Consider the following 230,686-nt stretch of genomic DNA (forward strand, 5'->3'; position numbering starts at 1 on the left):
ATACAAAGGTTGCATGGCTTGTGGCAGACAATGTTGGTTTTATCCGGTTTTGAGCGAACAAAATTAATTAATTTTGAAAAACGCTTGAAATACTCGCTAGACTTTAGTATAATAAGTCTTGTCTTGTGGAAAATAGTCCAGTGCCGATGGCGAAGAGGTCACACCCGTTCCCATACCGAACACGGAAGTTAAGCTCTTCAGCGCCGATGGTAGTCGGGGGCTTCCCCCTGTGAGAGTAGGACGTCGCTGGGCTGTCATTCCAAATGACTACTGAGTATTAGTAAAGTTATTATTCCGCAGTAGCTCAGTGGTAGAGCAATCGGCTGTTAACCGATCGGTCGTAGGTTCGAATCCTACCTGCGGAGCCAATTGGAGAGCTGTCCGAGTGGCCGAAGGAGCACGATTGGAAATCGTGTATACGCTAACCGCGTATCAAGGGTTCAAATCCCTTGCTCTCCGCCAGTTTTTATACCTTTATTGAATATGGCCCCTTGGTCAAGCGGTTAAGACACCGCCCTTTCACGGCGGTAACACGGGTTCGAATCCCGTAGGGGTCACCATTTTAATTCTCAATAAACCTTTATAGCTAATTGCGAATCCTGTTTAAAGCGGGAGAAGCAAGCAGGTCGAGGAAGCAATTGAGATAAAGAAGGAGCGTACCTTAGTACGTGACTGATTGAGCGAAAGCGGCTGACGAAGAGATGCGCAGCTTAACACGCTTTAAACCGGAGGATTAGCTCAGCTGGGAGAGCACCTGCCTTACAAGCAGGGGGTCGGCGGTTCGAACCCGTCATCCTCCACCATAATATTATCGCGGGTGGAGCAAATCGCATTACGAAGAATGCGATTAACACCGACAGCGAAGCGTAAGGTGTCCCTTATGCGAATTGCGTGAAAGTCATAATGCTTTTGAATACTATCGTCGCGGGGTGGAGCAGTGGTAGCTCGTCGGGCTCATAACCCGAAGGTCGCAGGTTCAAATCCTGCCCCCGCAACCAAATGGTCCCGTGGTGTAGCGGTTAACATGCCTGCCTGTCACGCAGGAGATCGCCGGTTCGATCCCGGTCGGGACCGCCATTTGTTTTTTATACATAGGTTTGAACAGAATATTCAATACCGATTCAAATCTAATAAATATTATGTGGCTCAGTAGCTCAGTCGGTAGAGCAAAGGACTGAAAATCCTTGTGTCGGCGGTTCGATTCCGTCCTGAGCCACCATTTAATCACCGTGCCGGTGTAGCTCAATTGGTAGAGCAACTGACTTGTAATCAGTAGGTTGAGGGTTCAAGTCCTTTCGCCGGCACCATACCCTAGGTGGGGTAGCGAAGTGGCTAAACGCGGCGGACTGTAAATCCGCTCCCTCCGGGTTCGGCGGTTCGAATCCGTCCCCCACCACCATTTTACAGGGGCATAGTTTAACGGTAGAATAGAGGTCTCCAAAACCTTTGGTGTGGGTTCGATTCCTACTGCCCCTGCCATTTATTCTAGCTATTTCTAGCCAACCTTATGGCGGTTGTGGCGAAGTGGTTAACGCATCGGATTGTGGTTCCGACATTCGAGGGTTCGATTCCCTTCAGCCGCCCCATCCATGTTGTGAACACGTTATATTATAGTGGCGATTGTGGCGAAGTGGTTAACGCATCGGATTGTGGTTCCGACATTCGAGGGTTCGATTCCCTTCAGTCGCCCCATTAATTTTGGGGTATAGCCAAGCGGTAAGGCAACGGACTTTGACTCCGTCATTCGTTGGTTCGAATCCAGCTACCCCAGTAGTTGCGGAAGTAGTTCAGTGGTAGAATACGACCTTGCCAAGGTCGGGGTCGCGGGTTCGAATCCCGTCTTCCGCTCCACTTTTTCTACGGCGGCATAGCCAAGCGGTAAGGCACGGGTCTGCAACACCCTTACCACCGGTTCGATTCCGGTTGCCGCCTCCAGATTTTATGCTTCGTAACTTTATATTATGCCCGAGTGGTGGAATGGCAGACACGTCGCACTCAAAATGCGATGCCGCGAGGCGTGCCGGTTCAAGTCCGGCCTCGGGTATCCACGAAAAACGATACAACTTTGGTTGTATCGTTTTTTATTTATTTGCTGGAGGAAACAGGTTTGAGAAATGCTCCTGCTCGCCAATGCTCTTCAAACTGTTTTAGAGTGCGGTCCAGTCATCAGTCCATTCCCTTCTCTGCCCACTGCTTTACTCCCCCGCTTGAACCCATCTGAAGCGCTTCTCCGTATGAATATTACCCATTTCCTTACAAGGATAAAAAAGTCCCCACTGAATAAAAACTCTTGTAAGATTTATCTATCTGGAACGTCTAATGAATAAAGGGAGGGAACACGATGTGACTCGGCATTCAATTGAGGACTGGTTTCATCAATATGAGAGAGAGGTTACCAGTTTTTTGATTTATTTTACCGGACGGATGGATGTGGAAGATCTAGTCCAGGATACTTTCATGATTGCCCTGAAAAAGTTGTCTACCTTTAAAGGGGATGCTCATCCGAAGACATGGCTGATTTCCATTGCGCGCAATCAGGTGCTGGATACGTATCGCAGGCGGCAGCGTTGGTCACGGCTTGCTCATTTGCTGGGTGCTGAGCAAAGGGGGATGGACGAGGTGGAAGGGCAGCTGATCCGCAGCCAGGCTACAGAGGAGCTTTATCGGGCTATTCGTCGCCTTTCCCCGAAGCCTCGGGAATTGGTCATTCTCCGAGGGATCTTGGAGCTGTCTTCGAAAGAGGCTGCCACCATTTTGAACAGCACGGATAATGCAGTGAATGTTATGTATCATCGGGCACTAAAGAAGCTTAAACAAGTATTGGAAGAGGAGGAAACTGCCAATGGACGAGATAAAGGAATTACGTAATCAGCTTACAAGCCTTCCGCAACATTCATTACCAGAAGAAAAAAAGAAAGCCATCCTACGACACCTGGCTGGATCTGAGGAAGAACAGAACCGAAAAAAGCGGATTGCTCCACTGCTGTCTTCCATTGGAATTGCAGTAATCCTTTTGATGTTATTTCTATCACAAAGCGGAAATCCGCTTCATTGGAATGTGGGACAGCAACGTCAATTGGCAGACTACGGAAACGTGTTCTCCGCTCCTCCATATGAGCTGATCGGAGTGGAAGGCAAGGTAGGCATTCTCGGCCCGGCCCATTTTGTGGCAGAGGACCAGCGCCGGGTCGCCAAATTGATGCTCTTTTTCTGGGGCACACCGGCTTTGGCGGATGAACCGTTCAAAGTAGAAGCTACCAATGCACAGGGAGAGCGTATTACTTTATCCGAAGGATTCCTGAGCAAACCATTATACGAAGAGGATGCCCATGCGTTGACGACATTCGCACCTTTCCCGAAAGAGGGAGATTGGCAAGTGTCCTTCTATGTAGGCACAGAGCTGTTTGAGGAGTTCACCGTCGATGTCCTGCCACCTTTTCCTCAAACGGAGACCTATACATTGACGGATTCCCCGATGGAAATGAAACCGGGCGTGGAAACAGAAGTGTTCATTGAAAAGCATAACGATGGAAAAGGGGAGATTTCCGTTGAAGTGAGAACTTCGAAAGGTGAGCTTGTTTCCACTCAAATATTTCAGCGGGATGGGGAGGCCGTTCATGCACCTACAGCGAAAAAACTGCTATTCTATCATGGCACTTTGAGCTTCCCGGAAAAAGGGGAATGGTTCCTAGTGATCGACGGTGAGAAAACAGGTACTTTTCAAAATTGAAAACGCTCCTTCCGCCGAAGCGGAGGAGCGTTTTCCATAGGGGGGACCGATACTAAATTGCTTGTCAGGTAATGGTTGCGTTGCCTGTAGTCGGATATCGGGAATGGGTCACAATATAAATGGGTACAGGTCATTGGTTGATCTCCATTAAATTGGACTGTAGATCCCGTGCCCTATGCCTTGGAAAGGACTCTCACCTTACCAAGGTTTAGAAATAGGCCGCGTCGTCGAAATCCAGTTCAATCGCATAGTTTTTCGCGTTGATGCGATTGGATAATTGGTGCGCGTCTTTTTCGGCCTGTAATGCTTTTAGTCTGTACTCTTCCGGATCAAACAAGGCGATGCGGTAGAAAGTTGTATTTTCCCCGTAGCCGAATTGGATTTCTTCTTTATCAGCCGAGGCCAGCTCTTTAAAAAAGCTGGCCTTTGCCCGAAGCTGGGTCGCTAGTTCAATCGCTTCGACAATCGCTAGTTGCTGTCCTTGGAATTCAATCGAATGGTCGATATTCGCACGGTACATGAGACGATCGAGCACGCGGCTATCTAAACGGACTTGCTCCAATTCAGCTTCGACCAATGGTAAAGTACGGGGCCCTGTGACGGGTGTTTTCCCTTTTTCTACCGTTGTAAAAGCGACCCGCCGCATTTCCATTTCCAATTCATGAATCTTCTTTTTGAGAATGCTCTTCAATTTTACGGCTTCCGCCAATGTAATCTTTCCCATTTGCTTCTCCTCCAGCAGCCTATGGCTCAATGGTAATGACGTGCTCATCTGCATGTAAAACGAATGATTGTGAGTCTCCTCCGCTAATACTGGTGAACATATTGGCGCAGGCGGTGGTCAGTTCGAGCGCCTCCTCTGCATCCATGGAAGGCCGGATGAAGAATATTTGTAGGGCAGAGGTCGTCTCTTGCGTAACTGCCGTTCGAATTGAATCTACAAAAGGGCTTCCAAACGGGCTGTAATCATCTTGCAGCAATAAAATGCCGGACAGGGAGTTGAAGCGTCCATTCAATCCTTCATAGCCATCCTCTTCGGAACCGACAGATACGCGGATATTGCCGATAGTCTTCTCAAAGTCATAGATGCCTACGGGAATTTCATATTGCAAGGAGAAGAAGTTATTCAAATCGACCGCACTGTGGAACGGTTGGATATAATTTTGTTTTTTCACGCGGCGCATCAGGGCTTCGACAGAAGGGCGATACCGGTTTGGATCTGCCCCTAATGATTTCCAGACACTGCGCCATTCTTTGATTCCGACGTAGTCGGCAAGTGGCTTGTCTTCCATTTCAAAGAAAAGTTGTTCTTGGAAAAGTTGCAGTCTTCCTTTTAGCATTTGAGGCGATTCTTCCACTGTAATTTTGGTATAATAATTAATGCCCATTTTCAAATCGGGCATGTCGGTCAGTAGTTTCTGATCCATTTCAATTATCAATGACATCACCCTTGTCTTGGTTTTATAGTAATCTTAGCATAAAGGAGGCGACAGAGGGTGAATGCTGTTCAGCTGCAAGAAGCGATCCGGACGTATGCGGCTTCCATCGGCATCGACAAAATTGGTTTTACGACAGCAGCCCCATTCCGGGAAATGAAAAACCGATTAAGGCGGCAACAGGAATTAGGCTACCAGTCCGGTTTCGAGGAAAAAGACTTGGATAAGCGGACAGAACCGGCGTTGCTTCTGAATGAGGCGGAGAGCATCATTTCCATTGCAATCGCCTATCCATCCAAAATGCAGGATGCCCCGAAAGGAAAAAAAGGGGATCGGCGCGGGCTCTTTTGCCGTGCATCCTGGGGAATGGACTATCATACAGTGCTTCGGGAGAAATTGCAGCTTCTGGAGCAATATATAAAGGAATACGCGCCAACTGCCCAGTTGCGTTCGATGGTCGATACGGGAGAACTCGTGGACCGTGCAGTAGCGGAGCGCGCGGGGATCGGTTGGTCGGGTAAAAACTGTTCCATTATTACACCGGAGTTCGGTTCCTATGTGTACTTAGGTGAAATGATCACAAACATACCATTCGAGCCGGATGTACCGATGGAAGACGAATGCGGCGATTGTAAGCTGTGCCTGGATGCGTGCCCGACCGGTGCCTTGATCCAAGGTGGCCAACTGAATGCACAGCGCTGTATCGCGTTTCTGACGCAAACAAAAACAGCGATTCATGAAGAATTTCGTGTGGAAATCGGGAACCGCCTGTATGGATGTGATACATGCCAAACGGTCTGCCCGAAGAATAGAAGGAAATATAATTTGCATCAGCCTGCTTTCCAACCGGATCCGGAACTGGCCAAGCCATTGCTGGAACCATTGCTGCAATTATCGAACCGGCAGTTCAAAGACCGTTTTGGCCATGTCTCGGGTTCGTGGCGAGGGAAAAATCCGATCCAACGGAATGCCATCATTGCATTGGCGCATTTTAAAGAGGAAGCGGCCGTTCCTGCGCTGATCACCTTATTGAAAGAGGATCCCCGTCCTGTCATTCGGGGCACCGCGGCGTGGGCGCTCGGAGAAATCAGAACGGAAACCGGCAATTCCGCGATGGAAGAAGCATTGCTGCTGGAACAAGACGATGCCGTCCGGGAAGAACTTGAGAAGGCAATCGAGAAACAGCTTAACTAGAGGAAGTGTAGAGATGACGATCCATGTTGCTTTATTTGAACCGCTCATTCCAGCCAATACGGGGAATATCGCGCGAACTTGCGCGGGGACGGGGACGAAACTCCATTTGATTAAACCGCTCGGATTTTCGACGGATGATAAAATGTTGAAACGGGCAGGGCTCGATTATTGGGAGTTTGTCGATATCCGTTATCATGATGGAATTGAGGAGTTATTCGCTTCCTTCCCCAATGCGGAGTTTTACTTTATTACGAAATTCGGGACGAAGCCGTACAGCTCTTTCGATTTTTCGGATGAATCGAAGGATCTCTTCTTTGTTTTTGGAAAAGAGACGACCGGACTGCCGGATGAGCTTATCGAAAGCCGTCCGGAGCAATGTTTGCGCATTCCGATGAACGACAATATCCGTTCTTTGAATTTGTCGAATACCGCCTCCATCCTGATCTATGAAGCGCTTCGGCAACAAAATTTTCCGGGATTAGTATAAAAAAACGGGACTGCCTAATGGCTTGTCCCGTTTTCAGCAATCATCCTTTTTTAACTTTGCCCGGTTTGTCTTCGTATCCACCGGTGAAAATAGCGGATAGGAATGCGAAGCAAACAGCTATTATAAGAATTAGAGTCATGGAAAATACCTCCCGTTATGTCAGTTGTTCTTTGTTTATTATACCCCAGTTTTTGATGAATTGGTATAGCGGGCCGGTAAATTTGTGACAAAGAGGGGAAAAGTGAAACTTTTGATCCCGTGGAGCGTATAAGAACTAATGGATTGAGGAGGGACAGCATTATGAATTATTCAACCGGCATGAAATGGATCACAGGCATAGCGGAGGCGTTTTTAGCCATCCCAATCATCGGTGGCGCCTTTGTCATCGGGACAGGCTATAATGCCCTCTTCCTCATGTTCATCCTGCATGCGATCACACTCATACTGTCAATCCGAGAGGGACAAGGGAAAGCCGCTTCGATTCTCGGGCTTTTCACAAGCGTTGCCAGCGTCATCCCTGTCATTGGATGGCTTTTGCATTTGATAACAGCGGGCGCGCTATTTGTTTCGGCTTTCATGTCGAGCCGCTATCGGATTTGATTGGAATAAAAGGAACTGCCCTTCCGACAAGGTGATCGGAAGGGCAGTTTTTTAATGCGGCAAAAAGAGCAATTGGTATGTGAAGAGAGCGGCAAAAATATAGAGCAGAATGGGAACCTGTTTGCCTTTCCCTTTCACCACTTTCAATAAAGGATAAGTGATGAACCCGAGAGCGATCCCCGTAGCGATGCTGGAAGTCAACGGCATCGTCAGGATGACAAGGAACGCCGGAAACGATTCGTCAAATTGATCCCAGTCAATTTGCTTCACTACGCCTATCATCAAACTGCCGACGATAATAAGCGCGGGAGCGGTGATAGCCGAGACCCCGGAGAGCGCTGAGACGACCGGGCTGAAAAAGGCGGCTCCGATAAAGAGGATGGCCACAGTCAGCGTCGTAAGCCCGGTACGCCCTCCGACAGCGACACCCGAAGAGGACTCGACGTAAGCGGATGTCGGGCTTGTTCCGAACATGGAACCTATTGTAGCGGCTACAGAATCAGCCAATAGCGCATGACGCGCCCGCGGCAGTGATTTCCCTTTCATAAGGCCGGCTTGTTTGGCGACGCCGATCATCGTGCCCGTCGTATCGAATAAGGTGACTATTAAAAACGCGAAGACGACGCCGTACAGACCATGCGAAACGACATCTCCGACCGCTTGGAGCGGATTCCAGACGAGGATGCCCTCCGGCAAGTGTGGAAGCTTCCAAGGCGCACCTTCGAAATGAAGTTGATTCGTAAAGAAAGCTACAATGCCCGTAATGACCATCCCAATGAAAATGGCGCCATAGACATTTAAAGTCATCAGGACGATTGTGACAAGTAGTCCAAATAGGGTCAATAACACAGGAGGGGACGTCAGGTCGCCAAGTCTCACTAAATTGGACTCGTGGGGAGCGACGAGTCCGGACAATCGCAACCCTAAAAATGCGATGAACAATCCGATTCCTGCAGTGATGCCATGCTTCAGATTTTCCGGAATGGACTCAATCAATTTTTCCCGGAATGAAGTCATGGATAGGATGATGAACAGCAATCCCGCGATGAACACCGCTGAAAACGCAGTCAGATAATCGAGCTGGCCGTCCGATGCAATAACTACAGATGTAAAATAAGCGTTTAAGCCCATCCCGGGGGCGATGGCGATCGGATAATTGGCGAATAAGGCCATCCATAAAGTCCCGATTACGGTAGCAATGATGGTCGCCAGAAATACTTGGTCGAACGGCACACCGGCATCCGCCAAGATAATCGGGTTGACGATGACGATATAGACCATCGTCAAAAAAGTCGTCATTCCTGCTAGAATTTCTGTTTTGGCATTTGTACCCGCTTTATTTAAATGAAACAAAGGGTTGCCCTCCTTTAAACACGAACTATATTGATTACATTTAACATAATATTCGTTTTTGGGGAGAAATGCAATCATTACTTTTATAGAATTTCACGCGGGGTACATATATGACTTTAGGATAGGGTATTTTTTCATATGAACTCTGGTAAACTCAGGTAATTATGGTATGATGAAAAAAAGCCAACAGGGGGAATGGACTTGTTTAGAAGTAGAAAGAATACCGTCCAAGACGAAGGATTAAAAGAGGAACTGGCACGTCTGAAAATGGCTTATGCCGAAAAAGAAACGGAAGAACTAGGACGCATCACTGATATAAAAAACGAATTGGCCGCTGCTGTCGACCAACATGAGAAAGTGAATGCCCAGCACAATGTATTGGAGCAGGCCGTTGGACAAATAGAAAAAAGATTTACGAATGTCGGGGATTTAAGTGAGCAATCCTCCGAGAAGTCACGGGAATTGAATGAATGCGGAAATTCCCTCCGTGAGAAATCCTATGTAATGGTCGCAGAGGCTACGGAAGGGACGAAAGAAGTGCATGCGACTGCGGATGTCATCAAAGAATTGGGGAACCAGATCCAGGCATCCGAGACGAATATGGAGAACCTCAGCGAGCGCTCGGTCGAAATTCAATCGATTGTCGGAGTGATTGAAGACATAGCTGCCCAGACGAACTTGTTGGCGTTGAACGCTTCCATTGAGGCAGCCCGCGCCGGAGAATATGGGAAAGGATTTGCGGTCGTTGCCCAAGAAGTAAGAAAGCTGGCGGAAAGTACATCCGATAGCACTGCGAACATCCAAACCTTGACGACCTCTTTACGCAACGAAATCGAACAAGCTTTGGAAGCGACCCGGAAAAGTGCGGAACTGGTGGAAAAGGGAGTTGCCGTCAGCTTGGAGACCGCTTCAAAGATTGAGACGATCCTTAGCACGATTGAAGAAAGCCAAGGGGATATTGGATCCATCCAAGAAATGATTGAACAACAGAAGCAGCTCTCCGAAAAAGTGAAACAAGAATTAGTCGGGGCCAATGAACTCTTTACGCAAGCGCACGATCTGATCGTGCAGCATATCGAAGATGCCAAAGAAGTGGACGAACGGCTGGAAAGCGGCATTCGCCAGCTGACGAACTGAATAGAAAAGAAAAAGCATGGAACTCCGAATGAGTGGAGTCCATGCTTTTTTGTCAAATCCATGCCAGCGTCGATCTTTCACGCCTGCGCTTTTGCCTTCTCACGTTTCGCTTACTTCCACCGTCGTTTGCTTACCTGTAATCGGATGTACAAAAGAAAGTTTAGTTGCAGTTAATCGATAATTCCCATCGGGCGTTTCACTGCCGCCGTATAACGTGTCGCCTTTGACAGGATGCCCGATATGGGCCATATGGACACGGATTTGATGGGTTCGACCTGTCACGAGTTCCGCTTCGACAAAAGTGGAATCGTCCGTGCGCTGTTTCACACGGAAATGAGTTAGGGCGGACTGGCCGGACGGGGACACCCGTCGCTTGGACGGGTGGTGGCGGTCGCGGCCGATCGGGTAATTGATCGCTCCTCTTGGCCTCTTCACGTAGCCATCGACTTCAGCCGAATACACTCGGGTAATTTCACCTTGTTCCAACAGCCGGTCAAATAATGCCTTTGCGATCGGATGCTTGGCGACGAGGATGGCCCCGGCAGTCCCTTTATCGAGCCGATGGATATGTTCCGCATAATCGCCACCCCGGTTCCGTACGTATGCCATCACTTGATTCATGAACGTGCCGTTTCCTCGGGATTCCGCCGGGTGGGTCGCCATGCCAGCGGGTTTCATAGCAGCAAGAATATGCTCATCCTCATAGAGGACGTCCAAATGCTTCGCATCATCCGACTCATAGGAGGAAGGTGCATGGGGGAACTCAATCGTCAGCCGTGTCCCTGCCGGAAGCGGCGAACGCCAATCGATCGGCTCCCCGTCCATATCCTTCACGCCTTTCGCCATCCGCAACTCATGGACCGTCTTTTTCCCGGCCCGCCACCGTTCCCGCAATAAATGCTCCACCGTCAGACCATTTTCGCTTGTCGTGTAATGAAAAACGGACATACCATTCGCTCCTTACTTACCTTCGAATTCTTCGAAGAACATCCGGATATTCTCATCGGGCTGCGCGCCGCTCATCCGACCGACTTCTTTCCCATCACGAAAATGGACAAGCGTCGGCCAGCTCTCAACGCCATACCTTTCTTTGGCAGCTTCCGAAAACTCCATCATATTGTATTGGTAGACATGAACGCCCATTTCATCCGCAATCGGCATCATTCTCGGCGTCATTTCCATGCAGAATGGGCAATCCGGGCTGAAGAAATAAGCAGTGACCGGTTCGCCGGAATCGACTTTTTCGAAAAGATCCTCCGGCAGGATGATGTTCTTGTAGTTTTCATTGCCGATCAAGTCGATCGTCGCTTTATTCAAATCCTCCGTGCCATATGGATTGTCCTTCAACTTCGCTTGATCTGATTGATTGGAAAGAAAGACGATCAGACCAAAGATGACGACGATAATGCCGCCGATGATGAGTAGTTTTTTCAATTCAATTAGACTCCTTCTGCCATTTCATAAGGAAAAGGCTTGTAATAAAAATAAGTAAAAATGCGATAAGTGCCAGAAAAGGAATGGTGATAAAACCGAAGTAATTGATATACTGGCCTGTACAAGACACGTTACCACACGATGGAGCGCTATCCTGTAAGAAGGTCAACTTCTGGATACCGTAATGATACAGGGAAATACACCCGCCAATGAACGAAAAAACAGCAGTCGTCAACGCAATCCGGGCATTTTTCTGATAGAGTGCGATACCGGTTATCAATACGATCGGATACATGAGAATCCGCTGGTACCAGCACAGCTTACAAGGTTCATACCCACGCACCTCAGAGAAATATAACGACCCGAACATCGCAATCAAAGCGGTAATACAAATGAAAATAAGGCCATTTTCCAGCCGTTTCTGCATAGGCTCCACTCCAGTCAAAAGGTTACACTTAGATTATAGGGGGTGCGTGAAGACAAGTAAAATATTATAAACCGTCCCCTCCGTGCTATATAATGAAGAGAGAACAGATAAAAGAGGTGATCCAAGTGAGCGAGGAATTCGATTTATCATCATTTGAAATCAGTATGGTCATCCGCCAGATGGAAGCGGAAGATATTGAGAAGATATTGGCGATGCAGGAGGAATGCTTCCCGGGGATGGATCCGTGGGAAGAGGGCCATTTGAAAAGCCATTTGGCAATGTTTCCGGAGGGGCAGTTCGTCGCGGAACTCGACGGCGAAATCATCGGTTCATGCTCCAGCTTGATCATCAACTTCGACGAATATGATGACCGTCACACATGGGACGACGTGACGGACGAAGGCTATATTACGAATCACAATCCGGACGGCTACAATATGTACGGCATCGAAGTGATGGTCCACCCGGCCTACCGTCGGATGAAGGTGGGGCAGCGGCTGTATGAGGCAAGGAAAGAGCTTGCACGTCAGTTGAATCTCAAGTCGATCATTATCGGTGGCCGGATACCGAATTATCACAAATACGCGGATGAGATGTCCCCGCGTGAATATGTCGATGCGGTCTCCCGCCATAAAATCTATGACCCAGTATTGACGTTCCAACTGATGAATGATTTTACGCTCATGCGGGTGAATCCGAATTATTTACCGGACGACAAAGCATCCAAAAAGTATGCAACATTGATGGAATGGAATAACGTTGACTACAAGCCATTGACGAAGCGGCATTTCAAGACAAGCTATCCGGTGCGGATTTGTGTTGTTCAATATTTGATGAGGAAGATTTCTTCTTTTGAGGAAATGGCGCACCAATGCGAATATTTCGTGGATGTGGCATCCGATGCTAACTCGGATTTTGTCGTCTTCCCGGAAATTTTCACAACCCAGCTCATGTCCTTCCTTGATGAACCGTCACCGAGTCAGGCAGTGCGTAGGATGACCGAATTTACGCCGCAGTATATCGAGCTCTTCACCAGCCTCGCGGTCCGTTACAATGTGAACATTATTGGCGGATCCCACTTTGTGGAGGAAGAGGATGAGGAAATCTACAATATCGCGTATTTATTCCGAAGAGACGGTTCGATTGAAAAGCAATACAAAATCCACATTACGCCGAATGAGCGGAAATGGTGGGGCATTAGTGCAGGGGACTCGGTCCGGGTGTTTGATACCGACTGCGGCAAAATCGCCATCCAGATCTGTTACGATATTGAATTCCCCGAATTGGCACGCATCGCGACCGATATGGGGGCGAATATCATTTTTACACCGTTCTGTACGGAAGACCGCCAAGGGTATTTGCGCGTCCGGTATTGCGCCCAAGCACGCGCGGTGGAGAATCAAATCTACACCGTCATCTCGGGAACGGTCGGAAACTTGCCGCAAACGGAGAACATGGATATCCAGTATGCCCAATCGGCCATCTTTGCCCCATCCGATTTCGAGTTCGCCCGAGACGGCATCGTCGGCGAGACGAACGCCAACTTGGAGATGGTGCTGATCGGCGACGTCGACCTCGAAATCCTGCGCCGCCAACGCCAGGATGGAACAGTGAAACAACTGAAAGACCGGCGTCATGATGTGTATCATATTGAGTATAAGAAACAGTAACTGTCAAGAAGCAGCTTGTTAAAAAGTGAAGCGACGAGCGGCTGAACTGTCATGGCAATTGGGGGAACTGTCAGGGGTCGGCCGGACTGTCATGGCAAAAAGTCCAACTGTCATGGCAATCCGGGGAACTATCATGGCTCGTGCGAAAACTGTCATGGGTCGGCCGGACTGTCATGGCAAATCGTTCAACTGTCATGGCAATCCCGGGAACTATCATGGCTCGTGCGGAAACTGTCATGGGTCGGCCAGACTGTCATGGCAAAACGTCCAACTGTCATGGCAATCGGGAGAACTGTCATGGCCCGTGCGGAAACTGTCATGGGTCGGCCGGACTGTCATGGCAAAAGTCCAACTGTCATGGCGACACGTGACTGAAGCCATGTCTGCGGCGAAATCCAACTTTATATCCCCAATAAAAAAGCAGCCTCCTCACGGAGACTGCTTTTCTGTTGGGGAATGCAATTCGATCCCTTCCGGCTCAATATGGACCATGACGACGCTGAATGGCTTTTCTTTCAGGATTGTCCGCTCGATGTCCTCCGTGATCCGGTGGCTTTCGATGACGTTCAACATCGGATCCACGGTGACCGTTAAATCGACAAACATCAAGTTACCGTGCATTCGACCCTTGAATTCCTTCAGTTCGATGACCCCGCGAACGGCGCGGATAACTCCGGATATGTTTTCGACTTCCTGTTCATCGAATCCATCCGTCAGCGCATAGACATTCGTAATGAAAATCTGAATAGCCGTATAGATGATCAAAATTCCGATGATGAACGCGGTGATCGCGTCGATGATCGGAAAACCGATGACGGCGCCGCCGATTCCGATCGCCGTCCCCGCACTGACGAGGGCATCCGAACGATTATCGTAAGCGGCGGCCCGAATTGCTTCGCTGCCAATCCGTTCCGATAACTTCAAGTTGAAACGATAGACCAAAAACATGACTGCTGCACTGATGATAGCAATAACAGCAGTGAGCAACGAAGGCGGGGTAACGATTGGATGAACCATGGATTTTCCAGCATTGATCAGCACCTCAATCCCGATGAACGCCATGATGAACGCCGCAATCAAGGAGGCCACCGTTTCTGCTCGGAGATGGCCGTAATGATGGTTCTCATCCGGCGGCTTCTGCGAAATCCGTAAGCCGATCAAAATAGCGATAGAGGCGATAATATCCGTCGTATTGTTCAAGCCATCCGCTTTCAAGGCTTCCGAGGAACCGATATAGCCCGCCACCAGTTTGACCGCACTCAACACCAAGTATGTCCAAATACTAAGCCAAGCTCCTCTTTCGCCTTCCCGCAAGTTCGAATAAAGATCCATCTAAATAGGTACCGCCTTTCGATTGAAAGAGCGACTCCCAGTTATGGAGAGTCGCCCTCTTTTCAAGATTCCACCGATAGATCTGGAAGTTCTCCGGTTTCCTCCTCGATATATTTCATCACTTCCAAGTAAAGGATATGGTGACCTTCCACGTCTTTGACCGTAAACTCATATCCTTGCTCCACGATCTTTTCCCCTTGAATCGCTTCAAAACGCTGTGTCATGAACCATCCGCCGATCGTGTCGATATCCTCTTCGTCAATGTCGATGCCGAGGACGTCATTGACATTTTCAATCAGCATTTTGGCATCCAAGATGTAATGGCCATCGCCGATGAATTGGACTTCGGGCACTTCATCTGTATCGAATTCGTCTTGGATTTCGCCGACGATCTCTTCTAGAATATCCTCTATGGTGACAAGCCCGGACGTTCCGCCGTATTCATCCATCAGGACGGCCATATGGATACGTTCGCGTTGGATTTTGAGAAGCAGGTCGCCAATCGGGATCGTTTCGATAACCCGGATGATCGGCTGCATATACTCGATGACCGGTTGGTTGCCGGTTGCCGGATCTTTAATATACGCCGTCAACAGATTTTTCATATTGACGAGCCCGATGACATGGTCCTTGTCACCATCTGTGACCGGATAGCGCGTATATTGCTCAACGCCTATGACATCAAAGACGTCTTTTAACGTCAAGTCTTTCTCGATGGTCATCATTTCAGTACGCGGCACCATGATCTCCTTGGCGATTCGATCGTCAAATTCAAAAATTTTATTTACATATTTATATTCCGCTTGGTTGATTTCGCCGCCTTTTAAACTGTCGGATAAAATCATCCGAAGCTCTTCTTCCGTATGGGCCACTTCCGATTCGGAAATTGATTTGAAACCGAATAGCCTGATGATGGCGCGAGCGGAACCATTCATCCCTTTGATGATGGGATACATAAGGCGGTAAAACAAAATAAGCGGTTTTGAGAAGGAAAGCGTAATTTCCTCCGCTTTTTGGATGGCAATCGTTTTGGGCGCCAATTCTCCTACGACAACATGCAGAAACGTCACAAAGATATAGGCAATCGCGAAAGAAAGTATAGTTGTTACATTTGGAGTTAAATCGAGATAAGTGAAAACGGGAGCCAAGATCAGTTTGACAGTCGGTTCACCGAGCATCCCCAGACCAAGGGCTGTGATGGTGATCCCTAATTGACAAGCGGATAAGTATTCATCCAAATTACCGATCACTTTCTTCGCATTGACTGCTTTGCGATTTCCTTCTCCGATCAGCTGGTCGATCCGTGTTGTTCGTACTTTTACGATTGCAAATTCACTCGCAACAAAAAATGCGGTGAGGGCGATCAAGGCAGCAAATGCTGCCAATCGTATGGCAATGTCCAAATAAGCTTACTTTGTCCCGCACCCGAATGAGGGGTTGAACAAAGTGTACACCTCCTGTATTGGTAAAGTAGTGAGTTAAGATAATGATAATTTATTTACAAGAAAAAAACAAATGGTTTCGCTTTCAATCACGTATTGAATATCCATTTTATGTGAAGGGAGCGACAGGGGCGGAGTGTTTGCTGAGGGGATGAGAGCCATGGAATTTGGCACTGGCGGTTTGGCAGTGCAGCTTTGCAGTTGGTGTGATTGCCCTTACAGTTTGGGGAATTGCCATGAGAGTTTGCGGAGTTAGGAGAGTTATTGGCGTCCTTACAGTTGGAGTGATTGTCCTTGTAGTTTGCTGAATTGCCAAGAGAGTTGACACGGGCCGTGACAGTTTGGCCGCGCCCTAACAGCTCCCCTTAATTACCAATAAAAAAAGCGTACCCTGTCCCCAAGGTACGCCTTTCAAACTATTCCCCGCGTTTGTACTGGGTCTCTTTCCAAGCGTTTTGTTCATTTGGTACGCGACTCTTGTCTTCGAAGACATTTTCGGTCTTCTGTTCCTGCATCTTCATCTGATTTTTTTCCTGATGCATTTTTTCCGGTGATTTTTCCTTATCCATACAATGCCTCCTCTTTGTTTCGTGAAAGCATAGTATTTCCCGAATCGCACGGCTTCACTCATACACATGAAAAGTCATCAGTTCATGGACCATTTTCGTGACATTTTCTTCTTCAGGCGGTGTATCGCCGGTCCACCGAATTGTCCCGTCTGGTTGGTAATCTGCGGTGTACCGTTTATTTTTGAAATAAAACGCAATCGTCCAGCCGGGCAATTGGGCATTTTCATACATCGGCCGAAAGCTGAAGTGTTGTAGCATGGTTGGGATCCCCCTTTTCATAAGACGCAGCCTGGACGCATAAATTGAAGATAAACGATGCGAGAGGGTGCTGAATTGTTTGTCGATAAATTGAAGCAGGCCATTGAAGACGAATATCGATCGTATCATTTTTACCGTTCCATGCATGGCAAGACGGATGATCCGCTTTGGCAGGATTTCATCAAACATGCGTATGAAGATGAAAAAAGCCATTACGAAATGTTCCAACAACTCTATTATATGATGACTGGGACCTTTGTTCAAAATCCTAAGAAAATGTTGCCTTGCTATGATTTAAAAGACTGCGCAAAACGGGCGCTCGTCGATGAGTTGGAGGCGGTCGAGACTTATAAGGAGATGCTTCTTACCATCCCTTTTCAGCAGGCGTATAATCCAGTGTTCATCGCCATGCACGATGAAATGGAACATGCCATCCGATTTTCCACCATCTACAATGCCCTCTGAAGGCAGGGGGAAATGCCGGAAAAGTGTCGCACTATGCAAAATAGAAGGGGGAGGAAGTCTTTGATTCCTTCTCTTTTTTTCAATTTCCTGTAATATGGAATGTAAGAGGAAAGGGGGGCATAACATGTCAAAACGAGGGGCCGGAATTGGATTCATAGCGATATCTGCGTTTTTACTATCCACGAAATTCATAAGTGCAGCCATTTTTGGCTCCGGAATTTCGAGTTGGGATAAGGATTTATTTCGTAATATGCTCTCATACATAGGAAACACTCTCGATATTTTCAGCATAGGCTCTTTCATTGTAGGGATCGGCTATATTGTCTGGGGAGAATATGAGGAATCGAAATTAAAAAAAGAATGACAAAAAGAGTTGGCCTCCAATAGGGACAACTCTTTTTTGGTTCTTATATTTAAGTTGAATTTAATATTTTACCTATTAACTTAGTTGATTGGAGTGCAGAGCGGCGACTCCAGCGAAGGCCGTCACGAAGAACGGCCTTTGTGCCAAAAAGCGTAGCGTTTGGCAACAAATCGAACCCTTCGCTGTTCGATTGGCTGAAGCCGTGCCCGCGGAAAGCGTCCGCTCGGAACGGAAATCAACGGTTAGAAGAAGTTATTTATTTCAACTTATATAGATCACAATTTGAACTGCGATACCATTCAATACAGCTCCACCGCCAATCGGGCGAGGTAATAGGAACTGCTGGCGACCTCTTCCATGGCGCTGGAGTTTGTGTCTACTAACAATCTCACAGTAGATACAGAGAGAGAAGAACAAAAAATTCATAATACTGTTGATTTTCAAATGTATTATAGTATATAGTGTAATAGATGAATCTGTTATAAAACAGAATGAGTGGTAGTAAATATGTTAAGGGGTGGATACTATGCAAAATTATGTAGAAAAAGGCAAGCTTCGAGTTTCCAAGGAACTGTATGATTTTGTGAATGAAGAAGTGCTTCCGGGCATTGAACAGGATGGAGAGAAGTTTTGGTCGGATTTCGGGCAACTCATCCATGAATTTGCTCCAGAGAACAAGCAATTGTTGGAAGAACGTGTACGCCTTCAACAAGCGATCAGCGCTTGGCATAGAGAAAACAAAGGATCTACGGATCTACCGAAATATAAAGCGTTTCTAGAGGAAATCGGCTATTTGGAACCGAAGCCGGCTGATTTCAAAGTGTCCACGTCGAAAGTAGATGATGAAATTGCAATCCAAGCAGGTGCTCAATTGGTCGTGCCTGTCGATAATGCACGCTATGCGTTGAATGCGGCAAATGCCCGCTGGGGAAGCCTGTATGATGCACTGTATGGAACAGATGTCATCAGCGATGAGGAAGGGGCGGAAGCGGGTGTAGAGTATAACCCGGTCCGCGGCGCGAAGGTCATCCAGTTTGCGAAACGCTTCCTAGACGAGTCCGTTCCTTTGGCGGGAGGATCGCATGCGGAGGTCACTCAGTATGCAATCGCTGATGGAAAACTTTCAGCAACCCTGTCGGATGGGAAAGCTGTCGGTCTGCAGGACCCGGAAAAGTTCATCGGGTATCAAGGGGCCCCTGAAGCGCCTTCCGCCGTACTTCTCGGAAATAACGGATTGCATTTGGAAATCCAGATTGACCGGAATCATTCCATCGGAAAAGATGATGCGGCCGGTGTGAAAGATGTCTTGTTGGAAGCGGCCCTTTCGACGCTTATGGACTGTGAAGATTCGATTGCAGCTGTCGATGCGGAAGATAAAGTCGGCGTTTACCGCAATTGGCTCGGCCTTATGAAAGGCGATTTGGAGGCAAGCTTTGCCCGTGGAAATAAAACAATCACCCGGAGGATGAATCCGGATCGTACGTACACATCCGCGAACGGGGAAGAACTGTCATTGCCTGGCCGTTCTCTTATGTTCGTTCGGAATGTCGGCCATTTGATGACGAACAACGCTATTCTGGACCAAGATGGTAATGAAGTGCCGGAAGGGATTCTCGATGGTGTCCTTACGACATTGATTGCGAAGCATAATTTGAAAGACGATGTGCAGTTCAAAAACTCCCGCCATGGTTCTATTTACATCGTTAAACCGAAGATGCATGGACCGAAAGAGGCCGCATTTGCGAACCGGTTATTCAATCGGATTGAAGATATTCTCGGACTCGAACGCCATACATTGAAAATCGGTTTGATGGATGAAGAGCGCCGGACATCGCTCAATTTGAAGGCATGTATCAATGAAGTGAAAGAACGGATTGCCTTCATCAATACCGGGTTCCTTGATCGGACGGGTGATGAAATCCATACGTCGATGGAAGCGGGCGTCATGATCCGTAAAAACGACATGAAAGCGACGAACTGGCTGGCAGCGTATGAATCTTCGAATGTCGCGGTCGGTATCGATGCGGGTCTCCCGGGCCATGCACAGATCGGTAAAGGGATGTGGGCGATGCCGGATATGATGGCAGCGATGCTCGAACAGAAGATTGCTCATCCGAAAGCCGGAGCAAACACTGCTTGGGTTCCATCTCCGACAGCAGCGACGTTGCACGCCCTTCATTATCATCAGATTGACGTGAAGGCGGTTCAGCAGGGGATCGACAGCACAATCGATTATCGCGACGCCATCTTGGAAATTCCGGTCGCTCCGGACACGAACTGGTCACCGGAAGAGATTCAGCAAGAGTTGGATAATAATGCACAAGGCATCCTCGGGTATGTAGTCCGCTGGATTGATCAAGGTGTCGGCTGTTCGAAAGTTCCGGACATCAATGACATCGGTTTGATGGAGGACCGGGCGACGCTGCGGATTTCCAGCCAGCATATCGCGAACTGGCTGCATCACGGCATCGTGTCGGAAGAGCAAGTGATGGAGACGATGAAACGGATGGCGGTTGTCGTGGATAAACAGAATGCGGATGACGCAATCTATCAACCGATGGCTCCGGATTACGATGACTCCGTAGCATTCGCTGCGGCATGCGATCTGGTGTTCAAAGGGATCGAACAGCCGAACGGTTACACGGAGCCGATTTTGCATCAGCGCCGTTTGGAAGCGAAAGCGAAACGGAAAGCCGCTGTGACGGCAGGACAATAATTTGGAAACTCCCGTTCAATCTGTGCGGGAGTTTTTTGCGCCGGAAAATGTTTATCGATAGGAAGGGAAAGGAAGACTAAGGAACGAGGAATAAAAAGGAGGAAACTTACATGGATGCAAAAGAGACGGCACGCAAAATCCTGGATGAAAGTCATATCGGGACAATGGCGACCGTGCAACAGAACAAGCCACATAGCCGCTATATGACATTTTTTAACGATGGATTCACTTTATACACGGTCACATCGAAGAAGACGGAAAAAGTGGATGAGCTGGAACAGAACCCGCATACTCATATTTTGATTGGCTATGAAGGGGACGGATTTGGCGATGCTTTTCTGGAAATTCAGGGCACGGTGGAAATTTCACAAGGGGAAAATATGATTGACAAAGTGTGGAACGAGTATATGGAGGTGTGGTTTGAAGGGCCGAACGATCCGAACCTTGTTATTTTGAAAATCACTCCGGAGGCGATCCGGGTGATGAATAAAAAAGGTGAACCGCCGCAGGACGTACAGATTTGATTTGCAAAGAGACGAGAAATCCCGAGTCATTCAGGATTTCTCGTTTTTTGATTCCTCCAATAATGTAATCATTAGATTTTCAAAGTAATCCGCGGCAATTTTCATCCGTGCCCCATACCAGAACATCTCCCCTTCGACACAGATCACTTTCGTTTCGGGGCAGATCTTTTGGAATTCTGCCAGATGCTTTTCCCGGAACGGAAATGGTTCGGAAGCCAAAAAGATGAAATCCAAGTTCGCCTGTTGGAAATCTGCTTCCGTCACGGCGGGATATCTGCCTTCCATTTCGGTGAAAGGGACGGAGAAGCCGAGCTGTTTTAGGACGGATTCGATATATGTGTCTTTGCCAACCGTCATATAAGGATTTTTCCAAATGACATAGGCGACCCGTTGCCCGGTTCTTTTAGGCAATGTTTGAAAGGAGGTGCGGATTTCTTCAATGAGCTGGGCAGCTTCGGCATCCCGACCCGTCAATCCCCCGAGGGACTGGATCAGCCGGTAGGCATCTGGGATGGACTGGACTTCCGCTACGTAAACCGGAAAGTCTTTCTCCAAAGCGGCCACCATCTCGGCCGTGTTCTCCTCTTTTTCCATGACGATCAAATCAGGTTTCAGGGCACGGATTTTATCTAGGTCCATTTCTTTCGTCCCGCCAACGATCGGCACTTGTTTCACCCGATCTTCCGGGAATATGCAATACCTCGTCCTGCCGACGATGCGGTCGCCTGCTCGAAGGGCGAATAACGTCTCGGTGATCGCAGGGCATAAAGAGATGATCCGTTGCGGCAAATCGTTCAATGTCACTTTTCGATTAAGATGATCGATAAATTCCCTCTCCAATTTTGTTCCTCCTTTACAACTCTTAGTCCATCGATCGTATCACTCCCCCTTGTTTTTGGAAACTGTTTCCACACTGTACTGTTCGGGGATGATTAGCGTAGCGGCATTATTTGTCGCGGCAAAGGCGGTGGGACAGGTTGTATGCAGTTTCCTCGGACCGATGAATGAGGCCCGACCGTCGCCAACCCCTAATCTTTTTCTGTTACGGCCGATTCTGCTATAATTGGAACGATATGAATGGAAAAAGGTGACGCGATTGAATTTTATATGGACAATTCTATTCATGGCTTTGATCGGTGCGCTGATCGGTGGTTTTACCAACCACTTAGCCATTAAAATGTTATTCCGGCCGCATGAGGCGAAGTATATTGGCCAATGGCGCCTGCCGTTTACCCCCGGGCTTATTCCGAAGCGCCGGGATGAATTGGCGAGGCAGCTTGGAAAAACGGTGACGAATTATTTATTGACCCCGGATACGTTTCGGAAGAAATTATTGACTCCGGATATGGAACGGAAAGCGGAGCAGTTCCTCCAACGGAAAGTGGAGGAACACGTCCTTCATTCCGACCGGACGATCCATAATTGGCTCGAGTTGGCGGGTGCGGAAAATCTGGTCGGGAAGACGGAACAGAAGCTGCTCGCTGTTGTCGATGAGCAGTTGCTGGCGGTACGGACCAAATTGACTACGGGTTCCCTGGAAGACGTGATGCCCTCCGAATGGCAGAAGCAAGTGCAGCAAAAGATCGCTCCCGCAACTACGTATATTTTGAATCGGGCCAGCCGATTCATTGATTCGCCGGAAGGCAAGCTAGTCTTCCAGCAATTAATCGACGATTTTCTGGCGACTAAAGGAACGATCGGCAGCATGGTGAACATGTTCTTTGGTGATTCGGACAAGCTTGTCGGAAAAGTTCAGCGGGAGGCGTTGAAATTCGTCGAGGCGCAGGGGACGTATGATTTGCTATATAACCTGATCGATACCGAATGGACCCGTTTGCAACAGCGCCCTATCGAGGAATTGATCGGCGGATTTGATTGGGATGGATTGTTTGCCTCCATCCAAGCATATGTTAAGAAGGAACTGGATTTGGAAGCACGGTTGGATAAAACCATCCATGATTATTGGGCGGATGGCGCAGCTTGGACAGCTGAGCACGTCACTCCGAAACTTGCCGATTTCGCTTTCCGGCAGGCGGAGGCCCAATTGGAAATTTCGCTTCGCAAATTGAAGCTTGATGAAATCGTCAAGGAACAAGTTGATACATTTCCAGTCGCGGTATTGGAAGATTTGGTCCTCGGCATTTCACGTCGGGAATTTAAAATGATCACCGTTCTTGGTGCATTGCTCGGTGGCGTGATCGGTATCGTCCAAGGATTGATCGTCTTTTTTACGAATCTAACATAAGAGGGGAAATGAGAACATGGCAGTGAATATTTATGATGATTTGAACAAATTGGAAGCGACGTTTCGTCAAACAGCGGAGTTTCAAGCGGTTCAGGAAGCGATCGAAGAAGTAAAGGCAGATGGGACGGCATTGGAACTGTTTAAAAGTTTCCGGAAAATCCAGATGACCCTCCAGGAGAAACAGATGCAAGGAGAAGAAATCGCCCCGGAAGAATTGGAATACGCGCAAAAAACAGCTCAACTGGCGCAACAGAATCCAAAGATCATGGCGATGCTCGAAGCGGAAATGAAGTTGAGCGGGCTTATTGAAGAAGTGAATCGTGTTCTGATGAAGCCCGTGCAAAACTTATATGAATCCATCAGCTAAAAAAACCGGCCACCTGGCCGGTTTTTTTGTTGACGGGAATCGCACGAAACCAACCCGTTCGGTGCTTCATGGGTCTACATTGAAATGGGATTTCTCTTTCACTTGGAATTTTTTTATTTTCTGATACAGAGTGGATCGGCTGATGCCTAGGATTTCAGCCGCCTTTGTTCGGTTTCCATCGGCTTTGGTGAGCGCTTGTATCAATAGGGACTTTTCCGTATTGTCCATTAGCTCCTTTGGATTGAAACCCTTATCGCTTGAAGGAGATATCGGCTCGACTACCGGTTTTCCTTTGGGGATGTCAGGCTGGGCGGTTTCGAGTGTCAGATTTTCAACGTCAATCCAATTGCCGGTGGAAAAGTGGAAGGCACGCTCCAGGACATTTTCCAATTCCCTCACGTTGCCGGGCCATTCATATTGACTTAATCGGAGTAAGGCTTTTGGGGTGACCCCTTCCATCGGTTTAAATGCCTTCAATTTGAACTTCTCCAACAGGAATTCGCATAGCAGCGGAATATCTTCCAAACGTTCCCGAAGAGGGGGGATCCGCAGTTGGATAACATGGATCCTATAATAGAGATCCTCCCTGAAAGTGCCCGCTTGCACCATTTCCAACAAATTTTTATTTGTCGCGGCCAGGATACGGACATCGGCTTTCCTCGTTTTCGTATCCCCGATCCGTTCAAATTCCTTCTCTTGCAATACGCGTAAAAGTTTGACTTGCAATGGCAAGGGCATGTCCCCGATTTCGTCGAGGAACAGTGTTCCCCCATCCGCCAATTCAAATTTTCCGGGCTTTCCCCCTTTTTTGGCACCTGTAAATGCCCCATCCACATAACCGAAAAACTCAGATTCAAGGAGTTCCTCCGGGATTGCACCGCAATTCACTTTTATAAAGGCCCCGGGACGGCCGGAAGATTGGTGGATTCCGTCAGCGAGTAATTCTTTCCCCGTGCCACTTTCCCCGGTGATCAATATATTGGAAAAGGTTTGCGAAGCGATATACGCCTCTTTTTTTAACAGGTCGATTTTCTTGCTCTTTGAGATGAGCAGGCCGAAGGGGTCATTATCCATAGAGGCTTTCAGCAGTTCTCCGCGGTAAAAGGAGATTTCCCCCTCAAGGCGGTCCACATGATGCAATAAATCTTTCCACACATCCAACTGTTTGAAGATCAACTTGAAGATGGCGCCAATCTTTTTCCCGTCTTGAATGATGGGCATTTGAGATAAAATGGCCTTTTTGTTTTGAATTTCGACCAGTTCCCCCTCTACGCTTTCATTTTGCAAAATACTTTTTTCGGAAGAGATTTCAGGGATGATCCGATCGATCGGCTGTTCAATAATTTCTTTCATGGAAGAGAAACCGAAGAAGGAAAGGATACTATGGTTGGCTCTTGTGATTTTCCCGTCCATATCCGTCATCAATACGCCGTCATAGGCCAGTTCCAGTGCGCTATCAAGCATCTTTTCAATTCTTTTCGTCGATTCCAATTCCATTGCGACATTTTCGTAATCGGTTACATCCTTCAGGACGACCATGGCTCCGGTGATGGATGTCCACTCCCTGATCGGGATGAACGATGCGATCGTCGTGGCGTTTGGAAAATACAATCGTTTTATATAACTTTTCTCCGTTTGGATGGCTTCCCGGAAACCAGCGGACAGATCGGAGGAAAACTGGGCAATCGACCGGTCCATCACCTCTTCTTCAACCAGTTGGAGCAGTGTCAGTGCGCTGGTATTCAGCGATGTCACCCGCATGTCCAAATTCACGGAGAGGACAGCCTCCTGTAAATGGTCCACCAGTGTTTTCAACCGGTTGGCCACAATATGCGTACTTGTAATCAATCCCTTGATCAATTCGGATTTTGCCATGACTCCTGTTACATTTCCCCTGTCATCGAGAACGACGGCATGCCCGATACCTTTCTCGACCAAAACATCCTTCGCGTCGTAAGCGCTGTCTTTTTCGTTGACTGTGACGACGCTTTGAATCATGGCCGACCCAATTGTCGTATCGAGGGACTCACTTTTCAGAAGTAGGCGATATAAGGCATATTTTGTGACGATACCAAGCAATTGTCCGTGTTCAATGACGCAAGCAAGATCTTGTTGCTCCTGTAAAAAACAATTCATTACTTCTCTTGCAGTGCTTTCTCTAGTTACTTCAATAAAATTGGAAGAGTAGAGTTGCTGAACTAGCAATGGTATGCGCTCCTTTGTAACTATCAAGTTTTTAAAAGAAATAGTCACATCTCTATTGTAAGGAAGCTATAGCGAAGAATCAATACAAGTGTGTTAATTTTCAGACAGTTGTTAAGCGATGTGCACAAGTGAATGGAAATCGTCATGTGAATTTTGGGACGTTTGCCATGCGTTCAGGCTTTTGAAGGGTTGGCACAGAAATTGCAATGAAATATAGTGAAAAGCAAAATTTGTCCAATAGGGGTGAGAGAATTGCGGAATGATTATCAACGCTATTATTCGGAAAAAGAACGTATCTTAAAAGGCGGCTTGGAAAAATATCATGCGCGAAATAAGGAACAGGGAAAATTATTCGTACGGGAACGTTTGGAAAAACTATTCGATCCCAACTCGATTGTGGAGGATGGGGTTTTTGTAAACAGTGAAGATCCGTCTCTTCCAGCGGATGGTTGTATCACGGGAATAGGAGAGATCAACGGTCGTCCCGTTTGTTTTTTAGCAGCGGATTCCACAGTGAAGGCCGGATCTTGGGGTCCGAAATCAGTTGAAAAAAATATTCGTATCCAAGAGAAGGCTGCCGATTTGAAGATTCCAATCCTTTATCTGATTGACTCCGCTGGCGCACGGATAACCGAACAGTTAAATGTGTTCCCTGGAAAACGTCACGGCGGAAGAATTTTCTACAATCAGATCCAATTATCGGGAGTCGTCCCGCAAATCACTGTGTTATTCGGCCCATCGCCCGCAGGTGCCGCTTATGTTCCGGCGTTTTCTGATCTGGTCGTCATGATCGAACAAAATTCAAGCGCCTATTTAGGTTCTCCGAGAATGGTGGAAATGGCGATCGGGGAAAAGACGACGATGGACGAAATGGGTGGAGCAAAAATGCATTGCTCCGTAAGCGGATTGGGAGACGTGCTTGTGGAAAGCGAAGAGGAGGCAATCGATTTTTGTAAGCGTTATTTGGAATATATGCCCCAAAATTGGCAGGAGAAAGCCCCGAAGAAAGAAGGAGCCAATCCGGTGAATGGACGAAGCATCGCGGAGATCATCCCGCTGAATCCGAATACACCTTTCAATATGTATGAACTGATCGACCAAGTGATCGACGAGGGGAGTTGGCTGGAGTATAAAAAACTGTTCGCCCCTGAATTGATTACCGGATTTGCTCGGTTGAATGGGGAAGTGACAGGGATTATCGCCAACCAATCCAAAGTGAAGGGAGGCACATTATTCGTCGACTCCCCCGACAAAGCAGCCCGTTTCATCATGATCTGTAATGCGTATAACATCCCATTGCTTTACCTATCCGATGTACCGGGTTATATGATCGGATCGAAAGTGGAACAGAACGGAATCATCCGGCATGGTGCGAAGATGATTTCAGCATTGTCCGAAGCGAGCGTGCCCATCATCTCGATTGTCGTGCGCAAATGTTTTGGTGCAGGGCTTTATGCGATGGCGGGCCCGGCTTTTGGATCGGATTCTGTACTGGCCCTGCCTAGCGCGCAAATTGCAGTGATGGGTCCCGAAGCTGCGGTCAATGCGGTTTATTTCAATAAGATCATGGAACTTCCGGAAGAGGAACGGCCTGCATTCATAAGTGAGAAAAGGAAGGAGTACACCGATGACATCGATATTTTCAAACTTGCTTCGGAGCTGATTATTGACGATTTGGTCGGGTTTGATGAACTGCGTCCGGAACTGATCCGCCGATTCAAATTATATCGGACGAAACGCGTGACGAAGTATGAAAAACGGAATGCCATCCATCCAGTGTAATTATTACGGAAAGCGAGGTGATAAACGTGAACTTTGAAACCATATTGTATGAAGTGAGCGAACATATAGCCAAAATCACGCTGAATCTTCCAGAGATGCGTAATCCCCTCACCGCCCGACTAACAGATGAGTTAGCGGAGGCCATCCGCACAGCGGACCGGGACGAAGATGTCCATGCGATTATCGTGACGGGGGCGGGGAAGGCATTTTCTGCGGGTGGTAACCTGAATGAGTTCAAAGAGAATTTTACAAAACCGGTTCCTCAACTTCATCGCGAAGGTCGTGAAAGCACGGAACTGTTCAAGTTAGGCGCGGAGGTCCAAACGCCGATCATAGCTTCCGTAAACGGTCCCGCGCTTGGAGGGGGGACGGGTCTTGTGGCAATGTCGCATATCGCGATTGCTTCGGATCGGGCAAAGTTAGGGTTGACCGAGTTGTCGCTTGGCCTTGTCCCTTTTGTCATCTTGCCATGGGTGAGGCGCGCGGTGGGCAACCGGCGTGTCATGGAAATGATGCTGACAGCTGAAATGATGGACGCTGAAAGGGCGAAAGAATACGGCCTGGTTCACCGGGTTGTCCCACATGACCAGTTGGAAGAGGAGACATGGGCACTTGCGAAAAACATCGCCTCGCATAGTCCACTGGCAGTCCGCTTAGGGATGGATGCCTATTTTACAACCGAACAGATGGATTTTATGAAGTCATTCGATTATTTGTCGACTTTGCGGCTTGTGTCCTTTCAAAGCGAGGATTTAAAAGAAGGCGCTTCCGCATTTCTCGAAAAAAGGAGACCTGAATGGTCAGGAAAATAAGGAGGAGCAATCGATGGAAATCCGATCTCAGATGAGTGGAAGTGTGTGGAAAGTTGAAGTCCGGGAAGGGGAAACCGTATCGGCGGGAGACGTCGTTGTCATTTTGGAATCCATGAAAATGGAAGTGCCGATCGAAGCCGCAGATACAGGGACCGTTAAGGAGATAAAGGTGGCGGAAGGAGATTTCGTCCAAGAAGGAGATCCTGTCATCATCCTTGAAAAATAATATATAAGTTGAATTTAATATTTTACCTATTAGTTGATTGGAGTGCAGAGCGGCGACTCCAGCGAAGGCCGTCATAAAGGGGGATGCCTTAATTTCTACAAAGTACGCAGAAATTAAGGCCAATCGAACCCTTCGCTGTTCGATTGGCTGAAGCCGTGCCCGCGGAAAGCGTCCGCTCGAAACGGAAATCAACGGTTAGAAGAAGTTATTTATTTCAACCTATATAGAAAGGAAGATGAGTAACTATGAAAAAAATACGGATAGGGGCCGCGCAAGGTTTTTACGGGGACACCATCGAACCTGCCATCGCTACGGCCAAATATGGAGATGTTGATTACATGAGTTTTGATTGTCTCGCCGAATTGACAATGGCCATTCTATTAAAAGATAAGCAAAAAAATGAAAATCTCGGATACACGCGCGACATTACTACTTCGATGAAAGCTTTGCTGCCTTATGTGAAGCAAAAAGGGATTAAATTATTGACGAATGCAGGAGGAATCAATCCGATCGGGGCACAGCAAGAGGTCATCCGGATTGCCAAAGAGTTGGGATTGGATGATTTAAAAGTGGCGGTCGTGACTGGGGATGATTTGATTGGGCAAATCGATGACCTCACGGCACAAGGTATTTCCCTCGACCATATGGAAACGGGTGAACCGATCGGGAAGGTGAAAGAGAAATTGATGTTTGCAAACGCCTATCTTGGATCGATGCCAATTGTGGAAGCGCTTAAACAGGGGGCGGATGTCGTCGTCACAGGGAGGACGACGGATACGGCACAGTTTCTTGCCCCGCTGATCTATGAGTTCGGCTGGTCTGAAGAGGACTGGGACCGCCTTGCCAGTGGCGTGTTTATGGGTCATCTGTTGGAATGTTCCGCCCAATCGACGGGAGGCAATTTCAGTGGCTCCTGGGAGCAAGTCCAACGGATGGAGGAAATAGGGTATCCGATTGCGGAAGTCGATGAAACAGGTGATTTCATCTTGACGAAAGTGGAGGAACGTGGCGGTTTGGTGAGCGTGGATACAGTGAAAGAGCAGATGCTGTATGAAATCCATGATCCGTCTGCGTATGTGACACCGGATGTCATTGTAGATGTCACCCAAGTGAAGCTTGAAAATTGTGGGGACAATCGAGTGAAAGTGAGCGGCGTCAAAGGAAAACCGAGGCCTGACGAGTTAAAGATCGTGATGGGTTATGAAGATGGCTACATGGGCCAAGCAATCGTCGGATTTTCATGGCCGGACGCCTTGAAAAAAGCAAGGAAGTCCGATGAAATCATACGCAAGCAAATCGAAAGGGCCGGTTTGGAATATGAAGAGATCCAGACGAGTTACCTGGGATATGATTCCTTGCACGGTCCCCTTGCAAAAGAACCGGATAAAGAGTTGAACGAGGTGTATTTGCGAATGGCCGTCAGGGCAAAAACGAGGCAAGATGCAGCACGATTGGCCCGTCTGTTTCCTCCCCTGTTTCTGAATGGCCCTCCATCTGCCGGCGCTTTCCATGGGAATATCCCCCCTAGGCAGCTGCTTGGCATGTGGTCTGCCCTCATCCCGAGGGAAGTGGTGGAAAACCAAGTGGAAATCATAGTGGAAGAGGTGGGGACATATGTATGAAGTCCTTTTAAGCGATGTCGCCCAGGCACGATCCGGCGATAAAGGAAATACGGTGAATGTCGGATTATTCGCCTCCGATGAAAACTGGTATGAGCTATTTTCCGAACAGGTGACAGCCGAAAAAGTGAAGAAGCATTTTCAAGGGCTGGTGAAAGGGGAGGTCATCCGCCATGATGTCCCCGCCATCCACGCTTTCAATTTCATTTTGAAAGATGCATTGAATGGAGGAGGATCGACATCCATCCGTGTCGATAATCTAGGGAAGTGCTTCGGCACCAATTTACTCCGGATGAAAATCGAAGTTCCGAAAGAGCTGCTTAGCCATATTGAATAGAATGTTGAGAAATGGAGGTGTGCATATGACCTATGCACCTTATTTTACGGAAGAGCATGAGCTGTTACGTAAAACGATCCGTAAATTTGTAGAAAAAGAGGTAGCTCCCTTTGTGGAAGAGTGGGAAGAGGCGGGTGTGTTTCCGCGGGAGATGGTAAAAAGGATGGGCGAATTGGGGTTCCTTGGACTGCGTTATCCCGAAGAGGTAGGTGGCCAAGGCGGCGATTATTTCACAGGCATCGTATTTGCGGAGGAACTTGCCAAATGTGGATGCGGAGGCTTTCCGATGGGGATTGCCGTTCAAACGGATATGGCGACTCCGCCAATCGCGGAATTCGGCACAACCGATCAAAAAGAACGGTTTCTGAAGCCTGCCATCAAAGGGGATAAAATTGCTGCCATCGGAATCACTGAGCCGAATCATGGGTCGGACGTCGCGTCAATCGAGACACGGGCACGCAGGGAAGGCAATGAATGGGTCATCAATGGATCGAAAACGTTCATCACGAATGGAACACGTGCGGACTTCGTCACGCTTGTCACACGGACATCGGACGCACCGGGCTATAAAGGGATCAGCCTATTTTTAGTGGAACTGGATAGTCCGGGCGTGACCATCAGCAGGAAGCTGGACAAAGTCGGGATGCGCTCCTCGGATACTGCAGAGTTGATCTTCGACAATGTCAGGGTGCCCCATGCCAACCTGCTCGGGGAGGAAGGAATGGGTTTCTCCTATATTATGTGGGAACTTCAAGGGGAGCGGATGATTTCGGCGGCCGGTTCGATCGGAATGGCGGAATACGCTTATGATCTGGCCTATGACTATGCAAAAACGAGAAAGCAATTTAACCAGACAATTGCTAATTTCCAAGTGATTGCCCATTTGCTTGCTGAGATGAAAACAGAAATCGAAGTGTGCAAAGAGTTGACCTATGCGACTGCGTATCGTTTTTCGAATGGGGAAGTGCCGAGTAAGGAGATTTCCATTACGAAACTTGCGGCAGCCCAGATGGCGCATTGGGTGGCAGACCGCGCATTGCAGATTTTTGGCGGGAACGGCTATATGACAGAATACCCGATCCAGCGCATTTGGCGTGATACAAGGCTCCACCGTATCGGAGCGGGAGCGGATGAGGTAATGAAAGAAATCATTTCAAAACAAATGGACCTGGAGCGGATAAAGGAGGCAGTCAGATGAGCCATTGGATTTTCACAGAGGAGCATGAGCAGTTCCGCCAGTCGGTCAGAAAGTTCGTGGAAAAGGAAATGATCCCGCATATCGAAAAGTGGGAGAAGGATGGGGGCGTCCCCCGCAAACTGTTTGAAAGAATGGGAGACTTGGGCTATTTAGGAATCAAGTTTCCGGAAAAATACGGCGGGGCGGAATCCGATCTCATGATGGAAGCTGTTTTCACGGAAGAGCTTACAAAATGCGGGTCGGGGGGAGCGGCCGCCGCCATTGGTGCACATACTGGCATCGCGATGACGACGATTTGGCGTTTTGGAAATGAACAGCAAAAAGTAAAATACTTGAAGCCCGGCATTGAAGGGAAAAAGATTGCGGCACTTGGAATTACCGAACCTGATGCGGGCAGTGATGTCTCATCGATTACAACCCGGGCTGTCGACAAAGGTGAGTATTACTTGCTGAATGGATCGAAGGCATTCATCACGAATGGAGTGTACGCGGATTATGTGATTGTCGCGGCGAAGACGGATGACAGTCCGGGACATCGAAACACGAGTCTTTTCATTGTGGAAAGTGATTGGGAAGGTTTTTCGGTTGGAAAGAAACTCGACAAGTTGGGTTGGCGTGCCTCGGATACGGGAGAACTATATTTTGAGAACGTGAGAGTGCCAAAAGAGAACCTTATTGGAAAGCTGAACGAAGGATTCAAATATATTATGATCAATTTCCAATGGGAGCGGTTGACATTGGCCCTCAACAGTATTGCACTAGCCGAAAAGGCTTTGGAAGATACGGTCCGGTACGGCAAGGAGCGCATCCAATTTGGGGGGCCGCTCACCCAATTCCAGGTGCTCCGCCATAAGATGGTGGACATGGCCGTCGACATCGAAAAGGCGAGACATATTACATATCGGGCAATTTATCGATATGACAAAGGAGATGATGTGTCAACAGAAGCGACGATGGCGAAAGCGTATGCGACCGAGATGGTCAACCGGGTATGTGATCAGGCTCTTCAAATCCACGGTGGAAATGGCTATATGATGGAGTTTCCAGTCCAGCGATATTGGCGGGATGCCCGTCTTCTATCAATTGGAGGCGGAACCACACAAATCATGAATGAAATTTTAACGAAGAAACTTCAAATCACTTCAACTTAATGAAACGGGGGAATTGATGATGATCGAAGAAATTTCAGTTGTTAACCGTGTCGCAATCGGCGATATCATTCGGAGGTCCGCGAGTCGTTTTGAAGAGAAGACGGCCATTGTGGAGGATGACAAAAGACTGTCGTATCGGGAGCTAGAGCAAGCTTGCAACCGCTTTGCAAACTATTTGATCAGTCAAGGATATAAAAAAGGGGATGCCGTAGCGACTGTATGCGGAAACTCCATCGAACACGCCATCGCCATGTTCGGTATCCAGAAGGCCGGGTTGATTTGGGTTCCGGTGAATCCGGGCGTATCCAGTGCTGAAAAAAAATACATTTTAGACAAAGTGGAAGCGAAGCTGGTTGTGCTGGATCAGGCATTTTTGCAGATGGATCGCTCCCCATACGGGACACTTCCTGTCTTAGTTACGAATCATGCACAGGGGTCTGAAAAATCCTTTGCAGACGCCCTTATCGGACAATCCGATGAGGAGTCGGAAGTCGACATCCAGGATCGGGATGTGGCACAAATCATGTTCACCAGTGGGACGACCGGTAATCCGAAAGGGGTTCGCATTAGCCACCTAGCCGTTTACTTTTCAGGTTTCAGCAATATTATCGAACTCGGATTGAAGGAAAGCGATGTCCCGTTGGCAGTCATGCCTATGTTCCATTGTGCCCAACATGCATTTCTCGCTTCATTTTTTGCAGTCGGATCCAAGGTCGTCGTAATGAAGAAATTTGAACCGGATCATTTCATGGGGTGGATTGAAAAGGAGAAGGGGACATTTATGTTCGCATTGCCGATGATGTACCGAGCAATCATCCATCACCCGAATCGGCGCAACTATGATTTGAAATCACTGAAAACTTGCTTATATGCGATGGCACCGATGGACCAGAACACCTTAAGGAAAGGGATCGAAGAATTGGAGGCGGACTTCCTGCTAGGTACCGGGCAAACGGAAATGTATCCGGGTACGATGTTTTTCAAGCCGGAAGAGCAGCTGAAAAGATTCGGTTCTTATTGGGGAACGACCGCAATTCTGAACGATACGGCGGTGATGGATGGAGAAGGGAACATTTTGGCGAAGGGGCAAATTGGTGAAATCGTGCATCGCGGTCCGAATGTCATGACCGGCTATTTGGATAATGAAGAGGCGACAAAGGAAACACGGCTATTCGGCTGGCACCATACCGGGGATCTTGGCTACTGGGATGAAGACGGCCAGCTGGTGTTTGTAGATCGTAAAAAGGATATGATCAAAACCGGCGGGGAAAACGTCGCCTCCATTAAAATTGAACAGACGCTATTGAACATGGACGAAGTGGAAAACGCAGTGGTGATCGGTTTGCCGCATGAGAAATGGATTGAAGCCGTGACAGCTTTTGTCCGTTGTAAAGAGGGAAAATCCTTATCCGAAGAGGACATTATCGCTTATTGTAAACAGCATCTGGGGGGGTTCCAAGTTCCGAAGAAAGTCGTATTTGTTGAGGAGTTCCCAATGACAACGACGGGGAAAATCCAGAAACAGCAGCTACGGAAGGCATATACAGACTTGTATACGGAATCGAATGTTGTCCAGTAAAAAATGAAAAAGGGGCGTCCGATTATGATAAAGGGAATCGGTTCATGGCTTTTGCAGCATAGTGATCGAAATGCGGATAAGGTTGCGCTCGTCTACAAAGACAGACGATTCACGTACTCGGAATTGAATGACCGTGTCAATCGATTGGCAAACGCATTCGTCCAGCTAGGCGTGGAAAAAGGGGATCGGGTGAACGCACTTCTTTTGAATCGGAATGAATTAATGGAAGCGATGTTTGCCTGCGCGAAAATCGGTGCAATCCTCGTCCCGATAAACTTCCGCTTAAGCGTGGATGAAGTCGAATATATTGTCAACGATTCAGGCGGCATCTTGTTTCTGTACGATGAAAGGCTCAAAGCGATAGCGGAAGGACTGAGGAAAAGAGTCCCGGCTGTCCGTTCTTATATCCGGGTAGGCGATGAGCAGGCGGGAACGGATGTCCATTACGAACAACTTCTTGGGCAGGCGTCCAATGAAGAGCCGGAATATGAAATCGGGCTGGATGACGCCCATATGATGATGTATACATCCGGGACGACGGGAAGACCAAAAGGTGCCCTCCTGACACATGGAAACACCCAATGGAATGCGATTAATGTCATCCATGAATTCCCGATTGATCAAGAAACGATCACGCTGACAGTGGCTCCCCTATTCCATATCGGGGGAATGAATATTTTCACGACACCGACATTGTACAGGGGCGGAACTGTCGTGCTGGAAGACAGGTTCAATCCCCAGGGAACGCTCGACATCATCGAAAAGGAAAAAATTACAGCCCTATTCCTTGTGCCGGCGATGTGGCTTGCCATTATGCAATTCCCTCGGATAGATGAGTATGACATCAGATCATTGACCCTAAATATATCCGGTGGAGCGCCGTGTCCTATCACGGTCATCGAGTTTTTCCAGAAACGGAATGTTCCATTTTTCGAAGGATTTGGTTTAACCGAAACAGCGCCGGTTGTAGCAGTACTGGATAGCAAAAATAGTTTGCGGAAAAACGGTTCCGTCGGAAAACCTCCAATTCATACCGAAATAAAAATTGTCGATCCTAACGAAAAGGAGGTGCCGATCGGGGAAGTCGGGGAGCTAATCGTCAAAGGACCGAATATCTTCGTGAAATATTGGAACAAACCCGAAGAGACGGAGAGAGCGATCAAGAATGGATGGTTTTTCACCGGGGATCTGGCGAAACAAGATGAGGAAGGATTCCTCTATATCGTCGACCGCATGAAAGATATGATCATCACGGGAGGCGAGAACGTTTATCCGATAGAGGTCGAACAAGTGTTATTCCGGCATCCCAACATTAAGGAAGTCGCAGTCTTAGGATATCCAGATGAAAAATGGGGAGAGTCCGTGAAAGCGGTGATCGCCTTGAAGGACGCTGCCGAGCCTATCAGTCTGATATGTATCCGAGAGTTTTGTGAAGGGAAGCTTGCCTCCTTTAAAATTCCGAAGCAAATTGAATTGGTAGATGAACTGCCAAGAAACGCAACCGGAAAGGTATTGAAGACTGTCTTGCGTTCTAAGGAGACGGAAAATTCCATCATTTGAGGGGTTGATGATTATGTTTGATAAAAAATTTGATCGCTTTGAAATCGGAGAAACATGGCGCTCCAGAGGGCGCACGATCACGGAAGCGGATATCGTCATGTTTTCCGCTTTCAGTGGCGATTGGTACCCACTTCACACAGATAAGGAATACGCGGAAAATAATACGCCGTTCAAGCAACGGATTGCTCACGGGATGCTTGTATTGTCGGCCGCAACCGGTCTCCAAGTGATGGAGCCGGAAATCATCGTCGCTTTTTACGGAATCGAGAATCTCCGGTTCATTCATCCAACGTTTATTAATGATACCATTCACGTCGAGTTGGAAGTGACGGATTTACAGGACAAAAGGAATGGGACGGGGGTTGTGACCGCGACTCAAAAGATTGTAAAACAAACAGGGGAAACTGTGACGACGGGCGTCTTGAAAGTTTTGATTAATAAAGAGGGGGTGGCGTTGCAAGAAAGGGGGTCGGCATAAGAATGACAGATCCGGTCCTATATGAAAAAGTTTCAAATAAAGCTTACATTACTCTGAATCGGCCTGAAGCGATGAACGCGATGACTCCGGAAGGCTTTCGTCAACTCGCGGAAGCCTTCAAAGAAGCCGGGAAAGACGAAGACGTCCGAGTGGTTATTTTAACCGGCACTGGAGAGAAGGCGTTTTGTGCCGGCGCCGATTTAAAGGAGACGATTCCCGCCATCGCAGAAGGGCAATTGGACCCGAATGTCTTGGATGATGTTGTTTTGAAATATAACCCACTATGGAAGCCGATTATTGCGGCAGTCAATGGTCATTGTTTGGCGGGGGGCATGGAAATCCTGCAAGCGACGGATATCCGGATTGCAGCGGAGCATGCGACTTTCGGTTTGCCCGAACCGAAATGGTCGATCATGGCGGCGGCCGGTTCCTTGGTGAGACTCGTCCGGCAAATCCCTTATTGCAGGGCGATGGAAATTTTGCTGACAGGGGAGTCTATTACAGCAAAGGAAGCGCTTGATATCGGATTGATCAATAAAATCGTTCCGGCGAGCCGGCTATTGGAAGAAGCGGATGATTATGCGGAGAAAATATGCCGAAATGGTCCGATTGCCGTACAAGCGACAAAAGAAGCGGTTGTACGTTTGCAAAGTTTGCCGATGGAGCTGGCGTTCCACGAAGAATGGAAATATGCAAATAAAGCATTTATAAGCACGGATGCACGAGAAGGATTGAAAGCGTTTGCGGAAAAACGGGCACCTCAATTTGTTGGTCGGTAAACGAAGGAGAAAAAGCAAGGGGGTCAACAGATGGGAACAATAAACGATATATTGCAAAAAGCGGTACACACTTGTCCTGATAACATATTTCTCTGTGAAGATTCAAAGAGCCTTACCTATCAGCAATTGGATGAAGTAACAGATCGTTTGGCTTCGGCGTTTTTAGAAGAAGGCTTACAAAGAGGAGATCATCTTGGAATCCTTGCCTTAAATCAAATGGAGTGGCTCATTACGTATTTTGCCGCAACAAAGATTGGCGTTGGGACCGTTGCGCTCAGTGCTCGTTATAGAGATTCCGAATTGGAGTATATGCTCAATCATTCTGAAGTGAAGGCAATTGTATCAATCGACAAAGTTCCGGGCTTTGACTTTTCGGAATTCTTCAGTGGATTTCAATCAAAAATCCCATCCGTTGGAAAGTATATTTTCATTGGGGAGGGGTTTGAAGGCAGTTTATCTTTTTCGGATCTAATCAAACGGAGTGTGGATGAGACAACGCTAAATAAACATAAAGCGGAAGTTAGCCCGGAAGATCTGGCCATTATGATTTATACATCGGGAACAACAGGGAAACCGAAGGGCACGATGATCACCCATCGAAGCATATTAGCTTCAGCAGATGCACAGGTCAAGCATTTTCAAATTGGAGAAAAAGATACAACCATTCAAAGTCTCCCTCTCAATCACGTTGGTGGTATTACATGCCAGGTAACTGTGACCTTAATTAGTAAAGGAAAAGCTGTATTAATTCCAGAGTTCCGTCCTGAAAAGGTATTAACAGCTATTCAGCAGCACAAGGCTACACTTTTTGGCGGAGTTCCCACGATGTATCTAATGCTATTTTCCCATAAATACTTTGCAGCATATGATTTGAGTTCAATACGAATTAGTTTTATAGGCGGTTCGAATGTTGAACCTGCGTTATGCCATGAAATAACGAAGTCGATGCCGAACACGAAGTTGGTAAGCTTATACGGACTAAGCGAAAGCTCGGGAGCTTGTATCTTATCAAAGCCAAGCGATTCGATTGAAAAAGTTCAAACAACCATTGGTGTACCTATTGGGGACTTCATTGGCAAGGTCGTTGATGGAAATCGACAAGAAGTCGAACCAGGTAAAATGGGCGAGCTCGCCTTGAAAGGGGATTGTCTGGCTAAGGGGTATTATCGGGATGAAAAAAATACAAGAGAGACCTTTTCAGAAGACGGATGGCTGTACACAGGTGATCTTGTAACTATGGATGAAGAAGGATATATCAGTTTCAAAGGTAGGAAAAAAGAGATTTACATTCAAGGTGGGTTCAATATCCTGCCCGCAGAAATTGAGAATGTATTAACCATGCATCCCGATGTTCAAATAGCGGCAGGCATCGGTGTTCCGGATCCATTCTATGGAGAGGTCGGCCGTTATTATATCGTTCTTGCTGCAGGGAAGGAACTGGCGGAGGCGGAGTTGATAGCGTATTGCCAAGAGCGTCTCGCTGATTATAAAGTACCGAAGCAGTTTGTATTTGTCGATGATTTACCGATGACACCTGCCGGAAAAATACAAAAGTCCAAACTGAAAGAACTGTACGCACAACCGCATTAAATGAATAGATATGTTGCAACGGTAGCTGCTAATTGGGAAGGAACGGGTGTCCCGAAGGTTCCCGAGATGAAACAGCCTTTAGTGAGCTTAATGGGGCGGTTACTGTTGTAAACATCAAGTATTGTTGAAAGGCATTGCAACAACCATTTTTTACGGCACAGCACTTACAGCAGAAATCACTTGCAATCTAAAAGCGAGGAGAGGTTAGCTATGTCATATTCCGATAAGCTCATCTATTCATTGTTATTTTTTGTGAGTCTGTCACTTATTGGAATGCTTACAGCTTCGTGGAGACTTATCCTTTATTCTTATTTATTTGTAATCGGGCTTGCTATTTTGACTGGCATCTTGAAAAGTGTAAAAGAAAATCCCCGTAAAATCTGGATTCCTATAACTGTTTCTATCGCTTATTTCATGCTATATGGTTGGCTGGATATTATGACCATCGACTCCCCGACTGGTGGAAGTTCGTTTATATTCGGGCTTACGCCCAGCCTGGCATTGTATGTGCTTTGTATTTGGCCGTTGGCTAATCTGATTTGCTTATTATATGCATGGACTTTTACCAATGAAAAATCGATTACAGATTAATATTTTAGTAGGATAAATCTTTCACATTAAGGGGTGGAAACAGTGAGTGGTATCATTATTTCGATTGTGATCGTATACTTATTGATCTGTATTTTGATTGGTATATGGGCTACTGGAAAGACGAAAACGACAAGTGATTTTTTAATTGCGGGTAAAAATCTGGGCATGTTTGTGATGGCCGTCGCCGCTTTTTCCTCGATTCAAAGCGGCTTTGGGATGCTGGGAGGAACAGGACTTACCTTTTCAGGTGGGATGGGGTTCGTTGCGGGTGTTGGCATTGCCGCTCCTTTAGGATTTGCATTGACTTGGTTTTTAGTTGGGAAACGAATGTGGAAAGTGGGCGAACTTGGAGAAGTTTACACATTAGGTGATGTCGTCGAAAAAAGATACAACAGTAAAGCGGTACGGGGTTGGCTGGGAGTAGCAATTACCCTAGGCGTTATCGGTTATCTGGGAACGCAAGTGCAAGCGATGGGAATCATCATGCATACGGTATTTGGCGTCTCTCCCAAAGTCGGAGCCATCATCGGGCTTGCCATCCTGGGATTCTACTGTGTAGGCGGGGGCATTATTGCGGGAGTATATACGGATTTATTTCAAGGAGTCATTATGGTCGGTGTTTCCGTTATCATCTTCTTTATGGCGCTTCATATTGGAGGCGGGGTTCAAACGATCACTGAAACACTACACAATGCTGATCCGCTGTTGGCATCACCATTTGGAACATATTCCATTCTCTCAATTGCATGCTGGGTTTTCCTATTCAGTTTGGGAGCTGCGGGACAACCGCATTTTATTACCAAATTTTTGATGATCAAAAACCAGAAAGAATTGAAGTGGGGAGCATTCACAGCCGGATTTGCTTATACACTCAGCACTTTATTAGTCATAGGGATTGGGTTAACCGCGAGGTCGTTGTATGTGAAAGGCAATTTTCCGGAACTCGCTTCTCCCGATGAAGCACTCACTGTTTTTATTACCGAATTCACTTCGCCTGTCATTGGTGGATTGGTTATCGCTGGATTGCTTGCGGCCATCATGTCCACTGGTTCCAGTTTTGTAACGTTAGGGGCATCTGGTTTGACGAGGGATATCCCACGAGCTTTTGGCATTAAGATTAAAAATGAGCTGTTCTGGAATCGAATGGCTGTTTTAGGTTTGTTAGTTATTTCCACTTTATTTTCATTTTATATGGATACATTGGTCGCGTTACTGGGGGTATTTGGTTGGGGGACGTTTGCATCGGCAGTATTTCCGGCTGTTGTCCTCGGGCTTGTCTGGGAAAAGGCCACTAAATATGGCGCAATTTCAAGTATCATAATTGGGCTGGTATTGAATTTTGCATTGGAGCTTAGTGGGAAATATGGCCTTGTCATACTCCCGCCAGGCGTCATTGTGGGTGCCGTCGCGTTCGCATTTTCGATTATAACTTTTATTGCCGTGTCATTGATCACTCAAAAATCGACCGTTGAGTTGGACGAAAAAATGCTCGATGCCATGGAGGGCTAATCGGAAAGGAGTGTTATGGAATGAATGTCGGTTACTTAGTGAGCAGAGTCGAAAAACATATCCAAACAATTGATCCAGAGAAGATTGCTTTAAAAATGGAATCCGAGGCATTTTGGACATATGGAGAATTGAATCAAATGACGAATCGTTACGCGCATTCCCTTCGCCGAATGGGAATTGAAAAAGGAGACAGGGTCGGTATTCTTTTGTTTAACTGCCTCGACTATTTTGCTCTCTATTTTGCTTGTGCAAAGCTGGGGGCGATCGCGGTCAGAATAAACTTCAGATTATCAAGTGAAGAATTCGAGTACATCCTGAATGATTCCGGGACTAAAATCCTCTGTTTTCATTCGAGTCTCACTGAAAAAATCGAACCGATCAAAAAGTCCATACAAGTGAAAAGATTCGTTTGTTTGGAGGAGGAAGGATACCCAGTTCCCGAATGGGCAAGTCGTTGGAGCAAGCTTGAACAAGGGGATGCAACGGAAATAATGGGCGTGGATATTCGTCAATCAGACCCCGTCATGTTGATGTATACATCAGGAACTACAGGGAGGCCGAAAGGAGCACTTTGGTCGCATGAGAATACCTTGTGGTTTGCCAATATGCAAATACTCAAATGGGGAATAGATAGGGAAACCGTCGGAATGACCACAGGTCCGCTTTATCATGTAGGCGCAATGGAAGACTTGGTTCTCTCCGTTCTCACAATGGGCGGAACAGTCGTCATCACGAACAGCGGAGGATTTGACATCAATAGAGCATTAGCAGTAATTAAAAAAGAACAGGTGACCGATGTTCTATTTTTTCCATTTATGATTTATGACATGCTGAACATTCCTCGGCATGCCATGCTTCAATTACCGACATTAAAAAGGATTTTCTCGGGAGGAGATCCCGTCATCCCTTGGGCCATCGAACGGCTTCATGAAATATTTCCGCAAATTGGATTCGTTCAAGTGTATGGTCTGACAGAAGGGACGCCGGTTGCCGCGTCCTTGGATCCGGAAGATGCGCAATCCAAGGGACATTCGGTCGGGAAGGCGATGCCCTTCACGGAATTGAAAGTTGTCGATGAGAAGGGGACTCCATTGAAAAGTGGAGAAACGGGCGAAGTATGTATCAAGAGTCCCGCTGTATCCATGGGATATTGGGGGAAGTCGGAAGAGACAGCCAGTACATTCATCAACGGCTGGTGCCATACGGGGGATTTAGGGAGCTTGGATGAGGATGGCTATTTAACAATCTCAGGCCGAAAAAAAGATATGATTCGAAGCGGCGGCGAGAATATTTATGCAGTGGAAGTCGAAGATGCGCTCATTCGTCATCCGGCTATTCGTGATGTGGCCGTAATCGGAATTCCCGATCCCAAATATATTGAAGCCGTATGTGCGGTCATTGTATTGAAGTCAGGCGAGAATGCGACGGAACAGGAAATTTTAGAATATGTTACAGATAAGATTGCACGTTATAAGAAGCCGCGGGAAATCGTTTTTGTAGAGGACCTTCCTAGAACGCCATCAGGAAAAATTCAAAAGTACAAACTAAGAGAACAATTTAGTATGACGCATTTGTGATCATCATACCGATGTTGATAGTAAATCGATGGACAGAGGGGATTACGAAATGGTTAACTTGCGACGTGTGGCAGGGTTTCAATTTTAAGTTTTCTCCACAACAGCGACAACAATCCCTAATTATGTTAATGCGAATCCATCGGCACAAACCGGTCCCGCACCGGTTTTTTTCTATTGCTTTTCCTGATACAATGGACGTTCATCGGAATCATGAAAGAAAGTTGGTACAATACCTTGCAGAAAATCATTTTAACCGAGACGTTTCCACATGATTGGATCCGGATGTTCACGCATTTGGCCAATCTGTTTTTTGAACAGTCTTCCATTATAAAGGAAGAAGATGATGATGCAATTCAAGTCGGATTCACTTTGGATTTGCAAAATGGGATATATGAAGGGAAAGCGGCTCTTTCTTGGAAAGGCGGGCAGTATGGCTCCGCTTTCTCGGAGAAGGCGGAGGAGGGGAATGAAAAGACGAAAACGCGGCAACTGAAACGGATTTATTCCCATCTCTTTCTGGAAGTTTTGGAACAGGCGACTGGCATGCAGCAAGCTTGGGGCATCCTGACCGGGATTCGACCGACAAAGCTTTATCATAAATACCGCAGGCAAGGCATGTCGTCCGAAGAAGCCCAGCAGATGTTACAGGATCGGCATCGTATTTCTCAGGAAAAGAGTGAACTTCTTGCCATCATTGCCGATGTCCAATTAAGAGCCATTCCCGATTTATATGAGTTAAAAAACGGTGTGAGCATTTATATTGGCATTCCTTTCTGTCCGACAAAATGCGCCTATTGCACGTTTCCCGCCTATGCGATTCGCCGGAAAAATGGCAGGGTTGATAGTTTCCTCGATGCTTTGCACGAAGAGATCCGAGAGATGGGGAAATGGCTGACAGCACACGATATGGAAATCACGACCATCTATTTCGGAGGCGGGACACCGACGAGCATCGAAGCCGATGAAATGGATGCCCTGTATGAGACGATGTACGATTCATTCCCGAATATGGATAAAGTCCGGGAGATCACCGTCGAAGCGGGGCGTCCGGATACGATCACGCCTGAAAAGATTGAGGTACTCAAAAAGTGGGGCATCGACCGGATCAGCGTCAATCCACAATCCTATACGGATGAGACATTGAAGGCGATTGGACGTCACCATACCGTTCAGGAGACGATTGATAAGTTTTGGCTATCGCGCAACATGGGGATGAGGAACATCAACATGGATCTAATCATTGGCTTGCCGAATGAAGGGGTCGAGGAATTCCGCCATTCGCTGGACGAGACGGAGAAGATGCAGCCCGAATCGTTGACGATCCATACGCTGTCATTCAAGCGGGCTTCGGAAATGACACGCAACAAGGAGAAATATAAAGTGGCGGGCCGGGAGACGGTGGAAGAAATGATGCGCATGGGCGAGCAATGGACCGCCGAAAATGGTTATGTCCCGTATTATTTGTACCGCCAGAAAAACATCTTAGGCAACTTGGAAAATGTCGGTTATTCAAAGCCGAGCGAAGAGAGCCTGTATAATATCATTATCATGGAAGAAGTCCAGACGATCATCGGCATCGGCTGCGGAGCTTCCAGCAAGTTCATCGATCGGGAGACCGGGAAGATCACCCAGTTCTATAATCCGAAAGATCCGGCGGCATACAGTCTGGCATTCGAGGATGCCATTGAGAAAAAGTTGGCCTTCTTGGATGCAGTTTTTCCTGAAGGAGTGAAATAGGGTCTGTAAAGTAGCAAATTGAAACAGGCATCGGAAAGGAGGATCAACTTTCTGATGCCTGTTTTTTTGCAGTATTTTCTGGCTTTTAGGAGTGCTCCTTTTATTTGAATGAAGGATTTTACTACTCGGTATCGAAAGAGTTATAGAACAGAATATTGAATGATTATTCATTCATTAAAGGGGTGGTTTACGTGTATCAAAAAATCGGGTTGGAGAAGAACGGAAGGCTGGCTTATTTGACATTGAATCGGCCGGATCATATGAACGCGTTGGATCAGGTGATGATGAAGGAATTGGCTGAGGCATTGGAGTCGTTGAAGAACGATATGACTATCCAAGTGGTCGTAATCTCCGGAGCCGGACGGGCGTTCTCGGCGGGCGGGGATATTCAGGTGATGCTGAATTCCGAAGGTATTGACATGGGGGATGTCATGAATGATTTATCCCGTTTGGCAAAAGCCCTCTATACATTACCTCAAATTACGATTGCCGCGGTTAGTGGAGCAGCGGCCGGGTTAGGGTTCAGCTTAGTTTTGGGTTGTGATCGGATCATAGCGGAGGAATCCTGTAAACTGGCGATGAATTTCATCGGGATCGGATTGGTGCCGGACGGAGCGGGGCATTTCTTCTTGAAGGAACGGCTCGGTGTCACCAAAGCGAAGCATCTGATCTGGTCAGGGGAATTGCTGGATGCCCAAACTGCCTTGGAAAAAGGGCTGGTCGATGAAGTTGTGTCAGCAGGTCAAGCGAGAAAGGCGGCCGATAAAACTGCACATCAATTCCTAGCGATGCCAATCCGGGCTATGATCGCTTCAAAGAATATTCTACATTCGCAAAAGGTCGATGAGCTCCAACGCGTCTTGGAGATGGAAAGTGAGAAGCAGATGGAAATGAGGCAGACGGAGGAGCATCAGGAGGGGATTCGTGCATTCCTTGAAAAGCGGCAACCAAATTTTTCAAAAGGCAAATGATTGGAAATTTGACGAAATCCCCCGTATTCTATCGGAAAGACTAATTTTATAAAGGAACTTCATCCCATTCCATAGGTTTTAAGAACTGTGGGGATGGGTAATAAAGTTGAGGGGCTAATTTGTAAAAGGGGGATTTTCGATGGGAACTGCTTGTGTTGATTCAAATTTCAAGTCATTTCTTCAGGAACATAAACAGGAATTCGAGAATGTGTTGCAGGATGAAGCGAGCAATGTCCGGGATCGTATCAAACATATACTGGAAGTTGGGAATATCGATCTGATCAATAATGCCCATCTGCTTGTCTTGTATGTGATTGATGGACAAGATGAGGAGCTTCAATTGTTTGCCAAGCAAGAGGGGATTGCTTGGGCTACCCATTCGATTCCGTTGGCCTTTAAGCTGGAGTGGGTGCAGGCGATTCGAAGGACACTCTGGTGCTTTATCGAACGGTATTCGGAGTCTAACGAGATGTGTAATTTTTTTGTGTCTGAAAAACAAATCAATAATGGCATCGATCAGTTTTTGAATTCGTTTTTCATCAATTATTCGATGTATAAAGAGGAACTGCTCTTAGCGCAGCGGAAGCTTGTGGAGACATTGTCCGTTCCAATCATTCCGATTACACCGAGCATCTGCATTCTTCCTTTGATCGGGACGGTCGACTCATTCCGGACCGTAATCCTGGAAGAGAAAGTGTTGACGGAAATCAGCCGGCTCCATATCCAAACATTGATCATCGATTTATCGGGGATTGTGGATATGGAAGATGATGTGGTCGACCGTTTGATGCGGATCATTTCGGGAATTTCTCTCATGGGATGCCGCCCGGTCCTCACCGGCTTACGAGGCGATCTTGTCCGGAGGATCGTCGGTCTTGGTGTCACATTCAACGGGCAAACACAAACATTGGGCACCTTACAGCAAGCGCTCGACCAATACTTGAATAGTTAATATGATTCAGCAAGAGTCATTCGAAATGAAAAGAACTCACTCCGTCTCGGACGAAGTGGGTTCTTTTGTTTTGTATTTATCGACCATGTCCCGCCAGGCAAAATAGCCTTCTTCCACAGCGCGTATTAATAATTCGGCAGTGGCCAAATTGGTCGCAAGTGGAATGCCGTATACATCGCATAGACGCAGCAGCGCACTCACATCCGGCTCATGCGGCTGAGCCGTCAGCGGATCGCGGAAAAAGAGGATTAGATCCAGTTCTCCCGTTGCCACCAGGGCACCGATTTGCTGATCGCCGCCGAGTGGGCCGGAACGAAGCCGGTGGATAGGGAGGCCCGTCTCATCGACGATTCGCTTTCCTGTCGTACCGGTTGCATACAATGTATGTTGTGAAAAAATATGTTGATAAGCAATGACGAAATTGACCATCTCATCTTTCTTTTGATCATGGGCGATTAACGCGATCTCCACTTGTCATCCCTCCGGAATAATAATTGCCTACCAAGAGCTGTCTGAAATCCGGCTGTCGTTCGTTTCAGGAATGGAATAATAATAATTTGCCGGCAGGGGATGCTAAGCGATGTGTTGCCTCTTCCAGATTTTTCTCCTCCAGCAGGGCATGTCCCTTTTCTTTTGCTTCGTCATCGGTCGCCGCTGTAAAAGATTCCTCCGCAATCAGTTTCCCCGTTTGCTCGTAAGCTGTCAGTTTATAAGTTCTCACAAAACTCACCCCTTTTAGTATGTGCTTTCATTATACTATTAAAACCGGAAAGTGAATAGCGATTCATGAAAGGTAAGCGAAAATTCATTCATTTGGACGCGCGGAGTATGACAGTTCGGGGACTTGCCCTGATAGTTTGTTTCGGGCTGTGACAGTTTCCGGTTGGGCCCTTACAGTAGGGGCAATTGCCATGACAGTCTGGAGTTTTGTCCTGAGAGTTTTCCGGGGCCATGACAGTTTCCGTCCGAGCCCTTACAGTTCGACCGATTGCCATGACAGTCTGGAGTTTTGCCATGACGGTTTTCTCGGGCTCTGACAGTTTCCGGCTGGGCCCTTACAGTTCGGCCGATTGCCGTGACAGTTGGAATTTTGCCCTGAAAGTTTTCCGGGGCCATGACAGTTTCCGGTTGGGCCCTTACAGTAAGGGCAATTGCCATGACAGTCTGGAGTTTTGCCCTGAGAGTTTTCCGGGGCCATGACAGTTTCCGTCCGAGCCCTAACAGTTCGACCGATTGCCGTGACAGTCTGGAGTTTTGCCATGACAGTTTTCTCGGGCCCTTACAGTTTCCGACCAGGCCCTAACAGTTCGACCGATTGCCGTGACAGTCTGGAGTTTTGCCCTGACAGTTTTCTCGGGCCATGACAGTTTCCGTCCGAGCCCTTACAGTTCGACCGATTGCCATGACAGTCTGGAGTTTTGCCCTGAAAGTTTTCCGGGGCCATGACAGTTTCCGTCCGAGCCCTTACAGTTCGACCGATTGCCGTGACAATCAAGAGTTTTGCCATGACAGTTTCCCATCCATGCTATTCCCCCCAACATTATATCCTAAATTCCTTTATTCCCTTAAAAAAATTTCCATCTCCTTAAACTAAAATAGTAAAGGAGACTTGACATTCCCTTCAAAAGTAAAGTATCCTTTACGTAAAGCGACCTTTACTTTTGGAGGGGGATGATCAAACTGGATAATTTAATCAAAGAGAAGCGGGTGGAGAGAGGGTGGACGCAAGACGAACTTGCCGAAAAAGTGGATGTGTCGAGACAGACGGTCATTTCCTTGGAGAAAGGAAGATACAATCCTTCGTTGCTGCTCGCGTTCAAGATTGCGAAATTATTTGAGTGTTCCATAGAAGATATATTCATTCCCGAGGAGGAGTAAGTATGCATGAAAGTTTTGATTTGGGGTCATTTCTGGTAGGTTTGCCGCTGGGGATATTGATAGCCTCCATCATCCTTTTTATTAGTTGGCGAAAAGGGAAGAAGGAAAGACGTTTCGATGAGAGGTATACGCGGATCCATGAGCAAGCGCGCTCCTTTTCATGGCGGGTGACAACGGTGACCATCCTCTTTGGTTGGGGAATTATTATTCTCGTAGAAGGCCCACGGTTGGCATTTTTCCTGATGACCGGGATATGGGTTGCCCATATGTTGTCCTATGCGATTGGAGCTGCAATTGCCAGTAGTAAAAATTGATTGACTGAAACTTCAACCTCATGAACACGTATAGACTACTAGACAGTTATGAAAAGGGGCGACACAATGGCTTTACAACTCCAAAATGTGACGAAGCGATTCGGGGATTTCACTGCGGTACGTGACTTGTCCTTGACAGTGGAACAGGGCACCATGTATGGATTCCTTGGGGCGAACGGTGCTGGGAAGACGACGACATTCCGGATGATCCTCGGTTTATTGAACCCGAATGAAGGCCGGATTACATGGAATAATGGCCGGATCAGCTATGCAACAAGCGCGGAAATCGGTTATTTGCCAGAGGAGCGCGGCTTGTATCCGAAGATGAAAGTGGAAGATCAGTTGTTGTTTTTGGCGCAATTGCGCGGCATGTCCAAAGCTGCTGCCAAAACGGAGATGCACAAATGGCTGGAGCGGATGGAAATCAGCCATTACACGAAAAAAAGAGTGGAAGAGTTATCGAAAGGGAACCAACAGAAAATCCAGGTAATCGCTTCGCTCATCCATCAACCGAAATTATTGATACTCGACGAACCGTTTTCAGGTCTTGACCCCGTGAATGTGGAAATGTTGAAAAATGCCATCCTCGACTTCCGCAATCAAGGCGCGACCATCTTGTTTTCGAGCCACCGGATGGACCATGTCGAGGAGCTTTGCGAACAATTGAGCATCATCCATCGTGGCAATCAAATCGTCAGCGGCACGCTGCGTGATGTGAAACGTTCCTTCGGTAAACAAAATGTGCGCATCAAATCGGATCATGATTTATCTGCATTGGATGCCGTCCCGGGCGTCACGTCAGTCCATAAATCGATTGAAGGGGCAGTCTACCAGGTGGAAACGGAGGCGGTCGCGGAGAAGCTGTTGTCAACTGCACTCCAGTCCGGTCCGGTCCGTCATTTTGCCATCGAGGAACCGTCGCTGCAGGATATTTTCATTGAAAAGGTGGGGAAAGAGCATGCGTGAATTCTGGATCATCTTCAAGCAGGCATTTGTGACGAAGGCGAAGACGAAATCGTTCATCATCACGACAGCCGTCATGATCGCCGCCATCTTCCTAGTCGCGAACTTGTCCAAAATCATCGATACCGTACAAGACGTGACCGGGGATGAATCGCAAGAAGCCCTTCAAGTGATCGATACGAGCGGCATGCTTGTTGACCCATTGAATGAGCAACTGAGCGAGAACATGTCCGGACTCGCAGTGGAGCAATCCGCTGCGACAGAAGAGGAACTCCTTGCACAAGTGAAAGATGGAGAAATCGAATCGTTTTTGACGCTTGACGTGGATGGCTCCCACACTATCCAAGCGAAATATACGACGATGAGTGCGCTTGACTTCAGTTTGCCGCGGACGATCCAAGATGCCTTGCAGTCCATCCAGACCGAAATGAAGGCGGAAGAGCTGTCGCTGACAGGCGAACAAGTGCAATTACTGTTTGCCCCGATCGAGTTTGAGCAGCAGAATATCTCCCCTTCCGCCAAATCGGAGGAAGAGATTGACCAAGCGCGCGTCCTCGTCTACGTCCTGATGTTCGTCATCTACTTCGCTGTCATCCTGTATTCCAGCATGATTGCGACCGAGGTGGCAACGGAGAAGTCATCGCGTGTCATGGAGATTCTCATTTCCAGTGTCTCCCCTGTCAAGCATATGTTTGCCAAAGTGCTCGGCATCGGATCACTCGGGCTGCTGCAAATCGTTTTCTACGGAGTTGCCGGTTTCATTGCGATGAAAACATCCTCAACGGGCGAACCGGGAGGGATATCCGAATTCTTCAGCCTATCGTCGATCCATACGGGCACCCTTGTCTATGCTATCGTCTTCTTCCTGCTGGGTTATTTCCTGTATGCTACGCTGGCCGCCCTCCTCGGGTCTTTGGTCAGTCGGACGGAAGATGTCCAGCAAGTCATCACGCCGATGACGATGCTCATTGTCGTCGCGTTTGTCATTGCGGCGACCGGCTTGGGGAATCCGGAAATGGGCTATTTGAAATATGCCTCCTTCTTCCCGTTCTTCGCGCCGCTCGTCATGTTTTTGCGGGTCGGCATGCTGGAGCTGCCATTATGGGAGCCCCTCCTGTCGATTGCCATCATGCTCATCACGATTTTCTTCTTAGGTTGGTTCGGGGCTCGCGTCTATCGGGGCGGCGTCCTCATGTACGGCCCATCCCGTTCCTTGAAGGATATCAAAAAAGCGATTCAACTGGGGAAAGAATAAGTAGCTGGGCTGTCCGCTGATGGGCAGCCCTTTCAATTTATGGCTACCACACTTCCGATAATATGGTAGAATTAAGAACAGATATTCGTTGTCGGAGGAGGGGTTGGATTGTCGGAAATTCGTTTTATCCACACGGCGGATCTGCACTTGGATAGTCCGTTTAAAGGGCTTTCCGGTTTGCCTGCAGAGCATTTGCGGACGGTGCGGGCTTCCACTTTTTCCGCGTTCACAAATTTGATCCGTCATGCGGTCGAGTCGAAGCCTGATTTTCTCCTCATTGTCGGGGATGTGTACGACGGGGAAGATCGGAGTTTGCGTGCCCAGCTGAAATTCCAGGAAGGCATGTCGGAACTGGAGACGGCAGGCATTCCGGTCTTCATTTGCCACGGCAATCATGACCATCTGGGCGGGAGATGGACACGGTTCGAGTTGCCGCCGAATGTGCATGTACTCGGCGGGGATGTGCAATCGGTGCCTCTGCGGATCGACGGCCAAGATATCGTCATCCATGGATTCAGCTATCCGGAGCGGCATGTTCGGGAGCCGGTCATCGAGCATTACCCGGTTGCGGGTGGAGATTTGGAAACGATCCATATCGGAATGCTGCATGGCAGTTTGGCCGGGGATGAGACGCATGCAGTGTATGCCCCTTTCACGAAAGAGGCCTTGTTATCGAAAGGATATGATTACTGGGCGTTGGGCCATATCCATTTGAGGCAGCGATTGCATGATGCCCCTCCGATCGTCTATCCGGGCAATTTGCAAGGTCGGCATCGCAAAGAGTCAGGAATGAAAGGCTTTTATGAAGTGACGTTGTCGAAGGCGGGCGCTTCTTCACTTGAATTCATCCCGGCCTCCGCCCTCGTCTTCGATCGTTTGCAGGTGTCCTGTGCCGGCCTCCGCCACGCGAACGAATGGTTTTCCGCATGCCGGGAAGCGATTGAAGGGTATCAAGCGGAATTCGGAGCTTGTTTGCTGGAGCTGGAAATGGTCGATCTCGATGCCGGGAGCATGGATTTATTTCAGGAATCGCCTGAAGAAGTATGGCTGGAGACTTTGCGTGAATGGCTGGAAGAGAGCGAGATATTCATATGGGTACAGCAGTTGACGTTCGATTGGAAACCGGAGCGAACCGCCGCGAACTGGAATTTGGTCCAAGCGGTGCAAGAGCGGATGGACCAATGGCCGGAAGCGGAATGGAAGCGGTTATTGAAGGACGTATATCAGCACCGCGGCAGTAAGTATTTGGATGTCCTGGCGGCTGACAGCATTCAGGACATCCGGGCGGGCGCAGCATCGCTGTTGGTCAAAGAAATGACGGAAGCGGATTGAGGTGGAGAGATGCGAATCGAGAAACTGGTCATTTACGGATTCGGGAAACATGAAAATGTCACCATCGAACTAGGTTCCGGCATGAACGTCCTCTATGGGTTGAATGAAGCCGGAAAAACGACGATCCAGCAATTCATCCTTCATATCCTGTTCGGGTTCCCGCAGAAAAATAGTGCGTTGCTGCGGTACGAGCCGAAATCCGGCGGGAAATATGGAGGACAAGTGCAACTGTGGGATGAACGATATGGAATATGTACAATCGAGCGCATCCGTGGAAAGTCCGCCGGCGAGGTGACAGTCAATTTCGGTGATGGAACAGTCGGCGGGGAGGAAAAATTGAAAGAATTGCTTCGCCAATATGACCGTCCTTCATTCGAAGCGATCTTTTCGTTCTCCCTGTTGCAGCTCCAAGGGTTCGAGAAGATGGATGAGGATGAATTGAGCCGGACGCTCCTAGCCTCCGGAACGACCGGGGTGGACGTACTCCTGCAAGTGGAAAAGAAGCTGGAAAAAGAAATGGGCGATCTATTCAAGAAGTCCGGCAAGCTTCCTCAAATGAATGTCAAAATCGAAGAACTTCGGAACTTGGAAAGTGAATTGAAAGCGGAGCGAGAGCGGATTGCAAAGTACGCCCCATCCGTGGATCGACTCCGAGAGATTGACGGGCTGCTGGAGGAGAAGAGGCGGCAAGATATACTCCTGCGGGAAGAGGAGGAACGGTTAGCGCTAGCCCGGCAGATTCAACCGTTGCTGGAGAAAAAGAGGTCCTTGGAATCGCAGTTGGCCGAAAGGAAAGATCTCCGTTTCCCAGTGGATGGTGTGAGACGGTATGAGATGACAGCCGGGAAGTTGGCTGAATCCAAAGCGGCCGCCCGACGGCTGGAAGAGGAGTTGGCCCATGTCAAATCGCAGATGGCCCAAAAAGCGGATGCGGATAAACTCAGTCAACTGGAACGGCTGCTGGCTCGGGAGTCGGAATGGCATGGTTGGCACGCATCGCTTGGATCCCTGCTTGAGGAAAACCGTCAATTGGCGGGAATGAGAAGACGGTTGCTCGACCGCCTCGGCATCGATCCGGATAGGGAAGAGACCTTGTTACAAGCGGATGTGTCCCTGCAAAGGGAAGAAGAACTGGCGGATCGGCTCCGGCAACTGGAAGACAATGAAAAGCGGATCAATGCTGTCCAGTATAGCCTGGAGGAATTAGACAGGGAATGGCGTAGTTTGCAAAGTGAGCTGCATACGCATGAACGATCGGCACCTTCCGAAAAAGATAGAGAATTGGCGGAGCAATGGCCGACAATCCGGCAGCGCCTGGCAGAAGCAAGGGCATATCTCTCCTTGGGAGGAAGTCAAAGCAATTCGAATGAAAAACTGGTGCTCTACGCTTTTCTAGCGGTTGCGGCATTATGTATAGTTTACGGTTTCATTCAGACACAATGGCTGATCATTGCAGTCGGCATCCTCGTGGGCGGCATGGGGATTTTCCTCCATATGAATAATCGCTCTTCTTCAGACATTGAAAAGACGAGGGAAATGGAGAGCTATGTAGCCGCATATGATGGTCAGGAGCGCCATTTCGAAGAATTGGCGGAGAACATCCGCTTATTCCGCGTACAAGAGGAATCGTTGAAAGGCGGACTTGAAAAGGCGGGAGAGCGGCGTCAAGCCATCGAAGCCGAGATGGCTGACTTGCAAACGCGGAAAAGTCGGCTTTCAACAGATTTGGCCCGCTTTCTCCGTGACTATGGGATAAGCGGGATGCCGAGCATGACCATCATTCCGGAACTGTTCCGCATGAGCCGGGAGTTCCAGGAAGTCTCCCGGGACATCGAAATCAATGCAGATCAACTGGCAACCTTGAACGAGAAGATTTCGGAGCGAATCGAGGCAGCAGAACGCCTTCTGCAAAAACAGGTTCAGCCGGATCATTTATATGAACTGCTCAGAAGTGACTTTATGCGTTTGAAAAGGGAAGCGGACCGCTGGAAGTCGTGGGCGGAAACTTTGGACGAACAACAGGCGAAGATCCAAGAATGCGGGAATTTGATCAAGACGTATGAAAATCAAATTAGCTCTTTATTTTCAGAGGCCGGGGCCGCGACGGAAGAACAATTTTACGAAGCGCATAATGCCTATCAGGAGACCGACCTTCTCAAAAGGCAACTGGAGGATGTCCACGCTCAGATTAGCGTACAAGGTGAGATCGATGTCCCGCCATTTCGAACCGATACAGAGTGGGAAGAACAGGGCAGGATGATCAGGGAAAGACGGAAAGCTATTGCCGAAGAAGTGGAGCATCTCGTCGATGAAAAAGCAAAACTTGTGCATCGTACCGATCAGCTTCTGAATGATGAAACCTTGGGACAAAAACAGCAACTGCTCGAAATCAAACGTGCGGAGTTGGTCGTTCTGGCGAAAAAATGGTCCGAACGGAAAGCGGTGACCGAAGCGATTCGGCGGACGATGGACGAATTGAAGGAGCAGAAACTGCCAGCAGTGTTACGGATAGCAGCCGACCTTTTCCATCGATTGACGAACGGAAATTACAAATCGCTATATGTGACAGAAACTGGCCATTTTCAAGCGGTCGCAACGGATGGCAGCTATTTTCCGATAGCGGAATTGAGCCAAGCAACCAAGGAGCAGGCCTACATTGCGCTGCGATTTGCATTGGCGGACTCGATGCAGGATATCGCTCCGTTTCCGCTCATCCTAGATGATCCATTTGTCCACTTTGACGTCGAGCGGCAATCAAGTATGATAGCAGTAATGGAAGAAATGCAAGAGACGCATCAATTCATTTACTTCACCTGCCATGCAGATAGGATGGATAAATGGAAAGATGCGACCATTTTAAACGTTTCCGAATTAGGAAGCGGTAAGGGGGCAGTCGTCTTTTGAAAAAAATCATGGACTATAAAGTGGGCGAACCGGTGGATATTTATTTGCTCATTAAACAAGCGACCCGTGGAATTACACAACAGGGGAGCCCTTTCATGACACTGATTTTACAAGATAAAAGCGGAGATATCGAAGCGAAGCTATGGGATACGACCGATCAGCACGCAGCTACGTATACGGCCGCATCGATCGTGAAAGTCGGTGGGGAGATTCACGAATACCGAGGGAAAAACCAATTGCGCATCAAGAGCATCCGGCCTACGAAAGAGGATGAGGGCGTATCGATCTCGGATCTCGTGCCTTCCGCGTCGAAAACGAAAGAAGTGTTGTACGAGGAATTGATGCAATACTTTTTTGAAATGAAAAACCCGCATATCCAGCGGATTACCCGTCATTTATTGAAAAAACATCAAAGCCAGTTCATGACTTATCCGGCAGCGACTAAAAATCATCATGATTATGTCTCCGGACTTCTCGATCATGTCGTCTCGATGTTAAAACTGGGCAAGGCGATCGCCGATTTATATCCTTCCATCAATAAGGATCTCTTATATGCCGGCATCATTCTCCATGATATTGGGAAAGTGGTGGAGCTTTCCGGACCGGTCGGCACCCAGTACACCATTGAAGGGAATCTGCTGGGCCATATAACAATCATGGTCAATGAAATTTCGATTGCGGCGAATGAACTCGATATTTCCGGTGAGGAAGTGATGCTCCTGCAACATATGGTGCTGAGCCATCACGGAAAAGAGGAGTGGGGAAGTCCGAAGCGTCCGATGCTTAAGGAAGCGGAGATTCTTCATTATATCGATAATATCGATGCGAAAATGAACATGCTGGATCGCGCTTTGGGCAAAGCGGAGCCGGGCGAGTTCACCGAGCGGATTTTCCCGCTCGACAATCGATCATTTTACAAGCCGACATTTGAATGACAAGGAATTGCGAAGCCGTCCCGAATCACTGGGACGGCTTTTTCCTATGTAAAAGACAGACCCCGGTCCGGAGTCTGTCCAATTGGTATAACTTATTTTTTCTCTTCTTTCGTCTCTTCTGCTGGTGCTTCGTCTGTCGCGTCGCTGTTATCTTGGGTGAACATATCTAGAGCTGATTTCAAGTCTTTGTCTTCCACTTTGACGTCTGCGTCTTTCAGCAATTTGGAGATTTTATCGAAGGCTGCATTCTCATCCGCTTTCTCCAGCTTCATTTCTTTGCGGAGGTCTTCTTTCTCTTCTTTGGAATACTCTTTGGCATCCTCTACTTTTCTCTTCTCCGTCACTTGGATGATATGATAGCCGAAGTCAGATTTGACAGGTTCGCTAAGCTTGTTCACTTCTAGCGCATAGGCCCCATCCAGGAACGCACGATCCATCGGGCTTGCGTAACTGATCCAACCTAAGTCACCGCCTGTTTCTTTCGCTGCTTCTTCAATGGAGGATTCCTTTGCAGTGGCAGCAAAATCCGCGCCTTCATCCAATTTCTTTTTCACTTCCTGTGCAGTCTTTTCGTCCTCGACTACGATATGTTTTACTTTCAATTCCGTATTGTTCATTTCAATCCGTTGATTCAGTTCTTCATCGGTCACTTCGACATCCTCTGTCAATGCCGCTTCTTGAAGAGAGTTCAGTTTGATGATTTTCCTGACGCTTTCTTCACTTTGGCCTTGCTGAGCTAAATAAGCTTCAAAGTTTTCGCCAAGTTGATCTTTCATTTTATTAATTTCTTCGTCGACCACTTTGTCGGATACATCATATTTAGCATCAAGCACTTTTTCGAGAACGAGCAGTTGAAGGGTTTCCTTGCCCACACTGTCCTTCATTTCTTGATAGAGCTCTTCCTTTGTCACATTGCCCGCTTTGGACTTGGCGATGACTTCATCGTCGCTTGCTTTATTTCCGCTGCATGCCGATAGGGCAAGGACGGAAGCCGCCATTGTAAGTGCGATTGCCTTTTTTCTCATATCATTTTCTCTCCTAACTTTTATCTAATGAACTAAAGAAGCGAACACAACGAACCGTTACTTTCCGTTCCGGGCGGACGCTTTACACTTCAAGCAACTAGTGTTGCCGTGTCCAAATCTTTTGTTCATCCTATATAAATTCAGCAAAAATCTCTACTACCACAAGTGACGAGGTAGTCTTCAGTATTTACCAATTCAGCGAGTTGTCAAACGCTAGCTAAATTCAGACAATGCCTCAGACCTATAGGATACTAGTGCCGACAATGCCACAGGAATGGCGTTTGTGTGAGCCGGCGATGTCACGGATTTGAGGAAGTAGAGTCCAAGTACGCCGCAACTTGGAAGTGCCTTAATTTCTACAAAGATCGCAGAAATACGGCAAATCGAACACTACGCTGTTCAATTTGCCATTACGCCGTGGCGTAATTGTTAGGGAACAGTAGACACTATACCATAAAAACGCATTGAAAACAAAAAGGTTCCATCGGATGCAACTGCCTACGACAGCAGGAGCGGCCAGCATAGGATACATAGAGAGAGGGGGTGCTCCTATGAGCGGATATAACCAAGGGTCTTCTGGCTTCGCGTTAATTGTCGTGTTGTTCATCCTTCTCATTATTGTCGGCGCAGCCTACTTGTATTGATGCAAGATGCTAACTCGCCAATAACCGGGCAAGGTATCGAGTTATGGCCATCCCACTTATGCAGATAAGTGGAAGACGGGCCGATGATCCAGTCGGGATGAAAAAAGTCCATTCCCCAACAACGGGAATGGACTTTTCCAATTATTATGCCTTAAAAAACACTTCGACATAAAAAGATAAAATCAATATCGTCACTAAAATATTGACGGTTTTAAAAATCTTCGGTTGTTTCTCTTCGGGGATTTCCCGGGATTCACAAAGGGCATATGTCATTTTATTTATTTGGAACAGATAAAATAATGAAAACATCACCGTTGCTATTAAGATCAAGCCCCAAACCTCCTCTTCCATCTCCAAAACAATCATAGCGAAGTTCTGTCTGTGCCGCACACGAAGGAGCAGTCACAGAAGTCAAATCTATGTATGTCGAATTGATTCGTTTTCCGGTGCTTACATACTGGGGATTTCTGTCTCGCTCGTGTTCACTCCAAGTGTGTCGCATGCACAATCTGTTCATTCATCATATAGAAAAAGAAGTTATTTTTCAACAGGTGTGCCCGCTTCTACTGGTACGGATTCCTTTTCTTCCTGTTCCACTTCGAACGTATCCTCGATATTCCGGAAACCGCGTTCGAAAATTTCCATAAAATCTTCCCCATAAATGTTCTTGATGACGGACATAACTTCAAGGAATTCAGGAAATTTCCCGTATAGATTCTTGATCGGCATAGAGCCTTCAAGAACGCCATGGTTGGAAGTGTAATAATTCTTGTTCATTTCCAATAGCAGCTCTTTTCCTTCTTCCGTCACTGCGATATAAGTGTTCCGTCGGTCGTCATCTTTTTTATAGAACTGTAAATACCCCCGTTGCTCCAGTTTCTTGGAAAAGTTGAACGCGGTTGAAACATGCATGACTCCAAATTTAGCCACATCGGAAATCGTAGCCCCATCCAGGTGGAAGGCAATCCATAATATATGGTGTTCATTAATATTCAAGTCATAAGGTTTGATCCATGCCTGCCAATCCTTTTCCACCGCTTTCCAAAGTGCTTTGGACATTTGGGCGACCCGCTGGCTAAATATCATGGCTTCCATTTGCGGAAATGAACTCTGTGTCATTTGGACACCTACTTTCTCTTTTCTTAACTTGATTTTATTATAGCAGGAAAGCAAGAAAGAGAGAAGTTGGAATTGAGAAATAACTTTTGTCAGGATAGTAAAATTTATTTTTGACGTTGTATCGTCATAAATCGAGGGAACAAAACAAGGAGACCCTTTGGAAGCGGGTCCCCTAATATTATTTCTGTTGAGCGGCGATGGAGCGCTCGAGGTCTTCGATGGCTGCTTGGATGTCCGCGATTTCTTGTTCCATCCTCATTCTGTGAGGCGCGGCGGCTTGCTGCCAATCCGACACGACTTCTTTCATTTCCTCGATTGTTTCCGGGATGACTTCCTTCGCTTCTTTTTTCAAGTAAGTGATCGAGTCTTTCAGATTATCAAGCTTATCTTTAAGATCTGAAAACTTCTCTTTCATATCCGTCGAAGCGTTTCTGACGGAAGATCGCAGTTCGCTTCCCGATTGTGGTGTTGAGAATAAGACAGTAATGGCGGCCCCCACCGCACCGGTTGCCAATCCGATTAAAAATGTAGATGTTTTCATCGTTCCCGCGTCCCTTCTTTTCTAATAGTGAACGTCTTGTTTACCTCTTCTACTTTAATTAAAACATTTCCCTCTCTTCTGGGCAATTAAAAAAAGCTTTCCACCGGAAGGGGAAAGCTTTTGGATTCATAATTAATTGGTCACTGCCGTTTTCATGGATGTACGTTTCAGCAAAGTCGTTACAATCGGGTAGATGATAAAGAATGCTACACCGTTCATGGCAACCGCTGGAAGCACGACTGTCAGGAATAGGGCACTGAATGGAAGATCGACGCCTAAGATGAAGATGGCGATCGAAAGGAAAATCGTTCCGGATAAAATGGTACCAATACCGGCAAGAACAGTAGAGCCGATCAGATTATTTCTAATTGATTTGAATGCGACGATGATTGCGTAGATAACGAATGCCGTCACCAATTTATCGATTACGTTCGGTACGAACCCACCAGGGAAGCTTGAAAAGATTCCGGAAATGACGCCTGTCGTCCCACCAAGCAAAAATACATTACGTGCTTGCGGGAACAATAGGATTCCGATGAACATCATTGTCAACATGAAATCCGGTTTCATCCCACCGTTATATCCTGGGATTACTAAGTAAAGAGCGGCACCGACAGCAACTAGCAAAGCCATAAAAACTAAATTTTTTGTATTCACTTCTCATCTCTCCTCAACTCGACTCATATTTGGGCCTTCCTGCCGTATCCTCTTGATCGACAGCGAAAACTTATAATTATAGTACATCAATTTCAGACAATACGCAACTACTATATTTTTCATGAATAAAACGGCAAACGCATATTGTGTAGCAAACGACAAATGATGGACAAGGCATTTTCACATGTCTTTTGTTAAAATATATATTATGAAGGGATGATGAAAATGGCAATTCTTGAATTGAGCGATGTGACGGGCGGTTATACGAGAAAGCCCGTCTTGCATGACTTGAGTTTTGAAATCGAAAAAGGAGAACTCGTCGGCCTGATCGGATTGAATGGAGCGGGGAAAAGTACGACGATCAAACATATCATCGGATTGATGGACCCGCATAGCGGGGAAATCAAGGTCAATGGCGTGACGTTCCATGAAGATCCGGAAATGTACCGCAAATCATTCACCTATATTCCGGAGACTCCCATCTTATATGATGAATTGACATTACAGGAACATCTGGAGCTGACGGCCACGGCATATGGATTAGATGAGGAGTTATTCAAGGCAAGGTCGGAAAAATTATTGAAAGAGTTCCGGATGGAGAAACGGCTGAAGTGGTTTCCAGCCCATTTCTCAAAAGGGATGCGCCAGAAAGTGATGATCATGTGCGCGTTCCTCGTGGAGCCTTCCCTCTATATTATTGATGAGCCGTTTGTCGGCCTGGACCCGCTCGGAATCCGCTCCCTGCTTGAACAAATAACCGATATGAAAGAGGGAGGGGCGTCGGTCCTCATGTCTACTCACGTCCTTTCGACAGCGGAGCGCTATTGCGACCGGATTATTTTGCTGCATGAAGGACGAGTGCGTGCGGCCGGTACGATGGATGACTTGCGGAAGGCGTTTGGACAACCTGGGGCCACTTTGGATGATTTGTATATTGCGATGACAGAGGACAATCACGATGAACGGCTTGCGTGAAATTTGGTCCAGCCGGTTCATCCATTATGTCACGGAACTTCAGAAATACTTGAAGTATGTGTTTACGGGCCATTTGGCGATTGTCCTGATGTTTACAATTGGTGCAGGAGGCTATGCATATAGTGAATGGTTGAAGGAGGTCCCGGCCGATTTTCCGGCGGTTCTTATTACTTCCATTGTCATTGCGGCCGTATTGGCCTATTCGCCGGCAGTGACTCTATTGAAACCGGCCGATATGGTATTCTTCCTGCCGTTCGAGGAGAAGATGGGGCATTATATTGGACGGGCCTTGCGCTGGACAACCTTCTCCCAATTGGCGCTGCCATTGATCTTATACATCGTCGCCTTGCCGTTGCTATCGGCGACTGAAACGGGTTCAAAGGTTATCTTACTATGGCTTGCCGTTTTCATCGTTGTGATTAAATGGATTTTCGTCGAAACAGAATATTTTTTCCGTCACACATTTTCCGGTGGAGGCATATGGAAGGACCGGCTGATTCGTTTCGTTTTGGCAGCCCTTTACATTTATTGTTGGCTTGGGCCGTCCCCTGTTGTTGCAGTCGGGTTTTTAGCGTTGATCAGTTTGTATGGAGCGTATTGGCGGAAAAGGAAGAGTGCAAAACCGTTCCCTTATGAGCATTTCATTGAGTTGGAACAAAATCGGATGATGCGATTTTATCGATTCGCCAATTATTTTACGGATGTGCCTCATTTGCAAGGCTCTGTCAGCAGAAGGGGATGGCTTGGTTTCCTGATGGGAAGGCCGCAGTTCCATAACCCGGCGCCCCAATTCTATTTATTGGTCCGGACTTTCATTCGGACGGATGATATTTTCTGGTTGTGGGTGAGGCTGACCGCGCTATCGATCGTAGGAGTCGTCTTAATACCGTTCCCGATCGTTTCGTTCATCTATGTCGGTGCGCTTGCCTTTGCTTCCGCCGTGCAATTAATTCACGCTTTACGGGCAGGCGACGATTTCCGCATGGATCGGCTGTTTCCCGAAAAGGAGGACTCCCGTCCATCGGCAATCCGGAAATTGGTTAGGCTAGTCCAATGGATCCAGATTATATTGGTTGGATTAGCGGCGTTTATAACTTATGGATTGTCAATGACTCCATTATTCATCATAGCCGTCATGCTCATTATTTCCGAGGCTACGATACGATTGACGCAAGAAAAGAAAGAGTGAAATTGGTTAGGAAAGACCTATTTGTAATGAAATTCATTTCAATCTAGTGTAAGTGATTCAAAAGAAGGAATATTCAAAAAACCCTTGCAACTTCCTGTGCGTATTAGATATAATAAATAAAAGGCATCAGAGGTGAGCGAGATGGAAAACAACTATTCGTATGCTGAATTCTTGAAAGCCGTTGGTAAAAACAGTTCATCGCTCCAAGCGGAAAAATTGTTGAATGAAATCTACATGGATCTGTTTCTCAAACATATTCACCGGGAGCAAACGAAAAAAAGGCTCGTACAGTTAATTGATGATGCGCTTGACCGTCGGGATGAAAAGGCATTTCTGTTGTACACAGAAAGCCTTGCTAAATTGGAAAACCAAGAACAAGAATAAACTTGAAACGAAACGCCGCATATGCAACATGCGGCGTTTTAGTATGTAAAAAAAAGGTTCGACCCATAGAAGGCTATTTTAAAGTTACTCTATGATACATGATACATGGTGTACAGCCTATTTTCCTAGCTACCATGTTGCGTCTGATCCACCTAAAAAAAGTCAGCCCATTAGTCAGGCTGACTTTAACTTATTTACTCACCGTTTTCATTCACAATTAGTGGTAGTTTCTCTAGAAAAATGATATCGTCCCGATCGGCTGCGTCGCCTTCTGCTAAAATGGCGGCTTGGGCTACGATGTTTGCGCCTGCGCTTTCTACAAGTTCTGCGAGCGCGCGAAGGGATTCACCAGTGCTGATGACGTCATCAATCAAGGCGACGCGTTTCCCTTTGATGAAATCTGCATCAAGTCGATCGAGGCAGAGGAATTGTTCTTGTTTTGTAGTAATGGAATTTACTTTGGTAATCAAAGGACTCTCCATATAGGATTTCACTGATTTCCTTGCGACGATATAGCGTGGCATTTCCAGAAGTTTTGACAACTCATGGACAAATGGAATTCCTTTTGCTTCAGCTGTGATGAGAATGTCAACGGCTGGCAATTTTTCTACTAGTAATGGTGCAGCGACAGTAACCATTTCTGTATCCCCAAGAAGAACAAAACTTGCAATGCTTACTGACTCGGAAATGGGAATGATGGGAAGCTCTCTTGTTAATCCGCCAACCTCAAGTGTGTATGTTTTCATAGTGATCCTCCATTAGAAACCGAAAAGATTTATTAAAAATTGTATGATGATACCGGATAGCATGCCAAGGAAAGGATCTGTAATAGCAGTGACGATCATGGTGATGCCGCCGACAATACCAGTACCCGCACCTTCACCCGTCAATGCTGTGATAGCATTACTTGGAAGCGTAACGATCGCACCGAGGACGAATAAAAAGCCTGCAATGGAAGCGCTCGGTACATATTTCCCGATCTTAGGAAGTAGACCTGTAACCAAGATAATGGCCATTAAAACCATCATCAAGACCCCGGACCAGACAGCATGAGGTGCACTTGCTGTTGCTGAAATGACAATTTCTACGGGAGCTCCTCCGAATAGGGAAGACACCATGTCCGCTAAACTACTGATAATCGTTATGATATCCACATTGACACTTGAATTCGCGATCTCGCCGTTTATTTTACCGAAAGCGATATTAGCTCCGATGTTTAAACAGACCATTGCCAACGCCCCACGAATGACCATAGGATTTACAATTAATTTTTGTAAGTGAAATCCTTCTTTAATGGCGGGCCGTTCGGTTGAATCCTTGCTTTCTTTTTTCAGAAAAGCATAGACGATGCTGGAAAGGATAACCGATGCTGTAATGGTATAAACTAAATCCTTCGTTGCAAAATAGACGATCAGTGCGCTAAACATAGAAGTAATACCAACGATGCGATCGCTTTTCGCCATATCCCATGCCACTTTAGATAGCATAATTCCCACACCGGCCATCATACCTGTTGTAATAATAGGGCCGATCCAATCAATCAATGACTCCAAAACACCAAAGAGACCGATCACCAAAAGGACGCAGGCTCCGAAGAAAATCATAGAGAGACGTTCTCTCATATTTTTCCCCATTGTTCCAGCCAATGTAATGGTTTCAGCCTGATATGAAATAACCGCAACATTACTCGTTGCCGCATTTCCAAAAGCCCCTACCATAAAAGCAAGTGCTGTTGGAATGGAGGCGAACCCAAACGTTAGTGCAAGCAATCCTTGAGGTAGTGCATTTAATACCCCACTGAGTGCTGCTAGTATATCTTTCCAAATGTCCATCTAGTTCTCCCTTCACTACGCCACCGTACCCGGAAACAACAAAATAGACTATTTGTGATGCACAACTCAAATAAGATGGAGACATTCCAAATAAATTGAAATGTCCCCACGAATAGAAGAAATGTACCAGCCGTAGTAGAACAATTAAGGTTGCTCCGTAGAAACTCCCGAACCAGATTATCAGGATTATACAGGGGTAATAAAATGTAATTTTCGTTATAAAAATAGCATACTCTAAGCGCGTGTACAAGTGTAAAAAAATGTTAATGAATGTTTGCCAAGTAGTAAATGTACAGAAGCAAAAGGTTTGAAAAACACACGTTCGTTTTTATTAGGTGAATAAAAGGGAATGTGATAAAATGGAGGCAATTCATGTTGGGAGTGTTTGATTATGAAGAATTATCAATTCGACTTACAAGCTCCTTATTCACCGTCAGGCGATCAACCTTCGGCCATCTCCAGTTTAGTGGAAGGGCTGGCGAAAGGGAAAAAACACCAGACTTTGCTGGGAGCGACTGGAACAGGCAAGACGTTCACCATTTCGAACGTCGTGAAAGAAATTAATCGACCAACCTTGGTCATTGCACATAATAAAACATTGGCAGGTCAGCTATATAGTGAGTTTAAGGAGTTCTTTCCGAATAATGCGGTAGAGTACTTTGTCAGTTTCTATGATTATTATCAGCCGGAAGCGTATGTCCCTCAAACAGATACGTACATTGAAAAAGACTCCAGTATCAACGACGAGATCGATAAATTGCGCCACTCGGCCACATCGTCTTTGTTCGAACGGAATGATGTCCTGATTGTCGCATCCGTATCATGCATCTACGGCCTCGGTTCGCCGGAGGAATACCGGAACCATCTCATTTCGTTGCGTCCGGGCATGGAAATCGAACGGAATGTGTTGCTTCGGAGATTGGTGGACAACCTGTATGAGCGCAATGATGTCAACTTCACTCGAGGAACGTTTCGGGTGCGCGGAGACGTCGTGGAAGTACTCCCAGCCTCACAGGACGAACATTGCTTGCGTATCGAATTTTTCGGGGATGAAATCGAACGGATTCGCGAAGTCGATGCGTTGACGGGAGAAATTTTGGGAGAACGGGAACATGTCGCCATCTTCCCGGCTTCCCACTTCGTCACCGGCGAAGCGAAAATGGTGAAGGCAATCGAGAATATTGAAATTGAATTGGAAGAGCAATTGAAGATTTTACGGGAACAGGACAAGCTACTCGAAGCGCAACGCTTGGAGCAACGCACGCGTTACGACCTTGAAATGATGCGTGAAATGGGCTTCTGTTCCGGGATTGAGAACTACTCCAGGCATTTGACGCTGCGTCCGCCTGGTGCAACACCTTACACCCTCCTAGACTATTTTCCAGATGACTTTTTAATTGTGGCGGATGAAAGCCATGTCACTTTGCCGCAAATCCGCGGTATGTACAACGGGGACCAAGCGCGTAAAAAAGTGCTGGTCGACCACGGTTTCCGACTGCCCTCCGCATTGGATAACCGGCCGCTCATGTTCGAAGAATTCGAACGGTATATCCACCGGGCCATCTATGTGTCCGCCACTCCAGGACCATATGAAATCGAACATACGCCGGAAATGGTGGAGCAGATTATCCGTCCGACCGGCCTGTTGGATCCGATTATCGAAGTCCGTCCGATTGAAGGCCAGATTGATGACCTACTGGACGAAATCCAACAGCGGGTGGAAAGGAACGAACGAGTGCTCATCACTACGTTGACCAAGAAAATGTCCGAGGACCTGACAGACTATTTGAAAGATGTTGGCGTCAAGGTCAATTACCTTCATTCTGAAATCAAAACGCTTGAACGGATTGAAATCATCCGGGAGTTGCGGCTCGGTACGTACGATGTCCTCATCGGCATCAACTTGCTGCGGGAAGGGCTGGATATCCCGGAAGTGTCATTGGTCGCCATCCTCGATGCGGATAAAGAAGGGTTCCTCCGTTCCGAACGGTCGCTGATTCAGACGATCGGCCGCGCAGCGCGGAATTCGAACGGACATGTCATCATGTACGCGGATCGGATGACCGACTCGATGACAAAAGCAATCGAAGAAACGAAGCGGCGCCGTGAAATCCAAATGGCGTACAACGAAAAACATGGCATCATACCGAAGACAATCCAAAAAGAAGTACGTGATGTCATCCGGGCTACACAAGTGGCGGACGAAGCCGTGTCCTATATCGATAAAGTGACAGAAGGAAAGAAATTGACGAAAGAAGAGAAGACTGCACTTCTTGCGACGTTGGAGTCTGAGATGAAGGAAGCGGCTAAAGCGCTTGACTTTGAACGCGCTGCCGAATTACGCGATACCATTTTGGAATTGAAAGCGGAAAGGTAGATAGCAATGAAAAATACTGAAATTGTCATACAAGGAGCACGGGCGCATAATCTCAAAAATATTGACGTCCGCATCCCGAGGGACCGGCTCGTCGTCATGACGGGGCTATCCGGTTCAGGAAAGTCCTCTCTTGCATTCGATACGATCTATGCAGAAGGACAGCGCCGATACGTAGAATCGTTGTCGGCCTACGCACGTCAATTTCTTGGCCAGATGGACAAGCCGGACGTCGATGCGATTGAAGGGTTGTCCCCCGCGATTTCCATCGATCAGAAGACAACGAGCCGTAATCCGCGTTCCACCGTCGGAACTGTAACGGAAATCTATGATTATTTGCGTCTTTTATTCGCACGGATTGGAAAGCCGATTTGTCCGATTCATGGGACTGAAATATCATCTCAAACGGTGGAGCAAATGGTGGATCGGCTGATGGAACTGCCGGAGCGTACCAGGATCCAAGTGCTGGCGCCCGTCGTCTCGGGCCGTAAAGGGACGCATGCCAAACTGATTGAAGATATTAAGAAGCAAGGGTATGTCCGTATCCGGGTCAATGGGGAAACGATGGATCTGGATGACAATATCGAACTCAATAAAAATAAGAAACATTCGATTGAAGTGGTCATTGACCGGATTGTCATCAAAGCCGATATTGAAGCCCGCCTGAGCGATTCGCTTGAGTCTGCACTCCGTCTGGCAGAAGGGACCGTGCTGGTCGATGTGATTGATGGAGAGGAAATCCTGTTCAGCGAACATCACGCTTGTCCGCTATGCGGGTTTTCGATCGGTGAGTTGGAACCGAGGATGTTTTCATTTAACAGTCCGTTCGGTGCTTGTCCGGAATGCGATGGGTTGGGATCGAAACTGGAGGTCGACGCCGAGTTGGTCATCCCGGATTCGTCCCGTTCGTTGAAAGACCATGCCATCGCTCCGTGGGAACCGACGAGTTCGCAATACTACCCCGAATTGTTGAAAACGGTGGCGGAACATTTTGGGATTCCAATGGACGCGCCTGTCAGTGAGTTGCCGGAAGAGGACCTCAATAAAATACTTTACGGTTCGAAGGATGAAAAAATCCGTTTTCGCTACACGAATGAGTTCGGAGGAACCCGGGACAACAACATTTACTTTGAAGGGGTGCTGGCCAATGTCGCGCGCCGCTTCAAGGAGACATCTTCCGACTTTATCCGGGAACAGATGGAGAAGTACATGGCGCAGCGACCATGTCCGACATGCCATGGCTACCGCCTCAAAGAAGAGACGTTGGCAGTGAAGGTGAACAACGTCCATATCGGACATGTGACGGAATTGTCGATCATGGAGGCGGACCAGTTTTTCAAGGAACTCCAACTCTCCAAGAAAGATGCGCAAATTGCGAAGTTGATCTTGCGTGAGATTGATGAAAGGCTCGGGTTCCTGATCAATGTCGGCCTTGATTATTTAACTTTATCAAGGGCTGCCGGCACATTGTCGGGCGGAGAAGCGCAGCGGATCCGTCTAGCCACACAAATCGGCTCCCGATTGACGGGCGTCCTTTACATCCTGGATGAACCGTCCATCGGGCTCCATCAACGGGATAACGATAGACTGATCGGCACCTTGCAAAGCATGCGTGATATCGGCAATACGTTAATTGTCGTGGAGCATGACGAAGATACGATGATGGCAGCCGATTATTTGATCGATATCGGACCGGGAGCAGGCGTTTCCGGTGGACAAATTGTTTCTGCCGGAACACCGGAAGAGGTCATGGCAGACCCCGCTTCCTTGACGGGCCAGTATTTGAGTGGCAAAATGTTCATCCCGTTGCCATTGGAGCGGAGAGAAAATGATGGCCGGAAAGTCGTCGTCAAAGGTGCATCCGAGAACAACTTGAAAGATGTCGATGCCGAGTTCCCGCTAGGGCAATTCATTGCGGTGACCGGGGTTTCCGGATCTGGAAAAAGTACATTGGTCAATGAAGTGCTGCATAAAGTGCTCGCACAAAAATTGAACCGTTCTAAACAGAAACCGGGCCAATACGAGTCGGTCACGGGCATTGAGGAGTTGGAGAAAGTCATCGACATCGACCAGTCGCCGATCGGCAGGACGCCGCGATCAAACCCGGCAACATATACGGGGGTCTTTGATGATATCCGTGATGTCTACGCAGCAACCAACGAAGCGAAAGTGCGCGGCTACAAGAAAGGGAGATTCAGCTTCAACGTGAAAGGCGGCCGCTGTGAAGCTTGCCGAGGGGATGGCATCATCAAGATTGAAATGCACTTCTTGCCGGACGTCTATGTCCCATGTGAAGTATGCCACGGAAAACGATATAATCGCGAAACGTTAGAAGTCACATATAAAGGGAAGAATATTGCGGATGTCTTGGCGATGACTGTGGAGGATGCGCTTCAATTTTTTGAGAACATCCCGAAAATCAGCCGCAAACTCCAAACGATTGTCGATGTCGGCCTTGGCTACGTACAACTGGGCCAGCCGGCAACCACTTTGTCGGGAGGAGAGGCGCAGCGGGTGAAATTGGCATCCGAGCTGCATAAGCGCTCCAATGGGAAGTCATTCTATATTCTGGACGAGCCGACAACGGGGCTTCATGTCCATGACATTGCGAAGCTTCTGACTGTCTTGCAACGGCTGGTCGATACGGGGAATACGGTCCTCGTCATCGAGCATAATCTCGATGTCATTAAAACGGTCGATCATATTATCGACCTAGGTCCGGAAGGCGGAGATAAGGGCGGCCAAATTATCGCGACAGGCACACCCGAGATGGTGACGGAAGTGGAACAATCCTATACAGGCCGCTATTTAAGACCGATTCTCGAACGGGATCGGGAGCGAATGAATGACATTATGGAAGAAGCAGAAAAAGCCGCGGAATGAAACCTTTAGTCTATCGATTCGTATATATGGATAATGGAGATAAATAATTTCCAAGCGACACACACTGACTAGGAGGCGTAATCATGCAAAATGAACGGAAACGTATTTTGGCTATGCTGGAAAACGGAACGATCACGACGGACGAGGCACTGACACTTCTAGAAAAATTGGGACCATCTCAACATCAGACGAAGCCGGCTGAGGATCAAGAGGACGGGCAGGCTGCACGTACCGAGGAGCCGTCACATTCCGAAGAACGGAAAAGCGGGGGAAATCGGAGAGGACAACATACAGCAGATGATTTCCTGGAAGATTTAAAAAGAGACTTTACGAATGTCAGCGACCGATTCATGCAGTTTATGCAAACAGCTGTGCAAAAAGTCAAATCCTTTGATTTTGATGTGCCGTTCGGAAATGCAGTTACGTTTACCCATGCCATGAATATGCCGGCGACGGGTATCAAGGAAATCGTCTTCGACATCGACAATGGAAAAGTGACGGTGACCCGCAGCGAGACGGATGAGGTGCAAGCGGTGTTTCATGTGAGGACATACAATAGCGATTCCGAGGAAGCGGCAAAACGGGATTTCCTCGAAAAACTGATTTTCCTCAATGATCATGGCAAGCTGCGGATCATGAGTGACATGAAAATGACACAAGTCAATGTCGGATTGCAAGTCCCGGCGGCTGAATATGAGGCTGTGACCGCAAAATTGCTGAACGGTTCCTTCAGTTTGCAAGATCTTAATGCCGAAAAACTACGAATCAAAACAGGAAACGGAAAAGTGGAAGTTTCCGGCCTGGAATTCCAGGAAGCTGAGTTGGAGACTGCCAACGGCTCGATCCATCTGAGCGGCGTATCGGGACGAAAACTCGAAGCCGAGACTTTGAATGGCCGCGTCTACATCGATGGGGCGCTGAAAGATGTGGAAGCCCAATCGCTCAACGGTCATGTCGTCGTAACGACAACGGATAGCGAAGCCGAAAGAATCGATGTCAAGTCGATGAGCGGTTCCATCGAAATCTACATCCCGTCGAATGTAGCTTTAAGTGGAGAGGTTACTTCCAATATGGGACGTCTGGATTTGCAACTAGATGACATCGACCGAATTGCCGAACAGGAACAGCTATTCCACAGATCCATCCGTTTCAGGAAAGAAAGCATCGACACTTCCAACCCGCTCCATATTACGGGCGAAGCGAAGACTGGATCTGTCCTTGTGTGCTATAACGCCAATCATAAATAAGACGGTTGTTTCAGAATTAAACGAAGAGTGGAGGGGGAATCCTTGGATTCCTCCCTCCGCTTTTTTTGTTTATTGGGGATTTGGGAGTTATCAGCGGTTGAGTGAAGTTATCAGCGGTTGAGTGAAGTTATCAGCGGTTGAGTGAAGCTATTGGGAGTTGTGTGAAGTTATCAGCGGTTGTGTGAAGTTATCAGCGGTTGTGTGAAGTTATCAGCGGTTGTGTGAAGTTATCAGCGGTTGTGTGAAGTTATCAGCGGTTGCGCGGAGTTATCAGCAGTTGAGTGAAGTTATCAGCGGTAGTGCGGAGTTATCGGCAGTTGAGCGAAGTTATCAGCGGTTGAGTGAAGCTATTGGGAGTTGTGTGAAGTTATCAGCGGTTGATTGAAGTTATCAGCGGTTGTGTGAAGTTATCAGCGGTTGCGCGGAGTTATCAGCAGTTGAGTGATGTTATCAGCGGTAGTGCGGAGTTATCGGCAGTTGAGCGAAGTTATCAGCGGTTGGGTGAAATTATCAGCGGTTGCGCGGAGTTATCAGCGGTTGAGTGAAGTTATCAGCGGTAGTGCGGAGTTATCAGCGGTAGTGCGGAGTTATCGGCAGTTGGTTGGAGTTATCAGCGGTTGCGCGGAGTTATCAGCGATTGTGCGGAGTTATCAGCAGTAGCGTGAAGTAATCGGCAGTCCAGTGAAGTTATCAGCAATCCAGAAAGGTTTTCAGCCTGTCCGAATGCATCACCAGATGAGCAAAAAAATTCGCCTATTCCGTGATTTAAGGACAGTTTCCTCCAGTGTTATGCCACTCCGTTCCATTCTCCCACTCCATTTCTCCCGGACGAATCTTTTCATTCGAATTCCATACGTGGTAAAATGGTTCGTAGATGTTTGAGAAATTAGGGAAAAGGGGAGGAGTGGGATCCCATGTCATCTATAACAGTAAAGGATGTCGTCGACCGTTTCGGCTTGACTGTGAGCGCTGCGGAGGAGAACATCTACAAGCGGGTCACAACTAGTGATATTTCTCGGCCCGGCCTGGAGATGGCCGGTTTTTTCGATTTTTATAATGCAGAGCGGATTCAGGTTTTAGGGAAGACGGAGTTGTACTTTTTTGCCGGTTTGTCGGATGAGGAGCGGATGGATCGGATGAATCGCCTTTGTTCCCCTGAAACGCCGGCATTCGTCGTGGCACATGGCGTCGAGGTGCCGGAAGAATTAAGGGTCTCTGCAGGACGTGTGGGGATTCCTGTTTTGCAGACGGACACCCCAACGACGAAATTTGCGGGCATGTTGACGAATTATTTGGAAGGCCGGTTGGCTCCGATGATTGCGTTGCACGGCGTGCTCGTCGATGTATATGGCGTCGGCATTTTGATTACCGGGAAAAGCGGGGTCGGAAAAAGCGAGACTGCCTTGGAATTGGTGAAACGGGGTCATCGTTTAGTTGCGGACGATTTGGTGGAAATCCGGGAAGTGTCTAAAAACGTATTGATCGGCAATGCCCCTAAATTACTGGAACATATGCTGGAAATCCGGGGCGTCGGCATCATCGATATGATGACCTTATTCGGCGCAGGTTCCGTTCGAATCGACAAGCGGATCTTGATCGTCATCGATCTGGAGATTTGGAATCCGGAAAAAACCTATGATCGATTGGGAATCGAAGATGAGAAAATGAAGATCATGGATTCCGAGGTGATTAAAATGACGGTACCAGTCCGACCGGGACGAAATTTATCGGTCATTATCGAGGTGGCTGCCATGAATCACCGGATGAAGCGGCTTGGGGTCAATGCGGCAGAGCAGTTTTCGGAACGGTTGGATGCGGCCATCGGGCACCAATCGGATTTGGAAGAGGGGAACGAATAATTTATGTTCAGTCTACTTGAAATCAACCCAGTCGCTTTTAATCTTGGACCTTTTCCGGTTCGTTGGTACGGCATTTTGATTGTCTCCGGCATTATTCTTGCCTATCTGGTCGTGCAGCGTGAAATGGTGAAACGCGGGATGCATAAGGATTTCTTGACCGATCTGCTCATTTGGGCGGTGCCGATCTCCATCCTTTGTGCGCGGATCTATTACGTTATCTTTTCTTGGGATTATTATAAAGACCACCCATCCCAAATCATCGAAATTTGGGAAGGCGGCATCGCTATCCATGGAGCATTGATCGGTGCGTTCCTCACGACGTATTTCTATACGAAAAAACGGGGCGTTTCCTTTTGGAAAGTGGTGGATATTGCAGCTCCCGGCCTTCTCATCGGCCAGATCATCGGCCGTTGGGGGAATTTCATGAACCAGGAGGCCTACGGAGGCCCCGTTTCGGAGAAGTTCTTGGAAACGACGATCATTCCTGATTGGATCATGAACCAGATGAACGTGGAAGGAGTTACGCATCATCCGACATTCCTCTATGAATCGATGTGGAATGTCGTCGGGTTGATCATTTTGATTTTGCTGCGGCGTGTGAATTTGAAACGCGGGGAAATGTTTTTATTTTACCTCGTCTGGTATTCAGCGGGTCGATTCTTCATCGAAGGCATGCGGACGGATAGTCTTTATGTGATCGGTGAATTGCGGGCGGCGCAGCTCGTTTCCGTCATCGCGATTGTCGTGGCTCTTATCTTATTCATTACAAGAAGATATGTTAAAAAAATCGATGTCCATTATAAAGATCAATGAGGGGAATGTCGTGTGGAAACAGTTAAAAAAGGTTTGAAAGTCGGCCTGCAAACGACGTGGTCGCTCGGGAAGATCATCTTTCCAATCACCATCCTCGTCGTTATTTTACAACATACACCTGTGTTGCCATGGATCATTCAATTAATTTCCCCTGTTATGGGGCTCTTCGGGTTGAGCGGGGAAGCGGCAATCCCGCTAGTGCTCGGGAATGCGCTGAATTTGTATGCCGGGATTGCGGGAATCCTGTCCTTGGAATTAACGGTGAAAGAAGTATTCATCATTGCTGTCATGCTTTCCTTTGCGCATAACATTTTCATTGAAACAGGAGTTGCCCTGAAAGTCGGCGTCAAGCTGTGGGTGGTGCTCGTTGTTCGTTATGGATTGGCGGCCCTTTCGGGGATTGTCATTAACTTGGTGTGGCAAGGCGGAGGAGAGACAGCGAAGTATGGCATAATGCCTAAAGCTGAGAGCCTTCCGGAAGGCTGGCTGGAGATTATTCTGCTGGGGGTTCAAAAAGCATCGTTCGGTATATTGCAGCTTGCTCTGATTGTCATTCCATTGATGGTCATCGTCCAATATTTGAAAGATCGGAACTACTTGCAGAAATTCTCGGATAAGCTGGCGCCTTTCACGAAAGTGATTGGGGTCCAACCGAATGCTTCCATGACTCTTGTCGCGGGTTTGGTTATCGGACTCGCATTCGGGGCGGGTATTATGATTCAGGCGGTACAGGAGGATGGGGTCAGCAAAAAAGATGCGACGCTGGCGTTTATATTCCTTGTCGCCTGCCATGCTGTCATTGAAGATACATTGCTGTTCGTCCCACTTGGCATACCGGTTTTGCCGCTTTTGGTCATCCGGCTGATTACGGCCTTTGTCTTGACAATTGCGGTCGCGGCTGTGTGGAAGAGGAACGAGCAACAGAAGAAGGAGGTGCCGGTGACGGATGGCTAAGCCGATTACTACGTTATTATTCGATTTTGACGGGACGCTTCTCGATACGAATGAACTCATCATCGGGTCGTTCCAACATGTGTTGAACGGACGTTTTCCCGGGAAATTCACGAGGGAGGATATCCTTCATTTCCTCGGTCCGCCGCTGATTGATTCATTCAACACGATCGATCCGGAAGATGCTGAGGAGATGGTCGCCGAATATCGGGAATGGAACCATCTGATGCACGACGAACTGGCCAGGGAATTCGATGGTATATCGGAATCGTTGAAACAATTGAAGACATTAGGCGTGAAGATGGCCATCGTCTCGACGAAACGCAATGAAACGATTTTGAGAGGTTTAAGGCTGTTGGATGCGGAAGGGATTTTCGATGTGATTGTCGGATTGGATGATGTGACGCATCCGAAGCCCGATCCCGAGCCGATCCTTTTGGCGCTTTCGAAATTGGGCTCGACGATTGAGGAAGCACTCATGATAGGCGATAATAGCCATGATATTGAAGGCGGGAAGAATGCCGGCGTCCGGACTGCGGGTGTCGGCTGGTCCATCAAAGGGGAAGCCTTCCTGCAATCGTTGAATCCGGATTATATGTTGCAGCATCTCTCCGATTTGCAGGATATTGTACAAGGAGAGCAAGCGTGAGGCGGACGGAAAGGCATCCGGCGAAAAACGGGGCGAATTCCCTCTGGCATATTTATAAAACGGTGCCCTTTTTGAAAGTGGCGAAGAATTTCATCATCATCCAACTGGCCAGATATACACCCTTCATGTCGGTCAAGAATTTCTTGTACCGTACCTTTCTGGGAATGAAGGTCGGGCGGAAAACATCGTTCGCCCTTATGGTCTTTCCGGATGTCATGTTCCCGGAACGCATCCGGGTCGGGGACAACTCCATTATCGGGTTCAACACGACTATCCTCGCCCATGAATACTTGATCGAAGAGTACCGGATCGGCGATGTTGTCATCGGCGATAACGTACTGATCGGAGCGAACACGACGATCCTTCCGGGAGTTGAAATCGGGGACGGGGCCATCGTATCGGCCGCCTCCTTGGTGAACAGCGACATTCCCCCGGGTGCCTTCGCCGGAGGAAATCCAGCCAGAGTTATTTTTACAAAGGAAGAAATGGAAAAGCGTCAAAAAGATAGCTATCTCGAGGTACAGTAATTTGATATCGCAAAGTGAAAGATATGATATAATGGGGAGAAGTACGAGAAGGGACGTATCGGACGTTCCTTCTTATTTTTTCGGGGGTTCATGATTGGATAAAAAACGCAAGATACATGACAAGAAAGTGATCTCTTTCATTCCAGACGGTGAATTTTATTATCATAAAGCGATTCAAGCGATGCAGCGGGACCGTTTTGACGATGCACGCAAATATTTGATGCGGGCGACAGAGCTGAGTCCTGAAGACCCGTTGATCTTAATGCAATACGGTGTCCTCCTGATGGAAGAGGGGCGTTTTGATGAAGCGCATGAGCATCTGATGAAAGCTCACGCACTTGACTCCTCTGAAGAAGAGGTCATCTTTTACTTGGCTGAAGTCCATGCGCACCTCGGTTTGTTGCGCGATGCCAAGAAATATGCGGAACAGTATATCTCTTTGCTCCCCGATGGCGTCTTTGCGGACGAAGCGATGGAAATCATTGATTTTGCGGAGCAGGAGGAAGCCTTTTACGATGAGGAGGAAATGCCGGACGGGGAAGTGTATTTCCTTCAGGAGAAGGCGCGGCGTCTAATGGAAGCCGGCGATTTCAAAGCGGCGGTACACCATTTGGAGTCCATCATCGTGGATTATCCCGATTTCTGGGCGGCTTATAATAATTTGGCGCTCGCTTATTTCTATATCGGTGAGACGGAGATGGCCCGCAGCCTTCTGCATGAGGTGCTGGAGCGCAATAAAGGGAATATCCACGCACTTTGTAATCTCGCTGTGTTCTATTACTATGAGAAAAAAGAGGAAGAATTGGAATCTCTGCTGGAACTTCTTCTGAAAATCAAACCGTACCAATTTGAGCACCGCTATAAATTGGGCGCCACTTTCGCTTTGATTGGCAGGCATAAAGAGGCGTACCACTGGTTGCGCAGCCTGCAAAAACGGGGATTCGACGGGGATGCGGGATATTATTTCTGGCTATCCCATTCAGCGTATTTTTCGGGGCATGAGGCAGTGGCGAAGGAAGCCTATGCCAAACTGGTCGAAATTGATCCGACCAAAGCGGGATATGAACCGTGGCGCGATGTCCAAAGCGATATTCCTCCGGATTCCTACGAACAGGACCGCGGGTTTTTATTGGGCAAAATCCAGAACGGTTACCGCAGTGAGCGGATGTTTGGTTTTTATTTGCTCGGCAAGTCGGGGCATAAGCAGGAAATCATTTCGCATCCGTCCTACATCAATGTCTCTGAACTAAGCGAGATGGAGCGGCTTTTCTTGGCGACCAGTTTGGACTATGACCTCGTCCCGGTCGATGAGCTGGACGAGTCATTCCTGCGGGCTCTCGAGACGACCGACCTGCTATATGAGGAATACCGACCATTGAACAAGCAAGGGACGCATCTGTTCCAAATGTGGTTTGCCCTTTGCGAATCAGCTCTGAATAAATCCTATCCGTTCGCCAATCCTCCTGCATTGGCAGCAGCGGCAGATTATATGTTCCAGTCCTCGAGATATACGGATGTGACAAAGAAGGCGCTTGCACAAAAATATGGAATTTCGGTCCCGACTTTAACGAAATACGTCGGCCAGCTCATTGAATTCTTACCTATTTTCGACTCATAAATCGACCCATCGAACTACTCCCATCAGGCATAAAAGTTGAAGGGGAACCCGGAATACTTTACGATTTGTGGTGTAGAAGATGTGGAGGAGGAATTCACATGGCAACCGAGAAAACATATGATGTTATTATTATTGGAGCCGGCCCTGCGGGGATGACAGCGGCAGTATATACATCCCGAGCAAACCTTTCAACACTGATGTTGGAGCGAGGAATGCCGGGCGGCCAAATGGCAAACACAGAAGATATCGAAAACTACCCTGGATTTGAACATATTTTAGGACCCGACCTTTCGACGAAAATGTTCGAACATGCGAAGAAATTCGGTGCGGAATATGCCTATGGTGATGTGACGGAAGTGATCGACGGAGACGTTTATAAAACCGTCAAAGTGGGAGATACGGAATATAAAGCCCATGCGATCATCATCACAACCGGAGCAGAATATAGAAAAATGGGAATTCCAGGAGAATCCGAATTAACTGGACGCGGCGTAAGCTACTGTGCAGTCTGTGACGGAGCATTCTTCCGGAACAAAGAGATCATCGTCATCGGCGGCGGCGACTCTGCGGTCGAAGAAGGCGCCTACTTGACTCGATTTGCGAACAAGGTGACGATCATTCACCGACGCGATGAATTGCGTGCCCAAAAAATCTTACAAGACCGCGCGTTTGCTAATGAAAAAATTGATTTCATCTGGAACTCGACCGTCAAGAAAGTGAATGAAAAGGACGGGAAAATCGGTTCCGTCACACTCGTTTCCACGGTGGACGGGTCCGAGCAGGAATTCGAGACAGATGGGATGTTCGTCTATATCGGAATGGATCCATTGACAGCTCCGTTCTCCGATTTAGGGATCCTTGATGCAAATGGCTATATTGAGACAAATGAAATCATGGAAACAGCCGTACCGGGCATTTATGCGGCAGGCGACGTCCGTGAAAAATTATTGCGCCAAATTGTGACGGCAACAGGCGACGGAAGTATCGCCGCCCAAGCGGTCCAGAAATACGTGGAAGAAGTGAAAGAAAAAACAGCTTCAGAAGCAAAGTGACGGGACAAGGAAGTATTTAATATATCCTTAATGTGGTTGTAACAGTAATGCAACACGAAAAGGATATAGTAAGAGTATCAATTGACCCCCCTTTTGATATAGAAATACCTTCAAGGCTATCTTTCGGTTCTCCGGAGGATGGCCTTCTTTTTATGTCTATCCTTAGGGAAGGAGAGATATGATTTTAGGGGATGTTGAATTAACGTTTGGGAGCCCGGCGCCGTTGTTCTTATCTTTTTAATGTATTCCGTTGTATAATAATACTAAGCGCAAGAAAAGTGGGGATGGATACATGCAGAGGATTGCAAATTTACTTGTCCTGAAAGACGGCCAAGTTTTACTATTGAAAAAACCACGCCGCGGCTGGTATGTAGCCCCCGGTGGAAAGTTGGATGCGGGGGAGTCCATTTACGAGGCGGCTGTGCGAGAATTTTCGGAAGAGACGGGAGCCGTGCCTGTAGAACCTCACCTGAAAGGGGCCTACACGATGGTGATCCACGACGAGTCCGGCAATCCGGCCGATGAGTGGATGCTCTTTACATTCATCGCCCGCGATCTGATTGGCACGCCTTATGAAACGAATCGGGAAGGCATCCTGGAGTGGCATCCGGTGGAGAGTCTGCGGACGTTGCCGATGGCGGAAGGGGATCGGACGAATCTCCTGTTTGCAGTGTCGGAGCAAGGAATGCAATATGGTACGTTCCATTATACCGAGCAATTTGAATTACTGAACGAAAGAATGCAGAAATCAGTGGAGGGTACAGAATGACGGAAAATGAAATGCCGCAGAGCGAAATGGAATTGGTAATCATTACGGGAATGTCAGGAGCCGGGAAGACGGTAGCGATGCAAAGCTTCGAGGATCTAGGGTTTTATTGCATCGATAATTTGCCTCCCGAGCTGTTGGTGACGTTTCTGGATTTGATGATGAAATCAGAAAACCGGATGCGCCGGATTGCGGCGGTCATGGACACACGGGGCGGTGACTTGTTCGACTCCCTCATCGGCGCGTTGGATGAGCTGCTGCTAATGGAAGGCGTCTCTTCTCAAATCCTGTTCTTGGACGCCGACGATGAAACGCTCGTCCGTCGCTATAAAGAGACGAGAAGATCCCATCCGTTGTCGGAAGGCGGGCTCCCGCTGGAAGGCATCCGAAAAGAACGGCTTTTATTATCCGAGATGAAAGGCCGGGCTCGGTCAATTTATAATACGTCTACATTGAAACCGAGAGAGTTGCGGGAGAAGATTATTTCGGAGTTCTCGAAGAAAGGCGAACCGGGGTTTACGGTGAACTTCATTTCCTTTGGATTCAAGCACGGGATGCCGATCGATGCGGACGTCGTCTTTGACGTGCGATTCTTGCCCAATCCTTTCTATATCCAAGAGTTAAAGCCGAAAACCGGTCTGGAAAAAGAGGTATCGGACTATGTCCTGAAATGGGGCGATACCCAGATGCTAATTGAAAAGCTGTCCGATCTGTTCAAGTTTTTAATTCCGCAATATAAGAATGAAGGGAAGTCGCAAGTGGTCATTGCGTTCGGCTGTACAGGCGGCCAGCATCGGTCGGTGACCCTCGCGCAATATTTCGGCGGGCGTTACGAAAACGAATACCGCACCCTCATTACACATCGCGATATAGAAAAGAGAAAGGGATGACGCCATGTTCCCAACTGATATCGGGAAAAGGATTGTCGTATTCGGAGGCGGGACCGGATTATCGACATTGCTCCGCGGCCTGAAACGCCATCCCGTCGATCTGACTGCTGTCGTGACTGTGGCGGATGACGGAGGCAGCTCCGGCAGATTATTGGATCAATATGACATTCCGCCACCTGGGGATATCCGAAACGTGATGGCAGCGCTTTCAGATGTGGAACCGCTCATTGAGCAAATGTTCCAGTACCGCTTCCAAACGGCGGAAGGGTTGAAAGGACATTCGCTTGGAAACTTGATGTTAGCCGCGCTTACCGATATCACAGGGGATTTTGCCAGTGCCGTCGAGAAAATGAGCCGGGTGCTGAATATTAAAGGAAGAGTGCTTCCTGCGGCCAATCAGAGGATTACCTTGCATGCTGAACTGGAGGATGGCACAATTGTGACGGGCGAGTCTAAAATCCCGGTGTATGGCCGTAAAATAAGGAAAGTGTACCTATCACCCCAGGAAGTGGCGCCATTGACCAAGACGCTTGAGATGATCCAAGCAGCGGATTTGATCGTCGTCGGTCCGGGAAGTCTGTACACGAGCATCTTGCCGACATTGCTCGTCCAGGCAATCCGGGATGCAGTCTTGTCATCGAGGGCTAAAAAGGTGTATATTAGCAATCTGAGCACCCAAGCGGGCGAAACCTATCGGTATACGGCTTCTGAGCATGTGCAGGCATTATATGCCCATACGGGACAGCCGTTTATCGATACTGTCTTGCTGAATGGTTTAGATTTTTCGAAGCAAGTGAAAGGGGAAGCCTCCTGGCCTGTCGAAATTGATTTAGAAGCTCTGCGAAAGCTGGTGCCAGACATCGTCGTGAAGGATATTGCAATCGTCAAGGGGGAAAGTGTTTTCCACGATGCACAGAAAGTGGCCGATTGGCTAATGGAATATATAGAGAAAACGGGATAGAATCGGATTAGACGTGATTATCGCCGGAAAGGGGGGAGCATCATGTCTTTTGCTTCAGAAACAAAGAAAGAGTTGACGCAGATTGAATCGGATGATTGTTGTGTGAAATCGGAAGTGGCCGCTTTCATTCGGATGAACGGGGCGTTGTCGTTTTCCAATAAGCAGCTGAGCTTGGATGTCCAGACGGAGAACGCTGCAATTGCAAGAAGACTTTACACGAATTTGAGAAGGTTATATCCTTATAAAGTCGAGCTGCTCGTCCGGAAAAAAATGCGGTTGAAAAAGAACAATGTGTATATTTGCCGGGTCCGTGATGGGGCAAAGGCACTGCTCGAAGACTTGCAGATTGTAAAAGGAACGTTTCAATTTGAAAATGAAATCCCGAAATCCTTGATTCAAAAGAAATGCTGCCAGCGTGCCTATTTACGAGGCGCCTTTTTGGCGGGAGGCTCGATCAATAATCCCGAGACTTCCTCGTACCATCTTGAAATTTCGTCGATTTACAAAGAGCATAGTGAGTCGCTGGTCAAATTAATGAACAAATTCCATCTGAATGCAAAGTCGATTGAGCGGAAAAAAGGGTATATCGCCTACTTGAAGGAAGCCGAGAAAATATCGGATTTCCTTAGCATTGTAGGAGCCCATGTCTCGTTGATGAAATTCGAGGACGTCCGCATCGTACGGGATATGCGCAACAGTGTCAATCGACTTGTCAATTGCGAGACGGCCAATTTGAACAAGACGATCGGAGCGGCCCAGCGGCAAGTGGAGAATATCAAGTTCATTCAAAATACGATCGGTTTGGATCAGTTGCCTGACCGTCTACAAGAAATCGCCCGGCTTCGTGTGGAAAATCAAGACATTACGCTGAAAGAATTAGGCGAATTGGTATCCGGCGGAAAAGTGAGTAAATCCGGTGTCAACCACCGGCTGCGAAAAATTGAAGAAATTGCGGAAAATCTCCGGAACGGGGGAATTGGCAGCGTATAATCCGACCCGGACGCGTAGTGCAGGGGCGTGGTGCTTGAGTCAGCCGGCGGACTCTGTCACAAGAGGTACCGGAGTATAATGGAAGAGAAGCTGTCAAAAATGAGAGGAGTTGGTCCAGTTATGGCGGAACGGACAGTTGAAGTGAAAATGAAAACGGGATTGCAGGCGCGGCAAGCGGCCCAATTCGTGCAAGAGGCAAATCGCTACATATCGGACATTTTCTTGAAAAAGGAAGAACGTCAGGTGAATGCGAAAAGTATCATGGGGATCATGAGCCTCGCCATCTCCCGCAATACGACCATTACTTTGATTGCCGAAGGAGTCGATGAGGAACAGGCATTGGATGCCCTCGTCGCCCTCGTGGAAAATGAAAACTAAAAGAAACCGAAACCGTTACCGTTGTTGTTTACTAGGGAACGGTTTTTGTTTTGGGAAAGTGGCAAACTGCTGATACTCCGCGAGGTGCGCTGATAATTCGTGACGACCGCTGATAATTCGCGAGGAGTGCTGATAACTCGTGGCAACTGCTGATAACTTGGGTGGAGTGCTGATAACTCGTGGCAACTGCTGATAACTTGGGTGGAGTGCTGATAACTCGTGGCAACTGCTGATAACTTACGTGGGGTGCTGATAACTCGTGGCAACTGCTGATAACTTACGTGGGGTGCTGATAACTAGTGACAACTGCTGATAACTTGGGTGGAGCGCTGATAACTAGTGACAACCGCTGCTAACTTGGGTGGAGTGCCGATAACTAGTGACAACTGCTGATAATTCGCGTGGAGTGCTGAAAACTCGTGGCAACTGCTGATAACTTTGGTGGAGCGCTGAAAACTCGTGGCAACTGCTGATAACTTTGGTGGAGCGCTGAAAACTCGTGGCAACTGCTGATAACTTGGGTGGAGTGCTGATAATTCGTGACAACTGCTGATAACTTGGGTGGAGTGCTGATAACTCATGACAACTGCTGATAACCCTTGTCCAGCACTGATAACACGCCACAACCGTTGATAACTTAGCTCCACCTACCTCAAACACTCCATCTCACCTCATTCCCTAAAAAAACAGGTGAAGGGATTCTCCCTCCACCTGCCCGTCATCCCAATAACGAAGTAACAATCCGCTTGGCGGTCGGGATATCTTTCGTTCCGTGAATCAGGATGCGCCCATCGCGAAATAGAACGATCCGGTGGCCGTCAAACCGGCAGACGGCCAGATGGGGATTGCGTTTCAGGTCCTTGACGGTTCCTGCAATGGATTCCGCGATGGCTTGCAATTCAAAGGGTCGGGTCGCCGGATAGGTCAGCTGGACAGTGTCGCGCCCGCAGAGGACCGCCGTTCGGACGGATGCGCTCTTGTCCAGAAAAGGATACGTTCTACGCTCCGAACAACTGGGACAATCCCCCTTTTTCAATGTTCGGACATCAATCGTCGAGCGCTCTCCGGTCCACAGATCAGCCGATTCCAATCTCGGCGTGAATGAAGCGCCGGTTAAATATTTCAAGACATCCGCCACTTGCCGGGCCGCGGTCGTAACGACAACTGGGCTGATGACGCCGACCGTATCACAGGTCATCATCTGCGAGGGCAGTGTGTCCAGCAGGCAATGCAGACAAGGCTGGCCATCCTCCAAGCCAATCGGGAAAGACAGTCCGTAACTTCCGACGCAGGCACCCATGAAATAGGGAATGCCAGCTTTCATTGCCGCATCGTTGAGGAGCAGGCGGATTTCGATATTGTCCGTGCCATCGATGACTACATCATGGCCCGTAATCAAGTCTTCGGCATTTTCAGGTGTGACGTCTGCCACGATTCCATCGATTTGCACGTCTCCATTAATGGCGGCCAACCGTTTTTCAGCGGCCACCGCTTTCGGCAGCTGATCAATGACATCTTGCTCGGTATAAAGTTGTTGTCGATGGAGGTTCGTCCACTCGATAATGTCCCGATCGACGATGGTCAGCTGGCCGACGCCCGCCCGGACCAGCATTTCGGCACTGGAGGAGCCGAGCGCGCCGGCCCCCATGACGAACACTTTGGCACTCCGAATTTTGCGCTGGCCTTCTTCGCCAATCGGAGCAAAGAGTTCCTGACGCGAATATTTCCCGTTCAATTTGGCAAGAGCCCTTCCATCGGACTGCTGGCGACGGCATAATCGCGCTCCGGCATCCGTCCCGCCTCGTAGCCTAACCGTCCGGCTTCGATTGCCAGTTTCATCGCCTCCGCCATCTTGACCGGGTCTTGGGCGGCAGACACCGCCGTGTTCAACAGGACGCCATCCGCGCCCAATTCCATGGCGAATGCCGCATCCTTCGGAGAACCGACGCCTGCATCAATAATGACCGGCACCTCCGCCTGCTCGATAATGAATGACAAATTCAATGGATTGAGGATGCCTCGCCCCGAACCGATCGGTGCGCCGCCCGGCATAATGGCATGCACTCCCATTTCACCTAGTCGTCTTGCGAGGACGACATCATCCGAAGTGTAGGGCAATACGATGAAACCTTCCTCCAACAGCATTTCAGTCGCCCGCAACGTTTCAACCGGATCGGGCAGTAATGAGCGATCGCAGCCGATGATTTCGACTTTCACCATGTCGCAGAGACCTGAGGCTTTCGCCAGCTGGGCAATGCGCACCGCTTCCTCTGCCGTTTTTGCCCCCGCGGTATTCGGTAGGAGCGTATACTTCGACAAATCGAGCTGTTCCAGGAAATTCGGTTGCGAAGGTTCAAACAGGTTCATTCGTCGAACCGCAAATGTAAGAATTTCTGCCTCCGATACACATACCGCTTCCTTCTGAATTTCGAATGAAGGATATTTCCCGGTCCCGAGCAATAAGCGGGATTTGAAAGTTTTATTTCCGATCTTCAACATGCTTAGCCGCCTCCTACGAAATGAATGATTTCAATCTGATCCTTGTCCCGAATCGGGTGATCATACGCCTCTTTATTCAAAATCTGCCTGTTCAATTCCACAATTAAAATACGGTTTTCCAGTCCGAGATGGTGCAGCAGCTGATAGACATCCCCGACCTCTTTCGGAATCGACCGCCCCACCCCGTTCACATCGATCTTCTTCAATTTAGAACGCCTCCTCAATTCCTCACATATTCAAGTTCCTGACGATACTTGCGGATGGCTTGCCCTGGATGGTCGCTGTCGAAAATAGAAGACATGATGGCGATCCCCGCAACGCCTAACCGGGCCAATTCCTTAAGATGGCTAGGCTGGATTCCACCGATTGCATAAGTTGGTATAGGCAGATCGGCAATGATTTTGCTCAATTCCACAGTGCCGCGAGCCGAAAGCCCTTCCTTTGAGCGGGTTTCAAACAGATGGCCGTACAGAACCCAATCCGCGCCATCTTCACTGGCCGAGATCGCTTCATTGTACGAATGGACGGACTTGCCGAGGGAAAGCTCGGGTATCTTGTTTTTAATCAAAGCAGGCGGAATCCCGTGGCCCGGTATTTGCACCCGTCCGATCCCGCAAGCAAGAGCGATATCGACGCGTCCGTGGACAATCAGTTTCTGCTGCTCGAATCCGGACTCGACCAGATGATCGATCAGCCGGACCATCTCCCGATCGGTTTTTGATTTTTCACGTAAAATAACTGCATCGACAGAAGGCTGGATTGCCAGAAGGACTTCCGCCAGTCTATGATCCGGGAGGCAATCATTGGTGACCGCAATCAGTTTCAAACTTTCACCTCCTTTATGCACAAAAAGACCACCTACCTGGAAAGATAAGTGGTCTAGAGATCATCTAAATGGACAAAGATGCACTGAAACAAGCCACTTCCCTCCGCAGGTCCGAACCTGTTCAGGTAATAAGGGTATCGGAGTTGCACTCGTCTCTCAGTCCTTTTCAAGGATTCCCCTAATGGTCAAAATGTGTATGTAATTGTGTTGACGTCCTAACAATAGCAAAAAATTCAGCAAAAGGGAAGGGGGTGAAATAGTTTCAGGAAGTTTAGCACAGAGAGGATAGGCTATACTAACAAAGAAGTCGGTTGGAAAAGAGGATTCTAGAATACATATGCCGAAATAAACAGCTGGACGGAGAAAATGGGAGAAATAAAAAAAATCCACCAACGTGGATTTTCAAGGAAAACTATAAAACGCCCTCGGCAGGAGTCGAACCCACATTTCAAGAACCGGAATCTTGCGTGCTATCCATTGCACCACGAGGGCATATCACTGCTACTCTTCGTAGCGGACAAATCTTATTATACAATTGCCGCGACGAGATTGCAACAGTTTTTTTGAGAAAGTTCCCATGGCTTTCATAAGGCATTATATTTGACCTTAGTTGACCATACTAGGTATGATGAAGGTACAGTTGAAACGGCAAGTGGTTTCAGCAGACCGACACTTATTCAACTTGAAGGAGGAAATGGAATGAATCTAATACCTACAGTAATTGAACAGACGAACCGGGGAGAACGAGCTTACGATATTTATTCCCGCTTATTAAAAGATCGGATCATCCTGTTGGGGAGCGCAATCGACGATAATGTGGCGAACTCCATTGTAGCGCAACTTCTCTTCCTGGAAGCGGAAGATCCTGAAAAAGACGTGTCCATCTATATTAACAGCCCGGGAGGAAGTATCACAGCCGGAATGGCGATTTATGATACGATGCAGTTCATCAAACCGGACATTCAGACGATTTGTATCGGAATGGCTGCGTCCATGGGATCCTTCCTTCTTACAGCCGGAACGAAAGGCAAACGGTATGCGTTGCCGAACGCGGAAGTCATGATCCACCAACCACTGGGCGGCGCTCAAGGGCAGGCGACGGAAATCGAAATCGCCGCAAAACGCATCTTGTTCCTGCGTGAAAAATTGAACACGATCCTTTCCGAGCGCACAGGCCAACCGGTCGAAGTAATTGCACGCGACACAGACCGTGACAACTTCATGACTGCCGAACGTGCCAAAGAATATGGACTAATCGATCATATCATCACACGCAGCGATATGAAACTGACAGACAACGAAAAGTGATAAAGAAAAAGCCGATCTCAGCCAATGAGATCGGTTTTTTAAATAATCAAAAGTCAATCACGCCTCGGCGTGATTGCGTCCGGATTTTTTCGAGCTTGAGGCCGACAGGATGTCGGTCATGCAGTCGTCGCGAATCGAACAGTGAAGGTTCGATTTGCCGTATTTCTGCGTCCTTTGCAGAAATTAAGGCACCTTTAGGACGTCGCGTACTTAGACTGCCTTCCCCTTAAAGCTTCCCTTAAAAAACCGTGACATCCGCCGGAGGCTTTATTTTTATTCAGCGGGAGTTTGAACTCCCGCTGGATAAAAATAAATGAAACCTATCGACTTGGGAGACAGTATATAGTAGGTGAGGAGAAGTTTTAAAGCATCGGATTAGCGGTAAATTAATATCATAAGGTAGTGAGGAGTGGTGAAATGAGGAAATTGCTAGGACCGCTTTTGACGGTTGTCATTATTTTGGTCGTGCTCGCGATCATATTCGTACCAAGTTATAACAAATTCGTCAACTTGGAGGAAGACGTGGATCAAGCGAATGCGCAAGTCGATAACCAGTTGCAGCGGCGACTCGATTTGATTCCCAACTTGGTGAATACGGTCAAAGGGTATGCGAGTCATGAAAGTGAGGTTCTGACTGAAATTGCAGAAGCCCGCTCCCGGCTTGCCGGAGCCAATAGCCGGGACGAAGAGGTAGCGGCGGATAATGAATTATCGGGTGCTTTAAGCCGACTGCTCGTTGTGGTGGAAAATTATCCGGAACTAAAAGCCGATCGACAGTTTACCCAGCTCATGGATGAGTTAGCCGGAACGGAAAACCGGCTCACAGTCGCACGGATGGACTACAATAATGTCGTATCGTCGTATAATCGGCAAGTGAAACGGTTCCCGGGGAAATTGGTTGCTTCCATTTTCGGATTCGATGAAAAAGAGTATTATCCAGCGGACGCGGGTGCGAAAGATGCCCCGGAAGTCGATTTCGGGGATGACAACAAGTGATCCATCGGGCCATTCGCCTCTTTCTTGCGGCGTGTCTGCTCAGTATAACCGTCTTGCCCGGACTGGCGTCCGCAGCGAATGTCCCGGTGATCCAAGACGGCGCGGATATTTTATCGCCACAACAGGAAGCGGAACTGGAGCAATACGGAATCCGGTTATATGAAGCGACGTCCGCGGAGCTCGCCGTATTGACGATTCCGAGCATCGGGGACGAACCGGTCGCGGAATATGCGGTGAAGAAGTTGCGGGAATTCCAATTAGGGGATAAAAAGCTCAATAACGGTGCGTTATTTGTCGTGACGACCCAAAAGAATTCAGCAGGCGACCGCCACTTCGAACTGTCGGTCGGCTATGGACTGGAAGGGGCTTTGCCGGATGGAAAAGTCACACGGATTATGGATGAAGTGGCGGTTCCTTTTTTGAATGAAGAACAGCCCGACCAAGCAATTGTCAATGCGTATAAGGCATATTATAACGAGATTGCGGCCGAGTACGGACTGGACGGCGCATCCTTGCCGGTGAACACCGTGGCTGGTGAATATGATTCGTCGGACGGTGGTTTTCCGTGGGTTACCCTTATCATTATTTTAATTATTGTATTCAGTCTCATGGGAGGACGAGGCGGCGGTGGTTCGGGCGGTTCCGGTGGACGCCGGAGTCGCGGAGGACCGGTCTTCTTCCCAGGATCCTTCGGCGGTGGAGGCGGCGGTGGTTTCTTCGGAGGCGGCGGCTCTGGAGGCGGAGGGTTTGGCGGATTCGGCGGCGGTGGTTCCGGCGGTGGAGGCGGAGGCGGCCGAAGCTGGTAAACCAAAAGGATGGCATGCATGCGTGCCATTCTTTTTTTGATTATACTAAGGGGAACTAAACCGAACGAGGTGTGACCTATGCAGTTGACATTTTACACGAGAGAAGGCTGCCCGCTTTGCGAGGACGCGAAGCGGATGCTGCAATTGGCGGAAGACGATTACCCCTTTACGTGGACGGAAGTCGATATCGAACAGGACGATGCCATCCACGAAAAGTATATGCTCATGATCCCGGTAATTGAAATCGACGGGCAAGTGGCCCTGTACGGCTCCATCGGCTATATGGATATTATTGGATTATTTGAATGAAGAGATTGCACTCGTGTTTTTAATTTGCACCCCTTTGCGCTTATAACTTGGATTTCGCGCTTATACTGCGTTTCGCAGCGACCATAACTTGAGTTGTGCGCTCAAACGCCGCTCCGCCATGCCCATAACTCGCATCCCGCGCTCATAACGCGGGTTTTGCGCTCATATTCCGTTCCATGCGCTCATAACTCGGTTTTCGCGCTCAAACCCCGTCCCGCCGCGCTCATAACTCGGTTTCCGCGCTCAAACCCCGTCCCGCGGCGCCCATAACTCGCATCCCGCGCTCAAACCACTAATCCCCGCGCCCATAACTCTGCGCAACACCCTACATCACCCATGCCTCCACTCCCAAATCTTCACTTTCATACATAAGAACAGGAAACTACGGGTAGTTATAAAAGAAAGAAGTGAGGAGGGATTGGCATGACTTTGAAAATGGCCATCAACGGATTTGGGCGGATCGGCCGTCTGGTGTTGCGTGAAGTGGTGAAGCGCCGGGAGGACATCGAACTGGTCGCGGTGAACGATTTGACGGATGCCGCGATGCTCGCCCATTTACTGAAATACGATTCCGTCCACGGGATATTCGAGGCGGATGTGGAGTCCGATGAAGATACTTTGATTGTCAACGGAAAGAAGATCCGCGTGTTCGCCGAGCGGGATCCGTCCCAGCTGCCATGGAAAGAACTCGGCGTCGATCTCGTCATCGAATCCACCGGAGTGTTCCGCAATCGGGAAGGGTTGGGCAAACATTTGGAGGCCGGCGCGAAGAAGGTTCTATTATCGGCACCTGCGAAAGGAGATATCACCACCCTCGTGCTAGGAGTCAATGAAGAGACGTACGATCCCGGCAAGGATGATATTGTCTCCAATGCGTCCTGTACAACGAACTGTCTTGCCCCGGTCGCGAAGGTGCTCCACGAACAGTTCGGCATCCGCCGCGGCTTCATGACGACGGTCCACTCTTACACGAATGACCAGCGGATTTTGGATTTGCCCCATTCCGATTATCGCCGTGCCCGGGCCGCCGCCGAATCGATCATCCCGACGACAACGGGTGCCGCTGCCTCGGTCGCGAAGGTGCTCCCTGAACTGAAAGGGAAGTTGGATGGAATGGCCGTCCGAGTGCCGACGTCGAATGTATCGCTCGTCGACTTTGTCGTGGAATTGGACAAAAATGCGTCGGTGGAAGAAGTCAATGGCGCTTTACAGCAAGCGGCGGAGAATGAAATGAAAGGCATCCTGTCATACACGGATTTGCCCTTAGTCTCCAAGGATTATAATGGCAACACCTTTTCATCGACAGTGGACGGTTTATCGACCATGGTGTTGCAGGAAAATCTCATCAAAGTCGTCTGTTGGTACGACAACGAATCCGCCTACGCCGCCCGATGTGTCGATCTGGCTTTGTTGATTGCAAGCAAAGGAATTCGGTGAATGAAGATAAACATAGCCATTCTAACGTGAACCGCTTATAATGAGTAGATGGGTAAGAGGAGCGGGGATACCCCGGTCCTTCTTTTTAATTAATCTTGGAGGTGGGCATTTTTCATGATGTCTAAAAAGACGATGAAAGATATGCAGCTGGAAGGGCAACGTGTATTTTGCCGTGTCGATTTCAATGTACCGATGGAGAATGGCGAAGTGACCGACGATACCCGGATCCGGGCTGCAATCCCGACGATTGAATATATGGTGGAAAACGGAGCGAAAGTCATCTTGGCGAGTCATCTCGGCCGGCCGAAAGGACAAGTCGTCGAAGAGATGCGCCTGGCACCAGCGGGCAATAAACTTGCGGAACTGCTCGGGAAACCGGTGAAGATCCTCAAGGAATCCGTCGGAACAGCAGTAGAAGAAGCAATCGCTTCGATGGAAAACGGCGAGATTGTCCTGTTGGAAAATGTGCGGTTCAATGAAGGCGAAGAGAAAAATGATCCTGCACTTGCGAAAGAATTTGCAAAACTGGCGGACGTATTCGTCAATGATGCATTCGGGACTGCTCACCGTGCTCATGCCTCCACAGCAGGCATTGCAAATTACATACCGGGCGTGCTAGGATTCCTGCTCGAAACGGAGCTGGACGTTCTCGGCAAGGCGTTATCCAACCCGGACCGCCCATTCACAGCGATCGTAGGCGGCGCGAAAGTGAAAGATAAAATCGGCGTGATCGATAATCTATTGGATATTGCAGACAATCTCCTTATCGGAGGCGGTCTTTCCTATACATTTACAAAAGCGCAAGGATATGAAACAGGCAATTCGCTCGTGGAAGAAGACAAAATCGAACTAGCCAAATCCTTCATTGAAAAAGCGAAGGAGAAAGATGTCAATCTGTACTTGCCGATCGATGCGGTCGTGGCGGACTCGTTTTCAAACGAAGCGAAAACGCAAACTGTTACAATAGACGCGATCCCGGAAGGATGGATGGGGCTGGATATCGGACCGGAAACGGCGAAATTGTACGCAGACGTCATCCGGAATTCGAAGTTCGCGATCTGGAATGGACCGATGGGCGTCTTTGAAATGGAGCCATTTTCAAACGGTACGAAACAAGTAGCGGAAGCAATGGCTGAAACAGAGGCCTATACGATCATTGGCGGTGGAGACTCCGCAGCGGCTGTCGAAAAATTCGACTTGGCGGATCGGATGGACCATGTATCGACGGGCGGCGGAGCTTCGTTGGAATTCATGGAAGGGAAGGAACTCCCTGGAGTAGTAGCATTACAGGATCGATGAATGGAGGTGCTGATTTGCGAAAACGGATCATTGCGGGAAATTGGAAAATGTATAAGACGAGTGGGGAAGCGAAAAGCTTTATTCGGGAAGTGATCGGGAATCTCTCGGAATCGGATCACGTGGAAGCGGTCGTTTGTCCGCCATCCCTCTACTTGGAGGAACTATCGCGATTAACCTTGGCTTCTCCATTGGCCATCGGTGCACAGACGATGCACGAAGAGAAAGAGGGAGCGTTCACTGGGGAAGTGAGCCCGGCGATGTTGGCGAATGTCGGGGTGCGCTATGTCATCCTTGGCCATTCGGAGCGCCGCCAGTATTTTAATGAAACCGACAGTTCCGTGAATCGGAAAGTCCGAGCAGCATTCGAAAACGAATTGACGCCGATCGTTTGTGTCGGAGAATCACTCGAACAGCGCGAGGCCGGCCAGACGGCACAATTGGTGGCAGACCAAGTGGAAAAAGCGTTCGACGGCATCGATGCGCAGTCCGCTGCAAAGGCGGTCATCGCCTACGAGCCAATCTGGGCGATTGGTACGGGGAAAACGGCAACCGCACAAGACGCCAATGAAGTGTGCGGCACGATCCGCAGCACGATCCGAGAAATGTACGGAGAAAGCGTCGCGGATCAAATCCGTATTCAATACGGCGGCAGCGTCAAGCCGGAGAACATCGGCGAATTGCTATCGATGGAACATATCGATGGGGCATTGGTCGGCGGGGCAAGTTTGGATCCGGCATCATTTTTGAAACTAGTGGAGGTCGGCGGAAATGGGTAAGACGGGACCTGTCGCGTTAATCATTTTGGATGGCTTTGGGTTGCGTGATGAGAATTTCGGTAATGCAGTCGCGCAGGCGAACAAGCCGAACTTCGACATTTTGTGGAGTAATTATCCACACACGACGCTAACGGCTTCCGGCGAAGCAGTAGGCCTTCCCGATGGACAAATGGGGAATTCCGAGGTCGGCCATTTGAATATCGGCGCAGGACGGATCGTGTACCAGAGCCTCACGCGCATCAACAAGTCAATCCGGGAAGCTGACTTTTTTAATAAAGAAGCGCTGCTGGATGCCATTGCACATGTCAAAGAGCGAGGCTCGGCACTTCATTTAATGGGCCTTCTTTCTGATGGCGGCGTACATAGCCATTATGAGCATCTTTTTGCATTGCTGCGATTGGCGAAGTTGAATGGCATTGAAAAAGTTTATATCCATGGGTTCCTTGACGGCCGGGATGTTGGCCCGCAAACGGCACTGGATTATATCGAAAAGACCGAGTCCATAATGAAAGAGCTGGAGGTCGGCAAGTTTGCTTCTATCTCTGGACGGTATTACGCGATGGATCGGGACAAACGATGGGACCGAGTCGAAAAAGCGTATCGTGCTATCGTGGATGGAGTTGCCCAAACAGCAGCGACTCCGTCGGCCGGTGTTCTTGCTTCGTACGAGCGGGAACTCCATGATGAGTTCGTCATGCCGTTCGTGATCGAGGAGTTGGGAGAGCCGGTTGCCAAGGTGGAAAGCGGGGATGCAGTCATGTTCTTCAATTTCCGTCCGGACCGGGCGATCCAGCTATCCCGTGCCTTCACTGATCCGGCATTTGCCGAATTTGAAACGAAGCAATTGGAAGACTTGAAATTCGTCAGTTTCACGCACTATAGTGATGAAGTAGTTGCGAACGTCGTATTCAACAATGAAAACCTCGATAACACAATAGGGGAAGTCCTTTCGAAAAACGGCTTGCGGCAATTGCGCATCGCGGAGACGGAGAAATATCCGCACGTCACGTTCTTCATGAGCGGCGGCAGAGAGGATAATTTCGAAGGGGAAGAGCGGCTTTTGATTAATTCACCAAAAGTGGCGACATATGACTTGAAGCCGGAAATGAGCGCTTACGAAGTGACGGACGCACTGCTGGATGGGCTTGCGGCCAATCGTTATGATGCCATTATCTTGAACTTCGCCAACCCGGATATGGTCGGCCACAGCGGCATGCTGGAACCGACGATCAAGGCGATCGAAACAGTCGATGAATGCCTAGGCAAAATTATCGATGCGCTGCTTGCAAAAGGCGGGACGGCCATCGTGACAGCCGACCACGGAAATGCGGACGAAGTGACGACACAAGATGGCGCACCGATGACGGCGCATACGACCAATCCGGTGCCTGTCATTGTGACGAAACCGGATATCGAGTTGCGGGAAGGCATTTTGGCCGACTTGGCGCCGACGATGCTGAAATTATTGGATATTGAGCAACCGGAAGAAATGACCGGTACACCATTATTTTAAAAGGGGATAAATGACATGCCAATCATTACAATGATCCAAGCTAGAGAAGTACTGGATTCACGCGGAAATCCGACAGTAGAAGTAGAAGTTATCACGGAAAGCGGCGCATTCGGACGAGCAATCGTTCCGTCCGGCGCATCCACAGGAGAATACGAAGCGGTCGAATTGCGGGATGGCGACAAAGACCGTTATCTTGGGAAAGGTGTTCTAAAAGCAGTCGAGCACGTGAACGACGTCATTGCCGACGAGCTGGAAGACATCTATTCCGTCCTGGACCAAGTGGCGATTGACAAAGCGTTGATCGAACTCGACGGCACTTCGAATAAAGGAAAATTGGGCGCGAACGCGATCCTAGGAGTATCCATGGCGGTTGCACATGCAGCGGCGGATTATTTGGACTTGCCGTTGTATCAATACTTGGGCGGCGTCAATGCGAAGCAATTGCCGGTGCCGATGATGAATATTTTGAACGGCGGCGAGCATGCCGATAACAATGTCGACATCCAAGAGTTCATGATCATGCCGGTCGGCGCGGAATCTTTCCGCCACGGACTTCGCATGGGCGCAGAAATCTTCCATAGCCTGAAAGCAGTATTGCAATCAAAAGGATTGAACACGGCGGTTGGCGATGAAGGCGGATTCGCACCGAATTTGTCTTCGAACGAAGAAGCCCTCTCCACAATTTTGGAAGCGATCGAAAAAGCAGGCTACAAGCCAGGCGAAGAAGTCGTCTTGGCCATGGACGTCGCATCTTCCGAGTTCTATAACAAAGAAGACGGCAACTACAATCTTGCAGGCGAAGGCATCATTCGCACTTCTGAAGAAATGGTCAACTGGTATGAAGAACTTTGCAATAAATATCCGATCATCTCGATTGAAGACGGATTGGACGAAAACGACTGGGCGGGCCATAAATTGCTGACAGAACGCATTGGTAGCAAGGTCCAGCTTGTCGGGGACGACCTGTTCGTAACGAACACAGAAAAACTGGCACGCGGCATCGAAGAAGGCGTCGGCAACTCGATCTTGATCAAAGTGAACCAAATCGGTACGCTGACCGAAACATTCGACGCAATCGAAATGGCGAAATGCGCGGGCTACACAGCAGTCATCTCCCACCGCAGCGGCGAATCCGAAGATACGACAATCGCGGACATCGCGGTAGCAACGAATGCGGGTCAAATCAAAACAGGTGCCCCTTCTCGTACAGACCGTGTCGCGAAATACAACCAATTGCTCCGCATCGAAGACCAATTGGACGAAACCGCACAATACTTGGGCATCAAATCATTCTATAACTTGAAGAAATAAATTTGTTGAAAAAGTCCACTTCGGTGGGCTTTTTTTATGGGCGGAAAGTCTTGATTTGCAAGTAAGTGAGGGTTGAATGCAAGGGAATGGTGGCTGAGTGCAAGGAATATGGTGGGGAGTGTAAGTAAACGGTGGCGGAGTGCAAGGAAATGGTGGGGGAATGCAAGCAAAGTGTAATGTGGGGTAAGAAACGAATGGTGAGGCCTATTTGATTCACCCTGATAAAAGTCCTGATTCGGGAATAAATCTCTGGATGTGACGATTAAATTTCCGAAAGTGACGAATAAGTTTGGAGAAGTGACGAATAATTAAATGAAAGTGACGGATATCTGTTTAAAAGTGACGAATATGTCTCGGAGGTGCGCCAGTTCATGCCCCGGTACTCGAGTTTCCTCCAAGAATATCCCAGCTCCGCAACAAATTCATTCACCCCCTTCCCATCGAATCTCACAAAAGGTTGTCAGGTCCTTACCGTTTTGGTAAAATAGAAGTATTGTGAAGTTCGATTCAGGAGGTGGAACAAAATGCACGCAATACTGATGACACTGCTCGTAGTGGTAGCTTTGGCATTGATCGCAGTCGTTTTATTGCAATCCGGAAAAAGTGCAGGTCTTTCAGGAGCCATCTCTGGTGGGGCTGAACAACTTTTCGGAAAACAAAAAGCGCGTGGCTTGGACCTCGTGTTGCAACGGGTTACCATAGTCCTATCCATTTTGTTTTTCGTATTGGCGATTGCCATCGTTAAATTCTAAATTTCATTATGACAATAACATGACAAACGCCTGACCTTCCGAATGGTCGGGCGTTTTTTGTAGGAGGTCGCATCGAATGAGATTCGCAATACCGAAACCGTTCTTTTTCGAGAAAGGGAAGCGCGCTGTGTTGCTGCTTCATGGGTTCACGGGCAACTCGGCGGACGTCCGGATGTTTGGACGGTTTTTGGAGAGGAAAAACTATACATCTTTGGCTCCCCACTACAAAGGGCATGGCGTCCCGCCGGAGGAATTGATTAAGACCGGTCCTGACGAATGGTGGCAGGACGTTGTCAATGGTTACAATCAATTGAAAGATGCCGGTTATGATGAAATCGCGGTCATCGGCCTATCATTGGGTGGCGTATTTTCCCTGAAAGTAGGGTATAACATGCCAGTGAAAGGGATTGCCACGATGTGCGCGCCGATGTCGATGCGCACGACCGATCTCATGTACGAAGGCGTGCTGAAATACGCGCGGGAATATAAGCGATTTGAAGGAAAAAGTGAAGAAGAAATCGAAAAGGAAGTCGAAGCGTTGGAGCAAAAGTCCATGCCTTCCTTGGCGGATCTTCGGGAATTGGTTTACGATGTTCGGGATCATGTCGACCATATTTATGCACCGCTTTTCGTCGTCCAGGCGACACAGGACGATGTGATTGATCCGGACTCGGCAAATGTCATTTACGAAAATGCCGAATCCGTTGACAAGCACATCAAATGGTACGAGGAGTCCGGCCATGTCATCACACTCGGCCCTGAAAAGGAACAGCTTCATGAAGACCTGTTCGAATTTCTGGAATCGCTCGACTGGAGCGTGTGAAACATATACGAAATGACCAAGCTATAGTATTGAAGGAGGGATGCAATTGGATAGTTTTGAAATGGAATTGCAGCAACGATTGCTGGACTTAATGAGAGAAGATGCCTATAAACCGTTGACGGTTCAGGAAATTCAAGAATTGATGGGAATGGAGCAAGCCGCGGAATTCAAGGAATTGGTGAAAATGCTCGTCCACCTGGAGCAAAAAGGCCAGATTGTTCGTTCCCGTACGAACCGCTACGGCGTGCCGGAACGGATGAATCTCGTTCGCGGGAAATTTATCGGCCATGCCAAAGGATTCGGATTCGTGGCGCCGGAGACGGAAGGGATGGATGATATTTTCATTCCGCCTCATGAGGTGAACGGAGCGATGAACGGAGATATCGTCCTTGTCCGAGTTTCCAATAGCCAGATGGGCGACCGGCGGGAAGGCACGATCATCCGCATTGCGGAACGGGGCACGACCAAGGTTGTCGGAACCTATCAGGATAATAAAGGCTTCGGTTTCGTCATTCCGGATGACAAAAAATTGCCGATGGACATTTTCATAGGCAAAGGTGATTCCTTAGGTGCCGTAGACGGCCATAAAGTCGTCGTCGAAATTACGAATTGGCCGGATGAGCTGAAGTCCGCGACAGGGATGGTCACGCAAATCCTTGGCCATAAAAACGACCCTGGCGTCGATATTTTGTCGATTATCTACAATCATGGGATTGAAATCGAATTCCCGCAAGAAGTGATTGACCAGGCGAATAAAATCCCGGATACGGTGCAGGAAAACGATTTATTCAAACGGCGGGATGTCCGTGATGAATTGACGATTACGATTGACGGCGCGGATGCTAAAGACTTGGACGATGCCATTTCACTGTTCAAGGATGAAAACGGGAACTACGTGCTATCCGTCCACATTTCGGACGTCAGCTATTATGTTACGGAAAATTCGCCGATGGATGCCGAGGCGTATGAACGCGGCACGAGTGTCTATTTGACCGACCGCGTCATCCCGATGCTGCCGCATAAATTATCAAATGGCATTTGTTCATTGAACCCAGGTGTGGACCGGCTAACGTTAACTGCCAAGATGACGATTGACCGGAATGGAAAAGCGATCGAACATGAGATTTTCGAAAGTGTCATCCGCTCCGACGAACGAATGACGTATACGGACGTTTATCAGATCATCGAGGAAAAAGATGAGGAACTGTCTGCGAAATACGAACATATCGTGCCGATGCTCAACGATATGGCGGACTTGGCCCAAATCCTAAGGCAAAAGCGGATGGATCGGGGAGCAATCGACTTTGATTTTAAGGAATCCAAGATTTTGGTCGATGAAAACGGCTGGCCGACCGATGTCGTGGTCCGGGAACGTACAGTTTCCGAGCGCCTAATCGAGGAGTTCATGCTGGCGGCGAATGAAACGATTGCCGAGCATTTCCACTGGATGCAAGTGCCATTCCTCTATCGGATCCACGAAAATCCGAAAGAGGAAAAGCTGCAGCGCTTTTTCGAGTTCCTGACGAATTTCGGAATTGTCGTCAAAGGAACAGGCAATGCAGTCCATCCAAGAGCATTACAGGAAATCGTCGAATCAATTGAAGGGCTGCCAGAAGAGACGGTCATTTCCACCATGCTCCTACGCTCAATGCAGCAAGCGAAATACTTCGAGGAAAGCTTGGGGCATTTCGGGTTGTCTACTGAATTCTATACGCATTTCACGGCGCCGATCCGTCGGTACCCGGACTTGATCGTCCATCGGTTGATCCGGACGTATTTGATTGAGAAAGACGTGTCGTCCCAGACGCTGACGCATTGGGGTGCGGAGCTGCCGGAAATCGCGCAGCATACTTCCGATCGGGAACGCCGTGCGGTCGATGCGGAGCGGGATACGGAATCATTGAAAAAAGCGCAATATATGCTAGATAAAATCGGGGAAGAGTTCGAAGGCGTCATTTCTTCTGTGACAAACTTCGGCATGTTCGTCGAATTGGAGAATACGATTGAAGGGCTCGTCCACGTCAGCTATATGACGGATGACTATTACCGATTCGATGATCGGCAAATGATCATGATTGGGGAGCACACCGGCAAGCAATTCCGGATCGGGGATGAAGTGACGGTGCGGGTCGTGTCGGTCAAACCGGAAGAGCAGGCCATCGACTTCGAAATCGTTGGAATGAAACAATCGTTCCACCGCAAGCGCAAAGAGACACCAACCGTGATTCACGCGAAGAAACGAAGCGGCAGTGGTGGTAGTAGCGACAAAAAGTCTGAAGGCAATGGACGGGATCGGAAGAAATCCGGTTCGAGCGGTTCAGGCGGCTTGGGCAATAAAAAGAAGAAATTTTACGAGGGCGTTGCGAAAAAGTCCAAAAAGCAAGCGCCAAGAAAGAGAAAATAGTGCCGGAGAGGTGATCACCCCTCCGGCATGCTAGAGGGGGGAACGAGATGGCAAAAGGCCAAGGGAAAGTCGTAGCAGTCAATAAAAAGGCGAACCATGACTTCGCTATCGAAGAAACGATCGAAGCGGGTATCGTCCTTCAAGGAACGGAAATCAAATCGATTCGGAACGGGAAAGTGCAATTGCGCGATGCCTTCGTCCGCATCCGCAACAACGAAGCGTGGATTTCCAATATGCACATCAGCCCGTATGATCAGGGAAATCGGTTCAACCACGACCCGCTCCGTTCGAGAAAGCTGCTGCTGCATAAGAAACAGATCAGCACACTCATCGGGCAGACGAAAGAAGCGGGCATGGCCATCGTCCCGTTGAAGATGTACTTGAAAGACGGCTTCGCCAAAGTGCTGATCGGCATTGGAAAAGGGAAGAAGAACTACGACAAGCGGGAAGACCTGAAGAAGAAAGAGGCGAAACGCGAGATGGAGCGCGCCTTCAAAGCCAAACAGCAGTATTGAAATTTGGCCGAAAATGAGGTATACTAGGTTCAGAAGTTAAGTTCAGTGCCTCGCAAGTCGAGGAGATCCTGACATTCCCATCGGGGACGTTACGGATTCGACAGGGGTGGTCTGAGCTTGAGTTGCGCGTCGGAGGGCTCGGCTCCGTCAGAAACGGCATTCTATAATAACAGGCAAAACAAACAACAACCTAGCATTCGCAGCGTAAGCTGATGAATCTGCCTTGCAGTTCCATCGCCCATGTGGCATTGTAAGGCTCACCTATTAGTGGGATACGACGACTGCCGCTTCCTGAGGCAGCCGGAAGAGACTACCAGGATAGCGCCTCCGAGTCGCCCTGATTGTCGGCAAACGGAAGCGCGAAACCCAATAGACAATCTACACGCGTAGATGCTTGAGTGTTGGAGCCTCTGGACGCGGGTTCGACTCCCGCCGTCTCCATAAATTAATTTCATGGAGTTTCAAACAGTGTCAAAACCCTTGATATTCAAGGGTTTTTTCTTTTACCCTGTTTCATCTGATTTCATATAGTATCAATCGAACGTAGTCAAAAACGTAGTCAAAGCGTAGTCATTTATCTACATCTCAATGTAGTTGGCAAACTTCAATATTGCTTCTTCTTTTGCCTTCTTCGTAACATGAGCGTAGATGTTCATTGTCGTCTGAACGTCACTATGGCCTAAACGATCTTGCACTTCTTTCAAAGTAGCTCCCGCTTCAAATAACAATGAACAATGGGTATGACGTAATCCATGCGTAGTTATTGTACCGATGCTATATTTCTTCTGCACATGTACAATCCATTTGCGAGTTTTCGTAGGTTGCAAATACTCATTATGCTCATTGCTGAATACAAGCTGCTTTGGTTGTAACGTATTGAAGCCAAGCTTTAAATAATCCTGCTTCTGCTTTTTCTTCCACTCTTTTAGCACGGTCATTGTTTTGTCGTCCATTTTGATGGCACGTGATACGCCGGTTTTAGTGGATTTTACATATAGCTGATTATCTTTACCACGTGAAAGTGCCTTATTGATACGAATTTCATTTGTAGTGAAATTTAGATCGTTCCATGTAAGCGCCAATGCTTCACCTTTACGCATACCGCTGAAGGCTAGTAATCGGAATAGGGCATATGCTTTGAAGTTACTCTCTTGCTCTAAGCACGATAGGAACTCAATAAGCTGCTCACGAGTATAGAAGTTCTCTGTTTCGTCTTCATCCGCCACAATAGACTTCTTAGAAACGTTGGCGGGCGTATCCACATGTGCAAACGGATTTGTTTGTATATAGCCACGCTTAATCGCAAAGTCTAATACCTTAGCAGCATATGCTTTTACCATACGAAACTTCTTTAGCTTGTCCGCCCATTCATCTACATGCTTTTGGCAAACATCGACATGTATCTTTTCAATCTTGTAGTCACCCATAGCCGGTAATATATGATTTTTGAAGATACCTGTTGTTTTTACAAACGTGCTCTCCTCAACGGTCTTTTCATATTGCTTCACCCACAGGTCATAGACTTCCTGATAAGTTTCGGCACGTTCTTGTTGGTATGTGCCGTTAGCAACATCTAACTTGATACGAGCTAACGCTAATTCCGCTTCTTTACGTGTTTTAAAGCCCCGCTTCATTGTACGTTTTTGCTTTCCGGTTAGCGGATCAACACCTAAATAAGCCGGGAACTCATATCGTAATTCACCGTTTTTCAGCTTATAACTCTTTATGGGTGATACTTTTTTCTTTGCCATGATAATTCCTCCTGAATCAGTTGCGGGGGCAAATGATTAAAGAGAGGATTTACCTCTAGCGATATTATAACCGATTCTAGTGGCAAATCCTCATCAAATTAAATCAGAAACTATGATCTTGTAAAAAACGGTCAATCTCCTTGCGTGATACCCGCTTAATCCCTTCTATCTCACACACTTGTAATCCCATCTCTCGGAACTTCACAAACGTGTTATAAGAGACACCAGCGTACTTGGCACCTTCTTTCAAGGACAACCATCCACTCTCCATCATTTGATGCTGGGCAGCTAACAATGCCTTCTGAACAGCTCTCATTACTACATCTTCTATATCTATCATCATTGCTTGGTTATTCATTAATAGTAGCTCCTTCTCATTTAATCCCCGCCACAATATGTGCTTTCGTTGCTTTATACGAGCATGGAATGAAAGAGTTAAAAAGAAGAATTAATAAATTGCATTCAAAACTGGGCGGGCGGTTGTTAATAAAGAAGATGTGTTAGCGGTTGCTTATTCGTTTTCTAGGGGGAACAATACAGAGCAGCAAGGCAGAAGGGGAATGCAGACAATATATACATAATAGAAAGTGGTTGAAATAATTACAGTTATTTATAACAGGTTGTGTGGCTGAACAGAATTAGACAGGCGTATGTCAAGTCCCTGATTCTAGGGTGAATGAATAAAAAACAAAATAAATTTGAGGTTTTATAATTACCCCCCCAGTGCCTAGCATTTCAAGCCTTGAAGCGGCATTGGATGGGGGCCTTTTGATGCCTACGGGAATTTTTTTGTGAAAAGTGGTGCGAATTTAATTTAACTATATTAAGTGATCAGCGTATATGCAAGTGCAAGTGTTAATTTGCGAATAACAGTAATGAAGGGGAATGAAATATGATGAAATTGGTTGATTATTTAAAGAAGATGAGTGAAGGAGGAGAATTAAAAACCAAAGCAAACTTAGGGTATGTCTACATACCGAACAATATCCACCGGTGTCTTAGAGTGAGCCAAGAGGAAAAGATGGTACTATTTAATATATACAGTCTTTACAATGAAGAGAAAGGTTGCGCTTTTCCTACACAACAGACTTTAGCTATGTATTTAGGGGTAACATCCTCGTCTGTGAGTAAGTCTTTAAAAAGCCTGGAAGCTAAAAACTTTATTCAATCGTATGGGAAAAAAGGCAAAAAGAAAAGATATATTCCGCGGTGGGATCTTAGTCATAATCCATATATTGTGTTAAGTGAAGCTTTCCATTTTGCAACAAAGATTCTCAGTAAAAGAATACCCGATGATATCAACGGGGATTGGGGAAATAAATTGCTACAGTTGGTCAATGCCACTAAAAACATTGAATTTACAGACCGTGATTTATATGGCAATCTTATTCAAAAATATAATGATGGATCAGTAAATGGGGATGTTATTTATGATTTGTTTACACTAGTAACTCAATATCTTGAAAGGACCTATAATATTATAATTGAGGTCAATTGGAAAGATGAAGTGGATAATTATCTGAAAATCAGTAAGGAACGAACTAAAAAACGTAAATCAAACGCTTGGCAAAATAACAGCAACAAAAACATTTTTCTGGATGAAGAAGAAGAGAAAAAAACACAGGCAATAAATCAGTGGATGATAGATGGGGGGTATATTAAATAATTACAATGAGCTACCAATCAGGTAGCTTTTTTTGATGCGTTAAATGCAATACTCTTATTCAATTATTAAATAGAGACCGTCAAAAATGAAATAGGATATTCATAAAAGAAAAGCTGAATATCATTTACTCAGACATACTATTATCATATACAAATATCATCCTATAATTATTTACTCTAATACCTACTACTAACGGAAAAGGGGGAAAGATAACTTCAAAAAACTTCTATTCCATGAGTTGTTTTTATACTTATTCTTGTCATGCTGCGCCACTGGCGGGGAATTTCGAAATTAACTTAGTCTCGCTATCTTTACTTTGAAATAATTGTGGTGCATGGTGCGGATTCAGACGAATAATGCAACAGACCACAACAAAGGCCCCCCCTGGTGCGTTAATTATTTTGTGGTTGTCAATTTTGTTTGGACAGAGACTTAACTAACTTGTTTCCATACATCTATACTATCTCCACTTTTTTGTTGTAGCTAACACACTGTCCTCAATAGCGAATGTCATAATAAGTATCTCCTGTTAATTAGTTTAAATGATATAATTAAGCTATAGATTATTGTAGACACTACATTTGAGACAGAAAGGTGAGCTAAATGAGTACAGAAGCGAAAAGCTCTAGAAGTTTCATTTCGTTGGTCAAGGAAATGGATGCACCGTACCGCACGCAACGTGATAGAGGGACAATGTTTGAGCTGTTATCACGTACATATTTTAAAAATGAGCCGATGTATAAGCGCTTATTCGATGATGTTTGGACATTAAACGAGGTTCCGGAGGAATATGGAATCCCCAAAAATGATACAGGCGTTGATTTAGTTGCTAAGGAACATGAAACAGGTGATCTGGTTGCAATTCAATGTAAATACTATGCAGAAGATGTAACTATTCACAAGCAACATATTGATTCATTTTTAAACGAAGTTGGTAAAAAGTATTATTCAAAAGGAATTATTATCACATCAACTGATAATTGGGGTAAAAATGCAGAAGATGCTCTTCTTGGCCGTGATAAAGAAATTACCCGGATATCATTAACTCAACTAAAGGACAGTACTATTGATTGGTCAGAATTCAGCTATAGTACTCCTGAAAAGGTGAAAATACAAAGCAAAAAAACCCCTCGTCTTCACCAAATACCTGCTATTGAGGCGGTTGTAAATGGATTTAAAACTGTTGATCGTGGAAAGCTTATCATGGCTCCTGGAACAGGGAAGACATACACGTCAATGGCAATTGCTGAGGAGTTGGCAAAGAAAAAGAACGGCATTTTCAGAGTCCTATATTTAGTGCCAAGCATTCAACTACTTTCCCAAACCTTACGTGGGTGGACAGCTGATACAAATTACAATATGGATGCTATTGCCGTTTGTTCAGACAGGAAAGTTACGAAACAAGAGAGTAATACTGAGTTTGAAGACATTACTGTGGCGGATATTGGTTTCCCAGCAACGACAAGTCCTGAAAAGCTTTTGAAGTACCAAGAGCGTATTGAAATGAATCAAGCAAAAGGAGATTTCCTAACGGTTTTCTCTACATACCAGTCAATTGATGTAATAATCGAGGCGCAGAAGAAGGGCTTTTATGAGTTTGACTTAGTTGTTTGTGATGAAGCACACCGTACTACAGGAGCTACAGAATTCGGCAAAGAAGATAGTAGCTTTACAAAGGTGCATTATGACGAGAATATTAAAACTGCGAAGCGTCTATACCAAACGGCTACACCTCGTGTATATGGTGATGCTGCTAAACAAAAAGCAGAGGAAATGTCTGTAGTCATTGCGGATATGGACAACCCAGAATTATATGGAGAAGAGTTTTATCGTATTGGGTTCGGTGACGCCATCCGTAAAGGTATCCTTACTGACTACAAAGTTATGGTATTAGCTGTTGATGAGGAAATGATAGCTCGTCGCTTTCAGCAAATGTTAGCGAATAGGGACTCTGAATTGGAGTTTGATGATATTACAAAGATTATTGGTTGCTGGAATGGATTAGTGCGAAGGAAAAGCGATTCAGACGAAGCATTAGGGGCACCAATGAAGCGGGCCATTGCTTTTACGGGCACGATACGTGAGTCGAAATTAATTACAGATATGTTTTCACACGTTGTAGATCAGTATTTGAATCAAGACCCTGAGGATGAGCATCAATATAATATCGAAATTGACCATGCAGACGGTTCAATGAATGCTTTAGAAAAGAACAAAAAAATTTCTTGGCTAAAAGACGATGTCCCGAATAACACTTGCCGCATTTTATCAAATGCTCGCTTCTTAACAGAAGGTGTAGATGTCCCCGACTTAGATGCTATTATGTTTTTGAAACCACGTAGATCGAAAATTGATATTGCTCAAGCAGTTGGCCGTGTTATGCGTAAATCAGAAGGCAAAGACTATGGTTATGTAATTTTGCCGATAGGTGTTCCGGCTGGAAAGGATGCAAATAGTGTACTCGACAACAACGAGAAGTATCGTGTTGTTTGGGAAGTGCTGAATGCTTTGCGTTCATTAGACGAGCGTTTTGATGCAACAATCAATAAGCTTGAATTAAATAAGAAAAAGCCTGGTCAGATTCAAATTATTGGCGTTGGTGATGCTCCGGAAGGTGGGGAGTTAACGCCAGTTTCACATCAATTAGAATTGATGCTGACAGAAGATGATTTAACGGATTTAGAGCGTGCAATCTACGGTAAACTGGTCCGTAAAGTTGGGAATGTTCGGTACTGGGAAGATTGGTCGAAAGACGTTGCGGAAATTGCACAGCAGCATATGATGCGTATTCGGGTAATGTTAGAGGATAAAAATAGTGAAGCGTATAAGGAATTCGAAAAGTTTATTAAAAGTTTACGCTATAACATAAACAATTCTATTACTGAGACACAATCGATTGAAATGTTAGCACAGCATTTAATTACAAAACCAGTTTTTGAAGCCTTATTCGATTCGTATAGTTTTGTCAAAAATAATCCCGTATCTAAATCTATGGATGCAATATTGTCCATTTTGGATGAACAAGGTCTCATGAGAGAACAAGAAAAATTAGAATCGTTCTACGAGAGTGTTCGAGTGCGTGCTGAAGGCGTAGACAACTTAAAAGCGAAGCAAGATATTATTATCCAACTATATGATAAGTTCTTTAAAGTAGGATTTAAGGAAACTACTGAACGTTTAGGAATTGTTTTCACTCCTATAGAAGTTGTAGATTTTATTATTCATTCTATTGATGATGTATTAAGGAAACACTTTGGAAAGTCTTTAGCAAGTGAAGGTGTGCATGTATTGGACCCATTCACAGGAACAGGGACTTTTATAACCCGATTATTACAAAGTGGTCTTATTTCGAAAGAGGATTTATTACGCAAATATACACAAGAAATCCATGCAAATGAAATTGTACTGTTAAGTTACTATATTGCAGCCATTAACATTGAAGAAACTTTCCATACCCTATACGGGGGAGACTATGTTCCATTTGAGGGAATTGTTTTAACAGACACCTTTGAGAGTACGGAAAGTAAAAATTCATTTATGGATGAATTATTCGATGAGAACAATTCACGAATAAAGCGACAGCAAGAAAAGCCGATTTTCGTTATTCTAGGAAATCCACCATATAGTGCAGGGCAAGGAAATGAAAATGAGAATAATAAAAATATGAAATATGAAATATTGGACAGGAGTATAGCTCAAACTTATGTAAAGTTAGCGAGTTCAAAGTCATTAAGAACTTACTATGATTCCTATATAAGGGCTTTCCGATGGGCAACTGATCGCATCGGAGAACAAGGAGTCATAGCATTTGTAACAAATAGCTCATTTATTGATAAGCCTGTTATGGATGGGATTAGAAAAAGTTTTGCACAGGAATTTAACCATCTATTTATTTTGAATTTAAGGGGAGCGATTCGAGGACGTTCTGGTGATTTAGCCAAACGTGAAGGGCAAAATGTGTTTGACATAATGACAGGCGTTAGTATCTCTGTACTAATTAAGGACGGATCAGAAAAACAAAAAGTTTTCTACAAAGACATTGGTGATTACCTAACGAGAAAAGAGAAAAATGATTTACTTAGTCAATGGCAGTCTATAGAAAACATTGATTGGTCAGAAGTCATTCCTGATAATAATGGAGACTGGATAAACCAACGTGATGAAACTTATAAAAACTTCAGTCCAATGTACGATGAAGAAAATATAAATGAGTCGATATTTACAGAAAAGACGTCTGGAATAGTAACTAATCGTGATTCTTGGGTATATAACTTCTCTAAGCAGAAAGTTTACGATAACACTAAAAGGCTGATCTCTAATTACAATTTTGAGCGACTGAGACTTATCAATGAAAAAAATAAATTTGAACTAGCCGAGAAAAATGAAAAAATAATAAAATGGACAAGGTCTCTTAGACAAAAGCTGGAAAGAAATACAGAGATCATTTTTTCTGATAAAAAAATTGTCAAAAGTTTATATCGTCCATTTACAAAAAAATATTTAAATTACGATAGGAATATTATAGAAAGTGCTCGTGCATATTGGAGAGGTTACTTCGATGAACCCAACGTTGGAATAATGGTTTCAGGTATCGGTTCGAGGAAAGGGTTTTCCGTCTTAGCATTTGATTCTATTCCTAGTATGGACATTATGGAAAAGGGACAAGTCTTCTTATTAAATGGTATTGAGGAAGGAGAGCTATTCAAGGATGAAAGTAAGAGTTTAATTTCTGATAGACTAAGCAAAGAATTTGGATTGGACAAAGAAGATTTCATATATTATATTTATGCAATTCTTCATAGTAAGGAATATCTTAATAAATATGAAAATGATCTTGTAAAAGGATTTCCCCGAATTCCAAAGGTGAAAAATATGAAAGAATTTGTTCGTGTTGGTGAAAAACTTGTAAAGCTTCATATAAACTATGAAGAATGTGCACCATACGAATATATTGATGTTGAGTACAAATCAAAAATACCGTTGTATGGTGTTCAAAAAATGAAATACTCAAAACGTGGACAACGAGATACAATCATATTTAACAGTGATATTATAATCAGAAACATACCTGAAAAAGCATATGAATACGTTGTAAACGGTCGTCCAGCTATTGAATGGATTATTGATCAGTATCAAGTAAAGGTAGATAAGAAGACTGAAATTGTAGATGACCCTAATGAGTATTCAGATGACGATAAGTATATCTTCAATTTATTACTTTCTATTATTAATGTTTCTGTACAAACTGTTGATTTAATCAATAGCTTACCACCTTTAGAAATTATTGAATAAGTGTAAAGTGGAAAGTGTAATGGACGCTTGAACTGTGTTTCGTATCCCTCACAATATTTATTAATCTAGGGGGAAGGTCTTCCTTATAACCTACCTCCCTAGAAATTCACAAATGAAGGTGCCTTATTTCAACCACTCGCTAGTATAAAAACCATTTAGCAAATACAATTGCTGTATATAATCACGAATAAGATTCTTTCTAAAATTCATGTGTTGATTAATAATTTCAAGTTTATCAAGTTTCCTTTTTATCTCTTGATAAGGAGGATAACATATTATTTCGACATTTGAAATTTCATTAGTATTATGCAGCTCTTCAACACACTTGGCAACTTCGTGAGTCAATTCCATTATTTCATTAGCATCAAGCTTTATTTGATGTTCTTCTTCTTTAATCATCTTGACTAATAATGCTTTGGGTGTTGTTTTGCCGTTATATAGCACTTTTATTCGGCTCCTTTCATTAGCCCTTAAGAGTATACTGCTATTTAACAAGTAGCAAGTAGTATTGATAGAAGTAACATTAATCATTATTGCTTGCCCCCGCAACGTCTTTTTTCTCAAACGTAGTCAAAAACGTAGTCAAACATTTGCAATAGCAGCGATAAACCCTTATAATTAGCGGTATTATAACGTTTATCCTAGTGGCGGGTTCGACTCCCGCCGTCTCCATAAGATCTTATGGAAGAAACAAAAAAAGCAGCACAAATTCTCAGTATGGGAAATTTGTGCTGCTTTTTTTGTCCGAGTAATTAAGAGTTCTTGTTCGCTTTCCATGGTTAAGTGATAGAATGGGAGTCAATGCGACATACGGCGAATGGACGGTTGGCACTCCCTCGGGATAAGGAGTGTTTCTATGGAGACTTATGAAGCAATGAGCATGATTCCAACATGTATATGTATGAACAACAGGTAAAAATGACGCGGGGGGAAAAGCAGAGATGGGCAGGAAGAGAAAAAACTTACCAAAAAACTTCGATGAATTAATTGAAGCGGGCGATATAGCGGCTTTAAAAGAGGTGTTTACCCGATGCGAATTGGATGCCCGGGGCGGTTATAGTAAATCTACAGCTTTGAGCTTTAATCTTCCGAATGAATTGGTTCGTTGGCTCGTGGAACAGGGGGCTGATAGTAATGCTACTGACAGTTACGGAAGAACGGCTTTACATAAACATGCGATGAGTTGGTGGGGAAATTGTGAATTGCTGCTTGAGTTAGGTGCGGAGATAGAAGCGCTTGATTATCAAAATGAGACGCCTTTATTTGCCGCAGCGGGTTCTTTTAAGCCGCATGCAGTTCAAACGTTGGTTGCTAAAGGTGCAAATGTTAGTGCAGAAAATAAAATGAAACAGACTCCTTTAGAAAAAGCTTTGGCTATGTGCAGAAATATAGATATTGTGTATATGGCGGAAGTTGCCGATATTTTGCTGAACGCTGGAGCGACTGTAACGCAGAAAATGAAAGACTCGGTTAAACGGATTGGGAACGAATTTGAATTTCACAGAGAAGGATTTAATAAAGACTATTTGCATGAAACCGATGAGGCGCTTTACCGTCTCTATGAGTTATTTGATGTTCCCCCGGTAGGGAAACGGAAGACGCATGATGGTACATCTCCAATAACAGTTTCAACAAAGGGATGGCAGGCGCAGCATCAGGAACTGTGGAATTACCTAATTCCTTCACAAGGGCATGCGAACACCGTGCAGGGTGAGGTGATCCGTATTACGGGTAAAGTGTCCTATGAAATTTTAGATAATGGCGGTATCAATTGGGATCATCAATTTCGTCAGATGCTTAAGGGGTTGAACCATTACTTTAGCTTGGGCACGCCATTACATCCCCCCGCACTTCAGGAGGCAGCCACTCTAGCGAATGAACTTCACAACGGCCATGGTCTTGATGAACCTGCGAGACTATGTGAATTAGCAGTGCAATGGGTACTCAGCAATCCGAATCCGATTACGTTGGAACAGCCCAACTATAAGCGATAACTTTTATATGATTCATTTGTGTTCTATGGAGATGGTATTTGGTCCATTTTCGTTCATGGTCTTGTACAAATAGATGCCATGAAAACAGAGTTTACCGCCTGTAAAAAAGCATATGAATGAACACACAATCTGACGTGAAAAAAGATAGGCTTCGGGGGCCGATTTTTACAGCGTTCGTGTTATACATATTTTTCGGTACATCGCTATGATCTTTTGGTTTTCTTTTTTCCATTCCTTACTTCTCACGGGAAGCTTGAATTGTTTTTCCATTTCGGTCATTAGACCGGCTAACAGTATATCCTTTTGCGGCTGGTCGAAAAAGATGATTCGTTCATATTCTTTTTGGTAATCCGCTAGTGACTTGCCTGTCATTATATGCCACCTTTTCGTTTTTTGCATGAATCAATGTCAATTGCATGATATGCCTTCGTCGGAAACATTTCAACTAAAAAGATATTCGAATGGGGGAAGCTCATCTTGATAAAATATGAAATTCCTGAACTACTTAAAGAACATGAAAACCTAATTACAAGCACTTTTAGGTATAGCAACGAGATCAGTTTTACGCGTGAAAAAACAAAACCATGGGACAGCAAATTAGGCGGGTGTCCCTATTTGAAAAGCAGTGAAGATTATCCGACCGATGAAGATGGAAACCATATGCTGTTTCTGGCACAAATCAATTTGGCGGATATTGAACATCTAGATGAATTGCCGGAAAAAGGATTACTGCAATTCTTTGTTGTAAACGATGAGTTGGTTGGGTTGGAAGAACCGATTTTAGTAAAATACATTGAAGATTACGAGGAAAATGAAGAACAACTAGTGAAAAAGCATCCTTATGAAAATGAAGAAGATAACTGGAATCTTCCCTTTTCGCATAGCGGTAAAATGGTTTTCACATCAAGGGAGATGCCTATGTCTTCCTCATTAGATCTGTTTCGCGATATTTTCATGAATAAGTTATCAGAATCAGAATATGAGCAACTGAGTGATGATTGCTATAGCAGCGATAGCAGAATTGGCGGTTATCCTTATTTTGTTCAGAATGACTATATCGGTTTTGATGATGACGATTTTCTTTTACTGCAACTGGATATCGATGACGAATGCGGCATTATGTTTGGGGATTCCGGTAATTGTGTTTTCACTATTCCAAAGGACGCTTTGAAAAACAGGGATTTTTCAAAAGTAGTGTATGATTGGCAATGTTGTTAGTGAGTGCCGCCGCTAACAATGAACAAAGAAGAGCCCCCCTTTAAGAGTGAGCTCTTCATGAACCTGATTACGCTTCTTGCAACGTCTTAATTACTTCTTCCGCATAGGAATCGGTAAACCGGATCATCCCGTGATCATGTACAATCCGCCCTTCCTTCATGCGTTGGTCAAGCCAATCTGTAATGAAGGAAGGGGCATATCCGCCTTGGCCGAATTCATCCCCAAATATGATGATGTTCGGGTAAACAGCTATGTATTGATCGCGACTGGTGTCTGGATGAGACTTCGTATATAGCCAAAACTGTACATCATACATAACATACGATAATTTGTCTGCGTGAAATGAAAAATGGCCTTTCTCTTCGACAATCCGCGTGCAGATGCTGCGGATTTTCTGTCCCACCTGTCCCACTTCGGTTACCCGAGAGCACAGCTCCTCCAACAGGAGAGAAAATTGGCCGTGTGCTACTTTCTCCAAAGCTTCTTCTTTGTCTTCTTCAGAAGTATCATATTGTTCATCATTCACCAAGCCTTTGATAAACTCCTCAAAATTATCGGCAAGGAAAGTAATTTTATAATCATCTTCTTGATCGAGATGAACAACTGAAGGTTCACCATCTGTACCGCATGCCCGATAGTCTAACATGACGACATCATGACCAGCTGAGGGACAATCACAGATCACCACGCCGATGTCAGGATATCCCCATTCCTCAATCATGAACGGACTGCCGAGATCCCCGCACAGGGAATAGCTTTTCTCGCGACCGATTCCCATAATCCCTGAAATGGCAATATGATCCTCCGCCCAAGAAGTTGGTTCCTCTGTTGGAAAGTTGGTATTTTTCGGCACCCCGCCATTCCGATGCTTCATCAGTTGAACATAAGAGGATGGAAGCTTGTAGCCAAGCTCTTTCTCAATCAATTCAATTAGTTCAACCGTTGGCGGCTCAGATTGATAAGATTCGATTGCATACTCACTGTCCTCCCAGAAATCGGCTAAAAATACATGAGAAAAAAGAGGTTCGTCTGCTTTATGCCCCTCATTTAATTGATCTATACGCCCTTGATCCATTATTTCTACCTCCCAATGTTTGGTAGTCCCTACTTATTAAATAGTAATAAAGGACTCTAGAATTGTCCCACTAGTGTTATATACGAAGCCGCTGATTTTAGGACAAGTGGCAAATAATAACTGGCAAAACAAACAACAACTTAGCATTCGCAGCGTAAGCTGATGGATCTGCCTTGCAGTTCTATCATTGTAAGGCCCACCTATTAGGGGGATACAACGTCTGCCGCCTCCTGGGACAGACGAAAGAGACTTCGAGGATAGTGCCTCCGAGTCCCCCTGATTGTCAGCAAACGGAAGCGCGAAACCCAATAGACAATCTATACGCGAAGATGCTTGAGCGTTGAAACCTCTGAACGTGGGATCGACTCCTTAGGTTTCATAGATCCTATGGATAGTATCAATACAAAGAAAAGAAGCAGGAATTTCTCTTGATGGATAGTTCCTGCTTCTTTTTGTAATATATGAGTGGATAGGAATTCTTGTTCGTTTTTCCAAGATTAAGTGATAGAATAGAGATGCAGCTACATAAAGCGGATGGGCGGTTGGCACTCCCTTGAGAAAGGGGGTGTTTACATGGTGACATACGAAGCAATTCATATGATGTTCCAATTTGGAATGTTCCTTGCAACATTGGCAACAGCCGTTGTAGCAATGATTGCTCTATACACCAATAGAAAAAAGTAACCACCCTCCGCTGACTGGCTAGAAAGCTGAGTGGTTACTCTTTGTGACGCCTTATGACTTTTACAGGCCAACCGCACTTCATGCGGATGTCAGCTGCATCGGCTGGGTGTTAGCGCACCTAGTCTTTTTTATTATATGTCCAGTTTACCACAATCATACGGAGAATACACTTCTTCAATAATTCATTATAAATATTTAGGTTATACAGGCAACCAAACAATTTGGAATTAAATGGGTTCCTGGCACTTAAATACCGATTTACTCATAGAAACACCAACGAATACTAGTTCGTTGGTGTTTTGCAATTGAAGAAATTGGGTGGGATTAAAACGATTGAATGCCAATGCCGGTTCAACCATTGGCATCACAACATAAAGCCCGCACCTCGCATAGCACCTAACAATCCCCACAGAATTTTTACTTAGGTATTGGGCTGTCTCCGATTTCCCACGGCGACAAGGAGGATCGTTAGGGATAGGACAATCATGTAGGTGACTCAAGGGTGGTCGGCCATTTCCCCTAAGAAGGGAGGTGGTCGTATGTAGTATTAATCGTAGCAATACTGTCATTCCACAATAAAAAATAATCCATCCTTGAGTAGGCGCTCATAACGGATGGATTATTTTGTCCGGCTAGCTGATCCCCCTTGAAGGGAACCTGTTGCTATTACATATTGCAGCAGACCGCCTAATGTTAACGCATTGGGTGGTCCTTTTTAGGTTATTCTTTGTTGCCAAGTATATTCATGTTACTTTTATTATAATGCAGTTTTCTGGTCATTTCAACCAAATCACTTTTCATTAGCAAAGAGAGTCAGCAGAAATCACCACGTTCATCCACCACCACAATAAAACCTACCCCTAAAAAAACTGTCTCGCTTTACTATGGTAGCTACGCGGGCGGCAGGTGCCAGGTTCTAAACCAATTTTGAATTGTTTTAGAACCTGGCAACCGAACAATTTAGAATTAAATGGGTTCTTGGTACATAAATAACGATTTAATCAACATAAACGCCAACGAATACTGGTTCGTTGGCGTTTTACAATTGAAGAAATTGGGTGTTGATTAAAATAATTGAGTGCCAATGCCTGTTCAACAATTGGCATCACAACATAAAGCCCGCACCTCGCATAGCAACTCGTCTACATAACAATCCTCACAGAATTTTTACTTAGGTATTGGGCTGTCTCCGATTTCCTATGGCGACAAGGATGATCGATAGGGATAGGACAATCATGCAGATAACGACGGTCAATATAATGGCGGGGTATTGGTTGTTGAATCCAGTTTCAGATGTATGTTTAGAGTAGATACCGAAATAAGCCCATACTATAGCCAAACCATACGCCGGGTTGTGTAAGCGAAGCATTGTTGTCACACCGATGATTGTTCCGATAATCAGGATAAGTATAGTCCATGTCACTTCAGATAGCCCAAATCCATCCCACCCGATGGAGACAAGGAAAGCTGTAATGTTGGCGATGGTTGCAACTGTGATCCAGCCAAAATAGACACTAAAGGGAAGTTTGATAAAAAAGCTTTCTTTTATAGTGAGGGAAGCTTCTGCGGTCAATTTGTTGATTTTAATTAGGCAAAGAAGAAGCCCTATCATAATGATGACTGATAGGAATAGTCTTTCATAATGCCATGCGAGTATCCAAAGAGTATTAAGAATTGAAGAAATTGAAAAGTAGATGCCGACTTGTGTTAATAGACGGGCTGTAGAAGGTTTTTGCTTGTTGTGAAAGAAACCGAGTTGGTATAAGACATGTAATCCTAATAAGACATAGATGACGCTCCAGATGGAAAATGTAAAGCCTGCTGGGGCAAATAAATTACTATATTTCGCTGAAACTTCCCCCGTCGTTTGCCCATTAATGGGTAAGACGTTCGCCAATACATTGGTGACAATCATTAAGACGTATGTAAGAACGATTATTGTATTCAACCATACTCGTTTGCTTGTTAAATTCATCGTATCCTCCTTTCTCGAACTATATTCATCACTATTTTCTCCTATTCCTGTTTTCCAACAATATAAACGGGTTTTGGCAGTTGTCTATGTAGTAAACTAATCAATAAGCATTACGATCAATTTACGCTTGTCGAATAGCAATGATCCTTTCAAAAAAGGGAGATCTTATGAAAAAAACACTTGTTTCTATGATAATGGTACTTCTATTGTTCTCAGGACTCTCGCAAAGAAGCTATGCGATGTCAGATGCGCAGGCTGAGGCCATACAGGCGTTGCTGGACGATGCTTCTCGTATATCCGGTGTGCCGGGCTTGTCAGTCGCAATTTTGGCCGATGAGAAAGAATACTATTACTCCTCCGGTTATGCAGACCTTGAAAAAGGAATACCCGCAAGTGAAAACACATTATACGAGCTGGCCTCGGTCAGTAAAGCCTTTACCGCCATAGGTATACTGTTGCTGGAGGAGCAAGGACTTTTATCTATGACCGACTCAATCCAAGACTATTTACCTTGGCTTACGCTAAAATATCAAGGAAAACCTGTTGATATGCAGAGCCTTACTCTTAATAATTTTCTTCATCATACAAGCGGTCTGACCAATAATAAACATGCCCAGCTTATCCCTCAAGGCAATACTCCTGATATGCTGCAAAAGACGGTGGAAGTGCTGGTGAATGCTGATTTATCCTTTCCTCCTGGCAAACAATATACGTATGGAACCATTAATTATGATGTGTTAGGTCTGGTGATCGAGCAAGTATCGGGTCAAAGCTACGAAAGCTTTATGACCGAACGGGTATTCCAGCCGTTAGGCCTTAACCAGACATTCGTCTATAAAGAGGATGCCCTGGCTACTGGACAGCTGGCACAAGGCTATCGTTCTTCTTTTTTTAAAACAATCCCCTATAACGCGCCGGATTATTCCGGAAATAAACCGGCAGGCTATATCATCTCTTCTACAAAAGACATGGCGCGCTGGATGGGTATTCAGATGGGAATTGTGAAAGATATACCAGAAATATTTCACACCGCTATTCAAAAGTCGCATCAGGGGGATAGGTCCGTTCTGGCTGTTGACACTATGTATTATGCAGCAGGCTGGATGGTAAACGCTGACCAAACGATTATCGAGCATTCAGGAGAAAACCCAAACTTCAGAACCCAAGTAGTGCTATTACCCAACGAACGAACAGCCATCTGCTTATTGGCCAACGGCGCCAATATCAATAGCAGCATGGTACTAAAAATCAAAGATATAGTAGACGGCAATTTGTCGAAAACCTATGAAATAAGCAGCACACAGCGGATATTCTTTTGTCAATTGCAACCATTATTTGTTGCTTGTTAACTGTTTTATTTTTTGTTTTGGGATTCCAAAGGCGGAAATTAAATAAAAAGCAGCCAATCACAAAAAAAAGAAAAATTGCATCCTTCATTTTAATACTAGTTACAGCGGCTCTAAGTATAACAGGCTTTGCCCTTGAGTGGCCAATCATACTTGTTTGGGAAACCTATAGTATTCTTACTGCCCTCATTTCGGTAACACTATTAACAGCAAGCCTTGCATGGCTTGTATACACTGGTAGATATAACCGTTCGCTCAAATAGCCTTACCTCCTTCGACTGGATGGCATAAAAGAAGGATCTAACGTTTAGTCATGCCCAGTGAGGTGTGGGGCTACTCAGTTGAACGAAAACGAAATCCTCGGTTATTTTTCATACAAAAATGAGTGTGGGAGCAAGGGCATCGATTCACTATTTGTAGAATAAGAAAAAAATAATATAATTCCTACACTATACGGAAAATAAAAAATCGGGGTTGTGAAGTTTAATGAATACGGATAAAAGTTCATACATTGAGCAATGTATTATCAAATATGAGGAAATTATAATTAAGGCAAAAGAAGGAACCGAAAAAGATAATGAAATACTAGCAAAGATCGTCAAATCAATGTCATTTGGACTCTTACCAATCAACTATAATAGTTGGTTAGAGGAGTGCTTTTCACATCAAGACTGGCAAAAGTGGAATGATTTAATCTTCCAGCAAATGCGTTATGTATTACTTCCGGGATGCAGCGGAGGGTATGACCATTGTCAAAACTTCTTACATATTTTAGAGGCATTCGCTTGCGGGGATAACGAAACGATGGAGCGCATTCTTCCGTCCGAACTGGGTTTAGCTAAAAATGGCTACCCGTTTTATATTGTGATGAGCAACCTCTTGAGTGCCGTGTGGTATAGAGATGAAATACTGTTGCCAAAAGCGCTTGAGGCTGCCGAAAAATTTGTTGGCACGAAGAAACCACAATGGGAGCGTTCAGGAGCTGCATTTCTACTTTCATTACACAAAGAAGATGCCGAGGGAATGGGGACACATTTGCAAAATTTGTGTTCAGGATACATGCGTGCAGATTTCAGTAAAGCGATGAAACAGCTATGTGTGCCTGCACATGGTCTTTATTGTTTGGCACAAAACTTATTGCCAGCAGAGATATTTCAACAGATAAAAATGCCGGAACACAAGAACTTTTCTCAGGGATTTGCAAAATGGAGAAATGAAAATTCACGCCCTAGATTAAATCTATACTTTGAATATCCGGCACCTTTGGAAATCCTCAATCAAATTTATATGGCTCCAGTGGCCAAAAGCATTATTTCACAACCATATCTACATAGCGATAATCCGTATCATTCTCCGCAATTAAAGAAAAAATGGTTTCTTGATGAGGAGGCGATGCTAAAAGCCTTTGTTGAAAATTTGAACATTACTCCCTAACGGGAAAAACCGTTAAATAAATTAGTACGGAAGCAGAGCTAACCTCATGCAACTCAATCAAACGGAAGCGCGAAACCCAATAGACAATTTACACGGGTAGATGCTTGGGTGTTGAAGCCTCTAGATGCGGGTTCGTTTCCCGCTTCCACGGTCCTCATAGGGAATAGGTTATAAGCATACGAAGTGCGATGAATTAGGGATGTTGAACGGAGGGTGAACTTCTGGTCAATGTCCTTTTCTCATCTTATGAAATAAAAATGAGGGGAGTTGTTTATGGACTCATTGAATGGAACACCACGGGAAGAACGTCAAAAACGTGTTCGATTTGGGGTTGGGATGGCCGCTATTGACGGTGGAAAGCCGACTGATTTTACACGGGGATTATTAAAACAGTACGAAAATGGTGGGGTTTCGGTAAAGCATTTAATACAAGCGATTATTTATAAGTATGGGATTAAGGTCGTTCAAACATTATCACGCTTGAATCGCACGAGCCCAGGTAAGGACGATACATTCGTGCTTGATATCGAAAATGATCCAGAAGATAGTGGCCTTCCAACCTTACTATGAAACAACAGGGCTTGAGGTGGTATTTTCGTATGATTCATTAAGGAACTCAATTTCGTGATCATTGATAGGTTTAAGAACGTATGAATTGTAGTAGCAATTCTGTTGCACCACAAAAAAATCCATCCCTGAGAGGCTGCTCATAAAGGATGGATTATTTTATCCAACTAGCTGATCCCCCTTGCAGGGAACTTGCTATTACTTTCTACAGACCGCCTAATGTCAGTAGTATTGGAAGGAGGTCCTTTTAGCTTATTCGTTTGGAACAAAAGAATTCGCACAGGTACCGTTCGCTATTACATCGCCGTCAAGCCGCCATCAACGATGAATTCAGAGCCTGTTGAGTAGCTGGATTCATCGGAAGCTAGGTAAAGTACGAGTTTCGAGACTTCTTCGGGTTGGGCCATTCTGCCGAGTGGGATGGAATTCGCAAATTCTTTGATCATCTCGACAGAATCGCCTTCCATTACCATTGGTGTTTCGATGACACCTGGGTGAACGGAGTTGACACGGATGTTAAGATGCGCGAGTTGAAGGGCAGCTGCTTTCGTCATGCCGCGTACCGCAAATTTCGTATCGGTGTAGCCGACAGCGCCGCCGACCAATCCGTTGATCGAAGAGATGTTCACAATTGAGCCGGACCCAGCTTTTTGCATGGAAGGGACGACTGCTTTCATGCCAAGGAATACGGAAACTTGGTTGATGTCAACAATTTTACGGTAATCATCTTCTGTAAGCTCCAAGAAAGGCGTACCGATACTGATTCCGGCATTGTTTACTAGAATGTGTACGGGACCAAACGCTTTCTCCGCCTCTTCCACTACCGTTTTCCAATCTGCCGCACTCGTTACATCTTGCTTCACGAACTTTGCATTGCCGCCCAGTTCCTTTTCAAGGGCCTGTCCGCCCGCTTCATTGATATCTGTAAATACAACTTTCGCGCCTTCAGCTATAAATCTTCGGACATGCGTTTCGCCCATTCCACGCGCCCCGCCAGTTACAATTGCAACTCTATCTGTCAATTTACCCATACAAAACGCTCCTTTTTTATGTAATCGCTCCTTACAATTTAAGTGTAAGGTTTTTATTGGGAAATGTCTAAAAGTTGGTCCATGGAGAGTTGTTAAAAAAGGTCATTATTGACAGACGAATGACAATGAACCAAATTCGTTGGCTTTCATATGAACTCACTCCTTTTCTTCCATAAACATGAGTTGCATAAGTACGCTCGGAGACTCATCGTTCATGTCGAAATCCTCGAATGGCTTGGGCCAGTCGCCTACCGGGCAGATGGCCATTGTGATGAAGCGGATGGCACCGCTCAGCTCATGAACTTAGAAAAGGTTCTAAATCAATTCAGAATTGCTTTAGAACCTGGCACCTTTCACTACGAAGAGGTAGAATATAATAATGTTTAATAAGAGAAAATCAAATTTACAATAATGTAGATGAATAAGTCGGGGGGGCTCGGTATTGAAGAAAATTGAAAACGAAATCGAGTTATTTGAACACTTTAGAAGCATGGGAATAAGAAATAGGACTTCTGAAATTGAGATACCTGGAGCCGGAAAGTTTCGGATATTTTTTCAAGATGCTGAGGATGTTGGCCGGGACATTAATGTAGATTCGGATGAAATCATGATAAATGATGACGAGCAATTTACACTCTGGGACGATGTATTATTGAAATTGAAGCAAACAATCAGTCATCCAAGTTTCGAGACGTGGTTCAAAAATACATCCGCCATCCTGCTTGATGATCATCATATCGGTGTAGTGTGCAGCAATAGTTTTCAGGTAGATTGGTTGCAAACAAACTATAGGCAGACTCTTATCGACATACTTGAAGAAGTGACGGGGAAACAAATTGAGCTGGAGATTGTTGTAGGAAACTCCCAATAAGGACAGTCAGCCGAATCCTACAGTAAGCATAAGCAGCTATGAAAACAATAAATAACGAAATCCAAGGCCTTTGTCGAAATTAATTGAGGTCAAGAATAATCGTGATGTCCAAGATATGACTGATTAATGGGGGAATGTATCATGAACAAAGAAGAATTATACAGATTGGTTGATACGATTCCCGAAAACGAGCGGGCTGCTGTTGCAAGGTTTCTTAAGGTGAAAGCAATGCCCACAGAAGACCTGACGGATGAAGGAATTGAAGCCATCAGGGAAAAATACGGTAAGGGTGAATTTTATAAATATGCAACCACCGATGAGCTAAAAGCGGGATTCCAGAATGTGAACGAGATGATTATGTATCGCAAAGAATTCAATGAGGTATTTGAAGTAACAGTATCGGAAGAAAGATGGGTGGCCTTGAAAACGTATTTGCGAGACTTGAATCAACCGGAAAATATGCCGACTGCCCATGAAATAGAGATTTTCAGGTTGCACGAATTAGAGAAGAACAGCCCAGACTATGTGACTTACACACATGAGGAGCTAATGGACTGTTATATTGATGATTACGATGAGGTAAGCGCCGCAAAAGTGATGAAAGAAGACTTGCTTCAATCGATAGACTGTATGTCGGCTGAGCATTTAAAGCTTGTAAGTGAGTATGTTATGAAGCTTGAGGATGATTGAATTTCTGGCTGGATCCTGGGAATATATACGGTACCTAGCCAATATACATAATTCACTATAAAAAGGATGAACACAATCTTGGCGTGACAGATTGTGCTTATCCTTTTATCCATGACCCATCCCATTTATCGCCATAATGCACAGGCACCTCTCAATTATCCAATTCATTTCCCTTTGATTTCATCACGAAATACATATAAAATATACTTCTACACTTCTTTAATTTGCAGAGGAAGTATGAACCGATATAAAGAATAATTATCCAAGTGGAGGCTACTTATGAATTATAGAATCAGTAACAAGCAAGTACTTGAACAAGCCCAAGTGCGTTCGGTTTCAGATGTACAATTTACGGAGGAAGAACTTCAAAACGGCATGTTGCTGGCGATATCCAAGGCGGATCCTACGTTGGCGTTGTATTTGGTGGAGGTCGACGGGCAGAAGAAATTCGAAGTTCGTTGGGATGATTCACGGGAGCTTTTCACCGGCTGGTATTCCGCTTGGGAAAATTTCGATTGGTGTCTGAATATCGCAGGCAACTGAATTTTCATGTTTCATGCACAAGCAGTGGCTAAGATGATAAAATACTAGTTGTTATGCCCATTATTAATAGAGAAGAAAGTAGTGAAATGTATGGCACTCGCATCGCATTCAGTAATCATCCCCACCTCTGTAGAACATGTATGGAATTATGTCAGCCACATCGAAAACTGGGCGACCCTGGTTCCGGCCTACAAGGAACATGAGCAAGTGAATGAACATCTGTCCGTTTGGACGTTCGAAGGGAATTTCAAAGGGCTGAAAAAGACCGTGAAGATGGAGTTGGACATCACCGAATTCCAAGAGCCTTCGACGATTCGCTTCGAGTTGAAAGGGCTCACGGATAACTTTACGGGAAGTGGAACATTCACTGCCGAGGAAACGGCGGGAGAGACAACGATGACCGGAACGCTTGAAGTGAACGCTGGCGGCTTGACAGGAGCTGTATTGACGCCTGTCATTAAAATGGTGCTGCCCAAAGTGACGACGCGTTTAACAGAGAAGATTGCACGCCAAGTGAAGCAGGCAGAAGTGCCGGTTTTGAAATAATTCATAGGTACCTGTGGGACAAACAATTTGGGGCAATTCCGAATCGCTTGCAATTGTTTCGCACACAGGTACTTTTCACTTCTTCGCAAGGATCACCGATTTTGGACGCTTGGCAATTTTTACTGTCCTACCTACAACCCAAAACTCCTAATGATCTGCTCAATCTCCTCTTCTGTCTTCCCCTCGCTTACCAGTTGTTTAATGATCTCCATCCGGGCTTCTGTCGCTTTCTTCATCCAGGCTTCTGAATTTATTCTTCTCCTAAACCGTTCTTTTCTCTCTACGGCATCGGGCAGATACCACATGGTGATCGCTCTCATAAAAATTCACTCCTCCTCTTCCCAATACACGAACCACAAACATAAGCATCGAATTCTTCATTCAAGTCAAAGTCCTCAAATGGCTCAGGCCATGTGCATACTGGGCAAGTGGCCATTTTAACGAATTTCACAGCATCGTCGATCTCGTTGGCTAGCGACTGTTGCTCGTTTTTCAGAAAGCAGATGCTTGCTTCGTATAACAGATCCAGCTCCGGTTTATCCTCATATTCGTTTTCCGGGAAAGTGAGGACGTTGCGGCTTTCCGTGGTGGCATCGAGTGATTGGTTGTAGCTGATGAATGGTTTCCATTGCTCTGTATCCAACATAGTTTGTAAGATGACTTCAAGCTTCTCTGCAATCGTGCGAGGCATTTCATCCCAACTGATGTGCAGTCCGTCCGTGTATATGTAATTTTCCACATCCAGGAAGTGGTTGGCGACGGACAGGCGCAAGCTTGCGATCAATCCGTGGAGCCACCGCAGCTCGTCCTTGAAGAAGTGGACCCCGTCTTCTACAAGGACATATACCGCACATTGCCCCGCCAATTCATCGATTTCCTCAAGCACTGCGTCACGTTCCGTAAAACTTTCGAATTTCCATGGCTTGCTGGACAGATCCATATAGCGTTCCAGCAGTCCGACGTAGGCAAGTCCATACGGTTCATCCATAACCCCTTCAGGCAAGCAGTCCATCGAACAATAGCGGCAATTGCCCGTGCCCGCAAGGAATGGCTCTCCCCCTATTTTCTTGTGGCAAGCTGTGCATGTTTTCATCATGAAAACCCCCCTCGTCTGTTTGTCATTCATACTATACATAGGGATTGCGGAAACTGTTATATCAATGCACACCCATTTCACAGGACAACATCTCTTTACATAGAGTATGTTGATTGCGAACAAATCTGAGGGGGAATGAAGTGGAACAAGGGTGCCATGAGCAATTGTCGTTTGACTACATTATAGTGGGAACGGGACCAGCCGGCGCTGTACTTGCTAAGAAACTGACAGATAATAAAAGAACATCCGTGCTCGCTTTGGAGGCGGGGGATAATAATGGTGCGGAGCAACCAATAAGGGATTCCTTATTTGCGCCGCCACCCATTTTAACAGACAAATTTCTGGCAGAATATTTTTGGCAAGGCAAAGGCCTTCCTCAGAAAAACGCAAAGAATCAAACGTTCCAGTGGACAGGGGGAAGGACCTTCGGTGGTACGACATCTGTTAACAATGAACAATATGTAAGACCCTCCCAAATCAATATGAAACAATGGGAAGACATGCTAGGTCCACTATGGTCCCCTGAACGTGAAACTTACCAATTCTCAAGATTGGAAAAGTACAACGGTGCCACCTCTAATCCTGAAGCTAGGGGATTTGACGGTCGATTGAATATTAGACAAACCCCGGCATATCCGACGGTAATGGTTGAAAAGTTTGTTTCCGCAATGGAATAAGCAACTGGACTTCCAAGAATCTTAGACTACAACGATCCGAATACGCCGTTAGGTCCTTTTACAAGATGGCAACTATATCAAAAACCGGATGGCATCCGGGAAAGCTCAGATACGGCCTTTTTATCATCAGATGTTATGACACCCAATGGTCTTGGCGTCGATGGGAGAAAGTTAACCGTTTCTTTCCGATCAACTGCCCTGCGTATTCTCTTTAATAATGAACAGCGCGCAATAGGCATCGAGTACCTGAAAGACGGCAAATGTGTTCATGCGTTTGCGAAAAGAAAAGTAATACTATCCGCCGGCATAAACAGCCCGAAGCTATTGATGCTTTCAGGAATTGGTCCATCTGATACGCTGAATAAAGCGGGCGTTCCTGTTCTTTACGATAATCCGAATGTGGGCCAGCACTTGACAACCCACGTCATCACGCCGGCTTTTTTCTCTGCAAATCCAAACGACGCTGCATTGCCGGCCGACGATCCGTTTGCTCTTTATCCGGGCGGCGCCTTTTTGCCAGATCCAACGCCTGGGGCGGACCCGAGCCGCCGTTGGGTACAAATAATTGGTATGCCGGGCGACGATGGAGGTTTAAATATTTTCTTTTATCTAACAGAGCCGAAAAGCAAGGGCTCCGTCAGAATCCAAAATGATGATCCTTTAAAAATGGTACTTGCGGATGAAGGATTCCTGAACGATCCCGCCGATATGGAGGCAATTAAGCACATTTATAAAGTTTATATTAAAAATATTGCTGCTGAACTATCAAAAATGGATTCAACGTATCAACTCATTTCACCTTCACTGGATACGATTAATAATGAAAAGAAACTGGAACAGTTTATTAGAGACAATATTACTCCCACCCACCACGTACAAGGTACAAACAGAATGGCGCCAGACCAGAGCAGCGGCGTAGTAGATTCGGTAGGTCAGGTGTATGGTGTGAAAGATTTGATGGTAGCGGACGATTCAATTGCCCCGTATGTCTCCGACGGGAATACTTCTGCTCCTGCATACTTCATCGGTACGAATATCGCGGACCAATTGTTAATGTGGGAGGAAATGAACGATAAAGAGTTTGGGGTAGGCAAATGGTAGAACCCCCTAGGAACAAAGAATGATAAGTGGTGCCTGTGTGCCAAACAACTCGGAAATTATTCAGTACTGTTGTCACACAGGCACCTAAAGCGATACATAGAGATTACGATAACTGTTATTCTGCACACCGCACAAAAACGCCTTATTCCGGACAATAAAACCCTTCCACCGGCACATCAAACAGCATGAAGACATCCTTGAAATACGTCTCGTCGACCAACTTGTCCAGAACGCCTTTGAAATAGCCGGGCAAATTCCGGATTGCCTTTTTCTTTGTTGCCATGACAGTGATCATGAGCGCGCGGTAGGCAAGGTCTTCGAAGATATGCTTGTCCTCTTTATAAATTTCGTACTTCAGCATTCTGCTGGAGATGGCCCTATGGATTCCGTAAAATTCACGGGCGGATTTTATGTCACCGATTGTTCCGGCAAGCAGATCTTTCATTCGACTGAATAGACTTGTGGATAACTTTGACGGTTCACCCTGAGACGTGTAGTTAAGATCTTTAGATTTTATTAGAGATTTAGAAAGTAGAGCTTCGTTTTCGGAAATCTGCTCGTTTTCCCTGTTGTCATGCGGTTTCTCGTCAGGGTCACGGTCGTTCATTTTCCCCTGGTCATCGAACGGTAAAATAATGTAGATGTTGGCACCGAGCCCGCTCATGACCGGACGGATGTAGTGGACCTTGTCGATGATGTGCAAGTTAACGAGTTTCCGGATAGCACGGCGGACGGTGATGTTTGATTTCCCGATGGCGTTTTCGATCGTTCCGTGTTTCAAATGGGCAGCGCCGTATTTGACAGAGTAGCGGCGGATGATGTCCAGCACTTGGCGGTCTGACTTTGTCAGGTTGTCCCAGTGAAGGGACAAGTGCTGTTCGGCAGCTGCGTCCATTTCGGCGATCGAGTTGAATTTTGAGTGCTCCTTCAGGTAATGTGTCATTTTATTTTCCCCCTTTGCCCTCTATATAGAGGGGAGGGGTCAAAAAGGATACTTGTTCTGTGAAATAATTTTGATTATCAATTAATTAAAGCGCATGTTTTTGTTTTTGTTAAGGAACTAGATGCCGATTAACAGAAGGGAAAATACTATAATATACGTATCGAAGTCAATTTGTTTGGCACACTGGTACTTTTCATTTTTGCCATAAACAGCTTAGGGATTTGTGTTAAAAGAACTAGCATAATGGGAAGCCCGTAACTGATATAGATAGACAATAATGTAAGGATGGTTTATTGACTCATGTGTGGTGTATCGTTAATCACTTTACTATCTTTAGTAACGTACATCGGAGCATCCAGGTAGGACAGACAGTAGCGGTGGCTTACACGTGGAGTTCTATTTAATTTCGCTGAGTTTGGTAAAATGGGATGATTTATTTGGAAATGATTGTTATACTAGTTGCAAAAAGTATCATTCATGAAGATGTAAACATGGTAGCAATAGAAATACTAACATGGGCGTTTTAACAGAAAGTAATAATCAAATCTTGTTCGATGTAAATGGAACCGGTTTTGCTGATGGTATCCGCCCAAGTGTATTTCGTGTTGCTCGTGTTCCACGCATCTGGTACTACCCATTGGATTCTGTCACATAGTAGGTCTGGGCGTCTTTTTTGTGCAGGAAATCGAATGAATCGCTTGGGATGAGGGGTTGCGGGAGAGGTTGTTAGGAGGATATTTTTTTTGGTTTGTTTAGCATACAGGCATTCTTATACAAGTGTTTCTCGAGCTTTTGAGGAAGTTTTGTTCGAAAAAATACCAAGTGTAAACTTTGTAAAGTATAGAAATTTATTCTTGTTCAAATGAGGTGGCATTTGATGAACTATATTATTGATAATAAATATATTTTAATCGAGGAAATTGCTAAAGGAAAAGATAGTATTATATATGATGCGAAGCATAGAAAGACAAAGGAATTTTTAAGTATTAAAATATTGCAATTTAATATAGATGATGGAGAACATGAATACCTTTCAGAAATATACAAAAGAGATGCAGAAGCATTATCTAGATTAAATCATCCAAACATCATTAAATATATAAATTCAGGAATAGACGAAAATAAATTTTATATAGTAATGGAAAATTTTTTGAGTGATAATTTGGAGAATTATCAAAAAGAAAGTACTTTAAAAATTGAAGAAAAGGTAGATATTATAGAACAAATATTAAATGGCATGATTGAAGCACATAATAAAAACATTATACATAGAGATATCAAACCATCAAATATCCTAGTTTCAGATGAGGGAAGAGTTAAGATAATCGACTTTGGTATAAGTAAGATTTTAGATCTCTATAGTTTTAATACAGGTTATACATTAAAAGACCGTATGACTAAAGAATATGCTTCGCCAGAACAAATATTAGGTAAGGAATTAAATTTTCAAACAGACATTTATTCAGTAGGTTTAGTCTTATTGAAGTTGTTAACAAACCAAACTCCTACAGTTGATAAAGAAGAGATTTATCTTAGTATCGACAACTTATTTCTAGATAACGAATTAAAAATTATATTAAAAAAAGCATTAGCTATTGATGTAAATTTGAGATATAAAACCTGCTATAACTTTTTAGAAGATTTGCAGACTTATAAAGAAAAGTTTTCTATTCTAGATGGTGTATTAAATGTTTTTGCACCTAAATACTTATCAAAGAAATTATATGAAAAGGGAATAATTTTTAACAACAATGAAAGAGAATTTTTAAGTTTTTTAAACTCTGCACTAGTAGCTCCAACAATTTATAAATCGAAAAATAGTTATTATTTGATTGGTGAAGAAGTCAAACTCGTCTTGAAACCTAATCATTATGATGGATATTTTGAGATTAAAGAAATTGATTCATTAATAGATTATTCTACGAATGAATACGAGCGTAACAAAGGCATAGAGATTAATACAGGAATAAATGTTTCTACTAAGAAACTGGTATCTCAAAATCTTAACAATTTCAATGTTTTAATAAAGGCTATAGATAAAAAATATGAGCAACATAAGTCTAAAGAAATATCGGCAGAGGAATCAAACAAATTAATTGAAGAATGGGAAAATGTCCTAGACATCCTAAATAATTTTAATTATAAAAGGCAAAATATAGGTAACTATGAAGATTTTGAAATTGATAATAATAAAAATCAAATAAAGATAAAATTAGGGTTAAATACTGATATTGGATTAATAGAAGAAAATGATTTTATAAATTTGCAAATGAGGAATAAAGGGAAAATTACTGTAGGGAAATTTAAATATGTTAAAGATAATATTTTATTTACATCAATTGTCCCACATTTAGAATTTGAAAAAATCAGTCCAATTGGAAACCTTTCAATTGATATGACACAAGCATTAGCTATGAATAAAAGATTAAGGAATGCACTTAGAGCTTTAAGGAATGGTCAAACTGCAAATAGAGAACTATTTAATTATTTAATAGACCCTTCAACCTTAACAATTAATAATTCAATTACAGATTTAGAGTTTGTAAATAAGAGTATTGATTCAGAAAACAAAATAGCGGTTAAAAGAGCATTAGCTACCAATGATATATTTCTAATTCAAGGGCCTCCTGGCACAGGGAAATCAACCGTCATTACAGAGATTATTAATCAAATATTTTTAGAAAAAGATAACGCTAAAGTATTAGTTACCTCGCCTTCTCATGTGGCGGTAGATCATCTATTAAAAAATATAATTAAGACTCAAGAGAATAGAAAAATAATAAGAATTGGTAATAGTGAAAAAATAGCTGTTGAATCAGAAAATTTACTAGTTAATGAGCAATTAAGAAAATGGGTTCATGAGGTTAAAGAATCGTCTTTAAAAAATACGAGGAACAAATTTCATTTTAATGCAGAACTTAATACTGATGAAAGAAAAGCGTTAAAAAACTTCAGTACTAATAGTAAAGATGCTTTTGCTGAAGAGAATGTTAATCCTAAACTTATGGGAACATTAGAAGTTATTAAGTCATGGCATTCAAGGTTAGAATTAATGGATGAATTTGATGATATATTTGCTCAAGAAGCATCTATTGTAGCTTCGACATGTGTGGGGATAGCGTCTAGACACACTTTAAGAAGCATTGTTTATGATTGGGTTATAATCGATGAAGCTGCACGTGCGACTGCACCTGAAATGATTTTACCAATGTTGTTAGGATATAAAATAATACTGGTAGGAGATCATCATCAGTTACCACCAATAATAAACTTAATTCAAGAAAAAGAACTAGGTATAAATGTTAAAAAACTTGAGAGGAGTCTTTTTGAAGACATCTTTAACAAGTCTTCTGAAGAGGCTAGATATACTTTAAGTTCCCAATTCCGAATGCATCCTGTAATTTCGTCAATGATTAAAAATGTATTTTATCCTACTCATAAAATTGAAACTAAAATCGAAAAAGAAGAAAGAATGCATGGATTAGATGAAAAAGAAATTATTATTTGGAAAGATACTAATAATCTTAAGGGACGTAAAGAGGAAAAATTTGGAGAATCTTTTAGAAATATTGAAGAAGCTAAAATTATCAATAGAGAATTAGAGAGAATTAATAAAGAATATAAAAATAAGGGGATAGAGAGATCTGTTGGTGTGATTTCTGGATATAATGCTCAAAAGCAATTGTTAAACTCAACAATATCGCCTAAAGACCCTAAATGGAGTAATCTTGAAATCCAAATTGATAATATTGATGCTTTCCAAGGATCGGAAACAGACATCGTATTTTATAGTTTGGTTAGATCAAATTTGGACTATAAAATAGGTTTCTTGAGTGACCAAAGAAGATTAAATGTCGCATTATCTCGAGCCAAGATGAAATTATATATTGTTGGTGACAGTAGGGCCGTTGTTAAAGCATATAATAATAAAGGTGATTATTTTAGAAAAGTAATTCACTATATTAATCAACATCCAGAGACCTGCTTGTTTCAGGAGGTGTATTAATGAGTAAATCACTAGTTTATAATGCTGTAAAAAGAGAATTTCCATATTATAGAGTAATAAATGTTTTTGAAATAGGTATGCCTGTTTTTAAAAAAAGCGCTAAGTGCTTAGCTACTATAGAAAAGGGATTACCTATTGTACAAGAATATACATTGAAGCTGTCAAACTTAAACTATAGTACAATAGAAATTTCTGAAATGTTAGCTTTAGATAAAGATTTAGTTAAATCGGCATACTATTCCCTTATCCAATTAGATTTAATTGATTTTAAAACGAGAAAAATTACTGAAAAGGGAAGAGAAGCACTTAATAAGAGTAAGTATTCAAGTTTAGAAATTACTGAAGTAAGTCTATCTATTAATTCGTATACAGGCAATATTTATAAAAGTGGTAGTTTTATTAAGGCTAAAAATACTAACAAAATGAACTTATTTACTATAAAACCTCTGTTATCTAAAAATGACCAAAATTTAGTAGACTATACTAAAGTTCGTTCTATTTTCAAATCAACCAAAAAGGAAGAAGATGCTGAATTTGATGGGAATTTAGTAGAGATTTCAAGAGTCGTTAATAAAGCAGATGAATTTTATAAACTTTATATTGTTATACTTGAGTCACCAGATAAAGAAATTCGATTATTAGCTTATGATTTGGATTACCATTTGGAAACATTAGAACTTAAATTAAAGCAAGGTGATTTACAAGGAATTAAATATTTTATTACAGATTCAAAGTTTTTAGAAGAAATGTATGCTCTCGATTTTTTACATAGTGTAGAAATTTCAGAGGTTGATTTTTGGGATATACTTGATGTGAACATTTTAGAATCAGATTATAATCAATTGGAATTTATACTGCCTATTAATGATTACTTTATTCCCAATGATGGGTGGATAGATGCCCTAAGTAAACTATTAAAATCAAAGACAAAGGTTATTATAACCTTTACAGGTAATTATTCAAATCCTTATCAAAAAGTTCAAGTTAATAAAATAATTAACTTGAAAAGGTCTACAGAATTTTTAAATGTGAATCATTCTATAGAGCGTCAACTTCCAACTTTATGTATTAATAAAAGTGAAGGCTTTATAATTAAACCATCTTGTTATAATTTAGATCTAGTTACAAATAGCAAATGTATGGAAACAAAGGTTTATAAAATTACTGAATTTAAGGAAGTCGAAGTTACTGAAAGAGCATTTGATAAGGAAGAATTATTAAATAAACAAAGTCTTAAGAAAGCTATAAAAGAGCTAGTAATGTTGATTAAAGATTTAGATTTGTTAATGAATGATTATTATGGTATGGGCTGGCTAATAAACAATCGTTGTAATAACGAACACTTGTTTGAAAGTATGGGGCTAGCAAATAACTTGAACAGTTTTACTACGTTTACTGCACAGTTATACGGTTGTATTGGAGAAATTATTAAAGAACTTGGAGATAAGGAAAATAAAAGAGGTTATTTCTTTAATGATTTTAAAGAACGTGTCCCACATGCACAAAATGCGATGAATAGACTTCGGGTATATAGAAATTCTGTGCAACATAGTCATTTAGATGACAATCAAATTGAAATCTATCTAGATTTTATTAAACAAGATTTAAATGGTACCTTCCCTGAATTTATAGATAACGGGTACTTGATTTTACAATCAATTCTTATTAAAGAGTTGATTAAAAATGTTAAAGAGGAAATTGGTAAAATAAAATTTGAGCTGCAAGAAATGAATTGATTTTAAATTGGGGTTACTGAATAACTCAAGAATCCTCTACATGTCGAAGAAAGGTGAAACACCACTAGCGTCGCACAAATTACTTCCAAATATTCGAGTTTCTTTTTTCTGTTTAAAGAGAAAAAACGAAAACAGCTGAATAGAGACAGAGCAGTCACCCCATATTTTACTTTACCGTTTGGCAGGCGCAACTGAGCAGATTCACTTATGTTATATCACGCTTTTGCATTGAATTTTTCGAAGCCAGATATGTGCGGATTTCCACAATGACGCCTTCAGGTAGCGGCTGATCTGCAAATATGTACGTGTAATCTTCGTTCGAAGCTGTGCCAGGACGTCCAGGCAGTAGACGATCATTGCGATGTACACCTGGTTGTGTACCCTTGCACTTTCTGAGTATCGGGAAATGCGCGCACGTCGAAGAGCTGCTCGATCTCCGCAAGTTCGAGCAGCTCGAAGAATTCTTCTTTTGTATGTGAATAGTGGCCGATTATAAAGATTTCCACATCGTGACCTCCTCGATATAATTCAAGATTTCCACTGAGTGGTCGGTGTAAAACATGGCGGCCCGAATAGTATCTTTGCTGCTTCAAAGACGTTTTCCATTGTCAACACAGAGGAAGACGTCTTTTTTGTTACTCCCATTTCGTTTAGACATTCTACAGGCTACCGTGTTGTTTTGAAGAAGCATTCCCCATCAATAACCGCCTGCTATCTTCGGTGTAGAACAGGATGAAGCGGTCTTTTTCACTGAAACCAAATTTCTCCCGATAAAAATTTTTCACTTCAAGTATCCAATTCCTCTTTTTTCTTTATATAACTAATGAAGAACCAATCAAGGAAGGGATGAATGCGAAAGGGATGACTATGCATGTAACATGAGAGATAAGCAGTTATTTTTAAGCACATCAACTGTTCTAGCGAAGATCACTCGTTATGACGATTTGACCACATTTCGAAACCCTCGTTTTATCAACAAGGAAGTTACTACGGAAAACAGGCTCCAAACCCATGCGAACTGGGCGTTTGGCGAGTTGGCCAGCAGTGTCTTGCTAATGGGACTAACAAAGGGTTAACAATGAGCAAACAACTATTAAAGAAAGTAAGAAAGAAAAGAAGTAAAGATCTTATGCGGAATCGCCAATTGATGGAAACCGTTCTAGTCTTATAGAAAAGGGAAGTTTGACAAATGCCGCAATAGCGGTTCTCGTCCCAATGTTGCACGCGCTGTGCTTTTCCACTGCAAACCACCTTGCATTCTTGTAAGTTGACGAAAAGGCTAAAGAGGAGTATTATGTTTTACTTGTAAAGTTACTTTAAAATAACATTTTCTATAGATCAGAAATAAATCAAAAAGTAAAGGGCGGTGTTAGCATGAGAAAACAACGGAGTGTGAAAGATTTTCTTTTACACAACTTTTTAGGAATCTATGCAGTCGCTGTCTTGATGTTATGGATGAAAACCTATATCGCGCAAACGACACAATTTGAATTAGGAGTGGAAGGGCCTCTTCAACAATTCCTGTTGTTGCTCAATCCGCTCGGTTCGGCATTGCTGTTTTTAGGGATTTCTTTTCTGTTTAAAGGAACGAGAAAATATACAGCACTTGTCATGATCTACACGCTCATGTCGATTCTCTTATATGCGAATATCGTCTATTACCGGTTTTTCAGTGATTTCATTACAATTCCTACCCTTATGCAAACGCAGAATTTCGGAGATTTGGGCGGAAGTGTTCTGTCCTTGCTAAAACCGTATGATATTTTGTTCTTTGTGGATGTATTTATCATGATGTACCTTCGATTTTCACGTAAGGTACAAAAAGAGACAAAACGGATTGGATCTAAAAAAGCGGCCGCCATTATTGCTGTCGCCTTAGTAATTTCTATCATCAATCTAGGACTCGCTGAATCGAGCCGTCCGCAACTGTTGACTCGAGGCTTTGATCGAAATTATATTGTGAAATACCTAGGGATGTATAATTACACGATTTACGACTCGGTGGAAACGGCGGCGGCCTCATCACGGCGGGCGCTCGCAGATAGTAGTGATGTTACAGAAGTGATCAACTACACAGAATCTGCTTACGCCAAACCGAATCCAACCTATTTTGGGGCAGCCAAAGGGATGAACGTCATCTATTTGCATCTAGAATCATTCCAAAACTTCCTGATCAACTACAAATTGAACGGTGAAGAAGTGACGCCTTTCTTGAATTCATTAACAAAAGACGAGAATACGGCGTATTTCGATAACTTCTTCCACCAAACGGGCCAAGGCAAAACGTCCGATGCGGAGTTCATGTTGGAGAACTCCATATTCGGGATGCCGCAAGGATCTGCTTTTATTACGAAAGCGCAAAATACGTACCAAGCCGCGCCAAGCATTTTAAAGGACCGTGGATATACATCCGCTGTCTTCCACGGCAATAACGGCAGCTTCTGGAATCGGAATACGATCTATAAAGCATTTGGGTACGATCATTTCTTCGATGCGAGTTATTATGATACGAGTGCCCCGATCGACATGGCCGAATACGGATTGTTGGACAAACCGTTCTATGAACAATCTGAAAGCCTGCTCGGTTCACTGCCGCAGCCGTTCTATGCGAAATTTATTACGGTTGGAAACCACTATCCGTATGCGATGGATCAAAGCTTAGTGACAATCGATAAAGCTCAGACTGGGGACGCCAGTGTGGACGATTATTTCCAAACTGCGCGTTATACGGACGAGGCGATTGAAACAGTTTTCACTCGATTAAAAGAAATGGGCTTATATGATAACTCGGTCATTGTTCTGTATGGCGACCATTATGGTATTTCAGACAATCATAAAAAAGCGATGGGCCAAATCTTGGGGAAAGACATTACGCCGTATGAAAGTGCGAACTTGCAGCGCGTCCCATTATTCATACATGTGCCTGGAATGAAAGGCGGCATCAACCACACGTATGGCGGCCAGACAGACCTTCTTCCGACGTTATTACATTTGCTTGGAATTGATACGAAAGACTATGTTCAATTCGGTACCGATTTATTCTCGGAAGAGCATAATGAAATTGTCCCATTTCGAAATGGCGATTTCGTCAGCCCGACGATTGATTCCATCAATGAAAAGTTTTATGATAATCGGACAGGCTTGCCGCTCGACGAAAGTCAATTGGAGCGTGCGGAAGCCATGAAAAAAGAAGCGGCTTATAAATTGGGGCTTTCTGATAAAGTTGTGAATGGCGACTTGTTGAGATTCTATACGCCAAAAGGATATACGCCCGTAGATCCATCCCAGTATAACTACACCAAAGATGTAGATGTAGAAGTAAACGAATGATATAAAGCAACGGAAGAAGTATGTTCTCTCTGAGGAGGGAGAGCATGCTTCTTTTTACATTGACTATCGCTCAACATCAATTCGTTTTCAAATTGACCAGTATCAATAGAATTCCAGCAAACAAGCAAATCATCGCGCATGAGTGAGATTCTCGGCAAGTCCGAATAACGCGATACCCGTTGTGATTATCAACACGCAAGGGACGACGAGGACCGAAATTACTTAGAGCTATATACTTCAGAGAGCATGGGGAAATATTATTTGAAATTGCAACCGATCCTCCAGGGTTTGCACATGATGAATCTCAGGCTACAATGGGAGAGAAGCTAATGCTGCCTGTGCAATATGAAAAGTATAGAGACCGACTGGAACGCAGTTTAATACCGGTTAAAGTGCAAGAATTAATGTAACGAAAGAAAGGTGGATGTCCATGCTTTCCATTGATCCGCGTGCAAATACGGAGAGGGAAAATTATAAACTTCTAATTGGAAGTATTATACCGAGGCCGATTGCATTCGTGACTTCATTGTCTGAAGAGGGGGTTCTAAACGGTGCTCCCTTTAGTTACTTTAATATCGTTTCGTCCAACCCTCCTATGATTTCTATAGCGATTCAACGTTTAGGCGGGGAACAGAAGGATACCGCTCGGAATATTGAGAAGAAGCAAGAATTTGTCGTCCATATTGTGGATGAAGAAAATGTGGAGTCGGTTAACGAAACAGCGGCGAGCCTTCCGCCGGATGAAAGTGAGATTGAGCTGGCGCGATTGACACCCGTTGACAGTTCCAACATATCTGTGCCAGGCGTAAAAGAAGCAAAGATTCGAATGGAGTGCATACTGGAGCATTCCTTGCATTTGGGTGATAAAGAGCGGCCCGGTTGTGATTTAATCATTGGGAGAGTTGTCCGATTCCATATTGCTGATGAGCTCTATGAAAACGGAAGAATTGATGCAAATGGTTTGGCGGCTGTCAGTCGACTGGCGGGTGCAAACTATGCGAAGATCGGTGAAATTTTTGCAATGAAACGTCCTGATTAAGATGAATTGCTATTAGATTTTTGTGTGGATCAAGCTTGCATCGATACCAAATTGATTGAAGAAAGCCTTAACGCTTCTCGCAATAAACCGCTGATCGTATACGGAAGTATGGGATGCCGGTTCTATGATGCCGGATCATTGAGATAAGATCTATTTATGTAATCAATTGGCCTCCTAATTCAAACAATGAATTAGGGGGTTTTTGCTATTTGAGAGATCAACATGAGCATAGGGGCACGCACTAAAACACAAAAAACGCTTGAAACGTTCTCCAAGCGTTCTTACGTCTCTGAAATTGCCATCTCTACAAGGATGCCAGGCCTGCAGTTGTTGTTATTTTTTGATGGGAATCCAAATTTCACTATAGTAATTTTCGGAAGAAGGATCTGCATCGCTTAAGTAGACTTCCAGTTCAGGTCCGCCCGAATGCTCGTATCCCGTTGCGGGGAACCATTCGGAAAAGATTCTATCCCATACTTTGGGCATTGCATCAGGCATGGCGCCGTGGACGGGAAACACTGCCCAAGTCGCGGAAGGAATTTGCCGTTCTTCCCAATCGGAAGGAGTTGGGATTTGCTGTTTTTCTGCGGCGATCATATAGGTGAGATGCTCCTGTTCTTTATCAAAATCCATACAAACTCCGAGCAATCCGAGAGGGCCGCCCTGTTTGGCAAGCTCTTCCGTAAAACCATCCTGATTGGCCTCCTGCCAGAATTCGGCTATCTTCTGGTGATTCTCCCCGCCTATTGTCGTAGTCCGAATGCCTTTTCCTACAATAGGAAACGTCTCTTTTTCCACGATTTTATAATCCATTTCCACATCACCCTTTACCTGTATTTGAAAAGAGAGTCTAGGATAGGCCTTCAATGCTTGACTATGCTTTTTAGCTTCAGAGGGACTGATGCCATGAATTTTCCGGAATGCTTTTGAAAATGATTCCGGACTTTCATATCCAAACTTCATGGCCACGTCGATCACTTTAGTTCTGAAATGGACCAGCTCCTGTGTTGCCACCGTGATACGGCGATTTCGGATATATTCACTGACGGTATATCCCGTCAGCATATGGAACATTCGTTGAAAGTGAAATTTGGACATGCAGGCGGCAGCGGCAATATCCTCAATGAACAGATCCTCAACCAAATTCCTTTCGATGTACTCGATGCTATCGAGCATTTTTTGAAGGCCCTCCATTACACCTCTCCTCTCTATTCTCAGTCTAACAACTATGTATCCGGCAATCCGGTGAATTTGTGCTTTTTGAGGACAGGTTTGCACCGTCCTTGAAGGCTCTTTACTTTCCTACGGATATTAATTATAATAGCCCTTGTAAAGTCAATTTCAATGAGCCTAACAATTCAATTTAAGAGGTGCATTTTGTGAGTGCGGTAGTCGTTTCTAAATAAGAGAACATGATAGGAAATAAGGAAGTTTTAAAAATCGGGGATTGTATATCCTTTATTTTGTTATGGACTTATTTCCACTTATGAAGATACCTACCATACTTTACAAACATGCGTATAATTTCATAAATAGAGCTATCGATTTGATGGTTTTATTTGTGATCTTACGATTGCATCGGTAACGTAAGCTGCGGTATCCACCGCAGCTTTTTATATTTAGCTCATTGAAATCTTGCCAATAGGTTTCTTCATTGCTGATCTATAAAATCACATTGAGGAGAATGAAAAATGAATGAAAATACGTTTGACAAATTACAGTTCAATGAACTAAAAGAGATCGTAAAATCTTATTGCGTCAGCGGGCTAGGCAAACAACTATTTGATAAATTAACTCCGAGTTCCAACTTGAAAGTAGTCCAGCATCGGTTGACCGAAACATCTGAAGCGCGTGCCATTCTGGACGCGGGAGGAAACGTGCCTTTCATGGGCGTGACCAACATCGAGCATACGATTGACAAATTGGGAAAAGGTATCATTTTATCCCCAACAGAGCTTTCCGGCATGTCCGATTTTTTAAGAGGTTGCCGGCGGATAAAAGTATTCATGGCCGGTAAAGAATTTTTTGCTCCAACCTTATCGTCCTACGCGAATTCCATGACAGAATTCATGGAGGTAGAAGAGGAAATCAACTCTTCCATCAAAAATAATCAGATCGACTCGGACGCCAGCAAAGAACTTAAACGTGTTCGTCATCATATCCAAACAACTGAACAAAAAATAAAGGAACGATTAAATAAGTTTTTAAACAGCAGTGCAAATAAAAACTACATTCAGGAATCTATCGTTACGATTAAAGATGATCGCTATACAATCCCGATTAAGTCCTCATATAAAAATCAAGTACAGGGAACGATAGTGGAAATATCTTCAAAAGGTTCAACCGTCTTTATGGAACCAAGTGTGGTGGGAAAATTAAGTCTTGAATTGGCAACGTTAAAATCGGAAGAGGCTATGTTGGAATATCAAATACTGGCTACTTTAACAGGGCTAGTGAATGAAAATATTCAAGCCATTCATATTAATATCGAGCTCATATCCCAGTACGATATGATTTTCGCCAAAGCGAAACATAGCAAACATGTGGATGGAATTGAGCCAAACATTAATGATCATGGATATATAAAGTTAATCAATTGCAAGCATCCATTGCTATCGGGTCATGTTATACCACTTCAGTTTCAGATCGGGGACAGTTATCGCAGCTTAATCATCACTGGACCGAACGCCGGGGGGAAAACGATTGTGCTGAAGACAATTGGCCTTGTCACTCTGGCAACGATGTCCGGCTTTCATATTACAGCTTCGAAAGAATCCGAAATAGCCGTATTTGACCGCATCTTTGTAGATATTGGGGACAATCAGAGCTTGGAAAATGCGCTTAGCACGTTCTCATCTCATATGAAGAACTTATCCGAGATACTTCGGTCAGTAAACAACAATACCCTTCTCCTGTTTGACGAGATCGGCAGTGGGACAGAACCAAATGAAGGTGCAGCGTTGGCGATTTCCCTGTTGGAAGAGTTTTATCTAAAAGGATGCATTACTGTTGCGACAACGCATTATGGAGAGATTAAACGTTTTTCCGAAATGCATAGTGACTTCATGAACGCTGCGATGCAGTTTAATCATGAAACATTGGAACCATTATTTAAACTTCTCATAGGACAGTCCGGAGACAGTAATGCCTTATGGATCTCCAGAAAAATGAATGTCCCGGAACATGTGTTAAAAAGAGCAGAGGATTATATAAAAAATAAAGAATATCGCTTGGAACGTTTACACGAAAGCAAAATCCGAAGACCGAAAGAAGCTGCTGAAAAAGCAAAAAATAATATCGACTATCAAAAAGGGGACCGTGTAAAACTGCTTGACCACGATGACTTTGGTCTCGTGTACAAAGAAAAGGATGACTATTACAACGTCACGGTGTATTATCAAAATCAATTGATAGAAGTGAACGAAAAACGGTTGGCACTGGAGCTAAAAGCGGAAGAGCTATATCCGGAAGGCTATGACTTGGACACCTTATTTAGTGATTTTAAAACAAGAAAACTGAATCATGATATAGAGCGGGGATCGAAAAAAGCCCTTCGGAAAATCCAGAAAGAAATTCGCGAGAACAAGTAAATTGTGTTTCTGGTTAATTCCCGCACATCCATATCATATTAAGTATCGTACATCGTCTCTCATGAATTGCTTATCGGGCTATATTATATTAAAATTAAAAACAAAGATTCCCTGCAGGTCTTGGGGATTACAATAATTTAATGAAGGCATTGTTAAAGTAGCTACCTTTACAGGGACTGCTTTAATAATGCTTTTTTCTTTAAATATCAAAAAAATAGGTCATTTTAAAAAGGTCATATGGAAGAAACTGAGGGAGCGATGGAGATGGAGTTTGATACAAATACAGTTGCCATTCAAGTAATCGGTGTAGGTGGCGGAGGCAACAATACCGTAAACCGTATGATTGAGCATGGGACACAGGGTGTAGAGTTTATTGCGGTTAATACAGATATGCAAGCAATCAATTTATCGCAAGCCGAGACGGCAATGCAAATCGGTGCAATATTGACAAAAGGTTTAGGTGCTGGAGCTAATCCGGACATAGGCAAAAAAGCAGTGGAAGAAAGCAAAGAAGCGCTCCAGAGGAAAATGGAAGGGGCAGACATGGTGATCGTCACAGCCGGAATGGGAGGCGGGACCGGAACAGGGGCCGCCCCTGCAATCGCGGAACTCGCCCGGGAGCTTGGCATACTCACGATAGGCGTCGTGACATATCCCTTTACGTTCGAGGGCCGGAAGCGGGCAGTACAAGCGGAAGTTGGAGTCGCCTCAATGAAGAAGGCGGTAGACACGTTAATTGTCATTCCGAACGATCGCTTATTAGGGATGATCAATAAGCATACACCAATGCTAGAAGCGTTCCACGAAGCGGATCATGTCCTACGCCAAACGATCCAGGGAATTTCAGATATCATTACCGTACCGGGCTTAGTCAACGTTGACTTTGCCGATGTGAAAACGATCATGTCCAATAAAGGTTCGGCTTTAATCGGCATTGGCAGCGCAAAAGGTGAAAACCGTGCTGTTGAAGCAGCGAAAAAGGCGATTTCCAGTCCGTTATTGGGGAATGAAACGTCAATATATGAGGCCCAAGGTGTGCTGATGAAACTTTCAGGTGGGACGAATGTAAGCCTATTTGAAGTACAAGAGGCTGCAAATATCATTGCCTCTTTGGGAGACAACAAGTCCGACATAATTATTGGTTCTGTCATTGACGAAACTTTACAAGATGAGATTGTCATAACCGTCATTGCTACTGGGATCAATGATTGAACGGCTACGGTTATGAAAACATTTTCCCATCCTTAAACCGAAAAGAGGCCACCATAACGGGGCGGTTTAAGAATGCTAAAAAGAATGAAGAGAATCTAGGGAAATAGCTTCTTGAATTATGAACACGGCGTTTCATCAATAAAATTTATAAAGGAGATTGTAATTTATGAACTTTAAGCGTGCCAATCGACAGATTGCTTTTCTTCTCTCTGTTTTGCTCATGGCTGCTTGTCAAAATCAAGACATTGCAGAGAAGGAAAATATAGATACGGTGAGAAAAGACATTGATGAAAATGAGGAGGCAACTAAAGAAATGAAAAACGAAACGAGCAATTTTGAGCAAGGTAGCCTACTAAAAGCAGTGAGTGAAAATGATGAAGGATTAGTTCGTTCGATATTAGCGGATTCCGATTACCCGATAGATGAAATGAACGACAAAGGGGAGACAGCTCTGCTAATCGCCGTTCATAATAATTCCATTGAGATTAGTAAAATGCTCATCGATCACAAGGCAGATATCAATAAACAAGATAAGATTTCGGATAGTCCTTATCTATATGCAGGCGCTCAAGGCAGAACGGAGATATTGAAATATATGCTTGAACATTCTTCGCCGGATGAGAGCGTATTTAACCGATTTGGAGGGAATGCTTTAATTCCTGCTGCGGAGAAGGGGCATTTGGAAAATGTTAAATTACTTCTTGAAAAAAGTAAGAGTGATATCGATCATCAAAACAATTTTGGTTACACTGCGCTTATCGAGGCAGTTGCTCTAACAAACGGCTCTGAGACATACCAAGACATAATCCGTGTTTTACTGGAGAATGGAGCAAATCCACATTTAAAAGATAACTCCGGAAAAACAGCTTTAGATTATGCGCAAGAACTAAATTATGTGGAAATGGAGAACATTTTACAGGAATATCATTGAACTGTTTAGTCGCAATAGGAGATATTGAATATATAGCAAGCAAAAGAATACAAAGTGTTAAAAGGAGTGCGCATTCATACCGGTAAGGGAATCTGTCCATTCGACCAAGCGATTTTACCGACGATGAGGCTTTGTCCGGTTGGCAATTTACTATCCATCATGGTGTTGTAATTTTTAATAAGAGAGGACCTTCCCTTCATATATATACATTTAGGGAGGTCCTCTTTTTTGTTGCTAAGTAATCTGGTTCTATAAATGCTCAGAGTTACGAAATTGATTTAGTTAGAAAATTTTCACCTTACTTTTTGTTTTCTCATCCATTGCGTGGCGACCCACTTTTCACCAGTGATAACGGGCGCTCCACCGTGTAAAGTTAACTCGTTTAAATGTGGATCGGTGTAGAAGTACTCGAAGTAGACTGCCATACCTTTTTTGGGGGATACTGAAAAATTCAGTTTAGGGAAAAATGTTTCTCCACCTTGTTCTACATCATTTAAGTACATAACGAGAGTACTAATTCTATTATTTGTTACTTTGCTTGTTGATGAAAAGAAATCATAATGGGGTTTATACTGCTGACCCGGAGTATACTGAAGGATTTGAATGCCTTCTCCGTGTTCAATGGGTATATTCATAATAGATGAAATTCTTCTTTCGACTCTCGCAACCATTTCGTTTTCACTTTCTTCAATAAACATACCGCTACTTGTTCTCAGTTCATTTACTGCGCGCGTCGTTCCTATTTTTGAACGTTTTATTTTGTCCTTTGACAATTGGATGAGTTCATCACACTCTTCGTTACTTAAAACATTCCCTAACACAACTACTAAAGGCTCTTCTAATCTAATGACGATGTCAATTTCTCGGTCTGTAATTATTTTATTTCCAACGTGATTAAATATTGTTTGCTCTTTATGGTCCGTTATCAACTTCAAACACCTCTTAAACGATCTAGTTTTTAAAACAATACGTTTGCGTCGTGAGTTTATGTGTTTTAACGGTCTTCTTACAGTGTAGATTATACACTTCCTTTTGGAATTAAATTCAATTTATTTTATTTCATCTGTAGTAAAATGTCAATTAAATCCATTATTTAGAAACAATATTGTTTATTGAGGAAAAAATAATGATAAATTATCGGTTCGCTTCAGTAATCAGCTAATTGAAAAAGGTTCTCTCGTCACTTTTTTCGAGCAGTACAAAGTCAGACCGCCAAGTGCTCGACATCATCCGCCGCAACTCCGTCAAATACGGCGTTGCCCATCTGAAGCACGGAACGATCGATACCCCCTTTTATCAGTATAGGTGCCTGTCACAAATTTACTCTAATATTTATCACCATGAATGTAGGTTGTCCCAGTGAAGTGAAAGGTGTTGTTCGGCAGCTGCGTTCATTTCAGCAATCGTGGTTAGGTAATGTGTCATTTACTATTCCCCCTTTGCCCTCTATCTAAATGGGAGGGGTCTTGAACGTATGTTCGTGTTGCGGTATAATTAATTTAATAGTCGGATATTATGCTGGAGGTGTTTTTTAGATTGGTCATGACATTGATTAAAGAAGAGAGGGTTACTTATCACAGTAGTCCGTTGGATCAGGACGGTTTGTGGAAAAAGGTTATTGGTGAATTATTCGAGGACTTTTTACTGTTTTTCGCGCCAGAGCTGCATACGCTGATTGACTTTAATCAGGAGCCAGATTTTTTGGACAAGGAATTGTTTCAGGAGGTTGCCGATAGGAAAAAAGGCAGGCGTTTTGCAGATCGATTGGCAAAAGTCCGTTTAAAAAATGGTAAAGAACAATGGATTCTCATTCATATTGAGGTGCAAAGTAAAAGAGAAACGGATTTTCCTGAACGAATGTTCCGATACTTCTACCGCATTTACGACCGTCATCAAGAAAAAATTGTCGCGATCGCTGTTCACACATCCCCTAGCAAAACTACCATTCCCGAACGTTTCAACTACGATTATTTAGGAACGCAGCTGCACTATTCATATAGGAATTACCAAACGGAAGCGTATTCTAATGAGGAACTGGAACGGTCTGATAATCTTTTTAGTAAAATTGTATTAGCGGCAAAGGCTTTGCATCAAACAGAAGACGAATCCCATCAACGCTATCTATTTAAAAGAAAACTAATGCGCGAGCTGATTCGCAATCAAAACTATTCCCGCACCGCCGTTCAAGCTGTTTTTCATTTTATCGATTACTTGTTACAATTGCCAGAAGCATATTCAAAACAACTATCTGAAGAAATTCGACCAATCATTCGAAAGGAGACGGAGTTAATGGAGCTATACAATAAAGAAAATGCTTCCCCGACCATCAAGAATGCTTTTGACTTGGAGTGGGAGAAAGGGGTCCAGCAGGGATTAGAGCAAGGATTGGAGCAGGGATTGGAACAAGGTTTGAAGCAAGGAATCGAGCAAACCGTGAAAAAAGTAGTGGTGGAGATGTTGAAAAAAGGGACATCGACGGAATTCATTGCGGAGGTCACACACTTAGAAAAAGAGGAAATTGAGAAGATGAGGGAAAGACTGCAGTGACTAATTTCAATGTCAAATAGATGCCGAAAATACACTTTTTTATTAACTAGATTCCTTGCGCTTCCGTTCGAATAGGCGGTTCACAAAGGCGATAGATTCAACTATACTATGACTAAGAGGGTTCGAAACCATCCCCTCTATAAAAAAAACTAGGGAGGAATTACATATGGAAAAAGCGGTAGTTGTATTTAGTGGCGGGCAAGATTCGACGACTTGTCTTCTGTGGGCACAGGAGACATTTGATAGCGTTGAAGCCGTCACTTTTTTGTATGGGCAAAGAAATCGTTCGGAACTGGATTCGGCAGAGAAAATTGCTAAGGATCTTGGGGTTCCTCATACGATCATGGATTTGAGTCTGCTGAGTCAACTGACGGAGAATGCCATGACTCGGACTGATATGGAAATTGACGAGACAGGCGCGGTGCCCAATACGTTTGTCGAAGGCCGAAACCATATTTTCCTGTCCTTTGCGGCGATTTACGCAAAACGGGTTGGGGCGCGGCATATTGTTACGGGTGTCAGTGAGACGGATTTCAGTGGCTATCCCGATTGCCGCAATGATTTTATCAAATCCTTAAATTTGACGCTCAATCTCGCGATGGATGCCCGCTTCGAAATCCATACGCCGTTAATGTGGGAAACGAAGGCGGATGTTTGGGAGATGGCGGATAGAATGGGCAGGCTGGAGTATATCAGAAGGAATACGACGACGTGTTACAACGGGCTCATCGGTGACGGATGCGGCGATTGCCCTTCTTGTAAATTAAGAAAGCAAGGCCTGGATGCCTACTTAACAGGAGGCCGTGAACATGTTTAGGATTCTTATCTACTTGTTATCTATCGTACTTGCCAACGTCATTACAGCCAAATTTGCACCGCTTGAATTAGGGTTATTCATCATTCCGTATGGAACGTTGTTTATTGGATTGACGCTTGTCATGCGGGATATGGTTCAGAATAGATATGGCCGTGCGAAAACGTATATGTGGATTGTAGCTGCGCTTGCAATATCTGCAATTACAAGCCACTTGTTAGGCGATGCGCTGTGGGTCGTATTTGCCTCGACGCTCAGCTTTATCATATCCGAAACAGTAGATACGGAGATTTATACGCGTTTCAAATTGCCTTTTGTAAAGCGTGTCATGTATTCGGGAATTATTGCTGGATTTCTTGATTCGGCTGTATTCGTCATTATCGGAATCGGTCCTTTAGGGCTCAAGTTTGTGCCTTGGGAGCTTGTTCCTTATGCGATTGCGGGACAGTGGGTAGCGAAAACGCTTATGCAGCTGGTCGTGGCCGGGGGAATCAGGCATTTTGTTATGAAATTGGGCATTTATGAACCGAATATATCAGATGTTACACAACCAGTTCCGCAAACAGTGCGGGCAACACGATAAGGGAGGAACAAATAGTATGAAACAAAGTGATACGAAGGACCTCACGCTGCTTGGAAATCAAAATACGGAATATCGATATGATTATAACCCGGAAGTGCTGGAAACATTTGAAAACCAGCACCAGGAAAATAATTATTTTGTAAAGTTCAATATTCCAGAGTTTACGAGTCTATGCCCAATGACGGGTCAGCCGGATTTTGCCTCCATCTATATTTCGTATATTCCGGATGTGCGCATGGTGGAAAGCAAATCATTGAAGCTGTATATGTTCAGTTTTCGGAATCACGGGGCCTACCATGAAGATTGCGTAAATCTCATTATGAAAGATTTAATCGAGTTGATGGATCCGAGATACATTGAAGTGTGGGCCAAATTCACACCGCGTGGCGGCATTTCCATTGATCCCTATTGCAATTACGGAAAGCCGGGAACGATGTTTGAGGAAATGGCGTACAATCGACTTATGCAGCACGACATGTATCCGGAAAACATAGATAATCGATAAGTAGTATGAATGAAAAGCGTTCAATCGAGGATAAAACGAAGGCAATCTCAACCTAAATAGAGGGAAATATAACAGGCAAGCTGCAATTCAAACGGCTTGCTTTTTTTCTACAATAAGTGTGGATCAATTGAATGATGGACATCATTTGTTGATATAAAAAAACACGCCTATGAAGGCGCGAGTTTTTACGAACGCAGGGTTATTTTCTTCCGCATGAAAGACGGATGTTCTTGTATCACCGCAGATAGTTGTCTAACAGGTCGGGTTTCTGCCGAAAGTTCAGTAAGCCCCCAATCAAACAACTCATATAAAATTAACTTGTTAACTCTGATACAATCAATAGATATATCAAATGAAGGAACTTGAAAAGACAAAATGTTATTGGTCCTAATTGGATTTTCTCTTTGAAAGTTGGTACTAAGATGAATGTAATCTGCTTGAGTTTGGTGAAAACAGCAAATGAGAACGGCACCGATTTATATAGATAACTTGTGAAGCTAATGCTAGAGTTTTCTTATTAGCTCCAAGGAAGAACTGGAAGTCATTGCGCCATCATTTATTTATGGCGTGTCCTTTATTAAATATAAAAAAATCATGTAATTCTGTGATAAAAAATTATAGACTTGAAAAAACTAGCAATGCTCAATATACTGCAAACAGTAGACTCAAACCGAAAAGGCCATTAGGAGTAAACTTAGTTTCTTATTTTATTTCAATTTACTCTCGAAAAGGACTGTACTGTATTTAAACTACATCAAATTATTGTAATCCTTCGTATAAAGGAAACTGATTCGTGATTTCATGTACATTTCTTAAAACCCGTTCTTTACTATCCGAACAATTTGGTTTTTTTAACGCAAGCACAATAAGATGGGCAATTTCTTTCATTTCCTTAGGTCCTAATCCTCTCGTTGTCATAGCAGGAGTTCCGAATCGAATTCCACTTGTAACGAACGGGCTTGCCGGATCGTGAGGAATAGAATTTTTATTTGCCGTAATTCCTATTTCATCGAGTATTATTTCAGCTTCTTTCCCCGTTAGTCCCATATTACGCAGATCAACCAACACAATATGATTGTCTGTTCCCCCCGAAACGACATTTAATCCTTCACTTATTAATGTCTCTGCCAACACTTTGGCATTTTCAAGAACTTTTTCAATATACGTTTTGAAATCTGATTGTAACGCCTCTCCAAGCGCAACAGCTTTTGCTGCGATGATATGCATTAATGGTCCACCTTGTGATCCAGGGAATATCGCTTTATCGATTGTTTCTGCATAAGATTTTCTACACATTATGACACCACCCCTTGGTCCGCGCAACGTTTTATGTGTTGTCGTTGTAACAAAGTCTGCATGTGGTAACGGGTTGGGGTGGAATCCCGCCGCAACAATTCCCGCAATATGTGCCATATCCACAAAGAATATGGCTCCGACTTCAGCAGCAATTTGAGCAAGCAACTTAAAGTCAATCGTCCGTGAATAGGCACTAGCACCAGCCACGAGCATGCGTGGTTGATGTTTATGAGCAAGTTTGCGCACGTGATCATAGTCAATATAACCCGTTTGTTCATCTACACCATAAGAGACAAAATTGTAGAATTTACCGGAAAAATTTACCGGACTTCCATGTGTGAGATGACCGCCATGGGATAAATTCATCCCTAAAATTTTGTCTCCTAGTTCCAATGAAGCGAAGTAAACCGCCATATTTGCCTGCGAACCTGAGTGAGGCTGAACATTTGCATGCTCAGCGCCAAAAAGATTTTTAACACGTTGAATGGCAAGTTCCTCTATTACATCTACATAATCACAACCACCATAATATCTTCTTCCTGGATATCCTTCGGCATACTTGTTTGTCAGTACAGTACCTGTTGCTTCCATTACAGCTTGACTAACAAAGTTCTCTGATGCAATCAGCTCTATTTTATCTTGTTGTCTTGAAAGCTCATTCCTAATAGCTTCAGCCAATACTTTGTCTTTTTGTTCCAAGTTCTTCATGAAAAGATCCCTCTCTATTCCATATTACTTTGCCCTACTCTCTCCATTCAAAGAAATGGAGAGATTTTTCCACTATCTCACTGCTTCCAAGTTAGGCCTAAAAAACTTCCTTTTGCCTAATGCTTTGTGTTGCAAAGGCAACTATTCACGTGTTAGTATATCAACCAATGGATTGAGTTGAAACCTCCATATATTAATTATTGGGCAATCCATATCTTGAATAGAAAATCATCTAGGAGTGAATTAAATGCTAAAAGTTAACCGAGATGATAAAAGTCCCATATGGCAGCAGCTTCTTGACCAAGCAATTCATAATATTACGACAGGAAAATGGCCACCGGGTGAAATACTGCCCCCATCTCGTGAACTCGCCGTATTAGTTGGTGTCTCACGCTCCACCATACAGATTGTTTATGAGGAATTGTATAGTCGTGGGTACACTGTAACAAATCGACGCGGTGGAACAAGGGTAAGTGAATGGGGTTATAAATCCAGCTCTTCAGAGGAGGTTTCACCACAAGGGCCATCTATGCCACAATTACCTTTGTTAAACTCCGCAGTCGAACAGTTGCAAAGCTGGTTAAGAGGCAAAGAAAATCCAAACGTAGAAATCGATTTCTGTCCCCACGAGCCATACTTGGACGAACAATTTCAAAAAAATTGGAGACAATCGTTTTTACAGGCATCATCAAAAGCAGACCTAGCAAGTTGGGGCTATGGTAATCCTTATGGATTTGTACCGCTACGTGAACAAATTCAACGTTACTTGACATTCGAACGGGGAATTCACGTGGATATCGACCAAATTATAATAACTTCAGGCGCACAGCATAGCATAGATTTAATCGCCCAAGCCTTATTACATGAGGGAGATACGGTTTCTGTTGAAGATCCCGGTTTTCCAGCTGCTTGGATGACGATGAAATATCGGTCCATGGGTGTTGTTCCTGTCCCCGTTGACGAGCACGGACTACAAGTAGATTGCATTCATCCACAATCCAAGCTTGTCTTTGTAACTCCTTCGCATCAGTGCGCAGTTGGAGTCATTATGTCTGAATCCCGCAAGCAACAATTGTTACACATGGCTGTTCAAAATCAATTTTGGATTGTTGAGGACGATTATGATGGCGAATTTAGATATCGTGGTGATCCGCTTCCAACCTTATTTAGTCAACAACCTCAAAATACATTATATATGATGAGTTTTTCAAAAATGGTTGCTCCCGGTATTCGCATATCAGCAATCGTTGGCCCAAAAGACGCAATTCGCCAACTTGCCAAAATACATAAATTAACTTATCGTCACCTTCCAATTATGGAGCAATTGACGCTTGCTCATTTTATCGAACATGGTCATTTTATGCGCCATATGAGGAGAGTGAGAAATGTATATCGCCGTAGACATGAAGCCATGACGAAAGCTATCAACGAAACTGGGCTAGGTGATCGTTTCAAACTGAGTGGGATAGAAACGGGATTGCATATGCTTCTTGAAGCTGAAGAATCGTTTGATGAAGAAGTCGCAACGTACGAAGCACTCAAAAGAGGGATACGTGTGTATCCACTTAGTGCTTATTGTATAAGTAGTGATCGAAAAGGATGGGTGCTTGGTTTTGCTAAAGTAGATGAAGCGGCTATTGAAGAAGGCATTTATCGTCTTGCGGAGATACTTTTATAATACAAGTATCTCCGCCTGAATTTGATCTTTATTACAGCTTCATTTATGCTTTGACCTGCTCTGTACCTGCATTCATTTTTCCTATTGTTTCTGTTCAGCTTGTTGTACTCTGCTTAGCTTGTATTGCTTTTTATGAAATTTCCCATGAATCATTACATGTGCCACTAAACCAGCAACAAGTCCCCAAAATGCCCCCCCGACTTCAAGTAATGTAACATTTGCGGCTGTTGCTAAAAAAGTAATAAGTGCGGTTTCGCGCCCGTTTGGATTCGTTAAAGCGTTGGCGAGACTACTACCAATTGTACCTAGTAATGCCAATCCCGCTAATGTCGCAATAAAGGTAGCAGGGAGGATTTGGAACAGTGCAGCCAGTGTCACACCAAATACGCCGACAATAATATAAAAGATACCACTAGCAAGACCTGCAATATAACGTTTGTTTGGATCCTCATGTGCGTCTTTCCCTGTAGCAATTGCCGCTGTTATGGCCGCTACGTTAAAAGGACTTGCGCCAAATGGTGCTGCTAGAAGCGAGCCCAGACCTGTTACGCCCAAAATTGGATTCGCACTTGTTTTAAATCCATCGTTTCGCAATACAAGCATTCCAGGCATATATTGTCCTGTCAACGTAATAATAAACAGCGGTAATGCAACACCCAGTAATGCATGCAGCGAAAATTCCGGAACGACAAATACTGGCAATGCGATTGCCAATTTAATATTGCTAAAATCTGCTTGCCTCATACTGATCAAATAAATCAGGCCAATTATCAAAATACCTACTATAGCATATCGAGATGTAAACCTTCTTAATATGATATACGAAGCAAACAGAACGACTACAAGCAGAGGGTCAACTTCCGCACCGCCGAAAGCCGAAATACCAAACTGTAATAAAATACCTGCCAGCAATCCAGCTGCAATCCCAGGAGGAATACGCTGTACAAAACGTTCAAACATTCCCGATAACCCCAAAAAAATAAACCCTATAGCAGAGATGATATAGGCCCCAATTGCTTCCGGATAGGGTGTTATCGCTAAAGCTGAAACAAGAAAAGCTACACCTGGTGTTGACCAAGCTGTAATAATTGGTTCACGGTATCGGTAACTTAGCCATATACCAGTTACCCCCACACCAATAGAAATCGACCATATCCAAGAGGCGGTCATTTCAGGACTTAGACCAGCTACTTTTGCTGCCTGAAACACAAGAATAAAAGTACCCCCATAATTGACAATGACACCTACTAAAGCAGCAATACTAGGCGAAAACAAATCGCGACCACTCAATGAATTTGATGTTTTATTCATAAGTACTTCTTACCTCTTTCCTAATTATCTTGGAGTAGGTTTTCATTCCAATAATGCCCGTCCGGCAAATAACGTTGTCCAAACACTTTTGTGCCCACTCGTATGCTGGCAGATCCTTCTTCAATAGCAACCTAAAAATCACCAGACATACCCATCGAGAGAATATTAATTTCTATATGTGGAAAATCTTTTTCTTTAATTTATGTTTGGATTTGTTTTAATAATTGGAAACAGTGTCTGGTCTCATCGTTTGTGGCATTCAGTTTTCCAATCGTCATCAGCCCTTTATATTTAACGTTTCAAACTTGGACGAATGTTCAACCAACTCCAGAGCTGATTCTTGTGATGCACCGGACTTGCTTGATTCGTAAGACGTATTAATTTGTACCAAAATATCCATTGTCTAGTTCTCTTTGACAAATTGATGACGTAACGCCTGTCCTAATTTTTAACCGGTCCACCGAATGAATGAGTGTGACATATTTTATAACGTGCTTCACTTTATTCGTTTGTAGCTGTCCAATAAAGTGCCATTCTACTTGGTTGTATTGTTGTATATGCGGAAATTTCTCCCGAAGTTCTTGAGCTTTATTTTCTCCAAATAGAGTTTCCCTGCTTTAAAAGCAATTTTCAGTTTTTCCATCGGTATTGTTTTGTTGCTATCAACAATTTTACAACTTCTTTTTTACGTCCCAAAGCTTGACAAGCAAATTCGATTTGTTTCCATACAGTTTTGAGATTTTCCTCAACTAAATTAGCCAATGTTTCCCCCCTCTTTTCTTTTTTCAGATTTGTTGATGAACAGTTTAAGCATAACGAATTATGGATTGTTTAAAAACATCCATAATTAAAATTTTGAACATTCCATAATTAATTTACATACATTTATCAATTCAATTACCAGTCAATTACAGTCTGATACATGTGTGTGGTGTAAAAACAGCCACTTCAAAAGGAAGTGGCTACTGTCTGAACCCTTGTTTTATAAAGGGTTTTTTATTATGTCTTGTTTCAAATAAAATCATTTAATTTCAATCGAATTATAATTATTAAAACGTGTTGATAGAACGTATATTCCTGTATAATGATAAAGAAAGAGAAACGTTTGTTTCGTGAGGAAGAAATTACATGAGTGGGGTAAAATGGTTATACATATCCAAGGATGAAAATGTTTTTAAAGTGCCTAATCCTAAAAAATAGGCATAAAGCTGTAAAAGAGTTAGTGGGACAAAATGTCTTGACGGCGATGTTGTACTACAAAACAAAAGATAGAAGGCCTGAAAGACTTTTTAATTGTAGAGTTCGATCGAATTAGACTTGATGCTGAAGGAGGTTATGAGTTAACCAATGAAGAAGTGAACAAGGTGATGCAAAATGCCTTTAAATTTCATATATGCCACAGCGCAACAAATGGTGAATAGGGAAGGACCAGTTGTATTGCCATTAGCTCCTAGTATCCCTTCCTCGAAGGAAAAAATTGCGTATCTTAATAATGAAGTCCTTTATTTTTCGGTAAATGAACCATATTTATTCAAGAATAACATTAGATTAGGAGTTGTGCTGTCCTCTTCAGTTGCGAGACAGATGGGGTGGACTGGCGGGCCGTTAAGGCATTTTGCGGTATGATAGTGAAGTAGTAGAAATGATAAAGACACAGGAATTTAAAAGAAAGATACTGATAAAAAACCCCCTTTATTGCAGATTATTTATTTCACTAGAAGCAGAGTAAATCGCATTTGTATTCCTTAAAGTTAAGCGAGAAATTTATCAAAATGGTGGAGGGATTTAGTATAAATACTATGTGTAGTTAATGGTTTTTAAGTGAAAGGAGTGATTGTGAAATGAATAAAAATATTATTTCCGTAATCGGATGTGTTGCAGTAATTTTCTTACCCGGAGCTTTAGTGTTCGGCTACCCTGGAGTAATGGGAGTATATTGGCAAGAGAAATTAAACATCACACAAAGCCAAGTTGGCAATAGCATGTTTTTTATTTTGATTGCGCTTGGCATTGGGGCTTTTTACATAGGGAAATTACATAAGAAAATTAGTACAAGGCTGATTACTACGATTGGAACGATTATATGCAGTGCATCTTTAATCGTAGCTGCATACGCGACCAATATTATCATGGTCTATCTCTGGGCGTTTTTAATAGGCGTTGGGAGCAGCTTGATTTATACACCGGTTTTAACGACCGTGCAAAAAAACTATCCCACTAAACCTGGTTTGGTTACGGGTGTTGTCAATTTTAGCTTTGGTATTTCTGCTGCTATCATGTCACCGGTTTTTAGTGCGATGTTAATCAAATATGATTATTTCTTGATGAATATAATTGTACTTACCTTAACTATTACGGTTGGAATCATTGTCGCTTCTTTCATCAAGGATGAAAACCAGCCAGAACTTGTGAAGCCAAACATAGATTCCTCTAACAAAGTACATTCTCTTAGTTTACACCAAGCTCTCAAATCGAAAGAGTTTTGGATGTTTTGGTCGACATGGGCATTTCAAGGAGCGGCTGGAATGAGCATGATTTCACTTGCAGTAGTTTTTGGTATGAATAAAGGCTTTGATGCGACTTTGGCAATTTTGGTCTTAACCGCTTTCAATTTAACTAATGGATTTGGTCGTATTATTGCGGGGATCTTATCTGATTATATGCCTAGAAATCTACTAATGAGTTTAACATTTATTCTTTCAGGGCTAGCCTATATTGCATTGCCACAAGTAAATTCAATTATAGTAATTTGTATCTTAGTTTCCATTATTGGATTTGCATTTGGAACTTTATTTGCTTGCTCGGCCCCTTTAGCAACAGAATGTTTTGGCCTGCAAAATTTCGGCTTAATATTTGGTTATTTATTTACGGGATATGGTTTTGTAGCTGGAATTTTAGGACCTTCTATAAGTGGATTATTAGTAGATAATACTAGCAATAACTTTATGATTGTATTCGGGTATTTAAGTATACTAAGTCTTCTTGCTGCCGTAATGATTTATTTTGTCAATCCGAGAAAAATGAAGCCATCTACTTCATAATTTCTTCATTTGTATCTCACGTTTTTACTGTTCCCTCTAAATAACTACGATGAAATGAAATATACATAAAAGAGATTGAGAAAATATAATTTTCCAATCTCTTTTTTTGATGAATTTAGTCCATCTCATATTTAAAGTATCTATCAATATTTGACCCACAACGCTAGTTGATCTGAATAAAATGACATGTTAGAAGTGGTCACTCATCAAATGTTGTGACGAATTACGTTCATTTATATTGCTACTGCGACGAATTTAGTTGAAATTTCAGATAAAATTGACTTTTAAAATAATAGTTGGTACATTTCAAATATTCAGTTTTACAACTTTGCGAAAGGGGTTAGACAAAATGACAAGTAAATTTGCAGGAACAGAACAACTCGCGGCAAAACAAAACATTGAAGAATTGAAAAAAGAATTGAAGGACAAAGGGGTTAAATATGCTTTGGGATCTTATGTAGATGTTCATGGCATTACTAAATCGAAGATGGTACCAATTGATCACCTTGATTCAATGATGAAAGGATCGGAGCTCTATACAGTTTATGCTTTGGAAGGGATGGGTGGAAAAGGACCGCAAGATGACGAATGTCAAACTATACCAGATCGAGATAGCTTAGTCATTTTACCATGGAAAAGAGATGTGGTGTGGTTTGCAAGTGACCTCCATTATCACGGTGAACCGTATCCGCTATGTAGTAGAGTGATTTTAAAGAAAACAATGGAAGAAGCTCGAAAAGCTGGTTTTGAATTCATGTTAGGAATTGAACCAGAGTTTTATATCCTACGTGAAGAGGATGGGAAAGTTAAACCGTACGCGCCGGAAGACACATTAGTGATGCCTGGATATGACATTAGAACTACCTTACATTCTATGCCTTTTTTGGATACTATGGTTGAGTATATGAATGAGTTAGGGTGGGATGTAAATTCTTTAGTTCATGAAGGTGGAAATGGTCAATATGAATTTGATTTTACTTTTGAAAATGCTGTAACTACGGCTGATAGACTGATTTTTTTAAGACTAATGGCTGGAGAAGTTGCTAGACAGTATGGCGCATTTGCAAGCTTTATGCCAAAACCCTTCGTGGATAACTTTGGAAGCGGGGCCCATCATAATATGAGCCTTTATAAAGTAGGTACAAATCAAAACCTCTTTTATGATGAAAATGATCCTCGAGGTAATAATTTGTCAAGTATTGCTTACTCCTTTATTGCTGGATTGTTACGTCACGCAGGTTCTTTGGCTGCAATTTCAGCTCCGTTAGTCAATTCCTATAAGCGCTTAACACCGAGAGGTATGATGCCGCAAATAAGTTGGGCACCTGTATATGCTACCTACGGGCGTAACAATAGGACTGCAATGCTAAGAGTTCCTAAAAACCGACCAGCTGTAGAAAATAGGGTTCCAGACATTTCAGCTAACTTTTATTTATCATCTGCTCTTCATTTAGCTGCTGGTCTAGAAGGTATTGCTGAAGGTTTGGATCCGGGAGACCTTGTTGATTTTGATTTATATAATCTCTCAGATGAAGAGTTAAAGAATTTGGGGGTTGGTATACTTCCTAGGGATTTACTGGAGGCTGTCGAAGCATTTGATAGAGATCCTTTAACAGAAAAGGTTTTTGGCAAGGAGTTTAAGGATGAATGGGTAAAATTAAAGAAAAAAGAATGGGCTGAACATCACTTCCATGTCTCTGAATATGAACAAAAACGCTACATGAAATTATTTTAAACATTTACATGTAGAGGATGATGCCAATTGATAAATAAAAATGTAATCCGAATTCCGCCTGAACTTGATGCGCTGGATGAGGAAATTGTAAAGCTGCTAATTGAGGACGGAAGAATGCCGAATACCGAAATAGCTGAAAGACTTCATATAGCAGAAGCAACAGCCAGGCGAAGAATTAATCGTTTAAAGGAAGAAAAGATAATTAAAGTGGTTGCCGTCCGTAATCCCGATCACTTTAAAAAGTTTTTAAGCACAATTATCAATATTAAATGTGAACGCTCGGAAATAATTAAAACTGAAGGCTTCTTAACCAATCGAGCAGAAACTCGTTATGTTGGTTATTCAACAGGAAAATGGAATTTAGTGGCCGAGGCATTTTTTATTGATAATGACCATCTTTTAGATTTTTTGCTCGAGGTTGGTGAACTAGAAGGTGTGACGGACATTGAAACTTCCGTAATGCTGCGAATTGCTAAATTTAGCTACGAGTGGGAGTTTGATACGTTATTTAAATGAATGAAATTGAAGTTTAAATAATCCTCGTAATGAAAGCGTTTTCCAAGAAAGAGGTATATTGTGAGTTGGCAAATGAATACAGGCCGCTGATTGGAATAACCTGTGGGGTTTCAGAAAAGGGTATTGAGGGAGCGTATCCGCACGTCTCCCTGCCCTTGGCTTTTTATCAAGTTTTACAAAATTCGGGTGCATACGGAATTGCCATTCCACCAATGTTCAATCTGTCTGTTTTGAGTAAACTTGATGGCCTGATTTTAACTGGCGGAGCCGACATTGATCCATCTTTTTACAGGCAAATCCGTAAACCGTATACGGACAAACCCGACAAGATTAGAGACAACTTTGAATTTAAAATTCTGGTAGATGCATTAAATTTAGATATCCCTATTTTAGGGATTTGTAGAGGTGGGCAGTTATTGAATGTCGCATTTGGAGGAACACTCTATCAAGACATTTTGAAAGAGTGTCCTTACCTAGACATTCATAATGTGAAATCGGAACAAGAAATCTCCCATGAAATAGAGTTGATAGGTACTTCGAAACTGGCGGATTTAACTGAATTTAATAGTGAGGCAGTAAATTCAAAACACCATCAAGCTATCGATGACTTAGGGCAGGGACTCAAAGTGATTGCTGTAGCTACGGATAATTTAATAGAGGCAGTTGAATCGACACAACATCGTTGGGTGGTAGGTGTTCAATGGCATCCTGAAGTAATAGCAAAGCACAAGAATTTCCACCAGCGTATTTTCAACACTTTTGTAGAATCGGTGAAGACAAACTTATTAAGAATGTAGGTGACAGATATGAATAATATATCATTTGAAGAAAAAGTTAAAGCTAACGCCTATGCTTTGGAAAGGATAAAAAGTTCAGATCCTTATCTAGTTGATGTGAGGACTGTTGAGGAAGTAGTCCCGAACTTTAAAAAAAATATGATATTAACCTCGGGGGCACCTCTCCCCTGGGAAGAATATACAGGTGGGCAGCGTAATGCAATTCTATCTGGCGCGTTATTTGAGGGATTGGCCGAAAATCTAGAGGATGCAGAGTCAAAAATAACCTCTGGAGAAATAACTATCGCCCCATGTCATGATTTTGGCTGTATCGGATCTGTGACAGGTATTTATACCGCATCAATGCCTGTATTCGTAGTGGAAGATAGGACAAACGGTAATCGGGCTTTTTGTTCTCCATACGAGGGAGCAATTGAAGAAAAAATAACTTATGGCTTATATACCGATAACACTCGAAATAATCTCCTCCATCTTAAAGAAGTCGTTTGTAACGTAATTGGGATAGCTGTGCGAGAAAGTGGAGGAATTGCACTTCGTCCAATAATTCGTCGTGCAATTAATATGGGGGATGAACTGCACAGCAGAAATACTGCTGCTTCCCTTCTTTTTAGCAGGCATCTATTTCCTTATTTATTAGAACAATATAATACCGACCCTGTTGCTATCAATCAAACTTTAGATTATTTGAATAACGATTATAATTTTCTCCGTTTAGCGATGGCCGCTTGTAAAGTGACATCCGATACTATCAGTAATATCAAGGGGTGCTCTATAGTTACAGCTATGACATTTAGCTGCAAGGAATTCGCTATTAGGGTAAGTGGTCTAGGGGATCAATGGTTTAGGGCACCTCTTCCAAAAGGACAGGTAAAGTTATTCGAAGGATATACAGATGCCGACGTCTCATGGATGGGAGGGGAAAGCTGTATTACAGAAACAATGGGATTGGGTGGATTTGTTCAAGCAGCAGCATTTACTCTACAGGATTATAGTGGCGGTACTCCAGAATTGATGATTGAAAATAACAATAAAATGTACGAGATTACGTTGGATGAGCATCCGGAATATAAAATACCAGTTTTTCAATTTAGAGGGGCGCCATTAGGGATTGATATACACCGCATCGTTGAATCAGGAATTACTCCAGTGATAAATATGGGAGTAGCACATAAAGATGGGGGTCAAATTGGCGCGGGGGTTGTTAGTGCTCCTACAATCTGTTTTGAAAAAGCGACTAAAGCTTATAATAAAGTTTATATAAGATCAATAGCGAATGCTCCTTGAAAATTAGGCTTGCGATTACCTGAAAATAAGGAAGTTATTTATCTTCGATGAAAATGAGTTTCAAGGCACACGACGGGCTGTACAGGACATGGGGAAAATTATAATAGTAAAAATCCATTTCACTTATGAGTACTTACTATTAAAGCATGAGGTGAATAAATATGAAAATCCGAAATCTCGTTAGTAATTTTGGACAGGACAGTGTGCACCCCATTTCATCTGAGAATCGAACATTAGGCTATTTTTCAACAGCATCATTATGGATTGGTGCAGCAGTAATTGTAACCACTGTCTATACAGGTATGTTACTTGTTCCGGAACTTCCCTTTTTAACAGCTTTTTTCATCACCATCATTGGCTCTATTGTCGGAGCTTTTTTCCTCATATCTGTAGGGAAAATTGGAACAATAACTGGATTACCCACTTTAATACTTACTAGGGGAGCCTTTGGTCATCGTGGATCTATACTACCGGCTGCTGCACTGGGAATAATGTATATTGGTTGGACATTTATTCAAACCTATATGGCGGCTCTAAGTTTAGATCATGCAGTCTACTATATATCAGGCTATAACAATATAAACCTATTTGTATTCATTACTGCCGTACTCACTGTATTAATTGTGCTATTTGGATACCGAGGCGTAGTGGCAGCAGAAAGAGCAGTGGCGAGTATAATGGTAGTGCTTGCATTAATTGTTTTTGGGTACATGTTTACTAAATTTGACGTGCAATCTCTGCTTATGATGAAAGGCAGTGCAACCCCAGAAATCACTAATATGATAGGATTTGATATTGTATTTGTAACAGTTTTTACATTTATGGCCTTAGTTTGCGATTACAATAGATATTGTAAAACAACCCGTATAAGTTTAGTAGGTACTTTTGTTGGTTACAACATTGGCAATATCATTGCTTTAGGTTTAGGGTTAACTGTAGTAGGTTTCGCAGTTTTACAAGGTCTGCCGATGATATATGACCCGACTGATTTAATTGGTCAACATAGCTCAATCGTCTCTCTTATTGCCGCGATTGTTATATTCCTCTCAGTATTAACTACAAATGTAATGGTCGTATACAGTGCCACCATGTCCTACTTGGCAATTTTCAACAAACATCGCTTTTGGATCCCAGCTCTTGTAATAGGTATGATTACAATAATAGGCTCATTTTTAAAGGATTGGTTATTAGACCATTTCCAAGATTATCTAATCTTGAGTGGAGTTATCTTTATTCCACTAGTCACTGTAATGCTCACTGACTATTACCTTCTAAAAAAATCTAATTATGATGCAAATGAAATTGTTAGTGGAGAAAAGAAAACATATTGGTATATAGGAGGGGTAAACTATGCGGCCTATTTAACCTTTGTTATAGGTACTGCCTTTGCGTATTATTTTTCCTTTGTTTTTGTATTACCAACTGGCGCTACTCTCTTTGCTGTTTTTCTAAGCTTCTTATGCTATCTCGTGTTAGAAAGGATACAAAGAGTCTTAATTGATAAAACAAAACTATCTTCTTCTATGATAGAAAATAAAAATTTCTTTTAAAATGAACATAAGTCTTAAGACGAATGGGCAAGTATTTTACACATGTAAAATGCTCGCCCATTTATCAATTCATCTAAATGAAAAATAATTCCGGTTTCGATGTTGCGCAGGTGATGGAACTTAACACGACGTTTATGATATCATTCATTGAAGATTGTGAAATGAAGGCCCTGATATCATGAGGAGTTCGGGCCACCTTATCCCTTCTTTGAAAATCTTCCTCAATCCAATCCCTTATCCATTACCTCTTTCACCAACCGCCGCACTTCATCCGTCGATTTCGTACCCATTAATTGATTTCGTAACTCGCTTGCTCCTCTAAATCCACGAATGTAGATTTTAAAAAAGCGAAGGAGCGGTTTGAATGGACGGGGCTCGAATTCGCTTGAATATTGATCATGGAGATCCAGTTGTAAAAGCAACAGGTCGAGATATTCTTTCACGCTATGTTCTCTCGGTTCTTTTTCAAACGCGAATGGATTGGTGAAAACGCCGCGGCCGATCATGACACCATCGACGCCGTATTGGTCGACTAATTGTAATCCTGTTGCGCGGTCAGGGATATCTCCGTTGATCGTTAGCAATGTATTTGGAGCAATTTCATCCCGTAATTTTTTAATCTCAGGGATTAGTTCCCAATGTGCGTCCACTTTGCTCATTTCTTTTCTAGTACGAAGGTGAATAGAAAGATTCGCGATATCCTGTTCCAATACATGTCTTAGCCAATCGCGCCATTCATCAACTTTGACGTAGCCCAGTCTTGTTTTCACACTGACTGGCAACCCGCCGGCTTTTGCCGCTTGAATTAGTTCCGCCGCCACTTCAGGGCGCCGTATTAATCCCGCGCCTTTTCCATTTGCTGCAACGTTGTGCACCGGGCATCCCATGTTTAAATCAATGCCACGGAATCCGAGTTCTTTCATGTCGACGCTCATTTGTTTAAAGTACTCCGGTTTATCTCCCCAAATATGCGCTACAATCGGTTGTTCATCTTCGGTGAACGTCAACCGGCCGCGTACACTATCTCTTCCTTCAGGATGGCAATAACTTTCCGTATTCGTAAATTCCGTGAAAAAGACATCCGGTTTCGCGGCTTCACTGATGACGTGACGGAACACGACGTCCGTGACATCTTCCATTGGTGCCAATATAAAGAACGGCTTTGGTAAATCAAGCCAAAAATTATGCTCGTTGTTCAATTCATATCCTCCTCTTGCAACATGTATCTGTTGCAAAACCCTTTACTCCTCATGAATTTTACCACTTCTTTTGTTTGATGCACAGATACTTGTCTGAAATAAAGTCATATGTAAAGGACTGAGTAGGCAGCAGTGAAGTTGGAAATGAAAAATTCCATAACTAACACAAACAGCCCCCGACTTCAAAACGGCGAAGCAGGGGGCTGGGCCATGCGGTGAACTAGGTCAGATTTGCTTACTATAAAGAAAGTGTTCTGTTAGCCACTCTTGGGCTTGTTCTTTTGATGCAATTTTCCCATTTAGCTGACCCACTTCCACCTTCAATAGAATCTCGGAGAATGAAGGACCGGGTTTATGGCCAAGCTTCACTAAATCTTCTCCCGTCAAATATTTCGGAAGATGATATCGGCGGTTCACATAATCGATGACTAGTTGTTGCTTTTCCATCTTCTCCGCGGCCAGAATAAAGAAAATCGCTTCTTCTGAAACATGCTTCAAAAGAGGGTGATAATCACCGATCTGATCCGCTTCGCTCCAATGGCCAAATTGCTTCAATCCCTCGATTTCCTTTAACAACTTCATATCTTGTTTCGTCAGAGCAAATTTTTGGACGGCATGAAGGCTTGAGCCACAATAGAACGGCAGCAAGAAGTAGGGGAACCAGTCCAACTGACTTCCTTGGCGGTCTGCGGAATGTTCATGGTACAGTGCTTGGAGTTTCTCCGCGATCATACAAGCCGATCCTTCCGCTTCGTCTTTGATTCCAAATTGCTGCCAGAATTGCAGTTCGAATAATCGGCGGATTACATCGGACGGGTTGCCTTCTTTGAAGAGCCGTTTCATCTCCTCCACGATGCGGGGCGCTGTCAGATGTATGACATTCTCAATGGAGTTCAATGCCAATTTTTCGGTTTGCTCATCCATCCGGAATTGAAAACGCCCTTCAAAACGTACCGCCCGGAAAATGCGTGTCGGATCTTCAATGAAACTGATATTATGAAGAACTTTTATCTTCTCCTCACGGATATCTTCCCGGCCGCCGAACGGATCGATGAGCTCGCCGAATGTATCTACATTCAGACGGATCGCCATCGCATTGATCGTGAAGTCCCGCCTCTGCAGATCTTCTTCCAAAGTTGATGTTTCAACATTCGGCAAAGACGCAGGACGCTCGTAATATTCGAGCCTTGATGAGGTCAAATCGATGGACAACTCTGACGGATGGAGCCAAGTCGCCGTGCCGAAGCTTTCGTGTTCGAGTACTTCACCCCCGTACTCCTCCTGCAGGTTTTTAGCAAATAGGATTCCATTGCCCTCCACGACGATATCAATGTCGTCATTCGGTTTGTCCAGAAGGATGTCCCGCACAATGCCGCCAATCAGAAAGACTGGGATATCCATCCGGCTTGCGATTTCGCCGATCTCCTTCAACAAAGAGAACACGTCTTCCGATAATTGCGATTCCATCACTTCCTGCAAATGATGTTGTGAGACATCAGATTTTTCATCCGACTCATCCGAGAACGTATCACTGTGCAACATTTCAATAATATTTGTCCTCGTTACAATGCCGACCATTTTTCCATCTTCGACTACAGGCAGCCGACCGATATTATGCTCGATGACAAGCTCCTGTATTTGTTCAGCTGTCGTAGACGGATCGATTGTGATAACATTCGTCGTCATATATCCTTTTACCGGCGCGTGTCCCAAGCCGTGGTGATTCCCTTTGTCGAGATCCCTTCTGGTAATCAAGCCGACTAACCGGTCATCCGCCACAATCGGATAACCGGAATGTCCGTAACGGTACATGAGTTGGCCTGCTTCCTCGATTGTCGTGTCAGGGGACAACGTCTTCACAGGATGGGTCATGATTTCTCTTGCGGAGATGGCCGGCTTCAACATTAGATCCAAATGGTCGGTCAGCTCGTTTAACACATTTTCCAGGTCGCCTTTTTTAACCGTTGCAGAGCCCGCATGCTTATGGCCTCCTCCGCCAAACATCTGGAGAATCGGCAACAAGGTGATCCGGTCGGAATTAGCACGTCCCACGACATGGACATTGTTTTTCATCTTGACGACTGTAATGGCCGCGTCCGTCCCTTTCGTTTTCAATAATCTAGTCGTAATCGTGGCGAGCCCGTTCTGTGGTTTTTTCAACTGCCAGGAACTGACGGCGATTTCCAGTCCGTCCACCTCGTGAATAGTTGTCTCTGAAAGGAGGTGGTCCAGTAACTCTTGCTGTTCGGGCTTTAGAACTTCTTCTGAAAAACGCTGCACCATTTCCAGACTCATTCCGTTTTCAATCAAATAACCGGCCATTAGCAAATCGCGGGCTGTCGTGTTTTTATATGTAAAATTCCCGGTATCCGTATAAATGCCAAGTCCGAAAAGGGAAGCTTCAAACTGGGAGATCGGCAGACCCTGTTTTTGGATTTCTTCGAGCAGCAACGTGACGGCGGCTCCTACAGGTTCGACAATTCCCTCATCATACGCGACATCAGTTTCCCGCTTCGGGTGATGGTCATAGACGATAAACTTTCGTTTTTTCTCGTCAAAGTCTTTCGGAAGCTTTCCTAATCTGGAAAGGGAAGCGACATCGACTATGATCATCTCCGTCACTTCGTCCCAATCGACATGGATGTCCCGCACAAAATCGAGCGTATCCCGGTAAATATTCAAAAAGCGCTGCACCCGGTTGTCCTGCTTGTCCGAAATGACGAGGGGGGCGTTCGGATAAAGTTTCTTTGCTGCAATCATCGAAGCGAGCGCATCGAAATCCGTGTTTACATGTGAAATTATTACTTGCAACTGCATTTCCTCCTGCCTGACCGATGGTATTTGCCGAATCAAACACATGAAAGTTCGGCTCCTATCTATTATTATAGCAAATTCTGTAAACCTATTCATAGGGCGCTGAAGGGGTGGTGAGGAATTTTGAGGGGGGAGAACGTGTTCCGAGTTGATTGTTGTATAGGTATGCTTTCATTTACAAATGCAAGTATGAATACAGGTTCTAAATCAACTCTGAATAGTATTGGGATCTAGCACCTAACACTTGTTTTTGATTTTTAGTGAAAAACGTAAAACAAAAGTTAGTGAGATGCTTTGCCAATTGTCCTCAAGCAAAAGAGCTCCTAGTATAGTAAAGGAAAAGACGATACGTTTGTTTCCTTACAATACAAAAGGAGTTACTAAACTATGACATGAAACCAGTGTTTCGTCTTACAGCAAATCTTATTCATTTTGCCTACCAACGCGCTTGCTGCCCGCTCTTGAATTACCAGATGTAAATACCGGAATAAAAATACCCACTTTACCATCTGCGCACCGTCACGTTCTGTTTTTCCGTAGGCTGGAAATAGGTACATTTTACGGCCATCTGAAGGGAATTCGGTCCCTTCAGATGGCCGTCGCAAGTTATGTTGGTTTCTTGAGGGGTTAGCATTAGATAAGATGTATTTCAGAACCTGTATTATTGCGCATTCCATATTATGTACGAAGAAACAGTACTAAAGATAGTTTGAAAATGTTGAAAATTCAATTGACAGTAGATCCGTTATTAAGGATAATACTCATGAGTAATATATAGTACTCATGAGTATTATTTTGGTAAGAAGTAAATTTCATAGGAAAAACTTTTGTGTTAGTAGAGAGGACTTTATAATGAAAGCTCCTTTCTTATTTTGTGAAAATTTGAGGGGGATAAAGAGTGATAGAAAGTAAAAAGTTATTTCTTGCAGTTGTAGCTTCTTCACTGGCATTCAGCACGATTGTCGCTGATCAGTCAACTGAAGCATACGGTAAAGCCGCTGTATTTACTGACATACCACCTAATAGCCAATATGAAGAAGCTTTAGCGAGTTTGGTTCAACAACATATAGTTTTCGGTTATTCAGACGGAACCTATCGTCCATCAGAAAATTTGAAGCGCGGACACGCAGCCGTTATTTTAGCTAGAGCACTCCAACTCGATTTGAAAAATGTGAGGAATCCAGGGTTTCACGACATTAAGGAGAACTCCGACTACTACAAGTCGATTGCCGCGCTTGTGAAAGCCGGCATAATTCAAGGATATCCCGACGGTACATTTAAGCCTGAGCAACCGCTTACCCGTGCACAAATGGCAAAGATTCTAGTAGTTGCTTATCAGCTTTCCGAAGAAGAATTGGAAGTAAATCATTTTCAAGACATAGCTACAACCATGTGGTATGCGCCTTATGTAACGTCACTAATCAAGAACAAAATAACGATTGGTACTACGCCAACAACATATTCACCTAATGACCCAGTGAAACGCGGGCAAATGGCTCTATTTCTCCACCGTTGCCAGCAATTGGGGCAGCAACCGGTAGAGAACGTAATTGAGTCTGAAGTATCAGCTATCAATGAGAATTCAATACAATTAGGCGGCAAAACCTATACGCTGACAACTGAGCAAAGAAAATGGCTAACACCGGAAAATTTCTCCTCACTTAATAATGCAAAAATGAGGGTTAGAATTGTAGGGAATACAATTAATAAAGTTGAGTCGATTACGTTCCATGCAGATAGAAATTCAATTGAGGACAAAGCGGACATGGTATTGAATGGAAATGGAGCAGTAATTGATGCAAAAATATTTATAGAAGGCGGTAACTTGTCTTTTCAGGACATTACTATAGTAAACGACATAATCATAAACAGTACTATGAAAAACACAATTTATGTAGGTAATGCGAGAATAACAGGGGCAACAATTCTATCGAGGGATAGAGAAAACTTTAATTCGTCAGCCACTACCGATTCATTCAATACGGAAGTCCACTTTCATAATTCAAGCATACCTTCGATAAAAGTCGAGACCAATGGGTCTTCCATTAAATTAACAGGCGATACTTCTATTAGTGAAGTTATCATCTCGGCAAGCACTTCCATTGAGGCGGATGCAAGCATAATCATTCCATCTGCCAGAGTCAACATGAAGGATTTAATAAATGTAACGATCAATGCAGCTATCCGTTCACTTTTTCTTGAAAATATGAATAGTAGAATCATACTTGAGAAAAATGCAAAAATCGAAAATGTTTATATAACTTCTATGAGCGCTGTAAAGCTTATCTTTCGAAACTATGAGATAAATAAGCATAAAATTCTCAGGATTAACGGACGTCCCAATATTGAAATCTCGTTACCAGTAGGGGACTCTGTTGATAATAGCGAGGAAGGAAACTATGTACCACCAGAATCAACTGAGAATAATCAGTTGCAAAAAGCAAAAGCTGCTGTTGCGGCACTATTTTCAGATGGGAATAAAACAGCTTTAAAAGCCGGTGTGGATCAAGCTGCAATTAATGCTGCAAAAGAGAAAGTAGGTAAAGTAGCTGATGGTGCTGACAAACTATCTTTATTGGCCGATCTCCAAAAAGCGCAGGACTTCCTAACAGCGAAAGTTGAAGCAGCAGTGAAACTACGATTAGCTACGGAGGCTGTAAATAATCTGTTTGTAGACAACTCAAAAACAAAGTTAAAAGATAATGTAAGTCAAGCGGATATTGACGTAGCTAGGGAAAAGGTGAAGCAATTGGCTGAAGGTGCAGACAAGGTTGCCTTAAAGGAAGCTATTGCAATTGCACAGCGCTTACTTAGCCAATTATCTATACCGCCGGCTTTATATGCGATAGTAGCGAATCCAGAAACAGTCCAAATTCAATTTATCGAAGATTCGGAGTGGAGAGGAAAAATCACAGACGTATACAAAGAGGGGAGTGCCTCACCGATTCATTCATCAAGGGTGAAAATGAGCGAAGGATTAATTACGATTGACCTAACAGGTGCTCCGTTGAATCCGGGAACCCATAAAATAATTGTAAAAGCGGAAGGGTATGCGGATGCCGTTGTGACAATTGAAATACCGGTGCCAAAAGAACCGCCTACTATATCTGGAATAGCGCCGAATCCGGAAACTGTGGAAATCACGTTTGCTGACAATCCAGAGTGGAGAGGGAAACTCACAGGCGTATACAAAGAAGGGAGTACTTCACCGATTCATTCATCAAGGGTGAAAATGAGCGAAGGATTAATTACGATTGACCTATCAGGTGCTCCGTTGAATCCGGGAACCCATAAAATAGTTGTAAAAGCGGAAGGGTATGCGGATGCCGTTGTGACAATTGAAATACCGGTGCCAAAAGAACCGCCTACTATATCTGGAGCAGCGCCCAATCCGGAAACTGTGGAAATCACGTTTGCCGACAATCCAGAGTGGAGAGGGAAACTCACAGGCGTATACAAAGAAGGGAGTACTTCACCGATTCATTCATCAAGGGTAAAAACGACTGAAGGGTTGATCATGATCGACCTGACAGGTGCTCCGCTGAGTCCAGGCATCCATAAAATAATTGTAAAAGCGGAAGGGTATGCGGATGCCGTTGTGACAATTGAAATACCGGTGCCAAAAGAACCGCCTACTATATCTGGAACAGCGCCCAATCCGGAAACTGTGGAAATTACGTTTGCCGACAATCCAGAGTGGAGAGGGAAACTCACAGGCGTATACAAAGAAGGGAGTACTTCACCGATTCATTCATCAAGGGTGAAAATAAGCGAAGGATTAATTACGATTGACCTATCAGGTGCTCCGTTGAATCCGGGAACCCATAAAATAGTTGTAAAAGCGGAAGGGTATGCGGATGCCGTTGTGACAATTGAAATACCGGTGCCAAAAGAACCGCCTACTATATCTGGAGCAGCGCCGAATCCGGAAACTGTGGAAATCACGTTTGCCGACAATCCAGAGTGGAGAGGGAAACTCACAGGCGTATACAAAGAAGAGAGTACTTCACCGATTCATTCATCAAGGGTGAATATAAGCGAAGGATTAATTACGATTGACCTATCAGGTGCTCCGTTGAATCCGGGAACCCATAAAATAGTTGTAAAAGCGGAAGGGTATGCGGATGCCGTCGTGACAATTGAAATACCGGTGCCAAAAGAATCACCTTCTTTATCTGGAACAGCGCCCAATCCGGAAACTGTGGAAATCACGTTTGCTGACAATCCAGAGTGGAGAGGGAAACTCACAGGCGTATACAAAGAAGGGAGTACTTCACCGATCCATTCATCAAGGGTGAAAACGACTGAAGGGTTGATCACGATTGACCTTACCGATGCCGCCTTGAATCCGGGGTCGCATGAATTTACCGTGAAAGCGGATGGATATGATGAGGCATCGGTGATAATTTTAATTAGTCTCGATTAATATAGTATAATATTGTTACTACAGAGTTGTTTACTCAGTTTGTAATCGAGGCGAACATCTAGAAAAGCATAGAGGTTGGAGTTGTTCTAATTGAATAATAGAGGACGAAAAAAGGGCGCAGATGGGGAGAAAAGCAGAGAGCTATTACTGGAAATTGCTGCAAAACAATTTGCTCTTCGTGGGTTCCATGAAACGAAAATCAGTATGATTGTTAAGGAAGCACATGTCACGCAACCAACGTTCTATCTATATTTCAAAAGCAAAGATGCCATTTTTCAAGAGCTGGTCGATATGTTTAAAGCCAAGTTATATACATTAGTGGAGCAAAGTCGATTATCTGCTGGTATCGAGTCGGCGGAATTACAGGATCGAATTACCAGTGGGATTACAGCAATTTTTCGCCTATTCGAGGATAATGAACAAATAGCCCGTATCGGCTTTATCGTTTCAGAAGAAGCATTTGATATGAAGAAGAAGATAGCAAAGCAGATTGAAGAAAATCTTGCAACGGAAGTGGAAAATGGATACTTCCATGATGATGTAGATTTAAATACGGTTGCCGTAGCGATCGTTGGTGTTATTGAGCACCTGACATTAACAAAATTATGGACTGGTTTACAATCTCCCGAGGAACTCGCCCAGGAAATGACCAAGCTCTTTTTATATGGCTTAAGTTCAGGTGTCCACTAGCGTTTTGGTTTACTGTTCAGCGGATGTCACGGATTTTGAATTGCGCTTTGCGTAATTCAAAGTCTGGACGCAAGTAGGCCGAAGCAGGGCGATAATGATCGTTGGTGCTCAGGAAAGAGGATTATAAAATAAAACTCCGCCAGGACCTAAGGAACTAGCGGAGTTTTTCGTCTATTCATCATGTACTGGTTTTATCCGCCTGGGCAGTCGCTTCAGGTCGTTCACCAAAAGGTACTTTCCAATACCACCACTTAAATTTAATCGAGATGATTACACAGACAATTGAAATTGCTATATAAATACCAGCGAATGTCCAATGTTGCCCGCCTAAAAGCATTGCTGGCCCGGCGGACCAAGCGAAAAGCTCAATTGGCGTATTAATAGGGCCGACAATTGCAGTATCCGTCAACGTCTTCGATTTGTTCTCGGGGTCGATAATACGCAATAATGTTAAACCGATCGCAAAAACTCCTGTTGCATATCCATACACGAATATGGAACGCTCGAACCAACTTTCATAGTTCATGGCCGGTCCAGCGACCCATAACAACAATGTGACGAGAATGATGCCAGACACCATTAAAAGTCCAAGCGGCAGTGCATATTCCAAAATAACCGGTAATTTTATGGATGCCACTCCGAAAAATACTAGGTAATCAGTAGCGGAGCTTCCTAACCGAGTAACGACATTTTCATCGACATATTTATAAACGCCTTTTTTCCCTCTCCCCAAAACTACATACATGAGTAGGGCTATAATGAAGGCGATTGTAAACGTTGGGAAATCAAGTCCCCATGTGTTTGCAATATAATTATTTAACAAATATCCTAAACCGGATGGAATAAGGATAAGCGCAAGGTGAAATGCAAGTGGATCAAGGGCAACTGGGGAAATCGTTTCTTCTCCCATGGAATTTCGATTCGTCGATTTTACCAATCCAGTTCTCATATCCTCTGGTATCCGGGAGAAGTCTTTCACATAATGGGTATAGCCTTTTTTCGTAGCAATCTTGATGAATATTAAACCACCAAATATGCCCGCCAATATTCCAATCGTTGCAGACGTCATCCCCAAATCTGTCGCAGCTGCAAATCCTAGGTTTTCAAATGTGGAACCTACAGCTGCTGCCGTTCCATGACCGCCGTAGAAACCTGCCGCTAATATTAATCCAAACCCATAGTTAATATCCGGAATCCAACTAGATATAAAAAGAATGGAAAATATAATCGGAGCGAAAATAAGAACACACATTACTACTATTTTATATGAAGCGTATGCTCCCATTCGATTTAAGTCATTTTTCATATTTCCAGGGGAGAATGAAAACCCGTTGATCCCTACTGAAGCAAATACAAATATAATAATGACTCCTGCGTATGAGCCAATCTCACCTGAAAAAGGCAATAGATTCAAAAATCCCGGCCCTAATGCCAATCCTAAAAAGCCTGCCAGTAAACTCGCTGGGATGAAATTACGTTGTAGAAACTTCACCTTGGAACGCAAATACATACTTATAAAAATAAGTATACTCGCGAATGTGAAGTCTACCAATAATGTATTGAGCGTCATAGTTGCATACACCTTTTCTTATTAAATTTTGAAGAAGTTGTCTGATTTTGTTACTGTAGCAGGGGGTGCCGGATCGAGCCTTTCCTGCGCAATATGTAAAATGTCTTCTGGTTTGATCCAAGGTCTATTTTGAAGCGCACTTGTTTCCTCATGCGTCAAATAACCTTTATACGCCGTAAGGCTTCTTCTTAAGTAACCATCTTTTATACATGCTGTTCGTACACCTGAATTTAATATGGATCTCAGATGACCTAATACGGATGCCGCATATGCTACGGATGTAGAGTTCGCGATTGCTCCGGGTATATTACTGACACAATAGTGAACGACCCCATTTTCAATATACATCGGATCTTCATGAGTTGTTTCACGGAATGACTCAATAGCCCCGTCTTCATCATTACTGATATCTACAATAACCGACCCTTTTACCATCAAATGAAGCATTTCCCGATCGATTAAATAATCTTTGCTTCCTTTTGGCCATTTAACACAGTTAATGACCATATCGATTTCTGGGAGCAATTTAGCGATGTTTTGCTTCGTCGACAATTGCGTATTTACTTTTTCGTTGTACATTTGGCCGATATCTCTTAAGGTTCCGAAATTGACGTCCATTACAGTACACCAAGCACCTAATGAATGAAGGACTTGCAATGCGGATTTACCAACTAATCCTCCGCCAAGGATTAGAACTTTCATGCCAGGAGCACCGGCGAGTCCACTAACAAATTTCCCTTTTCCGCCGTTAATCGTTAACATAGCTTGCAGGCCCATTAAAGCGCCTTGTTTACCTGCAGCTTCACAGTTTACAGACCCGAAACGATGGGAGTCTTCCGCGGTAAATGCGATGCACTTGCTGTCTAAAATAGCTTGAACTTGTTGTTCGTGCGCTGCGGGATGAATGCAAGTGTAAATAATTTGATCCTCTCTTAATAACTTGTACTCCGGTTCTTCAATTTCTTTTACTTTTGCTAAAAGGTCTGCCCTTTCATACATTTCTTCCGTTGTTTCGATAATGATAGCGCCTTGTTCCTCGTATTCCTCGTTGCTAAATCCCGCCATAAGGCCAGCATCTCGTTCAACCAGAACTGTGTGGCCATCTGCTTTAATCGTACTCACTTCTAATGGTGTTGCAATAACTCTGTACTCTCCAACTTTCCGATCTTTCAACACGCCAAATATCATGTTTCTTTCCCCCTTCATAAAATAGTAATTCTTCTACACCTACTAAAAAAGAAAGATTCTCCATACTGATTATATTAATTTATAATATAAAAATCTGAATTTTAGAGATTCTCTTTTCCTATATTAAATGAGCAAGCTATCAGTTTCAATTCAAAAATAACATTTTCATCAATACAGAAAATTCTTTTTTTATAAAAACAAAAGTCTAGTTGATTTTAAGGTACAAAGATACGACAAACGGCTCTATTCTGAAAAGGCACTGAAAAACTCTAGTTTTAAGATAGTTCTTAAAATTGAAAAATAGGGGCTGTACAGAAAGTAGAATTTGCCGATAAACACGTAAAAAGCAAGGGCTTTGGTCGCTTTCCGTGAGAGTCTTCCGGCGCCCTTGCTTTTTGCTGCTATCCATCGGTGCAATTATTAAACGGCTTCCGCAAATCAAGCCAAAAATTATGCTTTCTATCCATTCCATTCCAAAATTCCTTACACAATCAAAGAAATAAAGTTTTGGCTAGCGCCAACCGACATTCATTTCTCCCTCTTATCATTGGGCTACGCCCGTCACACGCCTGAAGAGGGGATTACTTTCAGAGTTCTGTTAAAAAAACACAAACTCGGCCCGGACTACTCGTTCTATATGCAATATACAGAACGAGTAGTTCGGGAGTTTCCGCTTGGCGGTTGGTGAGCCCGGATTAATGAGCAATGTTTTACCTGCATAGCGCATCATCGGAATATGCGAATGCCCGAACACGATAATGTCCACTTCATCCTCTTCAAACGCTTCCAAGGCACGCTTTTCGGTCGTCTTCCCCTCTCCGTGGCCGTGGACGACCCCAATGCGATAGTTGCCAACTTCAACTGTTTGTTTCAACGGAAATGACCGGCGGATTTCTTCATCGTCTATATTTCCGGACACTCCGATCACCTTCGCATATTGCGAAAGCTCCTCATATACTTGCATCGATTTCCAATCGCCTGCATGGATGATAAGATCTGCCGCTTCACATGTTTCCAGCAAACGACTTGGCAGCTTGTTCTGGCCGCTGGGGAGATGGGTATCAGCCAAAAGTATAATTTTCATTTTGCATACCCTCCGAATCTTTTGACTTCTTGTTGGAAACTGTCACTAGGGAAATAGAATTGCCGGGTTCCAAATCAATACTGGATTGTTTCTAAAACCCGGCTTCTACTTCGGACAACATTATCTTAAACAAACAATATCCCGGATAAATAAACGACAAACGTGACAGTGATTGCGCTTAAAATGGTCGTAAACAGAACCGTTTGGGCAGCCAGATCCGGTTGAATATCGTATTCCAATGCGAGTGTCGAACTGTTTCGGGACGTCGGAAAGGAACTTGCGATAAACAATGATTGTGCTACAATTCCGTCCAGTCCGAAAAGATAGATGAGAAGCAGGGAAACAGCCGGACCGATAATAAGTCTCCCTAAACTGGTGACGAGAATAGTCTTATTTAGGATTGTCCTAAACTGAATTTGTGCCAGTTGAGCTCCCAATAATACAAGTGCGATTGCTAAAAAGGCTTCAGCCAGATGACTGATCGGAATCCAGACGAATGTTGGTATCGAAATATGTAACCCATTTAACAAACTGCCAAGCAACATAGCATGAATGATTGGCATTTTTAAAAGCGACTTTAGGATTTCCAACCCAGATTTCGTCGCGGAAATTAAATTATACAATCCGTATGTATACGTTAAAATATTTTGAAATACCATGACGATAATTTGGATAGAGATACCTAGGGGATTCGTCTGAAATAGCAACTGACTGACCGGTATTCCATAATTCCCTGAATTGATCAAGGAAATGCCATTTTTGAATATGGCCGATTCACTTTTGTCCAATCTTAAAAGTTTGCTTAATATAACACTAACGAAGATTAGCAACAGAGCAAAAGTGATTAAATACCCGATAATTTCAAGGAGAATCGGGACATCAATCTCCGTCTCATAAATGTTGATAAAAACGGCAGCTGGCATGAGACAATACGTGATCAAATTCGAAATCGCCCTTAAATTAAATGCAAATTTCCTTTGTAAACCCGCGCCTATTACTAATAAGATTAGAATGGGGATGATTACCTGCAAGAAAATCGATCCAATGAACATAAAGTCCTCCCCTTCCTGATGAAATTTCAACCGCTGTCTTCAGAGAATTAGTTCATATATGAGTATAATATAGAAAAACGAAAAAAGGCATATATAAAGGTGACTATGTAAAGGCCACAGTCACCTCTACAATTCGAACGCTATTCAGAATCGTTTCAAAGTTGTTTTGGTGACTGTCACCGCACCATGAGACGATAGATTATATAATTTTTCGAAGAATGCTGAATAAACAAATTTGAAGTGTTAAAATAATAGTAGATAAATAACAAAGACATTTTAATCTTATTGATGATATCATAAATAATGTTGCATCTCCTGATTAAAATTGTTATAAATTTTTTCTATATAAACTTATAAAAATGTAGAAAAAAAGCTTATTTTGAATTATGAAGTGAAATTGGTTGAAACTCATTTTCGAATGAAGGGGAGGTAAAAAAATGACGGTTAACAGAATAAAAGAAGTGGCATTCTCCTATTTTTCTGAGTACGGTTATGAAGGAACCTCTTTATCAATGATTGCTAAGGAGGTCGGCTTTAAAACCCCATCTTTGTATGCACATTTTAAGAGTAAGGAAAGCATATTTTTTTCATGTTTGGAAGATGCCTTAGAAAGCGACTTACATTTTTTTCAACAAAATTTAAAAATAAGTGAGAGTAAATCAGCTGAAAATATACTTTATACATTATTAATTAATTATGAGAAAAGGCTTTTAAGTGAAGACATTTCTATGTTTTGTTTACGAACACTTTATTCTCCGCCTCATACTTTCAAGACGGAGCTATTTCATCAAACAAATGAAAGAATTGCAGATTTGGGACAATTATTAAGGCCGATATTTGAATGGGAAGAAAAAAAGGGCAATTTAAAGGATGTTACCATTGAAGATGCAATCGAAGCTTATTTATGCCTTTTTGATGGGTTGGTCATTGAGTTTATGTATGCTGGAAGCGAAAGGTTTCAATCTCGATTGAAAGCATCCTGGCGTGTTTTTTCGCAGGGTTTATTTAAGGAAAGTTCTAAGTTATGACGGTTCAGGATTTAAAATCGACAATATAAATAAAGCCACTAGCCACCCCGGACATTATTGAAGGGGTGGCTAGTGGCTATCTATCATTAAAATCTTATACTAAAAGAAATTGTTTCCTCTCCCAATCTGAGACTTGAGAGTGGTAATCTTCCCACTCACCCAGTTTTGTATCAACATAGTCTTTAATAAACCCTTCCGAGAATACCTCATAAGTAAGAGGATCTTGTTGGAATGCTTCAATTGCTTCAAGTAAAGTACGTGGTAATCTAGGAATGTCATCTTTATCATAAGTTGAAAAATCTGCTGGAGCTCCTGGATCGAGACCTTCGCGGATACCTTTCAAACCTGCAGCAAGCATGAATGCTCCTGCTAAGTAGGTATTCGCAGCAGTATCTACGCTTCTGTTTTCAACAGCAGGTCTATTTTCCGGTAGTCTGATCATACAAGTTCGATTATTATGACCGTAACTAATCTTAATTGGTGCCCATGATGGTGATCCATCTACTAATCGAGGAACTAGGCGTTTATATGAGTTTACAACTGGATTAGTGATAGCAGCTAGGGCAGGAGCATGTCGTAAAATTCCAGCAGTGTATGCGTATGCTTCCTTTGTCCAACTTTTATCTTTGTTTCGGAAAATGTTTTCATTAGAATCCGTTGAAGAGACAAGCCCCATATTAAAATGAGCTCCAGATCCCCATACATCAGAATATGGTTTAGGCATGAAGGAGACTAAAAGTCCCATTTCCTTAGCAACTTGATGAGCCATCATTCTAAACAATGTTATTTTATCTGCCATTTCTAAAAATGTTCCATATTGAAAATCAAGTTCGAACTGACCTACCCCACCTTCGGCACCAAAAGCAAATACCTTCATGCCTATTTCATCCATATATCTAACCATCCGGTCAATGAACTCTGTTGTGTCAAGTTTTGTCATAACATCATAAGCTGGGCTTTTTAATTTAGGACCGTCCGACATTGGGATTAGACGTCCCGATCCATTTTCAAGAGATTCAGGGCGGAATAAGTAGAATTCCGGTTCGACTCCTAATGTTGTGGCAAAACCTTCTTTATTAGCTATTGCCATTTGCTTTTTTAAGATGGAACGAGGACAAAGTTCAAAAGTTTCTCCTTTATCAGACCACATATCAGCTGCCATCCATGCGTATCGACGGTCCCATGGAAGTATTGTGAGAGTGGCTTCGTCCGGTTGTGTCGTAACTTCCTCTTCCACCGGATTCATCGTGCCAATCCCAGTAATTCCACGTGGCGTATACCGAGTAGATCCTGCAAGAAGATTAGGTAATAAGTTAACAGGATTGCTTTTTGCTCTAGGGCGTCCATGAATGTCTATCCAGCTAGCCGTAATATACTTAACACCTTTCTCAGACAATGACTGCGCGAGTTCCGTATGTTTTTGCTTAATTGAACCTAATGTATCCATAATATATACCTCCCAATTTTTTTATAGTATTTTTAATAAAACTAGTATCCATTATAAAAATGGTTACAGGAAAGAAGACATTACTGAGGTAATCACCTCCCATATGGAAAATATCTCTTATAAAAAGTTATCTTGAAAAGCTTGTAAAGCTTTTTGGAATGGCTCTATTGGAGCTGAAAAGGATCCTGCTCCAATTTGGCCGCCACCCTTCCCAGCAACACCGATATCTAGTGTAGGTGTTATCTCACTTTCAACTACTTTTCGTATGTCGATGCCGATGGGAGTCCCGCGGAACTCTAAGAAAGGAATTTTGTAATATGTGTGTTCACTTGCTGAAATATCATACATGCGTAAATTCTTTTCAATCATACTTTCAGGTGTTCCTCCTTGATATGCTTGAAGAGGAAAGGCAGCAGCCTGAGAAAATCCTCCGAGTCCGTAAGTTTCCAATATGATACTTTCACCTCCCATAAACTCAATGTCACTTTTGCTAAAACCTTCAAATAGATGACAACTTTCCATATGTGGTAGGGGACCACGGAACCATTTATCTCCGAGTCCAGCTACCTGGATGGCGAACTCTTTGCATGAAAATACCATTGTTGAAACAATAGTTGACTTTGCTATATTTTTAACTCGAGCCATAGACGCCTTTGCAGCAGCCATAGATGCTCGAAGGAAAAAATAGTCTCCACTTAAAATGTAATCAAGAAACTCGTCTATAATTTTTTTGTTTTCACCGCTACGGTCAACTGCTAATAAATAAGGGAATAATTCTCGGGTAAAAAGTAGTGTTGCCGCGGTGTTTCGACTATGAAGCTCATCACCCATATTGAGGGCTCTTCGAATTATTGGACGAAGCTCAATTCCGCCCGACAGTCGAACGGCTTCTCCTAAGAGTGGACCAATCGTCTGTTCCAGAAATATCAGGTTTTCTCGAACCTCATTGTTATATACACCATAATTTAGCCTCGATGGAGCTTTCCCCTCAAACAATGAGCAGTAAGCACGACTTCCACTCTGCTCATCCTCGACTACTAAAACAGGCATTGATGCAGTGTGAATACCTGCAAGTGAACCAACACAATCGAAATCTTGACAAGGTAATACTAGAACTTCACCGGAGCGAATGGCGGCAGCTGCCGATGTCGGAGAATCAGCTAACCCTTCATGAATTACCCCACCAATAATTGCACTGCGTTGTCCCCCCGTATAATCCTCCCATTTTGTGGGTGGTCCAGATGTAAGAATTGTATTTTTTGTCATACCAGGAACGACATCAATCGCCCGTTGAACATCAATCAGAATCGGATTAGCCGAACAGATCATCTCCAACGCCTGCTCATTGGCAAAATCAATTTCAGTATTGAAATTGCTTTCGGTTGCTAGATTACCTTCATTCTTATACAATTTTCACCACTCCCGTATTGTTTTTAGATTCACTAACGTCCTCAAACCCAAGATGTAAGAGTATGAGAATTACCTATAAGACGTATTACTAACAACTTAACCTAACTACCGTTAGTTAACTTGAGTGTAGAATAACAAATTAAAAATAGTGTGTCAAGTATTTATTTTTAGAATTGTTTATTCACTTTAAGTTTTTACCGCTAAAGCGGCGTGATCGACCTGGCTTAAGGGAGAGATATATTAAGCAGCAGAAGTAACTTCTATCTTTTTCTTTCATTAAATGCACATACCATATGAAGTTTAACGAAAGTAAGTTTTAAAGACTTTTTTAATAATTTAGCGGTAAATAAAAGAAGCTAAGAAGGATCTTCATCCAATCTAAAGCTTCCGTAATTTAAAATGGTTTTCGTAATTTTTCTTAAACCCAGTATTTAAAATCTGTTGGCATTTACTTATGTATTTCTAATAGTGAGATAGAGAAAAATGTTGGGCTAGAAATAAAAAAATGTTGACAGACTATTCGGAACTTGCTATCATGAGTTTCAATTAACTAATGATAATTAGGGGGAGGGAATATTTGGCCTAAAACATGATTACAAAACACTGTATTTGTCATTCTGTCCAAATGTCCATAGTTTTTTATTTCTGTTTCCAATGTGATTTGCGATTCGGAACACAGTTAGATTTCAGTATTTGACTCTATAGTATTTACTGTTTGGGAAATGGAAATAAACTAGGTTGAGTATTGCTTTTTCCACTATTCTCCACATACTAGGAAAAGATCAAAGGAGAGGAAACTGAATGGCAGAAGGTAGAAGAGATGAAAATCAAGACAATGGTCGTGTCCTTGTCGATAGCGTTGGGCGTATAGAAAATTTCGGAGTAGATTTCATTCCTGAAGAACAACGAAGGTCTAAGCCTACTAACATTTTTTATATACTTTTTGGCGGTAGTATGACTTTTGGGATTATTGTAATTGGATGGATTCCAGTTTCGATTGGATTAGGTTGGTGGGGTTCAATTACTTCTATCATTGTCGGTTCAGCCATAGGTGCTACATTATTGGCCCCAATGTCCTTGTTTGGAATCAGAACAGGAACAAATAATCCAGTAGCAAGCGGGGCACATTTCGGGGCGATGGGTAGATTAATTGGCTCTATTTTAGGGATACTAGCATGTATAGTCTTTGCTGCTTTATCTGTATGGGCTGCAGGCGATGTACTTGCGGGTAGTGCCACTAGAATTTTTGGGGGTAGTGAAGCTACTTTGACATTGAAGTTAGTAGCTTATACAGCAGTCGCTATCGTGATGACAATAATATCCGTCTTAGGACATGCTAATATGGTAGCTATGACAAAGTATATGATACCATCTGCTGGAGTTCTAATGGTGATAGCATTGTTCGTGCTCTGGCCAAATTTTGATGCTAGTTATGCTGGGGGAGATTATCTACTTGGTTCATTCTGGCCTACTTGGTTTCTCGGGGCTATTTCTTGTGCAGCGACCATACAATCATACGGCCCTTATGTCGGGGACTGGACGCGACATATATCTCGCGAAAAATACAAAGATAAACAATTAATGATGGTTACTTGGATTGGCGGATTTTTTGGTATGGGGGGTGCTTTTGCATTCGGTGCATATACAGCAGTGAGCTTCAATAATCCAACAGCCCCGTATGTTTCTGAATTTGTGGCGGCTGTTCCGTTTTGGTTCCTCTTCCCATTATTATATATTGCGTTAGTACCAGGTACTGCTCAAGCTGTTATTAATATATATAGTATGGGACTAGACTTTTCGGCAATTGTTACTAGTCTATCCCGTGTACAATCAACAGTAATTCTAGCTGCAGTTTCAACCGTTTTAGTCTATTTAGGTGCTTTCTATGAGCACTTGGAAGTTTTAGTTAGTTCATTCTTAGGAATCCTCGTAATAATGGGGGCACCTTGGGTGATCATTAATGTTATAGCTTTTGTTAATCGAAAAGGATACTACTATCCAGATCATCTGCAGGTATTTAACCGAGGAGAAATTGGGGGGCGCTATTGGTTTAAAAACGGGCTCAATATACAAGCCACTTTAGCCTGGTTAGCTGCCGTTATTTCTGGTTCGTTTTTTATTAATACTGGTTGGTATGTAGGTCTTGGTGCAAAGCTTTTTGAAGGTGCAGATATCGGATTAGTGGTATCGATGTTGGTAGGTGCAGTAGTCTATATTGTCCTTTTATATGTCATGCCTGAACCTAAAGATGCTTTCGGTCCGCAAGGCGCTAGATTTAAATCATCGAGTATAACTGGTCACGAGCCAATACGAAAGAAAGGACCCGTTAGAAAATTAAATACCATAACGTCTGAAAAAACAAATATATCAAGTTAAAACGATAAGATCAAACCCTTTGAGGATACTATAATATAAAAGGTATTTATGCTACGGCTGCGGTCCAGGGTTTCACGAAACTGTTTTTTACAAATTGATATTGATTATTTCCAATTTACTTAAAGAGCCAGAAACGGCTCTTTTTTTGTGCAAGTGAAAGGTTGAGTAAGCTAAGTTGTCAATGTGACACAGTCACCTCTACAATTCGAACGCTATTCAGAATCGTTTCAAAGTTGTTTTGGTGACTGTCACCACATCAATAAACTGAACATGCCATAATGGCTAGCAGCATAATATGAAAGGAACACATATCATTTACGGAGGCAGATCGAGTTTCATTTCGGATGCTGCATTATTTGGGCAATCGGGTTTCAACGTTTGTATGGTTCGTTGGGGTAGAAGGTGTTTTTGGAAATCCCTCACAAAAGAGGAGTGAGCCCAACTCTTGGTATTAACTTTATAGGTCTGACCTTGCAATCATTCTCGATTGCAAGGGGAGAGGGGACGCAGTATTTTTAGGAAAGCGAGATTACCCTAAATGAAAGCGATGGTGCTTTAAATGGATGCTTGGCTGTCAAGAATTAGCCAAATGATTTCGGAACCGATTACCGCCATGATTAATACATATGATCACTATCCGCTTGTCATGGCATTGTTGCTTGGATTGCTTGGAGCGCTAGCCCCTTGCCAGTTGACCGGTAATATGGGGGCAATTACGTTGTATGGAAGCCGGTCGATTCAAATGAAAGAGAATGGCGGAGAGATCTTTGCCTTTATTTTGGGAAAGGTCGTTGTTTTTAGTGCGATCGGCGTGTTGGCCTGGCTTTTCGGACAGTCGTTTGAGGAGACGATTACATCCTATTTTCCAGTGTTCCGTAAAGTCATCGGCCCGCTAATTATTGCAACGGGTTTGGTGTTGCTGGGGGTCCTTAAATTACGTTTTCTCGGCAAACTAACGTCGCATATCCCCATGCGTCTGAGAGAGGGAAGACTCGGTTCATTTCTGTTAGGCGCTAGTTTTGCTATTGCTTTCTGTCCGACAATGTTTGTCTTGTTTTTTGTCTGGCTCATGCCGCTTGTCACGACAACCTCCTATGGACTTTTTCTGCCGGCGGTCTTCGGCTTGGCCACTTCGCTGCCGCTCCTGCTACTCCTCCTGTTCATGTGGTTTTTTGATGCGAAGCGGCTCGTAATGAGGTTCAGTATGCGGGCGGGGAGAATAGTGCAAAGGGTTGCGGGAGTTCTGCTTATTATTATAGGAGTGTTGGATACTATCACCTATTGGTGGGGGCATCATGCCTAGAGCCGACGTGAGAGTAAAACGTATTCGAGGTGCCTGTCATGATGAATTCGTGACTGGCACTTTCCATTTATATTCCTTTACAACAGATCGTATGTTCTGTATGATGAGTAAAAAGGAGGAACGCACGTGCGGTTGGTGTTGGAAAAGGCGTATAGGGATAAGAATTTGCTCGAGATGATCTATATGGCGAAAGATGGGCAAATTACTCAGCGACGCATTGAAGTCATTCAGGTGGGGGAGCGTACATTTCGGGCGTATTGCTATTTGCGTCAATCAAAGCGGACGTTTCGGATTGAAGATGTATTGGCGTTAGTTCCGGTCCACCACAAATACCAGGCAATGTAAATGAAAAAAGCCATCTTTCCATAGGAAGATGACTTCTAAGTTTAGTTCGCTAAATACCCTTTAATTTAATCCAAGGACTCCGAGCTCTTTTAAACTCTAGGAGGGCAACAAGGTTGGGAGGGTAATCAAGAAGAATGTATCAAGATCCCATGGCGAATTACTATAATTGAGGCATTATGTGGTTACATTCAATTCATAATGTTTTATCCAGAAATCTCCGTTCATTTTCTTGCTAATATTATATGCACTTTGCAGCAGTAGTGCTGCGTATTCCGGTATGATTTCTTCGTTCGCGCGGACATCTGGAACTACAATCGAGAGTGATCCAACAACCCCGTCCGTTTCAAAAATAGGAACAGCTATCCCGACGGTTCCCAGTGTAGTTTCTCCGTGACTAACCGCGAAACCTTGGGCTTTGATATCGGCTATGTTTTCTCTTAACTTCTTTTCATTCGTGTCTGTATTGGGTGTTCTTGCTTCCCAATTACAATTTGCAATATACTTTTCTTGTTCTTCTGGCTTCATATAGGCAAGAATCACTTTACGAACAGCCCCTACATGGAGAGGCAAGCGAAGCCCTAACTGCTCGGTGACTCGCAGGCGAAAACTGCTTTCAATAAAATCGATTAGGATCGCTTCATTTTGGCCATGCAAGATGTTTAAGTGAATTCCTTCATTCGTTTTTTCGAAAAGAATATCCATTTCAGGCTTTGCAAAATCGCTGATGGATGAGAATAAATCTTTCGCTAAATAACCTAGTTCTATTAACGCAGATCCTAAATGAAATTTCTTCGTTTGCGGATTTTGGTTGACCATTTCGTATTTTTGCAAGGACTTTAGAATTCTATGGGTGGTAGCAGTATTGTATCCAGCCATTCGGGCAAGTTCGGCAGCCCCCCATTCAATATGTCCATCGCGAGGTTTCAATAAATCTAATAGGGTAAATGTTTTATTTAATAACTCTGACATATAGCTCAGCTCTCTCACTATTCTTTTTAGTCTACGGATGTTTTGATTCCCAAAAGGTGCTATTTACCTATCATATATTCTACCATAAAAGAGTTATTAACATGAATTACTGGAAATCTTAGTTAGTGATTAAAATAAGATTATTAGTCACTTTTATTAGGTATTTAAATTCCTTTCCAGTCTTTTGGATAGTAAAGATAGGGGGTAGCAAATGATAAAATATCCAAGTAAAACTAATGAATATATAGTGAAAGCTATTTGTTTACCTTCCATGATCTCTATTCGTTCGATAATAATTTGGGCTGATTTTAGAAATTCAATATTGCCAATTAATATCGTCAGTGATGTTGCTTGTACTAAGTTGGTTAATAAACCGATGATCGATGGCAAGACCCGCTTCGTCGCTTGTGGAATAATGACGTAAATCATAGTTTGAACATGTGTTAAGCCCAATGAATAACTAGCTTCCGTCTGGGCTTTGGGGATTGATTGGATTGCACCCCGAACGGATTCGGCTATGTTGGCACTTGCCCATAGACTCAACGCAATGGCGGCTGAAGCAAAATTACTAAAGTTGATGCCCGTCATGGGAATAATAAAAAACACAAGAAAAAGAGTAATGAGGATAGGTAACCCTCTAAACAAATCAATATAAGTTTTTGATACTAAAATTACGATAGAGTTATTGAGCGTCCGAAGTGTCCCAATTACTATGCCTATGAATAATGAAAAAATGATACAGACAATGCTTAATAAAATCGTGTACCCGAGTCCTTTCAGTAGAAATTCCGAATTATTAATAATCAAACTCATAATAATTCCCCCTAGTTTTTCGAATAAAATCGAAGTTAATTGTTCGTAGTGGTAGCCACTCCTTCGAATGGTATCAATTTATCAACTTTTTTGTTATTGTAGTCTAATTTCTTTTCAATGACTCTTAGGCTAAATGATAATAACCATACTAATAGCAGGTAAATCACCGCAATGGTAAGGAACATTTCAAGGGTTTTGAAATAAATCGACACCGTGTCCATTGCTGCAAAGGTAAGTTCCACCAATCCAATTCCAGCTAAGAACGACGAGTTTTTCAAGACTGAAATAGAGGTGTTAGAAAAAGAGGAAAAGCTATACCGAAAGCCAATTGGCACAATCACATACCGATAAATTTGGAATTTGTTCATGCCTAATGAATCTCCCGCCTCCACTAATTGTTTGGACACGGATTCCAATCCGCCGCGGAAGTTTTCGGCCGCGTATGCTCCGCCCCATAAACTAAGAGCAATGATACCGGCAAAGGGAGCAGACAATGTAATTCCCAGTGAAGGCAACCCGAAGTACACTAAGAAGATTTGTACCAATAATGGTGTATTCCGAAATAATTCAACATAGATCGAAGTCAGTTGAGATAGAATAGGTATTTTTGCGGTTTTCACAACGGAACCTACCAATCCAATTAGCAAAGAAAAGACCAAACTAACCAAACTGATCATGACTGTCATTTTTAATCCCGTTAGCAAATAGGGCATCTTCTCCATCAAAAAACCAAAATCAAAATTCATGTGATCACGCTCCTTCGAAGAATAAGGATGTTAAAGTACCTTTTCCAGAAATTTTTGTGTTCTTTTTTCTTTTGGATTACCAAAGATTTGGCTCGGCGCTCCTTCCTCGACTACGACGCCTCCGTCCATAAATATGACTTTATCCGCGACCTCTTTGGCAAATCCCATTTCATGTGTCACCACTACCATCGTCATTCCGCTTTGCGCAAGCTCTTTCATCGTCTCGAGAACATCGTTTACCTTTTCTGGATCAAGCGCCGAGGTCACTTCATCAAATAAAATGACTTCTGGATTCATCATTAACGATCGAGAAATGGCGACCCGTTGCTGCTGGCCCCCCGATAGTTGATTGGGATAATAGTTTAACTTGTCTTCCAATCCAACTTTTTTTAACAGGGCTTGTGCTCTTTCATTCAACTCTGTTTTGTTTTTAACTTTTTGTACTTTCAATGGCGCCAATAATAAATTTTCTTTCACGGTCAGGTGGGGGAATAGATTATAGCTTTGGAACACCATTCCAATCTTCTCCCTTAGTTTTTGCAAAGTAATGGAAGAATCGTAAATATTTTTTCCATTCAACATGATGTCTCCCTGATCGATAGCTTCTAATCCATTTAAACAGCGCAGTAACGTACTTTTACCAGAACCACTCGGGCCAATAATGACTGTCACGTCATTCTCATATAAATCGGTTGAAACTCCAGTTAATACATTTAAACTACCAAAGCTTTTGTGTACACCTTCTATTCTAATTTTAGTGTTTTTCATTTTTTTCACCTCAACCATGTATTTTGTGTTGCTTGATTTTCCTGGTTTTGTGAGAAGACATACGCTCTAGTAGTCTTGGTCGATGCTAGTAGCGTATGTCTCTCTGATCTAGTTACTTGTTATTTCGGTCTAGGTAAATATTCAGGTACATTCACATGATCTTCCGGATACCATTTTTTGAACCACTCATAAAATAAATCTTCCTCCGCGCCTTTATCAATTGCGGCATTAACCCAATTGTCCCAGTCTTCTTCACCTTTTCTAATTCCGACAGCCATCAATCCCAAGGCAAAGGGCTCTCCGACTACTTTTAAGTCTGGATTATTTTTCACAATATCATATAGCAAAATGTCGTCTTGAATCATCGCGACGCCTCTGCCGCTTTTCAATGCTCTGACGCCTTCGGAAGTGTTATCGAGTTTTAACTGTTTCGTTGAAGGTGATAGCTCTTCTAATTCGATGCTTCCCATACTTCCTTTGATGGCAATGACTTCTTTGTCTTTTACGTCTTCCATTTTCGTGATATCGCTTTCATTTGGAACAAGAAATAAGACAGAACTATTGTAATATGGTTTAGAAAAATCGATCTGTTCTTTTCGTTCATCTGTAACTCCTAATGTAGCGATGAGTAAATCAATTTTCTTTGAAGTTAAAAAAGGAATCCGATTGGAGGCGGTTACGGGAACGAATTCAATTGCATTCGGGTCACCAAAAGCATATTCGGCAAGCTGTTTGGCGAGGTCTATATCAAAACCATCATTTTCTCCCTTTTCATTAATGAAGCCGAAGGGAGGGTAGTCCGCTTTTACACCAACGACTAATTTTCCTCTGTCTTTCACAAATTTCGGTAATTCGGGGAGGCCGTCAGCTGAAGCACTGTCGCTGGAACCATTGCTTGATACGTCTGTTGCGGTATCTTCCGGCTCATCCGTTCCGTTCCCGCAGGCAGCTAAAATAATAAATAAAAATAAACAGATGGAACCGAATAAGAATTTCATTTTCATTTGTATTCTCCTCCTAGTTTGTTTAAGTCTGTTCATTTATTTGTTAAACATCGTTTACACTTGTTTTAGTTTTTTATACATACTGCCAATCAAGTTGTTTCTAGACGGATCGGCAAGCATCAGCGGGTCGAAAAGCTCATCTGCTTCCTCTTTCGTAAATAATCCTTTTTCTATCACGATTGATTTAATTGATAAATCCTTTTTAAAAGCTTCCTTCGCAATATCACTGGCAGTTTCGTAACCAAATAATAAAGCCAACACCGTTGAATTTGCTAAAGACGATTCCGCGTATTCCAAGCAGACGTCTTTATTCGCTTGAATGCCTTTGACACATTTCTCTGTAAATAACTCAATGCCGTTCGTAAGTAATTCAAATGACTCAAATAAGTTTTTGGCAATCAAATTATCCCAGACGTTTATGTTGGCCTCGCTTCGATCCACCGCCATGGTGATGACAGAATCATTTCCATACACTTGAAAACAGGCTTGCATCATCATCTCTGGCATGGCAGGATTGATTTTTCCAGGCATGATGGAAGAACCCGGTTGGACGGCAGGAATCGTAATTTCTGAAAACCCTGCACGGGGGCCTGATGATAATAATCGGAAATCTGCTGCCATCGTAGATAATCCGGTCGCCAAACCTTTAAGAACAGCCGATATTTTTACATACAAATCTGCATGCTGCATCCCGTCAAAAAAGTTATTGTTCTTCATAACAGGTATTTCGGAAACTTCACGAAGATACTCATATACTTTTTCTTCATAGCCAGGGGATGTCCCAAGACCGGTTCCTACCGCTGTAGCGCCTAAAGTAATGGTTAAACAATAGTCTTTCAGGTTTTCCAACTCACTAATTTGCCTCTTAATAAAGGAGTGGTAGCCACTAAACTGTTGGCCCAGTGTAATAGGAACTGCATCTTGTAAACAGGTCCGCGCAATTTTCACGACATTACTGAATTCGGTTACTTTCACTGCCAACTCTCGCTCGATTGTATATACCATTTGGAGCAACTCTTTTATATACAGGTAGTTTGTCATTTTCATGGCGCTTGGAATGACATCATTTGTGGATTGTCCCATATTTACATGGACATTAGGATGAACTAGCACGTATCCTTTTTCTCCGGATAGAAGTTCATTGGCGCGATTGGCAATCACTTCATTGAGATTCATATTTAGTGAAGTGCCGCCTGCTCCCTGGAATAGATCGATAGGAAATTGGCCTTGCATTTTGCCGTCCATAATCTCTTCCGCCGCTGTTACAATCGCCTCAGCTTTCTTTTTTTCAAGGACACCGATGGCCGAATTTGCTAGAGCAGCAGATTTTTTGATAGCTGCTAAACACCAGATTACATCCGGGTAATTTTCAAACGTTCTACGTGAAATAGAACAATTTTGACGGGCTCTTTCTGTTTGAATGCCATAGTATAACTCATCATGTAAATACAGTTCGCCTAATGAATCCTTTTCAAGTCTCATCGTTGCTTCATCCTTTCATAAATAAAAAGTATGGAATCTAAACTTCAAGTTAACCTCCTCGACTTTTTATCTCATATTGTGAGATGATGTCTTGTTATATGAGTTGTTTTGAATAGTAACACAAATTAATTAACGAGGCAAGAGAATTTTTAGAAAAGTTAGAAGGTTGGTGATACATCAGTTTTCGCTGGTATTTATTTGTTGGTGATTCATGTAGCCAATAGCTTATCTATACACTTTGAGGTGGAAGGAAAACTATGAAGAGCTCCAATTTAGGGCTAACATGACGTAAAAAAGCAGCCACTATCGGCTGCTTTTTACGTTAGTCTATTTAGTTAGTCCGTTGATAGGAGGTGAAAATACGATAACCGTTCACCCAGGTAGTTCTTGAGTTTGTAAAAATTCAAGAAATGCTTGGATTGCGGAGTAGTGGGCCGATTCTTTGGAAGCATATAACCAGGTTTCTCTTGCCATGGGCTCATTCAAATGATTCGTCAGCGGTATTCGCCATAAGTCATCTTCCTTTGTTAAGCCCAGTTCTGTAATTAGTGCATACCCAAGTCCTGCCCGCACGATCTCCAAGCATACATCCGCATTGTCCACATTCATCGTAACGTATGGCGGCTTCTGGAAATTTTTAGACCACCACATATCAATCATCGTTTTTAACGATTGGTTTGTTTGGTAGTGAATTCTCGGTAAGGAAGGCAAGTTTTCCAACTCAATTGCCTCTTTGGAAACAATATAAATCTTTTCTTTTGTAAGGAATTGTTTGTAATGCAGCCATTCCAAATCCTCTCTCAAAAATGCTACGTGGATTTTCTCCTTGATTAATAAATCGATTAAATAGGGACTGAATCCGGTGAACACATGAGGTTCCACATCTGGATACTCCTTTAAAAACTTTGTTAACAATTCGGGCAACACATATTGAGCAATTGCGTTGGAAGCTCCAATGTAAATTTTTCCTTTGACGGCGTTTTCCATCGAATAAACATGCTCTCTTGCCTGCTGTAATTCTTGTAGCATCCTGGCTGCATATTGCACCACGTATTCGCCTTGGGCATTTGGTTTCATCCCTTTATTCCCACGGACGAATAAGGCCGTTCCGAACTCATTTTCAATTTTACTGACACGGTACGTGAGGGCGGGTTGAGTGATGAAGAGCTCTTCCGCCACTTGCGATATATTCTTCCCTTCTCCAAGCTTTGTGAGCAAAATCCAATCTCGTTCATCCATATGATCCTCTCCGATATAAAAAAAATTTATATGACTTTATAAAAATCGCTTAGTATGAATTATAAAACCTATTCACTATAATTGACAGGGAATAGTCAGTAAATTATTTCGCATCTGTAGCGATTAAGTTTCGGAGGGCAAAACATGGGTATTAAGGTAGGCGTCATTGGTCTAGGAAATATGGGCGGTGCCATCGCGGAAATATTATCTTCCCAATATGAAGTGGTCGGGCTTGACATTGATGAGTCAAGAAGGGAAGCGATGAAAGCGTTTGAAATTGAAACCACCGATTCTCTCGCAGAATTAGCCAAACAGGCGGAGGTAATCTTTTTATCAATGCCGAGAGCTTCCATCTCGAAAAGCATTATTGAAGAAATAAGTCCTATGTTGGCAAAGGGCTCCACGATTATCGAAACAAGCACCGTCCTTCCATCAGAAGTGACTGAGTTCCGCAGTATGTGTTGGGCTCATGGTGTCCGTTTAATAGATGCTGCCATTCTAGGCGGCGTAGGTCACATGAAAAACAAACAAGCGAATTTGCTTGTCGGAGATTCGGATGGAGTCGTCAATCAAATCATCGACATTCTGCAGGCCGTTTCTGCAGAAGTCCAAGTGATGGGGCCAATCGGGGCTGGTATGTCAGCAAAAATTATTAATAATGGTGTAGCACATGGTGTTATGTCGATTATTGTGGAAGCGGCCGCACTTGGTGTCAAGCTTGGGATTCAACCCGAAAAGGTGTATGAATTGCTAAGTGGCGAAACAGCGCTTCTTCGTCCACTAACACATCGTTACCACGAGCGGATTCAGAATGGGGAATACGAAGGCGGTATGTCTACACGTAACGCCCGAAAAGATTCCATGCTCTTTTTGAAGTTAGCGCAAGAAAATGATATACCGCTTTTCTCTATCCAAGCTGCACATTCAGTCTATGAGATAGCAACAGGTGAAGGATATGGCGATTTGGATTACGCGGCAATTGCGAAACTGTGGGAAAACTGGTCTGATATTAATTTCGCAAAATCATAAAGGAGGATCCTAACATGGAACACTATCAAATGCTCATTAACGGACAATGGAGAGAAGCTTCTACGAAAGAGACTTTGCCTGTCATCAATCCTTATGACAAGCAACAATGGGGAACCATTCCGCAAGCTTCGAAAGAAGATGTGGAAGAAACTATTGATGCGGCGCAGACTGCATTCCATTCCGTATGGAAACATACAAACGGCTTTAAACGGGCAAACTGTATGTTAAAGCTAGCAGATTTAATTGAAGAGCATGCGGAAGAACTTGCGATTCATGAAACGAAAGATAATGGTAAAGTGATTAGGGAAACGAAAAAGCAAGTTCCATTTACCGCCCGGGCTCTTCGTTTTTTTGCAGGCTATGCAGATAAGATCTACGGAGAGACCATTCCGCTTGATAATATGAATCTTTTCGATTACACGATGCGCGAACCGGTGGGGGTAGCTGTACTAATTACCGCATGGAATTCTCCGATGCAGCTTCTTATGAATAAGCTTGCCCCTGCATTAGCTGCCGGGAATTGCGTCATTGTCAAGCCGTCAGAACATGCTTCGGTCTCTACTTTGCTTTTTGGTAAACTAGTCGAGCAAGCAGGTTTTCCGCCAGGGGTCATCAATATTGTAACGGGTAATGGTAAAGTAGGTGCTTTGTTAACGAGTTCGGAACGGGTTAACAAGATCAGCTTTACAGGTGGAACATATTCAGGTCGGTTGATCGGTAAAAGTGCAGCGGACCATTTTACTCCTTTGACTTTGGAACTCGGTGGTAAATCTCCTAATATTATTTTTGAGGATGCGGATTTGGAAAAAGCCATTCCAGGCGCGATGGCCGGTATTTTTGCTTCGACTGGACAAACCTGCATTGCTGGATCTCGTTTACTCGTTCACGAATCGATTTACAACGAGGTCGCGGAAAAGTTGGCGGAACGCGTACGTAAAATTAAATTAGGAAATCCGATGGACGAAACGACCGAGATGGGACCAGTTGCCAATGAAAATCAATACCTTTCGATCAGCAAAATGATTGAAGATGTAGAAGCGGAAGGGGCTAAAGTATTAGTAGGTAACGAAGGTGACTTGCCAGAGAATGGATACTTTATACGTCCGATGATTGTCATCAATGTAGAAAACTCCATGAAGATCGCACAAGAAGAAGTGTTTGGCCCGGTCTTAAGCATTATTTCTTTTAAAGATGAAGATGAGGCTGTCCGTATTGCAAATGATTCTAAATACGGTCTTGCATCAGGTATTTGGACGTCCGATTTAGCCCGTGCCCATCGGGTAGCGAAGCAATTGGAAGCTGGAACCGTTTGGGTGAATACGTATCGAACGAGCGCTGTACAAGCTCCATTTGGCGGGGTGAAACAAAGCGGTTATGGCCGTGAACGCGGTTTCCATTCACTCATGGATTATACACGTGTGAAAAATGTCATGATAGATTTGTCAAATGAGACTAGAGATCCATTTTCTATTAATGTATAATTTTCATTTGTAAAAAGGGGTGTTAGCATGAATGCAGAGTATCCAGTTATTTATCCGTTACAGGTGGGTGTCTTAAACATTGAGAAATCCCAATTCGTATATGGTCGGCATTATGGGACTAAAATTGACGCACCGGTTTTAATGTTCGTCATTAAGACTAAAGACCAGAATATTCTCGTTGATACGGGACCATGTGAACCTGAACGGGCTATGAAATATCATGGGTTTCTATTGCAAGATGAAGAGATGCGCCAGGAAAATGCACTACAAAGTATTGGGTTGACTCCTGAGGACATTGACGTGGTGATTTTCACACATTTGCACTGGGATCATTGTTGCCGATGCGATATATATACCAATGCTACGTTCGTCGTGCAAAAAAGAGAGCTCTTGTATGCCATTTGTCCGAACGATGTTCAAAAAGCGCAGTATGAAATTGGAATCAGTGGTATTGAACCGCCATGGATAAAAGTATTACAGAAAATTGAAGTAGTAGAAGGCGACCAATACGATTTTATGGAAAATATCCATCTGATCACTTTGCCTGGACACTCTCCTGGTTTTATGGGAGTCCTTGTCAATACAAGCGAAGGAGATTACTTAATTGCAGGGGATACTATCCCATTGATGGAAAATTGGCATGGAGATGAAAAGCTGAAGCATATTCCAAACGGCCTACATATTGATTTGAATGAATATGAAGAAACGTTTAAGAAAATGGAGAAGTTTTCAGCTGAATTACTGGCAGGACATGATTTTTCAGTATTGAACCAACGGCAATATCCGAATAGATAAGAGGGGGAAACAAAAATGAAGAAATTAATGACAATTCTTATGTTCGCTTGCGTGATGCTAGTTATCTCTGCTTGCGGATCAAAAAATGAAACAGAATCACCAAAAGAGAATACGGGTGGCGGCGAAAAGATTAGAATTTCTATCGGCCATATCAATCCAGAAACCGAAGAAGCACAGTTCCACAAAGGCATTGAGAAATTTATTGAGCTTGTAGATCAAAAGACTGATGGCGCAATAACATTTGAAGTCCATCCAAACGGTGAATTGGGTGGAGAGCGTGAAATGATCGAAGCAACACAACTCGGGACTTTAGATATGGTTGTAGCTTCTACAGGTCCACTTGGAAACTTTGCGAAAAAATCGTTAGCATTGGATTTCCCGTTTTTATTCAAAGATAGAGAGCATGCGTATGAAGTGTTAGATGGAGAAATTGGTGCAGAAATCGATCAACAAATTGAAGAGAATGGTTTTTATAATCTAGCTTGGTGGGAAACAGGCTTCCGTCAGTTGTCAAACAATCAACATCCTATTGCAAAACCGGAAGATTTGAAAGGTCTTAAAATCCGGACAATGGAGAACCCTGTCCATCTTGACGCGTTTAAAGCGTTTGGCGCATCTCCAACACCAATGGCATTTACGGAGTTGTATACAGGATTGGAACAGGGAGTTGTCGATGGACAAGAAAACCCATTAACGGTAATTGTTCCAAATAAATTGTATGAAGTACAAGAGTATTTAACAATATCGAATCATGTATATAGCCCGGGCGTTGTTCTAATCAATAAAGGAAAGTTTGATGGCCTTTCACCTGAAATTCAACAAGCGATCCAAGAAGCTGCCACGGAAGCACGTGATTATGAGCGGAAGTTTGTTTCCGATTTGGAAGAAGAACTTGTCCAAGTTATGAAGGATCAGGGCGTTGCGGTGGAAGAAAACTTCGACTATGATGCGTTTTTCAAAGTAACTCAATCGATTTACCAAAAATATGATGCAGAACACGGTGAGATTTTAAATAAAATCCTAGAATTACAGTAAGCACTTCTTTTTGAAAGGTGCGGCATATATGAAAAAAATACTTAATTTTATTGATGGCATAAATAGAATTTTGTTATTACTATTAGGTGTTTTTTTAAGCATTATGATTGGTGTCCTATCGGTTCAGGTTCTGTCCCGAACCTTGATAGGACACTCGATCCCTTGGTCGGAAGAGCTTGCCCGATTTTTAATGATTTATTTAGTTTTTATCGGTGCGGCTCTTGCCTTAAGAAAACAACAACTAATTGCGATCGAATTTGTGGCGGAAAAAGCAAAATTCAACACTAGAAGATTCCTGAAGATTACATCTAATGTCATCGGTATTGTGTTTTTTGGCGTGATATTCGTCCAGGGACTTGAGGTCATGGCTAGAGTACAAACACAGGTTTCGGCAGCTTTACAATTGCCGATGTCTGTTGTCTACGCAGCGTTGCCAATAGGTGCTGTCCTATTAACGATGAATGCTATAGCAGTGATCATAGAATTAGGGATTGCATCAGAGGACAAAAACATGGAGGTTGAAAAATAATGCTTATCGTTCTTTTCCTATCCATGTTTGCTTTGTTTATATTTGGTGTACCAATCGCTATTTCAATTGGTCTGGCGTCTGTGATTGCTCTTTTGTGGGACGGATCCATTCCGCTTCTTGTGGTGGGACAGCGGCTCATTACTTCCATCGATATGTTCACATTAATGGCCATCCCAACGTTCATATTAGCGGGTACTTTAATGGAGTTCGGTGGAATTTCTAAAAGACTTGTAAATTTCGCTAATGCGCTTACTGGACATATAACAGGAGGATTGGGATTGGTTGCCGTAGTCGCTGCTATGTTTTTTGCGGCGATCTCCGGGTCGAGCGCGGCTTCCGTAGCAGCTATCGGGGGAATCCTAATTCCGGCTATGGTCAATCGTGGATATCATAAAGATTTTTCTGCCGCACTACAAGCGGTTTCAGGTGAGCTTGGAATCATTATCCCACCTAGTATAGCAATGATTCTTTATGGCGTGTCAACGGGTACTTCGATTCGAGATATGTTTATTGCAGGAATCATTCCTGGAATCATGATAGGCGTGACGTTGTTGATCGCAGTTTATGTAATCGCAAAAAAACGTGGGTATCGTGGAGACAATACGATTACATGGGCGGATCGAGTCAAAGCATTTAAAGAAGCGATCTTGCCGTTGACAATGCCTGTCATTATATTGGGCGGTATTTATTCAGGATATTTTACACCGACGGAAGCTGGGGCGGTTGCAGCACTATATGCTTTTATAATTAGTGTATTTGTCTATAAGGAAATTAAGCTAAAAGATACATTTAAGATTTTAGGAAAGTCTGCGATTACTTCTTCCATCATCATGTTTATCATTTCCAGTGCTGGTCTGTTTGCCTGGATTATTAGTAAAGAAGGCTTACCTAGAATGGCTGCTGAATTTTTTATCAGTATTTCAGATTCGCCATTTATCTTCTTGATTTTGGTCAACCTATTCCTACTAGTCGTAGGGATGTTCTTAGAAACAAGTGTTTCGATTATTATTTTGGCTCCTATTTTAGCTCCAGTAGCTGTTCAAATGGGAATTGATCCTGTTCAGTTTGGGATGATTATGATTGTGAACTTGGCAATTGGTATGTGTACACCGCCACTAGGCGTGAATTTGTTTATATCCTGCCAAATTGCCGATATCAGTTTGACCAGAATTACAAAGGCGATCCTGCCACTGTTAGGGTTGATGATACTGAACTTGCTTCTTATCAGCTACATCCCATGGTTATCTACAGGTCTGATCGAACTGCTGGCGAAATAATATAATCTTTTCAGGATAGTCATAGGTCGAATCATACCCCCTCTAAGTAGCAATGAAAAGGGTACAAATATGTATCCCATTTCGCGCTGCTTGGTGGGGGTAACTTTATGCAAGAAGTGTTTGATTCATGCCCGCCTTTATTAAAATGAAGTCTTACCTTTGCCTCCAGGATGCCAGTCATGTTGAATCCATGACTGGTATTTTTGGTTTATACTGTAAGCCCCCCATTAAACAACGCATTGTTTTTCAAAGCTCCCCTTTGAATGCACAAGGCATCAATTAAAGGAGGTATTTTCTCATGCTGCTCAAACCATTGACCATCATCCCCGTACAATCACTCCATCAACAGCAAGTTTTGATAAATATAGTGGAACTAATATAGAAAACTACCTATACGGGCAACTTTGTCATCAGCAGATTGGCGGCAAACCCGCCATTGATTCTTCGGAGAATAAAAGCGATGATTAAACTGCTCATTGGAAGTTTGAATTCCAGTGAGCAGTTTTTTGTGGGATGGTAGACATAAAGGTGTCTACTTATCCATTGTGATGGGAGGCAGTAAAATAAAGGGTAATAAGGGGCTCCAACCTAAAAAAGGAGAAATTCGAATGTAAAGAAATTTTATTCACTTCGTTGCATGGATACTCTTATTTTCTGTCACAATCCTCTCCCACGGACAACTAGCTGTCGCGAATGACTCGGAGTATGAATGGAAGATCAACGATGATGGAATAACGGTAACGATTACAGAGGATAAAGGGAACGCCACAGATGTAGTGATTCCAGATGAATTGGGTGGTAAGACAGTTACGCCTATTGGACATTCGGTATTCTTTAAAAACGACCTAACGAGCGTCACCCTGCCATCCGGGTTGACGAGTATTGGTGATGGTGCATTCTGGAACAACCGACTCACAAGTGTTGCATTGCCATTCGGTGTGAGAAACGGTCAATGCGATTTAAATGCTTCATGAATTTAGTATGGAATTAGCACAGCGCAGACCGAAATCTTCTCCATAGGAATTTCGGGCTGCGTTTATGTCCTAAAAAAATTCTACCCTTTATTTCAAGAAGGGCTTAATTATTTGCACAAGGGACCTATAATTCCGGTCGTTCATTTCCCCTTAGCCCTTGAACGATAAATGTACTGTAGAAAATTGTCGAGTCAGAAAATAGAATAGCTAAAAAAGGACTTTTTTAATGTCATGTCGAATAGTTTTATAGATCGCATTATTTAGTAAATTTAACCATTTAGGAGGGGTGGTATGAATAATAAAAAGTATATCGCATTTGTAGCAGCGTCGGCTTTGCTTATGCCAATTGTGGTTCCAACTCATGGTCATGCAGTAGGGTTTTCTGATACTGTCGGGAATTCGCATGAAAAAGCCATACAAACTTTAGTGGAAATGGGCGTCATCCAAGGATATTCCGACGGCACGTTTCGACCAAATCAAACATTGACCCGTTCGGATATCGTAAAAATGATGGGGAAATGGCTTGTCACCCATGGCTTTCAAGTTCCGTCGGATTACAAGACGAATCTTCGCTTTACAGACTTAACATCATCGTCCAATGATGAACTTTTACAGTATGCAGCACTCTTGAAGGATCTAGGCATTTTCACAGGAACTTTCGACGGTGAATTGAATGCTCAAGATAATATTTCCCGGGAGAATATGGCAATTATCCTAGTTCGCGCTTATGATGCTATCCACAATGCAGACTTCAAAACCTACGTCCGCGAGCAGACCTTTGAAAAAAATGTAGCGGACCTGGAGAGCGCGAAAGTGGAGGCACGGCCATTCATAGATGTTTTGGATTTCTTTGAAATTACGGACCCGTCCATTTCAAACTTCCATCCAAAAGCTACTATTACACGCGGACAATTTGCTTCCTTTATTGCACGGAGTGAAGCTGTGTCGGTAAAAGAAATGACGCCAACCATTGAATTGTTGCAAGTTGCAGGCAATGGTTATTTTGACTTGATGGATGGGGAGGCAGAAAACGCCTCATTCCGGACGCCAAGTGGGATTGCGGTTGCGCCGGATGGCTCTTTGTTCATAGCGGATACCCGTAATCAAGTCATCCGGAAAATCCAAAAGGGGATTGTGAGCACGTTTGCTGGCATCACATTGGAAAGTAATGAATCCGGATTACCGCAAGGCGGGCTTTATGACGGAGGCAAAGACATGGCATTTTTTCAAAATCCTGTAGGAATAGCGATTGATTCGACAGGCAGCATTTTTATCGCGGATTCACGTAACCATGCGATTCGCAAAATTTCTGCTGATGGACAAGTGACAACGGTTGCAGGAAATGGAATTCCTGGAAAGGCGGACGGCATAGGGGAAGAAGCGCGGTTTAATTCCCCGCTGGCGGTAGTTGTGAAAGAGGATGGAACGCTGTACGTTGCGGACACACTGAATCACGTCATACGTAAAATTTCAGTGAGCGGTGAAGTGACGACATTGAATGCCCCTTCTGATCGTGTGGTGGAGATCATTCCAGGGGAAGTCGAATGGGCAGGGGATTTCAGGGACGGACCGCTCGAAAATGCCAAATTCAATGAACCTGCGGGGTTGACGCTTGATGCAAAGGGAAATTTATACGTCAGTGATTCGGGCAATCACGTCATCCGCTATATCGATTTTTCAACGAATACCGTTTCCACCATCGCAGGCCATTTCCAAGCGTATTCTTCTAAAGCAATGTACGCAGAAGGCAATCTTGTAGACGGCTCTGCCGAAGAGGCAGCCTTTCAATTTCCAATTGGATTGGCTATTTCGGAAGAACACGGCGTATTGATAGCGGATAGCGTCAATAAATCGATTCGCGCAATCAAAGACGGACAGGTGCAAACGATTGTGAGTGGTTTCAAAAATCCGGTGGGCATCACGATTGGAACAGACGGCAAAATTTATGTAGTGGATAGCTATGACAATCGAATCTATCAAATCTTAATTAAAGGAGATTTGGAGCAATGAAGACCAAACAGCTAATTATGATTTGCTTGGCAGCCTTTCTTCTATTTGTAGGATGTGGGCAGCCCGTCGAAGCTGCTGAACAACAATCTGCCACTATCGATGAAGTGATTGGAACCGTCTGGGTCAAGAAAGCCGGCGGCCAATTATCGGTGCGGGCTTATCCTGAAATGCAACTTGGGCAAGGTGATATTGTAACAACTGAATCGTTTTCCAGCATTAAATTACGACTCGAAAATACGCAAGATGAACTGACGATTTCCTCAAATGCAAGTCTCCAATTCACCGATTTGCGGACAGAGGGGGGCATCGGAATTACGAGACTCACCGTTTGGTCGGGAACTGTCATGTCAAGTGTCAATCCAAACAGAGATCCGGATGCTATTTTTGAAGTGAATACACCAAGACAGACGATGAGCGCCAAGGGAACCCACTTCACCGTCAGTGTCAATCCAGCCACTGGACTCATAGGCTTGTGGGTTTCAGCAGGCAGCGTCTCGGTTTCTGACGTAATTGACTACGCACAAGATTCAATCGTTCTGCCTGCCCAACAAGTCTATACGTATCCGGGCGAATCGGCTGCCGATAAGATAGAAGTCGTCAATTTAGATGAGCTTGTTCAATCACTAAATCCTTTCGTGATCGAGCAATTACTCAAAAACAAAGACGAAATTGATAGGGAAAACCAGCAGTATATAGAACAATTAAGAGAACAGCTAGGAAATAGCGGTCCCCATGAATCATTGCTTATTGCCAATGAGGAAGATCTCCAGCGAATTGGGCTAAACTTGCAGTACTTGGTTGAACACATTCTTCATAAAGCTTCAAACCGCATTGATGAATCCACCCTGGAAGAAATGATTCGAGATGCAAACAAGGCATTGGAAAACCGAATTTCAATTGAACAATTGCCGGAGTGGCAATTAACAAATCAAGAAAGAGAAAGACAAGAGCAACTTCAACAATTACGAAATCAAAAAGCCGAAGAACAAAGAAAACTGCAGGAGGAAACTCGTGGAAAACAGGAACAGCTTTTACAGGAAATGCAAAAACGCAGGGAACAACTAGAAGAACAACAAAGAAGAGCTGCAGAAGAAGCGAAAAAACGCGCTGAAGAAAAAATGAAAGAACAACTCAGCCAATCTGCGCGCGACGCATTTGAAGAAGCCGTAAGGAGTAAGGAAGCTGAAAAACAGCGGCAGAATGAAGCGGCGAATCGGGAAAGGGAGATGGTGGAACCGACACGAGGGACAAGTCCTAATCCGGAAACGAGACCGGATATCGGAACGGATCCTAATCCGGAACCAAGCCCAGTTCCGAACCCGAATCCTGGTCCGAATCCAGAACCAAAACCTCCTTCCCAGATTGATCTGGATTTAGCAGCTGCCAAAGGAAACATTCCTGGCGATCTGGGAATTTATACTGAAGCAAGCAGACGAGCACTGAACGAGGCACTAGCTAGGCCGGAACGTACTAACGGAGAAAAAATTGCGAAAACGAAAGCGATTTTGCAAGCCATTCGGCAATTGATCACGCCAGGCCAACAAGAGGCTTTAGATGCGATTAATGCGTACTCCTCAGAATCTTCAGAAACGCCGCTTGATCTGCTTACCGCCTACGCAGAGGAAATCGGCATCAATATAAGTGCGCTGGTTGATGGTTATGAAGGTGAAGTTGCGTACGAAATCGCAGAACTTGTGTTTTCCGAAAGACCGGAAGCAGGCTTTACGAGCCTTGCAGACGTCAGGGAGTTACTGCTCGCAATCGCGCAAGAGCACATTCATCGCCTAAACCCACTTATCGTAGACATCGGATATGAAATTAATGAATATAGCGTGATGTTAACGTGGACAACCGAGGAGGACTTCTTTGATATTCGTGTTTTTGTAAATGGCGATGAAATTTCGGGAGAGGATGCTATTGAATTTAGCGAGGCGGGCGCAATCCTCAAGGCATTGTCACCAGAGAATGAATACGAAATCTATGTTGAATTTAGGAGGGAGGGATCAGACTATCCGAATGCAATCGGCGAAAGATTCATCGAGAGTTGGACAGACATTCCTGATTAACGGAATTCAGCAATTCATTTCACAAGCATAGATCTAGTAGAGTAGCAAAAGAAACGCCCTGTGGAGAATGCCGGTAAATTTGCTTACTAGTATGGAATAAGCACAGCGCAGCCCGAATCTCCTCTATAGGAATTTCGGGCTGCGTTTGAATTGTGTGGTGCACAGGTACATTCAATCAAAATCGCCACCATGAAGATGACTTTTACAATGCAACTTTATTCACCAAGTCCGGAAAATCGATAAACGGATTCCGATTTCCTTGTATTTCATAAATCGCTTGGTTTCGGTGTTTTTCATAATCGGTTGCGGGGAATTGCGCATGCCAGCGAATCATGAGCGGGATATTGATTTCTCTTCGGAAGTCTTCATTGATCTCCTCTGGATATCGCAAGATAAAATATAATGTCGCTCGGGCAGCTGTTCCTTTTCCATATTCCGGTTCAAACCGGTTCGTTTCATAAATGCCACAGTCGTTCCGGAAACGTGTGGAATCTGCGATCGCATTAAATTCATAGTAGGGGAAATTGGCCCGGATCCGATTGCATTTCGGCTCGCATGCAAATAAATGATGCAAGTCCCCTTTCATCGGTTCTTTGGCCCGAAACCATGACTGCGGCACGATGTGTTCGGCGTTGAACTTATGTTGGCTGGCGATGCTCTGGACTTCTTGATCGAACTCTTGACTCGTCACTTGCGGGTTTAGCAAGAGGTCCCGATACCGTTCGAACCGTTTTCGGATCGTTTCAAACTCTTCCTCGATTACTTGTTTCGGATTTTTTTGTATTCCGGAATAAATGCTTTTCAGTTGTCCGTCCGGTTGGAGATCGACCCAAGTATACAGGTACTGGTCCTTGCTCACGTAATAGGGATGCGTAATCCGGTGAGTTGTTCTGATTAGTTCCTGCAAGTCCCGCCCCAATTGGATTGGAGAACTATGAGTGAAGTGAATGCCCCGGTAATAGTCTTTGATCCACGCATGGTCTTTTCTTTCATCATAATACAGCTGGGCGTCCTTTTTAATTTTATTCTGATTTTCGGCAAGCCCTGCTACCAGTGCGTCTGCATCATGTCTTTCCATGGATTCCAGTTCTTCCAGCTGGTGGAGCAGGCGTTTATCATTTTCCATGTAGATCATCCTTCAATGTACGCTATGTATTTATATCATAAGGGTTTATTCTTGAAACGTCAGCATTCATTCTATTTTTATTCCTGCTTCGGGTCTAGCGTGAGGGATGTTGTTTCAAGCTTTCAATGGAAGGGAATATACTCTCCGACTAATAAGATGGAGGAGGGCCCCTATGAATACAACTTATGAAGAATGCTTGGAAGCTGTTTTGGACTGCATGAGGGCGTGCAACGTCTGTTTCGATGCCTGCTTGCAGGAAGAAGATGTGAAAATGATGGCAGAATGCATCCGGTTGGACCGGGAATGCGCCGATATTTGTGCTTTGATGTCTCAAGCGATTACGCGCAATAGCCCATTCATCAAAGAAATTGCCAAATTGTGTGCGGATATTTGTACCCGTTGTGCCGAAGAATGTGCCCACCATGAGCATGATCATTGTCAGCGCTGTGCAGAAGCCTGCCGCCGTTGTGCCGAGGCTTGCCTGGCCATCCAATGATTGAATAAATCTTCTTATAGTAGAATGAAAGTGGACTCCTGCTGCTGCGGGAGTTTTTTGTTTTAGTGGAATTGTCCTGGCAAATTGCCAAACTGTCAGGACAATCAGAGCAATTGTCATGGAGCCAGCCGAAACTGTCCTGCCTCGACGGAACTGTCCTGGCAAAATCTCGAACTGTCAGGACAATCACCGAGACTGTCATGGCGCGAGCTGAAACTGTCCTGCCCCGACGGAACTGTCCTGGCAAAATCTCGAACTGTCAGGACAATCGGAGCAACTGTCATGGCGCGGATCAAAACTATCATGTCCCGACGGAACTGTCATGGCAATTCTTGAAACTGTTAGGGCAATCAGAGCAACTGTCATGGGGCGGGTCAAAACTGTCATGCCCTAGTGAAATTGTCATGGCAAATCCCCAAACTGTCAGGGCAATCGTAGGAACTGTCATGGAGCCGGCGGAATCTGTCCTGGTACCGGCCAAAACTCTCATGCCTCGCCATATCCACTGAGAAAATACCCCTACTCTTCAAAATTCCATTGTATATATAAGCATATGCTTATATACTATCAAAAGAAAGGTCGTGGTGAGGTTGATTGACATTCAAAGTGCTTCCCGACTGCTAAAATTGCTCGGGGATCCGACTCGGTTAACGATGATGAAATTGTTGCAGTCCCATGACTGTTGTGTTTGTGAGTTTGTCGCGATTTTTGAGATGAGTCAGCCGGCGATCAGTCAGCATGTAAGGAAGTTGCGGGAGATGGGATTGGTGAGGGAAGCGCGTCGCGGTCAGTGGATCTTCTATTCCATAAATCGCGAGCATGCGGAGTATCCCTTTATCCAGCGAATCCTGGATCAGCTTCCAAGCCAGGAGGCGTCCGTCCATGATTTGAAGACAAAAGATTTACGTATTAGTTGTGAGTGAAGGGGAGACATTGGGTTGAATGTAGTTGTAGTGGCACCTATACTTTTTTTGGTAACTTTAGTTTTTGTCATTTGGCAGCCTCGTCAGTTATCGATCGGCTGGTCTGCTTGTATTGGGGCGGTGATTGCGTTGCTGCTTGGTGTGGTGGATTTCCAGGATGTGGTGGACGTCACGGGGATTGTATGGAATGCGACATTGGCCTTTATTGCAATCATCATCATTTCGCTCATTTTAGATGAGATCGGTTTTTTTGAATGGTCGGCTTTACATATGGCACGGTTCGCGAATGGCAGCGGCGTGCGGATGTTTGTCTACGTCACGATTCTTGGTGCCATCGTCGCCGCTTTGTTTGCGAACGACGGGGCGGCGTTGATCTTGACGCCGATCGTATTGGCGATGGTCCGGAACTTGAACTTTAAAGACAGAATGATATTTCCCTATATTATGGCGAGTGGGTTCATCGCCGATACGACTTCGTTGCCGCTTGTCGTCAGCAATCTGGTCAATATTGTCTCGGCGGACTTTTTCAATATCGGGTTTGTGGAATACGCTTCCCGGATGATCGTCCCGAACTTCTTTGCGCTCGCTGCGAGTCTCCTCGTGCTCTATTTCTTTTTCCGAAAGGACATCCCGGCAAATTACGATGTATCTGCATTGAAGCAGCCGAAAGAGGCAATCCGGGACCTGCGGATGTTCCGCTTGTCCTGGTTTGTGTTGGGCATATTGCTCATCGGCTATTTTTCCAGTGAATTCATCGGGGTTCCGGTTTCCTTCATCGCGGGTGCCGTCGCGCTCTTTTTCTTGGCGATGGCAAGGAGGAGCTCTTCCGTTCAAACTGCAAAAGTCGTCAAAGGGGCTCCCTGGTCAATCGTCTTTTTCTCTATCGGAATGTATGTCGTCGTGTATGGATTGCGGAATGCAGGCTTGACGAGTGTTTTGGCGGATGTCATCCAAATGGCATCGGAACAGGGACTGTTCATTGCGACGATTTCCATGGGATTCATCGCCGCATTCCTTTCTTCCATCATGAACAATTTGCCGACTGTCATGATTGATGCACTGGCGATTGCGGAGACGGCTACCTCCGGCACGATGCGGGAGGCTTTGATTTACGCGAATGTGATCGGTTCCGATTTAGGACCGAAAATTACACCGATTGGTTCGTTGGCCACATTGATCTGGCTGCATGTCTTGTCACAAAAGGGCGTAAAGATCGGGTGGGGCACTTATTTTAAGACAGGCATCATTTTAACGGTTCCTACCTTGTTCATCACATTGACCGGGTTGTATATCTGGTTACGGATCGGAGGATAAGAACAAATGCAGAAAAAGGTATTGTATTTCCTATGCACGGGTAATTCTTGCCGCAGCCAAATGGCGGAAGGTTGGGGGAAGCATCACCTGGGCAGCGAGTGGGACATTTTCAGCGCCGGCATTGAAGCCCATGGGGTGAACCCGAAAGCAATTGAAGCAATGCGAGAAGTCGGAATCGATATTACGAATCAAACCTCGGATATTATCGATCCCGATATACTGTACAATGCGGATCTGGTCGTCACCCTTTGTGGTGATGCGGCAGACAAATGTCCCGTCACCCCTTCCCATGTAAGGCGGGTTCATTGGGGATTCGATGATCCGGCCAAAGCGGAAGGGAACGAAGTGGAGAAGTGGCGGGTTTTTCAACAGGTACGTGATGAAATCGGCGATCGTATTAAGCGATTCGCACAGACAGGTGAATACTATTGACCAAAAGGCACCGGCTTTGGCTGGTGCCTTTTGGCATATTTGAAAGTTCTAAAATCACTAGACTTGCCATAATATAAATCATGGTCGGGCGGGGGTTTCGCCAGCTTGTCAGACAAGGATCTATCCCGACATGGGTCGATGATAGGACAACCGGAAAAAGGGGATGGCGGTGGAGGCGAGACAGCAGGGCGGGTTTGATTGGAAGATGCACAAGCCATGTAAGCGGGGCGGAATGAAAAGGGCGTTGGACATCATCGGCAGTCTTCTATTGATATTTTGTTTTTTGCCTTTATTTATTTTATTGCCGATTTTGATAGTCCTATGTTCAGGAAGGCCCGTCTTTTTCGTTCAGACGAGAACCGGGATTCATAACAGTCGATTTCGGATCCTGAAATATCGGACCATGAAAGTTTCTGTACATAATGAAGAGCGGCACGCATATGATTGGGAAGAGGGGGTGCCGGACGATTTCCAATTCAAAGGGGGTACGGATTCAGCCGTCACTCCGATCGGCAAGATATTACGGAAGTATAGCCTGGATGAGTTGCCGCAATTGTTCAATGTGCTCCACGGTACGATGAGTTTGGTCGGACCCCGCCCGGAAATTCCGCAGATTACAGAGTTTTACGATGAAAGCCAGGCAAAACGGCTGCTCGTGAAACCGGGATTGACCGGGTACGCGCAAGTGAATGGACGATCGGAAATCAATCATGGTCAAAAGATCAAACTGGACCGGTACTATGTGGAGAACTGTTCCTTGTGGCTCGATATCCGGATCATCTTCGCGACGATTCTATATGTTTTAAAAGGGAAAGGGGCTTTCGTCACGGGAAAAGGAAAACGGGCCATTGAAGATCATTTCGACAACGCCTTTGAATTGGAAGCCAATTTGCTGAAGAAACAAAAATACGAGCTGCTGGAGAAAGTATTGGAGTCCGCGGCCGTGGACATTCATTATATCCGGCAAAAGGAACCGCTTGGCTTAGGGCATGCCATTTGGTGCGCCCGGAAATTCATCGGGAACGAGCCGTTCGGTGTCATGTTAGGCGATGATATTGTGAAAAGCGACGTGCCGGTCCTGAAGCAAATGATGGATCGATTTTGCAAGGTACGGTCCACGATCATCGGGGCCCAGGAAGTGGATGTGCGCCATATCCATAAATATGGCGTGATCGATCCGGCTTCGAGGAAGTCGGGCCTGATCCAAGTGAAACGGCTAGTGGAAAAGCCCGCAATGGAAGAGGCGCCGTCCAATTTAGCCATCATTGGACGTTATATTTTGACGCCGGAAATCTTCCACTTCCTGGAGGAGAGAGTTGTAGGGAAAAACGGGGAGATCCAACTGACGGACGCGCTTGAGCGGTTGAACCGGATACAGGATGTGTTCGCCTATGAATTCAAAGGTCGCCGGTTTGATGTGGGCGAACAACTTGGTTTTATTGAAACGACACTGGCTTTTGCGCTGGATCGGCCTGAATTGAAGCAAGGTGTGATCGAACTGATGCGAACTTTCTTGCAGGAAGAAACCGGAGCGTTCCAACCATGATTCTCGTTATTGGAGGTGCCGGATATATTGGCAGCCATTTCGTGGAAGAGCTTGTGGAACGGGAAAGCGTGATTGTGTTGGATAATCTATCGACAGGCTTTCGCCGGTTGGTGAATGAGAAAGCGATTTTCATCGAGGGAGACTTGGCTGATCGGGACTTGCTCCATTCTATTTTTACAAAGTATCCGATTGCAGCGGTTGTCCACTTTGCGGCTGCAAGTCTTGTCGGCGAATCGGTCGCAAATCCGCAGAAGTATTATGTGAATAATGTAGGGGCGACGTTACAGCTATTGCAAGTGATGCTTGAAAATCAGGTGGATAAAATCGTCTTTTCCTCCACCGCCGCCACCTACGGAATCCCGGACGGGGGGAAAATAACGGAGGAAGCCGCTGTCCGGCCGATCAATCCCTATGGCCGATCCAAGCGAATGGTCGAGTTAATCTTGGAGGACTACCATCGGAGCTACGGCATGAATTACGTCGCGCTGCGTTATTTCAATGCAGGCGGTGCGCATGAGAACGGCAGGATCGGGGAAATGCATACGCCCGAGACGCATCTCATCCCGATTGTCTTGCAACATTTGCTCGGGGAAAGGGAATCCGTATCCGTCTACGGCACCGATTATCCGACGAGGGACGGCACTTGCATCCGGGATTATGTGCATGTGACCGACTTGGCACATGCCCATCTCGCCTCGTTGGAAGCATTGCTGGGAGGTACAGTGGCGGCACAAGTTTTCAATGTCGGGAATGGGGCGGGTTTTTCCGTCGGGGAAGTCATCGAGGTTTGCGAGGCGATCACTGGCAGAAAAGCCGACGTTAAGTTTGAAGAGAGAAGGCAGGGGGACCCCGCCTATTTAGTCGCTTCGAATGAAAAGATCAAAGAGAGGCTTGGCTGGCAGCCGACATACAAATTACCCGATATGATCAGGACTGCTTGGAAGTGGCATACCAGCCTAGCCGATGAATAAGGGCGACGTCAAGAAAACGCGGAGTTCACATTGTGCATGACATCGTTCTCCAAGAGAAGCAATGTGGATTTCGCCTCTTCCGCCGTAGGTTGATGCACCCCGAAATAGAATTTGCATTTCGGCTCCGTACCGGAAGGCCTGACGCAAACCCATGAGCCGTCCTCGCCGATCAGTTTGATGACATCCGCTTCGGGGAGCTCTAGAGTTTCAACTGTGCCGTCCGCCCACCGCCGGGAACGGAGTTTGTAATCTTCGATGCAGCGTACGGCTGAGTTTCGGAGGAAGCGATGGGGTTCCATCCGGAATGATTCCATAATTTGCTGGATTTTTTCCTGCCCCTCTTTTCCTGTAAGCGTAATGGAATGCAAGGACTCCATATAATGGCCGAATTCTTCGTACAGTTCCGAGAGGGCATCAATCATGGACTTGCCTGATGCTTTCAAGTAAGCCGCCATTTCCGCTGCCAAAAGAGCGGCTTGTACCGCATCTTTATCCCGAACAAACTCCCCGATCAGATAACCATAGCTTTCTTCGTAGCCGAACAGAAATGTTCGTGTTCCGCCGCTCCGGTATTCCTCTATCTTTTCCGAGATGAATTTGAATCCCGTCAATGTATCGACCATCTCCACGCCGAATTTCTCCGCAATGGCCCGTCCCAATTCGGATGTAACAATCGTTTTTAAAACAACACCATCTCGGGGAAGCGTCCCTTTGCTCTCTTTTTGGGACAAGATGTAGTGAAGAAGCAGGGCGCCAAGCTGGTTGCCGCTGAGCAATTGATAGTCCCCCTCTCCGTCGCGGACGGCTACACCGAGGCGATCGGCATCAGGATCCGTCGCCAAAAGCAATTCTGCTTTCCGTTCGCGCCCCAGTTGGATGGCGAGCTTGAACGCGTCCCGCTCCTCGGGATTCGGATAGGCAACCGTCGGAAAATCGGGATCGGGCAATTCCTGTTCCGAGACGACGGACACTTGCGTGAAACCGAAATTCCGCAACCCTTCCAGGACAGGCATATGGCCGGAGCCGTGCAGCGGCGTGTAGACGATGGATAGTTGGTCTTCGGGCAGTTCATTTTCCCTCAGTGATAAAAGGGCTTGTTGGTAGGCAGCGTCTACTTCCTCCAGCACAAACTGCAGTATCCCGCTTTGCAGCAGTTCGTTTCCATCGCTGACTTGGATGGAAAAGAGGTTCTTCACTTTTTGCATATGCGAGACAATCTGGTCTGCCGCTTCGGGAGGAAGCTGCCCCCCATCGCTGCCGTACACTTTAATACCATTATAGGCAGCGGGATTATGGCTCGCGGTAATCACAACACCCGCGGCTGTGCCGAAATTCCGGATTGCAAACGACAACTCAGGGGTCGGTCGGCTTTCTCTGAATACCAACACGCGAATCCCATACTTCCCTATCGTTTTTGCTGTTTCCAGCGCAAAGGTTTTGGAAAAACGCCTCGTATCATAGGCGATTACCACTCCCCGATCCATTGCCTCTTTACCTTGCTGTCGGATAAAAAGGGCAAGTCCTTCCGCCACATGCCGGATCGTGAAAATATTGATGCGATTCGTCCCAACCCCGAGTAATCCCCGCATTCCGCCTGTCCCAAAGGAGAGAAACTGATAGAACCGTTCTTCCACCTCCGCCGCATCACCTGCAATTCGGTTCAATTCCTTTTTCAATGAAGCAGGTAAAGACGGTTCGGTCCGCCATTGATTGAATACTTCGTTCACCTTCATAAAAACACCCCCATCAACAATCGATCTCTATACTCGATAGATTCGATGTGAAGGGGGAGTTATCCTGTTTACTTCTGAATCTCAATTAGCAAGTGAACGCATCGATGCGGTTCAGGTCAATCCCGAAATATTCCCAACGTCTTTGTCGGCTGCGCCAGCGATAGCCCGCCACCGAATTCCGACCGACGAATACCGGGAAGAACCAGAACCCTTGCCTTCTCGAAAGCCAGATAAAGGTGAAGCGGAAAAGACAACGCCTGATGCCGCCTGGGTCGACTGCAAATAGTTGGGTTTCCGGATAAGCCGGCGTATAGTTCGGCGGGGCCGTTGTAGGTGCCTGCTGCCCTAACCCGCCACCCGGAGGTCCTCCTTGCCCAGGGAATCCGGCGCCTGGCGGGAACCCAGTACCCGGTGGGAATCCCGGAACGCCCTGTCCGGGAAAGCCTCCGCCGCTCGGAGGAAACCCGGGCATGCCTTGACCTGGAAAGCCTCCGCCACTTGGTGGAAATCCGGGGAACCCGCCGCGGCCCGGTGAAAGTCCTGGAATCCGCTGCGCAGTGAACGGACCTCCCGAAGGATATCCTGACATACTTTGGCCGGGATAAAATCCAGCTGACGACATCCCCGGCATGCCTTGCCCCGAATACCAATCATCATACGAATACGGATCTCCTCCCGGGCTGGAGGCGCCTTGGGGATAGCCTTCCGGCAACTGCGGATACCACATCTCTTCGCCAAAATTATCTGGCTGCATGTTGACCATTCCTTCACATCCTTCTTAAGCACTTCCTTTTATCGTATGTAAGCGGTAAGGGAAACGGGCGGGCTCCTCAGGATTTTGACATATAAAAAAAAGAAAAACTTTTTTGGCATCTCCCGGTCTAATATATAGGAGTGGAAAGAAGGTGGATGGAATGGAAGTGAAACTAGCAGAAAAAGCGATTTCAGGGGATGAGGATGCTTTCTTGTCACTGCTATATTTGCATAAGGAAGCCCTATACCGGACGGCGCTTGCCTATTTGAAAAATGAAGAAGAGGCATTGGAGGCCGTTCAAGAGGTAACATATCGGGCATTTGAAAAGATCCGGACAGTGAGAAAACCCGAATACATCAAGACATGGCTGATCCGCATCATGATCAATTACTGTAATGATACGCTGAAGCTGCGGAAGCGTATCGTGACTGACGACGAAGCTCATTTGCAAACCGGGATCAGTGAAGACTACACGTATTTGGAGGTGGAGGAGGCCCTTGCGCAGTTAACGGAAGAAGAACGGGACCTTGTCCACTTGAAGTACATACACGATATCAAAATCAAAGATATTGCAGAAATGTCATCTACGCCGGAAGGGACAGTCAAAACAAGGTTGTACAAAGCGCTTAGACAGTTGCGTTCATTTATGGAAGGGAAAGGGGAGAGGCGTCATGTCCGTTGAGGAAGAGCGATTGGAGAAATGGAAAGAGGAAATCATGGAACAACGTATCCCGGAGGATCGTTTGCAGGCGGCTATCCGGACGGGATTTGAACGGGCGAAACAGGAGAAGCGCAAAAAACGCCTGACTGGCAAAAAGGGGTTTTGGTCGGCAATCGTCGCAGCTGTTTTGGTTGTCGCATTTGTGACATCAATCCGAGTATCCCCGGCTTTCGCGAATGCAGTGGCCTCTCTGCCCGGCATGGACAAAATCGTCGCCCTCATCGCGGATAATGAAGGGCTGCAATCGGCCATCCGCCATGAGCATTACCAAGCTGTCGGTGTTACGGATGAAGCGGCGGGTGTCCGGGCAACATTGGAAGGCATCATTGCCGACCAAACGAATCTGGTCGTGTTTTATACATTAGAACTGGAAGGGGCGCGAGGGTTCATTGAGAAATTTGAACTGACAGGAGCAAATGGAGAAGACTTGGACTGGGGTAGCATGTCACATAACTACGATGATCAATATGAGAAAAACGTATCTACGAATTCCCTTGAAATCTCATTCCAAGGTCCGCTGCCTACAAAAGATGTCCTTCTGCAAATAAAAGTGATGGACGGCTATGGGGAGGAGCTTAGTCTTAAGCTGCCGTTTACGATCGAGTCGGACGTGGAGGACATAAAATATGCAGTGAATGAAACGGTCATGGTGGAAGGTCAGTCGATCACCATCCGGAACGTGGTCATCAGCCCTGTCAGAACCGCGATTGAAGTGGAGTTTGACCCGGCGAACACAATGGAGATTTTCGGTTTCGAGGATTTGCGTATTGTGGATGGGAAGGGCCGTGTCTGGAGTTCCATTCAAAACGGAGTGACGGGCAGCGGTGTGGAAGACGAGCCGAACCGACAAACATTTTATTTGCAAAGCAACTACTTTGAAGAAGCGGATCAGTTATATCTTCAGTTCGGAAAGTTAATGGCAATGAAGAAAGAGGAGACGGCCGTGGTGATTGATACAGAGCGCCAACAATTGCTGCGTCAACCGAAAGATGGACGCTTCAGCAATCTTCGTATCGAAAATGGGACGATGCAATTCGATTTCCGGGGCGAGAAGGGATTCATCCATACGCCGCTCAGCATCGATTTTACAGATGCGGACGGGAAGGAGTATACATTGGAATGGTGGACAGGGGGAGGGGAGGCTGGCATACCGAAACGAATGGGACTCCCAAATAAGCCGTTTGCGAACCCGCTTACCTTTAAAATTCAAGGATATCCTTCTTATATTTCTGGCGATGTGAACTTGAAACTGAGGTGAGGGGGCAATGAAACAGCCTATGAGTGCTAGGTAGCCTAAACTCAAGTGAACCAACCGGCGGGTGCAAGCAAATTCCCCGCGAGTGAAAGGAACCTGCGCCCGAGTGCAATCAACCGCCAGCCGAACGCAAGCAAACAAAGCATAGGCACATTCCTCCACCCGGACTCTAAAAAGCGGTAGAATGAAAGAGAGAGATAGAGTGTGGGGGAATGCAAAATGACAACTAAAGAAAAACCGCATATTTTACTAGTCGACGGAATGGCTCTTCTATTCCGTTCTTTTTTTGCGACTGCGCCGATGGGACAATTTTTTCCGAATGCGGCGGGCATCCCGACGAATGGCATCCAGGGATTTGCCCGGCATACGATGACGGCCGTGTCGCTATTCAAACCGACCCATCTGGCCGTTTGTTGGGATATGGGGGCGCATACGTTCCGCAATGATCTATTTGATGGCTATAAAGCGAATCGTCCGGCCCCGGCTCCTGAACTTCTTCCGCAATTTGACATGGCCCGGAACTTCACTGAATTGGTCGGCTGGAAAAGCTATGGCGTCCCGCAAATGGAAGCGGATGATTTGATCGGTTCTTTCGTCGAAAATTGGAGCGTAAAGGCGGACATCACCATCGTATCGGGCGATAAAGACCTTCTTCAATTATTACGTCCGAATGTGCGAATCGCCTTTACGAAAAAGGGTTATAATGTCTATGATCTGTTCACGGATCAACGTTTTGAAGAGGAGTACGGCATTCAGCCGAAACAGTTCATCGACAAAAAAGCATTCACTGGGGATGCGAGCGACGGGTACCCTGGAGTGAGAGGGATCGGGCCGAAAACGGCACTTAAGCTGATCAAGGAATACGAATCGGTGGAAGGTGTCCTGCAAGCCCTCCACGAATTGACCCCGGCCATGCGCAAAAAGATTGAAACGGACTTGGATATGCTTCATTTATCCAGACAATTAGCGGAAATCAATTGCAGTTTGGAAATGAACGATCCCATTGAAGATTTGCTGATCCCCGTTTATGATGAGAGGTTGAGGGAACGGATTGAACAAGAGGGCTATTCAATGGTCGTCAAGCAAGCGGATGCACTCTTTTCCGTCAGGTAGAGGAGGAATGATTGGATGAAAGAATTTCTGGAAAGGCTCAGCCAAAAGCTCTTGGAGCAGGCTCCTCAGTTGGCCTTTGTCATAACGGAGAGTCAGAATAAACGATACCCTTCCATGCAGTTACTGGAGAAGGAATTATACCCGTTCCGTACAAGCTTGGTGGAGCTGTACGCCCGCTCCTTAGTAAGGGACGAGAACGAACGGATTGATAAGTTGAAAGAATGGGGAGAAGAAGCGGGAACCGAGTTTGCCAAATATCAAACGATCACGTTGGATATGATGCTGCGGGAAGTCCCGAATTATCGCAACATCATCGGCACCGTATTGAAGCATGAGGCGCTGGCAGCGGATGTCAGTGCGGCCCAGATGTATGATCTCATCAGCCTGCTCGATAGTACGGTCAATGATGTCACTTACTTTTTCAGCGTCCCCTTCGTCCGCTACGAGAAGGAAGTATTAAAGTTGTCACAAACCCTCATTACGGAATTATCTGTCCCGATCGTATCTATAAACGACGAGACAGCCATCCTGCCTTTGATCGGCACGGTTGATCATGATCGGGCTCTAATTCTGCAAGAACGGGTTCTGCAGAACGCAGCGAACCGACAATTGGAATACTTGATCATCGATCTTTCCGGGTTGCAGACTACCGACACTTTCGTGGCTCAACAACTTTTCCATTTATTTGACGCGCTGTGTTTGTTAGGCATCAATCCGATTGTCAGCGGGATTTCCCCCGCCATTGCCCAGACGATGGTCAACCTCGGATTGTCGTTTGGACGGATCCGGAGTTTTGCTACGTTGAAACAGGCATTGGATTATATAGAACACTAAAAAAGATTCCCTCACGATTTTGGGGGAATCTTTTCATTTTGTGACGGGTTCGATTTTGATGAAAGAGAGGATGGACCGGTTTTGCCGATACGACACTTGGCGAACTCGGCTTTCGCTCCGGCGGCTCCCGTTATCGTGGACGATCAGGAGGATATCGTCTTCTGTCCGCTCGTAGCCGATGATTGGCACCCAATGGTAGTCGAACGTATATTGGCCGCGCCATTTCCAGGAAAACCATTTATCGAATTTGGCGGCTACCGGCCGGCCTGCGGAAATCTGGCGTTGGACTTCCTCAATTCCGCATTCCGCCACCTGCCATCCAGATCCAAGAAGCTTTCGCATATTACGAAGGAATCGCCATTTGAACAGGCCGATTTTGGTTGAGCCGAGCAACCGATACAAATCATTCACTTGATGAGGAGGCGTGTCGGGCAACAAATGTCGCAATAGGACATAGGCGGTGACGGGTCCGCAAGACGAAGGGCGTAAATTTTCTTTGATATCTGCTTCATATTGGGACTTTCCCTGAACATTCAATACCTTCTTCAAAAATGGATCACCTCCACCATAACTTTAGAAGGAAGAATGGAGTTCTTTCCCGTTCTTCAGCAATTCGGAGAGGGCCATTTTAAAGTTAACATACGTCTCAATATCGACATGGACGCCTGCTGCAACAATTTCCCGTACCAATTGAGGATTAAAGCCGACATAAATCGGACGGACCCCCATCAATTTCAAGGCGGCATTCAATTGTCCGATTTCCACCGCGAGTATATGGTAGTCTAAATCAGCGACTTCTTCCCGGCCCACCCCCGTAAAATCAATGACAGCACAATTGAACCCTCTATATTTTCCTATGTAATTCAGGACATGGGATTGTATCAAGTGGAATCGTTCTTCTACCAAATGCCCCGTAACCGGAATTAGCAGCGTATTGTCCACTATGGAAGGGATGATAGGAACGGTCGTTTCCGCTATCAGTTTTTCATAGGATTGGATGATCCCTTTTAACCGTTCTATTTCTTTCTCATAATCCATTTCCACACCCCCTATCTTATTTTCCTCATTATACTTCATTTTTCCACTTTTGTTCAGCCTGTGTAAAGTAGGAATCTATCATGGTCGGCACAGAAAAAGCCGCCAGCCATTGCTGACGACTTCAGATCATTTCGTTACGGAATCAAGGAAGTCCGTAACTTGTTGTGGTGATTTGGCATTTGCGCTATGAAGATGCGCCTCTTTTTCCCCGTTGCTGAAGATGAGCAAGCTCGGGATTCCCATAACATCATATTTTTCAGCGATTTCAGGCAACACATCCCGGTCCACTTCATACCATGTATACATATCGTACTTTTCCACAATCGGATCGATAAACATATCCATCCGTGTGCAATCCGGACACCAGCCCGCTTGAAATTTGATCAGCGATTTTCCATCGCCTGTAATCACTTCATTGAATTGTTCTTCTGTTGTGATCGGTTTCATTCATAAGCCCCTCCCTTTCTATGTATATAGTGTACAATTTTTTCTGAGGGGGAGGAATAGAAATGCTTTCCTCCGGATTTGGTAGGCTTCTCATTTACTAGCTATGAATTATTTTAAAAAAACAATTTTGCGATTTAATATTGCGAAAATGGTGAAAGTGATTTACAATATGAGACATAGAGTTCGTTTATCTTCATTCAGCGAAAACCTCCACCTCTGTAGGTGGCTAGATGAAAGCAGTATTGATTACTGTATAGTGGGTGTTCAAATACGCTGAACGAAGATAAAGCCTCCGGCGGATGTCACAGATTTTGCAAGGAGTTAATTGCGCAAGCGCAATTCAAAATCTGGACGCAATTACGCCGAGGCGTAATTGATATTTTTTTTTACCCAATAAATGAATGAGTGTTCATTCAAATGAAGGAATAGGGGGCATCGCACGTGACTTATCAAATTAAAAAGGCGGCCGTATTGGGCTCAGGCGTCATGGGGTCGGGCATCGCAGCACATCTTGCGAATATAGGGATACCGGTCCTGCTTCTGGATATCGTTCCAAAGCAATTGACTGCAGAAGAGGAATCGAAAGGTCTGACACTCGACCATCCGCAAGTGCGGAATAAAATAGCGGCAGCTGCGAAACAGAATTTGTTGAAGCAAAAGCCAGCACCGCTCACTACGAAGAAGAACCTCTCCCTCATTGCAGTGGGAAATTTGGAAGATGACCTGGAACAACTGAAAGAGGTCGACTGGATCATCGAAGTCGTCGTTGAGAACCTTGCAGTGAAAAAAGCATTATATGAAAAAATTGAAACGGTCCGGAAACCGGGGACAATCATCACTTCCAATACATCCGGTATCAGTATCGAAGCGATGGCGGAAGGACGTTCGGTAGATTTTCGAAAACATTTCCTCGGCACGCATTTTTTCAACCCGCCGCGCTATCTGAAGTTGCTTGAAATCATCCCCGCAAGCTCGACAAGCCCGGAAGTATTGGATTTCATGACGAAATTCGGAGAAGACCGGCTCGGAAAAGGGGTCGTCATAGCGAAAGACACGCCGAACTTCATTGCGAATCGGATTGGGACGTACGGTCTTTTGATCACATTACAGGAAATGGAGAAACGCGGCTATTCGATCGGGGAAGTCGATTCGGTTACGGGCACTTTGATTGGCCGGCCGAAATCCGCGACGTTCCGGACACTCGATGTTGTCGGATTGGATACATTCATGCATGTCGCAAAAAATGTCTATGATCAGACGGAGGGCGAAGAGCAGAAAGTATTCGAAGTCCCGGCATTCATGAAAAAAATGATTGAAAACGGCTGGCTTGGGGCCAAATCAAAACAAGGATTCTATTGGAAGAAAGGGAAAGAGATTTTGGAAATCGATCCAGCGACGTTGGAATACGAACCTACTAAAAAGTTGAAAACGCCTTCAATTGAAATGGCGAAACAGCAAAAAGGGCTTTCGAATAAAGTGAAATCCCTTGTGTACGCGAATGACCGGACGGGTGAAATCCTCTGGAATATACTCGCTCCGACGCTCCGTTACTCAGCTCAGCTAACTGGAGAGATTGCGGATGACATCGTAGCTATCGACAATGCGATGAAATGGGGCTTTGGCTGGGAACAAGGTCCATTCGAAATTTGGGATGCAATCGGTGTGGGGCCATCCGTCGCGAAGATGAAAGAGGAAGGATATGAGATTCCGCCATTCGTCCAAAGCTTGCTTGATCAAGGCTATCAATCTTTCTATAGAGAAGAAGACAGTGATCTGTACTATTTCGATGGCGAGGGATTTCAACCCGTCCCCGTCAATGAAAAGGTAATTGATTTGAAACGGTATAAAAAGAAGCATGGGGTCATTAAAAAGAACTCCGGAGCGAGCCTGATCGACCTAGGGGACGGCATTGCCCTGCTGGAATTCCATTCACAATCGAATGCGATCGGTTTGGATATTTTGCAAATGATCAATTATGCGATAGATGAAGTGGAACAGAACTACAAAGGCCTCGTCATCGGCAACCAAGGAAAGAACTTCTGTGTCGGTGCGAACCTCGGTTTGATTCTGATGGAAGCGCAAGATGACAATATATTCGAACTCGATTTCGTCGTCCGCACATTCCAGAAAGCCATGATGAAAATCAAATATTCGACAAAACCGGTCGTAGCGGCACCTTTTCAAATGACACTTGGCGGCGGCGCGGAAGTCTGTTTGCCGGCAGCCCATATCCAAGCGTCGATGGAGACGTATATGGGGCTTGTTGAAGCGGGTGTCGGCTTGATTCCGGGCGGAGGCGGAAACGTCAACCTGTATGCGAAGCATTTGAAAGGCCTTCCGAACGGCGTCACGGTTGATTATCAAAATGTTGTAAATAAAGTATTCGAATCAATTGCCATGGCGAAAGTATCGACGTCAGGTGAAGAAGCGAGAGAGAATAATTTCTTGGACTTCGCGGATGGGTTGAGTATCAATCCGGACCATCTAATCTACGATGCCAAACAGGCAGCATTGTCCTTATATGAAAATGGCTATCAACCGCCGAAACGTGAAAAGATACCGGTCACGGGAGCTTCGGGCTACGCAACGATGGTACTCGGGGCTGAAACGATGAAGCTTTCCGGTTTCATCAGCGACCATGATTTCAAGATTGCCAAGAAGCTGGCGTTCGTATTGGCAGGAGGGAAAGTGCCATTCGGAACGCTAGTCGACGAACAATATATGTTGGATCTCGAGCGGGAAGCATTCTTAAGTTTGGTAGCGGAACCGAAGTCGCAACAACGGATGCAGCATATGCTCGTAAAAGGAAAACCACTGCGTAACTAACCTAATCCAGCAGGATTCAAATCCCTGGAATAGAGTATTTCACAACTAATATTGCGAGGGTGCCTTAATTTCTGCAAAAGGCGCAGAAATACGGCAAATCGAACCCTTCGTTGTTCGATTCGTAACTAACCTAATCCAGCAGGATTCAAATCCCTGGAATAGAGTATTTCACAACTAATATTGCGAGGGTGCCTTAATTTCTGCAAAAGGCGCAGAAATACGGCAAATCGAACCCTTCGTTGTTCGATTCGTAACTAACCTAATCCAGCAGGATTCAAATCCCTGGAATAGAGTATTTCACAACTAATATTGCGAGGGTGCCTTAATTTCTGCAAAAGGCGCAGAAATACGGCAAATCGAACCCTTCGTTGTTCGATTCGTAACTAACCTAATCCAGCAGGATTCAAATCCTTGGAATAGAGTATTTCACAACTAATATTGCGAGGGTGCCTTAATTTCTGCAAAAGGCGCAGAAATTAAGGCAAATCGAACCCTTCGTTGTTCGATTCGTAACTAATGGGAATAGAGGAGGAGTTTCGATGCGTGAAGCAGTTATTGTAGCAGGGGCCCGGACACCGGTCGGAAAATCCGGCAAAGGATCGTTAGCGACCGTCCGCCCGGATGATTTAGGGGCGATAGCAGTAAAAGAAACATTGAAACGGGCGGGCGGTTATGATGGACCGATCGATGACGTCATCATCGGTTGTGCCATGCCCGAAGCGGAGCAGGGAATGAATGTGGCGCGGCTCATCGGGGCGTTGGCAGGCCTTCCCGATTCCACTCCAGCCATTACGGTGAATCGGTTCTGTTCCTCGGGATTGCAAACGATTGCCTATGCGGCAGAGCGGATCATGATCGGTTCATCGCAAGCAATCATCGCAGGCGGTGCGGAATCGATGAGTATGGTGCCGATGGTCGGGAATACGTTACGGCTCAATGCGAAGCTGGTGGAAACTGCTCCGGAGTATTATATGGGGATGGGCCATACCGCAGAGCAAGTGGCGATGAAATATGGAGTCAGCCGTGAAGACCAGGATGCATTTGCTGTCCGTTCCCACGAAAGGGCGGCCGCTGCAATTGCAGCCGGAAAATTCGACGCCGGCATCGTGCCGGTCGAAGTGACTCGGCATTCATTCACGGATGATGGCAAGCTGAAAGAAGATACATTCATGTTCTCGATGGATGAAGGGGTCCGTCCTGGCACCAATATGGAAACGTTGGCCAAATTGCGCCCGGTCTTTTCAGTAACGGGCTCGGTCACTGCGGGGAACTCCTCGCAAACTTCGGATGGCGCAGGTTCCGTCCTGGTGATGGACCGGGAAGTGGCGGAAGCGCAAGGGTTGCAACCGATCGCCAAATTCCGCTCGTTTGCAGTGGGAGGCGTCCCGCCAGAAGTGATGGGGATCGGCCCGATTGTCGCAGTGCCGAAAGCGCTCGAAATCGCAGGACTTCAACAGGAAGACATCGACCTTTGGGAGCTGAACGAAGCATTCGCATCCCAATCCTTGCAAGTCATCCGGCATCTCGGTCTGGATATGGATAAAGTCAACGTCAATGGCGGGGCAATCGCCCTGGGCCATCCACTCGGCGCATCTGGCTCCATCCTGACCGTGCGTCTATTAGATGAACTGAAACGGCAGGGGAAACAATTCGGCGTCGTCACAATGTGCATCGGTGGCGGCATGGGCGCAGCAGGCGTCTTTGAAATGCTATAAGACCATACCATATAAGGAGGAAACGGAGATGACTAAAATGCACACAAATGATTTGATCAAAGGCGGGGCCTTTTTAATTGAGGATATGGAAGCGGAGCGCGTCTTTACTCCGGAAGATTTCACAGATGAACAAAAAATGATCGCAAAGACAACGGAAGACTATGTGAAAAACGAAGTGCTCCCCGTGGTGGAGAAATTAGAAAACCATGAATTTGAGCATTCCGTCCGGCTGCTCCGTTCGGCTGGGGACCTTGGATTGCTCGGAGCGGACGTACCGGAAGAATATGATGGTCTTGGGCTCGATAAGATTTCTTCCGCGCTAATTGCGGAAAAGATATCCGTTGCGGGCGGCTTCTCCATCACACACGGAGCGCACGTCGGAATCGGGACATTGCCGATCGTCCTGTTCGGTAATGAAGAACAGAAGAAAAAATACTTGCCGAACTCGGTGACGGGGGAGAAAATCTCCGCCTATGCCTTGACGGAACCAGGCTCCGGTTCAGACGCATTAGGTGCTAAGACAACAGCAAAATTGAATGAAGCGGGAACGCATTATATTTTAAATGGGGAAAAGCAGTGGATTACGAATGCCGGGTTTGCGGACGTGTTCGTCGTCTACGCAAAAATCGATGGGGATAAGTTCTCTGCGTTTATCGTGGAAAGAGAATTCCCGGGCGTTTCCGTCGGGGCGGAAGAAAAGAAAATGGGAATCAAATCATCCTCCACACGGACGCTCATTTTGGAAGACGCCGAAGTACCGGTGGAAAACCTGCTCGGCGAAATCGGCCGGGGGCATGTCATTGCCTTCAACATTCTGAACATCGGTCGTTATAAATTAGGAGTCGGCACGGTCGGCGGTTCGAAACGTGCATTGGAGCTTGCCATCACTTATGCTAACCAGCGGAAGCAATTCAACACGCCGATCTCCTCTTTCAATCTGACGAAAGAGAAACTGGCGACAATGGCATCGAAGCTTTACGCAACAGAAAGTTTGATTTACCGTACAGTTGGATATTTCGAGGAGCGCAATAGCCAAATGACGCCGGAACAGCAGAAAGACGGCAAAGCCGTGGCCGCTTCCATCGCGGAATATGCTATCGAATGTTCCATCAATAAAGTAGTCGGATCTGAAGTGCTCGATTATATCGTCGACGAAGCAGTCCAGCTGCATGGCGGCTACGGTTTCATGCAGGAGTATGAAGTGGAACGCATTTATCGCGACTCCCGTATCAACCGGATTTTCGAAGGGACAAATGAAATAAACCGGATGATCGTCCCGGGTACGTTTTTGAAGAAGGCGATGAAAGGTGAGTTGCCTTTATTGCAAAAAGCACAAGGCTTGCAAGAAGAACTTCTCATGACGATGCCAGATGAGATTGGCGAAGAGGCATTGGCTCAAGAGAAAGTGCTTGTAAAAAATGCCAAGAAAATTGGCCTGTTGGCAGCGGGGATGGCGGCACAACGTTTTGGAACGAAACTCGATACGGAGCAGGAACTGCTTGTGAACATTGCAGATATTGCTAACAACCTATTCGCCATGGAATCCGCGTTGCTCCGCGCAGAAAAAGCGGTTGCGAAGAACGGGGAAGAGAAGGAGAAGCAAAAAATTCTCTATACGCAAATCTTCTGCCAGGAAGCATTTGAAGCGATCGAGAAAGACGCGAAAGAAACATTATTGGCATCCGTGGAAGGGGATAATCAGCGCATGATGCTATCCGCCCTGCGGAAATTGACCCGCTCGAATCCTTACAACATCATTGCGAAAAAACGGGAAGCGGCGGAAAAGCTGATCGAAGCGGAAAAATATATCGTGTAAGTCGACCTCACTTCAGTGCTCGGGACCTATCCGTTTTTAGGTTCCGGGCGCTTTTTGGTATACTGGAGAAAACGGAGGTGCAAATTCATGGGGCTTACATATTATGGTTATCCGAAATGTGGGACATGCCGAAAGGCGAAAAAGTGGCTGGAAGAGAAGGAATTTCAGTTCAATGAGGTGAACATTGCTGAAAACCCGCCAACGGAAGAAGAATTGCGGAACATTATCGGGCTGTCCGGATTGGAATTAAAAAAATTCTTCAACACGAGCGGGATGAAATATCGGGAGTTGAACTTGAAAGAGAAGTTGCCGACGATGAGCGATGACGAGAAGATCAGCTTGCTGGCATCCGATGGCATGTTGATCAAGCGACCGATCATCGCGAGTGCTGAAAAAGCTACGGTGGGGTTCAAGGAAGAGCAGTTTCAGGACGTCTGGGGAAGCTAATTTCATTTCTTGTCTTTATACAAGGAGTATGTCAAAATTAAATGGAATGAATCTATTGTGGAGGGGTTAGAAATGAGCACACCGAAGGATTTGCGTTATTCTGAAGAACATGAGTGGGTAAAAGATGAAGGCGGTAAATACCGTATCGGAATTACACACTTCGCGCAATCTGAACTAGGCGATATCGTCTTCGTCGAGCTTCCATCCGTGGGAGACGAAGTGAAAGCGGACGAGCCGTTCGGCAGTGTGGAATCCGTAAAGACGGTTTCCGAACTTTACGCGCCGATCAGCGGGAAAGTTGTGGAAGTGAACGAAGAATTGGAAGATAGCCCGGAATTGGTGAATGAATCGCCATATGAAGGCGCATGGATGATCGTCGTGGAAGCTTCTGACCCGTCCCAGTTGGATGCGCTGATGACTGCAGAAGCGTACGAAGAAATGACTGTTGGTGAATAATTAGTAGATGACGCCGCCCTCGTGTCGGCGTCTTTGACTTTATTTTCAGTTAAAGCGGTAAAAGAGCGGATCTTTTACTTCCATAAGTGATAAGCTGGTGCCAATACGCCGAAACTAACTTGATTGAAAGCATCCGTTGAAATAGTACGAATCCGGCAGGGGGAATGTGTGCTATGGAAGAGATGAAAATCATCATCGTCGAGGGCGGGTCGGATCGAAAGCGCCTTTTGAAAGTCTTGGCAGAGCCTGTCCAGATCATTTGTACAAACGGCACGGTCAGCACGTATCGACTGGAAGAATTAGTGGAACCTTACGAAGAATACGAGGTCTTTGTATTTTTGGATGCGGACGAATCGGGCGAGAAAATCCGAGCGTTATTCAAACGCGAGTATCCTGAATTCATCCATTTATATACCGACAAAATATATAAGGAAGTCGAGAAAACCCCTTATAAGATATTAGCCACGATTTTACTTGGTGCAGATTTTAAAATCCACCCGGAATTTTTATTTTGAAGGAATGAGGAACAATTGGAAAGTTGGACTCGAGAACAATGGGAAATGCATATGGAGAAGTCACGAATGGCTGTCTATTATTTATATACGCCGATGTGTGGCACCTGTGCCGTTGCCAGCAAGATGATGGAAGTGGTCACAGCCATGAAACCGGATTTACCAATAGGCAAAGCAGATTTGAATTACGAACAGTCTCTGGCACTGGCCTATGAAATCGAAAGTGTTCCCTGTCTTTTGATTCAGAAGGATGGCCGGCTTGAACATAAGATCTATGCTTTCCATTCGGTTCCATATCTTCTTGAGAAAATCAGTTGACAGTTGGAGCGTTCATATGTTAAATTTTGATTTATCATTTGAATAGTTTACTCTTATTATGAGTGGTGGAGGGATAGTGCCCTATGAAGCCCGGCAACCGTCACGCAAGTGAAATGGTGCCAAATCACGCAAAGCGAACGCGCTTTGAAAGATGAGAGATCGGATGGACATTCATTCCTAATGAAAACGTCAAGCCTTTCTGCCGTCTGCGGGAAGGTTTTTTTCTTTATTCAGCGGATGTCATAGATTTTGTAGAGGTGAAAAGATGATTCGGTTATCAGATGTCAATAAAGAGTTTGGCACCGGTTCAACTCGTATTCGAGCGGTGGATTCCGTGTCGCTTGAAATTGCGGATGGAGAAATTTTCGGTATCATCGGCTATAGTGGAGCCGGGAAAAGTACCATGATCCGTCTGCTGAACGGCCTCGAGATGCCGACCAGTGGGAATGTCTTCATAGGCGGTCGGGAAATGTCGGCAATTCAAGGCAAAGAGTTGAGAGAGGCACGGCAAAAGGTAAGTATGATTTTCCAACATTTCAACTTGCTCTGGTCTCGGACGGTTAAAGAGAATATAGCGTTCCCGCTTGAAATCGCAGGGGTCCGAAAAGGGGATCGCGAACGGAAAGTGAAGGAACTGATTGATCTGGTAGGGTTGACAGGTCGGGAAAATGCCTATCCCTCCGAATTATCAGGTGGTCAAAAACAGCGTGTCGGTATAGCCCGTGCACTTGCCAATGATCCTGAGGTGCTCCTATGTGATGAAGCGACATCTGCTCTCGATCCGGAAACGACAGATTCCATTTTGGATCTGTTAACGAGCATTAATGAGCGGTTAGGGCTGACGATTGTCCTGATTACTCATGAAATGCACGTCATTCGGAAAATTTGCCATCGGGTGGCTGTCATGGAATCAGGGAAGATTGTTGAGATGGGGAACGTCCTGGATGTTTTCCAGTCGCCGCAGGCTGAAATCACCAAACGTTTCGTTTCCCAACTAACGGAGCCGGCCGATGCAAAGCAAGCTTTACGTCATATGAAGAAAGAGATTCCAGCTGGTGAACTGATTAAACTGGTCTTCGTTGGAGAACGGACGGAACAGCCGGTCCTCGCCAGTCTCATCCGAAAGTTTCCGATTGAAGTCAATATTGTGCAAGGCAATATTTCTACGACGCGAGGCGGAGCTTATGGGACACTGATCCTCCAGTTTGTTGGTGAGAAGAAGCCGATTGCCGAGGCGATTCACTATCTTCATGAGCAAGGTGTTCAGACGGAGGTGATCGGCAATGATTGAAGAAATGTTTCCAAATGTGAAATGGGACAAAATGTGGGAAGCGACTATGGAGACTATGTATATGTCAGCCATTTCAACGTTTTTCACATTTGTTTTCGGGATTGCGCTCGGCGTGTTGCTGTTTTTATCAAGTCCTGGGCAGCTATGGAAAAATAGAGCAGTCAACGTCGTGACGGGCGCATTCGTTAATATATTCCGCTCGATTCCCTTCATCATCCTGATCATATTGCTAATCCCATTTACTACTTTACTCGTCGGCACGATGCGTGGGCCGAATGCAGCGTTGCCGGCTTTGATCATCGGGGCCGCACCGTTTTATGGCAGAATGGTGTTGATCGCCTTACAGGAAATCGATAAAGGCGTCATTGAAGCTGCCAAGTCGATGGGTGCAAAAACAAGGACGATCATCTTTAAAGTGCTACTGCCGGAATCCATGCCAGCACTAGTCTCAGGTATTACGGTGACCGCTATCGCGCTTGTCGGATATACCGCCATGGCGGGAATCATCGGAGCGGGAGGGCTTGGAAACCTTGCCTATCTAGATGGTTTTCAACGTGGCCGGAATGATGTTACGTTGGTGGCGACCATATTAATATTGATCATCGTCTTCATTATCCAAATCATTGGAGACATGATCGTCAAGCAGTTGGACAAACGGTAATACGTTAGGGAACAACAGGCAACCTTGTTACAGCTTGTAGACAGTCGGATTGAGTGTCGGCAGTTTGTAACGGGTCCCCTGTTCACCATAAATTCTAAACAATAAAGGAGAATGAAGTAGATGAAGAAGTTAATAGCTGGGATCTTATTTGCGATACTTGTCCTATCTCTTGCCGCTTGCGGAACGAAAGATGCGGGGACGAGTGGCCAAGATACAACGGATGCTGGAGAAACAACAGATGTTGGAGAAAAAGCTGAAGATAACACACAAGAAGAAGCGACTAAGCTTGTCGTAGGTGCTTCCAATACACCACATGCGATTATTCTGGAAGAGGCCAAACCGTTATTAGAGGAAAAGGGCATTGAGCTGGAAATTGAAACCTATCAAGATTATGTATTGCCGAACAAAGATTTAGAGGCAAAAGCTTTGGATGCGAACTATTTTCAACATATCCCGTATATGGAAGGTCAAATGGCTGACTTTGGCTATGAATTTGTCAATGCAGGCGCCATCCATATCGAACCGATCGGCGTTTATTCAAAAAAATATAAAAGCCTTGAAGAATTGCCAGACGGCGCAACTATCTTGATCAGTAACTCCGTCGCTGACCACGGTCGTGTGCTTGCTATGCTGGAAGAGAAAGGTCTTATCAAATTGAAGGACGACGTGGAGAAAGTAAAAGCGGAATTGGATGATATCGTGGAGAACCCAAAAAATCTTCAATTCGATCCGAATTATGAACCGGCTCTTATGCCTCAACTGTATAAAAATGACGAAGGCGATGCACTGCTCATCAACTCAAACTATGCAATTGACGCAGGCTTAAATCCATTGGAAGATGCAATCGCACTTGAAGAAACTGACTCCCCTTATGTCAACATCATCACTGTCCGTGAAGGTGATGAAAATAAAGATGCGATCAAAACGTTGGTAGAGGTATTGAAATCAAAAGAGATTCAAGATTTCATCCTTGAGGAGTGGAAGGGCTCAGTCGTTCCAGTAGAATCATAATCATCTTGGCTGTCTCGACCCGGTAACCCGGTGTCGAGACAGTTTTTTGTATTGGCTAATCCTCCTCCACTAGACATTCCATTCGCTGTTTGTTAAAAGTGAAGATTGAAAAATACAAATGTTTTTTACACTATTCCCAAGCCCATAAAGTTGTGTTAAGGTAATTTTGCTCATGAAATAATACAACTGTACATTTGAGGAGGACATATAGTGAAGTGGAAAATTGGTCTGATCGGGAGGATTCTGATTGCCATCGGGTTGGCCGTAGGATTGGGACTCCTCCTTCCGACAATACATGAAGGGCTCGCAACGAACTTTACACGCCTGTTTGCAACATTCAATATGATTTTCGGCGGTTTTCTTAATTTCGTCGTGCCCTTGATCATCATCGGTTTCATCGCGCCGGGGATTGCGAAGCTCGGAAAAGGATCCGGGAAGCTGCTTGGTCTTGCCACTGTGTTTGCTTATCTATCCACCATTTTCGCGGGAATCCTTGCTTTTTTCACGGCAACGTTCATCTTGCCGAACGTTATCCATAGTACAGGTGCTTCTGTCGTTGAAGAGGCAGGGAAGGCTGCTGCGACTGCGTTCTTTGAGTTGGAAATGGAGCCAATCATGGGAGTCATGTCCGCTCTTATTTTAGCCTTCTTATTTGGAATCGGAATGGCCTCAATCAAAAGTGTTTCCTTGCTAGCGGTGTTTGAAGAACTGAATGTCTTGATTGAAAAAGTGATTTCGTACGTCATCATCCCCTTGCTGCCTGTGCATATTTTCGGCATCTTTTTGAATATGACGTATAGCGGAGAAGTCGCGAAGGTGTTATCCGTTTTTGCGTTCGTTTTTGCCATGATCATCGTACTTCATTTGGTTATGCTGACGATCCAATACACGGTTGCGGGTTCACTTTCCAAGCGCAATCCGTTCTTTTTAATGAAAACAATGGTGCCGGCCTATTTGACGGCAATCGGTACCCAATCATCCGCTGCCACCATTCCTGTCACATTGCGGCAAGCCCGTAAAACAGGCGCGTCGGAACGTGTCACTGACTTCACGATCCCTTTATTCGCAACGATCCATTTATCGGGAAGCACAATTACCTTGGTCTCCTGTTCGATCGGTGTCATGCTGATGAATAATATGCCCGTGACATTCAATGCGTACTTGCCATTCATTCTCATGCTTGGCGTCACGATGATTGCAGCTCCGGGCGTTCCGGGAGGAGCCGTCGTGGCTGCCACTGGACTGCTTGCATCGATGCTCCATTTCGACCCGACGATGATCGCTCTCATGATTGCACTCTATATGGCGCAAGATAGTTTTGGGACCGCGACCAACGTGACTGGGGACGGGGCTTTGGCGATTATTGTCGATAAATTCAGCCCAGCAGTCGAGGCATCCGTCGAAGAACCGAAAACGATGGAAGCCCAATAAGAAAGCTTCACCATGCCGACGCTGGATCCGTCGGCATTTTTTTACTGATTTTGATTCTCAATAAGGCTAGTATAAATGAAAATAAAATAATAGGATCATCTCCCCATTACGTATGGCTTGAATTAAAGATGCCGTCAAAATAATGGAATTCTCAATGATTTGCATGAGAAGGGTTTATACGGTAAGATTAGAATGATACTAATTTGGAATGAGTATTCGTTCAACTTGATCATATTGGAGGTATTGGAATGGCAACTTTAGAAATCAAAGATCTTCATGTCGAAATTGAAGGCAAGGAAATCTTGAAAGGCGTCAACTTGACGATCAATACAAATGAGATCCATGCAATAATGGGTCCGAACGGTACAGGGAAATCCACTTTAGCCCAAGCAATTATGGGACACCCGAAATACGAAGTGACTTCCGGAAGTGTGACACTTGACGGCGAAGACGTATTGGAGATGGAAGTGGACGAGCGTGCAAATGCGGGTCTTTTCCTTGCAATGCAATACCCAAGTGAAATCACGGGAGTAACGAATGCTGATTTCCTTCGTTCTGCTATCAACGCAAAACGCGAAGAAGGCGATGAGATTTCTCTTATGAAATTCATCCGCGAATTGGATAGCAAAATGGAACTGCTTGAAATGGATGAAGATATGGCAACGCGTTACCTGAACGAAGGTTTCTCGGGCGGAGAGAAGAAACGGAACGAAATTCTTCAATTGATGATGTTGAAACCGAAATTCGCCATTCTTGATGAAATTGACTCGGGTTTGGATATCGATGCTTTGAAAATCGTTTCCAAAGGCATCAATGAAATGCGCGGCGAAGGGTTCGGCTGCTTGATGATCACTCACTATCAACGTCTCCTGAACTATATTACTCCGGATCATGTTCACGTCATGATGCAAGGGAAAGTCGTGAAATCCGGCGGTGCCGAATTGGCGCAGAAACTGGAAGCGCAAGGATACGATTGGATCAAAGAAGAACTTGGCATCGAAGACGAGACAGTCGGGCAAGAAGCATAAAGGAGGAGACGAGATAAAATGACGGTTGAAACAAAGTTGGCATTGACCGAACAGGATGTCCGCTCCTATTCCGCGAAGATGAATGAAGCAGATTGGATGGCGGATTTCCGCGCAGACGCTTTGGCGAAAGTGGAACAGCTTCCATTGCCAAAGCCAGACAAAACGAAAATCGATAAATGGAATTTCACCGAATTTCCGGTCCATGCGACCGAAGATACGGTTTATCATACACTTGCTGATCTACCGGAAGAAGCAAAGGCTCTAATCGATGAAGAACAGCAGAAAAATATCTATATCCAACATAATAATACGCCTGCATTTGTTTCCTTAAGTGAGGACTTACAAGCAAAAGGCGTCATCCTAACGGATATTTTCACAGCATCCCGCGAACATGGCGAGCTTGTGAAAAAATATTATATGACAGACGGCGTAAAAGTCGATGAACATAAACTGACTGCCCTTCATGCGGCATTGGTCAACGGAGGCGTGTTCGTCTACGTTCCGAAAAATGTCGTCATCGAAGAACCTCTGCAAGTGCTTTTCCTGCATGACAACGAAGAGGTCTCCTTGTTCAACCACGTACTAGTGGTTGCTGAGGCGAACAGCTCGGTCACATATGTGGAAAACTACTTGTCGACAGTCGAAGAAGGCAAAGGAATTGTCAACATCGTTTCCGAAGTATTTGCTGGCGACAACGCTAAAGTTGTTTACGGAGCTGTAGACGTTTTGGCAAAAGGCTTGACAACTTACGTTAATCGTCGCGGAGTAACAGGCCGTACGAGCCGCATCGAGTGGGCGCTCGGACTGATGAACGATGGCAACACAATTTCGGAAAACATCACACATCTTATCGGCGACGGATCTTCCAGTGATATGAAGACAGTAGTCGTAGGTCGTGGTGAACAGAAGCAAAACTTCACTTCCGAAATCGTGCACTGGGGAATGGATACGGATGGATTTATCCTAAAACATGGGGTAATGAAAGAAGCTTCCTCCTCCATCTTCAATGGTATCGGCAGAATCGCGAAAGGGGCGACAAGATCGAATGCGGTCCAAGAATCCCGCGTTTTAATGTTAAGTGAGAAAGCTCGCGGCGATGCGAACCCGATCTTGTTGATTGACGAAGACGATGTAACGGCAGGACACGCGGCTTCAGTCGGACGGGTCGATCCGTTGCAATTGTTTTATCTAATGAGCCGTGGTATTTCACAGAAAGAAGCAGAACGCCTCGTAATTCATGGATTCTTGGCGCCGGTCGTCAGCAAATTGCCGATCGAGAGTGTCAAGAAGCAATTGACGGAGGTTATTGAAAGGAAAGTGCGCTAATGCTCAGTAAAGAGATCCGCAACCATTTCCCAATACTCGATCAGGAAATTAACGGGCACAAACTCGTTTACTTAGATAGTGCCGCTACATCCCAGAAGCCGTTGCAAGTGATCGAGGCAATTAGCAAATATTATAAATACGATAATTCCAACGTACACCGCGGTGTGCACTCCCTCGGGAACCGTGCGACAGAAGGGTATGAAGGGGCACGTGAAAAAGTCCGTAAATTCATCAACGCCAAGTCGACGGAAGAGATTATCTTCATGCGTGGTGCCACGACGGGCCTGAACACTGTTGCCCAAAGCTATGGAGGAGCAAATGTAGGTGAGGGCGATGAGATTGTCATCACTTACATGGAGCACCATTCCAATATCATCCCTTGGCAGCAATTGGCGAAGGAAAAAG

At 44.6% G+C, this 230,686-nt stretch carries 201 protein-coding genes, 17 tRNA genes, 1 rRNA gene, 1 other RNA gene, 9 pseudogenes and 3 riboswitches (1 of these 232 cut by a window edge); of the genes and pseudogenes, 164 read left to right on the forward strand and 65 right to left on the reverse strand.

What is annotated here, in order from left to right:
- Window positions 1–136 precede the first annotated feature (136 nt).
- The 19 genes from rrf (at window position 137) to MKY41_RS18590 (ending at window position 3,730) form a co-directional block, all read left to right on the forward strand.
- Window positions 137–252: ribosomal RNA gene (gene rrf / locus MKY41_RS18500) — 5S ribosomal RNA — on the forward strand.
- Between the two features lie 41 nt (window positions 253–293).
- Window positions 294–368, forward strand: a tRNA-Asn gene (locus MKY41_RS18505).
- Window positions 369–371: 3 nt separating this feature from the next.
- Window positions 372–462 (forward strand) — tRNA-Ser (locus MKY41_RS18510).
- Between the two features lie 23 nt (window positions 463–485).
- Window positions 486–560 (forward strand) — tRNA-Glu (locus MKY41_RS18515).
- A 167-nt stretch (window positions 561–727) separates the two neighbouring features.
- Window positions 728–803, forward strand: a tRNA-Val gene (locus MKY41_RS18520).
- 120 nt (window positions 804–923) lie between these two features.
- Window positions 924–998 (forward strand) — tRNA-Met (locus MKY41_RS18525).
- A 3-nt stretch (window positions 999–1,001) separates the two neighbouring features.
- A tRNA-Asp gene (locus tag MKY41_RS18530) sits at window positions 1,002–1,077 on the forward strand.
- A gap of 66 nt (window positions 1,078–1,143) precedes the next feature.
- Window positions 1,144–1,219, forward strand: a tRNA-Phe gene (locus tag MKY41_RS18535).
- 12 nt (window positions 1,220–1,231) lie between these two features.
- Window positions 1,232–1,307, forward strand: a tRNA-Thr gene (locus tag MKY41_RS18540).
- A gap of 7 nt (window positions 1,308–1,314) precedes the next feature.
- Window positions 1,315–1,399, forward strand: a tRNA-Tyr gene (locus MKY41_RS18545).
- Between the two features lie 6 nt (window positions 1,400–1,405).
- A tRNA-Trp gene (locus MKY41_RS18550) sits at window positions 1,406–1,479 on the forward strand.
- Between the two features lie 31 nt (window positions 1,480–1,510).
- A tRNA-His gene (locus MKY41_RS18555) sits at window positions 1,511–1,586 on the forward strand.
- 30 nt (window positions 1,587–1,616) lie between these two features.
- Window positions 1,617–1,692, forward strand: a tRNA-His gene (locus MKY41_RS18560).
- Between the two features lie 7 nt (window positions 1,693–1,699).
- Window positions 1,700–1,771, forward strand: a tRNA-Gln gene (locus tag MKY41_RS18565).
- Between the two features lie 5 nt (window positions 1,772–1,776).
- A tRNA-Gly gene (locus tag MKY41_RS18570) sits at window positions 1,777–1,851 on the forward strand.
- Between the two features lie 10 nt (window positions 1,852–1,861).
- Window positions 1,862–1,935, forward strand: a tRNA-Cys gene (locus tag MKY41_RS18575).
- Between the two features lie 28 nt (window positions 1,936–1,963).
- A tRNA-Leu gene (locus tag MKY41_RS18580) sits at window positions 1,964–2,044 on the forward strand.
- Window positions 2,045–2,343: 299 nt separating this feature from the next.
- Window positions 2,344–2,868 carry an RNA polymerase sigma factor gene (locus MKY41_RS18585; RefSeq protein WP_340746489.1) on the forward strand — a complete coding sequence of 175 codons (525 nt, stop codon included), beginning with the start codon at window positions 2,344–2,346 and terminating at the stop codon, window positions 2,866–2,868.
- Window positions 2,843–3,730: a hypothetical protein gene (locus tag MKY41_RS18590; RefSeq protein WP_340746490.1), complete on the forward strand. Its 888-nt coding sequence runs from the start codon at window positions 2,843–2,845 to the stop codon at window positions 3,728–3,730. The genes MKY41_RS18585 and MKY41_RS18590 overlap by 26 nt, the downstream gene beginning before the upstream one ends.
- A gap of 208 nt (window positions 3,731–3,938) precedes the next feature.
- On the opposite strand, the gene MKY41_RS18595 is transcribed toward MKY41_RS18590, so the two are convergent.
- Together MKY41_RS18595 and MKY41_RS18600 are read right to left on the reverse strand one after the other, a co-directional pair.
- A complete protein-coding gene (locus MKY41_RS18595) occupies window positions 3,939–4,454 on the reverse strand; it encodes a hypothetical protein (protein ID WP_340746491.1) in 516 nt (171 codons plus the stop codon).
- Between the two features lie 19 nt (window positions 4,455–4,473).
- Window positions 4,474–5,169 carry a B3/B4 domain-containing protein gene (locus tag MKY41_RS18600; RefSeq protein WP_340746492.1) on the reverse strand — a complete coding sequence of 232 codons (696 nt, stop codon included), beginning with the start codon at window positions 5,167–5,169 and terminating at the stop codon, window positions 4,474–4,476.
- A gap of 57 nt (window positions 5,170–5,226) precedes the next feature.
- On the opposite strand from MKY41_RS18600, the gene queG reads away from it, so the two are divergent.
- The 3 genes from queG to MKY41_RS18615 all read left to right on the forward strand — a co-directional run bounded on the left by queG (window position 5,227) and on the right by MKY41_RS18615 (window position 7,447).
- Entirely contained in the window at window positions 5,227–6,360 is a 1,134-nt protein-coding gene (gene queG / locus MKY41_RS18605; RefSeq protein ID WP_340746493.1) for a tRNA epoxyqueuosine(34) reductase QueG, read from the forward strand.
- A gap of 13 nt (window positions 6,361–6,373) precedes the next feature.
- Window positions 6,374–6,847, forward strand: a complete 474-nt coding sequence (trmL, locus tag MKY41_RS18610; RefSeq protein WP_340746494.1) for a tRNA (uridine(34)/cytosine(34)/5-carboxymethylaminomethyluridine(34)-2'-O)-methyltransferase TrmL — start codon at window positions 6,374–6,376, stop codon at window positions 6,845–6,847.
- A gap of 300 nt (window positions 6,848–7,147) precedes the next feature.
- Complete coding sequence (locus MKY41_RS18615; protein WP_340746495.1) at window positions 7,148–7,447, forward strand: hypothetical protein; 300 nt, start codon at window positions 7,148–7,150, stop codon at window positions 7,445–7,447.
- Window positions 7,448–7,498: 51 nt separating this feature from the next.
- On the opposite strand, the gene MKY41_RS18620 is transcribed toward MKY41_RS18615, so the two are convergent.
- Window positions 7,499–8,800 (reverse strand): NCS2 family permease, encoded by a 1,302-nt coding sequence (locus tag MKY41_RS18620; protein ID WP_340746496.1) that lies wholly within the window; start codon window positions 8,798–8,800, stop codon window positions 7,499–7,501.
- Window positions 8,801–9,001: 201 nt separating this feature from the next.
- On the opposite strand from MKY41_RS18620, the gene MKY41_RS18625 reads away from it, so the two are divergent.
- A complete protein-coding gene (locus MKY41_RS18625) occupies window positions 9,002–9,937 on the forward strand; it encodes a methyl-accepting chemotaxis protein (protein ID WP_340746497.1) in 936 nt (311 codons plus the stop codon).
- Between the two features lie 99 nt (window positions 9,938–10,036).
- Here MKY41_RS18625 and MKY41_RS18630 read toward each other — a convergent pair whose 3' ends face one another.
- The 3 genes from MKY41_RS18630 to MKY41_RS18640 are packed head-to-tail and all read right to left on the reverse strand — an operon-like array spanning window position 10,037 to window position 11,798.
- A complete protein-coding gene (locus MKY41_RS18630) occupies window positions 10,037–10,885 on the reverse strand; it encodes an RluA family pseudouridine synthase (RefSeq protein ID WP_340746498.1) in 849 nt (282 codons plus the stop codon).
- 12 nt (window positions 10,886–10,897) lie between these two features.
- A complete protein-coding gene (locus MKY41_RS18635; RefSeq protein WP_340746499.1) occupies window positions 10,898–11,371 on the reverse strand; it encodes a thioredoxin family protein in 474 nt (157 codons plus the stop codon).
- A gap of 1 nt (window position 11,372) precedes the next feature.
- Window positions 11,373–11,798 (reverse strand): disulfide oxidoreductase, encoded by a 426-nt coding sequence (locus MKY41_RS18640; RefSeq protein ID WP_340746500.1) that lies wholly within the window; start codon window positions 11,796–11,798, stop codon window positions 11,373–11,375.
- Window positions 11,799–11,923: 125 nt separating this feature from the next.
- On the opposite strand from MKY41_RS18640, the gene MKY41_RS18645 reads away from it, so the two are divergent.
- Window positions 11,924–13,468, forward strand: coding sequence for a GNAT family N-acetyltransferase (locus MKY41_RS18645; RefSeq protein ID WP_340746501.1), 1,545 nt, complete (start codon window positions 11,924–11,926; stop codon window positions 13,466–13,468).
- A gap of 51 nt (window positions 13,469–13,519) precedes the next feature.
- A complete protein-coding gene (locus MKY41_RS18650; RefSeq protein ID WP_340746502.1) occupies window positions 13,520–13,843 on the forward strand; it encodes a hypothetical protein in 324 nt (107 codons plus the stop codon).
- Between the two features lie 54 nt (window positions 13,844–13,897).
- On the opposite strand, the gene MKY41_RS18655 is transcribed toward MKY41_RS18650, so the two are convergent.
- The 4 genes from MKY41_RS18655 to MKY41_RS18670 all read right to left on the reverse strand — a co-directional run bounded on the left by MKY41_RS18655 (window position 13,898) and on the right by MKY41_RS18670 (window position 17,069).
- Entirely contained in the window at window positions 13,898–14,800 is a 903-nt protein-coding gene (locus tag MKY41_RS18655; protein ID WP_340746503.1) for a cation diffusion facilitator family transporter, read from the reverse strand.
- Between the two features lie 62 nt (window positions 14,801–14,862).
- On the reverse strand, window positions 14,863–16,203 hold the full coding sequence (locus tag MKY41_RS18660) for a hemolysin family protein (RefSeq protein ID WP_340746504.1): 1,341 nt from the start codon (window positions 16,201–16,203) through the stop codon (window positions 14,863–14,865).
- 455 nt (window positions 16,204–16,658) lie between these two features.
- On the reverse strand, window positions 16,659–16,811 hold the full coding sequence (locus MKY41_RS18665; protein ID WP_340746505.1) for a hypothetical protein: 153 nt from the start codon (window positions 16,809–16,811) through the stop codon (window positions 16,659–16,661).
- A gap of 54 nt (window positions 16,812–16,865) precedes the next feature.
- Window positions 16,866–17,069, reverse strand: a complete 204-nt coding sequence (locus tag MKY41_RS18670; RefSeq protein WP_340746506.1) for a YheE family protein — start codon at window positions 17,067–17,069, stop codon at window positions 16,866–16,868.
- A gap of 75 nt (window positions 17,070–17,144) precedes the next feature.
- Here MKY41_RS18670 and MKY41_RS18675 point away from each other — a divergent pair, with 75 nt between their 5' ends.
- From MKY41_RS18675 to MKY41_RS18690, 4 genes are all read left to right on the forward strand, one after another.
- The gene (locus tag MKY41_RS18675; RefSeq protein WP_340746507.1) at window positions 17,145–17,534 is read left to right on the forward strand and encodes a ferritin-like domain-containing protein; all 390 of its coding nucleotides are present in this window, start codon (window positions 17,145–17,147) and stop codon (window positions 17,532–17,534) included.
- A gap of 124 nt (window positions 17,535–17,658) precedes the next feature.
- Window positions 17,659–17,898, forward strand: a complete 240-nt coding sequence (locus MKY41_RS18680; RefSeq protein ID WP_340746508.1) for a hypothetical protein — start codon at window positions 17,659–17,661, stop codon at window positions 17,896–17,898.
- 526 nt (window positions 17,899–18,424) lie between these two features.
- Entirely contained in the window at window positions 18,425–20,614 is a 2,190-nt protein-coding gene (locus MKY41_RS18685; RefSeq protein ID WP_340746509.1) for a malate synthase G, read from the forward strand.
- A gap of 110 nt (window positions 20,615–20,724) precedes the next feature.
- The gene (locus MKY41_RS18690) at window positions 20,725–21,138 is read left to right on the forward strand and encodes a pyridoxamine 5'-phosphate oxidase family protein (RefSeq protein WP_041071146.1); all 414 of its coding nucleotides are present in this window, start codon (window positions 20,725–20,727) and stop codon (window positions 21,136–21,138) included.
- Window positions 21,139–21,168: 30 nt separating this feature from the next.
- Here MKY41_RS18690 and MKY41_RS18695 read toward each other — a convergent pair whose 3' ends face one another.
- Window positions 21,169–21,978 (reverse strand): helical backbone metal receptor, encoded by an 810-nt coding sequence (locus MKY41_RS18695; protein ID WP_041071143.1) that lies wholly within the window; start codon window positions 21,976–21,978, stop codon window positions 21,169–21,171.
- A gap of 247 nt (window positions 21,979–22,225) precedes the next feature.
- Between MKY41_RS18695 and MKY41_RS18700 the strand changes: the two genes are divergently transcribed.
- Both MKY41_RS18700 and MKY41_RS18705 read left to right on the forward strand, forming a co-directional pair.
- The gene (locus MKY41_RS18700) at window positions 22,226–23,383 is read left to right on the forward strand and encodes a DUF445 domain-containing protein (protein ID WP_340746510.1); all 1,158 of its coding nucleotides are present in this window, start codon (window positions 22,226–22,228) and stop codon (window positions 23,381–23,383) included.
- 16 nt (window positions 23,384–23,399) lie between these two features.
- Window positions 23,400–23,750: a YlbF family regulator gene (locus tag MKY41_RS18705; RefSeq protein WP_340746511.1), complete on the forward strand. Its 351-nt coding sequence runs from the start codon at window positions 23,400–23,402 to the stop codon at window positions 23,748–23,750.
- Between the two features lie 66 nt (window positions 23,751–23,816).
- Here the strand turns inward: MKY41_RS18705 and MKY41_RS18710 are convergent, their stop codons facing one another.
- Window positions 23,817–25,955 (reverse strand): sigma 54-interacting transcriptional regulator, encoded by a 2,139-nt coding sequence (locus MKY41_RS18710; protein ID WP_340746512.1) that lies wholly within the window; start codon window positions 25,953–25,955, stop codon window positions 23,817–23,819.
- A gap of 243 nt (window positions 25,956–26,198) precedes the next feature.
- Between MKY41_RS18710 and MKY41_RS18715 the strand changes: the two genes are divergently transcribed.
- The 18 genes from MKY41_RS18715 (at window position 26,199) to MKY41_RS18800 (ending at window position 46,403) form a co-directional block, all read left to right on the forward strand.
- A complete protein-coding gene (locus MKY41_RS18715) occupies window positions 26,199–27,737 on the forward strand; it encodes an acyl-CoA carboxylase subunit beta (RefSeq protein WP_445683357.1) in 1,539 nt (512 codons plus the stop codon).
- Window positions 27,738–27,763: 26 nt separating this feature from the next.
- Window positions 27,764–28,549 carry an enoyl-CoA hydratase/isomerase family protein gene (locus tag MKY41_RS18720; RefSeq protein WP_340746514.1) on the forward strand — a complete coding sequence of 262 codons (786 nt, stop codon included), beginning with the start codon at window positions 27,764–27,766 and terminating at the stop codon, window positions 28,547–28,549.
- 13 nt (window positions 28,550–28,562) lie between these two features.
- The gene (locus tag MKY41_RS18725; protein WP_340746515.1) at window positions 28,563–28,775 is read left to right on the forward strand and encodes an acetyl-CoA carboxylase biotin carboxyl carrier protein subunit; all 213 of its coding nucleotides are present in this window, start codon (window positions 28,563–28,565) and stop codon (window positions 28,773–28,775) included.
- Window positions 28,776–29,020: 245 nt separating this feature from the next.
- Window positions 29,021–30,397: an acyclic terpene utilization AtuA family protein gene (locus MKY41_RS18730; protein WP_340746516.1), complete on the forward strand. Its 1,377-nt coding sequence runs from the start codon at window positions 29,021–29,023 to the stop codon at window positions 30,395–30,397.
- Window positions 30,390–30,731, forward strand: coding sequence for an AtuA-related protein (locus MKY41_RS18735; protein WP_340746517.1), 342 nt, complete (start codon window positions 30,390–30,392; stop codon window positions 30,729–30,731). Before MKY41_RS18730 ends, MKY41_RS18735 begins: the two co-directional genes overlap by 8 nt.
- A 25-nt stretch (window positions 30,732–30,756) precedes the next feature.
- Complete coding sequence (locus MKY41_RS18740; RefSeq protein WP_340746518.1) at window positions 30,757–31,929, forward strand: acyl-CoA dehydrogenase family protein; 1,173 nt, start codon at window positions 30,757–30,759, stop codon at window positions 31,927–31,929.
- Window positions 31,926–33,080, forward strand: a complete 1,155-nt coding sequence (locus tag MKY41_RS18745; RefSeq protein ID WP_340746519.1) for an acyl-CoA dehydrogenase family protein — start codon at window positions 31,926–31,928, stop codon at window positions 33,078–33,080. The genes MKY41_RS18740 and MKY41_RS18745 overlap by 4 nt, the downstream gene beginning before the upstream one ends.
- A gap of 16 nt (window positions 33,081–33,096) precedes the next feature.
- Window positions 33,097–34,659 carry an AMP-binding protein gene (locus MKY41_RS18750; RefSeq protein WP_340746520.1) on the forward strand — a complete coding sequence of 521 codons (1,563 nt, stop codon included), beginning with the start codon at window positions 33,097–33,099 and terminating at the stop codon, window positions 34,657–34,659.
- A gap of 24 nt (window positions 34,660–34,683) precedes the next feature.
- The gene (locus MKY41_RS18755) at window positions 34,684–36,219 is read left to right on the forward strand and encodes an acyl-CoA synthetase (RefSeq protein ID WP_340746521.1); all 1,536 of its coding nucleotides are present in this window, start codon (window positions 34,684–34,686) and stop codon (window positions 36,217–36,219) included.
- Between the two features lie 10 nt (window positions 36,220–36,229).
- A complete protein-coding gene (locus MKY41_RS18760; RefSeq protein WP_340746837.1) occupies window positions 36,230–36,697 on the forward strand; it encodes a MaoC/PaaZ C-terminal domain-containing protein in 468 nt (155 codons plus the stop codon).
- Between the two features lie 2 nt (window positions 36,698–36,699).
- Window positions 36,700–37,476, forward strand: a complete 777-nt coding sequence (locus tag MKY41_RS18765; RefSeq protein WP_340746522.1) for an enoyl-CoA hydratase/isomerase family protein — start codon at window positions 36,700–36,702, stop codon at window positions 37,474–37,476.
- Between the two features lie 30 nt (window positions 37,477–37,506).
- Window positions 37,507–39,066 carry a class I adenylate-forming enzyme family protein gene (locus MKY41_RS18770; RefSeq protein WP_340746523.1) on the forward strand — a complete coding sequence of 520 codons (1,560 nt, stop codon included), beginning with the start codon at window positions 37,507–37,509 and terminating at the stop codon, window positions 39,064–39,066.
- 210 nt (window positions 39,067–39,276) lie between these two features.
- Entirely contained in the window at window positions 39,277–39,657 is a 381-nt protein-coding gene (locus MKY41_RS18775) for a hypothetical protein (RefSeq protein WP_340746524.1), read from the forward strand.
- 42 nt (window positions 39,658–39,699) lie between these two features.
- Entirely contained in the window at window positions 39,700–41,166 is a 1,467-nt protein-coding gene (locus MKY41_RS18780; RefSeq protein ID WP_340746525.1) for a sodium:solute symporter family transporter, read from the forward strand.
- 20 nt (window positions 41,167–41,186) lie between these two features.
- Window positions 41,187–42,743: a class I adenylate-forming enzyme family protein gene (locus MKY41_RS18785; RefSeq protein ID WP_340746526.1), complete on the forward strand. Its 1,557-nt coding sequence runs from the start codon at window positions 41,187–41,189 to the stop codon at window positions 42,741–42,743.
- Window positions 42,744–42,953: 210 nt separating this feature from the next.
- Entirely contained in the window at window positions 42,954–44,480 is a 1,527-nt protein-coding gene (locus MKY41_RS18790) for a coproporphyrinogen III oxidase (RefSeq protein ID WP_340746527.1), read from the forward strand.
- A 191-nt stretch (window positions 44,481–44,671) separates the two neighbouring features.
- Window positions 44,672–45,451, forward strand: coding sequence for an enoyl-CoA hydratase (locus tag MKY41_RS18795; RefSeq protein WP_340746528.1), 780 nt, complete (start codon window positions 44,672–44,674; stop codon window positions 45,449–45,451).
- Between the two features lie 139 nt (window positions 45,452–45,590).
- Window positions 45,591–46,403, forward strand: coding sequence for an STAS domain-containing protein (locus MKY41_RS18800; protein WP_340746529.1), 813 nt, complete (start codon window positions 45,591–45,593; stop codon window positions 46,401–46,403).
- 36 nt (window positions 46,404–46,439) lie between these two features.
- On the opposite strand, the gene mgsA is transcribed toward MKY41_RS18800, so the two are convergent.
- The 3 genes from mgsA to MKY41_RS18815 form a co-directional block, all read right to left on the reverse strand.
- Complete coding sequence (mgsA, locus tag MKY41_RS18805; RefSeq protein ID WP_340746530.1) at window positions 46,440–46,874, reverse strand: methylglyoxal synthase; 435 nt, start codon at window positions 46,872–46,874, stop codon at window positions 46,440–46,442.
- A gap of 64 nt (window positions 46,875–46,938) precedes the next feature.
- Window positions 46,939–47,124 carry a YhzD family protein gene (locus MKY41_RS18810; protein ID WP_340746531.1) on the reverse strand — a complete coding sequence of 62 codons (186 nt, stop codon included), beginning with the start codon at window positions 47,122–47,124 and terminating at the stop codon, window positions 46,939–46,941.
- A gap of 558 nt (window positions 47,125–47,682) precedes the next feature.
- Window positions 47,683–47,910: a hypothetical protein gene (locus MKY41_RS18815; RefSeq protein WP_340746532.1), complete on the reverse strand. Its 228-nt coding sequence runs from the start codon at window positions 47,908–47,910 to the stop codon at window positions 47,683–47,685.
- 173 nt (window positions 47,911–48,083) lie between these two features.
- Between MKY41_RS18815 and MKY41_RS18820 the strand changes: the two genes are divergently transcribed.
- From MKY41_RS18820 to yhaM, 7 genes are all read left to right on the forward strand, one after another.
- A complete protein-coding gene (locus tag MKY41_RS18820) occupies window positions 48,084–48,281 on the forward strand; it encodes a helix-turn-helix transcriptional regulator (protein WP_041076091.1) in 198 nt (65 codons plus the stop codon).
- A gap of 2 nt (window positions 48,282–48,283) precedes the next feature.
- Entirely contained in the window at window positions 48,284–48,595 is a 312-nt protein-coding gene (locus tag MKY41_RS18825) for a hypothetical protein (RefSeq protein ID WP_340746533.1), read from the forward strand.
- Window positions 48,596–48,661: 66 nt separating this feature from the next.
- Window positions 48,662–49,561, forward strand: a complete 900-nt coding sequence (locus MKY41_RS18830) for an ABC transporter ATP-binding protein (RefSeq protein WP_041071119.1) — start codon at window positions 48,662–48,664, stop codon at window positions 49,559–49,561.
- Window positions 49,554–50,813: an ABC transporter permease gene (locus tag MKY41_RS18835; RefSeq protein ID WP_041071116.1), complete on the forward strand. Its 1,260-nt coding sequence runs from the start codon at window positions 49,554–49,556 to the stop codon at window positions 50,811–50,813. Before MKY41_RS18830 ends, MKY41_RS18835 begins: the two co-directional genes overlap by 8 nt.
- A 108-nt stretch (window positions 50,814–50,921) precedes the next feature.
- On the forward strand, window positions 50,922–52,145 hold the full coding sequence (locus MKY41_RS18840) for a metallophosphoesterase family protein (RefSeq protein ID WP_340746534.1): 1,224 nt from the start codon (window positions 50,922–50,924) through the stop codon (window positions 52,143–52,145).
- Between the two features lie 9 nt (window positions 52,146–52,154).
- Window positions 52,155–55,049, forward strand: coding sequence for an ATP-binding protein (locus MKY41_RS18845; protein ID WP_340746535.1), 2,895 nt, complete (start codon window positions 52,155–52,157; stop codon window positions 55,047–55,049).
- An 8-nt stretch (window positions 55,050–55,057) separates the two neighbouring features.
- A complete protein-coding gene (yhaM, locus tag MKY41_RS18850; protein ID WP_340746838.1) occupies window positions 55,058–55,984 on the forward strand; it encodes a 3'-5' exoribonuclease YhaM in 927 nt (308 codons plus the stop codon).
- Between the two features lie 92 nt (window positions 55,985–56,076).
- On the opposite strand, the gene MKY41_RS18855 is transcribed toward yhaM, so the two are convergent.
- Window positions 56,077–57,009 carry a peptidylprolyl isomerase gene (locus MKY41_RS18855; RefSeq protein ID WP_340746536.1) on the reverse strand — a complete coding sequence of 311 codons (933 nt, stop codon included), beginning with the start codon at window positions 57,007–57,009 and terminating at the stop codon, window positions 56,077–56,079.
- Between the two features lie 551 nt (window positions 57,010–57,560).
- Between MKY41_RS18855 and MKY41_RS18860 the strand changes: the two genes are divergently transcribed.
- The gene (locus MKY41_RS18860; protein ID WP_084212358.1) at window positions 57,561–57,653 is read left to right on the forward strand and encodes a YjcZ family sporulation protein; all 93 of its coding nucleotides are present in this window, start codon (window positions 57,561–57,563) and stop codon (window positions 57,651–57,653) included.
- Between the two features lie 144 nt (window positions 57,654–57,797).
- Here the strand turns inward: MKY41_RS18860 and MKY41_RS18865 are convergent, their stop codons facing one another.
- From MKY41_RS18865 to MKY41_RS18880, 4 genes are all read right to left on the reverse strand, one after another.
- Complete coding sequence (locus tag MKY41_RS18865) at window positions 57,798–57,983, reverse strand: hypothetical protein (protein ID WP_340746537.1); 186 nt, start codon at window positions 57,981–57,983, stop codon at window positions 57,798–57,800.
- Between the two features lie 207 nt (window positions 57,984–58,190).
- Window positions 58,191–58,772: an HTH-type transcriptional regulator Hpr gene (locus MKY41_RS18870; RefSeq protein WP_340746538.1), complete on the reverse strand. Its 582-nt coding sequence runs from the start codon at window positions 58,770–58,772 to the stop codon at window positions 58,191–58,193.
- Window positions 58,773–58,950: 178 nt separating this feature from the next.
- A complete protein-coding gene (locus tag MKY41_RS18875; RefSeq protein ID WP_340746539.1) occupies window positions 58,951–59,313 on the reverse strand; it encodes a YtxH domain-containing protein in 363 nt (120 codons plus the stop codon).
- Between the two features lie 132 nt (window positions 59,314–59,445).
- Window positions 59,446–59,970: a tryptophan transporter gene (locus MKY41_RS18880; RefSeq protein WP_340746540.1), complete on the reverse strand. Its 525-nt coding sequence runs from the start codon at window positions 59,968–59,970 to the stop codon at window positions 59,446–59,448.
- Window positions 59,971–60,195: 225 nt separating this feature from the next.
- Between MKY41_RS18880 and MKY41_RS18885 the strand changes: the two genes are divergently transcribed.
- The 3 genes from MKY41_RS18885 to MKY41_RS18895 all read left to right on the forward strand — a co-directional run bounded on the left by MKY41_RS18885 (window position 60,196) and on the right by MKY41_RS18895 (window position 62,518).
- A complete protein-coding gene (locus MKY41_RS18885) occupies window positions 60,196–60,945 on the forward strand; it encodes an ABC transporter ATP-binding protein (RefSeq protein WP_340746541.1) in 750 nt (249 codons plus the stop codon).
- Window positions 60,929–62,134, forward strand: a complete 1,206-nt coding sequence (locus MKY41_RS18890) for an ABC transporter permease (protein WP_340746542.1) — start codon at window positions 60,929–60,931, stop codon at window positions 62,132–62,134. The genes MKY41_RS18885 and MKY41_RS18890 overlap by 17 nt, the downstream gene beginning before the upstream one ends.
- Before the next feature lie 141 nt (window positions 62,135–62,275).
- Window positions 62,276–62,518, forward strand: coding sequence for an IDEAL domain-containing protein (locus MKY41_RS18895; protein WP_340746543.1), 243 nt, complete (start codon window positions 62,276–62,278; stop codon window positions 62,516–62,518).
- 194 nt (window positions 62,519–62,712) lie between these two features.
- Here MKY41_RS18895 and MKY41_RS18900 read toward each other — a convergent pair whose 3' ends face one another.
- Entirely contained in the window at window positions 62,713–63,264 is a 552-nt protein-coding gene (locus MKY41_RS18900; RefSeq protein ID WP_340746544.1) for a phosphoribosyltransferase family protein, read from the reverse strand.
- A 12-nt stretch (window positions 63,265–63,276) separates the two neighbouring features.
- A complete protein-coding gene (locus MKY41_RS18905) occupies window positions 63,277–64,350 on the reverse strand; it encodes an NCS2 family permease (RefSeq protein WP_340746545.1) in 1,074 nt (357 codons plus the stop codon).
- A 113-nt stretch (window positions 64,351–64,463) separates the two neighbouring features.
- A riboswitch (purine riboswitch) is annotated at window positions 64,464–64,564 on the reverse strand.
- A 177-nt stretch (window positions 64,565–64,741) separates the two neighbouring features.
- Here MKY41_RS18905 and uvrB point away from each other — a divergent pair.
- The 16 genes from uvrB to MKY41_RS18985 all read left to right on the forward strand — a co-directional run bounded on the left by uvrB (window position 64,742) and on the right by MKY41_RS18985 (window position 82,308).
- The gene (uvrB, locus tag MKY41_RS18910) at window positions 64,742–66,727 is read left to right on the forward strand and encodes an excinuclease ABC subunit UvrB (RefSeq protein WP_340746546.1); all 1,986 of its coding nucleotides are present in this window, start codon (window positions 64,742–64,744) and stop codon (window positions 66,725–66,727) included.
- Between the two features lie 6 nt (window positions 66,728–66,733).
- On the forward strand, window positions 66,734–69,607 hold the full coding sequence (gene uvrA, locus MKY41_RS18915) for an excinuclease ABC subunit UvrA (RefSeq protein ID WP_340746547.1): 2,874 nt from the start codon (window positions 66,734–66,736) through the stop codon (window positions 69,605–69,607).
- Window positions 69,608–69,690: 83 nt separating this feature from the next.
- Entirely contained in the window at window positions 69,691–70,854 is a 1,164-nt protein-coding gene (locus MKY41_RS18920; protein ID WP_340746548.1) for a DUF4097 family beta strand repeat-containing protein, read from the forward strand.
- A gap of 477 nt (window positions 70,855–71,331) precedes the next feature.
- Window positions 71,332–71,514, forward strand: a complete 183-nt coding sequence (locus MKY41_RS18925; RefSeq protein ID WP_340746549.1) for a hypothetical protein — start codon at window positions 71,332–71,334, stop codon at window positions 71,512–71,514.
- 254 nt (window positions 71,515–71,768) lie between these two features.
- Window positions 71,769–72,713, forward strand: coding sequence for an HPr(Ser) kinase/phosphatase (gene hprK / locus MKY41_RS18930; RefSeq protein WP_340746550.1), 945 nt, complete (start codon window positions 71,769–71,771; stop codon window positions 72,711–72,713).
- Window positions 72,714–72,716: 3 nt separating this feature from the next.
- Entirely contained in the window at window positions 72,717–73,526 is an 810-nt protein-coding gene (lgt, locus tag MKY41_RS18935; protein ID WP_340746551.1) for a prolipoprotein diacylglyceryl transferase, read from the forward strand.
- Between the two features lie 12 nt (window positions 73,527–73,538).
- Complete coding sequence (locus MKY41_RS18940) at window positions 73,539–74,480, forward strand: nucleoside recognition domain-containing protein (RefSeq protein ID WP_340746552.1); 942 nt, start codon at window positions 73,539–73,541, stop codon at window positions 74,478–74,480.
- A complete protein-coding gene (gene ppaX / locus MKY41_RS18945) occupies window positions 74,473–75,126 on the forward strand; it encodes a pyrophosphatase PpaX (protein WP_340746553.1) in 654 nt (217 codons plus the stop codon). Before MKY41_RS18940 ends, ppaX begins: the two co-directional genes overlap by 8 nt.
- Window positions 75,123–75,653, forward strand: a complete 531-nt coding sequence (locus MKY41_RS18950; RefSeq protein ID WP_340746554.1) for an acyltransferase — start codon at window positions 75,123–75,125, stop codon at window positions 75,651–75,653. Before ppaX ends, MKY41_RS18950 begins: the two co-directional genes overlap by 4 nt.
- Before the next feature lie 94 nt (window positions 75,654–75,747).
- Window positions 75,748–77,271 carry a tetratricopeptide repeat protein gene (locus MKY41_RS18955; protein ID WP_340746555.1) on the forward strand — a complete coding sequence of 508 codons (1,524 nt, stop codon included), beginning with the start codon at window positions 75,748–75,750 and terminating at the stop codon, window positions 77,269–77,271.
- A 98-nt stretch (window positions 77,272–77,369) separates the two neighbouring features.
- The gene (gene trxB, locus MKY41_RS18960) at window positions 77,370–78,323 is read left to right on the forward strand and encodes a thioredoxin-disulfide reductase (RefSeq protein ID WP_340746556.1); all 954 of its coding nucleotides are present in this window, start codon (window positions 77,370–77,372) and stop codon (window positions 78,321–78,323) included.
- A gap of 292 nt (window positions 78,324–78,615) precedes the next feature.
- Entirely contained in the window at window positions 78,616–79,092 is a 477-nt protein-coding gene (locus MKY41_RS18965; protein WP_041071048.1) for an NUDIX hydrolase, read from the forward strand.
- Window positions 79,089–79,979, forward strand: coding sequence for an RNase adapter RapZ (gene rapZ / locus MKY41_RS18970; protein ID WP_340746557.1), 891 nt, complete (start codon window positions 79,089–79,091; stop codon window positions 79,977–79,979). Before MKY41_RS18965 ends, rapZ begins: the two co-directional genes overlap by 4 nt.
- Before the next feature lie 4 nt (window positions 79,980–79,983).
- Entirely contained in the window at window positions 79,984–80,940 is a 957-nt protein-coding gene (locus tag MKY41_RS18975; RefSeq protein WP_340746558.1) for a gluconeogenesis factor YvcK family protein, read from the forward strand.
- A 42-nt stretch (window positions 80,941–80,982) separates the two neighbouring features.
- Window positions 80,983–81,930 (forward strand): DNA-binding protein WhiA, encoded by a 948-nt coding sequence (gene whiA, locus MKY41_RS18980; protein WP_340746559.1) that lies wholly within the window; start codon window positions 80,983–80,985, stop codon window positions 81,928–81,930.
- Between the two features lie 120 nt (window positions 81,931–82,050).
- Window positions 82,051–82,308: an HPr family phosphocarrier protein gene (locus MKY41_RS18985; RefSeq protein ID WP_340746560.1), complete on the forward strand. Its 258-nt coding sequence runs from the start codon at window positions 82,051–82,053 to the stop codon at window positions 82,306–82,308.
- A gap of 718 nt (window positions 82,309–83,026) precedes the next feature.
- Here the strand turns inward: MKY41_RS18985 and MKY41_RS18990 are convergent.
- The 5 genes from MKY41_RS18990 to MKY41_RS19010 form a co-directional block, all read right to left on the reverse strand.
- Window positions 83,027–84,043 (reverse strand): ThiF family adenylyltransferase, encoded by a 1,017-nt coding sequence (locus MKY41_RS18990; RefSeq protein ID WP_340746561.1) that lies wholly within the window; start codon window positions 84,041–84,043, stop codon window positions 83,027–83,029.
- Window positions 84,040–84,807, reverse strand: coding sequence for a thiazole synthase (locus MKY41_RS18995; RefSeq protein ID WP_340746562.1), 768 nt, complete (start codon window positions 84,805–84,807; stop codon window positions 84,040–84,042). Before MKY41_RS18995 ends, MKY41_RS18990 begins: the two co-directional genes overlap by 4 nt.
- A gap of 2 nt (window positions 84,808–84,809) precedes the next feature.
- The gene (thiS, locus tag MKY41_RS19000; protein ID WP_340746563.1) at window positions 84,810–85,013 is read right to left on the reverse strand and encodes a sulfur carrier protein ThiS; all 204 of its coding nucleotides are present in this window, start codon (window positions 85,011–85,013) and stop codon (window positions 84,810–84,812) included.
- A 14-nt stretch (window positions 85,014–85,027) separates the two neighbouring features.
- On the reverse strand, window positions 85,028–85,633 hold the full coding sequence (locus MKY41_RS19005; RefSeq protein WP_340746564.1) for a thiamine phosphate synthase: 606 nt from the start codon (window positions 85,631–85,633) through the stop codon (window positions 85,028–85,030).
- An 81-nt stretch (window positions 85,634–85,714) separates the two neighbouring features.
- Window positions 85,715–85,823: riboswitch (TPP riboswitch) on the reverse strand.
- Between the two features lie 230 nt (window positions 85,824–86,053).
- A tRNA-Arg gene (locus tag MKY41_RS19010) sits at window positions 86,054–86,125 on the reverse strand.
- Between the two features lie 207 nt (window positions 86,126–86,332).
- On the opposite strand from MKY41_RS19010, the gene clpP reads away from it, so the two are divergent.
- The 14 genes from clpP (at window position 86,333) to ssrA (ending at window position 100,326) form a co-directional block, all read left to right on the forward strand.
- Window positions 86,333–86,941, forward strand: a complete 609-nt coding sequence (gene clpP / locus MKY41_RS19015; protein ID WP_340746565.1) for an ATP-dependent Clp endopeptidase proteolytic subunit ClpP — start codon at window positions 86,333–86,335, stop codon at window positions 86,939–86,941.
- A 417-nt stretch (window positions 86,942–87,358) separates the two neighbouring features.
- The gene (locus MKY41_RS19020; protein WP_340746566.1) at window positions 87,359–87,937 is read left to right on the forward strand and encodes a LemA family protein; all 579 of its coding nucleotides are present in this window, start codon (window positions 87,359–87,361) and stop codon (window positions 87,935–87,937) included.
- Window positions 87,934–88,743, forward strand: coding sequence for a TPM domain-containing protein (locus tag MKY41_RS19025; protein WP_340746567.1), 810 nt, complete (start codon window positions 87,934–87,936; stop codon window positions 88,741–88,743). Before MKY41_RS19020 ends, MKY41_RS19025 begins: the two co-directional genes overlap by 4 nt.
- A 78-nt stretch (window positions 88,744–88,821) precedes the next feature.
- Window positions 88,822–89,052, forward strand: a complete 231-nt coding sequence (locus tag MKY41_RS19030) for a glutaredoxin family protein (RefSeq protein ID WP_340746568.1) — start codon at window positions 88,822–88,824, stop codon at window positions 89,050–89,052.
- A 423-nt stretch (window positions 89,053–89,475) separates the two neighbouring features.
- The gene (gene gap, locus MKY41_RS19035; RefSeq protein WP_340746569.1) at window positions 89,476–90,489 is read left to right on the forward strand and encodes a type I glyceraldehyde-3-phosphate dehydrogenase; all 1,014 of its coding nucleotides are present in this window, start codon (window positions 89,476–89,478) and stop codon (window positions 90,487–90,489) included.
- Window positions 90,490–90,603: 114 nt separating this feature from the next.
- The gene (locus MKY41_RS19040; RefSeq protein ID WP_340746570.1) at window positions 90,604–91,788 is read left to right on the forward strand and encodes a phosphoglycerate kinase; all 1,185 of its coding nucleotides are present in this window, start codon (window positions 90,604–90,606) and stop codon (window positions 91,786–91,788) included.
- Between the two features lie 14 nt (window positions 91,789–91,802).
- The gene (gene tpiA / locus MKY41_RS19045) at window positions 91,803–92,564 is read left to right on the forward strand and encodes a triose-phosphate isomerase (RefSeq protein ID WP_340746571.1); all 762 of its coding nucleotides are present in this window, start codon (window positions 91,803–91,805) and stop codon (window positions 92,562–92,564) included.
- On the forward strand, window positions 92,557–94,077 hold the full coding sequence (gene gpmI, locus MKY41_RS19050) for a 2,3-bisphosphoglycerate-independent phosphoglycerate mutase (protein WP_340746572.1): 1,521 nt from the start codon (window positions 92,557–92,559) through the stop codon (window positions 94,075–94,077). Before tpiA ends, gpmI begins: the two co-directional genes overlap by 8 nt.
- A 15-nt stretch (window positions 94,078–94,092) precedes the next feature.
- Entirely contained in the window at window positions 94,093–95,388 is a 1,296-nt protein-coding gene (eno, locus tag MKY41_RS19055) for a phosphopyruvate hydratase (RefSeq protein WP_340746573.1), read from the forward strand.
- A 524-nt stretch (window positions 95,389–95,912) separates the two neighbouring features.
- Window positions 95,913–96,140 carry a preprotein translocase subunit SecG gene (gene secG, locus MKY41_RS19060; protein WP_041070986.1) on the forward strand — a complete coding sequence of 76 codons (228 nt, stop codon included), beginning with the start codon at window positions 95,913–95,915 and terminating at the stop codon, window positions 96,138–96,140.
- A 76-nt stretch (window positions 96,141–96,216) separates the two neighbouring features.
- Window positions 96,217–96,963: an alpha/beta hydrolase gene (locus tag MKY41_RS19065; protein ID WP_340746574.1), complete on the forward strand. Its 747-nt coding sequence runs from the start codon at window positions 96,217–96,219 to the stop codon at window positions 96,961–96,963.
- A 40-nt stretch (window positions 96,964–97,003) separates the two neighbouring features.
- Window positions 97,004–99,367: a ribonuclease R gene (gene rnr / locus MKY41_RS19070; protein ID WP_445683358.1), complete on the forward strand. Its 2,364-nt coding sequence runs from the start codon at window positions 97,004–97,006 to the stop codon at window positions 99,365–99,367.
- Between the two features lie 47 nt (window positions 99,368–99,414).
- Window positions 99,415–99,882, forward strand: coding sequence for an SsrA-binding protein SmpB (gene smpB / locus MKY41_RS19075; protein ID WP_340746575.1), 468 nt, complete (start codon window positions 99,415–99,417; stop codon window positions 99,880–99,882).
- 82 nt (window positions 99,883–99,964) lie between these two features.
- Window positions 99,965–100,326, forward strand: a transfer-messenger RNA (tmRNA) gene (gene ssrA / locus MKY41_RS19080).
- Between the two features lie 134 nt (window positions 100,327–100,460).
- Here ssrA and MKY41_RS19085 read toward each other — a convergent pair.
- A complete protein-coding gene (locus MKY41_RS19085; RefSeq protein WP_340746576.1) occupies window positions 100,461–101,633 on the reverse strand; it encodes a site-specific integrase in 1,173 nt (390 codons plus the stop codon).
- 103 nt (window positions 101,634–101,736) lie between these two features.
- Window positions 101,737–101,991, reverse strand: a complete 255-nt coding sequence (locus MKY41_RS19090) for a DNA-binding protein (RefSeq protein ID WP_340746577.1) — start codon at window positions 101,989–101,991, stop codon at window positions 101,737–101,739.
- A gap of 534 nt (window positions 101,992–102,525) precedes the next feature.
- On the opposite strand from MKY41_RS19090, the gene MKY41_RS19095 reads away from it, so the two are divergent.
- Together MKY41_RS19095 and MKY41_RS19100 are read left to right on the forward strand one after the other, a co-directional pair.
- On the forward strand, window positions 102,526–103,299 hold the full coding sequence (locus tag MKY41_RS19095; protein WP_340746578.1) for a helix-turn-helix domain-containing protein: 774 nt from the start codon (window positions 102,526–102,528) through the stop codon (window positions 103,297–103,299).
- A 603-nt stretch (window positions 103,300–103,902) separates the two neighbouring features.
- Window positions 103,903–108,591: a DEAD/DEAH box helicase gene (locus MKY41_RS19100; protein ID WP_340746579.1), complete on the forward strand. Its 4,689-nt coding sequence runs from the start codon at window positions 103,903–103,905 to the stop codon at window positions 108,589–108,591.
- A gap of 123 nt (window positions 108,592–108,714) precedes the next feature.
- Here MKY41_RS19100 and MKY41_RS19105 read toward each other — a convergent pair whose 3' ends face one another.
- On the reverse strand, window positions 108,715–109,122 hold the full coding sequence (locus MKY41_RS19105; RefSeq protein WP_340746580.1) for a hypothetical protein: 408 nt from the start codon (window positions 109,120–109,122) through the stop codon (window positions 108,715–108,717).
- A gap of 410 nt (window positions 109,123–109,532) precedes the next feature.
- Between MKY41_RS19105 and MKY41_RS19110 the strand changes: the two genes are divergently transcribed.
- A complete protein-coding gene (locus MKY41_RS19110) occupies window positions 109,533–110,585 on the forward strand; it encodes an ankyrin repeat domain-containing protein (RefSeq protein WP_340746581.1) in 1,053 nt (350 codons plus the stop codon).
- Window positions 110,586–110,750: 165 nt separating this feature from the next.
- Here MKY41_RS19110 and MKY41_RS19115 read toward each other — a convergent pair whose 3' ends face one another.
- Entirely contained in the window at window positions 110,751–110,957 is a 207-nt protein-coding gene (locus MKY41_RS19115; protein ID WP_340746582.1) for a hypothetical protein, read from the reverse strand.
- A 105-nt stretch (window positions 110,958–111,062) separates the two neighbouring features.
- Here MKY41_RS19115 and MKY41_RS19120 point away from each other — a divergent pair, with 105 nt between their 5' ends.
- Window positions 111,063–111,803 carry a YwqG family protein gene (locus MKY41_RS19120; RefSeq protein ID WP_340746583.1) on the forward strand — a complete coding sequence of 247 codons (741 nt, stop codon included), beginning with the start codon at window positions 111,063–111,065 and terminating at the stop codon, window positions 111,801–111,803.
- A 67-nt stretch (window positions 111,804–111,870) separates the two neighbouring features.
- Here MKY41_RS19120 and MKY41_RS19125 read toward each other — a convergent pair.
- Window positions 111,871–112,821 (reverse strand): annotated as a pseudogene (locus MKY41_RS19125) (SMI1/KNR4 family protein); the annotation flags it as partial.
- A 630-nt stretch (window positions 112,822–113,451) separates the two neighbouring features.
- On the opposite strand from MKY41_RS19125, the gene MKY41_RS19130 reads away from it, so the two are divergent.
- Complete coding sequence (locus tag MKY41_RS19130; protein WP_340746584.1) at window positions 113,452–113,562, forward strand: putative holin-like toxin; 111 nt, start codon at window positions 113,452–113,454, stop codon at window positions 113,560–113,562.
- 1,171 nt (window positions 113,563–114,733) lie between these two features.
- Here MKY41_RS19130 and MKY41_RS19135 read toward each other — a convergent pair.
- Window positions 114,734–115,537 carry a TspO/MBR family protein gene (locus MKY41_RS19135; RefSeq protein ID WP_340746585.1) on the reverse strand — a complete coding sequence of 268 codons (804 nt, stop codon included), beginning with the start codon at window positions 115,535–115,537 and terminating at the stop codon, window positions 114,734–114,736.
- 167 nt (window positions 115,538–115,704) lie between these two features.
- On the opposite strand from MKY41_RS19135, the pseudogene MKY41_RS19140 reads away from it, so the two are divergent.
- From MKY41_RS19140 to MKY41_RS19150, 3 genes and pseudogenes are all read left to right on the forward strand, one after another.
- Window positions 115,705–117,146 (forward strand): annotated as a pseudogene (locus MKY41_RS19140) (serine hydrolase domain-containing protein).
- A gap of 223 nt (window positions 117,147–117,369) precedes the next feature.
- Window positions 117,370–118,317 (forward strand): hypothetical protein, encoded by a 948-nt coding sequence (locus MKY41_RS19145; protein WP_340746586.1) that lies wholly within the window; start codon window positions 117,370–117,372, stop codon window positions 118,315–118,317.
- Between the two features lie 273 nt (window positions 118,318–118,590).
- Window positions 118,591–118,887, forward strand: a complete 297-nt coding sequence (locus MKY41_RS19150; RefSeq protein ID WP_340746587.1) for an antitoxin VbhA family protein — start codon at window positions 118,591–118,593, stop codon at window positions 118,885–118,887.
- Window positions 118,888–119,180: 293 nt separating this feature from the next.
- Here MKY41_RS19150 and MKY41_RS19155 read toward each other — a convergent pair whose 3' ends face one another.
- Window positions 119,181–119,915 carry a glucose 1-dehydrogenase gene (locus MKY41_RS19155; RefSeq protein ID WP_340746588.1) on the reverse strand — a complete coding sequence of 245 codons (735 nt, stop codon included), beginning with the start codon at window positions 119,913–119,915 and terminating at the stop codon, window positions 119,181–119,183.
- 442 nt (window positions 119,916–120,357) lie between these two features.
- On the opposite strand from MKY41_RS19155, the gene MKY41_RS19160 reads away from it, so the two are divergent.
- From MKY41_RS19160 to MKY41_RS19175, 4 genes are all read left to right on the forward strand, one after another.
- A complete protein-coding gene (locus MKY41_RS19160; protein WP_340746589.1) occupies window positions 120,358–120,786 on the forward strand; it encodes a DnaA N-terminal domain-containing protein in 429 nt (142 codons plus the stop codon).
- A 141-nt stretch (window positions 120,787–120,927) separates the two neighbouring features.
- On the forward strand, window positions 120,928–121,476 hold the full coding sequence (locus tag MKY41_RS19165) for a hypothetical protein (protein WP_340746590.1): 549 nt from the start codon (window positions 120,928–120,930) through the stop codon (window positions 121,474–121,476).
- Between the two features lie 279 nt (window positions 121,477–121,755).
- Window positions 121,756–122,019, forward strand: a complete 264-nt coding sequence (locus MKY41_RS19170) for a hypothetical protein (RefSeq protein ID WP_340746591.1) — start codon at window positions 121,756–121,758, stop codon at window positions 122,017–122,019.
- Window positions 122,020–122,109: 90 nt separating this feature from the next.
- Window positions 122,110–122,565 carry an SRPBCC family protein gene (locus MKY41_RS19175; protein ID WP_340746592.1) on the forward strand — a complete coding sequence of 152 codons (456 nt, stop codon included), beginning with the start codon at window positions 122,110–122,112 and terminating at the stop codon, window positions 122,563–122,565.
- A gap of 131 nt (window positions 122,566–122,696) precedes the next feature.
- On the opposite strand, the gene MKY41_RS19180 is transcribed toward MKY41_RS19175, so the two are convergent.
- The gene (locus MKY41_RS19180) at window positions 122,697–122,885 is read right to left on the reverse strand and encodes a hypothetical protein (RefSeq protein WP_340746593.1); all 189 of its coding nucleotides are present in this window, start codon (window positions 122,883–122,885) and stop codon (window positions 122,697–122,699) included.
- The gene (locus MKY41_RS19185; protein WP_340746594.1) at window positions 122,882–123,661 is read right to left on the reverse strand and encodes a hypothetical protein; all 780 of its coding nucleotides are present in this window, start codon (window positions 123,659–123,661) and stop codon (window positions 122,882–122,884) included. The genes MKY41_RS19180 and MKY41_RS19185 overlap by 4 nt, the downstream gene beginning before the upstream one ends.
- 185 nt (window positions 123,662–123,846) lie before the next feature.
- Between MKY41_RS19185 and MKY41_RS19190 the strand changes: the two are divergent.
- Together MKY41_RS19190 and MKY41_RS19195 are read left to right on the forward strand one after the other, a co-directional pair.
- A pseudogene (locus MKY41_RS19190) lies at window positions 123,847–124,704 on the forward strand (GMC family oxidoreductase N-terminal domain-containing protein); the annotation flags it as partial.
- 204 nt (window positions 124,705–124,908) lie between these two features.
- Window positions 124,909–125,439 (forward strand): GMC family oxidoreductase, encoded by a 531-nt coding sequence (locus tag MKY41_RS19195; protein ID WP_340746840.1) that lies wholly within the window; start codon window positions 124,909–124,911, stop codon window positions 125,437–125,439.
- 142 nt (window positions 125,440–125,581) lie between these two features.
- Here the strand turns inward: MKY41_RS19195 and MKY41_RS19200 are convergent, their stop codons facing one another.
- Complete coding sequence (locus MKY41_RS19200; protein ID WP_340746595.1) at window positions 125,582–126,382, reverse strand: hypothetical protein; 801 nt, start codon at window positions 126,380–126,382, stop codon at window positions 125,582–125,584.
- Between the two features lie 877 nt (window positions 126,383–127,259).
- On the opposite strand from MKY41_RS19200, the gene MKY41_RS19205 reads away from it, so the two are divergent.
- Together MKY41_RS19205 and MKY41_RS19210 are read left to right on the forward strand one after the other, a co-directional pair.
- The gene (locus tag MKY41_RS19205) at window positions 127,260–130,388 is read left to right on the forward strand and encodes a serine/threonine-protein kinase (protein ID WP_340746596.1); all 3,129 of its coding nucleotides are present in this window, start codon (window positions 127,260–127,262) and stop codon (window positions 130,386–130,388) included.
- On the forward strand, window positions 130,388–132,124 hold the full coding sequence (locus tag MKY41_RS19210) for a hypothetical protein (protein ID WP_340746597.1): 1,737 nt from the start codon (window positions 130,388–130,390) through the stop codon (window positions 132,122–132,124). The genes MKY41_RS19205 and MKY41_RS19210 overlap by 1 nt, the downstream gene beginning before the upstream one ends.
- A gap of 210 nt (window positions 132,125–132,334) precedes the next feature.
- On the opposite strand, the pseudogene MKY41_RS19215 reads toward MKY41_RS19210, so the two are convergent.
- Together MKY41_RS19215 and MKY41_RS20825 are read right to left on the reverse strand one after the other, a co-directional pair.
- A pseudogene (locus tag MKY41_RS19215) lies at window positions 132,335–132,508 on the reverse strand (IS4 family transposase); the annotation flags it as partial.
- Window positions 132,478–132,630 (reverse strand): hypothetical protein, encoded by a 153-nt coding sequence (locus tag MKY41_RS20825; RefSeq protein WP_445683359.1) that lies wholly within the window; start codon window positions 132,628–132,630, stop codon window positions 132,478–132,480. The gene MKY41_RS20825 and the pseudogene MKY41_RS19215, both read right to left, overlap by 31 nt.
- 868 nt (window positions 132,631–133,498) lie before the next feature.
- Between MKY41_RS20825 and MKY41_RS19220 the strand changes: the two genes are divergently transcribed.
- The 3 genes and pseudogenes from MKY41_RS19220 to MKY41_RS19230 all read left to right on the forward strand — a co-directional run bounded on the left by MKY41_RS19220 (window position 133,499) and on the right by MKY41_RS19230 (window position 136,493).
- A complete protein-coding gene (locus tag MKY41_RS19220; protein ID WP_340746598.1) occupies window positions 133,499–135,454 on the forward strand; it encodes an LTA synthase family protein in 1,956 nt (651 codons plus the stop codon).
- A gap of 210 nt (window positions 135,455–135,664) precedes the next feature.
- A pseudogene (locus MKY41_RS19225) lies at window positions 135,665–135,864 on the forward strand (ring-cleaving dioxygenase); the annotation flags it as partial.
- A 20-nt stretch (window positions 135,865–135,884) separates the two neighbouring features.
- Complete coding sequence (locus MKY41_RS19230; protein WP_340746599.1) at window positions 135,885–136,493, forward strand: flavin reductase family protein; 609 nt, start codon at window positions 135,885–135,887, stop codon at window positions 136,491–136,493.
- A gap of 333 nt (window positions 136,494–136,826) precedes the next feature.
- Here the strand turns inward: MKY41_RS19230 and MKY41_RS19235 are convergent, their stop codons facing one another.
- Entirely contained in the window at window positions 136,827–137,687 is an 861-nt protein-coding gene (locus tag MKY41_RS19235) for an AraC family transcriptional regulator (protein WP_340746600.1), read from the reverse strand.
- Between the two features lie 497 nt (window positions 137,688–138,184).
- Here MKY41_RS19235 and MKY41_RS19240 point away from each other — a divergent pair, with 497 nt between their 5' ends.
- The 3 genes and pseudogenes from MKY41_RS19240 (at window position 138,185) to MKY41_RS19250 (ending at window position 142,226) form a co-directional block, all read left to right on the forward strand.
- A complete protein-coding gene (locus tag MKY41_RS19240) occupies window positions 138,185–140,083 on the forward strand; it encodes an endonuclease MutS2 (protein WP_340746601.1) in 1,899 nt (632 codons plus the stop codon).
- A gap of 258 nt (window positions 140,084–140,341) precedes the next feature.
- A pseudogene (ftsZ, locus tag MKY41_RS19245) lies at window positions 140,342–141,292 on the forward strand (cell division protein FtsZ); the annotation flags it as partial.
- 169 nt (window positions 141,293–141,461) lie between these two features.
- Window positions 141,462–142,226, forward strand: a complete 765-nt coding sequence (locus MKY41_RS19250) for an ankyrin repeat domain-containing protein (RefSeq protein WP_340746602.1) — start codon at window positions 141,462–141,464, stop codon at window positions 142,224–142,226.
- Window positions 142,227–142,519: 293 nt separating this feature from the next.
- On the opposite strand, the gene MKY41_RS19255 is transcribed toward MKY41_RS19250, so the two are convergent.
- The gene (locus MKY41_RS19255; RefSeq protein WP_340746603.1) at window positions 142,520–143,155 is read right to left on the reverse strand and encodes a 2OG-Fe(II) oxygenase; all 636 of its coding nucleotides are present in this window, start codon (window positions 143,153–143,155) and stop codon (window positions 142,520–142,522) included.
- A gap of 613 nt (window positions 143,156–143,768) precedes the next feature.
- Here MKY41_RS19255 and MKY41_RS19260 point away from each other — a divergent pair.
- The 4 genes from MKY41_RS19260 to queF all read left to right on the forward strand — a co-directional run bounded on the left by MKY41_RS19260 (window position 143,769) and on the right by queF (window position 146,675).
- Window positions 143,769–144,773, forward strand: a complete 1,005-nt coding sequence (locus MKY41_RS19260; RefSeq protein WP_340746841.1) for an Rpn family recombination-promoting nuclease/putative transposase — start codon at window positions 143,769–143,771, stop codon at window positions 144,771–144,773.
- A gap of 139 nt (window positions 144,774–144,912) precedes the next feature.
- Complete coding sequence (gene queC, locus MKY41_RS19265) at window positions 144,913–145,590, forward strand: 7-cyano-7-deazaguanine synthase QueC (RefSeq protein WP_340746842.1); 678 nt, start codon at window positions 144,913–144,915, stop codon at window positions 145,588–145,590.
- A complete protein-coding gene (locus MKY41_RS19270) occupies window positions 145,583–146,170 on the forward strand; it encodes a VUT family protein (protein WP_340746604.1) in 588 nt (195 codons plus the stop codon). Before queC ends, MKY41_RS19270 begins: the two co-directional genes overlap by 8 nt.
- Before the next feature lie 16 nt (window positions 146,171–146,186).
- On the forward strand, window positions 146,187–146,675 hold the full coding sequence (gene queF / locus MKY41_RS19275) for a preQ(1) synthase (RefSeq protein ID WP_340746605.1): 489 nt from the start codon (window positions 146,187–146,189) through the stop codon (window positions 146,673–146,675).
- 759 nt (window positions 146,676–147,434) lie between these two features.
- Here the strand turns inward: queF and glyA are convergent.
- Window positions 147,435–148,679 carry a serine hydroxymethyltransferase gene (gene glyA / locus MKY41_RS19280; RefSeq protein WP_340746606.1) on the reverse strand — a complete coding sequence of 415 codons (1,245 nt, stop codon included), beginning with the start codon at window positions 148,677–148,679 and terminating at the stop codon, window positions 147,435–147,437.
- A gap of 247 nt (window positions 148,680–148,926) precedes the next feature.
- Here glyA and pdxR point away from each other — a divergent pair, with 247 nt between their 5' ends.
- Window positions 148,927–150,357 (forward strand): MocR-like pyridoxine biosynthesis transcription factor PdxR, encoded by a 1,431-nt coding sequence (gene pdxR / locus MKY41_RS19285; protein WP_340746607.1) that lies wholly within the window; start codon window positions 148,927–148,929, stop codon window positions 150,355–150,357.
- A gap of 81 nt (window positions 150,358–150,438) precedes the next feature.
- Here pdxR and MKY41_RS19290 read toward each other — a convergent pair whose 3' ends face one another.
- Both MKY41_RS19290 and MKY41_RS20830 read right to left on the reverse strand, forming a co-directional pair.
- Entirely contained in the window at window positions 150,439–151,668 is a 1,230-nt protein-coding gene (locus MKY41_RS19290) for a benzoate/H(+) symporter BenE family transporter (protein ID WP_340746608.1), read from the reverse strand.
- 20 nt (window positions 151,669–151,688) lie between these two features.
- Window positions 151,689–152,430: pseudogene (locus tag MKY41_RS20830) on the reverse strand (YggS family pyridoxal phosphate-dependent enzyme).
- Between the two features lie 1,079 nt (window positions 152,431–153,509).
- Between MKY41_RS20830 and MKY41_RS19300 the strand changes: the two are divergent.
- From MKY41_RS19300 to MKY41_RS19325, 6 genes are all read left to right on the forward strand, one after another.
- Window positions 153,510–154,709 (forward strand): MFS transporter, encoded by a 1,200-nt coding sequence (locus MKY41_RS19300; RefSeq protein ID WP_340746610.1) that lies wholly within the window; start codon window positions 153,510–153,512, stop codon window positions 154,707–154,709.
- A 349-nt stretch (window positions 154,710–155,058) separates the two neighbouring features.
- Window positions 155,059–156,444, forward strand: coding sequence for a type III glutamate--ammonia ligase (gene glnT / locus MKY41_RS19305; RefSeq protein WP_340746611.1), 1,386 nt, complete (start codon window positions 155,059–155,061; stop codon window positions 156,442–156,444).
- Between the two features lie 27 nt (window positions 156,445–156,471).
- Window positions 156,472–156,960 (forward strand): Lrp/AsnC family transcriptional regulator, encoded by a 489-nt coding sequence (locus tag MKY41_RS19310; RefSeq protein WP_340746612.1) that lies wholly within the window; start codon window positions 156,472–156,474, stop codon window positions 156,958–156,960.
- Window positions 156,961–157,025: 65 nt separating this feature from the next.
- The gene (locus MKY41_RS19315; protein WP_340746613.1) at window positions 157,026–157,757 is read left to right on the forward strand and encodes a gamma-glutamyl-gamma-aminobutyrate hydrolase family protein; all 732 of its coding nucleotides are present in this window, start codon (window positions 157,026–157,028) and stop codon (window positions 157,755–157,757) included.
- Between the two features lie 9 nt (window positions 157,758–157,766).
- Complete coding sequence (locus tag MKY41_RS19320) at window positions 157,767–159,041, forward strand: YlbE family protein (RefSeq protein ID WP_340746614.1); 1,275 nt, start codon at window positions 157,767–157,769, stop codon at window positions 159,039–159,041.
- Window positions 159,042–159,202: 161 nt separating this feature from the next.
- Window positions 159,203–160,591, forward strand: coding sequence for a purine-cytosine permease family protein (locus MKY41_RS19325; protein WP_340746615.1), 1,389 nt, complete (start codon window positions 159,203–159,205; stop codon window positions 160,589–160,591).
- A 221-nt stretch (window positions 160,592–160,812) separates the two neighbouring features.
- Here the strand turns inward: MKY41_RS19325 and MKY41_RS19330 are convergent, their stop codons facing one another.
- Together MKY41_RS19330 and MKY41_RS19335 are read right to left on the reverse strand one after the other, a co-directional pair.
- Window positions 160,813–161,730: a tRNA dihydrouridine synthase gene (locus MKY41_RS19330; RefSeq protein WP_340746843.1), complete on the reverse strand. Its 918-nt coding sequence runs from the start codon at window positions 161,728–161,730 to the stop codon at window positions 160,813–160,815.
- Window positions 161,731–162,015: 285 nt separating this feature from the next.
- Window positions 162,016–164,601, reverse strand: coding sequence for a CBS domain-containing protein (locus MKY41_RS19335; RefSeq protein ID WP_340746616.1), 2,586 nt, complete (start codon window positions 164,599–164,601; stop codon window positions 162,016–162,018).
- A 901-nt stretch (window positions 164,602–165,502) separates the two neighbouring features.
- Here MKY41_RS19335 and MKY41_RS19340 point away from each other — a divergent pair.
- Window positions 165,503–169,030 carry a hemoblobin-interacting domain-containing protein gene (locus MKY41_RS19340; protein WP_340746617.1) on the forward strand — a complete coding sequence of 1,176 codons (3,528 nt, stop codon included), beginning with the start codon at window positions 165,503–165,505 and terminating at the stop codon, window positions 169,028–169,030.
- Window positions 169,031–169,120: 90 nt separating this feature from the next.
- Window positions 169,121–169,720 (forward strand): TetR/AcrR family transcriptional regulator, encoded by a 600-nt coding sequence (locus MKY41_RS19345; RefSeq protein ID WP_340746618.1) that lies wholly within the window; start codon window positions 169,121–169,123, stop codon window positions 169,718–169,720.
- Between the two features lie 178 nt (window positions 169,721–169,898).
- Here the strand turns inward: MKY41_RS19345 and MKY41_RS19350 are convergent, their stop codons facing one another.
- The 4 genes from MKY41_RS19350 to MKY41_RS19365 all read right to left on the reverse strand — a co-directional run bounded on the left by MKY41_RS19350 (window position 169,899) and on the right by MKY41_RS19365 (window position 174,614).
- Window positions 169,899–171,290 (reverse strand): sodium/glutamate symporter, encoded by a 1,392-nt coding sequence (locus tag MKY41_RS19350; RefSeq protein WP_340746619.1) that lies wholly within the window; start codon window positions 171,288–171,290, stop codon window positions 169,899–169,901.
- Between the two features lie 21 nt (window positions 171,291–171,311).
- The gene (locus MKY41_RS19355; protein WP_340746620.1) at window positions 171,312–172,478 is read right to left on the reverse strand and encodes an alanine dehydrogenase; all 1,167 of its coding nucleotides are present in this window, start codon (window positions 172,476–172,478) and stop codon (window positions 171,312–171,314) included.
- A 598-nt stretch (window positions 172,479–173,076) separates the two neighbouring features.
- A complete protein-coding gene (locus MKY41_RS19360; protein WP_340746621.1) occupies window positions 173,077–173,562 on the reverse strand; it encodes a metallophosphoesterase family protein in 486 nt (161 codons plus the stop codon).
- Between the two features lie 125 nt (window positions 173,563–173,687).
- Complete coding sequence (locus MKY41_RS19365; protein ID WP_340746622.1) at window positions 173,688–174,614, reverse strand: AEC family transporter; 927 nt, start codon at window positions 174,612–174,614, stop codon at window positions 173,688–173,690.
- Between the two features lie 437 nt (window positions 174,615–175,051).
- On the opposite strand from MKY41_RS19365, the gene MKY41_RS19370 reads away from it, so the two are divergent.
- Window positions 175,052–175,642, forward strand: a complete 591-nt coding sequence (locus tag MKY41_RS19370; protein WP_340746623.1) for a TetR/AcrR family transcriptional regulator — start codon at window positions 175,052–175,054, stop codon at window positions 175,640–175,642.
- Window positions 175,643–175,736: 94 nt separating this feature from the next.
- Here MKY41_RS19370 and MKY41_RS19375 read toward each other — a convergent pair whose 3' ends face one another.
- On the reverse strand, window positions 175,737–177,089 hold the full coding sequence (locus tag MKY41_RS19375; protein WP_340746624.1) for a glutamine synthetase family protein: 1,353 nt from the start codon (window positions 177,087–177,089) through the stop codon (window positions 175,737–175,739).
- A 117-nt stretch (window positions 177,090–177,206) separates the two neighbouring features.
- Window positions 177,207–178,499: a YlbE family protein gene (locus MKY41_RS19380; RefSeq protein ID WP_340746625.1), complete on the reverse strand. Its 1,293-nt coding sequence runs from the start codon at window positions 178,497–178,499 to the stop codon at window positions 177,207–177,209.
- 801 nt (window positions 178,500–179,300) lie between these two features.
- On the opposite strand from MKY41_RS19380, the gene MKY41_RS19385 reads away from it, so the two are divergent.
- The 3 genes from MKY41_RS19385 (at window position 179,301) to MKY41_RS19395 (ending at window position 182,523) form a co-directional block, all read left to right on the forward strand.
- Entirely contained in the window at window positions 179,301–180,875 is a 1,575-nt protein-coding gene (locus MKY41_RS19385) for a purine-cytosine permease family protein (RefSeq protein ID WP_340746626.1), read from the forward strand.
- 559 nt (window positions 180,876–181,434) lie between these two features.
- Window positions 181,435–182,178: an urease accessory protein UreH domain-containing protein gene (locus MKY41_RS19390; RefSeq protein WP_340746627.1), complete on the forward strand. Its 744-nt coding sequence runs from the start codon at window positions 181,435–181,437 to the stop codon at window positions 182,176–182,178.
- A gap of 126 nt (window positions 182,179–182,304) precedes the next feature.
- A complete protein-coding gene (locus MKY41_RS19395) occupies window positions 182,305–182,523 on the forward strand; it encodes a transcriptional regulator (protein ID WP_340746628.1) in 219 nt (72 codons plus the stop codon).
- A 174-nt stretch (window positions 182,524–182,697) separates the two neighbouring features.
- Here the strand turns inward: MKY41_RS19395 and MKY41_RS19400 are convergent, their stop codons facing one another.
- From MKY41_RS19400 to MKY41_RS19430, 7 genes are all read right to left on the reverse strand, one after another.
- Entirely contained in the window at window positions 182,698–183,492 is a 795-nt protein-coding gene (locus MKY41_RS19400; RefSeq protein ID WP_340746629.1) for an IclR family transcriptional regulator, read from the reverse strand.
- A gap of 156 nt (window positions 183,493–183,648) precedes the next feature.
- Window positions 183,649–184,305, reverse strand: coding sequence for an amino acid ABC transporter permease (locus MKY41_RS19405; protein WP_340746630.1), 657 nt, complete (start codon window positions 184,303–184,305; stop codon window positions 183,649–183,651).
- A gap of 35 nt (window positions 184,306–184,340) precedes the next feature.
- Window positions 184,341–185,051 (reverse strand): amino acid ABC transporter permease, encoded by a 711-nt coding sequence (locus MKY41_RS19410; RefSeq protein ID WP_340746631.1) that lies wholly within the window; start codon window positions 185,049–185,051, stop codon window positions 184,341–184,343.
- A 30-nt stretch (window positions 185,052–185,081) separates the two neighbouring features.
- Window positions 185,082–185,819, reverse strand: a complete 738-nt coding sequence (locus MKY41_RS19415) for an amino acid ABC transporter ATP-binding protein (RefSeq protein WP_340746632.1) — start codon at window positions 185,817–185,819, stop codon at window positions 185,082–185,084.
- 119 nt (window positions 185,820–185,938) lie between these two features.
- Window positions 185,939–186,817 carry a transporter substrate-binding domain-containing protein gene (locus MKY41_RS19420; RefSeq protein ID WP_340746633.1) on the reverse strand — a complete coding sequence of 293 codons (879 nt, stop codon included), beginning with the start codon at window positions 186,815–186,817 and terminating at the stop codon, window positions 185,939–185,941.
- A gap of 60 nt (window positions 186,818–186,877) precedes the next feature.
- Entirely contained in the window at window positions 186,878–188,305 is a 1,428-nt protein-coding gene (locus MKY41_RS19425; RefSeq protein WP_340746634.1) for an aspartate ammonia-lyase, read from the reverse strand.
- 372 nt (window positions 188,306–188,677) lie between these two features.
- Window positions 188,678–189,544, reverse strand: a complete 867-nt coding sequence (locus MKY41_RS19430; RefSeq protein WP_340746635.1) for a LysR family transcriptional regulator — start codon at window positions 189,542–189,544, stop codon at window positions 188,678–188,680.
- Between the two features lie 144 nt (window positions 189,545–189,688).
- Between MKY41_RS19430 and MKY41_RS19435 the strand changes: the two genes are divergently transcribed.
- The 9 genes from MKY41_RS19435 to MKY41_RS19470 all read left to right on the forward strand — a co-directional run bounded on the left by MKY41_RS19435 (window position 189,689) and on the right by MKY41_RS19470 (window position 200,740).
- Window positions 189,689–190,573 (forward strand): NAD(P)-dependent oxidoreductase, encoded by an 885-nt coding sequence (locus tag MKY41_RS19435; RefSeq protein ID WP_340746636.1) that lies wholly within the window; start codon window positions 189,689–189,691, stop codon window positions 190,571–190,573.
- A gap of 14 nt (window positions 190,574–190,587) precedes the next feature.
- Window positions 190,588–192,054 (forward strand): aldehyde dehydrogenase, encoded by a 1,467-nt coding sequence (locus tag MKY41_RS19440; protein ID WP_340746637.1) that lies wholly within the window; start codon window positions 190,588–190,590, stop codon window positions 192,052–192,054.
- Between the two features lie 27 nt (window positions 192,055–192,081).
- Complete coding sequence (locus tag MKY41_RS19445) at window positions 192,082–192,849, forward strand: N-acyl homoserine lactonase family protein (protein WP_340746638.1); 768 nt, start codon at window positions 192,082–192,084, stop codon at window positions 192,847–192,849.
- Window positions 192,850–192,864: 15 nt separating this feature from the next.
- Complete coding sequence (locus tag MKY41_RS19450; RefSeq protein ID WP_340746639.1) at window positions 192,865–193,884, forward strand: TRAP transporter substrate-binding protein; 1,020 nt, start codon at window positions 192,865–192,867, stop codon at window positions 193,882–193,884.
- 28 nt (window positions 193,885–193,912) lie between these two features.
- Entirely contained in the window at window positions 193,913–194,413 is a 501-nt protein-coding gene (locus MKY41_RS19455) for a TRAP transporter small permease (RefSeq protein ID WP_340746640.1), read from the forward strand.
- Window positions 194,413–195,690 carry a TRAP transporter large permease gene (locus MKY41_RS19460; RefSeq protein ID WP_340746641.1) on the forward strand — a complete coding sequence of 426 codons (1,278 nt, stop codon included), beginning with the start codon at window positions 194,413–194,415 and terminating at the stop codon, window positions 195,688–195,690. Before MKY41_RS19455 ends, MKY41_RS19460 begins: the two co-directional genes overlap by 1 nt.
- Before the next feature lie 776 nt (window positions 195,691–196,466).
- Complete coding sequence (locus MKY41_RS20835) at window positions 196,467–196,664, forward strand: leucine-rich repeat protein (RefSeq protein WP_445683360.1); 198 nt, start codon at window positions 196,467–196,469, stop codon at window positions 196,662–196,664.
- Between the two features lie 291 nt (window positions 196,665–196,955).
- A complete protein-coding gene (locus MKY41_RS19465; RefSeq protein ID WP_340746642.1) occupies window positions 196,956–198,674 on the forward strand; it encodes an S-layer homology domain-containing protein in 1,719 nt (572 codons plus the stop codon).
- Window positions 198,671–200,740: a FecR family protein gene (locus tag MKY41_RS19470; RefSeq protein WP_340746643.1), complete on the forward strand. Its 2,070-nt coding sequence runs from the start codon at window positions 198,671–198,673 to the stop codon at window positions 200,738–200,740. Before MKY41_RS19465 ends, MKY41_RS19470 begins: the two co-directional genes overlap by 4 nt.
- Before the next feature lie 202 nt (window positions 200,741–200,942).
- On the opposite strand, the gene MKY41_RS19475 is transcribed toward MKY41_RS19470, so the two are convergent.
- Window positions 200,943–201,866, reverse strand: a complete 924-nt coding sequence (locus MKY41_RS19475; protein ID WP_340746644.1) for an endonuclease I family protein — start codon at window positions 201,864–201,866, stop codon at window positions 200,943–200,945.
- 172 nt (window positions 201,867–202,038) lie between these two features.
- Between MKY41_RS19475 and MKY41_RS19480 the strand changes: the two genes are divergently transcribed.
- The 8 genes and pseudogenes from MKY41_RS19480 (at window position 202,039) to galE (ending at window position 207,548) form a co-directional block, all read left to right on the forward strand.
- Entirely contained in the window at window positions 202,039–202,362 is a 324-nt protein-coding gene (locus tag MKY41_RS19480; protein ID WP_340746645.1) for a four-helix bundle copper-binding protein, read from the forward strand.
- A 65-nt stretch (window positions 202,363–202,427) separates the two neighbouring features.
- Window positions 202,428–202,871, forward strand: a complete 444-nt coding sequence (locus MKY41_RS19485) for a hypothetical protein (protein WP_340746646.1) — start codon at window positions 202,428–202,430, stop codon at window positions 202,869–202,871.
- 75 nt (window positions 202,872–202,946) lie between these two features.
- Window positions 202,947–203,285, forward strand: coding sequence for an ArsR/SmtB family transcription factor (locus tag MKY41_RS19490; RefSeq protein WP_445683361.1), 339 nt, complete (start codon window positions 202,947–202,949; stop codon window positions 203,283–203,285).
- Between the two features lie 15 nt (window positions 203,286–203,300).
- Entirely contained in the window at window positions 203,301–204,599 is a 1,299-nt protein-coding gene (locus MKY41_RS19495) for an arsenic transporter (protein ID WP_340746648.1), read from the forward strand.
- 6 nt (window positions 204,600–204,605) lie between these two features.
- A complete protein-coding gene (gene arsC, locus MKY41_RS19500; protein ID WP_340746649.1) occupies window positions 204,606–205,031 on the forward strand; it encodes an arsenate reductase (thioredoxin) in 426 nt (141 codons plus the stop codon).
- A gap of 232 nt (window positions 205,032–205,263) precedes the next feature.
- Window positions 205,264–205,827 (forward strand): annotated as a pseudogene (locus tag MKY41_RS19505) (sugar transferase); the annotation flags it as partial.
- 27 nt (window positions 205,828–205,854) lie between these two features.
- A pseudogene (locus tag MKY41_RS19510) lies at window positions 205,855–206,577 on the forward strand (UTP--glucose-1-phosphate uridylyltransferase); the annotation flags it as partial.
- Window positions 206,574–207,548, forward strand: a complete 975-nt coding sequence (gene galE / locus MKY41_RS19515) for a UDP-glucose 4-epimerase GalE (protein ID WP_340746650.1) — start codon at window positions 206,574–206,576, stop codon at window positions 207,546–207,548. The pseudogene MKY41_RS19510 and the gene galE, both read left to right, overlap by 4 nt.
- Window positions 207,549–207,556: 8 nt before the next feature.
- On the opposite strand, the gene MKY41_RS19520 is transcribed toward galE, so the two are convergent.
- Window positions 207,557–209,281, reverse strand: a complete 1,725-nt coding sequence (locus MKY41_RS19520; RefSeq protein WP_340746651.1) for a phospho-sugar mutase — start codon at window positions 209,279–209,281, stop codon at window positions 207,557–207,559.
- Window positions 209,282–209,366: 85 nt separating this feature from the next.
- Window positions 209,367–210,044, reverse strand: a complete 678-nt coding sequence (locus MKY41_RS19525) for a hypothetical protein (RefSeq protein ID WP_340746652.1) — start codon at window positions 210,042–210,044, stop codon at window positions 209,367–209,369.
- Window positions 210,045–210,195: 151 nt separating this feature from the next.
- On the opposite strand from MKY41_RS19525, the gene MKY41_RS19530 reads away from it, so the two are divergent.
- The 4 genes from MKY41_RS19530 (at window position 210,196) to MKY41_RS19545 (ending at window position 213,958) form a co-directional block, all read left to right on the forward strand.
- Window positions 210,196–210,717 (forward strand): sigma-70 family RNA polymerase sigma factor, encoded by a 522-nt coding sequence (locus MKY41_RS19530; RefSeq protein WP_340746653.1) that lies wholly within the window; start codon window positions 210,196–210,198, stop codon window positions 210,715–210,717.
- A complete protein-coding gene (locus tag MKY41_RS19535; protein WP_340746654.1) occupies window positions 210,707–212,014 on the forward strand; it encodes a DUF4179 domain-containing protein in 1,308 nt (435 codons plus the stop codon). Before MKY41_RS19530 ends, MKY41_RS19535 begins: the two co-directional genes overlap by 11 nt.
- 216 nt (window positions 212,015–212,230) lie before the next feature.
- Window positions 212,231–213,124, forward strand: coding sequence for a 5'-3' exonuclease (locus MKY41_RS19540; RefSeq protein ID WP_340746655.1), 894 nt, complete (start codon window positions 212,231–212,233; stop codon window positions 213,122–213,124).
- Between the two features lie 15 nt (window positions 213,125–213,139).
- Window positions 213,140–213,958: an STAS domain-containing protein gene (locus tag MKY41_RS19545; protein ID WP_340746656.1), complete on the forward strand. Its 819-nt coding sequence runs from the start codon at window positions 213,140–213,142 to the stop codon at window positions 213,956–213,958.
- Between the two features lie 33 nt (window positions 213,959–213,991).
- Here MKY41_RS19545 and MKY41_RS19550 read toward each other — a convergent pair whose 3' ends face one another.
- The 3 genes from MKY41_RS19550 to MKY41_RS19560 all read right to left on the reverse strand — a co-directional run bounded on the left by MKY41_RS19550 (window position 213,992) and on the right by MKY41_RS19560 (window position 215,443).
- The gene (locus tag MKY41_RS19550; protein WP_340746657.1) at window positions 213,992–214,507 is read right to left on the reverse strand and encodes a C39 family peptidase; all 516 of its coding nucleotides are present in this window, start codon (window positions 214,505–214,507) and stop codon (window positions 213,992–213,994) included.
- 24 nt (window positions 214,508–214,531) lie between these two features.
- Window positions 214,532–214,996, reverse strand: coding sequence for an STAS domain-containing protein (locus MKY41_RS19555; RefSeq protein ID WP_340746658.1), 465 nt, complete (start codon window positions 214,994–214,996; stop codon window positions 214,532–214,534).
- A 126-nt stretch (window positions 214,997–215,122) separates the two neighbouring features.
- Entirely contained in the window at window positions 215,123–215,443 is a 321-nt protein-coding gene (locus tag MKY41_RS19560; RefSeq protein ID WP_340746659.1) for a thioredoxin family protein, read from the reverse strand.
- A gap of 441 nt (window positions 215,444–215,884) precedes the next feature.
- Here MKY41_RS19560 and MKY41_RS19565 point away from each other — a divergent pair, with 441 nt between their 5' ends.
- The 14 genes from MKY41_RS19565 to MKY41_RS19630 form a co-directional block, all read left to right on the forward strand.
- Complete coding sequence (locus MKY41_RS19565) at window positions 215,885–218,269, forward strand: 3-hydroxyacyl-CoA dehydrogenase/enoyl-CoA hydratase family protein (protein WP_340746660.1); 2,385 nt, start codon at window positions 215,885–215,887, stop codon at window positions 218,267–218,269.
- 539 nt (window positions 218,270–218,808) lie between these two features.
- Window positions 218,809–219,984 (forward strand): acetyl-CoA C-acetyltransferase, encoded by a 1,176-nt coding sequence (locus tag MKY41_RS19570; protein WP_340746661.1) that lies wholly within the window; start codon window positions 218,809–218,811, stop codon window positions 219,982–219,984.
- Window positions 219,985–220,012: 28 nt separating this feature from the next.
- Window positions 220,013–221,800: an acyl-CoA dehydrogenase family protein gene (locus MKY41_RS19575; RefSeq protein WP_340746662.1), complete on the forward strand. Its 1,788-nt coding sequence runs from the start codon at window positions 220,013–220,015 to the stop codon at window positions 221,798–221,800.
- 87 nt (window positions 221,801–221,887) lie between these two features.
- A complete protein-coding gene (locus MKY41_RS19580; RefSeq protein WP_340746663.1) occupies window positions 221,888–222,247 on the forward strand; it encodes an arsenate reductase family protein in 360 nt (119 codons plus the stop codon).
- Window positions 222,248–222,319: 72 nt separating this feature from the next.
- Entirely contained in the window at window positions 222,320–222,703 is a 384-nt protein-coding gene (gcvH, locus tag MKY41_RS19585; RefSeq protein WP_340746664.1) for a glycine cleavage system protein GcvH, read from the forward strand.
- Window positions 222,704–222,876: 173 nt separating this feature from the next.
- Entirely contained in the window at window positions 222,877–223,218 is a 342-nt protein-coding gene (locus MKY41_RS19590) for a toprim domain-containing protein (RefSeq protein ID WP_340746665.1), read from the forward strand.
- 15 nt (window positions 223,219–223,233) lie between these two features.
- A complete protein-coding gene (locus tag MKY41_RS19595; protein ID WP_340746666.1) occupies window positions 223,234–223,533 on the forward strand; it encodes a thioredoxin family protein in 300 nt (99 codons plus the stop codon).
- Between the two features lie 50 nt (window positions 223,534–223,583).
- Window positions 223,584–223,691: riboswitch (SAM riboswitch) on the forward strand.
- 107 nt (window positions 223,692–223,798) lie between these two features.
- Window positions 223,799–224,824 carry a methionine ABC transporter ATP-binding protein gene (locus MKY41_RS19600; RefSeq protein WP_340746667.1) on the forward strand — a complete coding sequence of 342 codons (1,026 nt, stop codon included), beginning with the start codon at window positions 223,799–223,801 and terminating at the stop codon, window positions 224,822–224,824.
- A complete protein-coding gene (locus MKY41_RS19605; protein ID WP_340746668.1) occupies window positions 224,817–225,485 on the forward strand; it encodes a methionine ABC transporter permease in 669 nt (222 codons plus the stop codon). The genes MKY41_RS19600 and MKY41_RS19605 overlap by 8 nt, the downstream gene beginning before the upstream one ends.
- Before the next feature lie 120 nt (window positions 225,486–225,605).
- Window positions 225,606–226,496: a MetQ/NlpA family ABC transporter substrate-binding protein gene (locus tag MKY41_RS19610; protein ID WP_340746669.1), complete on the forward strand. Its 891-nt coding sequence runs from the start codon at window positions 225,606–225,608 to the stop codon at window positions 226,494–226,496.
- Window positions 226,497–226,706: 210 nt separating this feature from the next.
- Window positions 226,707–227,927 carry a dicarboxylate/amino acid:cation symporter gene (locus MKY41_RS19615; protein ID WP_340746670.1) on the forward strand — a complete coding sequence of 407 codons (1,221 nt, stop codon included), beginning with the start codon at window positions 226,707–226,709 and terminating at the stop codon, window positions 227,925–227,927.
- 248 nt (window positions 227,928–228,175) lie between these two features.
- Window positions 228,176–228,955, forward strand: coding sequence for a Fe-S cluster assembly ATPase SufC (sufC, locus tag MKY41_RS19620; RefSeq protein ID WP_445683362.1), 780 nt, complete (start codon window positions 228,176–228,178; stop codon window positions 228,953–228,955).
- A gap of 18 nt (window positions 228,956–228,973) precedes the next feature.
- Complete coding sequence (gene sufD / locus MKY41_RS19625) at window positions 228,974–230,281, forward strand: Fe-S cluster assembly protein SufD (protein ID WP_340746671.1); 1,308 nt, start codon at window positions 228,974–228,976, stop codon at window positions 230,279–230,281.
- Window positions 230,281–230,686: the 5' portion of a cysteine desulfurase gene (locus MKY41_RS19630; protein ID WP_340746672.1), read on the forward strand. The gene runs 824 nt beyond the window's last position; 406 of the gene's 1,230 nt are visible here — the first part of the coding sequence; it begins with the start codon at window positions 230,281–230,283; its stop codon lies beyond the right edge, outside the window. The genes sufD and MKY41_RS19630 overlap by 1 nt, the downstream gene beginning before the upstream one ends.

Origin of the sequence: Sporosarcina sp. FSL W7-1349, from assembly GCF_038003045.1 — a bacterium.
GTDB lineage: Bacteria > Bacillota > Bacilli > Bacillales_A > Planococcaceae > Sporosarcina.

Bases quoted from the DNA above. Each gene is read 5' to 3' on its own strand.
- MKY41_RS18590 (WP_340746490.1), top strand. From the start codon at position 2,843: ATGGACGAGATAAAGGAATTACGTAATCAGCTTACAAGCCTTCCGCAA.
- MKY41_RS18595 (WP_340746491.1), bottom strand. From the start codon at position 4,454: ATGGGAAAGATTACATTGGCGGAAGCCGTAAAATTGAAGAGCATTCTC.
- trmL (WP_340746494.1), top strand. From the start codon at position 6,374: ATGACGATCCATGTTGCTTTATTTGAACCGCTCATTCCAGCCAATACG.
- MKY41_RS18615 (WP_340746495.1), top strand. From the start codon at position 7,148: ATGAATTATTCAACCGGCATGAAATGGATCACAGGCATAGCGGAGGCG.
- MKY41_RS18630 (WP_340746498.1), bottom strand. From the start codon at position 10,885: ATGTCCGTTTTTCATTACACGACAAGCGAAAATGGTCTGACGGTGGAG.
- MKY41_RS18640 (WP_340746500.1), bottom strand. From the start codon at position 11,798: ATGCAGAAACGGCTGGAAAATGGCCTTATTTTCATTTGTATTACCGCT.
- MKY41_RS18650 (WP_340746502.1), top strand. From the start codon at position 13,520: ATGGCAATTGGGGGAACTGTCAGGGGTCGGCCGGACTGTCATGGCAAA.
- MKY41_RS18655 (WP_340746503.1), bottom strand. From the start codon at position 14,800: ATGGATCTTTATTCGAACTTGCGGGAAGGCGAAAGAGGAGCTTGGCTT.
- MKY41_RS18665 (WP_340746505.1), bottom strand. From the start codon at position 16,811: ATGGATAAGGAAAAATCACCGGAAAAAATGCATCAGGAAAAAAATCAG.
- MKY41_RS18670 (WP_340746506.1), bottom strand. From the start codon at position 17,069: ATGCTACAACACTTCAGCTTTCGGCCGATGTATGAAAATGCCCAATTG.
- MKY41_RS18680 (WP_340746508.1), top strand. From the start codon at position 17,659: ATGTCAAAACGAGGGGCCGGAATTGGATTCATAGCGATATCTGCGTTT.
- MKY41_RS18685 (WP_340746509.1), top strand. From the start codon at position 18,425: ATGCAAAATTATGTAGAAAAAGGCAAGCTTCGAGTTTCCAAGGAACTG.
- MKY41_RS18690 (WP_041071146.1), top strand. From the start codon at position 20,725: ATGGATGCAAAAGAGACGGCACGCAAAATCCTGGATGAAAGTCATATC.
- MKY41_RS18705 (WP_340746511.1), top strand. From the start codon at position 23,400: ATGGCAGTGAATATTTATGATGATTTGAACAAATTGGAAGCGACGTTT.
- MKY41_RS18725 (WP_340746515.1), top strand. From the start codon at position 28,563: ATGGAAATCCGATCTCAGATGAGTGGAAGTGTGTGGAAAGTTGAAGTC.
- MKY41_RS18730 (WP_340746516.1), top strand. From the start codon at position 29,021: ATGAAAAAAATACGGATAGGGGCCGCGCAAGGTTTTTACGGGGACACC.
- MKY41_RS18735 (WP_340746517.1), top strand. From the start codon at position 30,390: ATGTATGAAGTCCTTTTAAGCGATGTCGCCCAGGCACGATCCGGCGAT.
- MKY41_RS18740 (WP_340746518.1), top strand. From the start codon at position 30,757: ATGACCTATGCACCTTATTTTACGGAAGAGCATGAGCTGTTACGTAAA.
- MKY41_RS18745 (WP_340746519.1), top strand. From the start codon at position 31,926: ATGAGCCATTGGATTTTCACAGAGGAGCATGAGCAGTTCCGCCAGTCG.
- MKY41_RS18750 (WP_340746520.1), top strand. From the start codon at position 33,097: ATGATGATCGAAGAAATTTCAGTTGTTAACCGTGTCGCAATCGGCGAT.
- MKY41_RS18755 (WP_340746521.1), top strand. From the start codon at position 34,684: ATGATAAAGGGAATCGGTTCATGGCTTTTGCAGCATAGTGATCGAAAT.
- MKY41_RS18765 (WP_340746522.1), top strand. From the start codon at position 36,700: ATGACAGATCCGGTCCTATATGAAAAAGTTTCAAATAAAGCTTACATT.
- MKY41_RS18770 (WP_340746523.1), top strand. From the start codon at position 37,507: ATGGGAACAATAAACGATATATTGCAAAAAGCGGTACACACTTGTCCT.
- MKY41_RS18775 (WP_340746524.1), top strand. From the start codon at position 39,277: ATGTCATATTCCGATAAGCTCATCTATTCATTGTTATTTTTTGTGAGT.
- MKY41_RS18785 (WP_340746526.1), top strand. From the start codon at position 41,187: ATGAATGTCGGTTACTTAGTGAGCAGAGTCGAAAAACATATCCAAACA.
- MKY41_RS18790 (WP_340746527.1), top strand. From the start codon at position 42,954: ATGAAAGAAAGTTGGTACAATACCTTGCAGAAAATCATTTTAACCGAG.
- MKY41_RS18800 (WP_340746529.1), top strand. From the start codon at position 45,591: ATGGGAACTGCTTGTGTTGATTCAAATTTCAAGTCATTTCTTCAGGAA.
- MKY41_RS18815 (WP_340746532.1), bottom strand. From the start codon at position 47,910: ATGGCAAAACTCTTGATTGTCACGGCAATCGGTCGAACTGTAAGGGCT.
- MKY41_RS18825 (WP_340746533.1), top strand. From the start codon at position 48,284: ATGCATGAAAGTTTTGATTTGGGGTCATTTCTGGTAGGTTTGCCGCTG.
- MKY41_RS18830 (WP_041071119.1), top strand. From the start codon at position 48,662: ATGGCTTTACAACTCCAAAATGTGACGAAGCGATTCGGGGATTTCACT.
- MKY41_RS18835 (WP_041071116.1), top strand. From the start codon at position 49,554: ATGCGTGAATTCTGGATCATCTTCAAGCAGGCATTTGTGACGAAGGCG.
- MKY41_RS18845 (WP_340746535.1), top strand. From the start codon at position 52,155: ATGCGAATCGAGAAACTGGTCATTTACGGATTCGGGAAACATGAAAAT.
- yhaM (WP_340746838.1), top strand. From the start codon at position 55,058: ATGGACTATAAAGTGGGCGAACCGGTGGATATTTATTTGCTCATTAAA.
- MKY41_RS18855 (WP_340746536.1), bottom strand. From the start codon at position 57,009: ATGAGAAAAAAGGCAATCGCACTTACAATGGCGGCTTCCGTCCTTGCC.
- MKY41_RS18860 (WP_084212358.1), top strand. From the start codon at position 57,561: ATGAGCGGATATAACCAAGGGTCTTCTGGCTTCGCGTTAATTGTCGTG.
- MKY41_RS18870 (WP_340746538.1), bottom strand. From the start codon at position 58,772: ATGACACAGAGTTCATTTCCGCAAATGGAAGCCATGATATTTAGCCAG.
- MKY41_RS18875 (WP_340746539.1), bottom strand. From the start codon at position 59,313: ATGAAAACATCTACATTTTTAATCGGATTGGCAACCGGTGCGGTGGGG.
- MKY41_RS18885 (WP_340746541.1), top strand. From the start codon at position 60,196: ATGGCAATTCTTGAATTGAGCGATGTGACGGGCGGTTATACGAGAAAG.
- MKY41_RS18890 (WP_340746542.1), top strand. From the start codon at position 60,929: ATGAACGGCTTGCGTGAAATTTGGTCCAGCCGGTTCATCCATTATGTC.
- MKY41_RS18895 (WP_340746543.1), top strand. From the start codon at position 62,276: ATGGAAAACAACTATTCGTATGCTGAATTCTTGAAAGCCGTTGGTAAA.
- MKY41_RS18900 (WP_340746544.1), bottom strand. From the start codon at position 63,264: ATGAAAACATACACACTTGAGGTTGGCGGATTAACAAGAGAGCTTCCC.
- MKY41_RS18905 (WP_340746545.1), bottom strand. From the start codon at position 64,350: ATGGACATTTGGAAAGATATACTAGCAGCACTCAGTGGGGTATTAAAT.
- uvrB (WP_340746546.1), top strand. From the start codon at position 64,742: ATGAAGAATTATCAATTCGACTTACAAGCTCCTTATTCACCGTCAGGC.
- uvrA (WP_340746547.1), top strand. From the start codon at position 66,734: ATGAAAAATACTGAAATTGTCATACAAGGAGCACGGGCGCATAATCTC.
- MKY41_RS18920 (WP_340746548.1), top strand. From the start codon at position 69,691: ATGCAAAATGAACGGAAACGTATTTTGGCTATGCTGGAAAACGGAACG.
- hprK (WP_340746550.1), top strand. From the start codon at position 71,769: ATGTCATCTATAACAGTAAAGGATGTCGTCGACCGTTTCGGCTTGACT.
- lgt (WP_340746551.1), top strand. From the start codon at position 72,717: ATGTTCAGTCTACTTGAAATCAACCCAGTCGCTTTTAATCTTGGACCT.
- ppaX (WP_340746553.1), top strand. From the start codon at position 74,473: ATGGCTAAGCCGATTACTACGTTATTATTCGATTTTGACGGGACGCTT.
- trxB (WP_340746556.1), top strand. From the start codon at position 77,370: ATGGCAACCGAGAAAACATATGATGTTATTATTATTGGAGCCGGCCCT.
- MKY41_RS18965 (WP_041071048.1), top strand. From the start codon at position 78,616: ATGCAGAGGATTGCAAATTTACTTGTCCTGAAAGACGGCCAAGTTTTA.
- rapZ (WP_340746557.1), top strand. From the start codon at position 79,089: ATGACGGAAAATGAAATGCCGCAGAGCGAAATGGAATTGGTAATCATT.
- MKY41_RS18975 (WP_340746558.1), top strand. From the start codon at position 79,984: ATGTTCCCAACTGATATCGGGAAAAGGATTGTCGTATTCGGAGGCGGG.
- whiA (WP_340746559.1), top strand. From the start codon at position 80,983: ATGTCTTTTGCTTCAGAAACAAAGAAAGAGTTGACGCAGATTGAATCG.
- MKY41_RS18985 (WP_340746560.1), top strand. From the start codon at position 82,051: ATGGCGGAACGGACAGTTGAAGTGAAAATGAAAACGGGATTGCAGGCG.
- MKY41_RS18995 (WP_340746562.1), bottom strand. From the start codon at position 84,807: ATGTTGAAGATCGGAAATAAAACTTTCAAATCCCGCTTATTGCTCGGG.
- clpP (WP_340746565.1), top strand. From the start codon at position 86,333: ATGAATCTAATACCTACAGTAATTGAACAGACGAACCGGGGAGAACGA.
- MKY41_RS19020 (WP_340746566.1), top strand. From the start codon at position 87,359: ATGAGGAAATTGCTAGGACCGCTTTTGACGGTTGTCATTATTTTGGTC.
- MKY41_RS19030 (WP_340746568.1), top strand. From the start codon at position 88,822: ATGCAGTTGACATTTTACACGAGAGAAGGCTGCCCGCTTTGCGAGGAC.
- gap (WP_340746569.1), top strand. From the start codon at position 89,476: ATGACTTTGAAAATGGCCATCAACGGATTTGGGCGGATCGGCCGTCTG.
- MKY41_RS19040 (WP_340746570.1), top strand. From the start codon at position 90,604: ATGATGTCTAAAAAGACGATGAAAGATATGCAGCTGGAAGGGCAACGT.
- gpmI (WP_340746572.1), top strand. From the start codon at position 92,557: ATGGGTAAGACGGGACCTGTCGCGTTAATCATTTTGGATGGCTTTGGG.
- eno (WP_340746573.1), top strand. From the start codon at position 94,093: ATGCCAATCATTACAATGATCCAAGCTAGAGAAGTACTGGATTCACGC.
- secG (WP_041070986.1), top strand. From the start codon at position 95,913: ATGCACGCAATACTGATGACACTGCTCGTAGTGGTAGCTTTGGCATTG.
- MKY41_RS19065 (WP_340746574.1), top strand. From the start codon at position 96,217: ATGAGATTCGCAATACCGAAACCGTTCTTTTTCGAGAAAGGGAAGCGC.
- rnr (WP_445683358.1), top strand. From the start codon at position 97,004: ATGCAATTGGATAGTTTTGAAATGGAATTGCAGCAACGATTGCTGGAC.
- smpB (WP_340746575.1), top strand. From the start codon at position 99,415: ATGGCAAAAGGCCAAGGGAAAGTCGTAGCAGTCAATAAAAAGGCGAAC.
- MKY41_RS19085 (WP_340746576.1), bottom strand. From the start codon at position 101,633: ATGGCAAAGAAAAAAGTATCACCCATAAAGAGTTATAAGCTGAAAAAC.
- MKY41_RS19090 (WP_340746577.1), bottom strand. From the start codon at position 101,991: ATGAATAACCAAGCAATGATGATAGATATAGAAGATGTAGTAATGAGA.
- MKY41_RS19095 (WP_340746578.1), top strand. From the start codon at position 102,526: ATGATGAAATTGGTTGATTATTTAAAGAAGATGAGTGAAGGAGGAGAA.
- MKY41_RS19100 (WP_340746579.1), top strand. From the start codon at position 103,903: ATGAGTACAGAAGCGAAAAGCTCTAGAAGTTTCATTTCGTTGGTCAAG.
- MKY41_RS19105 (WP_340746580.1), bottom strand. From the start codon at position 109,122: ATGATTAATGTTACTTCTATCAATACTACTTGCTACTTGTTAAATAGC.
- MKY41_RS19110 (WP_340746581.1), top strand. From the start codon at position 109,533: ATGGGCAGGAAGAGAAAAAACTTACCAAAAAACTTCGATGAATTAATT.
- MKY41_RS19115 (WP_340746582.1), bottom strand. From the start codon at position 110,957: ATGACAGGCAAGTCACTAGCGGATTACCAAAAAGAATATGAACGAATC.
- MKY41_RS19130 (WP_340746584.1), top strand. From the start codon at position 113,452: ATGGTGACATACGAAGCAATTCATATGATGTTCCAATTTGGAATGTTC.
- MKY41_RS19135 (WP_340746585.1), bottom strand. From the start codon at position 115,537: ATGAATTTAACAAGCAAACGAGTATGGTTGAATACAATAATCGTTCTT.
- MKY41_RS19145 (WP_340746586.1), top strand. From the start codon at position 117,370: ATGAATACGGATAAAAGTTCATACATTGAGCAATGTATTATCAAATAT.
- MKY41_RS19150 (WP_340746587.1), top strand. From the start codon at position 118,591: ATGGACTCATTGAATGGAACACCACGGGAAGAACGTCAAAAACGTGTT.
- MKY41_RS19155 (WP_340746588.1), bottom strand. From the start codon at position 119,915: ATGGGTAAATTGACAGATAGAGTTGCAATTGTAACTGGCGGGGCGCGT.
- MKY41_RS19165 (WP_340746590.1), top strand. From the start codon at position 120,928: ATGAACAAAGAAGAATTATACAGATTGGTTGATACGATTCCCGAAAAC.
- MKY41_RS19170 (WP_340746591.1), top strand. From the start codon at position 121,756: ATGAATTATAGAATCAGTAACAAGCAAGTACTTGAACAAGCCCAAGTG.
- MKY41_RS19175 (WP_340746592.1), top strand. From the start codon at position 122,110: ATGGCACTCGCATCGCATTCAGTAATCATCCCCACCTCTGTAGAACAT.
- MKY41_RS19180 (WP_340746593.1), bottom strand. From the start codon at position 122,885: ATGAGAGCGATCACCATGTGGTATCTGCCCGATGCCGTAGAGAGAAAA.
- MKY41_RS19185 (WP_340746594.1), bottom strand. From the start codon at position 123,661: ATGATGAAAACATGCACAGCTTGCCACAAGAAAATAGGGGGAGAGCCA.
- MKY41_RS19195 (WP_340746840.1), top strand. From the start codon at position 124,909: ATGCCGGGCGACGATGGAGGTTTAAATATTTTCTTTTATCTAACAGAG.
- MKY41_RS19200 (WP_340746595.1), bottom strand. From the start codon at position 126,382: ATGACACATTACCTGAAGGAGCACTCAAAATTCAACTCGATCGCCGAA.
- MKY41_RS19205 (WP_340746596.1), top strand. From the start codon at position 127,260: ATGAACTATATTATTGATAATAAATATATTTTAATCGAGGAAATTGCT.
- MKY41_RS19210 (WP_340746597.1), top strand. From the start codon at position 130,388: ATGAGTAAATCACTAGTTTATAATGCTGTAAAAAGAGAATTTCCATAT.
- MKY41_RS19220 (WP_340746598.1), top strand. From the start codon at position 133,499: ATGAGAAAACAACGGAGTGTGAAAGATTTTCTTTTACACAACTTTTTA.
- MKY41_RS19230 (WP_340746599.1), top strand. From the start codon at position 135,885: ATGCTTTCCATTGATCCGCGTGCAAATACGGAGAGGGAAAATTATAAA.
- MKY41_RS19235 (WP_340746600.1), bottom strand. From the start codon at position 137,687: ATGGAGGGCCTTCAAAAAATGCTCGATAGCATCGAGTACATCGAAAGG.
- MKY41_RS19240 (WP_340746601.1), top strand. From the start codon at position 138,185: ATGAATGAAAATACGTTTGACAAATTACAGTTCAATGAACTAAAAGAG.
- MKY41_RS19250 (WP_340746602.1), top strand. From the start codon at position 141,462: ATGAACTTTAAGCGTGCCAATCGACAGATTGCTTTTCTTCTCTCTGTT.
- MKY41_RS19260 (WP_340746841.1), top strand. From the start codon at position 143,769: ATGACATTGATTAAAGAAGAGAGGGTTACTTATCACAGTAGTCCGTTG.
- MKY41_RS19270 (WP_340746604.1), top strand. From the start codon at position 145,583: ATGTTTAGGATTCTTATCTACTTGTTATCTATCGTACTTGCCAACGTC.
- queF (WP_340746605.1), top strand. From the start codon at position 146,187: ATGAAACAAAGTGATACGAAGGACCTCACGCTGCTTGGAAATCAAAAT.
- glyA (WP_340746606.1), bottom strand. From the start codon at position 148,679: ATGAAGAACTTGGAACAAAAAGACAAAGTATTGGCTGAAGCTATTAGG.
- pdxR (WP_340746607.1), top strand. From the start codon at position 148,927: ATGCTAAAAGTTAACCGAGATGATAAAAGTCCCATATGGCAGCAGCTT.
- MKY41_RS19290 (WP_340746608.1), bottom strand. From the start codon at position 151,668: ATGAATAAAACATCAAATTCATTGAGTGGTCGCGATTTGTTTTCGCCT.
- MKY41_RS19300 (WP_340746610.1), top strand. From the start codon at position 153,510: ATGAATAAAAATATTATTTCCGTAATCGGATGTGTTGCAGTAATTTTC.
- glnT (WP_340746611.1), top strand. From the start codon at position 155,059: ATGACAAGTAAATTTGCAGGAACAGAACAACTCGCGGCAAAACAAAAC.
- MKY41_RS19320 (WP_340746614.1), top strand. From the start codon at position 157,767: ATGAATAATATATCATTTGAAGAAAAAGTTAAAGCTAACGCCTATGCT.
- MKY41_RS19325 (WP_340746615.1), top strand. From the start codon at position 159,203: ATGAAAATCCGAAATCTCGTTAGTAATTTTGGACAGGACAGTGTGCAC.
- MKY41_RS19330 (WP_340746843.1), bottom strand. From the start codon at position 161,730: ATGGAAGATGTCACGGACGTCGTGTTCCGTCACGTCATCAGTGAAGCC.
- MKY41_RS19350 (WP_340746619.1), bottom strand. From the start codon at position 171,290: ATGACGCTCAATACATTATTGGTAGACTTCACATTCGCGAGTATACTT.
- MKY41_RS19355 (WP_340746620.1), bottom strand. From the start codon at position 172,478: ATGATATTTGGCGTGTTGAAAGATCGGAAAGTTGGAGAGTACAGAGTT.
- MKY41_RS19360 (WP_340746621.1), bottom strand. From the start codon at position 173,562: ATGAAAATTATACTTTTGGCTGATACCCATCTCCCCAGCGGCCAGAAC.
- MKY41_RS19365 (WP_340746622.1), bottom strand. From the start codon at position 174,614: ATGTTCATTGGATCGATTTTCTTGCAGGTAATCATCCCCATTCTAATC.
- MKY41_RS19370 (WP_340746623.1), top strand. From the start codon at position 175,052: ATGACGGTTAACAGAATAAAAGAAGTGGCATTCTCCTATTTTTCTGAG.
- MKY41_RS19375 (WP_340746624.1), bottom strand. From the start codon at position 177,089: ATGGATACATTAGGTTCAATTAAGCAAAAACATACGGAACTCGCGCAG.
- MKY41_RS19385 (WP_340746626.1), top strand. From the start codon at position 179,301: ATGGCAGAAGGTAGAAGAGATGAAAATCAAGACAATGGTCGTGTCCTT.
- MKY41_RS19390 (WP_340746627.1), top strand. From the start codon at position 181,435: ATGGATGCTTGGCTGTCAAGAATTAGCCAAATGATTTCGGAACCGATT.
- MKY41_RS19400 (WP_340746629.1), bottom strand. From the start codon at position 183,492: ATGTCAGAGTTATTAAATAAAACATTTACCCTATTAGATTTATTGAAA.
- MKY41_RS19405 (WP_340746630.1), bottom strand. From the start codon at position 184,305: ATGAGTTTGATTATTAATAATTCGGAATTTCTACTGAAAGGACTCGGG.
- MKY41_RS19410 (WP_340746631.1), bottom strand. From the start codon at position 185,051: ATGAATTTTGATTTTGGTTTTTTGATGGAGAAGATGCCCTATTTGCTA.
- MKY41_RS19415 (WP_340746632.1), bottom strand. From the start codon at position 185,819: ATGAAAAACACTAAAATTAGAATAGAAGGTGTACACAAAAGCTTTGGT.
- MKY41_RS19420 (WP_340746633.1), bottom strand. From the start codon at position 186,817: ATGAAATTCTTATTCGGTTCCATCTGTTTATTTTTATTTATTATTTTA.
- MKY41_RS19425 (WP_340746634.1), bottom strand. From the start codon at position 188,305: ATGAGACTTGAAAAGGATTCATTAGGCGAACTGTATTTACATGATGAG.
- MKY41_RS19430 (WP_340746635.1), bottom strand. From the start codon at position 189,544: ATGGATGAACGAGATTGGATTTTGCTCACAAAGCTTGGAGAAGGGAAG.
- MKY41_RS19435 (WP_340746636.1), top strand. From the start codon at position 189,689: ATGGGTATTAAGGTAGGCGTCATTGGTCTAGGAAATATGGGCGGTGCC.
- MKY41_RS19440 (WP_340746637.1), top strand. From the start codon at position 190,588: ATGGAACACTATCAAATGCTCATTAACGGACAATGGAGAGAAGCTTCT.
- MKY41_RS19445 (WP_340746638.1), top strand. From the start codon at position 192,082: ATGAATGCAGAGTATCCAGTTATTTATCCGTTACAGGTGGGTGTCTTA.
- MKY41_RS19450 (WP_340746639.1), top strand. From the start codon at position 192,865: ATGAAGAAATTAATGACAATTCTTATGTTCGCTTGCGTGATGCTAGTT.
- MKY41_RS19455 (WP_340746640.1), top strand. From the start codon at position 193,913: ATGAAAAAAATACTTAATTTTATTGATGGCATAAATAGAATTTTGTTA.
- MKY41_RS19460 (WP_340746641.1), top strand. From the start codon at position 194,413: ATGCTTATCGTTCTTTTCCTATCCATGTTTGCTTTGTTTATATTTGGT.
- MKY41_RS19465 (WP_340746642.1), top strand. From the start codon at position 196,956: ATGAATAATAAAAAGTATATCGCATTTGTAGCAGCGTCGGCTTTGCTT.
- MKY41_RS19470 (WP_340746643.1), top strand. From the start codon at position 198,671: ATGAAGACCAAACAGCTAATTATGATTTGCTTGGCAGCCTTTCTTCTA.
- MKY41_RS19475 (WP_340746644.1), bottom strand. From the start codon at position 201,866: ATGGAAAATGATAAACGCCTGCTCCACCAGCTGGAAGAACTGGAATCC.
- MKY41_RS19480 (WP_340746645.1), top strand. From the start codon at position 202,039: ATGAATACAACTTATGAAGAATGCTTGGAAGCTGTTTTGGACTGCATG.
- arsC (WP_340746649.1), top strand. From the start codon at position 204,606: ATGCAGAAAAAGGTATTGTATTTCCTATGCACGGGTAATTCTTGCCGC.
- galE (WP_340746650.1), top strand. From the start codon at position 206,574: ATGATTCTCGTTATTGGAGGTGCCGGATATATTGGCAGCCATTTCGTG.
- MKY41_RS19520 (WP_340746651.1), bottom strand. From the start codon at position 209,281: ATGAAGGTGAACGAAGTATTCAATCAATGGCGGACCGAACCGTCTTTA.
- MKY41_RS19525 (WP_340746652.1), bottom strand. From the start codon at position 210,044: ATGGTCAACATGCAGCCAGATAATTTTGGCGAAGAGATGTGGTATCCG.
- MKY41_RS19530 (WP_340746653.1), top strand. From the start codon at position 210,196: ATGGAAGTGAAACTAGCAGAAAAAGCGATTTCAGGGGATGAGGATGCT.
- MKY41_RS19535 (WP_340746654.1), top strand. From the start codon at position 210,707: ATGTCCGTTGAGGAAGAGCGATTGGAGAAATGGAAAGAGGAAATCATG.
- MKY41_RS19540 (WP_340746655.1), top strand. From the start codon at position 212,231: ATGACAACTAAAGAAAAACCGCATATTTTACTAGTCGACGGAATGGCT.
- MKY41_RS19545 (WP_340746656.1), top strand. From the start codon at position 213,140: ATGAAAGAATTTCTGGAAAGGCTCAGCCAAAAGCTCTTGGAGCAGGCT.
- MKY41_RS19555 (WP_340746658.1), bottom strand. From the start codon at position 214,996: ATGGATTATGAGAAAGAAATAGAACGGTTAAAAGGGATCATCCAATCC.
- MKY41_RS19560 (WP_340746659.1), bottom strand. From the start codon at position 215,443: ATGAAACCGATCACAACAGAAGAACAATTCAATGAAGTGATTACAGGC.
- MKY41_RS19570 (WP_340746661.1), top strand. From the start codon at position 218,809: ATGCGTGAAGCAGTTATTGTAGCAGGGGCCCGGACACCGGTCGGAAAA.
- MKY41_RS19575 (WP_340746662.1), top strand. From the start codon at position 220,013: ATGACTAAAATGCACACAAATGATTTGATCAAAGGCGGGGCCTTTTTA.
- MKY41_RS19580 (WP_340746663.1), top strand. From the start codon at position 221,888: ATGGGGCTTACATATTATGGTTATCCGAAATGTGGGACATGCCGAAAG.
- gcvH (WP_340746664.1), top strand. From the start codon at position 222,320: ATGAGCACACCGAAGGATTTGCGTTATTCTGAAGAACATGAGTGGGTA.
- MKY41_RS19590 (WP_340746665.1), top strand. From the start codon at position 222,877: ATGGAAGAGATGAAAATCATCATCGTCGAGGGCGGGTCGGATCGAAAG.
- MKY41_RS19600 (WP_340746667.1), top strand. From the start codon at position 223,799: ATGATTCGGTTATCAGATGTCAATAAAGAGTTTGGCACCGGTTCAACT.
- MKY41_RS19605 (WP_340746668.1), top strand. From the start codon at position 224,817: ATGATTGAAGAAATGTTTCCAAATGTGAAATGGGACAAAATGTGGGAA.
- MKY41_RS19610 (WP_340746669.1), top strand. From the start codon at position 225,606: ATGAAGAAGTTAATAGCTGGGATCTTATTTGCGATACTTGTCCTATCT.
- sufC (WP_445683362.1), top strand. From the start codon at position 228,176: ATGGCAACTTTAGAAATCAAAGATCTTCATGTCGAAATTGAAGGCAAG.
- sufD (WP_340746671.1), top strand. From the start codon at position 228,974: ATGACGGTTGAAACAAAGTTGGCATTGACCGAACAGGATGTCCGCTCC.